This window comes from Shewanella aestuarii (genome assembly GCF_014647215.1).
Classification (GTDB): Bacteria; Pseudomonadota; Gammaproteobacteria; order Enterobacterales; family Shewanellaceae; genus Shewanella; species Shewanella aestuarii.
In genome coordinates, this window is the sequence record NZ_BMOT01000002.1 from 173,014 (window position 1) to 403,699 (window position 230,686).

Here is a 230,686-nt window from a genome sequence, read left to right on the forward strand (position 1 = left end):
CCTACATAAGATGACGTTTTAATATTATTGTTAGTATGAGTAGCGGGCGAGATTTTATCGCGCTATGCGCCAATAAAAAAGTCAGGCCGGAACCTGACTTTAACAAAACTTTTACTGGCTTAACAGCGGTAGAAAAAAACGTTACAAACTAGGGCCGTTATCCTAACGCTACAGTTAATTGTGCAATCACGATAATGGCACCAATTAACCCTGTGACAATAAGCGCTGGAGTGCCTCCAGACACCTGATATCCACCTAAGTTTTGCGCGCGTTGTTTTAGCGCCATGGTAATAGGTAATAAGATAATCATTACGACTAAAGGAATGGCTGCAAAGCCTAACACTTTGAAAAAACCATCCGGGTAAAATAAAGCACACAGCAGTGGCGGAATAAAAGTAATTAACCAGGTTTGTATTCTACCGGCTAAATTACTCCTGGCTCTGGTTAGTTCAGCAACATAATCAAATAAACTCATAGTGACCCCTAAGAAAGAGGTTATCAAAGCTAGATTGGCAAAAAGATCAATACATTGGCTAACAATTTCAGATTCGGCTAACCCTTGTAGTGCTAAAACCAATTTAGGTAGTGAGCCTTCCAGACCGTGAACCGCAGGGCCGCCTAATGTGCCTAAGGTAACAAGTAACCACAATATGTAGCAAACCAAAGGGATGGTAGAGCCGATAAGCAACACTTTACGTAATGAAACAGCATCGCCATCTAAGTACCTAACGATAGTGGCAATGCATACGTGAAATCCAAACGAGGTAAAGACTACCGGAATAGCCGCAAGCCACAGATGGTTTAATTCGCTTCCTTTTGCGACTTCACTGACGGTATTGGTTAATACCACAGCAAGATTCACATCAGGTAATAAGAAGGCGACGACTAAGACTAATAACACCACCATAGCACTGAAAAGAATACGTGAGACTTTATCAATCCAAGTGACACCTACTGCAATGATGCCACCAAAGAAAAGAGTAAAGAGTATTACCGCGCCCTGGTTACTCAGGTCAATGCCTAAAGGAGCCAGGCGAGTTTCAAGTAAAGATGAGCCACCCATCAAGTAAACCATGGTCAGGGCAAATAAAAGGCTTAAAAATGATCCACCTTGAATTAATTGCCCCGTTTTACCCAATGTTTTACCGGTAATAGCGTGTACATTGTCGCCCACACCTGTGCGCAAATTAATTTCTAGCATGAGTAATGCGGTGTAAGCTGAAATGCCCCAAATGACTACGAGAAGTAGGAGTGCAGGTATTATCCCTAATGCTGCTGTGGCTAAAGGCAGTGCTAACATGCCACCGCCAATAGCCGTGCCAGCGACTATTGAAATCGATCCAAGTATTTTAAAATTCACGAACGTATCCCAAAAATTATTATTCTAATTGCAAACGACAGTAGCAGAATGCCAACAACTCAAGCAAGTGACTTGCACCTTTAAAGGGCTTTAGCACTGTTTAGAAACAATTACATAACATTTGCAGGCGATTAATTAAACCTCATCGTTGCAATGGTGTAGCATTACAACAAGGTGTATTGCTCCGCTATTTATATTAGGGTATATTGCCGCCTCGTTTAGGGGAGTAGCTAGCCTGAGTTGTATTTTCATTTAATCAATAAGGCGTTTATATCAACATAATTGGCCATATCGCCATGGTATAAACAACAAAGATAATACTTTGTTAAGCAAGACCTAGTACGGTAATAGCGACTTTGAGGGTAGGCTATTGCTTGTGCTTGGTTAAACTTTACCCTCAACTTTAGGATACTTCTGTGGAAGCACTTTTCACTTCAACCTTTACTGTAGCCATTGCCGAAATTGGCGATAAAACTCAATTGCTTGCGTTACTATTGGCCGCGCGATTTCGTAATAAATCGGCCATTATTCTTGGTATCTTCCTTTCTACATTAATTAATCATTTTGCCGCCGCTTGGCTAGGTCAATTTGCATTTAGCTGGCTTGATCCTCAATGGGCGCGGTACTTGATCGCAGCATCATTTGTTGCCATCGCAATCTGGGTACTTGTGCCAGATAAAATGGATGATGACGATAACCGTTTCTATAAGCTAGGCGCTTTTGCAGCAACCTTTATATTATTTTTTATCGCTGAAATGGGTGATAAAACTCAAATTGCAACAGTGGTGCTAGCGGCAAAATATGATGCACTGTCGATGGTTGTTTTAGGCACAACCTTAGGCATGTTAATTGCCAATGTACCTGTGGTATTGCTTGGTCATTTTAGTGCGGAGAAACTGCCAATGAAGTTAATTCATCGATTATGTGCGGTGTTATTTGCGCTTTTGGGGATCGCCACCCTCTTTTATTAACTTGTTTGGGGTTTAGACATTAGAGTGACCCATGTCTAAACCCTTTAAGCTAATGAGGACGATGGACTAGATCATACTGTTGTAAGGTATTCAGGGGGGATATTAGTTCGTTCGATAGCATCAATCTGGGTTAACGTTTCAAATTTATCTGCAACCATATCCACTCTATATTCATCAGGTAGTTTTTTGGTAAACCCCTGCGGGTTATTAATAACTTGGATGAGTTTATCAGCCAGTATTTGTGTGATTTTCAATGATGAATCATTAACAGAAGCCGTTTTGAGGCTCGATTTATTTTTCAAATCTGGAAATAGATCGACCAGACCAGGAAAGTCATCACCCAGCAGCTCTTTAGCGCCAACGGTAGTCGTTGCAACGATAGGAATATTTAATGCCATCGCCTCCAAAAGCACGTATCCCATAGATTCAAATTCAGAACAGAGCACTAGACATTTAGCCCTTACCAAAATATTCCAAGGATTAACTTGGCTTCCTAGAAAGTGAACTTTGCTTTTTACATGACTTTTGTTCGCCATTGTGTAGAGCTTTTCAGTTATTGGACCATTTATTTGTGGTTCATCGCCGATAAATACCATATCCATTTTTGCGTTGAGTTGTTGATTTTCTAAGTATGAGGCTAACAATATTTCTTGCTTTTTTTCTGGACCAAATCGTCCAATATGTAAAATAAACTGCTTTGGCAAATCAATATTACAAGATTTGTTAGCTTGTTTGATCACCGAGTGCGCATCAAAAGGATTAGGTAGATATACTGGTGATTGTTTTGTATAGGGTTTTAGTCTGGTAGCTAGCTCGTTTGATATCACGAAATTACTGCGACTATAGTGCTGTTTATGTAATTTGGCTCTTTGCTTAATGCGGGAAATAAAGGATGTTGCCTGAGTGAGCTTGTATGTTGGATCACCATGCACAATGGTAATCGTTCCCTTTTTGGGCGCGTAAGCATGGGCGGCATTATTGACTAACACCAGCAATTCAGAAGATTTAACTTTATAACCAAGTAACTGCCATTTTTTAATGTTTTTGACAGTTGAGAATGGAAGCCATCTATTGAGGTCATCTTCAGTATTATTGCCCAAATTCCATATTTCAATAGCGTGTCCGCGGGAAGCTAATGCTTTGGAGAGAAGCCATGTTGCGGTTTCCACTCCGCCATAACAGATATGCCTGACGACAAATATATATTTCATAAAGATGCCTTTAAGCGATTTTTTATCACTTAGTATTTCAAATAATGTTGAGCTTTTTGGACGTTGTTACATGAATGGTCGGATTGATTGTCAACTAAAAAAATGATGTAACACCTTAATTTTAAGCGGTTCAGGTAAGCTAAAAATGAGGGAGTATAAGGAGTGTGATCTTGCGCAGATTTTGTTTTATCTTATTAATTTAAATGATTATTTTTGTTAATTTCTGGTGTGAAAAAATGCTATAGGTGTTAGGTTACTGTTTGTTTTTGGTGGGATTTGATAGCACTTTGTTATTGCTCATAATGATCATTAGAATCAAGTTGGAAGAGGTGTGATATCAACAGAATAGACTGGCATAAAATAATGCTTAGCAGTCTATGCTGATTGGGTTACTTCTGAATTTGGCAAATAATCGGCGGTTGCTCAAAAAACGTTAAGGTGGCTTCTTGCTGATGTGTCCACAAGGTCGCATTTTGAGCTTGATATTTTGCGCCAGAGCCTGTGCGGGTTACAAAACCTAGGGCTGGATCACTGGGCGGCTGCTGAGCTGAGCTATAACTGAATACCGCAGCAGGGAGCAGGGTATTATTATAAAAATAAACGCTTAATTGAAATGCGGGTTCATTGTCGCACACATAATAAGTTGGACTGGGTACTTCAACACTTCCTGCTGAAATTTGCAATTCGGTTATACGAGTTTGATAACTTGCGCGGGTGCATTCGGTTTTGTCTTCCGCTTTCCAGCATTCATTACGACCTTTTATCCAGCCGCGTTGTTGGGCTGTTAAGGTTTGAGCATCATGGTGACTAAGTTGTTTGATGGCTTGTGAATATAATGGCTGCAACTGTTTATCTAGTTGCGATAATTCATCAGATTGACAAATCAATTTTTCAATTGAATCTTGGGCTTTATTGCAGTTGTAACTGGGTGAGGGAGAGCTAGCAATAGCTGAAAAACTCAATCCTAAACTGGTTAAACTCAGTATCCATCCATTTTTCATCCGCGGATTTCCTTTGCTATTTGACAAGACTGCAATCATGACTTATTCGCCGATTACTGGCAAATTAACATCTTGTCATCTTGTCAAAATAGCAACCATTAATAAGCTTAAACATAATTTAAGCGGTAGTATTAATGTTGTGACCTGTGTTTCCTACGGGTGCAGGAGGAGCAGCGGCTTCAATAAGTTGCAACGCCATTTGGCCTTCAACTTTTTGTTGCTCTTTAGCCATAACAGCAACTTTGAGGCTGCTAGCCGAATCGATAGAAGTAGGCATATTACTGGGTGCATTTACTGAAATTGTCATATAAGCCTCATTTTTCATTACACACAAAAATTGTGTCACCTAACAATATCGGCCGTTCGCCAATATTCTATATGATAATAGTGTATCAATATGCATCTTGCCAAAAGGTTATAGATTGCGCGCAATTAGATTATGATATACTGACTCGAAATAATGAGGGGATAATTATGTCACCAACCAACCCGTTAGCACTTGAAAATCAGGTGTGTTTTTCTTTATATAGCGTCACTAACGCGATGATCCGCGCATATCGTCCCTTGTTAGATGAGTTATCACTCACCTATCCACAATATTTAGCCATGTTGGTTTTGTGGAAAGAACCAGGTATCAGCGTTAAAACCTTAGGTGAAAAATTGCATTTAGACTCCGGCACTTTGACGCCGCTACTAAAACGTCTAGAAGTGAAAAAGTTAGTGATCCGCGGCCGAAGTGAACAAGATGAGCGAGTGCGCGTGTTACACCTTACTGAAGAAGGTCAAGCATTACGTCAACAAGCAGAAAAAGTGCCCGACATGATGCGCTGCAAGGTTGGTGGTGATATTGATCAATTGCAACAGCTTAAAAGCTTGTGTGATAACGCATTAAAAATATTAAATTCGGATAAGGCTTCAAGTTGTGAAATGTGAGTATTTTGAAAATGGCCAATGTTTATCTTGTAGAGATATTCAAACGCCGATATCGCAGCAATTACAGCAAAAGATGATTAAGCTTAAACAGTTTTTTGGTTCGTTGCCGGTGGCGCACTGGCTTGACCCGATAGCAAGCCAAGAAAACCGTTTTCGCAATAAAGCCAAAATGGTGGTACTAGGGGCTGCACATCAACCTATTTTAGGCATTGTTGATCCCCAAGGTCAGCCTGTAAGTCTCTGTGACTGTCAGTTATATCCAGAAGATATGCAGCAGTTATTACATCGATTGCAGCGGTTTGTGCAACAAGCCGGTATTCCGCCTTATCGAGTTGATAAAAGTAAAGGCGAGCTCAAGTTTATTCTCCTGACCCGAAGTTATGCTTCTGGTGAGTTTATGTTGCGATTTGTGCTTAGAAGTGAGCAATCCATTCCACGAATTCAGCGTGAATTGCCTAAACTAATGGCTGATTTTCCAAAAATCAATTTAGTATCGGTGAACCTTCAGCCAACTCATATGGCCATTTTAGAGGGTGATCAAGAAATTTTCCTGACCGAGCAAACCCGTTTAGCGGATAAGTTTAATGATGTGCCTTTATATATTCGCCCGAAGAGCTTTTTTCAAACTAACCCTGAAGTAGCTGAGCAACTTTATCAAACGGCGCGTGAGTGGGTGGGTGCTTTTAATCCGCAACATATTTGGGATTTATTTTGTGGCGTAGGGGGATTTGGTCTTCACTGCGCAAGTCAGTCTATTCGTTTAACCGGCATTGAAATTGAAGCTGAAGCTATTGAATGCGCTAAAATGTCAGCTGTGCAAATGGGGTTGAGTAACATTCGTTTTAGTGCGTTAGATTCAACTGACTTTGCTAAGGGTGTTGATGTAAATGACAGGCCCGACTTGATTATTGTTAACCCGCCAAGACGCGGAATTGGCGAGTCTCTGTGTCGGTCATTATCTGAATTTGCACCTAATGCCATCCTCTATTCAAGCTGTAATCCTAAAAGTTTGGTGAAAGATCTCGCTATGATATCGGGATACCAAATTACCAAAGTACAGTTATTTGATATGTTTCCCCACACAGATCATTATGAAGTACTAGTGATGTTAGAAAAAAACATCGCTTAGTCATTAAATGTTCATATTAGTGTCATAATCTTAAGGTGTCATCTTAACTAAAGGGTCTGCATGTATGTGGCAAATATTCAGTCGTTTTTTGGCGTTGGGTTTAATTAGTTTTGGTGGCCCAGCTGCGCATATTGGTTATTTCAGACAGACATTTGTGCAGGAATTAAATTGGTTGGATGAAAAGCAATATGCCAGCATTGTGGCGCTGAGTCAGTTTATGCCTGGCCCTGGTTCAAGTCAGGTCGGGTTTGCTATTGGCTACCATAAAGGTGGTTTAATGGGCGCCTTGGCGGCATTTTTGGGATTCACGCTACCCTCTTTTTTATTATTGTTTTTATTTGCTGTTTCAACCGCCAGTTGGCTGCAATTGGATTGGGTAGCAGGGGCGATACATGGTTTGAAGTTACTTGCTGTGGTGGTCGTTGCTGATGCTACCTTTGGTATGTTTAAACAATTTTGCCAACGCAAAACAGCTCAATGTTTAATGGTTGCCACTGCGGCATTTATCATATTGTTCCCCTCTTTAATGACTCAAATAGTTGTGTTAGTTGTCGCGGCTATTATTGGCTGTCTTGTGTTAACTCGCGGTGAAAATATCTCGCCAGAAGTGCCAGATACTAAATTGAATTGGTTATGGTTAATGCTGTTTATTATTGGTTTAATCGCATCATTCATTTTGGCTTCACAGCCAGATAGCCTTGGACAAATATTTGGGCAATTTTATCAGGTAGGAAGTTTAGTGTTTGGTGGCGGACATGTTGTACTGCCTTTACTTGAAGCCAATGTGGCTGAATTAGTCAGTCAAGACCGTTTTTTAACCGGTTATGCATTAGCGCAAGCCGTACCCGGCCCCATGTTTACCATGGCCACTTTTTTAGGCGCTGATATCTGGCAAGAATCACCTATTTTAGGGGCATTAATCGCGACAGTTGCTATTTTCGTTCCAGGCTTTTTATTAATGTTAGTCACTCTTAATAGCTGGGGAGCCATTAGTCAGCGTCCCCTTATTGCGGGTGGTTTGGCTGGGGTAAATGCAGCTGTTGTTGGCTTACTACTGGCTGCCTTGTATCAACCTGTTTTTATCACTGCGGTCAATTCATCTCTTGATATGGCTCTAGCGATTTTAGGCTTTGGGCTATTAAAAATATTTAAACCTAATATAGTCTATTTGGTTGTGGGTTTTGCTGCGACTGGCGCAATCATCAGTTTGACTTTATAACAACCTTAAATATCAATTCATAGATCATTTCTGTGGTGGTAGATGCCAAGGCTCAAATAAAAAACAGGCATGCTAACCGTGGAATATTCTGCAGTGATTTCAGGTAATCATTGCAGTCGTTTGGCACACCCGTTTAAGGATTAAAGATGTACAATGAACCGCTTGTTAGCGGTTCATTTTTTTGACAAATACCACCACGAATAAAGCAATAGTAAAACTGCCGGTAAAGGCTTCAATTGCAGCAACCGCTTTAGAATAGCCGATGGGAATGAAATCACCGTAGCCTAAGGTAGTAAAGGTCACTACAGAATAGTAAATGCAATTGAGTAACAGGTTGATATTCTGTTCAAAATGATTTGAAAAGTTGAACTGATGAATTTGGTTACTGTAACTGAGTCCAGTGAAAAAGTAGCACAGGGCGCAAAAGAGGATGAGCACCATTGAAAAACCAATCACCCTTAAGGGGGCTTCGCCGTAACCACAGAAAAGATCGATAGACTTTGAAATTATCCGGGTAGATGACCATTTAGGCATTTGATAACGCCGCATAATTAGCTCTTTACGCATAAAGTGCCCAGCCATAGCAAATAAGCCTTCGCGATCGGCCGCTTTGCGTAAATCACGGTAAATCTCTTCCGACTGTTCATAATAATCTAAGGCGATTTCTATTTCCCCAAGCTTGTCGGCTTCTCTTGCCATACGTTCTTGTTTGATTTGTTTACCGGTATAAATATTTTCGATTTTTGCGCCTTTCCACTTTACGCCCAGTAAATTGGTATTGGTTAAGTTAGCGCAATGTATATTGGCATCTCGCAAGTCAGCTTTCATCAAACTGGCATGCTCGAGATTCAAATTAAACATATGCGCACCCTGCAGGTTGGCACGATAAAGCTCTGCGTGGGTCATATCAAACCCAGTTTTGGAGTGATGCTTAACTAAATCGATACCATTTAGGTTAGCCCGTTTTAAGCTTATGCCACGAAGCATTCCACCGGTTCGAGCAAATGCCTCAAGCCTAGCTTTATCGTCAGGCTTATTTTTAATGATGCGGGGATCATGCCAGTAACAAAGCCCTGATGGCTCAGCGACTTCATGGCAAGAAAATCCTTCATCCTCATGGTAACAACAAGTGGGTTTATCTAGGTTCATTATTACAGTATAGCCAGCGATTTTCGTCTTGATGTTGGTGAGTGAAATTTATTCCAGCATAGATTGTTAATTATGCCTATTTCGGTCTAGGTTTAGTGCCAAGCTTGGGGTAAAATACGCCGTTATACCTTTTGTTAACCGCTATTTTAAAGTTGAAAATTCATGTTTGAAGTTAATCCGGTAAAATTCAAGATTAAGGAGCTGGCCGAGCGCACAGAGCTTCTTAGGGGGTACCTTTGACTACGCTGCTAAAAGTGAGCGTTTAGAAGAGGTTAGCCGAGAGTTAGAAAGTTCTGAAGTGTGGAACGAACCTGAACGTGCCCAGGCCTTAGGCAAAGAACGTTCAGCATTAGAAGCTGTGGTTAAGACCATTGATGATATGGACAGCGGCCTTGAAGATGTTGAAGGTTTATTGGAATTAGCCATTGAAGAAGATGATGAAGAAACCTTCAACGATGCCAGTGACGAAATTGCCAGCTTAGAAGCGCGCCTTGCTGACTTAGAATTCCGCCGCATGTTTTCGGGCAAAAATGATGCAGCAAGCTGTTACCTTGATATTCAATCAGGCTCTGGCGGAACAGAAGCCCAGGATTGGGCCAATATGGTTTTGCGCATGTATTTGCGTTGGGGCGAAGCCCATGATTTTAGCCCTGAATTAATCGAGGTCACCGCAGGTGATGTTGCTGGTATTAAAGGCGCGACAATCAAGTTTACCGGTGAGTATGCTTTTGGGTGGATGAGAACTGAAACCGGTGTGCACCGTTTAGTGCGTAAATCGCCATTCGACTCTTCAGGCAAACGCCACACGTCATTTTGCTCAGTGTTTGTCTACCCTGAAATCGAAGATGACATTGAAATTGAAATTAATCCTTCAGACTTACGCATTGACACCTATCGCGCTTCAGGTGCCGGTGGTCAGCACGTTAACAAAACGGATTCAGCGGTACGTATTACCCATCTTCCAACCAATACTGTGGTGCAGTGTCAAAATGACCGTTCACAGCATAAAAACCGTGACTCAGCATTCAAGCAATTGAAAGCTAAGCTTTACGAGTTGGAAATGTATAAACAGAATGCAGATAAACAAGCCGCTGAGGACGCCAAGTCTGACATCGGTTGGGGCAGTCAAATTCGTTCATACGTATTAGATGACTCCCGCATTAAAGATTTACGTACAGGGGTTGAGAATCGTAACACTCAATCTGTGTTGGATGGCGATTTAGATAGATTTATCGAAGCCAGCCTAAAATCAGGACTTTAATCGAATTAACATTCGCGTTAGGGCATGCCCTAGCAAGTAAACACGAGAAGATACCATGACTGAACTAGTACAAGATGAAAACAAACTAATTGCAGAGCGTCGTGCCAAATTAGAGCATATTCGCACTAACTGTCCTGCTAACGCACACCCAAACACGTGGGAGCGCAGCCATAAAGCCGCAGAGTTACAAGCTAAATATGGTGAGAATACCAAGGAAGAGTTAGAAGCATTAGGTTTTCAAACCAGTATTGCTGGCCGTATCATGGCTAAACGTGGTCCTTTTTTAGTGATCCAAGACGTATCTGGCCGTATTCAAGCTTATGCTGAAAAGTCAGTTCAAGGTGATTTAAAGGAACGTTATCAAGGTTTAGATATCGGTGACATCATTGGTGTTAAAGGTCAGTTGCATTTATCTGGCAAGGGCGATCTTTATGTCAATATGGAAGAGTACCAATTACTGACTAAAGCATTGCGTCCTTTACCAGAAAAATTCCACGGTTTAACCGACCAAGAAATGCGTTATCGCCAACGTTATGTTGACTTAATCGTTAACGAAGATTCGCGCAATGCATTTGTAATGCGTTCTAAAGTCGTTTCAGCTATTCGTAACTTCATGATCAAAAAAGAATTCATGGAAGTTGAAACCCCAATGATGCATGTTATTCCTGGCGGTGCTTCAGCGCGTCCATTTATTACTCATCACAATGCATTAGACATGGCTATGTACTTACGTATTGCGCCAGAACTGTATCTTAAGCGTTTAGTTGTGGGTGGTTTTGAGCGTGTGTTCGAAATTAACCGTAACTTCCGTAACGAAGGTTTATCACCTCGCCATAACCCAGAATTCACTATGATGGAATTCTATATGGCTTATGCTGATTACAAAGATTTAATGGATCTTACTGAAGAAATGCTTGGCTCAATCGCTCAGGATTTATTAGGCAGCACTAGCATGCCTTATGGTGAAGCAACCGTTGAGTTTGGTGGTAAATATGCACGTTTAAGCATGTTAGAAGCCATTCAGCTGCACAATCCTAACAATGCTACTATTCAGGCAATGACTTACGAGCAAGTTAAAGACGTTGAGTTCATGCGTGATTTAGCTAAGAGCTTAGGCATCAAGTTAGAGAAATTCTGGACCTGTGGCCAGCTTTTAGAAGAAATCTTCGGTGAAACCGCTGAACCTAAGCTGATGCAACCTACTTTCATTACGGGTTACCCTGCAGACATTTCGCCGTTAGCGCGTCGTAATGATGACAATGATTTTATCACTGACCGTTTTGAGTTTTTCATTGGTGGTCGTGAAGTGGCTAACGGTTTCAGTGAGTTAAACGATGCTGAAGATCAAGACAACCGCTTTAAAGCTCAGGTTGATGCAAAAGATGCCGGTGATGATGAAGCTATGTTCTATGATGCTGATTATATTACTGCGCTTGAGCACGGTTTACCGCCTACAGCGGGTCAGGGGATCGGTATTGATCGTTTAGTGATGTTATTCACGAACACTCATACAATTCGCGATGTGATTTTGTTCCCAGCGATGCGTCCGCAAGCATAAGGACTGGTTAAGCTCACGGCTTAATCGTCACCAGAAAGAACCAGCTTATTCGAAAGAATGGCTGGTTTTTTTATGGCTTTAATTTGAGCAAATCAGGATTATTAGGACTTGCTAAAGCAGATTTACACATATAAAAAAACGGCCATCATAGGCCGTTTTTATTTGCAGCTGGCTCAAAACTACTGAGGCATCAGCCCATTGTTGATAGCAATGACATCATCTTCATTCAATGTACCTGCAGCTTGCTTTAGCGCCACAATTGAATTGATATAGCCATATCTAGCATCTGATAATTTACGCTTAGAATCGTACAAATCACGAGTACGGTTTAATACGTCAACGATGGTACGGGTACCTACTTCAAATCCAGCTTGAGTTGCTTTTAAAGCACTTTCTGAAGACACTACAGATTGCTCGTAAGCTCGGATAGAACTAATTGAAGCCGATACGTTGTTGAAGTTATTACGCACATCTTTTACAACACCACGATGAGTTTGCTCAAGTTTTTCACTTGCTTCAACGTATTGGAATTGCGCTTGCTTGACTTGTGAAGAGACTTTAAAACCTTCAAAAATCGGCACACGTAACGTGATACCAATGTTACTGCTGTCAAAGTCAGCTGTCGGCTTTTGTTCGAAACCTTTGGTGTAGCCTGCATCTAAACTTAAAGAAGGCATATGACCTGCTTTGTACAGTTTGATGGTTTCGCTGGCGATATCTTTACCAATACGTTGGGTTAATAACGCTAAACTGCTTGTTTCAGCCATTTTTAACCAGTCGGTTGATTTTTCTGGTGCAGGAGTGCCTGCAGAAAAACGGTTTGTGTCTAGAATGTTGAGTGACTTATGGTCGATACCGGTAATTTCACGCAGCGCTTCATAGCTGTTTGCAAGATTATTTTCAGCTAAAATTTCTTGTGCAGAAGCTAAGTCATATTGTGCCTGAGCTTCATGAACATCAGTGATCGCCGTTAAACCTACAGCAAAACGTTGTTTTGTCTGTTCAAGTTGACGTTCAATTGCTGCTTTTTCTGCACCTTGGAACTCAAAGTTATCTTTTGCTGTTAATACATTAAAGTAAGCATTAGTGACACGAGTAATAAGCGATTGTAATGCGGTCGCATACGCGGCATCGGCTTGAGATGCTGCCATTTCAGCTAGGTCTAAACCGACCCAAGCACTGTGGTCATAAATCAGTTGGCTTAACTGTACGCCACCAGTAAACCCTTCTGGCTTCATCGTTTCAGCGCCATCGTATTTATTCCATGCTTTAGAATAACCGACATTGGCACTAATGGTAGGTAACAAAGGTGCGCGATTTTCTTCAATCCTTTCGTATAACGCGTCACGTTGTGCTTGAGCTTGCAATACCACAGGATCACTTGTCAGCGCTTGTTGGTATATTTGCATTAAATCGTCAGCTTGTACCGTTGGTGCAATGACTGCAAACGACAACGCTGCGTATAAAGAACCCATTTTGAATTTCATTTTCTGTCCTTCTAGACAATGCTTATATTTAGTTATGGAATTAACGAACTTTTTAATCTTTAAGTTTGTGGCTAGTCTAAGTTGAAGCGCTCAATTAAGTGAGTCTACTTCTATCAATTCGACTTGCGCTATGCTGGCTGATGAGTGTAAACACCTATTTACCAAGCATAAATAAATTAGTCATTCACTACAGTGTAAATTGTAAAAAATTTACTCACTCTATAGTCAGATATTACATAACTTACTCTATTGCAACATTGTCAGTTCAAAAGTGACTTCGCTTCTGAGCCATGTTGTCTTATAGTTGTCAGAGTAAGGGGTTACTCAATAGAAGTAAAATCTTACTTTCTAGAATATTGAATATTAAAAACTTCTCATCCTAAGTCAACTTTGAAGTGTAACAGATTTTATTTCACGCTAAAGTTAACTAACTTCAACTCGGGGTTAGAGGTGAATAGACGAACTTTAAAGGACTCATACCTCTATTGCTTACCGTCAAACTTGAACTTTGCGCTGATAACTTGGTTAATTTACACGTCAGTAACTGGCCTATTACAGGTCAATTCAACAAAGTTAGCGGTGCAAACGGTGGTTTAATATGCACTTACCGAGCTGATGTAAACTAGAACCAACTTTGCCTATGAAAGATTACAGCCCGCTAATATCTCTCCTTTACGTTGTAATTTTTCAGTTGGCCTTTTAGCCCCAATAGCACTGGATTACCCATGAAAAATAACAAAATGACTGCAAGTTTTAATGCTGACGATGACTTTGAATTACTGTCGAAACGTGTTCTTTATAAAGGCTTTTTTCGCTTAGATGAGTATAAATTCAAACATAGATTATTTGCTGGTGGTTGGAGTGGTGAAATAACGCGTGAAGTGTTTGAGCGCGGACATGCCGTCGTCATCCTGCCTTACGATCCGGTTTTAGATCAAGTAGTGTTAATTGAACAGTTACGTGTACCAGCATTAGCAACCACTAAATCAATCTGGCTTCTTGAGCTTGTGGCAGGTATGATCGAGCCAGGGGAAAGCCCTGAGCAAGTTGCAAGTCGGGAGCTTTTTGAAGAGGCAGGCCTAACCGCCAGTCATATTGATTATATTAATAGTTATTTAGTGAGCCCCGGTGGCACCAGCGAGCGATTTTATTTATATATTGGCCGTGTTGATGCAAGCCAGGCTAAAGGCTTACATGGCCTTGATAGTGAAGATGAAGACATTAAAGTGCATGTTGTGAGTCGTGTTCAGGCCTATGAATGGGTGCAGTCTGGACGAATAGATAATGCTTCAACGGTACTTGGGATCCAATGGTTGATGTTGAATTATCAGCAATATCAGTCAGCAAACTAATTTATTTTATGTTGTTGTACACAAACTGAGGGCATGGTTAATCAGGTGGCTAGGTTAAATCCGCTAGAAAAAAACAAATACCAACCTAACGTAAGTGCTTTTTTAGCCTTGTGTGGGCGTAACTATGCGCTGATTTTAAAATGGTTACCGGATGAATCTGAACATGACACCATGTGGACCATTGATGGTGAGTTCGGCTCGTTAGCGGTGACATTGCTAGAAAACACCAAATACACCCAGTTAATTGAAATTTCACGCAGCTTGCCTCATAGCTTGTTTGTGTTGTCGCCAAAAGTGGTGGTGCGGGTTTATCATGACGCTCAATTAGCAGAAGTGTTAACTAGCCAACAGATTTTTAGTTTTAAACCAGTATATGATTATCCCAATATACATATGCATCAGGCAGACGAGAAATTTCAGGTGAATGCATTTTTGGAAGAGTTATTAAAAATTGGATGCCACAGTATTGTGCCGTCGTAATAACTTGAAACAATAGATTTTGGGAATAGTAAGTGCTGAAGTCAGCTGTTAATTACACTTTTGAAGATAACCAATCGGTGCGTCTGATCCAAATTACGGATCCGCACCTTTTTGCTGATCCTGAATCTCAATTATTGGGTGTTAATACTGCCAAAAGTTTGCAAGCAGTTCTCGATACATTCATTAACTCACCGGAAAAAGCTGATTTACTCATCGCCTCAGGCGATATCAGCCAAGATTATTCAGCCACTTCTTACCATAATTTTGTCAGCCAAATAACCAGTGTCAATTTGCCCTGCCATTATCTGCCAGGTAATCATGATGATCCGCGAATGATGGCTTTGCATATGCAAGGAGCAAACGTGTTTGGCCAGCAGCGCATTATTGCGGGTGATTGGCAAATTTTGATGTTGGATTCTACTGTTCGTGGTAAGCCTGGTGGTTTTATGGGCGAACAACAGTTTCTTCTCATTGATACAGCAATTAAAGCTGAGCCAGACAAACATGTATTATTAGTCATGCACCACAACCCTATCTTAATGCAATGCGGTTGGTTAGATCAGCATTGCATGGCCAATGGCCCAGATTTTCTCGACCGTGTAAGCCAGTATCCACAAGTAAAAGGTTTGTTGTGGGGGCATGTGCATCAACAGGTTAACCAGCAGTATTCTGGACCACATGGTAACGTGGCATTAATGGCCACACCTTCCACATGTATTCAATTTAAGCCTTTATCAGATCATTTTGCCTTAGATGGTGTTCAACCCGGTTATCGTTTGCTGGAGCTGCTGTGCGATGGTAGCATTCGTACTGAAGTGTATCGTGTGGCAGGTGACCATTTTACTCCTGACAATGAAGCCAGCGGCTACTAACTTCTCTCGAAACACTTATTAATAAGCTTGTGATAACGTGTCAATACTCATTGACCGTCGCGTGAGGATATATGCTGCTTTATATACATGGATTTAATAGCTCTAATCAATCTGATAAAGCGGTGCAAACGGCAAATTATATCCGCCAACACTACCCTAATTTAACGTTTCATCAGCCACAAGTACCAACATCAATCCATGATGCAATCGCATTATTAACGGCATTAACCGAGCGCGCAGTTGCCGATGGTGAGCCCTTAAGATTTATTGGCTCGTCCTTAGGCGGTTATTTTGCGAGTTTTTTGGCCGAAAAATACGGCGGCAAAGCTGTTTTAGTTAATCCGGCAGTAAAACCGTATGATTTATTTGAAGAGTTTTTGGGTGACCAATATAATCCCTATACTGGTGAACATTATCAGGTCGTAGATGAAGATCGTATCGCTGTGGCTGAATATGATACAAATGTCATATGTCACCCCGATAGATTCTTGGTTTTGTTGCAAACTGGTGACGAAGTGTTAGATTATCGTCAGGCTTTGCACAAGTATCATTGCTGTGAATTACATCTCGAACCTAATGGCGACCACAGTTTTGTGGGATACGAGCAACAGCTCGATAAAATTTGTCGATTTCTTCAGCTGCCTTAACAATCAAAATTAAGCCTTTTTGCTTAATGAATAACAAAATGTGTGGAATATGACTAATCAATATACTTCAGATGCAATTGAGGTCCTCAATGGACTCGACCCGGTAAAACGCCGTCCGGGCATGTATACCGACACCACCCGCCCCAATCATCTAGGTCAAGAAGTTATTGATAACAGCGTCGATGAAGCTCTGGCTGGTCACGCGACAAAAATTGAAGTGGTACTGCACGCCGATAACTCCCTTGAAGTGACCGATGACGGTCGTGGTATGCCTGTTGATATTCATCCAGAAGAGGGCATTCCTGGGGTTGAGCTTATCCTTACCAAACTGCATGCGGGTGGTAAGTTTTCCAATAAAAATTATCAATTCTCCGGTGGTTTACACGGGGTAGGTATTTCAGTGGTGAACGCACTGTCAAAACGCGTTCAAATCACAGTCCGTCGCGATGCCCAAGTGTACGAAATGGCCTTCGAGAATGGTTTCAAAGTTGAAGAGCTAACCGTTACCGGTACCTGTGGTCGTCGCAATACAGGTACTAGCGTACATTTCTGGCCTGATAGCAGTTATTTTGATTCGGCAAATTTCTCTACCTCAAAGCTAATCTATATATTGCGCGCCAAAGCCGTTTTATGCCCAGGACTTAGAATTAAATTCACCAATAAACAAAATGGTGAAGTGCATGAATGGTTTTATGAAAGTGGCTTAACCGATTACTTAAAAGAAGCGGTAAAAGACTCACCTTTATTACCTGAAGAGCCTTTTGTAGGCAGTTTTAAAGGTGAACTTGAAGCTGCAGAGTGGGCGATTACTTGGTTGCCTGAAGGCGGTGAAAGTCTAAATGAAAGTTACGTTAACTTAATTCCCACACCACTAGGCGGAACGCATGTTAACGGCTTTAGACAAGGCCTGTTAGAGTCCATGCGTGAGTTTTGTGAATTTCGCAATTTAGTGCCCCGTGGGATCAAATTATCACCAGAAGACATTTGGGATAAAGCGGCATTTATTGTCTCAATAAAAATGCAAGACCCTCAGTTTGCTGGGCAAACGAAAGAAAAATTGTCTAGCCGTCAAAGTTCTGCGTTTGTGTCAGGTATTGTGCGTGATGCCTTTTCTTTATGGTTAAACTCAAACACTGAGTTAGCTGAGCAATTAGCCGAGCTTTGCATCAGTAACGCGCAGCGTCGTTTAAAAGCGGCTAAAAAAGTGGCGCGTAAAAAGGTGACATCAGGCCCAGCTTTACCGGGTAAACTCACAGATTGCTCTGGCCAAGACCCAATGCGTGGCGAGCTGTTTTTAGTTGAAGGAGACTCGGCGGGTGGCAGTGCCAAACAAGCGAGAGACCGTGAGTTTCAAGCGATTATGCCGCTTCGTGGTAAAATTCTAAATACATGGGAAGTTGATTCTGCTCAGGTTTTAGCATCTCAGGAAGTACACGATATTTCAGTGGCTATTGGCTGTGATCCAGACAGTGCCAATATTGATGAGTTGCGTTATGGTAAAATTTGTATTTTAGCCGATGCTGACTCGGATGGTTTACATATCGCCACGTTACTTTGTGCTTTATTTTTAAAGCATTACCGAGTACTAGTTGAAAAAGGCCATGTGTATATTGCCATGCCACCGTTATTTCGAATCGATTTAGGCAAAGAAGTTTTTTACGCCCTCGATGAAGCAGAGAAAATCGGTATATTAGACCGTATTACGGCAGAGAAGAAAAAAGGTAAAGTTCAGGTTACTCGATTTAAAGGACTAGGTGAAATGAACCCACTGCAATTGCGTGAAACCACCATGGATCCTAATACTCGTCGTTTAGTGCAATTAACCATTGATGATGCCGATGGTACTGATGCATTGATGGATATGTTACTTGCTAAAAAGCGTTCGCCAGATAGAAAAAGTTGGTTAGAAACAAAAGGGGATTTAGCACAAATCTAACCATAATCTTTTAAGGAGGTTAGGTTATATGAAAGTGGTTATCCAATAAGTTATTTCCGACAATAATAAGAATTAGAGGCAAAAGAATAATTAGATGTTGTATATCAAATCGAAGTCATTCGAGTATGGCTGGGAATGGATCGTTAAAGCTTGCGTCTTTTTAGGACTAAGTTCGGTGATTGCCAGTTATGCTCATGCAACTCAATCGGTAATGATTACCGTCACTAAAGGTTTTGGCTTGTCTTTATACGCCTCAGATTTAGGTGATATTAAGCAAATGGCCTTAGGTGATAATGGTACGTTATTTGTGGGTTCACAAAAAAGCGGCACCTTATATGCCTTAGTGGATAATGATCAAGATGGTCAGGTTGATAAGCGATATGTGCTGGCTAAAGGTCTTGAAAGTCCTGATGCGCTCGCCTTTTATAAAGGCGATTTGTACGTGAGTGAAGAAGATCGCATTATCAAATATGAAGACATCGAGGAGCGTTTACGTCGCCCATATCGAGCCAAAGAAGTTTATACCAACTTACCAGAATTAGATAAACGCTATACTCGAGCCATGCGCTTTGGTCCAGATGGGCGTTTGTATGTCGCTTTAGGTATGCCATGTAATGTGTGTGAGGCTCCAGCACCTTATGGCAGTATATTAGCGATCAATGTGCAAACAGGTGCAAGTGAGCAAGTGGCATTAGGCGTACGAAGTGTAACGGGGTTTGATTGGGAACCTAACAGTAATCAAATGTGGTTTTCAGATCTTGGGCGTAACTGGATGGGAGATAATTTACCCGCCGATGAGATTAACCGTATTGATGTGAAAGGGACTCATTTTGGTTTTCCCTATATCCATGCAACAGATGTGAAAGAGCCCGCCTACGACAAACCCACTAATTTAAAAATTACCCCACCTATTTTCGAATTACCCGCCCATGTATCACCAACAGGATTACATTTTTACCGGGGCCAGCAATTTCCTGAGCGCTATCAACAGCAGTTATTTTTAGCTGAAAATGGCTCATGGAATCGTTCAAGTAAAGTGGGTTATCAAATTGTGATGTTAACGCTAGATCATAGCCAATCTAAAACGACTATCTCAGATCGGGAAACCGTTGTGAGTTTTTTAGACGGAGAGTTCCCCGTCGCCCGACCATTTGATCTGCTGACGGCACCAGATGGCGCAATTTATATCTCAGATGACTTAAAAGGTAACGTATACCGTTTATTCTATAAAGCCTCTGAACAAACACAGGAAAGCACCGATGAGTGATGCGATTGAATTAAGCTTAGATGGCGTGGAGCAAATGCCTCTGCGCCGATTCACCGAAGAGGCTTATTTAAACTATTCGATGTATGTGATCATGGATCGTGCATTACCGCATATTGGTGATGGATTAAAGCCTGTTCAGCGACGCATTATTTATGCGATGAGTGAACTGGGACTATCAGCTCAATCAAAACCTAAAAAGTCAGCGCGTACAGTCGGTGACGTATTAGGTAAGTATCATCCTCATGGTGACAGCGCATGTTACGAAGCCATGGTATTAATGGCCCAGCCATTCTCATATCGTTATCCGCTGGTAGATGGTCAAGGTAACTGGGGAGCACCAGACGATCCTAAATCATTTGCTGCAATGCGTTATACCGAAGCGAAACTGTCAAAATTTTCCGAAGTGTTATTGTCTGAATTAGGTCAAGGCACAGTTGAGTGGGGCGTTAACTTTGATGGCACATTAAAAGAGCCGAAAACATTACCTGCAAGGCTACCGCACATTCTTTTGAACGGTATTACAGGGATTGCAGTGGGAATGGCCACCGATATACCACCGCATAATGTGCGTGAGTTAGTGTCGGCTTGTGTTGAGTTATTAGATAATCCTAAGACTGAGTTATCCCGTTTAATGGAGCTTGTTCCTGGTCCTGATTACCCAACAGAAGCGGAAATCATTACCCCAAGTGCAGACATTGAGAAAATTTACCAAACCGGCCGCGGCTCAATCAAAATGCGTGCGGTTTACAGTGTTGAAAACCACGAAATCATTATCACGTCTCTGCCTCATCAAGCAGGTAGTGGCAAAATATTAGAACAAATTGCCGCTCAAATGCAGGCCAAGAAACTGCCGATGGTCAGTGATTTACGTGATGAGTCAGATCATGAAAACCCAGTGAGGTTAGTCGTTGTACCCCGCTCAAATCGGGTTGATTGCGATCAATTAATGGCGCATTTATTTGCCACAACCGATTTGGAAAAAAGCTTCCGTATTAACTTAAACGTGTTAGGGCTAGATGGACGTCCGCAGGTCAAAGGCTTGCTGACCATGTTAACGGAATGGTTAGAGTATCGTGTTTCGACTGTGACCCGCCGTTTACAATATCGTTTAGATAAAGTGCTAGCGCGTTTACATATTTTAGAAGCGTTAATGATTGCGTTTTTGAACATCGACGAAGTGATTGAAATTATTCGCTTCCACGATGAACCTAAAGCGGAATTAATGGCTCGTTTTAACTTAAGTGATAAACAAGCTGAATCAATTTTAGAGTTAAAATTACGTCATCTTGCCAAGCTTGAAGAGTTTAAAATTACCGCTGAACAAAATGAATTGATGGCTGAGCGTGACAAGCTGGAATTGATTTTAAGTTCAGATCGTCGTTTAAAAACCTTAGTTAAAAAAGAGCTTATTCAAGACGGTGAAACCTTTGGTGATGACCGCCGCTCACCGATTATTGAACGTAAAGAATCAAAAGCATTAACCGAGCAAGAACTGACTCCAACTGAAGCCGTCACCGTTGTGTTGTCAGAAAAGGGCTGGGTGCGCTGCGCTAAAGGTCATGATGTTGATGCACAAGGATTAAACTATAAAGCGGGCGACAGTTACCTCTGCAGTGCCATGGGAAAAAGTAACCAAGCCGCCGTATTTGTTGATTCTTCAGGGCGCGCGTTTGCCACCGACAGTCATACGCTACCATCAGCCAGAAGTCAGGGTGAGCCAATCACTACGCGCTTTAATATGGCTCCTGGCGCTGTGATGCAACACGTTATTATGGGCGAGGATGAGCAGTGCTATTTATTAGCCAGTGATGCGGGTTATGGTTTTATTGGCGCCTACGCGGATATGGTTAGCCGCAATAAAGCCGGCAAAGCATTATTATCTTTACCTGCCAACGCACAGGTGATGACGCCTAAATTGATCAGCAAAGACAAAGATCAGTCATTATTGGCTATCACCAGTGAAGGTCGTATGCTGATGTTCAGTTTAGATGCTTTACCACAATTATCTAAAGGTAAAGGTAACAAGATTATTGGTATTCCAAGCGAACGCGCCAAAAATCGTGAAGAGCTACTCCTGCACTTAAACGTAGTACCAAATGGCGCAGCTGTGACCCTTTGGGCAGGTAAACGTAAGCTAACACTTAAAGCCAGCGATTTAGAGCATTATCGTGGGGAGCGCGGCCGCAGAGGCGCCAAGTTACCAAGAGGTTTACAACGCGTAGACAGTGTCGATATTGAAGCAGTAGAGGTAGCTATTGATGATACTGGTTCTGAGCCGCAGGTCAGTGCAGAATAGCTTATTCTGATAGACTGTGTTGTTAATCAATAAAGCTCACGTGAAAGCGTGAGCTTTTTGTTTATAACCATTTCATCACTCAATTAATAACCCACAAAAGGCCTATAACTTCATATCAAGTAGCGGTTTGCAGCAATAAGATAACTGCGCTGAGTGATTGGCGGAAAATTGGTTTTTTATGAGTGTAATTGATATTAAATATATGAATATGAAAGCTTGAGTATCGGTTTTTTGGCGGAAGAATCGACTTTAGGTTCTATTGCTGCAAATCTAGATTGTGATTTGTTCAAATAGCAATAAGTGCAATAGTCTAAAGGGTTTTAGTTCGAAAAATCTCAACTGAAACCACACAAATACAAAATAATTAACTGAGAGAGGTATTGCAGGATTTGTGATGAATACTATTTAACTCATCACAAACAATAGAAAGAATACTATTGAAGTGTTATGCCACTTCGTAAAAGTTTGGCTCAAACTCTAACTGAGTTTGGATTATTTGATTCGCCATTCTGGCACATTTACCACATTGATCAGCCACGCCTAAACGTTTTTTAACATCAGCTAATGAGCAATCGCCTTGGCGAACCGCTTCTTTAATTTGCTTATCTGTAATTGCATGACAAAGACAAACGTACATATTAGCCTCTACACCTGGTGAAATAAGTTATAAACAACATAGCGTTCTTCAATGAATCTAATTCTAAATGAAAACCGTTATCATTGGCAATAACTTTTGACTAAAAATGATACATTTATCACTTTCAACGAGTAGCTTAGTATTCATCTGCTGGTAACTTATTGAAAATTAATATCCGTTTTCAAAATCAACACGAAAATTTAATGGCTGTTCATTAAGCCATAAAGCGTAGTTGTTACAGAACACATCCACGGTTTGCATTGGAAAGCTCGGAGCGGCGACATGCGGAGTGATTATCGCATTGGTAGATAACCAAATGGGATGATCGCTGGGTAAGGGTTCTTGGTTGAAAACATCTAAAATTGCCTGCTGATGAGGCTTTAGTGCTAATTGTGCGGCCAATGCATCGAGGTCGAGTACATTGCCGCGTCCTAAATTGAATAGCACAGCATCAGATTTTAATAGTGCCAAGCTTTGGCGATTGAGAATATTCTGGGTTGCAGGCGTGTTCGGTAACACGCTGGCTATTACGTCAGCTTCAGGCAAATATTGAGATAAATTATCTATTTTATCCACCAGGTCAAAACCTGTGATTGCTTGGCCTTTTCGATTTATCCCTATAACTTTCATGCCAAAATGTTTGGCCGTAGTAGCAATATGGACAGCAATTGAACCTGTTCCTAACAGTAACAGTTGCTGACCTTGAAGAGTTTGATAATTGCCAGGCTGCCACAGCTTTTGTTGTTGCAGTTGTTGGTAATGCTGATGTTGTCGATTGTGAGCCAGTAAATATCCAAACAAATATTCGCTCATTAATGGCCCAAAAATACCCCGCACATTAGTTAATTGATAATCTTGTCTTTGCCTTGGTGCCATCAACTTATCTACTCCAGCAAAGGTCGACTGTAACCAACGTAAATGTCTGGCGTGATTAAGTAACGGCGCGGCAAGTGCTGGCTCAGCAAACCAAATATTGGCCTCGGTGATACTACTAGGAGAGTCACCCAAGATGACTAAATCAGCTAAATTGCGTTTTATTAATAAATCACGATAAACCTCGTTTTCTCGTGTAAGCAATAGTAATTTATTAACCATAACAATAACCCAGTTGTCTGATATCAAAGAGTTGATAGCGCAATAGTAGATATGAGGTGTATTTGAATCAAATTATTTCGATGTTAAATCAGTTGGCGAACTCTATTTTGCCATGGATAAGTGAAGTGAGCACCGCATTGGTCGCCTGTGTGATAGTCATGTTCGCTGTTGATATTAATCGTATTGTCAGGCGAATATTATCTGGCCAAGGCTTTATTGTTCGCACTTTAGTGTTTGTGTTGATTAATGCTTTTGGATATGGGCTCGCCATTGTTGCATTAAGTCCAATCTTAGCAAGGCAATTTAGACTAATGCCTGGTTATTGGATGTTATTAATTATAATGGCAAGTTTTATGTTATTAGGATTTTGGGCACAAAAAAATCGTCAGGTATAAGCCATTAATCCGGTAGCGCTTTGACAAGTTAACAGATAAAAAAACCGAGCATGAATGCTCGGTTATTTTCATCTGTTTCCCATAGGGTTGCAGATAATAATTAGTCTTCTAATTGACCACAAAAACGATAGCCTTCGCCGTGGATAGTGGCGATGATTTCTGGCGTGTCCGCTAAACTTTCAAAGTGCTTACGGATACGACGAATAGTTACGTCAACTGTACGGTCATGTGGTTTCAGCTCACGGCCAGTCATTTTCATTAACAGGTCTGCACGAGTTAAAATTTTGCCTGGGTTTTCAACAAAGTGAAGCATGGCACGGAATTCACTGCGTGGTAGCTTGTAAGACTCACCTTGTGGGTTAACTAAAGAACGGCTGTTGATCTCTAAGCTCCAACCGTTGAAACGGTAGTGTTCAACTGAACCTTTCTCTTCGCTATCAGCGCCAGCACTGTTCACGCGAGTTAAAAGGTTGCGTGCACGAATGGTTAATTCTCTAGGGTTAAATGGTTTCGTAATGTAGTCATCGGCACCAATTTCTAAACCTAAAATTTTATCAACTTCGTTATCACGACCCGTTAGAAAGATTAGGCCAATATTGTTGATTTCACGCAATTCGCGAGCCAATAACAAACCATTTTTACCCGGTAGGTTAATGTCCATTACCACTAAGTTAATTTTGTTTTCTTGCATTGCTTTATGCATTTCAGCACCGTCGTTTGCTTCAGTGACGACATAGCCTTCAGCTTCAAAAATGCTACGTAAAGTGTTACGAGTTACTGCTTCATCTTCAACAATTAAAATATGTGGGTTTTGCATAATAAGTTACCTAAAATAAAAATGATAAAATTTGTGACCTAGCATCTTGGCTAGGATTGTCCGTATGCGCTGCAGCACACGTTAAAAATCTCTATTATTGGGTGTTTAACTATGTCTACCCTGAACTTAAACACTCTCTCATTTGATATCCGAATGAGTTTTACAAAAGCCGTTAAAAACGTCTTTGTCAAAAAAGGGTAATACCGCTGCTATACACTGTGAACCTTAAATACCTTAAAAGTTCCTGTAGATGTTAACTAAACCTATGTATTTATTGATAGGCCTTTAAAAGTAGAACATTTATTGGGCAACGGTAAAACTTTAGCTCAGTAAATCACAAACTGAAACGTTACAAAATCTTTCTAAAGTAGGATTTTTGTGACGATTAAAGAACTAATGCTGGTCATTGTACACTTTTTTTGAATTTGTTAACAAATGAATTGTTAATAAAATTATTAACAAAGGTTTAATTGAAACGGTAGTTTTTACGTAAGATTATGATTTAAATGCTTTTACTTATTTTTTAAATTGTGACCTGTATCGCAAATCTTTCGTTATTTAAACCCTTCTGCTACACTGTTTTCGGCTTATTTGGCGAGATTTTTTATGGAAAATGTTATCGACATGCTGTGGCAGAACTATCAAAACACTGAATTTTTACTCACTCAGCCCTTATCTAATGATTTTTCTTTTGCAATTGTTACCGCGCATAATCCTCTTGGTACTCTGTTAACTCCAAGCCAGAACCGTTTACGAGATAGGGCACTACAATCGAAAATTTTGCAGTATCAAAGTCCATATCGCTGTTTGGTTGGCGCAGCACCTGATCTCTCCCATATGGAGAAAAGCTGGGCAGTATTTATAGATAAAGATCAAGCGCTTGAGTTAGGTAGAGAGTTTGGTCAGCATGCTATTTATTATGTTAATCAAGGTTTACTGTCGCTAATATCTTGCTTTGAGCCCCACAGAGACGAGGTCCCGATGGGGTTATTTCATCAGCGTTTAAAGTTGGTGAGTGATTTACCTGAATTATAGTTATTTCTTTTTGCGCACATTTGTTAATTTTTTTACGGGACAATAAAATTAACAAATGGCCTGAGATTTTTAATACCCACGACTGATTTTTAGCGTAAATCTTGGCGATATATACTCATTCCTTGCTTAGCGACTTATTTTTTCAGAGAAATATCGCATCATTGTTTCATTGTGTGCTTGTTAAAATAGTCCATTCAGTTCTTAAAACTTCAAGTTGATATTTTGTACATTGACTTAGTCATAGGTTTATTGTTATTTTGCACATCCCTCCTTATGGGAGGCACAGAAGAGGAGCGTTAACTAGGTAGTAAGCTTGAGGAAAACCAATTCCTATGACAGCTTATGAGGGAGATTAACGCCGAGATAAATCAAATTTGGTTATTTAATTTATCGGTCGATTAGGTTGAATCCTAACGATTGTCACCTGTTTTTTGGTGGAGAGCTTCTGGTGGTGATTGCTGTTTCCCTTCTTTAAGGGTGCGTTATCTTTGCACCAGGCTCTTCGAACGAAGTTTAGTTCGGAGCGTATTTAATGTCGTTAAATCAATTAGTTGTAGCCAAGTTTGGTGGGACCTCTGTTGCAGATTACCCTGCGATGAGTCGTTGTGCCGATATCGTTTTAGCAAATCCTAATACCCGTGTTGTAGTGGTAAGTGCATCAAGTGGTGTGACTAATTTATTGGTTGAGCTAACCAGTGCCAACGTCAATGACGAGCGTCGTTTAAGTTTATTAAAGCAAATAGCACAAATTCAATACCGAATTATTGACCAATTAGGGCGTCCACAAGATATCGCTGCACAAATCGATAAATTACTCAGCCGGATGTCAGTATTAAGTGAATCTCTGGTACTGGATCGTAGTAAAGCGCTGATGGATGAATTGCTGTCGATGGGCGAACAGTGTTCATCAGTGTTATTTGCCGCAGTTATCCGTGAAAAAGGTACCGCATCGAATGCGTTTGATGTGCGCCAGGTATTACGTACCGATAGCCATTTTGGTCGTGCAGAACCGCAAATTGAACAAATTGCCACCTTATCGGGTGATTTTTTACAGCCATTATTAGCTAATCAAGTGATAGTGACTCAAGGCTTTATTGGTGCAGACGAACAGGGCCGTACAACCACATTAGGCCGTGGAGGCAGTGATTATTCTGCTGCGTTACTTGCTGAGGCGTTATCGGCTCATGCTGTCGAAATTTGGACCGATGTAGCGGGCATTTACACCACAGATCCACGTTTAGCACCCAATGCGCGCCCTATTGCGGAGATCAGCTTCAACGAAGCCGCAGAAATGGCAACTTTTGGCGCAAAAGTTTTGCATCCAGCGACAATTTTGCCAGCCGTGCGTCAGAAAATTCAGGTGTTTGTTGGCTCAAGTAAAGATCCTGATGCCGGTGGCACCTGGATCCGTCATCAAGTAGAAGATACACCTGTTTACCGTGCGGTAGCATTACGTCGCGATCAAACCTTATTAAATCTACACAGTTTACAAATGCTCCATGCTCAGGGCTTTCTAGCAGAAACATTTGCCACATTAGCGCGTCATAAAATCTCAGTCGATTTGATCACCACTTCAGAGGTTAATGTCTCGCTCACATTAGACAAAACTGGATCAGACTCAAGTGGTCAAGGCTTGCTAAGCGAATCATTATTACAAGAATTGTCTCAGCATTGCCGTGTGCGCGTCGAAGACAAGCTAGCCTTAGTTGCCATTATCGGTAATAAAATTGCTTCAACGGCTGGTATTTGTAGTCGAGTGTTTCAGGTTTTAGAAAAACACAATGTGCGGATGATTTGCCAAGGTGCCAGTCCACATAACTTATGTGTGTTAGTGGATGAAGCCGAAGCCGCGCAAGTGGTATTAGCCTTACATCAAAATCTGTTTGAGTCATAAGTTACGGAGCCATTGATGACTAAAGCAATACGAAGTGCACTCAATGTTGGTGAACTTGCCGCGGGGCAAATGCTAAATGTGCCTTTATTTACCTTTAAAGGCACAGATAGCACAGCTCCTGCTGTGTATGTTCAGGCCAATGTGCATGGCGCAGAAGTGCAGGGTAATGCGGTGATTTATCAGTTGATGAGCATGCTCGAAAACTGTCAGGTTTTAGGCGATATTGTGCTTGCCCCTTTAGCCAATCCCTTGGGAATTAACCAAAAAAGTGGTGAGTTTACTTTAGGTCGGTTTGATCCTATTACAGGGGTTAACTGGAATCGAGAGTATTTAGATCACAAGGTCGATGTTGCTGCTTGGTATTTCGAGCATCAAAGCTTGTCTGATGCACAATTGATTCAAGCCTATAAATCTATGCTAGTTGAAGCCTGTGAAAGCAAATTACAGCAGCCTTGGGGGATCACCACAGGTCATCGTTTAGCGGTGAGTTTACAGTCATTGGCCCATCGAGCGGATATTGTGTTAGATCTGCACACTGGGCCAAAGTCATGTAAACACCTTTATTGTCCCGAATACGATATGCGTTCAGCGCGTTTTTTCTCTATTCCTTACAGCCTAATTATTCCTAATAGTTTTGGCGGTGCGATGGACGAAGCGGCGTTTTGTCCTTGGTGGCAGCTTACTGAATATGCCGCCAGCCAAGGGCGTCATTTTACAGTGCCAGTGGCCGCGTTTACCCTTGAACTTGCTAGTCAAGAGCGAATTGATATGGCCGATGCGCTGGTCGATGCTAAAGGCATTATGGCGTATTTAAGCCATCGCGGGGTGATTAAAGAAGTAATACAACCCGCTGAAATGCCGCGTTATGCATGTTATTTAAAGGACTATAAAAAGTTTCATGCACCGCAATCTGGCATGGTCGAATATTGCGCGACAGTTGGTCAACCTTTGCTTGCGGGACAAACCTTAGTGAATATGCTTAGATTGGATTTATACGGTTCGGACCAAGCGTTCACACCACTGAGTTTAGATAAAGACTGCGTGCCTATTTTGCACTTTGCATCGGCTTCTGTGCATCAAGGCACTGAGCTTTATAAAGTAATGACCAATGTGTTTGAGCTTTGATTTTGGTGTTTCTGATAGCCATGGAAGGCTTGCTAAATTCTTCAGGTAAAGAATTTTGATGATCTAGATTTATATTGGATAGCCCGTGTTAACGCTAAGCCTTAATCAAATCAATTGCCTGCCGTAGTAGTGTTCAGGATGAACGGAATGTCGCGATCACATGCATGTGAACGAGCGACCTTACGTGTAAGCACTTCTGTGACTCGCAGCAAGTACGTCCCTTTAAGCTCAACGATGGCCTCCCTGCCATCGACGGTCACAGCCGCGCTTAAACCTAATATCTTCGATTGGGCTTCATTGGAAATAAAGCTCTAGATCTTGGTTGTTATTCGTAGCAATACTAGTGGTCAAATCGAAGAGGAGAAAATTCAGGTGCAGATGAGCCAGCGAGTATCCAAAACAGGGATGTTTTGGTTAAGCCCACATGGACGTGCTTGCGGCGTCTCGCTGGATTATCTGCACTAAAGCCTGCGGCAGGCAATTGATTAACATGAATTATTGGTCACAAATTTACCAACAAAAAATTGAGACAAATATTAAAAGTCGCATTAAGCTTTATACAGATCAGGTTCTAGTTTATTGATAATGATAATTAAGATTGGTATTTTTTAAGTTGGGTTCTATTTAAGCCTACACTCTCATGGGCTATTCTTTGTGAGTTGATGCAGTTGAATACCGCTTCAACTCACTTCAAATCAACTAGCTTTTTAAGATTTCTAGTGGCATACGCAGCATGTCATCACCCGTATCAGCAACGAGCCAAATGATCGCGACTAAACTTCCCACGGTAAGCAAATACCAAATCGTTGAAAAGATTTGGCCATAACGGTCGAGTGGCAACAAATGACTGTGATGACGTCCTCGCCATTCGAAAACAATTTCTAAACTGCCGATAAGCAACAAGAAGCCCAATAAGGCTAACCCTAGATTGTAACTGATATACACCCCAATGGCCGCGCCTGCGATACAGGCGATTAACCCTGCAAGACTGTTCATTGAAAAACTGATGCTTTTTAAAATATGGCCGCCGTCTAATGGCAAAATAGGCAATAGATTAAACAGGTTGAGTAAAGCATTAAAGGCAGCTAATCCGGCAAAGAATACATTGCCTGTGACCCAGTAGGCCACCAAACTCGCTATTGATAAAAATAAGCCAAAGGTTGGGCCCATAATGGAGATCACCACATCTTGCCAGCGGGTGTTAATCCGTTCGTCGCATAAGGCTAAACCGCCCATAAAAGGGATTAGATAAATGCCTTTGGTTTTCATGCCAAAGTGTTTCATGGCTTTAATGTGGCCATACTCATGAAATACCAAACAGGCAATGAGGGCGAGTGCGAACTCGATAGAGAATAACCATGAATAAGCCGCCACGCTGGCACCGGCTAATAGCGCTTTGACGACCTTTGCGCTTTTTAGCAGTTTAAAACCTAATGAGGCTAAGCCAATCATACTGATTTTATTGGCTTTGGGTGTTGGAATTTCAGGTACCTGTTGTTCAATATCTTTGGTGGTACGCTGTCCCTGACTGACCTGCTCTTCATCAATTAATACACAATATTCCAAATTGAATGGCTGCCATTTCACATCGACTTCCAAACGGACGGGAATTTTTTTTACTTGAGTTTCAACTAGCGTGTCGCTTTGGGGAGTTTGTGATAAAGCCTCATTAGAAGTGGACGGCGATGGCTGCAAGGTCAACTCAAATTGATGAATATTAAATACCTGGTTATCAGGAGTGGCTGATTTTTGTGACACGAGCTGATTGTCCCAGTATAACTGTTGCCAACCTGCCATTGAGCCTTCTAAACGTAACCGTTTGCCCAGACACTCAATATTTAATAACTCCATGCACACTCTCAAACTCACTCACTAAAATTAGCGCTATTTTGCCAGAGGGTTAGCAATAGCTCAATCAATCTAGCTGATCTATTATCGCAAATCCCTGTTCGAAACTGGTGAACATTAGTTTACTGCTGCAACAATGTCCCTGCAATTGAGCATATTGTTGTACCAAAGGAATAAACTGACTGACGGTTAATTTACCAGAGGGGATAAGGCTGTGCTGACTAGCTTGCGGAGAAAGTAAATAGCATTGGCCGTTACTATCAATGAGTTGGTCTTCAGGAGCAAGATGGATGGCATCAGTGATAAGAAAATTTTGCCATGCATGAGGATCTTTAATGTAGATGAGCTCATCGTGCAAATGCAGTTGCACGATGGCTGGCCAATAGATGTTATTCATGAGGTGAACGACCTAGCATGATAGAGCGTTGTCATTAAGGTTGTTAATTCAACGATTATTTACTGTAGTCATAACTGATTTCGGCATTAATATTTTTAACCACGCAGGGACCATGCTCTCGCTGAGTTCTATTTTGCGCATTACCAATATGCACTTCAACGTTTGCAAATATATTTCGGCCAGCTTTGATAAAATATTTATCGTAGTAATCTTCGACTTCATTCTTAATTTGTTCGAATTCAATTTCTTCTTTCAAACGTTCAGCCGCAATCTGATTTTTTTGATCCAGCATCATTTTCACTTGCTCAATCATACCTGCATCATTTTGCCATTCTGATTTCGGAGGCAGTTTTTTTAACCTAGATTCAATATCAAGTCCTGCGACGACAAGCTGTTTAACGCTTTCATCTAAGGCTTTTAAATTCTGCTTTAATTCTTGTTGCTGCATGCCACAAAATAATTCAGTTTTTGTGCCAGCCGTTGCGCCAAATGCTACAGCGTGAATGCCTTTTGCTGCAGTCGCTTTTCCGCCAACTAAGTCACCACGTTTACCTGTGGCATCGCTTACTGTGATGGTAGTGCCTGCTTCAGAGTGACTATGTAATAGCTGTTTGGTGACGAGAATCTCACCTTTTGCTGTTAGCTCTGAATATTGCACAAACTGAGCGCAAATCTGTCCATGAGCCGTAATTTTGGTACTGAGTTCATGATCTTTAATTAATCGGCCAATAACGCCTTTACTAACAATAACATCACCTTCGGCCTCAAGGGTGGCTGAATCAACAAAGCCCATGACGGTAATGTCGCCGGTGGACTTCACTTCCATGCCTTCGTGGACATCGCCAGTGATTAAGATACTGCCTTTAAAGTCGACATGACCATATTTCACGTCGACATTTTTAATCTGCAGTACATCATCAACTTGCATGCCCTTACGATTTTCAACCGGTTGACCGCATACGGTGGCGATCAGTTTATTCGGATCGTTTGGGTGAAGGGCTGTACCGTCTCCGGGGATCATTAATAAATCCTTACCCGGCATTTGATTTAAGATATCACCATGCACGTTATAACCTGGTACGCCTTCAGTAGCTGGCTTTTTGATCATTAAAACATCGTTGGGTTTGACGGTAACCAGTGCACCTAAGTTGCGCATATCAACAGAGCCATCTTCGCGCTCTTGAGGTTGTAGTAATCGTTCACGTGCTAACGGGACTTTACGGGTCAGTATGGCATGTTCACCATTTACTGGCGCTTTACCTGTGGCAATTTCACCTTCGCAGCTTTCACCAGGAGGTAGAATATCTAATCTTTGCATCAGCGCCATAATTTTAGGTTTACTTAAACCCATTTTAATTTTATGGCTTTTAAGGGTATTTAATACATCGGCTAATGCAATATCTTTTCCACCCCAAGCAGAGGTAATGGTCATTGAAGCATGCATTTTGTCATCGCTGACTTTAATGCTAATGGTGCCATCTTTGCGTTCTGCTATCGTGAAAAAGAGTTCGTGTTTTCCGGGGTTTTGACCGCAAAGCGAATTAACTTCATTCACGGCTTTGTCAATAGCAGGGGTAATGGGGGATAGCATGGCAAATTCAGGCTGTTTCAGTAGCTGAATGATATCCTCATTTGAAATCGGCCCGTGCGTGTTCGGGGTGAGTCTTAGCTCCACCTTAGATAGATCGGCACTTAATACGGCACATGTAGGTTCTAACATAACATCCTTTTCTTTATTTTTTTTATTTGAGATATTAGGTTTGATAAATATCAACGTAGCCTAAATCTAGCTGAATTTAGCTTGATAATCCAGCATCAAAGCCTTTAGCTATGCGTAAAGTGGCATTAATTTGTAAGTTATGTTTGATGTTTGGTTTACTAAACTTTCTGTAAGTACAATTTGTACTTGTTGTTTTCGGCTGGCACATTGACTGAGCCAAAAGCATTGGCAATGTTATCGGCATAGGGTAAGTGCCTGTTTGCCACAATTTGCCACACTCCTTTCGGATTTAAACGCGCGGCGCTTTGGCTAACAAATGCATTGGCAATAGCAAAGGTGCTGTCTAATCCATCGTGAAAAGGTGGATTAGAAATAATACCGTCAAATTTATCGTTAATTTGGTTAAACCCGTCAGATGGGTACACTTTAGCCTGCATTTTGTTGGCTTTTAAGGTTAACTGACATGACGCAAGTGCCATGGCATTAATGTCGATACATTCAATATTGAGGCTCGGGTACTGTTTTAGTAATGCCACGGTAATCACGCCGGCACCGCAGCCAAAATCTAATACCCGGCCGTTTAATTGAGGTAAATGAGATAGCAGCAGTTCAGTACCTAGGTCGAGTTTTTTCTCGCTAAATACTCCAACAAAGTTACAAATGGTGATTTCACCTTGCGGAGTGGCCAAGGTGTATTCGCTGACCCAATCTTGCATGATTAATGCAGGTGCTGGGCGGGTTAGAAAGGCACGGTAAAGTAAACTATGGCGCGCATTATCAAGCTTGATTGCGGGGGTAAAAAAATCGGGCAATAATTTGCCTACAGATTTAATCCCACCTTTGTTTTCACCGACAATAAGTAATAAACCGTCGTCATTAAGATGGTTGGCCGCTAAGGTAAATAAATACTCAGCTAAGGGCTTGGCTTTAGGGAAATACACTATGACAGCATCAAACTTTTCACTATTAAGCGTGTCGGGTAATTTGTGGCCAAAGTAACAACTTAGGTTGTCATTTGCTAAAGGGGCTAACGTTAAATGGTGATGGTAGTCTAAGGCTAAAGCGGTAACCTGTTTGGCGCTTTCTAGGCATTGCTGGGCTAACGTATCAGACTCATAATTAATGATAAGCAGGTTAAGGCCGGCAAATTCGTCGCTGTTTCTTAATATTAATTGAGATGGATTTGTTAACACCTTGACCTACTTCATTTTTCATTGAAACATTTAAAAGATTGAAGCGACGGACGTCGCTTCAAAGTTACTTTTACTGGCTAAATACCTGCCCACATTTTCAAGCATAATGCTTTATAGGCAATTATCGCTTGTTATTGCACTGATGTGGGCAATAGGCTGAAAATCTTATTAGCGATGTCGATATTATCCTGATGGCCTGAAAACAGTTTAGCCCCTGGGCCTGAAGCAAACACTTGCACATCACCACCCGTGTGACCTTCTGTTGTCCAGCCAGTATTTGAATAAATATCGATAAGCTTACGTAATGCAATTGCCATCGCTTCGTTTCCCTGCATACGAGCATTGGTTAGCGTAGCGAACTCTTGTATTTTTGGTTCAAAACCTAATAAGTCAGTGACGATTGGTTGCCATTCTTGTGCGGCGATCGCTTTGGCAGCAATCATATCTGGACTGGATTTTACCCGCTGTAGTACTTCTGGTTTCCAGGCATATTCACCGTTAGCACCAACAGATAAGCCACCTGTGTTATGGTCAGCGGTGACTATCATTAGGGTGTCTTTTTGTTGGCGAACAAATTGTTCTACCACCTCTATACTGTGGGCAAAACCGTCCATTTCAGCCATGGCAGTAGCGATATCATTACTGTGCCCCGCCCAATCTATTAAGCTGCCCTCTACAAGTAGTACAAAACCATTTGGGTTTTGAGATAACAACTCGAGTGATTTTTGTGTCAGCAAGCTGAGCTGATTGGCTGGTTTGTTATTGATCACCCAAGGTAATTGTACGTCTGCCAATAACCCCAACACTTTAGGTGTGGTGACAGAGTCAAGTTGGCTCATTTCTGTGATGTGCTGGTAACCTTTCGCGGTGAATTTGTTAATTAGCTCTTCTGAAAAGTAGCGCTGTCCGCCACCTAAAATAACATCTGCATCGGTATCAAGATAGCGCTCGGCAATTTCAGTATAGTTTTTACGGCTTTCACTGTGGGTTAAAAAGGCAGCTGGTGTGGCATGGTTTACCTGTGAGCTTACCGCAACCCCTGTTGATAAACCTAATGCTTTGGCTTTTTCAAGCAAGGTGGCAAGCTCACGTTTTTCAACATCAACACTGATCGCCCCGTTATAACTTTTAAAGCCAGTCGATAAAGCGGTTGCCGCCGCTGCTGAGTCGGTTACATAACCGCTGACTCTGGCAGGATAGGTGCTGGCCATACCAACAAGAAGACGGTCAAATACTGTCTGCTCAACTTCTTCGGTTTCAGGGTTGTCCTTATAGTAACGGTATCCCGAGGTGTAAGCGGGCCCCATTCCATCCCCTATCATGATAATGATATTTTTCGGACGAGATTGAGAGATGTTTTGGGCATTATTTGCCATAGCAATCGCCGCTGGCGTACTTGCTTGGGCTTGCTTGTCTGTTGCTAAGTTATCGTCATTAGCCACTGCATTAACGGCAAATAGTTGGCTAGATGCCAAAATGAATGCAGCAATAAAACCACGGTATGTGTTTAAAAACAGCATGAAAGTTCCTGATTATTAAGCGTTGTTTACACGAGCCTCGATAGCATCCATTAGCATTCCGGTAATATCTACGTCGAATGCGGCTTCGATTTCACGAATGCACGTTGGGCTGGTGACGTTTATTTCGGTGAGTTTATCACCAATCACATCTAAACCGACAAAAATTAAGCCGCGTTTTTTCAATTCGGGACCTAGGGCTCGGGCTATTTTCCAATCACTTTCTGATAAAGGTTGTGCAACGCCACTGCCACCTGCAGCTAAATTACCGCGGGTTTCACCTTTCATCGGAATACGGGCTAATGAATAAGGAACCGGTTCACCATCAACCACTAAAATGCGTTTGTCGCCTAAGGTAATTTCAGGAATAAATGCCTGAGCCATAGCATATTGTTGGCCGTGGTTGGTTAAGGTTTCAATGATCACGCCGACGTTCGGGTCATCTTGCTTAATTCTGAAAATAGAACTGCCGCCCATGCCGTCTAACGGCTTGATGATAATGTCAGATTTTTGCTGGTGAAACGCACGAATACGTTTGGCATCGCGAGTTACTATTGTTTCAGGGGTGAATTCTGAAAACCAAGCTGTGAAGAGTTTTTCATTAGCATCGCGTAAGCTTTGCGGCTTGTTGACGATAAGTGTGCCTTGTTCTTCGGCACGCTCAAGCATATAGGTTGCATAGATAAATTCAGTATCAAACGGCGGATCTTTTCGCATCAATACCACATCTAAGTCTGATAAAGGGCTATCGGTTGCTTCGCCTAGTTCAAACCATTTAGCCGCATCATTGTAAACGGTTAACGGGCGCATGTTGCCCATTGCTTTACCGTTAACCATAGCTAAATCATGCATTTCCATATAGAACAATTGATAACCGCGAGACTGCGCGGCAAGTAACATGGCAAAGCTTGAGTCTTTTTTGATATTGATGTCGCTAATTGGGTCCATCACTATGCCGAGCTTGATCATCTAGATATCCTTAAAATGTGATTATGTTATTGGGTGTGAGCAAGGCTCATTAACCGATATCACCAAATTTCAGTTGTAATGCCGTGATTGCAGTAAGTGCCGCAGTTTCGGTGCGCAGCACTCTTGGGCCTAATAATACGTCGGTAAAACTAAATTGTTCAGTCATGCTAATTTCTTGATCCGATAAGCCGCCTTCTGGGCCTATTAATAAGCGTACTTTATTGTGTTGGCCTAATTGGGTTAAGCCATTAATGCCGTGAGCCGCTCGCGGATGTAAATTCAGTTTCAATGCCTGGGTTTGTTCTTGGCACCAATCTAATAAATCCATAGCTGGGCGCACTTGAGGCACAACACTGCGACCGGATTGTTCGCATGCACTGATGACAATTTTTTGCCATTGTTGGATCTTTTTCTCTAACCGTTCGCCATTCAGCTTAACACCACAGCGTTCAGAAAATAACGGTGTAATAGTGGTTACGCCTAACTCGACCGATTTTTGAATGGTAAAGTCCATTCGATCACCGCGAGAGATGACTTGTCCTAGGTGCAAATCGAGTGGTGATTCGGTTAGATTCGCCGTGGCAGATAAGACCTTTACCGAGACATTTTTCTTACTGGATTGCGTTATTTCAGCTAAATAATCATTACCATCACCACAAAAAAGGCTGATTTGATCACCTTCATTCATACGTAACACTCTGCCAATATGTGCAGCGCCATCTTCATCTAAAGCAACAATTTGACCTATATGTAAAGTGTCAATCGCTTGGTAAATCTTCGGGATTCTCATAGGTTGCGTTATCCGAGCTGAGTGTTATTGACTTAAACCTAGATTCTGACATTGTTTGTAGACAAAATCATTATGATTGCCTTGTGCAGTAGCAATTAACTTATCACGTTTACATTCATTTTTATCCACTGGGTACATTTTATCCCATGCCTGAAAAAGTTGGCGTTGGCTGGATGAAATTTGCAACTTGTATGATTGCTGCATATAGAAGTAAGTTCTGGCAATCGCACCACGACTTTGTGCTGGTGGCTGCACTTTTCGGCCTTTAAAGTCGACTATCATCTCGCATTGACCGTATTGGTCGGCTTTACCATTCCACTGACTAAAACGAAAATTACTGCGATCGCCGTTCACCTCACCAATAGCGGGAGTGAGGTTATGTAAATCTGATTCCATTTTGTTAAATTCTGGGCTGGTTTTACCACAGTTTTTACGTCCACCTTGCTGCCAGCATTGCAGCTGATGACCAAATTCCCACGCAGGAACTACATGTTCCCATTCTATTCGGTTGGCGCGAACTTGCTGCTTACGCACTTGATAGCCGCAAGTGTGATGTTCTGGTTGCCACACTTTACCGGCAATAGTGATATCGCAACCACAGTAAAAGCTTTTTAGCGGCAAGTTATGTTGATAGATCTTGCGGATCATTTTTTTAGCCTGATTAAAACTCGTTGGGTGTGCAGCAGAGTGAGTGGTAATCGGAGCAATCAAAACGCATAGCAAGCTGCAAAATACGATTGAACGCATTTTGATAGATGGAAAAAGCATAATAGCGCGAACCTTAATATGATGAACTGTGCAGACTCAAACGGCTAAATAACCCACCTTGTCTGTCATTTTTGCGTGATGGTAAGGGATACTTTCGACTGATGCAATGCTGGGGGATGAAATCTGCTCAATATTGATTTTAACGCTGTTTATTGCCTAGTTAGTGTGACGTGATAGCAACAAATAATGGCTTACTGGAAATGATTAATATCAGCAGTATAAAAAGCGCCATGCTGATATTGGGAAGTAAACTGTACTTGAATGCTGCTTTAGGATGGTTAAATTCAAACGATTGATATTTGGAAATAAAAATAACCGAACTGATAAAAGAAGTACTTATATAAGCAAACAGCCCCCAATTCTCCAACATAAATTCATATGGGAACCCATAGTTTGAAAAGGTGAATGCGATTAAGCAAGCTGCTGTTGGGATAGCAAAAACAATATTGAATATGGCAACTGTCCAAGTTATCCCGAGGTAGCTAGGTAGATTTTTGATGTTATTAATCACACGAGTCCTTTGTATGACGTTAGCTTTTAGGCGATGCAATCAACTTTGTCATTAAGCTGAAAAGTAATCAACTTTTCATCATTGGGAGTAGTTTGACCTGCTAGGCGAATAATAAAGTCAGCCACATTTTTATTATATCGATAAGTTAAAGCTATTTGCTTAACCAAGGGTATTTCGATTATGTGTTAGACAGGATTGCTTTGTAGCATGTGCTGGCAGGTTTTACAGCGATATTGGCTTTTACCACGCACCACATTGTTATGGCGTCTGATGCTAAGTTGAACACTACCGCAACCACAAAAATATTCAAATTGTTTACCGCGAACCGATAGTGTGTCTAATTTATGGGTAGTTTTAGGGGCGCGATGATAAACCCTACGCATAATGCTTTGCCATTCAACACCATGGGGTTTTACGCGTCCAAATACTTGAAAGCAAATTAGGTGGCTGATTTCGTGGGGGACAACATCATCGATAAAGGCACTGATATTTTCCTCTAACAGCACTGGATTGAAGCGCAATTTGTTTAGCTGTAAATGCGCGGTGCCGGCACTTTTCCCCCTAAGAGTAAATTGTACGACTGGGCGAGGAAATGACGTTTTAAAGTATTGCTCAGCAAGTTGGTAATCGACTTCTAGTTTATCCAAAATGGTTTGTTGCAGTGGCGTGACAATTTGAGCTTTGGACACACGTGCTTTAGATATGCTGGGTTTGGCGTTGACCAATCCCAGCGCATGACTTAGATGACGTAAATGCTTATTGAAATACTGCTGCATTTGAATCTACAACCTATTTAGAAAACCAATATATTAACGACTTGCTGGATACTACAAAGTTGCCGCAGCGGCAGCCACCATAGCCTTAATTTGTTCAACAATTGCGTATTCCACCTCAGCGTCATGTCCCTTTACTTTGGGCGTGTGTATGTGCCCAACGGGTAGGTTTCGATTAAACTGTTGCATTAATAAGATGCTGCGGTAAGAAATCTCATTTGAAAGATAACCACCACCTGAGCCCTCTACTGAGGTGACATTTTGTAATTCGTTAATGGATTTAGCATTAAATTGACCGCCAGCCACAGTGCTGACCAGATGGTTATCATTCACTTGCCACTTGCCTTTGACCTGTTGCATAGCGGCAACAGGGAGCGAAAATTCTACAAATTCAGGACCATTTAGGGCTTTGTTATTCAAGAATGGCGCAATAGGGTTAGTTTTTGACGCACCCGTTAACACATTCAAATTATCTGGTGCTGCGGCAGTGCGATTGCGAGAGGGAAAACGTTCAATGTCAAACTGTTCACGTCCCATACTGACGGTGAAAATCATATCTACATTGTTATCTCGATAAATTGGGGTTAATAACGATTCAATTATGCCATTATCAAAATCAGCAAAGCGCACAGGGATCATTACGGTTTCAATTTGGGCTTTTTTACCATTCACGTTAAATGTGTAGCCATCCAAGGCTAAAGCCGTCACCCCAGAAGGGTTGCTTTGGCCAATGTCGTTGTCTAAAAAGAAGGGATCAAATCCGGTTAGCAGAATTTTGATACGGCTGTCGGCTTTGAAATCGATATCGCTAAAACCGCGTGAAGACTTCTCTATTGCACTGACCAGTATTTCACGCTGCCAACTTGCAATGTTAAAGCCCGCAGCTTGTGTTTTTAAGCTGGAGCGCATTATAAGGCGGCTCCAGTATAAAGTGCGATCATCGGTATTGCCCGATTGCACATCTCTAACCGCTTGTTGCCATAAGCGCTGGCCTTCGTTTGCAACCATTTGGGTAATAGTTAACTCGTTAGATTCGCTGAGTAACTTATTGCTAAGTCCTTGTGAAATACCCTGATATCGTTCCACTACTTGCGGCATGGTTTTGCTGGCGAGAGGCAGACGTAACTCTTCAACATCTTTTGATAGGGTGTTGGCCTGAGTGATCATGCTAGCACTCATAAGGAATAGGCATGATAAGGTCAGTAAGTGCTTAGTTGTCATCTTGTTGGTCCTTGTCTGTGTCAGGCGAAACATATTGAGCCATGGTTATTCGGTTATAGCATAAAAAGGTCTATGAATGGCAATGGCTTACTTTACGATTGAGGTTAGTGATTCTTGGTTGCTGTATCTTTTAGAAATAAAGTCTAAGAAAGCACTGATATTTGATGCTAATTGCCTGCGGCTAGAATACACCCCATATACTTTAATCGGATCCATTGGCCATTCTTGTAATATAGGCACTAAACTGCCGGATGCAATTTCTTGCTTGCAACTGGTGTTGGATAGCAGGGCGATCCCAAAATCATCCAGTGCGAATCGTTTTACCATTTTAGCGCTATTGACCCTCACTTTACGCTGAAAAGTCGCCATTATTTTACGATTTCCTTTACCAATGGACCAAATTGGCGCCGATAAACTGGTGCCTAATAAAATACCTTGGTGTTTAGCCAGTTCTTGTGGGGTAGCGGGGGCACCGTATTTTTTAATGTAATTGGGACTGGCAACTAAAATAGGTTGACGTTCAAACAGTAATCTTGCCACTAAGTCAGACGATTGTAATGGGCCATACTTTATTGCGATATCGTAACCTTCACCAACTAAACCTATGTCGTTATCGGTAAACTGGATATCTAGTTCAATGTTTGGGTATAAGCGCATAAAGCTAGAACATAAATGGCCAATGACTTCTTGAGAAAAAGACACCGGAATGGCAATTCTAAGCGAGCCCGAAATATCGCTATGGGTGTTTTCAATAATTGCTTTTGCAGCTTCAATTTCTTGACTTATGGTTTCACAGTGCTGAAAAAACAGCGCACCAATTTGCGTGAGACTAATATTTCGTGAATCTCGTTGCAGTAAACGTACTCCTAATTCTTCCTCAAGTTGTGCAACTTTTCGGCTAATTGTTGATTTAGGTTGTCCGATGTCTCGTGCAGCTTGAGAGAATCCGTTAGCCCTTACTACCGCTGTAAACAGCATCATACCGTTCAAATCCGGCATTACACCCTCACTGTCTCAAAAATGGAACGAAGCGTCCAATGTAGTTTATATGGTAATTAGGCTATTAACAAAGTTATATTTACGGGCTAAAAATTTCAGAGGCTAACGACGCAGAGGATCTAAGGATGACCAGCAAAAAGCAGCCCGCTAACAAGACCCAAGTATTATCAGCAGATCCATTATTTTTACAAGCTGAACACTTGGCAAAAGATTTTTCGTTATTTCCTGCTCATAGTAAGCAGAGTTTGTCGGAAGAAATTAAAGGGTTATTAACTGAAGATGCAATTCAATCAAACTTAAAAGGTTTGGCATCTTTAGATGTTGACGGTTATGTCAACAAAGTTATTTTACCATCTCAAGATAAAAATCGTCCTGGCGCTAAGCGTATGATTGCCGATCTTAAAGGCAAAATCATATCAGAAAGCCACATAGGGTCATTTTACCGTGCTGAAGTAGAATTAAACTTCGGTACCCGTACTCGTCGGGTAGGCTTTATTGCCCAAGAGCGCAGTACAGCAAACGGCGCGTGGATGCCTGAGCATCATTTAGCAGCCTGTAAAGCGATCCGTCACTTTGCTGAGTTGTCTATGCCGATTGTTTACCTTATTGACACCCCAGGTGCTGATGCGGGTGAAGTGGCAAACAGTCAAAACCAAGCGCATACCATTTCTAAAGCGATTGCAGAAAGTGCCAATGTTGACGTACCCACTGTCGGTATTGTGATTGGTGCAGGCTACTCAGGTGGTGCTATTCCACTGGCTGCCGCGAACATTTTATTGTCTATTCGTGATGGTATTTTCAATACCATTCAACCTCAGGGCTTACAAAGCATTGCGCGTAAGTACAACTTGTCTTGGCAAGAATGTGCTAAGTCTGTTGGAGTATCACCTGAAGAGTTATATACCGCGGGATGTATTGACGGTATTGTTGATTTTACGCCAAGCGATAAAGACGAACGTCAGCATAACTTACGTCGTGCGATTATCAGTTCTATTGAAGCCATTGAACGCGCTGCAGTAAATTTCGTACGCGAGTCTGACGATTTGAAAGAACACTATGATCGCAGTTTACAGCGTTTCTTAGCACCTTCTAAAAACCTTATCACTCTTGAGAATAACACCGGATTGGCTGTTGCAAGCAACCCTACTATGCATCACAACATTTTTGGTAGTGCATATCGTTATTTACGTTACTTAACCTTACGCAGTCGCATCCATTCTATTTCATTAGAGCAGTATGGCCGTTTGTCAAAAGTCAGCGTACCAGAAGGCGACTTACTTGAGCGTATTAAGCAAGAGCAGGAGCGCGTATTCCAAGCTTGGTTAACTAACCCAGATAAATTGGTTTATGACGAAGAACTAAACAAGCTATGGGGTAACTTTACCGCTAAGCGCAGTGAAGTGTCGACCGAACGTAACGTGATTACTCGCTTTATTTTAGGTGAACCCAAAGAGAACTATAAAAAAGCCCGTAAGGCATTGTTGTTCAACATTGGTTGGTCTTTATACCATCGCTGGAAAAGCAATGCTGCTAACAACTTTAAAGGCTTAATTCAGCATTTAGAATCGTTACCTAAGTCGGCTACCCAAGCGCCTTGGCCAGAGCTTAACCAACTGACGGTATTGGATGTGGTTGTGAATGATGAGCTACGTGAAGATTTCATTTGGCAATGTCATAACATTCTTATCTTCAACGCCTTATATGACAACGTAGTAGGCAGCTTAGCGTCGATTTCTAAAGAAGCTATGATGTCTAAAAGCTTAGCTCGCGCTTCGGTTGATAAGTTATTACACAAGTCGATTGATATTGCGTTATCTACTCATAATGAAGCGAACGACAAAGCTAAGTTCTACAAATGGCTTAAATACTTCATGGATCAGTCTAACCGTGCAGAGCTATTAACCCGTGTAGAACAATGGAAGAGTGTTGGTTTCCCACAGCTTAACGATTCATTATTCGTTATTTTGACGTATTTCTTCGAACGCTTATTACCAGAATACTTCGATAGTGAAGACGAACACGACAAATACACTGGGGCGATTAACCCTGTGCGTATTGGGCGCCGTAAAGACTTCTGGAACCGCTTGACCATGGGTTATCAAGATTTGTTAATCCAGAAAGTGCTTCGTGAAGAAAAGCAAAAAGGCAAAATGGGTTGGGAGAGTGTTATTGCCAAGTTCTTCACCAAGTTTGATGAAATTGATGCAGACAAAATGTCAGCAAACTTGCTTAACTTCCCTGGTTTCCGTTTATCAATTGAAGATGCTATTGATAAGAAAATTCGTCCATGCGGTTTGATTACTGGCTTGGCTGATTTTAAACATGACGGTAAAAAATTACGTGTTGGTGTTGCAGTATCCAATACCGCATTCCAAGCGGGTGCATTCGATATGGCCAGTGCTGAGAAATTCAGTGCGCTATTGATTGAGTGTGCTAAGCGCAAATTACCTGTGATCTGTTTTATCAGTTCAGGTGGTATGCAAACTAAAGAAGGTGCCGCGGCACTATTCTCAATGGCAGTTGTTAATGACCGTATCACTCGTTTTATTCGTGATAACGAATTACCAGTATTGATGTTTGGTTTCGGTGACTGTACTGGTGGTGCGCAAGCTAGCTTTGTGACTCATCCTTTAGTGCAAACGTATTATTTGTCAGGAACAAATATGCCATTTGCTGGGCAAATGGTTGTGCCTGCATACTTACCGTCTACAGCGACATTGTCTAACTATTTATCTAAAGTTCCAGGGGCAATGACAGGTTTGGTTTATAACCCGTTCAGTGACACTTTGGATGGCCAGTTAAGCGGTATTGACCCATTAATGCCGTTACCAACAGCACATATTGAAGATGTTATTGGTCAAGCTTTATCAACATTAGTGCCTGAGGTCGTTGAGGTTGAAGAAGTGATTCTTCAAGATGATCCACGCGCCCTAATGAAGCCAATCAATAAAGTCTTGATCCATGCTCGCGGTTGTACAGCGGTTAAATTAATTCGCAAAGCCCATGACAACAACATCAACGTGGTATTGGTTGCATCAGATCCTGATATGACCTCAGTGCCTGCAGATATGTTGAAAGAAAACGACAAGCTAGTTTGTATCGGTGGTAACACGTCTGATGAAAGTTACTTAAATGCCTACTCGGTATTGCGAGTCGCTGATTACGAAGACGTAGATGCATTGCACCCAGGTATTGGTTTCTTATCTGAAAGCCCTCAATTTGCTGCATTGTGTGTTAACAACGGCGTAAACTTTGTTGGCCCAAGCGTACACTCAATGACAACGATGGGTAACAAGTCAAATGCTATCCATACTTCACAAGCGCAAAATGTACCGGTTGTTCCAGGTAGCCATGGCATTTTGACTAACGCTGAACAAGCTGTGAATGTGGCGATTGAAATTGGTTATCCAGTGCTACTTAAAGCCGTACAAGGTGGTGGTGGTAAAGGTATTCAGGTTGTCAAACGCCCAGAAGACATGATTGGTTTATTCCAAAAAACCGCTACAGAAGCTGCAGCGGCATTTGGTAATGGCGATTTATACCTAGAAAAATATGTTACTTCATTACGTCATATTGAAGTGCAGTTACTGCGTGACAAGTTTGGTAATACCAAAGTATTGGGTATTCGTGATTGTTCTGTGCAACGTAATAACCAGAAAGTGATTGAAGAATCTGGTTCGACTATGTTGCCAGAAGAGTTAAAGCAAAAGGTGATGGATTACACCCGTGCTTTAGGTGATGCCACAGACTATATGGGTGCGGGTACGGTTGAGTTTATCTACAACTTAGATGCTAACGAAGTATACTTCATGGAAATGAATACCCGTTTACAGGTTGAGCATCCAGTCACCGAAGCAACTTCTGGTATTGATATCGTCAGTGCACAGTTTGATATCGCAGCAGGTCGCTCAATTGAGAAATTAGAACCTGTTGATCAAGGGTATGCGATGGAAGTGCGTGTTACGGCTGAAAAAGCCGCTCTCGATAGCCATGGCATTCTACAATTATTGCCTAACCCAGGTATGATTACAGAATGCATCATGCCACAGCGTGATGATGTTGAGCTGATTTCTATTGCTGAAACCGGTAAAGAAGTCTCACCATACTATGACAGCTTAATCGCGCAGATCATTATTCGTGGCAGCGATCGTGAAGATGTGGTCAAGAAAATGTATGACTACTTAGATACTGTTGTCATCAAGGGTATTGCAACTAACATTCCGTTATTGAAACGTATTCTGAAGGATACCACCTTTAACGAAGGTGTTTACGATACCAACTACTTACCACGTTTAATGGCTGAGTTAGATATTCCTGAGCTTATCGCTGAAATGGAAGCCGCAGCTGAAACCGTGAAAGTTGATACTGAGTCACTGCGAGTTGGTGAAAGTAATGAGCTTAAAGTATTGGCACAGGGCGCAGGTATTTTCTATACCTCACCAGCACCGGGTGAAGCTGATTTTGTTAAGGAAGGCGACATAGTAACCGTTGACCAAACTTTAGCATTAACAGAAGCAATGAAAATGTTCTCACAAGTCACCTTGGCAGGTTTTAATCGTCAAGATGCGGTGTTGTATCCTGAAGATCAGACATATCGAATTGAGCGTATTTTGAATAGTAATGGCCAGCAAGTTTCACAAAATGACCTGCTATTTGTTATTTCGCCAGTTGAGTCGTAAATAAGGCAATAAATTGACAACAAAGTAATGTGGTCAACTTGCAATAAAAATACCCGCGAATAGCGGGTATTTTTTTGCTCAAATCGGGTACATTTTTTAATAAAAAAAACGCTAATTGACACCAGAGCGAATTAATAGGCTTTTTTTTATCAAACTGAGGCTTTTTTACTGTTTGTTTAAAAAATATTCGATTATTTTTATTTTATTGTTTTATATGGGTTTAAGCTCAAAAATAGGCTTTTTTTTTGATGAAAAGTCATAAATATTGCAACTCCCATTTGCGCCCAGCAAGGTTCCAATTTACAATATGCGCCTTAAATAACCTGATGTGCGGTGTGTCGGTAGTTTTTTCGCATGCTCCGTCTACTTCTTAAACTAATCATTAAAGTTGAATCATGACCGAATTATCCAAATACAGAAACATTGGTATCTTCGCTCACGTTGACGCGGGTAAAACCACGACCACCGAGCGTATTCTTAAGCTAACCGGTAAGATCCATAAGATCGGCGAAGTACATGATGGTGAATCTACTACTGACTTCATGGAACAGGAAGCTGAGCGCGGTATTACCATTCAGTCAGCAGCAGTAAGCTGTTTCTGGAATGACCACCGTTTCAACGTTATCGATACTCCAGGCCACGTTGACTTCACAGTTGAAGTATATCGTTCGCTTAAAGTACTTGACGGTGGTATCGGCGTATTCTGTGGTTCTGGTGGTGTTGAACCTCAATCAGAAACCAACTGGCGTTATGCTAACGATTCAGAAGTTTCGCGTATCATCTTCGTAAACAAGTTAGACCGTATGGGTGCTGATTTCTTACGTGTTGTTAAGCAAACTAAAGACGTTTTAGCGGCTAACCCACTAGTTATGGTTCTACCTATCGGTATCGAAGACCAGTTCACTGGTGTTGTTGACCTATTAACTCGTAAAGCACACATTTGGGATGATTCTGGTTTACCAGAAAACTTCGTCGTTCAAGATGTGCCAGCTGACATGGTAGACTTAGTTGAAGAATACCGTGAAATGCTAATCGAATCTGCAGTAGAAATGGACGACGATTTAATGGAAGCTTACATGGAAGGTAATGAACCTTCTATCGAAGACATTAAGCGTTGTATCCGTGCGGGTACTCGTACTATGCATTTCTTCCCAACATACTGTGGTTCTGCATTCAAAAACAAAGGTATGCAGTTATTATTAGATGCAGTTGTTGATTACCTACCAGATCCAGTTGAAGTTGATCCACAACCGTTAACTGATGAAGAAGGTAACGAAACAGGTGAATTCGCAATCGTTGATGCAGATGCGCCATTAAAAGCGTTAGCGTTCAAGATTATGGATGACCGTTTTGGTGCATTAACATTCGTACGTATCTACTCAGGCCGTATCAAGAAGGGTGACACCATCCTTAACTCTGCTACTGGTAAAACTGAGCGTGTTGGCCGTATGGTTGAGATGCAAGCTAACGAACGTAACGAATTAGAATCAGCTCAAGCTGGTGACATTATCGCTATCGTTGGTATGAAAAACGTACAAACAGGTCACACTCTATGTGATCCTAAGCACCCATGTACGCTTGAAGCAATGGTATTCCCAGAGCCAGTTATCTCTATCGCTGTAGCGCCAAAAGATAAAGGCGGTTCAGAGAAAATGGGTATCGCTATCGGTAAAATGATTGCAGAAGATCCATCTTTCCGCGTAGAAACTGACGAAGATTCAGGTGAAACCATCCTTAAAGGTATGGGCGAGCTTCACTTAGACATTAAAGTAGACATCCTTAAGCGTACTTATGGTGTTGAACTAATCGTTGGTGAGCCTCAAGTTGCTTACCGTGAAACTATCACAGCAGAAGTTGAAGATAGCTACACGCATAAGAAACAGTCTGGTGGTTCTGGTCAGTTTGGTAAGATTGACTATAAGATCCGTCCTGGTGAAGCAAACACTGGCTTCGTGTTCAAATCATCAGTTGTTGGTGGTAACGTACCTAAAGAATTCTGGCCTGCGGTTCAGAAAGGTTTTGGTAGCATGATGAACACAGGTACTATCGCTGGCTTCCCAGTGTTAGACGTTGAATTTGAATTAACTGATGGTGCATTCCACGCAGTTGACTCATCAGCAATCGCGTTCGAAATCGCTGCTAAAGGCGCTTTCCGTCAATCTATCGCTAAAGCTAAGCCACAACTTCTTGAGCCTATCATGAAAGTTGACGTGTTCAGCCCAGACGACAACGTTGGTGACGTAATTGGTGACTTAAACCGTCGTCGCGGTATGATCAAAGATCAAAACGCTGGCGTTACTGGTGTTCGTATCAAGGCTGACGTACCGTTATCAGAAATGTTCGGTTACATCGGTTCACTACGTACAATGACTTCTGGTCGTGGTCAGTTCTCTATGGAATTTGCTCACTACTCACCTTGTCCAAACAGCGTTTCTGAGAAAGTTGTTGCTCAAGTTAAAGAACGTAAAGCTGCTGAAGCTAAGAAGTAATTCTTAACTTAACAGTTTAAAAAACCGCTGCTTGCAGCGGTTTTTTTATGCCTGAAATTTAACTCATTTAAGTAAGCTGAATTGGTGTTATATTCTTTATTGATATCGAGAATGCTTGGGTAATAGCAAAACGAAATGGCAGTTGTACAATAATAAGATAGCGAATGCGTCTATATTCTAACTGGGGATTATTCATTTATGTGCGCGGTTTGGTAGCGCTAATTTCGGCTATTAAATCTATACAAAACAACTTTTTGATTCAATCACTTTTGATACACCAAGAAACGGTTAATAGACTAGTTATTCCTGTCAAAATTGGACTTGTTACTAGTAGGCAATTCAAGTTTGATTATTAATCGCGCCAAGGTTTTTATGCAGGGTTGAGGTTAGGTGTTTTTGAGCTAAATCCGATTTACGTTGAACCATTGAACATATAAAAATGCCACTTCATTTGAAGTGGCATTTTTGTTATTACAAAAACTTATTTAGAATGAGTATTATCGACAATAGTGTCTTTATTTGCAGCTTGGGCAACATGACATTGAACACAGAAGTAGTATTCATTGTTAAATTTACCATCTGACTCAAGATGAGATTTATCCACCGCAGTGGCTTTCATCTTGGCTGCTTTTTCGGTGCTATGGCAGGTTAAACACCCATTTTTTTTGGTTGTAATTGAATAGCTGTCCTTATGCGGGATTAGTGGCGGTTGGTGAATAAAGGTACGTTCAATCGCTTTGCCTTTTGTTGGATAAGTTGGCATAGCGTCCGCTGCTAATGCGGTTGTTACTTCAGCTTGGCGTAATGAATTCACCTCTACTGACGTCGTTTCAGCTTGTCCGCCAAAGGTGGTTAATCCCAAGACTAATGTTGCCACACTCAATAATGTTTTCATGTTTTGCTCCGTAACATCCTAGATGAATGTTTCAAATTCGGGTGGTGAGCGGTTAATTAAGTGAACCTAATTACCTTAACTCACCACATCTTTAATGGTGCGAGTGACTTATGCTTTGATGACCTTAACAGGACATTTTTTGAAGTCAGTTTCTTTCGATAGCGGGTCAGTTGCATCTAACAAGAGTTTGTTTACAAGCTGTCTGGCATCAAAGAAAGGCATGAACACCACACCTCTAGGTGGCTTGTTACGGCCTTTGGTTTCAACGCGTGTTTTGATTTCACCGCGAGGTGAGGCGACAATGACTTCATCGCCACGATTGACACCCCGTGCTTTAGCATCTTCTGGATGCATAAAGATTTGTGCATCAGGATAAGCTTTATGCAGTTCAGGTACGCGGGCCGTCATCGACGCCGTGTGCCAGTGTTCAAGTACACGCCCCGTTGACATCCATAAATCATATTCGGTGTTAGGCTCTTCTGCAGCCGGCTCGTAAGGTAGTGCGAAAATAACCGCTTTACCGTCTGGTTTGCCGTAGAAGTTAAACCCTTCACCCGCCTTAACATAAGGATCGCTGCCTTCAACAAAACGGCGCAATGTTTCTTTTCCGTTTACAACCGGCCAACGTTTACCACGGTTTTCATGGTAGGAGTCAAAAGTATCCAAATCGTGCGCGTGGCCACGACCAAACTGCGCATATTCTTCAAATAGCCCTTTCTGTAGGTAGAAACCAAAGTCTTTACTCTCGTCGTTATAGGCCCCTTTACATTCAGATGCAGGGAACTTATTCACGACACCATTGGCAAACAGAATGTCGTATAACGTCTTATCAGCATACTCAGGCTTTTTCGCGATAAGTTCAGCAGGCCATACTTCTGACACTTTAAAGCGCTTTGAGAACTCAACTAACTGCCATAGATCTGATTTAGCACCTTCGGGGGTAGGTACCTGCTGATGCCACATATGGGTGCGGCGTTCAGCGTTACCGTAAGCACCTTCTTTTTCTACCCACATTGCTGTTGGGAGAATGAGGTCAGCGGCGGTAGCTGTGACAGTTGGGTAAGGATCTGATACCACGATAAAGTTTTCCGGATTACGGAATCCGGGATAAATTTCATCATTGATATTTGGGCCAGCCTGCATGTTGTTGGTACACATGGTCCAATAACAGTTTAGCTTGCCGTCTTTAAGCATACGACTTTGAAGAACAGCATGGAAACCTGGTTTTGGCGGGATCGCGCCGGCTGGTAATTGCCAAAGTTTTTCGGTAATTTCACGGTGCTTATCGTTATTTACCACCATGTCAGCTGGCAGACGATGGGCAAACGTTCCCACTTCACGTGCAGTACCACATGCCGAAGGCTGGCCTGTTAATGAGAACGGACTGTTACCTGGTGTGGCAATTTTTCCTGTTAACAAATGGATGTTGTAAAGCATGTTATTGGCCCACACACCGCGAACGTGTTGGTTAATACCCATGGTCCATAAGCTCATCACTTTGATGTTTGGATCAGCATAAGCTTTTGCCATTGTTTCGAGATTTTCAACCGGTACACCACTCATTTTTGAAGCATACTCAACGGTATAGGTGCTGACGAATTTAGCATATTCCTCAAAACTAATAGGGGTTGCACCACCATCATCTGGATTTTTAGCTTTCTTTTGTAGCGGGTGATCAGGACGTAAACCATAACCAATGTCTGTCACACCAAGGGCAAATTTGGTGTGCTTGGTAACGAAGTCTTTGTTTACGGCATTATTTTGAATGATGTAGTTAGCAATATAGTTTAATAATACTAAGTCTGTTTGTGGCTTGAAAATCATTGGGTTATCAGCTAAATCGAAGCTGCGGTTTTCAAACGTCGATAACACATGAACGCGGGCATCTTTGTGGCTTAAACGACGGTCAGTTAGACGAGCCCATAAAATAGGGTGCATTTCGGCCATATTTGCGCCCCAAAGCACGAAATGATCAGCCGCTTCTAAGTCATCATAACAACCCATTGGCTCATCAATACCAAAGGTACGCATAAAACCGCCCACCGCAGATGCCATACAGTGACGCGCATTTGGATCGAGATTGTTAGTTAAGAAACCCGCTTTGTGCAGTTTAGCTGCAGCGTAACCTTCCCAAATTGTCCATTGACCAGAACCAAACATACCCACAGATGTCGGGCCTTTCTTAGCAATACTGGCTTTCCATTTGTCGGCCATAGTATCAAGTGCTACATCCCAGCTGACTGGAGTGAACTCACCTTCTTTATGATACTTGCCATCTTTCATGCGCAATAATGGTGAAGTTAGGCGATCTTTACCATACATGATTTTTGATAAGAAGTAGCCTTTAACACAGTTAAGGCCTTTGTTGACAGGGCTTTCAGGGTCACCTTGGGTAGCAACAACTTTACCGCCTTTGGTACCCACTAAAACACTACAGCCGACGCCGCAAAAACGACAGGGGGCTTTGTCCCATTTTACGTCAGAGCTACCTTCGGCAGCGTTCACGACACTAATAGGGATTGCTAAGCCAACAGCAGAGGCTGCGGCTGCAGCTGCGTTAGCCTTTAGAAACTCGCGACGGCTTATGCTCATGGTGTTCCTCACTCTTTTATTGATTTAAACTCACAAATACACATGACATTCATGTTTGTTATGTTATTGAGTGTAAACCTGATAAATTGTAAGGGTATACCTCAGAATGGGTATACTGATTAATAGTTGCTCGACGTCACATTTTTTTGCGTGAGCAAGATCTCATTTTATTACTAATGAAAATGCTGGTTTAGATAACGCTTTTATAGAATTTAGGCTAAATGGTTAACCTACTCATAAAGGAGTGTTTGAGGTCATGGTTAATAGCCAGTTAGCTCCATATATCCCTCACCTGTATGTGAACCATTTATCTTTATTGGCCCCTCCCAGTATGTGGTTGAGAGTGGCATTTCGCTATTGGGGTTTAAGGCCTGAGTAGTAATATGGATGTTTTCACTGTGAATGTCGATTTTCCAGGCTGTTGGGTAACGGGTGTTATTTTGGCTATGCCATAACGTTGGCTGCATATCAATATCACTGGGATTGATGGCACTGTTGATGTTGCGACCCGTGCCATCTGCAAGCATCAGTCTAGCACTGTAAAAATTGTCGCTTGGCTGTTGCCCCCTTAATCTGAATATCATTAATGTTTGCTGTTGATTTAAACGAATAGAAAACCAATCCCACCCTTGTTGGCTTTGGGTTAATAACTGTGAACTCCATTCTCTATCTAGCCAGGCATCGCCTGAGACCGAAACCGTTTTACCTTCGCGGGTGATGGTGCCGGTGACTTCAATATAGGGCTGGCTATAGTAATGTGAGGCTACCTGAGCATCAGCACTTTTTACACTGAATCCTTGATCGCCCTGTAATTGAAATTGTGCATTGCTGTTTAGTTCAAGTTGATATGCAAACTCAGGCTCTACAACACTCAAAGTAGCTGGAAATGGTTGTTGAGTTTTACTTTGCCAGCGCCAATTTTCTAAGTAAATTGAAAAGGGATCCGCACAGACATGGGCAAATTCAGGATGACTACGGGAAAACTTTTCCGCGCTATAATGTTTCGTTTTTGTTGTGAGCGCTGCGTGCGCCATAAACATCTGATTCGTCGCCCATATTGATTTGGGGCTGATTGCCAAGTTATCTGGTGGACTTAAGGCGCTGCGAAATTGCGTCCATTGAATGCCAATTGACTCACCCTCCGACGTGATTAAATTAGCCGTGATATACCACCATTCAATACGGTATCCTTCGTGGGGTAAATGATCCTTAGGAAACTCAATACGATTGTCTTTACTCACTTGATGATATTGCAATAACGTATCATCTACGGCTAATAGCTTACCCATTGAAATATCATTGTCTTGCTGGTTTATTTGTCCATTTTTTTGCGGTTGAGGTTGGCAACCGCTCGTGCATAGACTTACCCCACACAGTGCCAAACCACAAAATATTATCGAGCGTAGGCGATTCATTATAATGATTCCTGTTGTAGGCTACTGATCAGTGGCTTACGTGTTTGCCAATATAAAGGTAAAGCCACGGCAACCAAGCAACTTATCATGGCGATTGCGACAATTCGTCCATATGCAGGCCAGTCCCATAGCATGGCAATGGTCCAGCCAAAGGCCTGTAAGGTAACTTTGTTAATCAGCAGATAACCTAAGATTGCTCCCATGGGCAGTGCAAGCAAGCAGGTAAATAATACAATCAACATCATCTGGGAGGTCACCATGACCCTGAGCTGTGTTCTACTCACTCCTAACGCATATAACCTTGCTAATGGTGCTAGCCTTGCCTGAGTCAGCATAATACAAGCACTAAACAGACCGATGGTTGCGACCAGTAAGGTTAAGCTATTCAGTACGACAGTAATTGAAAAGGTTTTGGTGAACATTTTAATGGCTTCATCTTTAATGCCTTTCTGGCTATACATGTGAGCCGATGATAACCCTTGCTGGGTTATCAATTGTTGCTGTAGTTCTTCACTATCTCCCTGGTAATTAACCGCTAGGCTTATAGGGTGTAAAGGTAAAGCATATTGCTGCCAAACACTTGGGGAAATAATCACTTCGCCTATGGGATTACCGTAATCAAAATAAATCCCACTGATGATAAATTCCTGTGTTTTTTCCGTCTGATTAGTTGTAGATGTTGGCGAAAGCGTGTCATGCAGTTTGTCTATTTTAATCTGGTCACCGACATTGAGTTGATATTTGATTGATAAAGGCTCGCTGATCAACACAGTTTGCTCCTGCTGAAATTGTTGCCAAAATAATCCAGACCTTGTGGTGGGAGACTTAAATGCTGTGGTGTGTTTGATAGAGTAAATATCTCTGCTGACTAAGTTAATCGGTACCGATGAGTGAGCCTTAATTTCAAGCTTGGCTTTGGTCGTCCATTGTTGATATATCGCGGTGATCTTAGGATCGGCTTGGAGCCAGGCATTAATTTCAGGGATAACATCGGGGTTGGGTTTGATATATAAATCAGCATGAAGCCTTGTATCTAACCATTGCTTTAGGGTGACTTCAAAACTGCCCACTAAGGTGTTCATGGAGATGTTGGCACATAATGCGAGTAATATTGCCATCATGGCTAAAGAAAGCGGGGCGATAATCTCCTTTGTTTCAGCCACCACATAATGCCAAATTCCTTTTGGCATTAAAGGCAATAATAGTTTTACGCCAACATTGATTGTCATAGGTAAAAGTAACGGAATAGCAACCGTTACTAATCCTAGTAAAAGCAAACTGAGTTTATATTGTGTGGTAATGCTAAACAGTACGGCTGTTATTCCTAATATGATGCAGGCCGCAAACGCTTGTCGTTTGAAGCGATTCTCTAGCGGGATTAGCTGTGCTTGGCGTTGGCCACCTTGGGCGAGCGGAACCCTTGATAGCTGAATGAGTAATGGCCAACATGCGGCTAATGAGGCAAATAAAGTTAGCCCAAGTCCTTGAGCAAACCACTGCCACTGCCACAAACCAGGTAAGAGTTTAGCGCCATATATTTGCGCTAAGGTGATAGCAACCATGGGTTGTAACCATTGTGACAGTTGTAGTCCCATCATAAAGCCGACAAGGCTACCAATAACAACCAGCAAGACGATTTCAAGCACAAGTGCAGTAAGTAAATTATGGCGCCCTATCCCCATTTGAAGCAGTTGAATAAACAGTTTTTGCCTCTTCATCAAGCTGTAGCGCACCCCGTTATAGGCAATAAATAATCCTACTACAAAGGCGAGCATACTCATCGCATCTAAATTCAGATGAAAACTATTGGTCAGTGCGCTGAGGGACTCACCATCATCTTGACGATCTATGATGATTTGGCGGCTATCAAGTCCGGCATCTTCGAGCGCATTAATGACAATGTTTTTTTGGGAGTCAATATCGAGAGTTTGGGTTTGTTGCTGAAAAAATACCGCAATATAACTTAATTGATCAGGCATTTGTAATAACTGCTGAGCAAACGAGATATCCGCCAACATGTTATTACCTAAGCCAAGGTTTTCCTCTACTGCAATAAGCTCAAGGGGAATATCATTTAGCACTAATGGCCCTTTGGCCAATGCATTAACTTTATCAACCACGCTAGCTGACATCATCACCGCAGCGTGGCCATTTAACAATCGCTCCAGTGGTATCGATTTGAATGGGGCATAGGATGACGACGTGGCTGTTTGGGTATTGGACGTGGGCTTAATTGACACCGCAGCTATAATATCGCTGCCCGTGACTTTCCATGAGCGTCCTTGCGGATCGCTGGCGATCCCTTCAATGACTGCTAAAGCTGGAATACCTGCACGGCGTAGGGCGAAATAAGCACTTTCATCAAGACTGGTTTGATCTTTATTACTGAGGTAGAAACTTGCACGCTGGCTTAGTAACTCGGTTGCAGCGCCATAGCTTTGTTTGGCATTTTCATTCGTCGCTTTAACGCCTATTAACAGAGTGACGGCAAGAATAATACCCAATAAAATGGCGCTGGCTTGAATAGGTGCCTTAAAATAATGACGACTAAATACGCTTAAGCAGCGGCTGATAAGTGGCAATGAAAGTGTCATAGAAACTTACGCCAATGCTTGAGCATGGGTTTCAACAATATGCCCTTGTTGCAGGTGCCAGCGAGTTTGCATAAACTCGGCACATTGATCGCTGTGGGTGACCATTAAAATGCAACTATTGGCTTGCTTGGCTAAATCCGTTAGCAGAGCCATAACCTGCATCCCGGCTTGCTCATCTAAATTACCTGTTGGTTCATCGGCTAATAACAATTTCGGCTTGTGGGCGAGGGCACGCGCGATAGCTACGCGTTGCTGCTGACCACCTGATAAGGTCTCCACTGGGCGTGATAACAACTCAACTATGCCTAGTTGCGCACACAATTCATCGCACCATGGGCTCCATGTTTGTTGATTTAATGACAATGAAAAGCTGATGTTATCTTTGACATTCAAAGGTGTGAGCAAATTAAATTGTTGAAATACGACTCCGAGTGACTGACGTCTAAATCGGCTCCAATGCTGATCTTGCCAAGGCGAAGTGTCATCTAATTGTGTTGAAACGTGGTTATTTGTCGCAGAGCTGAGCAATAACTGACCTGAGTCTAAGTGTTCAAAACCAGCAATAATATTTAATAAAGTACTTTTACCGCTGCCACTGGGTCCTGTTAAGGCGACAGTTTGCCCTTGATGTAGGCTTAGACTGACATCATCAAGTACTTGATGGAAAGTACTGCCATCTTTGAAGCCTTTTTTGATATTTTTCAGTGCAACAATAATGCTCATACTTATCCTTGTTAATGTACGCCTTTTATGGGTATTTTTTCCTCTAAGGGTACGTCCTTTCTAGGGGGAAAGATCATTTAGACTAAACCTGATTCAAACCAACCTTGATAATGGCCTTTAGGTATCGCAAGCGCAGCTTTGGCTTTATCGGGGTAGTTACTAAATACTCCATCTACTCCTATGGCCTGCAAAGCACGAATGTCATCGGGGTTATCTACCGTATACACGTACACTTTAGCCCCACGCTGGTGGGCGTCGTCAATGAGCGCCTGGCTGATAAACCCAAGGTCAATATGCAATGAATATGCTTGTAAATCGCTGACAGACTTTGCTAAATCAAGGGGGATGCCCCCCAGTAATGGCGCTATATAGGCTTGAGGCTTAGCCTGCTTGAGTTTGGCAAGATAGGGATGGTTAAAAGAGCTGAAAAGTAGCTGTGCAGGGGTAAAGTTCAGCTGGCTAATAACATCATCATACATGGCTAACATAGGTTCAACGGTGTTATCACCTTTGAGTTCTATGTTTACGATACATTGACCTTTTATTAAGCTTAATACTTGCCATAATGTCGGTATTGGCTGCCCGTTTACATTTAAATTAGCCAGTTCAGATAATGAAGATTGGCGAATAAGCCCTTTGCCATTGGATTTTCCTTCTAAACGGCGATCATGAAATACCACAAGTTCGTTTTCAACATTGTGCACATCAAGTTCAATCGCTTCGGCACCTAAATCTAGCGCTAATTGCATCGAAATTAATGTATTTTCGGGTTGATAACCGCTGGCGCCTCGATGGGCAAAGATAAGCATTATTGCTCCTAGCTTACAGGCAATGACATAAAAACCTAATTTGCCCTAATTTCAACAATATGGCTAGAGCTGTTGAACTTTCGATATAATTTTTTGCGCAATTCGTTGCCATTTTCGGCAACACCAAGCCTGTTAGGTGTGGTTATTATATGTGAGTGAATTTTAATTAATAACGATTGGCAGTCACTCGGTGATTCAGTTCATTTGAGGTAGGTTTCACAACTTAAGTGCAGCATAGCTAAATAACAGTAAAATTTAAGCTTTATGTTTTCTATGACTTTGTTGGGTTTCAAATAAAGCCGTGGCAACGATAATTGCACCGCCGAATAAGGTTCTAGTGCTTAGGTGTTCATCAAGAATAATTAATGCAAACATGGCACCATAAAAAGGCTGTAAGCATGACACTAACCCCACAGTTTTAGCACTCAAATAGCGTAATGCATTAGTGAATAATGCATGTGGCGCAGCGGTAAAGACTACCCCTAATAAAATAATTAACCCGACAGTATGCTGATTTAAGTCTGCGAGAGTTACATCTTGCCAAGGACTTAGGAACACCACAGCGACTAAGGTTTGGTAAAACATCGCATGTGGGCCGCTGTAACCAGTGAAGTAGCGTTTATGCAATAAATTACGTGCAGTGAATAACATTGCTGAGATAACGCCAACGATAATCCCTAAAGTGATATCATTGTCGAGGTTAGGCTCGGGGATCAGTAGTATGACGCCAACAAGTACCGCTACACCAGATAGAACATCAACCAACTTTAACTGGGTACGATTTATGATGGGCTCGATTAATACTGTCATTACAGGATAGGTAAAAAAGGCGATCATTCCTATTGCTACCGAGGATAATTGCATTGCGGCAAAGTAAGTAACCCAGTGGCAGCTAACTAATACACCAAGCAAAATGGCAATGAAGTAATCCTTTTTATGTCTTAGCAATAAGGTTTGTTTACTGGCTTTGACTAATATTGCCAGCACCAAAGCCGCAACCGCACAGCGCAAAAAAGTAATATTAAGCGCACTTAGCGGAATAAGTTTAGAGAATAGCGCCGTACCACCAAAAAGTAATACGGCTAGATGGACTTCAATAAGACCTGAGCGGGGATTAACGGTTGTCACATTAACACTGGTTATTTAAGGTTAATGTTTGCAAAGGCTTGACCCATACGCGTGGTTTCGCCGGGTTCAACACCATCAGCAAAAGTGTCGATAGCATCTTGAGCAAACAGCATAACAACGGTACTACCTAACTTGAAACGCCCCATTTCAGCCCCTTTTTCTAAGGTCAATGCTTCTGGTCCTGTGGTTGGGTAATCCCAGCTAAACACTTGCTTACCACCAGGTGGTGTGACAGTGCCTGCCCAAACTGTCTCTATGCTGGCAACGATAGTTGCGCCAACTAATACCATGGCCAATGGACCTACTTCAGTTTCAAAAATAGCCACAACACGTTCATTGCGAGCAAATAAACCAGGTACATTTTGTGCCGTTAGTGGGTTAACTGAAAACAAATCGCCAGGTACATAGGTCATTTTAGACAGGGTGCCTTTTATTGGCATATGGATTCGATGGTAATCTTTAGGCGCAAGATAAATAGTGGCAAAGTCGCCACCATCAAAACGCTCAGCGTCTGCTTTATCGCCACCTAATAAGGCTTGTGAAGTGTAACTGTGTCCTTTAGCCTGAAAGATATTGCCTGCTTCAATAGGACCACATTGACTGACAGCACCATCAACTGGGTGTGCCATTATGTTTGTTTGTTGGTTTATTGGACGTAAACCTTGCTTTAACTCACGGGTGAAAAAAGCATTAAACGTATGGTAATCCTCAGGTTCACTTTTAGCGGCTTCAGACATATCAATTTTGTATTGTTTGATAAACCATTTTATAAATGCGGTGGTTAATGCACCGGCTTCAGCTGCTGCAAACTTGCCAACTAAGCGTGATAAAAAATGTTTTGGCATAATGTATTGCAACGCAATTTTTAATGAGTCCAATTGAATTCCCTTACTCTTTTTTTATGTCGTTTTACGAAAATATAGGTTGTTGGATTATTCTATTACAGCTATCAAGCAATGAGTAACATGATTCATTTAGATATCGTCGATGGCTCGAAAATGCCGAGCATGGCGTTGTTCGTCAAGACTGGCAATAATACGGCTGTAATTATAAAACCTATCCTGGGCTATTTTGCCTTCTTTTAAAGCCTCTTGCAGTGCGCATCCAGGGTCATCCCCATGTTTACAGTCTCTAAATTTGCAGGTGCCTAAAAAGTCTCTAAATTCGATAAAACACCAACCAACTCTTTGTGCATCTAAATGCCACAGGGCAAATTCACGCACCCCCGGAGAGTCAATTAAATCTCCGCCGCTGGCAAAATGTAACAATTTAGCTGTGGTAGTCGTATGTTGGCCTAAACCTGAATTATCAGAAACGTCACCAATTAATAAGTCTGCTTCAGGCATTAATGCATTGATCAATGATGATTTACCTACACCAGATTGGCCTGCAAATACGCTGACTTTATCTTTCAGTAATGCTTTAATATCGTCAATACCTTCACCCGTATGACTACTGAGTTGATAAACTTGATAGCCAATATCACGATAGCGATTTAGCGCTTGCTCAATTTCAGGCCGGGTTTCATCGGTTAATAAATCGATTTTGTTTAACACTATGACAGGTGCGATGTCGGTATCTTCGCAGGCAACTAAATATCTGTCGATAATCTGGGTGGTGAAGCTAGGTAAAACTGACGACACAATTAGAATTTGGTCAATATTGGCGGCAATAATTTTTACGCCATCATAGAGATCAGGACGTGTAAGGGACGATTTTCGAGGGTGAACCGCCTCTACAATTCCACCAATATTTGAGCCTGATTGCACTTCAGTAGCTAAACGGACGATTACATTGTCACCGGTAACCAAACTGGTGACGGCACGGCGAATATTACAACGGGTAATAGTGCCATCTTGGGTTTCAATATCCGCATGTTGTCCAAAACGAGATATCACCACACCGGCTTGTTCAGGTGTGAGTAAATGATCTTGAAGGTCAGCATTATCGCTGGCGGAATCGGTGCGTTTTAATCGTTTTGACTGATTAGCACGCATGCGCCTTAATTGGCCTTGGCTTAGGGGTTTCTTTTTACTCACAGGCAGATCTTCATTAATAAAGGTATTTTTTTGTGTATTAAAAGGATTATGATACACCCAATGAAATAAAAAAGCCTGAATTTAGGGCGATAGATAGAATAAGGCGAACAAATGGCTGCTGATGCGAAAAATTTGATATGGGTTGATCTTGAAATGACAGGCCTTGAACCTGAAGTTGATAGAATTATTGAAATTGCTACTTTAGTGACAGATCAAGATTTAAATATCATAGCTCAAGGACCTGTTTTAGCGATTCATCAAACCGATGCCGTCATTGCGGGTATGGATGATTGGAATCAAAAGCACCATGGTGAGTCTGGATTGATCGATCGCGTAAAGGCCAGTCAATATTCTGAGCAAGATGCGATAGAGCAAACCATTGCATTTTTATCTCAATATGTGCCGAAGGGAGCTTCTCCAATGTGTGGTAATAGCATTGGCCAAGATCGTCGTTTTTTAAATAAATATATGCTTGAACTAGAAGATTATTTCCATTATCGCAATGTTGATGTGAGCACGATTAAAGAATTAGTGCGCCGTTGGAGCCCTGCAACTATGGATGGCTTTACAAAAAAGAATACTCATCAGGCATTAGAAGATATCAAAGAATCGATAGCAGAGTTGCAATATTATCGTAGTCAGGTATTTAAAATTTAAGCAAACGATTCAGTTTTTGCAAAAAGAGTGCAAAAAGGGGTTGCAGCATAGTAAATATTACCTATAATGCGGCCTCAACTTTCTACAGAGCGCCAAACTCTGATTAATAGAAAGAATGAAATTTGAAAGTTTGCGACATTAGCTCAGTTGGTAGAGCGATACCTTGCCAAGGTATAGGTCATCGGTTCGAACCCGATATGTCGCTCCAAATTTCAATGCTAAGATTTGCGACATTAGCTCAGTTGGCAGGTAGAAAGACGATACCTTTTGATTGTGACTGATTAAGCCAAGATATGCGACATTAGCTCAGTTGGTAGAGCGATACCTTGCCAAGGTATAGGTCATCGGTTCGAACCCGATATGTCGCTCCAAATCTCAGTGCCAAGATATGCGACATTAGCTCAGTTGGTAGAGCGATACCTTGCCAAGGTATAGGTCATCGGTTCGAACCCGATATGTCGCTCCAAATCTCTATCCAAATCCAAATCCAAATTGATAATAAATTAGCTCAGTTGAGTTAATTGAAAGAGTTGATACCCTCTTTTTTGCCAAGGTATAGGTCATAGATTCGAACCGCTCTTTATAAAATAAGGTCGCTCCAAATCTCTATTCAAATCCAAATCCAAATTAAAATTGAGAATAAATTAACTCAGTTGAGTTAATTGAAAGAGTTGATACCCTCTTTTTTGCCAAGGTATAGGTCATCGGTTCGAACCGCTCTTTATAAGTTAAGGTCGCTCCAAATCTCTATTCAAATCCAAATCCAAATCCAAATTCAAATTGATAATAAATTAGCTCAGTTGAGTTAATTGAAAGAGTTGATACCCTCTTTTTTGCCAAGGTATAGGTCATAGATTCGAACCGCTCTTGATTCGATAAGATCGCTGCAATCTTATAAATACCCCTATTGTTTCCTCAACAATCAATCCAATCATCTCTTAAAAACGCACCTTGTTAGAGAAATCTATTCAAAAATTAAAATAAGCTTAGATGTGTTACAAAGGTTCGATATTGGTGTTCAATAACATCCCATATTGATTATTTTATCAATGGAATACAGTGCAAATATGCACTATCTATTTAAAAAAATAGCCTGCTATTGTGACAAAATATTGCTTATATTTTAAGTAGATACTAATCTTTGATTAATTGCAGGTAAAAAGGCCGTTTTAATGAATGACGAGTTAACCCACTTACCAAGATCATCTTGTTCTAATTGTGCTAATTCAGCGCCTCTCGAATTTGATTTTACTATGGCTTTTCAGCCTATTGTGAATTGTCGGACCCAAAGTATCTTTGGTTATGAAGCCTTAGTTCGTGGTGTTAACAATGAATCTGCTTTTGAGGTCCTGTCTCAAGTCAATACCGAAAATCGATATGCTTTTGATCAACTTTGCCGAGTTAAAGCTATTGCTCTTGCCTCAGAACTGGGTATAACGTCGATGCTGAGTATTAATTTTTTACCCAATGCGATTTACAACCCTGAGCGCTGTATTCGTACCACATTAGAGGCTGCTAAAAAGTATCAATTTCCAACTGAAAATATCATGTTTGAATTTACTGAAGTTGAGAAAATTGAAGATAGCCAACATCTGAAAAGTATTGTGGATTATTATCAGTTACTGGGATTTAAAACGGCAACTGACGATTTTGGCTCTGGTTATTCGGGATTAAATTTATTGGCAGATTTTCAGACAGATATTATTAAATTTGATATGGGATTGATCAGAAACATAGACAAGGACAAAGTGCGGCAGTCAATGTTAAAACATTGTCTAGCTATGTTTGCCGAGCTTAACATCACGCCTTTAGCTGAGGGGATTGAAAGCAAAGAAGAGTATATCTTTCTTAAAAACGCCGGCGTCGAATTAATGCAAGGTTATTTTTTTGCTAAACCTGGGTTCGAATGTTTGCCTACAGTCAGTTTTCAATAAGTCAGTCATAGTTAATTGATCTTAACTTAGCATTGCTAAACGATATTGATGTTTATAGGGCAATTTGCCTTGTTCAGTTGGTTTGTGCGCGGCGATTATTCGATTTCAGTTTATTGACATGTGCAAAACCTGAATAAATACAGATAAGTGATCTACAACCCATTTCTTAATCTACTTCTAATATATCTAGCTACCATCATTAAAAAATATGACCTTGCTCAAATAATAGTTAACTGAAATTTCTAATAATGATGTTAACAAAGTTACCTGAGACCATCAGGCTGTAAAGTGAGGTAGTAAAATATGCGCATTCAGCAGTTAAGTGAATTACTTGAGTATGTTGCCAATTGCCGTTTAGGCATGAGTAAGTTGTATAAACGATTACATCGAAATGCTGACTCGTCTCGCGTTAAGCTAATGTTGGAATACTTTCAACAGCATGAGCAGCATATTTACGATACCTTAGAAAGCTATATTGAAGATGCTCCTGCAAAAATCCTTGATACTTGGTATCAGGACGTAGTGTTTGAGGATTTTCTCAAACGCTGTGATGAAACATCTTTACCCGCGAATATGGACGAAGAGCAATTGTTAGAATTGCACCTTGATCTAGAGAACCGTTTGATAGCTCTACTTGAGAAAACCGCCGAGCTGACCTCATCAAATGATGCAAAAAGTGCTTTATTAGATGTTATTCGTGTGGCGCAAACTCAACAAAAAAGATTAGTGCACAGTGTATTGCGAATGGATGATATTTAAAAATTAAGCTTTAAGTCATATAACAGCCGCTTTGATTTATGCCAGCAATTAGATTGCTGGCATTTTTATTTGTTGAAAAAGCCTATGGCAGCTGTAGGAGTTAAATATAGAACTCTGGTATATTGTACGTTTGGATCTCTTTTATGATTTTATTGGCCGTTTGATATGACTTCTATTGTTAAAAATCTTGAAAATGAACAAGCTACAGTGGCGATGGGGCAATTTGTTGCTCAAGGTCTAACTCCTCCATTGACGATTTTTTTAACCGGTGATTTAGGGGCAGGTAAAACCACCTTAAGCAGAGGTATTATTCAATCCTTAGGTCATAAAGGTGCGGTTAAAAGTCCAACTTACACCTTAGTTGAACCCTATGAATTTGAGGGTTTTGATGTATATCATTTTGATTTATATCGTGTAGCTGATCCTGAAGAGTTAGAGTTTATGGGGATTCGTGATTACTTTAACTCCAGCAGTATTTGTTTAGTTGAATGGCCAGAACACGGGCAGGGAATGCTACCTGAAGCAGACATTCATTTACATTTACGTTATAAAGACAATCAACGAGAAATTGAAATCAACGCTTTGTCTGCTTCTGGGCAGGCTATTTTGACAAAATTAAAATAATAATGACTGTAAATAAAATATTTTTCTATTGCGCCTTTTTAGTCGCAACCAGCTTTTCATTTGCTGCACAGAGCGCGAATGATCTTGATAGTGTGCGTATTTGGGCTGCACCTGAATCCACTCGTGTGGTTTTTGATTTATCTCAAGCACCTGAATATGACTCTTTTACATTAACAGGGCCAGACCGATTAGTTGTAGACATAAAAAATGCCAGTAACAAAGTGAAGCTGGATAAATTAAGCAACAATAGCAAACTCATTAAACGTATTCGTGTCAGTAGCCCTCCAGTGAAAGGGACACTTAGATTGGTACTTGATCTGACTAAGCCGATTAAATCTAATCTTTTCACCTTATCTCCAACGGCACCATATGGTAATCGCTTAGTGGTCGATTTAGATGATTCATTTAGTGAAGAAGCCAGAGCAAAAGCGACTATTCATTCCTCAGGAACCAATCGAGATATCATCATTGCTATTGATGCTGGTCATGGTGGAGAAGATCCTGGTTCTATCGGTCCATCAGGGATGTATGAAAAGCGGGTAGTATTGGATATTTCAAAACGCTTAGCGGATAAAATTAATGCAACTCCGGGCATGCAAGCTGTGATGACCCGAACAGGAGACTACTTTGTTGACTTAAATCGCCGCTCTGAATTAGCGCGCCGAAGTAAGGCGGATTTATTATTGTCTATTCACGCGGATGCATTTACCTCACCTCAACCAAGAGGCGCTTCTGTGTGGGTACTTTCTATGCGCCGAGCAGACAGTGAATTAGGTCGACTATTAGAACAAACCGAAAAACATTCTGAATTACTAGGTGGTGTGGGCGATATTATTCAAAACTCCGATGTTGAAAAATATTTAGTCCAAACCCTCATTGATATGCAGAAAAATAACTCAATGGTTATGAGTAATGATATTGCCAAAGATATTTTACGCGACTTAGATTCAGTCACCCATTTGCATAAAAAAGCACCGGAAGCTGCGAGTTTAGCGGTATTAAAAGCGGCGGATATTCCATCAATTTTAATTGAAACTGGATTTATTTCTAACCCAGGTGAAGAGAAATTATTAACCAATCGCAACCATCAGCAAAAATTGGCGAATGCCATCCATAAAGGGGTTGTGCGTTATTTTGAAACTAATCCACCTTCGGGCACTTTAGTTGCACAAAGCGCTAACACTAAACATAAAGTCAAATCAGGTGAATCGTTATCACTAATTGCCAGACGTTATGGTGTGAGTGTTGATGGCATCAAAAAAGCGAATAATTTAAAGTCTGATGTGGTTAGAATTGGCCAGCAACTGATTATTCCAAGGGCGTAATCATGGCTATTCAACTGTTACCTCCTCAACTTGCAAACCAGATAGCCGCTGGTGAAGTGGTTGAACGTCCGGCATCTGTAGTTAAAGAGTTGGTTGAAAACAGTTTAGATGCTGGGGCGACACGGGTTGATATTGAAATTGATAAAGGCGGCAGCAAACTTATTCGTATCCGCGATAATGGTGCTGGCATTCCTAAAGACGAACTTGCTTTAGCACTCTCTCGTCATGCCACATCAAAAGTACACAGTTTAGATGATCTAGAAGCCATCATGAGTTTTGGTTTTAGGGGCGAGGCGCTAGCGAGTATCAGTTCTGTTGCGAGGTTAACCTTAACCTCTAAAACTGTAGAGCAAACTGAAGCATGGCAAGCCTTTGCTGAAGGCTCACAAATGGATGTTAAAATTACCCCAGCGGCTCACCCTCAGGGTTCTACTATTGATGTTGTCGATTTATTCTTTAATACCCCTGCCAGAAGACGTTTTTTAAAAAGTGATAAAACTGAGTTTACTCATATTGATGAATGGTTAAAGCGGATTGCTATTGCGCGTTGCGATATTCACTTTACCTTGACCCACAATGGCAAATTAGTGCGTCAATATCGACCTGCGAATACCGATATTCAACATCAACAACGCTTAGGTCAAATCTGTGGCCGCCAGTTTGCTGAAAATGCACTGACCGTTTCCTGTGAACACGATGGCTTGTCTCTTCGAGGGTACTTACAGTCGCCGTTTGACAATGTGATCAGTGAAAGTAGCTATTTTTATGTCAATGGACGTTTAGTGCGTGACCGACTGGTTAATCATGCCGTGCGACAAGCTTTTGCTGAACATGGAGTAGAACATCAACCAGGTTACGTGCTGATGCTTGATTTAGATCCTCATCAAGTTGATGTAAATGTTCACCCAGCAAAACATGAAGTACGTTTTCATCAATCACGTTATGTGCATGACTTTATTTTACAAGCCTTGCAGTCTGCATTGTCGCAAATGGTTGAATTAGTCTCTCAACAATCTAGGGCAAATGTTTCGAATGAAAATAAATCTTCTCAACAATCGGATTATTCTCATTCGCAGTCAAAAACCGACGACTTTGCCTTAGCCGACTCCGCACAGGGACTTTCTCGGCAGGAATATGCATCATCTAATGATTCTCGTCGCCCTAATAGCGTTAGCCAATTTGGCAGTATGCATGTTCCAGGTCAGGCAAGTCATTCATTTGGTGGATACTCTTCTGATATAAAACCTCGCTATGATTCAAGCGTTGATAAGCATGAACAATTAAATCGGGCTTTCACCCAATCGCCAAACACATCAGTTACTCAAGCCGCCATTAACAGCTATGGGCAACTGTTACAAAACCCTGAACATGCCAAAAGTGCACCTGACGATACACATCAAACACATGTGCTTACTCAGGATATTGCCAACTTGGCCGAGATGCCAAATGTGCTCGATGGGCAATTTTGGGTTTTAGTTGATGAAAATGAATTAAAATTAATGCCGATACTTGCCGTGCAGCAAGCGGTTTTACGCCATGAGATTTTGCATAAATTAGCCACGGGATTAATTGGCCAACCTCTACTTATGCCTGTATCTGTAAAGGCTGATCCAGATTGGCAATTAACCCTAGATCAAAATGAACCATTTTGGCGTCAATTGGGTATTGAATTAACAATTCGTTACGGGCAGTTGATTATTAAAAAAGTGCCCCCATATTTGAGAGATAGCCAATTAGCGGCAGTTATTCCAGAACTATTACAATGGATGAATGCGACCAAACCCAATAATGAAGCTTTAGCATTATGGATTGCGCAACAATCGACCAAACAGTTTATGACTGCACAAACTATTTGGCAAAAGTTTTGTCTACTGCAAGATGAAGCTAAGCAAATAATTTTAGCGAATGCCCAGGTACTTCCTTGGCAAGCATGGATTAAAGAAAACGCGTGAATACAATCGAACAGCCAAAAATAATTTTTTTAATGGGGCCTACAGCCTCAGGTAAAACTTCGTTGGCGATTCAAATGGCTCAGCAGCATAACTGTGAGTTAATTTCGGTTGATTCGGCGCTGATTTATCGTGACATGGATGTAGGCACTGCCAAGCCTACAGCAGAAGAACTTGCATTAGCCCCTCATCGTTTGATCGATATACTCGATCCGAGTGAAAGTTATTCTGCAGCTGATTTTCGTCGTGATGCGTTAGCTGAAATTGAGAAAATTATTGCTCGTGGTAAAACTCCTTTATTAGTAGGTGGTACCATGATGTACTTCAAAGCATTACTTGAGGGTTTGTCACCTTTACCAAGTGCAGATGAAGCCATTAGAGCGCAAATTTTTGCTGAGGCAGAGTGCCTAGGCTGGGAAGTGTTACACCGCCAGTTGTGCGAAATTGACCCTGTTGCCGGTGAGCGAATTCATCCAAATGACCCTCAAAGATTGTCGCGGGCACTGGAAGTGTTTCGCATAACGGGTAAAACAATGACCGAGTTAACTCAAACTAAGTCAGCAGCCTTGCCCTATGATGTAGTACAATTTGCAATAGCGCCGACAGATAGAAAAGTATTACATGATTTGATTGCAAAACGATTTGTGATGATGCTTGAACAAGGTTTTACACAGGAAGTTGCTCGTTTAAAAGCGCGCGGCGATCTACATTTAGATATGCCATCTATGCGTTGTGTGGGTTATCGGCAGTGTTGGCAGTATCTAGATAATGAATATGATCATGCGACTATGGTCGAAAAAGCTACCGCAGCTACTAGGCAATTGGCCAAACGTCAATTAACATGGTTGAGAAGTTGGCCTGATTTACAGTGGCTTGAAAGCGGCGATGAAAAGAATTTAGTTACACTTATGCGACAATGCCGCTAGCTAATTAGCTGTTACTGTATAATACTCAAACTAAACAATAAAACTTGAATTACGTATTTTAAAAAGAAAAAGGAAATTACAAAATGGCTAAGGGGCAATCTTTACAAGACCCATTTTTAAACGCTCTACGTCGTGAGCGTGTACCCGTTTCAATTTATTTAGTAAACGGTATCAAACTGCAAGGACAGGTTGAGTCTTTTGATCAATTCGTGATCCTACTAAAAAACACAGTGAGTCAAATGGTTTACAAACATGCCATTTCGACAGTCGTTCCAGCGCGTCCATTCAATGTATCAAATCATCAAGGCCCTAATGCTTCTGATGAAGATGACGCGGAATAATAACTAAAAAGGATATGCTTCTTGTTTGATCGTTATGAAGCTGGAGAAACAGCAGTACTTGTTCATATCGAGTTTTCTGACGAAGAACGTCGTGAAGATTTATTGGAATTACAGCTATTAGTTGAGTCTGCAGGTGCACGCTCGGTAGGGGTAATAACAGGTAGTCGTCGTTCGCCTGACCGTAAGTTTTTTATCGGTACGGGCAAGGCAGAAGAGTTGGCTGCTATGGTTGCAGCAACAGAAGCCAATGTCGTTATTTTTAATCATGCGCTGAGCCCCGCCCAAGAGCGTAATCTTGAGGCTGTGTGTCAATGTAGAGTATTAGATAGAACAACATTAATCCTAGATATATTTGCTCAACGAGCCCGTACTCACGAAGGCAAGTTACAAGTGGAGCTAGCGCAATTGCGCCACATGTCAACGCGTCTAATTCGTGGATGGACTCACCTTGAGCGACAAAAAGGTGGTATCGGTATGCGTGGGCCCGGGGAAACTCAGCTCGAAACCGATAGACGTTTACTGCGTGGCCGGATTAAGAATATTAATAAACGCCTCGATAAAGTAGATAAACAACGTGAGCAAAGCCGCCGAGCTCGTAAACGCAGTGACATGGCCACAGTAGCGTTAGTGGGGTATACCAATGCCGGGAAATCGACATTGTTTAACTCCTTAACACTGTCTGAGGTATATGCCGCTGATCAATTGTTCGCCACTCTTGATCCAACACTGCGTAAGCTAGAATTACCCGATGGTGCAGTGATATTAGCTGACACCGTTGGTTTTATTCGTCATTTACCCCATGACCTAGTTGCGGCGTTTAAAGCCACACTACAGGAAACACGCCAAGCGGATTTACTATTACATATAGTTGATTGTGCTGATGACAACATGACTGAAAATTTCGAGCAGGTACAAAGCGTACTTGAAGAAATCGAAGCGGATGAAATCACTCAATTAGTCGTGTGTAATAAGATCGATTTACTTGAAGACTTTGCCCCTCGAATTGACTATGACGATGAAGGCAAACCTGAGCGTGTGTGGGTATCTGCACAAAAACGCATTGGATTTGATCTGCTATTACAGGCTGTTACTGAGTTAATTGGTGCGGTTATCTATGAGCGGACATTGAAAATACCAGCCTCTGCTGGACATTATCTTGGCCAGTTTTATCGACTGGATGCAATACAGCAGAAAGAGTATGACGATCTGGGGAACTGTATTTTGTCTGTTCGTCTTTCGGAAGCCGATTGGCGCCGATTAATGAAACAGAGTCAGGGGGAATTGGAAACTCTTGTTTTTGAACCATCAGAAGCAGAAGTATCTTGTTAATCTCATTTATTTCATCCAATTATGGAGTGCTAAATGGCTTGGAATGAGCCCGGTAACAAGGGGAATAAAGACCCTTGGGGAAATAAAGGTGGTAACGATAAAGGACCACCGGATCTCGACGAAGTTTTTCGTAACCTTTCAAAACGTTTTGGCGGTAAAGGTGGTGGGGCTGCTTCAGGGCAACCTTTTAACTCTACCTTCATCGTAATTCTTGTTGCGATCGCATTAATTGTATGGGGCCTATCGGGTCTATATACGGTTAAAGAAGCAGAGCGCGGAGTGATGCTACGTTTTGGTCAACACATTGGTGAAGTAGGCCCTGGTCTACATTGGAAAGCGACTTTTATTGATGAAGTCTTTCCAATTGACGTGAAAACGTATCGTACTATTCCTGCGTCAGGCAGCATGTTGACATCAGATGAAAACGTAGTGAAAGTTGAGCTTGTGGTGCAGTACAGTATCCAAGATGCTTATTCATATGTTTTTAGTGCTGTCGATGCAAACGCCAGTTTACGTGAGGCTACAGACAGCGCATTGCGCTATGTTGTTGGTCATAATCGTATGGACGATATTTTAACCACAGGCCGTGATGCGATCCGTCGCGACACGTGGCGTGAGCTAGAACGTATTATTGAGCCTTACAAGTTAGGTCTTAAAATTGAAGACGTTAACTTCTTGCCCGCTCGTCCACCAGAAGAAGTGAAAGATGCTTTTGATGATGCGATTTCAGCTCAAGAGGATGAACAGCGTTTTATTCGTGAAGCAGAAGCTTATTCTCGCGAAATTGAACCTAAAGCTCGTGGTCAAGTTGAACGTATGGCGCAGCAAGCAAATGCTTATAAGCAGCGTGTTGTGTTAGAAGCTGAAGGTAAAGTCGCTCGTTTTGAAAAGCTTTTACCTGAATATAAAGCGGCGCCAGAAGTCACTCGCAAACGTTTGTACTTAGATGCTATGCAAGATGTGATGTCTGATACCAATAAAGTGTTAATTGATGCTAAAAACAACGGCAATTTAATGTATTTACCGTTAGATAAGCTGATGAACAATGATAAGGCTAGCCGTAAAGCGGTAGAGCCAGAAGTTGAACGTCATATTAACTCTGTTTCAGGTAATGCAAATACTCCAGTAACGAGTATGCCTACAGATGGTCGTTTATCTCGTGAAGAGCGAACTCGCCAAGGGAGAGGATAACTCATGGGTAGATTTGGTTTAATTATTCTTGTGGTGATCCTAGGTATTGGTTTTTCATCTGTGATGGTTGTCAACGAAGGTGAGCGAGCTATCGTTTCGCGCTTCGGTAAAGTAGTCAAAGACAACATTGATGGTGAAGAGGTGACTCGCGTATTTCAACCGGGCTTACACATTAAGTTTCCAGTTGTAGATAAGCCACGTTATATGGATGCTCGTATCCAGACTTTAGATGGTGCTGCTGACCGTTTCGTTACATCTGAAAAGAAAGACTTAATGGTGGATTCGTACGTAAAATGGCGTATCAATGATTTTGAAAAGTATTATCTTTCTACTAATGGCGGTATTAAAGCCAATGCAGAAAAGTTATTACAAGCCAAAATCAGCAACGATTTACGTACCGAATTTGGTCGTCGCACGATTAGAGAGATTGTTTCTGGTAAGCGTGATGAGCTGCAAATTGATGCGTTAACCAATGCATCTGAAAGTGCTGCTAACTTAGGTATTGAAGTTGTTGACGTTCGTGTTAAGCAAATTAACTTACCTGCAAACGTGAGTAATAGTATTTACCAACGTATGCGTGCCGAGCGTCAAGCGGTAGCAAAAGAGCATCGTGCTCAAGGTAAAGAACAGGCTGAAATTATCCGTGCAACAACCGATGCAAACGTGACGGTTAAAGTTGCAGGTGCAGAGCGTAATGCATTAACCATTCGTGGTGACGGCGATGCGCTTGCGGCTAAGATTTATGCTGATGCTTACAACAAAGATGCAGAGTTTTATGGCTTTTTACGTAGCTTAGAAGCTTATAAAGAAAGTTTTGCAGGCAATTCAGATATCATGGTGCTAGAGCCGGATAGTGATTTCTTTAAGTACATGAAGTCAATGAATGGAAAATAAACTAACTTGTTAGTTTTTGTGGAAAAGCCCGATAGTTATCGGGCTTTTTTGTGCCTATATTTAGTGAATTATTATCATCGTTTGCTATAAAAAAATAATTATTTTTAAACTCTACTGCTTTGGTCTAAATTAGCTAAACTTGTTTAAATTGATATTAATTTAAATCAATGGCTTATAGGCATATTTTTGTTAATTTTCAGCTCAAAAATATTCACTTTTAAACCGAAAAAGTTACATTTTTTCGTCAATACGACTTAATCCGCAATTTAGTTGTGTGTTTTCGCTATGATCTGCTTCTAATTTTTCGCTATAATGAGCCCCGCCTCAAACTATGATAATTTAACGCGACCCTAACAGGGGTTAAATTATTGAAATATAAAAATTCCAACACCCTCTGGGAGATAAGTGGATGAGCAATGCGCCAGTCGATACCGGACGTCGCAGATTCCTGACAGCCGCAACCGCCGTAGTAGGTGGTGCAGGTGCCGTAGCTGTAGCGGTTCCTTTCATCAAGTCATGGAATCCGAGTGCCAAAGCGAAAGCTGCAGGTGCGCCGGTCGAAGTAAATATTAGTAAAGTAGAGCCAGGTCAGTTAATTCGTGTCGAATGGCGCGGAAAACCTGTTTGGGTCGTACGTCGTACAGAAGCTGTATTAAACGGACTTGCCTCGTTAGATGGCCAATTACGTGATCCTGCTTCAGAAGAAATGCAGCAACCTGAGTACGCTCAAAATGCCGCACGTTCAATTAAGCCAGAGTTCTTTATTGCTGTCGGTATTTGTACTCACTTAGGTTGTTCACCTACTTATTTACCAGATTCATTTGGTGAGCAAGTAGAAGGTGTGCCATCTGGTTTCTTCTGTCCTTGTCATGGTTCTAAGTTTGATATGGCCGGTCGTGTGTTCCAAGGCGTTCCTGCGCCATTGAACCTCGTTATTCCGCCACATCACTATGTTGATGACAATACTGTGCTCATCGGTCTTGATACGGGAGCGGCGTAATGGTTAAGAATATTATTGATTGGATTGATGCTCGCATCCCAATGACGGCGACCTATAATCGCCATGTTGGTCAATATCCGACACCGAAGAACTTTAACTTTTGGTATTTCTTTGGTTCATTAGCTCTATTAGTTTTAGTTAATCAGTTACTAACAGGTATTTGGTTAACCATGAACTACGTACCAACAGCGGAAGGTGCTTTCGCTTCTGTTGAATACATCATGCGTGATGTTGAATATGGTTGGTTACTTCGATATATGCACTCCACCGGAGCCTCAGCGTTCTTCGTGGTGATTTATTTACATATGTTCCGTGGATTAATCTACGGTTCTTACCAGAAGCCAAGAGAATTACTCTGGTTATTCGGTATGTTGATATTCCTCGTGCTAATGGCTGAAGCCTTCATGGGTTACCTACTTCCTTGGGGACAAATGTCTTACTGGGGTGCACAGGTAATTATTTCATTGTTCGGTGCCATTCCTGTTATTGGTGATGACCTAACACTATGGATCCGTGGTGACTACGTTATCTCTGGTGCAACGCTAAACCGCTTCTTCGCATTGCATGTTATTGCTTTGCCTTTAGTGTTAGTTGTATTGGTGTTCTTACATTTAATCGCCTTACACGAAGTGGGTTCTAACAACCCTGATGGTGTTGAGATTAAAAAGAATAAAGACGAAAACGGCTGGCCAGTTGATGCGATCCCATTCCACCCTTATTACACTGTTAAAGACATTATGGGTGTGGCTGGTTTCTTAATTGTGTTCTGTTACGTGCTGTTCTTTATGCCAGAAGGTGGTGGATATTTCCTAGAGAAGCCAAACTTTGAAGCAGCGAACCCAATGAAAACACCTGAGCACATTGCCCCAGTTTGGTACTTCACGCCGTTCTATGCAATTTTACGTGCAATTCCTGACAAACTATTAGGGGTTGTCGGCATGGGCTTGTCGATTGCGGTATTGTTTATTCTACCTTGGCTTGATCGCTGTAAAGTGAAATCAATCCGCTACCGTGGTTTGATCCACAAGATAAACATTGCTCAATTTACTGTGTCGTTCATCGTTTTAGGTTATTTAGGTGCGGTTCCAGCAACACCTACACTAACGATTGTTGCACGTATTTTCACTCTGACTTATTTTGGTTTCTTCGTCGCCCTTTGGGTGTACAGTAAAAATGAGAAAACTAAGCCAGAGCCAACGAGGGTGACACACTAATGAAAAAGTTATTGATTGCATTAGTAACATTAGTGCCATCTCTTGCTATGGCAGCGGGTGGTCATAATGTTCATTTAGAAAGCGCTAACGTTGATTTACATGATACAGCTTCACTAGAGCGTGGTTTGGATATGTTCCAACACTATTGTTCTGGTTGTCATAGCACTCAGTATCAACGTTATGAGCGTGTCGCAACGGATTTGAATATCTCTGCAGATGATATGCGTAATAAGTATATGTTCACCGGAGCTAAAATCGGTGAGCTTATGGAAAACTCAATCCCTACAGCTGATGCTGCTAAATGGTTTGGTGCTGCGCCACCAGACTTAACTTTAGTTGCCCGTGTACGTGGTGCTGATTGGGTTTACTCATACTTAAAAGGCTTCTATGCAGACGAGTCTCGTCCATTTGGTGTGAATAATACCGTATTCCCATTAGTGGGTATGCCTCATGTTTTACAAGGTCTTCAAGGACTTCCAGTAAAACAAGAAGACGGCACATTCGTGACCACTGGTGGTTCAATGACCGCTGAAGAGTATGACCAAGCGATGCGTGATTTGACCGGTTTCCTTGTATATTCAGGTGATCCAGTTAAGTTAGAGCGTGAAGCTTTAGGTTGGTGGGTACTCGGATTCCTGTTTATTTTCTTCATCATTGCTTACTTCTTGAAGAAAGAATACTGGAAAGATGTGCACTAGCATCAAATAACGGGTAAAATGTATTATCCGCGTAATGTAAACGAGGGGCTTAGCCCCTCGTTTGTTTTGTTTTTTTAGATTCTGGAGGGTATAAATGGCTGTTGCTGCCAACAAACGCTCTATCATGACACTGTTTTCTGGTGCCGATGATTTATATAGCCATCAAGTGCGTATCGTATTGGCTGAGAAAGGGGTTACCGTTGATGTTTTACAGGTAGACCCAAGTGAAATGCCAGAAGAACTACTTGAAGTAAATCCATATAACTCTGTGCCAACGTTAGTTGACCGTGAATTAGTGTTATATGAATCTCGTATCATTATGGAGTATTTGGACGAGCGCTTCCCGCACCCACCACTTATGCCTGTTTACCCTGTATCACGTGGCCAAAGCCGCTTAATGATGCATCGCATAGATACTGATTGGTATGCTCTTGTAGAACGTATTCGTAAAGGTGACAAAGCGGATGCAGCTCGTAAAGAGTTGACTGAAAGCTTAGTTGCTTTAGCACCCGTTTTTGCTGAGATGCCATACTTCATGAATGAAGAATTTGGTTTATCTGATTGCTATTTAGGCCCATTATTATGGCGTCTACCTGTATTAGGTATCAATTTAGATCCTCGTACAGCAAAAGAAATTAATGCTTACATGACCCGTATTTTTGAACGTGAGTCATTTAAAGCATCGTTAACAGAGGCTGAGCGCGAAATGCGCATGGGCATGTAATGAAAGCTATTACTCCTAACCGTCCTTATTTGTTGCGGGCTTATTATGAGTGGTTAATGGATAATCACTTTACGCCGCATGTTGTGGTTGATGCATTTGTAGAAGGTACTCAGGTACCTCAACAATTTGTTAAAGATGGACAAATTGTTTTAAATATCAGCACAGGTGCTGTTATGGGTTTACAAATGAATAATGACGCTGTTGAGTTTAATGCTCGTTTTGGTGGAGTGCCACAGCAAGTTTACTTGCCTATGGCCTCAATCATTGCTATTTATGCTCGTGAAAATGGTGCCGGCACTGTGTTTGATATGGAAGATGCTTACATAGCTGATGATGAACCGAAAGAGACATCGCCAGGATTAGCTTCTGTTGATACTAAGGCTGCACAGCCGCAAGTAGCAAAAGATGACGAAAAGCCGAAACGTAAAAGCCACCTCACTGTTGTAAAGTAAACAACATAAGGTCTAATAGAAAACCAGCCTTAGTGCTGGTTTTTTTAATGGTAGTGACCCAACTAAGCCGGAATTAGCATGTTGCTGATGATAGATAATTACGACTCTTTTACCTTTAACTTAGTGCAGTATTTTCAAGCGCTAGGTGAAGAGATTGTGGTTAAACGTAATAATGAAATTACAGTTGCTGACATAGATAAGTTATCCCCTTCGCACATTGTTATCTCTCCAGGGCCTTGCTCACCCAATGAAGCGGGTATTTCACTGGATGTGATCCGCCAATATGCGGGAAAATTACCGATACTCGGTGTTTGTTTAGGGCATCAAGCTATAGCACAGGTTTTTGGTGCCAATGTCATTCGGGCAAAGCGGGTTATGCATGGTAAAACCAGCATCATAAGTCATACCGGCAAAGGGTTATTTCAAGGCTTAAATCAGCCGTTAACTGTTGCTCGCTATCATTCATTACTGGTTGATGCATTACCTGAAGGATTTGTGCTTGACGCTTGGTACGACGACCCAATTCATGGCCGTGAGATAATGGGCATGAGTCATCTTACGATGCCGCTTTACAGTGTTCAGTTTCATCCTGAAGCGATATTGACCGAGCAGGGTCATGAATTACTGGCTAATTTTTTACGTCAATGATCTAAAAGTAAATTAATAATTCGATTTACAAAGTCATTCTGTTACAACTTTCCGCATAATTCAGCGCGAAACCTTGTATGCAATTGTGCTATAAAGTACCCCTAAAATAATAACATCTTCATTATAGGGATAATTATGTCTGGTTTTGCGATTACTTCGCCTTTCATTCGTCGTTTTGCTTTTAGTGCCTTAACGCTTGCGCTTGTTAGCGGCTGCAGTGCTACAGCACAAGCCCCTGCTCAAACCAATACCCTGAGCAATAACGTATCCGTTCAAGTTCCCTTAGCGCAGCCTCCAAAAGCGCAGCAGCCATTAACCTTAAACCAAATTATGGCTAACCCAGATTGGATGGGGATTTTTGCTCAAGGCGCTTATTGGTCAGACGATAGCCAGTCAATTTATTTTAAACGTCAAGCTCATCAAGCGCCTGTAGCGGATTATTACCTACAAGGCATTGAGCAAAATTCGGCCAGTAAACTTAATTTAGATCAATTGCACTTAGCCGATCAAAAAAACGCGGTACTTAATTTAGCGGGCACGAAAAAAGCTTACCTTTACCAAGGTAATCTTTTTGTTAAAGATTTAGTTAATGGTGAAATTAACCAAATTACTAAACAAAATGCTGCCATCAGCGGTGTGCGATTTCTTTCTAATGGTGATTTAGCTTATTGGCAGGGAAATAACATTTTCCGTTTACATCAGTCATCAGGCTTGATTGAACAGATTGCTAATATCCAAATGGCAAATGAACCTAAATCAATCCAAGATCCAAGTTCTTATATTGCTAAGCAGCAACATCGTTTAATCGAATATGTTGCACTGCAGCATAATAACGCCAAAGCACAACAGCAATATCAGCAGCAGTTAGCTGAGGTTGACCCTAGCTTTGCAGCCAAGACCTGGTATTTAGGTGATGCAGAAGTGGTCTCTGATATTAGTTTGTCAGCAGATGGACGCTATGCCTTACTCGCATTAACCGATAAAAATTATACCTGGCGCGCTGAACACGACATTATGCCAAACTATCTTGGACAAGATGGCTATGTTGACGCTGTGCCAGCTAGAGCTCGAGTGGCAGAGGATAAGTTTCCTGGCCAGCGTTTAGTGGTGCTAGATTTAACTGAACATGTGAAAAAAGACATTACCATTGAAGGGTTAACAGGGTTCGATGAAGATGTACTCGCTGACGTAAAACAAGAAAATGCGGCTGCAAAAGGTGAGACATATGAAAGCAAGAAATCACCTCGTTTAATTCAATTGATGCAAGATTGGGAGTGGAGCCAAAGCGCGATTCAATGGCACCCTACTGAAAATAAACTGCTTGTTATGATTGAAGCCGTAGACAACAAAGATCGCTGGATAGCGTCTGTTGATCTAGATAAAGGTTCCTTAACGACAGAGCATCGTTTACATGATGATGCATGGGTTAACTATAATTTTAATCAATATGGTTGGTTGCCTAACTCTGACAGCTTCTATTTTTTATCAGAAGAAACGGGTTATTCACACTTATATGTAAAAGAAGTCGGCAAAAAAGCACGGGCACTTACTCAAGGTCAGTTTGTGGTTGATGATGTGACATTATCACCTGATGCTAAGCATATTGTGTATCGCGCGAATGCCGACCATCCTGGTAGCTATAACGTTTACCGTGTGGAAATAGCATCGGGAAAAATGGAGCAGCTGACAAACTGGTTTGGTACTTTATCGTATGTATTAAGCCCGGATGGACAATCTTTATTGCTTGATGCCTCTTCACTGATTAAACCTAATGAATTGTATATTCAACCTATTGGTGGAAAACTCTCTCAATTAACCGATTACACCAGTGATGCATTCAAAGAATATGCATGGCAAGCCCCTAAAGTTGTCGCTGTGCCTTCTAATCATGGTGCGGGTGACGTTTACGCCAGAGTTTATTTACCAGAGGGCTTTGAAGCGCAAGGCGCTGATAAATACCCCGCAGTGATTTTTAACCATGGCGCGGGTTATCTGCAAAATGCCCATTACGGCTTTTCAGGTTACTTCCGTGAATTTATGTTCCACAACATGTTAGCGCAACAGGGCTATGTAGTGATGGATATGGATTTCCGCGGTTCAAAAGGTTATGGGCGCGATTGGCGAACTGCTGTTTACCGTAATATGGGCACACCTGAAGTTGAAGACTTAAAAGATGGTGTGTCTTGGATGGCAAATAACGCCAATGTAGATACCGCTAAAGTGGGTACTTATGGTGGTTCGTACGGTGGTTTCTTAACCTTTATGGCATTATTCAATGAACCTGAGTTATTTCAAGCTGGAGCGGCGTTGCGTCCTGTAACTGATTGGGCACATTATAATGCGCCTTATACCTCTAATATCCTTAATACACCGGATATCGACCCTATTGCCTATGAGCGTAGTTCACCGATTGAACATGCTGATGGATTGCAAAAACCGTTATTAATTATGACAGGGGTATTAGATGATAACGTTTTCTTCCAAGATAGCGTGCGTTTGGTGCAACGTTTAATCGAACTGGAAAAGCCGATGTTTGAAACGTCAATTTATCCTGTAGAGCCGCACGGCTTTAAACAGCCCTCAAGCTGGTTAGATGAATATCGTCGAATTTATAAGCTATTTGAGCAAGAGTTAAAAAAATAAACCTTTGTTAGATCAATTAAGGCTTCCTTTAGGAAGCCTTAATTTTTATTATGTTAACTATGATTACAGATAAGGTTTAATTGCGTGGCAGTATCGATAGCAGGTGGAGTTCGTCCAGGTAAGTTGATTGAAATTGAGCGACGTTTATATCAACATCTTATTGTCGGTAAGCACAAGGCTGCGGCTATGGAGGATGATGTCAACGACAAACTTGAAGCCGATGCCAATAAACTGGATATTGAACGTCAAGCGATCACACTTAGATTAGAAAAGCAGGCTAAAGCTCAGGCTATTTATAAGGCCATTTCCCAGCAATTAACCGAAACTGTTAATAATAGTATTGAACATAAATTGGCTTCGACAGAATTGTTATTAAGCCATTCAGGTGTACTAGAAGGGCAAATTTTACTCCTTGATCTATTGCTTGAAAAAGACCCCAATTTTGGCCGAATAAGACCAATCATTTCAAGCATATCTTGGCTTTCACGAGATTTAATCACCCTGATTAACAGTCCTGCGTCTAAGCATCGTCGCCCTAAAACCTCCGATGTTCAAGTTACTGATATTAAGTTAATTTTAAATTATATTGGTCTTGAGAATCTGCGTTTATTAATTCCTTATTTTTGTATTCGCCATTGGCTTCCTAGCGGCCATGCAAATTTGCTTTGGACCACCCGCAAATTATGGCGCTATAGCATGATTACCGCGATTGCTGCTCAAGCCTTAGCGCAATTGCACAATCGTCCAACTCACGTCAGTTATACCTGTGCCTTGCTGTACCAGTTAGGCACCTCAGTCATTCTGAGCAGCAGTGCTAAAGTGTTTGAAAAGCATTGGGGTACTTGGTTGCGAGAAGCCAGCCAAAGCCGCGATAAAGAGGTTTATGATGCAGTTATGGCGACAGAGTTTCCTGCTGAACAAGTCTTTAATCATGTGATGGAGCATGGGCATCATTTAAATTGGCAATTACTTGAGCAACTAGAATTTAGCGACAGTGCGATTACAAAAGTATTAAAAGAGTTAGACCAAGATTACCATTTTAGCGATTTATCAATTGATGCAGCCATCGTCGCTAAAGCCAGCTGTTTTGCAAAAATCATATTATTAGAAGAATATCAGTTGCTCGAGCCGCAAGAGCGAAAAATTTTGCTGGATTATTATGAGTTCACCCCCCAAGAAGTGATTCGACTCAAAGCACAGAATTATCGAAAACTCGATTTAACTTAACGAAATGTTTCAAGGTTATTTTTTCGGCGAATTGTTGAACAATAAAATGTATACACCAAAATCAAACGGCTGCTTATTTTTTAGCTGTGGTGTTTTGCTTGGTTTTTCCTATGCCCATTGAGTAACTATCCTCAGAACGGGATAATTAAGGCGTATCAAACTGCTCTTTGCACTGCTAACTCTGTTGCATTTATTTGTAATAGGCATGCCATTAACGGGTGAATCCACATTGTTATCAGCACAAGGTTCAACTTTGACTGTAAACAATTAAATATGAGTGCTTAAAATCGCGTTTATTGTTTATTAACCCGAATAGAGGTTAACTTAAATGTGCGATTCAAATGCTAAATTGCTGAGATTTTTGTTTATCCATTTAATTGCTTCTGTCTAATGGAGGTGAACTAAAGATAAGCAGGGACATGTAGATTATTCAGTAGTGCATATAACTATGTTAATTTTGTGTAATTATTCATTTTCTATGAATTGCCACTCATTTAACGATCAAATAACTTTTTTTATGACTATTTATGCTGAATAGCCCCAGTTAAAGCGCTTTAATCGGCCCTTTTTATCAATCTTTATTCAGTTATAGCGCTGCCTTAACAGAAGTTAATTGGCGATTACTGGTATTTTGATCACATTTTCGCTAATAATGGTTAATAAGTTATACAAGCATTCGTCGTTACCCGATTAAATAACAATGAAAACGACGATATTTAGCGGCTTTGCAGCCGTTTACAAAAACAAAGGATGAAATTGAATGACTGTTGAAATGAATCTTAACCGTGCCCAGTTTGATGAAGTAATGGTGCCTAATTATGCGCCTGCCGCGGTAATTCCTGTTAAAGGTGAAGGTAGCCGTGTTTGGGATCAAGAAGGTAACGAATTTATCGATTTTGCCGGTGGCATTGCAGTTAACTGTTTAGGACATTGTCATCCTGCATTAGTGTCAGCATTGAAAGAGCAAGGTGAAAAACTTTGGCATCTTTCGAATGTTATGACGAACGAGCCAGCATTAGCATTGGCGACTAAATTAGTAAACGCCACTTTTGCTGAGCGTGTTTATTTTGCTAACTCGGGTGCTGAAGCAAATGAAGCGGCTTTAAAGCTTGCTCGTCGTTATGCTTTAGATAACCACGGAGCACAAAAAGATCAAATCATTGCCTTTGATAAAGCCTTCCATGGTCGTACATTCTTTACTGTTACAGTAGGTGGTCAAGCGGCTTATTCTGATGGCTTTGGTCCTAAACCACAAAGTATCACTCACGTACCATTTAACGATATCGCAGCATTAGAAGCCGTTGTTTCTGACAAGACTTGTGCCATCATGCTTGAGCCTTTACAAGGTGAGGGTGGTATTATCAATGGTGACCCTGAATTCTTAAAAGCGGTTCGCGCATTAGCGGACAAGCATGATGCATTGGTCATTTTTGATGAAGTACAAACTGGTGTTGGCCGTACAGGCGAATTATTTGCCTATATGGGCACTGACATTGTTCCTGATATTTTAACTAGCGCTAAAGCGTTAGGTGGTGGTTTCCCGATTGCAGCAATGTTAACAACCGCTAAAATTGCCGCTCATCTTAAAATTGGTACTCATGGTTCAACATACGGCGGCAATCCATTAGCCTGTGCTATCGGTAATGCGGTAATGGATGTTGTGAATACTAAAGAAGTATTAGAAGGCGTTAAGCACCGTGAACAGTTATTCCGCGATGGTCTTGCTGCCATCAACGCTAAATATGATGTATTCAGCGAAGTGCGTGGAAAAGGCATGTTATTAGGTGCGGTACTTAATGAAAAGTATGAAGGCCGCAGTCGTGATTTCTTAGTTGCATCAGTTGCAGAGGGAGTTATGACTCTGATGGCTGGTGCTAACGTAGTCCGTTTTGCTCCTTCATTAGTGATCCCAGAAGCTGACATCGCTGAAGGTTTAGCGCGTTTTGAACGTGCTGTTGCCAAAGTGGTTGCAGGTTAATACATAAAGAGCGCATTGACTTGCGCTCTTTTTGTTTGGGTCAGTGTTAGATAAAGGCGTTTTCCATTGTTGTTAACGCCTTACTTGTCTAACACCATGAGGAGATTTAGATGTTAATCATACGTCCAATCTGTGCCAGTGATTATGAAGCGCTTTACGGCATTGCCGTCGAGTCTGGCCATGGATTCACTTCTTTACCAGTAAATGAAGATTTGCTGCGTTCAAAGATTGCGAGGGCTGAAGCATCTTTTACTAAAGACGTTAATAAGCCGTTCGATGAAGGCTATTTAATGGTCCTTGAAGATACCACCACAAAGCAAGTGGTTGGAACTTGTGGTATTGAAGCCGCAGTTGGGATGGAAGACGCGTTTTACCATTACCGTTTAGGAACAGAAGTTTACCATTCAAAGCAAATTGCCGTTCGCAATGAAGTTGAAACACTCACCCTATGCCACGATTACACCGGGGCTGCTGAGTTATGTACTTTATTCTTAAAAGATGCCTATCGTAAGGGGAATAACGGTCGCATGTTATCCCGTTCTCGCTTTTTGTTTCTGGCTCAACATCAGCATCGTTTTGGCGAAACTGTCATTGCAGAAATGCGTGGTGTAAGCGATGCGAAAGGTGACTCTCCTTTTTATGAGTGGTTACAAAAGCATTTTCTTGGTATTGATTTTGTTGAAGCTGATTACCTATCAGGTTTAGGTAAAAAAGCGTTTATGGCCGAAATGATGCCTCGCAGTCCTGTTTATGTGTGTATGTTACCTAAAAAAGCACAAAACGTGATTGGTGAAGTACACACCAATACCAAACCAGCATTGCGTCTATTGCAAGCTGAAGGTTTCAAGTTTAGAAATTATGTCGATATTTTTGATGGTGGCCCAACGGTTGAATGTGGTTTAACGGATATAAAATCTGTTAAACGCAGTCGTTTATTAACCGTTGAAATTGGCAAGATGCCTCATACCGACACCCAATTCATTATTTCAAATACCAAGCTGGCAGATTATCGCGCAACTGCGGCAAAGCTTAGTGTATCTGATGAACATGACAATGTTGTCCTATCACCAGAACTAGCTCAGGGCTTAATGGTTGAAAATGGGCAACAAGTTCGTGTGCTTTCATTGTAGGAGAATACGATGACTCAATTTATTAAAGGTCAATGGCTAGCTGGCGAAGGCCATGATGTTCAATCAACTAACCCAGCAAATGGCGAAGTCATTTGGCAAGGTAAAACCGCCACAGCAGCGCAGGTAGATAGCGCTGTAGAAGCCGCTCGAGCCGCTCAGTTTGATTGGTTTATGCTAGGCTATGAAGGCCGTTTAGCGATTGTTGAAGCTTATCGTGATCAGTTAGAAGCTCACAAAGCTGAAATTGCCGAAACAATTGCACAAGAAACCGGAAAGCCACAATGGGAAACCGCAACAGAAGCGGGTGCCATGATAGGTAAAATTGGTTTGTCAGCTAAAGCGCATGATAAACGTACTGGTACAGAAACCGACGATTTACCAGCCGGACGTGCAGTATTACGTCATAAGCCTCACGGTGTTGTTGCAGTATTTGGGCCGTATAACTTCCCTGGTCACTTACCGAATGGTCATATCGTGCCAGCTTTATTAGCCGGTAATACTGTGGTATTCAAACCGTCAGAATTAACCCCTAAAGTAGCTGAGCTGATGCTTAAATGTTGGGAAAAAGCAGGATTACCAGCGGGCATTATTAACTTGGTTCAAGGTGAAGTTGAAACGGGTAAAGCACTGGCTTCTCATCCTCAAATTGATGGATTGTTCTTTACTGGTAGCTCACGTACAGGCCATATTTTACATCAGCAATATGCGGGTCATCCGGGTAAGATTTTAGCTTTAGAAATGGGTGGTAATAATCCTTTAATTATTAAAGGAGTAAGCGATACTAAAGCGGCTGTTCACGACATTATCCAATCGGCTTATATTTCATCTGGCCAACGTTGTACCTGTGCGCGTCGCTTGTATGTTGAACAAGGCGCAGAAGGCGATGAATTAATTGCTCAGCTAATCGCTGCTGTAAAGCAAATTAAAGTCGGCGCATGGAATAGTCAGCCACAACCGTTTATGGGCTCGATGATCTCAGAAACCGCAGCACGCGGAATGGTTGCAGCACAAGCAACTTTACAGTCGTTAGGTGGCGTATCGTTAATTGAGCTTCAACAAGTTGAAGTGGGCACAGGTATAGTGTCACCGGGATTGATTGATGTAACGGCAATTGAAAAGTTACCAGATGATGAGTATTTCGGGCCATTATTACAGTTAGTGCGCTACAGTGATTTTGATGAAGCTATCCGCTTGGCTAATGATACCCGTTATGGCTTATCAGCAGGATTATTGGCCGATAGTCGTGAAGATTATGACTACTTCTTAGCTCGTATCCGCGCAGGTATTGTTAACTGGAATAAGCAAATTACGGGTGCATCTGGTGCAGCCCCGTTTGGTGGTGTTGGCGCTTCTGGTAATCACAGAGCAAGTGCATTTTATGCTGCTGATTATTGTGCTTATCCTGTGGCTTCAATGGAAGCTGACAGCGTGAGTTTACCAACAAGCCTAAGCCCAGGTTTATCGATTTAACTGCATTTAGCCTAACTAACCTTCACTCGGGTTAAGAGCTGAGGTTAACTATTAGGCGCAGTTGTTGATGCGCGTTAAGTTAGTCCTTAACGCGTGTTTAAATTTGAAACATCAGATTGCGATTACCCCGAATTTAATTTTAATCTTTATTTTAGAAGGATTTAACCATGCATACTGACGTGAACACGTTGTTTGCTGCTATGTGGCAAGACTATATAAAAATGACCCCATCTGCTGCAAAAATTCATCAATTACTCGGAAAAGGTGCACCGATCATCAATGATCATATTGCACTTCGTACCTTTAATATTGCCAAAGTAAATTTAAGTGTATTGGCTAAACATTTTACCTCTATTGGTTATGTTGATTGCGGTGACTATAAGTTTGAGCAGAAAAAGCTAGTTGCAAAACACTTTGAACATCCAGACCCGACTCAGCCTAAAGTGTTTATTTCTGAGTTATTAGTAGAAGAATTTAGTCCTCAACTACAACAGACCATTAAAGGTTTTATTGACCAGGTTGATGAGTCTGCTTTAGTTGCAGATAACTTTATTTATTCTGGTCGTCACTGGCAATTAGATAAAGCCACATATCAGGCGTTATTGGCCGAAAGCGAATATGCTGCTTGGGTTGCTGCAATTGGTTATCGTGCTAACCACTTCACCGTATCCATCAATGATCTACCTGATTTCGAGCGTATAGAAGATGTGAATCAGGCATTAAAAGATGCTGGATTTGTGCTTAATGCATCAGGTGGCGAAATTAAAGGTACACCTGAGGTGTTATTAGAGCAATCTTCAACCATGGCGGATAAAGTTGTCGTAAGCTTTACTGATGGCGATGCTGAGATCCCAAGTTGTTTCTATGAGTTTGCCCGTCGTTATCCAATGGAGAATGGCAAGCTTTACACTGGGTTTGTGGCTGCATCAGCGGACAAGATTTTTGAAAGCACCAATGTCATGATGTAAGTCATGCAAGCGTAAAGTTCGGTTGTGATGCTACATGAAACTTTAAAGCCTCATCTTTGCAGTTTAAAGCAGATGAGGCTTTTTTGTTGCCTAACATAGTGCACTTATACCAATCACAGTAAATAAGTGGCCTGAAATAGCGTAGGAAAAATGCGTGATAACAAGGCAGATTTTTTTGATAAGTAGTTATTCTACAATCAAAAAATCTAACGCCGTTATCAGGTATTATCACAAGCTAGAAAGATCAGTTATTTATTACGATTGGTATTAAATACTCGATTGAGTTTGCGGAATAACAACGGTTACCGCTAGACCTGACAACAGTTCACTGGCGCTAAACTGCAATGAAAATCCATATTGGTCACAGATCTCTTTAACAATCGATAATCCTAATCCATGACCCATAACGTCTTCATCTAAACGCGTACCTCGCGCTGTGAGTAGCGCTAATTGATCCTGCTGGACACCAGGACCATCATCATCAACTGTGATAATAATAGAATGTCCATGCTGTTTTTTAAGGGATATTTGCACATTTGAATTTGCCCATTTGAACGCATTATCAAGCAGGTTGCCAAACAGTTCCATACCATCTTCTCTGTGAATAGGAATACGCGACAATTGCTGGGGATTATTGAGTTCACCAGATATGATTTTATGGCGATATACCTTGTTTAATGTATTGACCAAGCTGGTAAAGTCTTTATTTACCACCATTTGTGCAGCTGGAAGCATATCGCCAGTCACCCTTGCCGCGGCGAGTTTACGTTCGATCATTTTTCTTATCTGATCTAGCTGCTGTTGCATGGCTATCGCGGTTTCAGGATCGGTTAATCCCAGCGCTTCTACCTGCTGTTGCATAATTGCTAACGGAGTTTTTAACCCATGGCTTAAGTTGCCTAGGTTATTACGGCTACGTTCTATTTGTTTTGCCGTGTAGTCGAGTAATTGATTATAAGTTTCTGCTAACGGTTGAATTTCAGTGGGGATCTGCTGAGTGTCAAGGGCACTGATTTCGCCTTGTCTTAATCTAGCTAAAGATTGTTGGATTTTCTTCACAGGCTTGAAAGACTGCCGTAAAATCACAAAAATCCCGCAGATCATGGCCAGTAACATACCAATATTAATGGCTAATTTAGTGCCGTATACTTCACTGAACACGCGCCTGCCGATACTCAGATCCTGTGCAACGGTCAAGGTTGCCGTATTCGGCGTGGCCTCTGAACCAATGCCAATTGATAATAGCTGCATATCATTATTCTTAGGGCCTTTTGCCTGCCATACACGTTTTTCAGAATCTGCTAACGGCGCAATTTCCAGTTCAACATCCCACAATGATCGCGAGCGGATCACTTGATTGGGTAAGTTGAGTTGGTAATAACGGCCTGAATATGCGGGTTTGTAAAAGCTGGACAGTTGGCGTGAGTCAATTTCAATTTCGCCATCTTGTAACCGAGTGGCCAGAATGACATGCTCTAAATCCTCTTCAAGACGATTGATGATAGAGTCGTGAAAGGCTTCTCTGAGCATAGATTCAAATAGCATTAACCCTATGATAGTGCTTAAAATAACAAGACCGCTCAACCAGAGGCTGAGCTTTGAACGAATTGAGATCATTGTTCCACTATGCCGTGGAAAATGTATCCTTGTCCCCGTCGTGTTTCAATCGTGGTTTTGCCTAACTTTTTACGTAAATGGGTGACATATACTTCAACAACATTACTTTCTTTTTCATCATCAAATTGATACAGCTTATCGGTTAGCTGTGTTTTTGAAAGCAGCTTTTTAGGCGACATTAAAAAGATTTTTAGTAATCTAAATTCCATCGCTGTCAATTCAAACTCTTGTTCAGCGACTATCACTTTTTGCTCTGCTTCATCTAAGGTTACCCCCGCAAAACTGAGCTGCTTTGAAGAGCTGTTCGCACGGCCATGGGCCCGATTAATCAAGGCTTGAATACGCGCGAGTAATTCTTGAGCGTGGAATGGTTTACCTAAATAATCATCGGCACCGGCGTTAAATCCTTCGACCTTTTCATGCCATTGCGAACGAGCTGTGAGCATAATCACCGGCGTTTCTATGCCTTTTTCGCGCCAACTGGTGACTAAATTAAGGCCATTACCATCAGGCAAGCCAATATCAAGAATAATGCAGTCGTATTGGGTTTCTTTAATGAGGTAATCGGCTTCAATGGCCTTGTCTGTTACATCGGTAACATAGCCAGCTTGTTTGAGTTGCTTTTCTAGTTCAGCCACTAAAAGTGGATTGTCTTCAACGAGTAGCAGTTTCATGTTGTGTGCATTCACTAGGTAATTGAGTTAACGAATTGAGAGTACCACTTTTTGCATCAAATTGCAGATTAACGGTGTGACCTTGTTTTAACTGTAATTGTAGATCATATCGCCAGGTATTGTTCTGCTGAAACAGCTGTGCATCGATTAGCTGAACATCACAATATTGGGCTAACCAATTTAAACTGTCATCTAAAGAGCGGATATAGCCTTGGCTGACCAGCTGTTGCACATGGTCATGATCCACTTCAAATAGTTGTTGGGCGTCAACTAAGTGGGTGTTTAATGTACTAAGACTAAATAAGCCTATAGTGATAAACAAGGACATACTCACTCCAAGACATAAAAAAAGTGGTGTTCAGATAAACTGTCACCACTTTAATAATCTTGGCTTAAATCAAGCTGAAGCTTAACTTAACGCGTACCGTAAACCACGATTGTTTTACCGTGCGCTTGAATCAAATTCTGCTCTTCAAGCATCTTTAAGATACGCCCTACGGTTTCACGTGAGCAGCCAACAATTTGGCCAATCTCTTGACGAGTAATTTTGATTTGCATACCGTCAGGGTGTGTCATTGCATCAGGCTCTTTCGCAAGATGTAATAATGTCTGCGCGATACGACCAGCAACATCTAAGAAAGCTAAATCACCCACTTTTTGGCTGGTGCTTTGTAAGCGGTAAGCCATTTGAGCAGATAATTTCATCAGGATTTCAGGATTAACCTGGATCAGCTGCTTAAACTTTTTGTAAGAGATTTCAGCAATCTCACAGGCCTGTTTTGCTCGAACCCAAGCCGTACGTTCAGCTTGTTCTTCAAACAGGCCTAGCTCGCCGATAAAGTCACCTTGATTGAGATAAGACAGGATCATTTCTTTACCTTCTTCATCTTTAATCAATACCGCAACTGAACCTTTAACGATGTAATATAACGTATCAGAATCTTCACCAGCATGGATCAATGTGCTTTTTGCTGGGTATTTATGAATGTGACAGTGTGACAGAAACCATTCCAATGTAGGATCTGGTTTTGGCTTACCAATCAGAGCCATTGTATATTCCTCGATTGATTAAAAAGTAAGTAAGTAATCTCTAATTAAGCATTTTACGCTGTTTACTAAGGTAAAACTTTGATGGAGATCGAATTTAGTAACACGGCATTCTATATTAACTGGCTCAATTTTAGATTTATTTGCTCATATTTGGGCGTTGGGTCAATTAAAATGTCATAGTCTGGGCAAAATCACAATAATTTCACCTAAGCGTTTATGTAAGAGTGATTTTTATTATTGATATTAATTATCATTAATAATTGGTGCATGTTCTATGATAGTTTATTGTATTGCAAGTCTCAGATGGTTTATGTTGAATATGTTGTTGCTGTCGTTATCGAGGTTAATGTGAAAAAGTTATTTCAAATTGGATTATGTTGTGCCTTATTGCATGAGGTAATACTACCTGACGTGCAAGCATTTACACTGCCTCAAACTATGGCCTCTCAAACACAATCTCGAGTGGTACACATTCAATTAAAAGCCTCACAAGGTGATGCTGACGCGCAATTTTTACTGGGATTAATGTACTTATCGGGACGGTTTGTCACCCCTAATGTTCCTGAAGGGTTTATGTGGGTTGAACAGGCCGCTAATCAGCAGCACTTAAAAGCCCAGCAAACGATTGCTGATTTAACCTTTGAAGGAAAATTAGTACCGCGTAATCTGTTAAAAGCCGAGAAATGGTATTTGGCCATGAGCGAGCAAGGCGATAAGTGGGCTAATTTTCGTTTAGGTTTTATTTATGCTGCTGGTGGTGATGGTATTGAGCGCAACTGCGGTAAAGCTTTGGCTCAGTTCGGTACCGCTGGGGATGATGTTTCTTTAGGCAATGTGGCATGGATTTTAGCGACTTGCCCTGAATCCGAATATCGTGACGGTTCGAAAGCGGTGAGTTTGTCACTCAAACTGCTTGAGGCTAATCAAGGCGATCCGACCATATTAGATAATTTAGCTGCAGGTTATGCCGAGCTTGGCGATTTTACCCAAGCGGTGAGCGTCCAGAAAAAGGCGATTGATGCCTTAAAACTTTACCCTGAAGTGGCTAAAAGCGATGAGTTTTTACAGCGGTTACAACAGTACGAGAATAATCAAGCTTACCGTGAGGTGATCCCGCTTGTTGATTAAGCTGGATAGAAAAGGCATTCAGATAAGTAAACGCCAATATGCTCAAGGTGCTAACAGATAAATATGGGGGAATTAACACATGAGCATATCAGCTATCGTTCTTTCGCCTGAAGTCCCGATAGCGGTAGAATAATATAACTAGCTTAATGCAAACTTAAGTCTGCATTAATCGTTTTTACTGGCAAAGTTGTTATCTAAAATAGCTTAACCCGCATGACGTCTGATTCAAAAACGCCATAGTTTAGTGCATCAACCCTTGTTAAGCCGAAGGCGGCTAACGGGCTTAACAATTTCTCCCTAGTCATGTTGTTGAACTGTTTTAGTCATCTAGTTTTTCAACTTCAATCCGCTTATCCATTAAATCTTTAATCAATGGCGTTAAGATCAACTCCATCGCTAAAGACATTTTGCCTCCGGGAACCACTAAAGTGTTTACCCGAGACATAAATGAGCCTTGGATCATGCTCAAATAGTAAGGGAAGTCGACATTATTCATGCCACGAAAACGAATAACCACAAAGCTTTCATCTAAACTTGGAATGTCTTTGGCGCTAAAAGGGTTGGAAGTATCAACGGTAGGTACACGTTGAAAGTTAATATGAGTACGAGAGAATTGCGGCGTCATATGGTTAATATAATCATCCATACTGCGCACGATTGAGCCCATTACCTTTTCGCGGCTATGGCCACGATCATTGGTGTCACGAATAATCTTTTGGATCCACTCTAGGTTAACAATCGGCACCATACCAATGAGTAGATCAACATGCTTTGCGACGTCAGCATCATCGGTAACCACGCCACCGTGTAACCCTTCGTAATACAACATATCTGTGTTAGGTGGTAAATCTCGCCACTGGGTGAAAGTACCTGGCATTTGGTTAAAGGGAACGGCTTCATCAAAGGTATGTAAATAACTGCGGGTTTTACCTGTGCCGGTTTCACTGTAGCTGGTGAAACATTCTTCTAGTTTGATGAAGTTATTCGCTTCTGGACCGAAATAACTAATATTACGATTTTCAGCTTGGGATTTACGGATTAACACTTCCATTTCGGCACGAGTAAAATTATGAAAGCTGTCTCCCTCAACAAAGGCCGCATTAATCCCCAGTTGGCGAAAAATATGCGTAAAAGCCATTGTCGTTGTTGTTGTACCGGCGCCAGATGAGCCCGTTACAGCAATAATAGGGTGTTTAGCTGACATTGTTCCTGCCTAGAAATCATAAGAATAAATATTTACTACATGGCATTTTGTTAATGCAATGTATACGTTGGACTCACATTTATACGGTAGTTAAGACCTTTTGGTCAATATTAGGCCGAGTTATTATTTTGAATGAATAATATTTTGTCGGTGCCTAATGGCAATCGATTCGTCATCTTCACTGTATTCGACGACAAGCTCACCTGTTTTTAAAGCCTGTTTACATTGGTTAATCATGCCAGACAGTTGTTGGCGATTAAATTCACTAAAGCCACCATCTTCCACCTGAGTCAGTAAGTGTTCTTTAATCAAATTGTTTAGCGTTTCAGCATCTAATCCCAGCAGGGTTTCATAGGGGATGATCATAGGTTATCACCTTGTTGAGTGTCGGGTTGCTTTGCAAGTAAGAATGTCAGTACCCGCTTTTCAAGATAGTAGCTTGGTTTCCATGGCCAGCCACCATCAATAAACCCGACATGGCCACCATTATCATGCAGCTCATAATGGACGCTATCGGATAATTCTTCTTGAGTTGGAATGACGGCATCCGTCATAAAGGGATCGTCTTTGGCATGAATAATCAAGGTCGGTTTGCGGATATGTTTTAATAACCCCAATGCACTTGAGCGTGTGTAATAATCCTCTACGCCGTTAAATCCATGCAAAGGTGCTGTGACTTTGTCATCAAATTGATAAAAAGTTTTTAGCTGCTTTAACTCAGCTTTACTTAGCGGCATTTGGGCAACTAAATCATGATTATCTATTTTTTCACTGATCTTTTGTTGTAAACGTGTAATTAAATGAGTTTGATAGATTTTAGAGAAGCCCTTTTCGAGTTTTTTAGCGCAGGCACTGAGCGTTAACGGTGCTGATATGACTACCGCACGATCGAGTAAACTATCATCTTGGGTGGTTCCCTGATATTTGGCTAATACATTGCCGCCCAAGCTATAACCCACGGCAAATAATGCTGAATCAGGATAATAGGTTTTGAGTTGTTGCAGAGTGAATGCCAAATCGTTGAAATCACCACTGTGATAACTTCGCGCAAGACGATTAGGCACACCTGAGCAGCTGCGATGATGATGCACAACCGAACATAACTTTTCTTGCTTAGCCGCAACTAGCATTCTACGGGCATAATGCGACTCTGTGCCCCCTTCTAGTCCGTGACTAATCACCAAAATGGGTTCACCATTCTGTGGGGTACCTGACCAGTCTAAATCGATGAAATCACCGTCTGGTAGTTCCTGTCTTTGGCGGAAAATATCTGGTTTGTCCACTTTAAATATAAACGGCAAAATAGTCTGTATATGCGGGTTAGCGGCCCACCAAGGTGGCGTAAAAAGGCTTTTTGTCGGCATGTGTCATTCTATGAGTGTTTGTGAAAGTTTAAACGTGTGTTTAAATACCATTCATATCACTTTAACACAGATAAAAATCTCACAACAAAAGAATAGGGGTGATGGCATGAAACGTCGTACTTTTTTGACCAGCGCTTTTGCGGGAACCGCTGCGCTTGCGTTAGGGGTTAGTTGGTATTCATCCGATCCTATTCAAGTGGGTGAAGACGTTAATTATCGTGTGTTATTCAGTGTGTTGATCCCTGCGTTATTAGACGGCGCCTTACCAGAGGTTGCAAGCCAAAGAAAGATAGCCATAGACACCACTTTGGATTCCATTCAGGCTTCCATTTCAGTATTACCAGAGGAGCAACAAGTAGAGCTTAAAGAGTTACTCGCCCTACTTGAAAGCCGACTCGGTTTATTATTACTCACAGGAAGTATGACACCTTTAATGTTGCGCTCACCCATTGAGTTAGTGGATATGCTTGAAGAGTGGCGTTTTCATTATTTAGATATGATTCAGACTGCATACCTAGGCTTAAGAGAGCTAATTCTAGCCAGCTATTATTCTAGCCCTGCTCATTGGGGAAAATTAGGTTACGCAAAACCGACTTTTTTGCTTAATACCTAACCGCCACAATTTGTTCTGCTAAAGGAGTATATTCAATTGGCTATTATCGATCCTATTACTACGGGTTTAGAATCTGGCTGGCAGCATATCGATGCCAGCACTTTGCAGCAAAATCGTCATTTTGAAGCAGATGTTATTATTGTTGGGACGGGAGCTGGTGGCGGAACGGCGGCAGAGATCTTAACTGATGCCGGGCTGACGGTGATCATGATCGAAGGTGGCGCACTCAAATCATCTAAAGATTTTGATATGGAAGAGCGCCACGCTTACCCTAATTTGTATCAACAAGCCGCAGCGATGAAAACCGCTGACAAAGGTATTGGCATCTTTCAAGGTCGTGCCGTTGGAGGCTCAACAACCATCAATTGGACCACATCGATTAGAACACCCAAGCCAACGCTCGACTTTTGGGCTGCTGAGCGTTCGGTAATCAACACTTCTGCCGAAGAGATGTTGCCATGGTTTGAAAAGATGGAACAACGCCTGAACATCAAAGAATGGCAGTATGAACCGAATCGAAATAATGGTGTGTTGCGTGAAGGTTGTGAAAAACTGGGCTGGGAACACACGGTTATTAAGCGTAACGTCAGCGGCTGTTGGAACACTGGGTACTGCGGTATGGGCTGCCCGGTGAATGCGAAGCAATCTATGTTGGTCACCACTATTCCTGCAGCCTTGAATAAGGGGGCAACCTTGATTTCACGTGCCAAAGTGACTCGATTAGAGCATAAAGGCGACAAGGTAAGTGGTTTAACTGCGTATGCTTTAACTGAAGGTTTACAGCCTACTGGTGTGGAACTAACCTTCAGTGGCAAACATTATATTTTAAGTGCTGGTGCAATCCATACGCCCACCATTTTAATGCGTTCAAATGTGCCTGATCCACATAAGCTATTGGGTAAAACCTTTTTGCACCCTTCATTATTATCAGGTGCTATGTTCGATGATCAGATTAATGGTCACAGCGGTGCGCCGCAATCTATTTACTCCGATCAGTTTGTTTGGCATGACGGCGCGACAGGTGATTTAGGCTATAAATTAGAAGTTGCGCCAATTCACCCCGTGTTAATTGCCTCTAAAACTATTGGTTTTGGTCAGAGCCATGCGCAGTTAATGGCTAACTTTAATAAGTTGCAGGTGGTGATTGCACTGATACGAGACGGCTTTAATGAACAATGTGCTGGTGGACAGGTTCGCTTAACCGATCATGGTTTTGCATTGGATTATCCGTTAACTGAGGGCTTTTGGGCTGGCGCAAGAAAAGCCTTCTTATCTATGGCTGAGTTACAGTTTGCTGCAGGGGCTAAAAGGGTATTGCCAATGAATGATGGACTATCATTTTTAACCTCATGGAAGCAGGCGCAAGAAGTCATAGGCTCAATGGATTTGCGCTTATTGAAAACCATTGTTGCTTCAGCGCATGTCATGGGGGGCTGTCCTATGGGCGAGGACACGATCAAAGCTATGGTGGATAGCTTCGGCCAATCACATTACTTTGATAATTTATCTGTATTTGATGGGTCAATGTTTCAAACCAGCTTAGGCGCAAATCCACAGCTATCTATTTATGGATTAGTGGCTAGAAATGCCACCTTGTTAGCCCAGCGATTAACGCCAACAGCGATATAGCGAGTGACCTTAACTCTTCGAAATAGTTTGCGGCAGGTGAGTGCTATCTAGACCAAATAAACTTAAATAATGCTGGGTGTTGTTAGCTACTGAGTTTTCATGCAATGGTTCACCTTGAATGAGATTAACCTGTTGCAATAGCATCTTTTGTGACTTTCGCTCCATGATCAACTCAACATCTAACATTTTTTGGTATTCGGTGGCCGCTAAATGCGCTTTAGCAATTCGGCGTAATTGGCGGTAGGGTGTTAACACATTGGTTTCCCATTGCTCTATCACTTCCGTTAATTGTTGCCATTGAAGGAGATTAAGTAAGTAACCTTGTTGATCTAAGCCTTGCGCCAACAACAATAAATTGACGTTGACTTGATAATCATCTTGCAGCGCGATATAGGCTTTGGGGTTGAAATTATATTGTTGTTCACATTGTTGCCAAATTTGCATCGAAAATGTGGTGTTAGACAAGCTTGCCGCTCCCATTACCGCTCCTTGATATATTCTTGGGCATGTTTTATTCAAACATATGCCCGTTTACGGCTGATCATAGATAGAAAATGTATCTTGCTTAGCCAATGTCAGCTTTCACACTCTGTTCAATGGCTTCGATTTGCTCTTGGAGCTCTAACCAATTCATTTCGCTTTCATCCATTGCCTGAGTCAGCTGTGTCCGCTCATTAAGAACCTGAGTCATTTTCGCTTTGTTTTCTGCTTCATATAGGGTGCCATCAGCTAAGACGATTTCAAGTTCAGCTAAACGATCCGTCAACTTTTGTTGCTCAGTTTCTAATTTTACTTGCTGCTTTCGCAGGGGTGAGACTTTTTGACGTAATTCAGCCTCAATGCGTTTTTGCAGTTTTTTGTCTACTTGCGCGGTATCGCTTTTTACATTATCAGACTTGTTACTGGCTTGAGCGGCTTTTGCTGCATCGAGTAGCCATTGGTGGTAATCATCTAAGTCACCATCAAAAGGTTGCACAACACCTTGATCAACAAGGTAGTAGTCGCTACAACTTAAACGAAGTAAATGACGATCATGCGATACGATAACCATTGCGCCTTCAAATGTTTGCAATGCCATCGTAAGCGCATGACGCATTTCTAAATCAAGGTGGTTGGTCGGTTCATCAAGCAGGAGTAAATTAGGGCGTTGCCAGACCAATAAAGCCAATACTAAGCGGGCTTTTTCGCCGCCAGAGAAAGGTCTTACGGCTGATAAGGCCATATCACCATTAAAACCAAATCCACCTAAAAAGTTACGTAACTCTTGTTCTCTGGCATTTGGCGCTAGGCGAGCAAGATGTTGTAATGGGGTATCATCAAGTTGTAAAAATTCAATTTGATGCTGGGCAAAGTATCCAATATTTAAACCTGGGTTGGGCTCGTATTTCCCCGATAACGCCTGTAATTGACCCGAAAGCAATTTAATTAAGGTCGACTTACCCGCGCCATTTCGTCCCAGTAAACCAATGCGAGCACCGGGCACTAAGTTGAGCTGCACTTTGCTTAAAATGGTTTTTTCACCATAACCTACCGATACTTGCTCCATAGTGACCAGTGGGTTGGGTAAGGCTTCAGGCTCACGAAAGGCCATTTGAAAAGGGTTATCTGCTTGAGATGGCAATAACTCTGTCATCCTTTCTAATGCTTTTAAACGGCTTTGTGCTTGCTTGGCTTTACTGGCTTTGTAGCGAAAACGATCCACAAAAGATTGCATATGCGCGCGGTCTTTCTGTTGGCGTTCAAATGCCACTTGTTGCTGCGATAAACGTTCAGCTCGAATATGTTCAAAGGCGCTGTAGCCGCCCTTATAAAAATTGAGCTTATGGTTTTCTACATGAATAATTTCATCGACAATCGCATCAATAAAATCCCTATCATGGGAAATAAGAATTAAGGTGCCTTGATAAGATTTAATCCAACCCTCTAACCAATACATGGTGTCTAAGTCTAAGTGGTTGGTGGGCTCATCGAGTAACAGCAAATCGGAGCGGCATAAAAGCGCCTGGGCAAGGTTTAAACGCATGCGCCAGCCACCAGAAAAGCTTTTTACCGGATGACTTTGTTCTGCATCGTTAAAGCCAAGGCCCGCCAGCAATGCGCCAGCACGGGCACGAATAGCATAACCGCCAATGGCATCAATTTTTCCATGAATTAAGGCAATCGCATTGCCATTATTTTCATCCTGGGCTTTGGCCAGTTCAGCTTCTAATTGTCGAAATTCAGTATCACCATCAAGCACGTACTCTAATGCAGAGACATCAAGAGCCGGTGTTTCTTGGGCAACAGATGATATTTGCCAGTTTGCAGGTAATGAAAACTCACCTTTATCTAAATGTAAATGCCCTAAAATTAAGGCTAATAAAGATGACTTTCCGGTGCCATTTGCGCCGACTAAACCGACCTTGTGACCAGGATAAATGGTCACAGAAGTTTCGTCGAGTAGGGTTTTACTGCCTCGAATTAATTGGGCTTGGCTAATACTGATCATGAATGCAACTTGACGCTATAAAATAAAGTGGGGGGATAATACCGTATTCGTTATTTATTTCCCACAATCGCGGGACGCAAGAAGACTAATAGGGCAAAATAGTCGTATACCGTAGAATTAGTCAATCAACCTAGAGTATATGATGACCAAAATAAAAAAACGTTTTGTGGCAGGGGCAAAATGTCCCAAATGTGGTGCAAAAGACAGTATCTTATTATTTAAAGAAAACAATATAGAAACCATTGAGTGCACCGATTGTGATTATCGTGAGCAGCAAACGGATATCGCTGTCCCTAAAAAGGCGACAGGGAATATGATTGGGGTATTTAAGCCTGAATAAATCTGCTGTGAGTGGAGAGGGGTGAGCAACTAGCTGAATATGAGATAAGCCCAATCGAAAACTTATCTCGTCAGGCTTGGTGACGATTATGAGTAAGTTTACGACAGAAATAGTTGGTTTTAGAAAGTTAAACTCATTAAGCCTTGTACTACTGACTCATTAATTCATCTGGTGTGACTTCGCCTTCAATTTTTTGTTTATGCTTATTTAATACTTCAATCACATTGCTGTTGTTTAGCATGAGTTGGTCAAATCGCTCGTTGATTTCTTGAAGCTCTAGTGCATAACTTGGATCATCTTTTGCTTTGGTTTGCCAAAAACGTTTGCGATCTAGTTTTTGTATTTCACTGGCACGTAATATCTCAAAATAACTATTTTCTTGCTTTAAACGATAAATTTCACCGTCAAGCAATAGGAGAAGTTTTTCTTTGGAAATGGTCTGCTTATTAAGAAGGGCTCTAAGTGGGTCGATTTTAGTTTCACGTTTGTCTGAATCGACTTCAGTCGTGATACCATTTTCATACTCAATTTTATGTTGACGAAATTCTTCAGGACAAATGCTATGGCTAAAGACGACTTTGTCATCTTTCATACATTTATAGATAGCATTAGTGTTAGCCCAAGCTATGACCGGACTGAAGAAAAATACCACTAAATAAACAATTTTTGCCATGCGGCCACATATCCTTTTGTAAATCCACGATATAACATTAGTTAGTATAGGCTCATAGCTGCGTTACTGTATAAAAAAATTGGATGTATTTATACTAAGTAACTCTTGCCAAGTTTAACGATAAATAGCGTTTATTTACAATTGATTTTTATTTGACATGGTTAACTGTGTGTTAAATCCGAAGTGGGTAGGCATTGAATGAAGTTTATGCCCCTCATACGATAGAAATATGAAGGGCAGAGGACAGAGGACTATCGGGTAAACGTGAGATTATCAATTAATCTGGCTTTGCCAAGATAAGCCGCGGCAACGATAACCAGTTCTTTATCATAGTCACATGCAGGCTTTAAATTATGAGCATTTCTAAGCTCAAGATAGTCAGGAGTAAAACCCACTGCAATCAGTGATTGCTTTGCAGTTTGTGTGACAGTTTCTATATCCAACCCTTGTTGTACACTTGCCGCCATATGATCTAATGCTTGCTTTAGCGCTGCGGCATGAATTTTTTCTTGTGCTGTTAAGTAGCCATTTCTTGAACTCATGGCTAAACCTGATGGTTCACGTATGGTATCAACGCCAATAATATCAATGGGCAATGATAAATCTTCCACCATGGTTTTAATGACTAATAATTGTTGAAAATCTTTTTTGCCAAATAAGGCCATATCTGGCTGAACAATATTAAACAATTTGTTGACGATAGTTGCCACGCCACGAAAATGGCCAGGGCGGCTTGCGCCACAAAGTTCATCACCAATCTCGGGAACATCAACATACGTCTGTTGCGCTAATCCTTTGGGATAAATGATGTCTGGCGTCGGCGTAAACAATAACTCTGCCCCAGCTGCGATTAACGCTTTGCTGTCTTCATCCAAAGTGCGGGGGTAAGCGTCAAGATCTTCATTCTGACCAAACTGCATTGGATTAACAAAAATAGACACGACCACATGGTCAGCTTGGTTACGTGCTTGCTGCACTAAGGTGATGTGCCCTTGGTGTAAATTACCCATGGTCGGCACAAATGCAATGGTTTCGCCTTTGGTGCGCCAAGCATTAACTTGCGCACGAATATCTGTGATGGCGGCGGTAGTGATCATGATTGATTAAACCTGCAAAAATAATTAGTTAAAAATGTGTTCTTCAGCAGGGAAGGTACCGTCAGCTACTTCATCGATGTAAGCTCGAATGGCGCTGCGAATTTCACCCGTTTGCTTTAAGTAATTTTTAGAAAAGCGTGGTATATATCCACTAGATATACCTAGTACATCATGCATGACCAAAATTTGACCGTCGGTATCCGCGCCTGCACCAATGCCAATCACAGGAATTGTTAATGCTTCGGTAATAGCTTTGGCTAATGTGGCAGGAATGCACTCAAGCACTAATAATTGTGCCCCTGCAGCTTGCAATGCTTTTGCTTCATCCAAAATACGTTGAGCATTATCCGCATCTCGTCCCTGCACTTTAAAACCACCAAATACATGGACAGATTGAGGAGTAAGCCCCAAATGAGCACAGACAGGGATCCCTCTTTCGGTAAGCATTTTAACGCTTTCTAGTAGCCAATGACCGCCTTCAACTTTGACCATGTTGGCGCCTGCTTGCATTAGCTTTGCGGCATTTTCCATAGTTTGTTCTGGCGTTGAGTAGCTCATAAACGGCATGTCAGCGATTAATAGTGCACGGCTAATGCCGCGGCGCACACAAGCAGTATGATAGGCAATGTCAGCAACCGTAACAGGTAGGGTATCATCATGGCCCTGTAATACCATGCCCATAGAATCACCGACTAAGAGTACGTCAATCCCTTCACTGTCGAAGGCGTTCGCAAAACTGGCATCATATGCTGTCAGCGCGGTAAATTTTTTACCTTCTTGTTTAAATTTGATTAAGGTTGAGCTAGTGACTTTTGACATAGTGGACTCTTAAAACAATTCAAATTAATACGCTATGGAGCATATACTCTAAAGTGGTAAAATCAACTCTTTACTGGATAATTTATGCAGTGACTGGTGCATTTCTGTGGTTACTAAAGATGTTAATGCCTGACCACAAGGTAAGATTAAATCTCTAGCAATCTCAGCTAAGGGGACCAAGACAAAATTGCGTTGTTTCATACCATAATGCGGTACTTGTAACCTGGGCTGGTCAATCACTTGTTGCCCATATAACAACAAATCAAGATCTAATGTTCTAGGCCCCCAATGTGCTTTTCTGATTCGCCCCTGTTGTTGTTCAATATTTTGTAGCGCATCTAATAACGCTATCGGGGCTAGCTGAGTCTGAAAGCGGGCAACTGCATTGATATAGTCTGGCTGGCTGATGTCACCCATAGGTGTCGAGCTATAAAAGCTAGAAACTGTGAGTTCGCCGAAATCAGCCATCTTTTCTAATGCAGCAACAGCTTGATTAAGCTGTTGCACTGGTTGTTCAAGATTTGCGCCTAAAGCGACATAAATTAAGGTCATTATTCAACCGAGGTATCAGGGCTTTTAGCGGCAGGTTTACGCTTTCTTTTTCGCTGAGTCGCATTGCGATTTCGGTTACCACCAGCTTTGTTTGAGCTTTTTGCGATCACATTACGTTGTGCTTCATCGCCCTCAACAAAGGCTTGCCACCAACTCGCTTGCTTAGCCGCGTTACCGCCTTCAGCTTCACCACGTAATAATAGTAAATCATACGCTGCACGAAATTTAGGGTGTTCTAACAGCTTAAATGCACGAGTACCCTGGCTGCGTTCAAATCTCATTTGCAATAGCCAGATATCTTTTGCTGGTGTACTAAAGCGTCGTGGAATACTGATTGTTCGACACTGTTCTTCCATTACATCGCCCATCGCCGCGACTTGCGCATCATACAAAGGCAGACCACTTTCAAGGGCGATATCATCTGCGCGTTGTTTTAATGGATACCATAATAACGCGGCATAGAAAAATGCCGGGGTAACAGGTTTGTCTTGGTTTACACGCTCATCGGTGCTGCGCATAACCAAATGTAACATCTTAACCGCATGACCTTTTGGTAATTCAGAGATCACACCTTGAATTTGGGGAAACAAAGGAGCAAACAAACCAAAGTCTTGCATCATTTGGTAATTAGCCTGGGCTTTACCGGCAAAGAAAAGCTTTAAGACTTCTTCATACATTCGCGCAGCAGGAATATCCGCTAATAACGGCGCTAATGATTTAATCGGTGCAGCGGTAATGGCTTCGATTTGCATGTCTAATTTAGTGGCAAACCTTACCGCGCGTAACATGCGCACAGGATCTTCACGGTAACGGGTTTCGGGATCGCCAATTAATTTGATTTTACGGGCATGTAAGTCATCAATCCCGCCGCCATAGCTACGGATAGAAAAGTCACTGATATCGTAATACAACGCGTTAACGGTAAAGTCACGACGTTCAGCATCTTCATCAATCTCACCATAAACGTTGTCACGTAAAAGGCGACCTTCAGCATTCGATTTGGAAATGTTATCGCTGTTCTCACCGTGGTGACCGCGGAAGGTGGCAACCTCAATCACGTCGCGTCCAAACACGATATGTGCTAAACGAAAACGACGTCCCACTAAACGACAATTGCGAAACAGCTTTTTAATTTCATCTGGCGTAGCGTTGGTGACCACATCAAAATCTTTGGGCTCTAGCCCTAATAAGATGTCACGAACACCACCACCCACTAAATAGGCTTTAAACCCTGACTTGTGCAGTCGATAAAGCACTTTGAGTGCATTTTCACTGATTTGGCGGCGCGAAATATCGTGGCTATCACGGTTTATGATATCCAAACGTAAGCCATTTTCTTCTACAGACGGCATTTCGAGCTCGGGTGCTGCTTTATTATCATCAAATAATTGTTTGCAGAACTGACTAATACGGCGAAAAATAATACACCTCGTTGAAGCTAAATTCATTGATTAAAAATCTGGCGGGTATGATATACCAATTGCGATCGAATGAGTAGATAGGGAGCGTGATAAGTACTGGCGATTAAATTCACTGCTGGCTTTTAAGCTAGGGTGACTCGCAAGCGGTTTGCGGCAAAATGATTTCTGCTTGCTTGGGGATATTGGTTAACGAAAATTGGCTAATGGCCTGTGAAAGCATCACATCAACGTGATCAATATCTACAGTGGCTTGACCTAAAAAGGCCAGTGCTGCATTAAGGCTTTGCTGGGGAGCCTTGATATCAATTGCTGGTGCATAGTTTTGTTTAGAGAGTTTGAATCCTGGCTTGGCGCAAGCCAGCGGTAAATGTAACCATGTTGGTGCAGGGACATTCAGCATATTGAATAAACATATTTGCCTACAACTGGCTTCCAATAAGTCACTGCCTCTGACGACTTCCGTTATGCCTTGAAAGGCATCATCTAATACAACAGCAAGCTGGTATGCAAATAGCCCATCACTGCGTTTTATAATGAAGTCTTCAGCCGCAAACGCTTGGTCAACCCAAATTTCGCCTCTATTGATATCGCAAAAATGATCCACTTTGGCACTGTTACGTAGCCGAATCGCCCCGCTTGAATGCGATTTTACTCCGCTACCACAACGGCCATCATATACCCCGCCCATAGCATTAATCATTTTTCGCGTGCATTGGCAATAATAGGCTTGATTGTTTGCCAGAAGCTGTTCGATGCAATCTTGGTAGGCTTGACTGCGCTTGCTTTGATAGAGTACTGAATCGTGCCAATTCAAGCCATAGGCTTCAAGTGTACGGAGTATTTCGTCACTAGCCCCTTTCACTTCACGAGGGGGATCAAGATCTTCCATCCTCACCAGCCACTGTCCAGCTAAACTATGGGCGCGCAGATAACTGCCAAGAGCAGCAATTAATGAACCAAAATGGAGTGAACCTGACGGGGATGGCGCAAAGCGTCCGATATATGACATATCTTAATGCAATATAATTTGAGGGGGATAAATAGAAAGGGCGAGAATAATCTCGCCCTAAACGTATTTAACCAGCCATTTGCTTTTCTTTGATTTCTGCTAATGTTTTGCAGTCAATACATTGATCAGCTGTTGGTCTTGCTTCAAGACGACGGATACCAATTTCGATACCACATGAGTCACAAAAACCAAAATCGTCTTCTTCGATTTTTTGTAATGTTTTCTCAATCTTCTTGATGAGCTTACGTTCTCTATCACGAGCGCGAAGTTCTAAACTGAACTCTTCTTCTTGAGCTGCACGATCGACAGGATCTGGAAAATTAGCAGCTTCGTCTTGCATATGAGTCAGTGTACGGTCTACTTCTTCACGCAATTGGTTACGCCATGCTTCGAGGATCAGCTTAAAGTGACCACGTTGCTTGGTATTCATATACTCCTCACCGGCTTTCTCTTGGTAAGGTTCTACACCTGCGATAGCGAGTACGCCAAGTTTTTTCGTGCCTTCAGGCATAACGCATCTCCTGTTATCATTTGCGATTAAATTGCGTCTTAATTTTACGGCCGCTATCTATACCAGAATCTGTATAGCGAGGCAAACTTTTTACTGGATAAATCGTTATTATTTGATCTACGCAATCACTTTGCATGGACCGGTAATAAAACTGGCATGGGGTGAAACAGAGCTTTGGTATGCCAGCACTTCAACGCCTAATTTAATTGCTTGCTTGAGTAAGTCTGCGTAAAGAGGATCGATATGTTTAGCGGGTTTGACTACTGATATTCCACTGTGCTGTACCACAAACAATAATACCGCGCGATGGCCCTGTTGTACCATTTGGATGAGTTCTCGCAGATGCTTTTGTCCCCGCGTTGTAACAGCATCAGGAAAATAACCCACTCCAGCTTCTAACAAAGTACAACTCTTAATTTCAATATAACACTTAGGTTTGTCTTGGCCAGTTAAAAGAATATCAATTCGGCTATTTTCTTCTCCGTATTTGACTTCCCTTTGTAAACTTGTGTAGCCGTTTAGCTCACTAATTATTCCCTTGTTAATAGCTTCCTCTGCCAGAGCATTGGCTCGACCACTGTTAATACCAATGAGGTGTTGCTCATCTGATTGCATGATTTCAAACGTATAAGGATATTTGCGTTTGGGGTTGGCAGATTCTGAGAACCACACGCTTTGCCCTGGATATAAGCAATTTTTCATTGATCCAGTATTGGGGCAATGGATCGTGATTTCGCTGCCATCATCTAAAATAATGTCAGTTAAGAAGCGCTTATAACGTTTGATTAATCGGCCATGTTGTAGAGGGGGAGTAAAGTCCATAATGTGATATTTTTGCCGTAAATAATGGCAACCATACAGCATTAGATAAAAGAATGTGACTGCTGATATACTCGTTTTAATTTCGTCATATCAGTTTAGCGAGTTAGTTTTTAGACTGATGTCACTCACAGTCGCGGCAAAACAAGGAATTTATCATGCAAGTACAAGTAATGACCGTCACTTTAACCCAAGCAGCTCCTTCTTTACATTGGGGAAAAGCCGATGTCACCTTTGAAGGGCAAAAGGCCTTCATTCATTTAAATGGCAATGCCCCATTACGCCAAGTACAAATGGCCGCTCGTAAAATTCGTAGCCAAGGGATCAATCAAGTTCAACTTGAAGGTGAGTTATGGACGCTAGATTTACAATGGGTGTTTGCGCAAGGGTTTGCAACAGCAAAACCAGGTTATGAAGTACTTTGGTGTGGCGATGAAGCAGAGCAACAAACCCTAGCACATCGTCTTGAAGCGGCTAATTTTGCGCGCAAGTTAACGAATGATACCCCAGAAGATCTTTCTCCAGTATCTTTGGCCACTCAAGCTGCTAACTGGCTTAAAGCTATCGGCGGCGACAAAGTCAGTTTCAATCTCATTGAGGGTCAGGCGTTATTAGAGAAAAAGTGGGTAGGTATTCATGCCGTTGGTCGTGGTAGTGACCGTCCGCCAGCATTACTTGAGTTAGATTTCAATCCTTTATCTGCAGACGCGCCCGTGGATATTGCCTTGGTCGGTAAAGGCATTACCTTTGACTCAGGTGGATATAGTCTAAAATCCTCTGTGGGTATGTTGGCGATGAAATGCGATATGGGTGGTGCTGCTACGGTAACTGCAGCCTTGGGCTTAGCGATAAAGTCAGGCTTAAATAAACGCGTGAAGTTGTACTTATGTTGTGCTGAAAACTTAGTCAGTGGTCATGCATTCAAATTAGGCGATATTCTTACCTACAAAAATGGCACCACAGTTGAAATTGTCAACACGGATGCTGAAGGGCGATTAGTGCTTGCTGATGGCTTGCAAGCGGCTTCTGAATCAGGTGCTAAATTAATTATCGATGCCGCCACGTTAACTGGTGCAGCCGTAATGGCCGTGAGTAATGAATATAATGCGATTTTCTCGCCACAAACCGAGACAATCAAAATGGCGCAACAATGTGCTGCAGCCGTGGGTGAAAATGTGTGGCCGTTGCCATTAGATCCTTGGCATCGTGATGCATGTCCATCAGCTTATGCAGATACAGCAAATAGTCGCCCTGTTAAAGGTGGCGGTGCTGGTGGGGCATCTAATGCCGCGGGTTTCTTGTGGCGCTTTGTTTCACCTAATGCAAACTGGCTTCATATTGATTTAGCGGCAGCATTTGAATCTTCCGCAACAGGCCTATGGGGCGCAGGAGCGACTGCTCACGGCGTACTGACAGTTGCCGAGCTATTAAAACGCTAGGTCATTGTGCTGAAAGTTAACCTTTTTGTGTAAAGGTTATCGGTAAAAATAAAAGCCATCGTAAGATGGCTTTTATTTTTCTATTTATTGATCTGGCACCAATGGCCAGCTGTGCAGTATGTCATACTGCACGCCAGATTGGCTATTGTATGATTCATATAAGTGTAGCTGTGACACAGGAACGTTAACGGGGAGTAAGTCGTTCAAACCCATGACGGGCTGTTGAGGTAAAGTCATACAGCTTGCCCGTCGAAAGAGGGTGAGATGGGGACAATAATGATATGTACTTTGATGCAAACCAAGCTTGGCAGCTATCTGCTGAACTTGTGAGGCCATGGTTAAAAGTGGTGTATGAGCCTGGCCTTGTAAACAAATGATTTGTGGTTTTTGCCAGCAAGAGATTGCAGATAACACGAGTTCGAATGATGGTTTCTCAAGCGCATCGACCTCAGTTAACAACGCGGGTATGCAAGACGGTTTTACCTGGCCTAGAAAGCCAAGGGTAATATGCATGTTAGATTGTAATACAGCTAAAGCTTCTGTATTAATGTATAATGTAAGCTTTTGCTGCATATCAAAAAATTGACACTCTAGAGTTTTTTTGACGCTAAATCCAAGAAATAACCTTTTAGTGGTATTTTGCATATTCAGCTTCTTTAGTTATCTCGCAATATCGAGTTACACAGTGTCATAATATGAAAAATAACATGATGTCTTACTGACTAACACCTTGTTTTCTACTATTGTTATTCTTGAGTGATTATCAATCAACAAACAAAAACGTGCCTTGGGACATTTTTGCTAGCATAACAACAAAAATAGGTCGGCAGATCAGGGATAGATTATCGTGCGTATATATGGAATGGATCTGCTGATTTAGTAGGTTTCCGAAAATGTTAAAGCTAACTTAATTGAGTTGATGAATGGCTGAAAGTACTCCACAATTGTTGAAACTAGCATTAGCTAATGGTTCTTTACAGGACAGCGAAAACACTTCCATTATGATGCTGGATGATGTGTTGGCGTTTGTGTGTAAACAGCTTAATTGTGATGCCGTATTCGCGATTAAAAGTTGCCATAGCAATAATACTTTTTCGGCAAGTTTAGAGGTAGTGGATACATCCATTACTACTGTGGTCAGTCATTTTCGTGATTATTTATCGTTTCAAGGTCAATTAACCCAAGCCATCGAAAACGATCAAGCGTTAATTGATGCGTTATTAAGTCATCAACATCCTGTACATATTTTTCAAGAACTTACCTCCCCAGATAGTCAGCAAGCCCAAAAAATATCGCAATATTTAAGTCTGCACATAGATAAAAGTGTCCGCATATTTCATGGTGAAGTTACTCCTGCTGTGTGCGTGGGTAATGTCACAATGGTGTTAATAGCTACGACTTTTCAGCCTGTGGCAATGCTTTCTAAGCAAGAAAAACCGTTGAGTTGCGAGAGTTTTTGGCAATCAATGTTAGACGAACATTGTTTTCAGCTAGCAAGCGCATTTGAACTGACTCGTTTATCGAGTTTACTTGACAGTAAAGAGAAGCAATATCAAGAGTTGTTTAGCCATTTGCCTATGGCATGTGCTTTGATTGATATTGAAGATAAAGTGGTGTTACAAAATCAAGTGTCTGACAATATGCTCAAGTTTCAAATTGGCCAAAGTTTGTTTGACGGTCTTAGACATGATGACCATGCATTATTGAAAGACACGCTGCATATCGTGAGACAGGGCGTACTTCGCCAGGCATGGTGTGAAATTCCAATAAAATTAGGGCTATCAACTCATTGGTACAAAATGAGCTTTTGTCATGCGCTGAACTTGCAACAACAGCTATTGCTTATGGTTGAAGATGTCACAGAGCGTTATCGTTTGGCAGATGAACTCACCTTTCATTCAAACCACGATGCATTAACGGGTTTACCCAATCGGGTGCAATTTGAAGGTATGTTAGATGAGCTTCTGTCCAATGATGAAGATATTCCAGCATGCGTGGCATTTCTCGATTTAGATCAATTTCAGGTGGTGAATGATCTTAGTGGTCATCAAGCCGGAGATGAACTGTTGCAGCAGGTTTCCAAGCGACTTAAGCAGCTGGTGCGCAAAGGCGATGTGGTTGCCCGTTTAGGTGGCGATGAGTTTGGTATTTTAATGTACTACTCTGATGAAGTTGCGGCCAAACAAGTGGCAAAGCGGATATGCCAGCAGTTGTCGGAGCATGAGTTTAAATGGAAGAAAGTTAAACATAATGTCAGCATTAGCATTGGTATTTCAACATTTAGTCATAGCTCTAAAGATATTTACGAGGTCATGAGCCAAGCTGATGCTGCGTGCCGTTTAGCAAAAGAAGAAGGGAGAAATCGTTGGCATTATTTTAATTCCGATGATCCGCAAGTTCATATTTTATATAGTCAAATGATAGCTTCAGTGGATATTACAGGCGCGCTTGCCCTGAATCAGTTTGAGTTATTTTATCAGTTAATAGAACCGCTTGATAAAAATGAACAGGGTTTGCACATGGAGATTTTGCTGCGAATGGTGCAAGAAGATGGCGCATATGTGTCGCCAGCCATCTTTTTACCGGCAGCAGAGCGTTATAATTTAGCCTCGCGAGTGGATCAATGGGTTATTGATAATCTGCTCAAATGGGGCGGAGAAAACCTTAAAATTTGGCGTGAAATGTCGATGGTCTCTGTTAACTTGTCTGCGATGTCATTGGCCGACCAAAAATTTATGGGCTGGCTTGAAATGCGTTTAATGGTTGAGCCTGAGTTAGTTGATAAATTGTGCTTTGAAATTACTGAGACTGCCGCAGTAAGCCAACTCGAGCAAGCGACGGCATTAATTGATTTGTTGCGTCCATTAGGTTGTAAATTAGCCTTAGATGACTTTGGTTCAGGCTTTTCAAGTTTTGCCTATTTAAAAACATTAGATGTGGATTTTGTCAAAATTGATGGTCAGTTTGTAGTAAACGTTTGCTCTGACCGTAGCGATAAAGCGATTGTTTCGGCCATTTGTCAGCTAGCAAAAGACATGGAGTTTGAGGTGATTGCTGAATTTGTCGAAACCGCTGAAATTGGCATAAAACTTAAATCATTGGGAGTGGATTATGCCCAAGGTTATGCCATCAATAAACCTTGCCCATTATCCACACTTACATCGGGGATCCGTTCTCCTTGGTTAGCGCTGCATTCACCAGATGAAGTGATTTACGATATTTAATCTGCTTGTTATTTGCAATAAATATCAGTGTCAGTAAACTTGCCGTCAGTGTTATTCCTACACCCCATAAAGCGCGTAGCCTAAAATGGCTTTTACGGCTATTTACTTTCAAGTTGGCCAATGACTGATCTAACCAATATGACTCTTTCAGCTTTCGATGTTCCTATTACGGCGGTACTTCCTGAAATCCTTCAAGCAGTAGAGAGTGTTAATCAAATTATTCTCCAAGCTCCAACAGGGGCGGGTAAATCAACAGCCTTACCATTAGCTTTACTTCAATCAGGCCTAATTAAGGGCAAAATATTAATGTTGGAGCCTCGGCGAGTGGCTACGCGTAATATTGCTAAATTCATTGCCAAGCAATTGAAGCAACCTGTCGGCCAGCAAGTGGGATACCGAGTTCGTGGTGACAGTCAGGTTAGTGCGCATACTCAGCTAGAAGTGGTCACTGAAGGTATCTTAACGCGAATGATTCAAGATGATCCTGAATTAGTCGGCATTGATATGATCATTTTTGATGAAATTCATGAGCGCCATTTACCTACAGATATTGGTCTTGCGCTTGCTTTGGAGGTGCAATCGTCTTTACGTGATGATTTGATAATAATGGCGATGTCAGCCACATTATCGGGATTATCGTTGCAAGATTTAATGCCTAATGCGCATGTAGTATTCAGTGAGGGCCGCAGTTTTCCTGTTGATATAGACTATGTCCCAATGGGCGCTTCAGCTGACTGGCTCAGTCACATGGCTAAAGTGATCACCGAGTTGATGACAAGCTCAACCAATCACAACTCAAATAGTGATGCTAGTGAGCCAGGCTCTTTGTTAGCATTTTTGCCCGGTAAAGCAGAAATTAATCGACTTGCCGCCATGCTGGCACCTAAATTAGCTGATGATATTTTACTGTGCCCTTTATATGGCGACTTAAGCTCAGTAGAGCAAGATAAAGCTATTCAAACGACAGCAAATGGATGGCGCAAAGTTGTCTTAGCCACTAACGTTGCAGAGTCCAGTTTAACTATCGAAGGCATCACCATAGTGGTTGATAGCGGCTATCAACGTAGTGCAAATTTCAATCCCAAAACTGGGGTGTCAAAACTGAGTTTAACCCGAATTAGCCAGTCATCAGCCATACAGCGCAGTGGCCGAGCAGGGCGATTATCTGCAGGAAAAGCTGTCAGATTATGGAGTCAGGAAGAGCACGGTCGATTATTAAAAGTCACTCCCCCCGAAATTGTATTATCTGAATTAACCACTGTGGCCTTAGATTGTGCCTGTTGGGGGGCAAAGCAATTTAGCGATTTAGCCCTACTTACTCCAGCACCTAAAGTAAATGAGCAGTTAGCATGGCAGCTATTACAGCAACTGGAATTGGTGGATAAAGACCGCAAATTAACCTCGCTTGGCCGAGAGGCGCATCACTTAGGTTGTCACCCTCGATTGGCTCATATGTTGCTTCAAGCTAAAGTGCTAGCAGAGATAAATACCACGCCGCATTTTGCATTACTTGCCTGCTTGTTGGCCTGCATTGTCGAAGCGCGTGGATTACCTGGTAAAGGGGCTGATATTAGCGGTTATTTATCGATGGCAACCCAAGGCCAAATGGGGCAGCAGGCAAAAGTTTGGCAAAAAAAGCTGTCTTTATCGGGGGATTTGAAACAAGCCGTAAGTGGGGCTAATGATTACGATATTGGCCATCTTTTAGGATTAGCTTATCCAGATAGAATAGCTAAAGCCCGCGGTCAGTTGGGTTTTCTCCTCAGTAACGGCACGGGCGTCACCCTTGACCCACAAGATCCTCTTTGCCATGCACCTTGGTTAGTGGTGGCTGATTTTCAAGAAACCCAAGGTCGAACGGCCGGTAGAGTCTATCTTGCTTGTGCGTTGGATGAGCGCTTAATTAATCATGAGCTGGCACATTTAGTCACGACTCAAAGAGTCAGTGGTTGGGATGATGCTAAGGGGCGTTTTTTTGCTGAGACACAAACACAACTCGGCAGTATTTTACTGAAATCGGTTCGAGATAATAGTGTCAGCAATGATGATATCCGCTGTGCCCTTGTGGCATTGGTGCAGCAAAATGGGCTATCTGTTTTAAATATCGATGACGGTGTTAAGCAGCTGCAATTAAGAGTCATTATGGCTAGTTGTTTGTCGGAGCATCTAGCATGGCCTGATTACAGCGATAGTGGTCTGATGGAAAGCATCGATAAATGGTTAACGCCCTATCTAACAGAGGTACGTAATTTAGCGCAATTAGCCAAATTGGATTGCAGCAAACTGTTGCTGAATCATTTAACGTGGGAGTTACAACAAACATTGAATGATTTGGCTCCCACTCGCTGGCTAATGGCAACAGGAACCTATGCGCCAATTCGATACCAGTTGCCTGTTGATGAGCATGGTCAGGCTTATTTTGAACATACCCAGGCACGAGCATTTCTCAGTGTCAGACTGCAAGAAGCATTGGGAATGGCGCAAAGCCCGAGATTATTTAATGGTAAATTAACAGTAACCATGGAATTATTGTCACCGGCGCACAGGCCGCTAGCCACAACCGCAGATTTAGCCAGTTTTTGGCAAGGTCCCTATGTAGACGTAAAAAAAGAAATGCGTGGCCGTTACCCAAAGCATTTATGGCCTGATGATCCTGTAAATACCACGGCAACCAAATTTACTAAAAAGAAAACCCCAGGCTTATAAGCCCGTTAGAACCTATCTAATGCATGACGTTGTAGAGAGACATGGCAAAAAATAAATCGACAAAGAAGCACTCTAAAAAACACAGTAAAGGTTGGCTACGAAGCCTATGGTCTTTGACATGGAAACTGTCATTAATCGGCATTGCTTTTGTGACGTTTTATGCCATCTATTTGGATCAAATCATTGCGCAAAAGTTTGAAGGCCAAAAGTGGCATTTACCTGCGCAAATCTTCAGCCGTTCAATGGCGCTGTATCCTGGCGCGGCGATTAACCACCCGCAATTAATGGCTGAGTTGAAATTATTGGGTTATCGCAAGGTGAGTAATCCTCGTCAAGTCGGCGAGTTTTCAGCGTCAAGCACCCGAATTGAGCTTTGGCGCCGTCCTTTTTTACATCCAGAGGGCAACCAAGCAGAACAACGGGTTATGATCAGTTTTGATAGTTTAGGGGTTAATTCTGTCAAACGTATGAGTGATAAACGCGAGTTAGCCGTTTTTCATTTAGAACCGGTATTACTTGATCGCATTATTGCTGGAGACGGTGAAGATAGATTATTTGTACCCACAACCGAAATGCCTAGTTTGATTGTTGAGTCACTATTGCAGGTAGAAGATCGTAGCTTCTATGAACATCATGGTGTTAATCCATTTGCGATAGCAAGAGCTGCGATTGTCAACATTACAGCGGGTAGAGCAGTGCAAGGGGGCTCTACCTTAACTCAACAATTAGCCAAAAACTTCTTTTTAAGCAGTGAGCGTTCGCTTATCCGTAAAGCACGTGAGGCGTTAATGGCGATTATTATCGATTTTCGCTACAGCAAAGATGAAATCTTAGAAGCTTATTTAAATGAAGTTTACATGGGCCAGGATAAATCCCGCGGCGTCCACGGTATGGGATTAGCGTCGCAATTCTATTTTGGACGCCCAATAGCCGAGCTAACCGTTGCCCAGCAAGCGTTTTTAGTGGCAATGATTAAAGGACCATCGTATTACAACCCATGGCGTTATCCTGAACGAGCGCAAGAGCGACGCGATCTTGTGTTACGCATATTAATGGAAAACGATAAGTTGACTGTAGCGCAGTACAAAGCGGCTGCGGAATCACCATTAGGACTACGAGACGGTAAAAAGTCAGTGCATCAAAAACTGCCCGCTTTTTTTGCTGTGGTTAAAAATGAGCTACGGAATCGCTATGGTGACAGTTTATTGAATCAATCTGGCGTTAAGGTATACACCACTTTAGATCCAATGGCCCAAGATGCCGCAGAGAAAGCCGTTGTATCAACCTTAAAGTCCTTAGACAAACGGGTTAAAAATGTCCAAGTAGGTATGGTTGTCACAGACAAGTATACCGGGGGTATTGCTGCCATGGTTGGAGATAAACAACCTGGTTTTGAAGGTTTTAACCGTGCCGTTGAGATCCGTCGGCCAATAGGGTCGCTAATTAAGCCATTTGTATATGCCACAGCATTAACAAAAGGGGATAAGTTTAGTTTAGCTAGCCCACTTGCCGATAAGCCTATTACCTTAACAAACGAACAAGGTAAAACTTGGTCGCCCAAAAACGTGGATAAACAATTTAGTGGTGAAGTGTCTCTATTAGAGGCGTTCGCTAATTCAATGAACGTACCCACAGTAAATGCAGGTTTAGCCATAGGTGTCGAGAATGTGGCCAATACCCTGCAACAAGCGGGTTGGAATGAGTCTATTGCACCTTACCCATCTATGCTACTTGGCGCAGTGAATGGCTCGCCATTAATGGTGGCACAGGTTTATCAAACTATTGCGGACGAGGGGCGTTATCGTAAGTTAACCTCAATTACGGCGGTGTTGGATAGCCAAAATACCCCATTAGCGGTGACGCATTCAGCCAGTGAAATGGCGATAGATCCCGCGACAGATTATCTGGTGCAATATGCCATGAATCAAGTTGTGGTCAAGGGCACAGGTAAACGTTTGGGTGCAGCATTCCCTGGGGTGAAATTGGCCGGTAAAACGGGCACCAGTAACGATAGTCGTGACTCTTGGTTTGCAGGTTTTGATGAACGAAATGTTGCAGCAATTTGGGTTGGTCAAGACGATAACAGTAAAACAGGTTTATACGGTAGCAGCGGTGCTATGGCGGTTTACCAAGCATTTTTACAGCAACGTCCACCGCTGAGTTTACGCATGCCACCGGTTCAGGGCATAGTGAATGGCTACTTTGACCGCACCAATGGTGCGCCGATGCAGCCTAATTGTCACAATGTGATTAATTTACCTGCCCACAATGTGAGTTATAAACCTGCGGCAAATTGTGGAGAACCCTTGTCCTGGTGGCAAAAGCTATTGGGCGAGTAATTCTTTAAGGAAAAGCTTAGGGTAAGATTGCGCCCACAGGCATTAGCTGTCTGTGGGGGTATTTTATTGTCCATTTGTTGGCCATGTGAGGAAGGGGTTCATCGTTCATGGCTGTTAATCGGTAAAACGCAACCTTACTCGCGAGTGGTGTGTAATAATTGTTATTATTGTCCTGAGTGCTTTAGCTGCTTTAACATTGATGCTGAGTCTTTTTGCGTCAAAGGCGCTAGTTATTGAGTTGCATAACACACGCTTGAGGACGTAAAAGTTGTGGCTGTCGATTTTAGTGCGATTTCAAACTCAACCTTTTACAGTCTATTCACCGAGCTATTTCATCGAACTATTTCTTAGACAACTCATTCCTAAGTTGAGTAATTTCATGCAACATTTCAATTTGATTTTTTTCCATTTGATGTTGATTGGTCTCCATTCGCGACAATACCAGTTCTAACTCAGCTCTAATTAATTCCTGTTGTGACTCTTTGCGCTCTTGCTCATCAGGGGTCACAAATACCGAAGCCATATAACCAGATATGACCCCGAAAAAGCTTACGCCACTGATAATCACAATGCCACCAATGACATGACCTAAGGTACTAACAGGATAGAAATCTCCGTAACCCACGGTGGATATTGTCACTAACGCCCACCAAATCGCTTGCTCGGCGGTGTGGATATTTGCCCCTTCTGCACCACTTTCAACTAATAAAATCAGCACTGACGCATTGGCTAAAATTAATACCGTGGCTAACAAAAGGCTTGCTAGAGTGGCTTGTTTCTTTTGTCTTAGTAACGGCCAAAAAATTGAGCGGCTCATGCGGATAAGCCTTATGACCCTAAGTATTTGGAATACACGAGCAATTCTTAATGCTTCAATGGCGGGAATGCTGGCCAAAAAGTCTATCCAATGGTGGCGCAGAAAATAGACTTTATCGCGTGCTTTATGTACCCCCCAAAAAAAGCGGGCCATAAAAATAAAGCAAATACCGCTGTCGATATATAACAGCAGACGATATGTTTCTTTGTCGAGCTTACCAAATGCTAAGGCCAGCACTATGATGACAGAGAAAAATGACAATACCATCATGGCCAGTTCAATTGGTTCAAGGGTGTTAAGTGTTTTGGATGACCATGGTTTAGATTTGAACATTACAAAGTCCGTTTATAAGTTGTCTGAGGCAATTTATCTTCCCCATAATAAAAAACGCGCTAGGCAAAAGTCTAGCGCGTTTTAATAATTTATATTGGACTATCTGATAATTACTTCTTATCAACAAAGTGAACTAAGTCATCAAGGACACGTTTTTTAATTTCAAGTTGTGCATCAGAAGCTAAACCGTATCTTTCAGCTAACAATATATAATCTTCACCACTTAAGGAAACGGTCAGCCTTGGACGTTTGGGGCGTTTTGAAACCGATAAACCTAGAATAGTTCTTATTTGATCTGAAGGGCTAACACCTCGATCCAGTGCCGCTTTGCGAATGGAGTATTGAAACTTTTCATCAATATCAAAAGCCACTTGAGTGGCTTTGGCAGCTTTTTGATTATTTAACCATTTCTCAGGTAATGGTTTGCCTTTACTCATAGAGGCGACTCTCCTTGATTAACTAGCAGGCCAGTATTCGCGAATATCGGTTAATGGACGATAAAGGGTTAGCATCACTTCTGTATCACCACCATCGTAAACTTCAATATCAACTGCAAGTGTTTCGGCATTATTGATCAATGAATAACTTTCGAACGCTTCACCCCGTGCGCCGTTTTCATCTTGAGGGGGCTTTTGATTGCGGTAATCTTCTCGATGAAAATAACCAAAACCTGCAAACTCCACCTGATGATAATTGTCAGCTAGCCATTGGCTGAACTCTTGAGCTAATTCCGCCGCTAAAGGTTCTGGTGTAAGGGTGGCCTTACCGGGTTCTTCAAATATTTCAGCAAAGGCATCTAAGTCAAACAGCTGTTCAACCATAGCGCGATTAATTTTGATAGAAAAGCTTAAATACGCTTCGTCTTCAACCACATAAGACAGATAAATGGCATTATCACTGTGGCCGCGTAATAAGTATTCACATTGCTGAGAGCGCTGATATTCATAGGTATGGATTGCTTCAACCTTTAACTGCTGCCCACGCAGTTGCGCAGGCAGAGCAAAACTGTCATCAAGGGTGATCATATCACCCTTGAGCAGTTTACTGGGATGGTCAAGCAGACGCTTAGGGGCTTCTTTTTTGCCAAATAGGCCGCTTAAAAATCCCATAGTCAATTAGCCTTTTCTTGCTTTAATGCGATCAAGAACAGCATTGGCGCTCGACTTTTGCTCACCAATACCTGCTTCAGCCAGCTTAGCGTGTAAAGACTTATCGCTGTTCTCTTCTGCTAAGGTTTCAGAGGCTTTTAAGCGATCATCAAACTGTTGCTGACGTGCTTTGATCCGCTCTAATGAGTCTTTAGCATTAAGCAGTTTTGAGTTGCTAGATGCAAATGAATCAGTAATGGTTGCTGTTGCTTTTTGCACGCTTTCGGTGGTTTTTACCATGCTTAATTGGCGCTGGTAATCAGATAACTGACGTTCAGTTTTCTTAACCAAATCTTTAAGGCGAACAGCATGAGCACTAAAGCTATCATTTGCTGCTTGTTGCTCTGATAGCTCTTGATCAAGTTGAGCGATTTTTTCTGCAATCTCAATAGCTAATGCTTCATTCTCTTTCTCTAAAGCCTGGGTAACATAACCTTCATGTTCAGCAATGCTGCGCTTTAAGCGGTCAACTTCACGGTTAGCTTGCATTTCTTTCGCCATAACGTCAGTTAACTCACGCTTGGCTTTGGTTAAATGCTTTTCTGCATCGCGAATTTCTTGTTCAAAAATGCGTGTTGAGTTTGCGTCAACAATACTTTGGCCTACTTCTGTTGCACCGCCACGAAATGCGGTAAGAATTTTATTTAAAATGCCCATAATTGACTCCTTAATTCAAAAACTCTGAGAGTTCGTCGATGACTTCCAAACAGTTGTCTGAAAGTACTGCTAATTCTTGCTCAATCTCTTCCATGCTTGATTCGACTGATAGTGCGCCATAGACCACATATTTATCGTCAATTTTTGCAAATGAAGACAGTGGCATCGGAATGTTGAGCTCTAACATGGTCTCAAACATTTCTGCACGACGAGCTTGATTGACTTCATCCTCGCCCCACAAATAACTGATACACAATATTTGGTTGTCAGTGACGGAGACAAAAACCGGAATCTCTTCTCGGCTTACCACATTGACTTGAAGTACTTCTACATCACCGTCAATCGGGTAACAATCAAATTGAAAACCGGTACGACTTTTGTCACAAAGACCATTCAAATGGTTAGCAATAGTATGGATGTTCATAGTTGTCCTTAATTGACATATTATGTCTGTGTTCAAAGATAGCATCGAGACATAATATGTCAAGCGCTATCGTGTCCATTAAAAAAGATTCATCGCTTCATTTTCTGACCATGCGGCTAAATGATAATGATAAAGTTGCAATGAACCAATTTCGTTAATTTTTACATCTTGTTGTTCTGCATAGTAATTACCTGGAAATTCAAATGCACCATGGACTAACCCTAAGGTTAACCAGTCACTTTTTATCGGTAATTGAGTAAGTGCCGTTAGCCTGTTTTTAGGTGATAAACCTTGTTTACTGCCGATGCTCCAACCCCATTCACCAAAACTGGGTACATTATGATGGAACTGATCGACCTTAAAACCTGCTGAGGTTAATGTTTTACCTATGGATATAAAGGCTTTAGGGGCGTGGTAAGGTGAGGTTGACTGCACTGTGACTATGCCATCGGCACTAAGCAGTTCATTCAGTTTGCGATAGAATAAGTCAGAATAGAGTTTATTTAAATCTGGGTGACTGGGATCAGGTAAGTCGACAATGATGGCGTCGAAATGCTGACCATCAGCAATTAAGGTATCCACCCCGTTAAACGCGTCATCATTGATGAGCGTTAGCCTAGGGTCATTCAAACTATTGCCATTTAATGCCAGCATGGCTTTGCTCAAGAAAGCTGGCATATCTTCGGGAGGCGACTTAAATAAACTGACTAAGTCTTTATCTAAATCCATTAATGTTACTGATTTAGGATCCCAAGCTAACACCTGCTTCAAACCTAGGCCATCTCCACCACCAATAATCAATACTTTGTCATGGCGGGCACTGGCAGCCAGTGTGGGATGCACTAAAAACTGATGATAAATATGTTCATCACTACTAGAAAATTGCAGCCTACCATTGATGTATAAATTATAAACGGGTTCTAATCCATTGCCTCTGAGACGTTCAGTAAATGTCAGTTGTTGGAACCGCGTCGATTTTGCATAAACAACTTTATCTTTGTAGAGTAAATTATTGAAGTGTTGTTCCCACTGCGGCCCTTTGGTTGCTAATAGGCCAATGCAAACACTGGCAACAATATGCCCCACCAGTAGCCATTTAGCATGACTAATGTTATGCCAAAAGCGCCAAATAAATATGGCTCCAGCAATAAGGTTGACGCTCGCGGTTAGTGCGGCAGCAAGTTGGATATCAATCGCCAGCATAAAGAACACCCAAATCGCGGCACCAATACCTGCTCCTATATAGTCGGCACCATAAATCGTACCAGCATTATGCAGTAAATGGGCTTCAGATAATGACTGTCTTACTCTCGCTATCAGAGGAATTTCCATACCAATCATTAAGCCTAATAGCACGCCCCATAAATAAGGCAGGTATTCACTAAGGGTTTGTAAGCTAGCAATAAAGCCGCCATTTGGCAGTTGATCTGGAGGCAAACCTAAGGTGTTAGCGATCGCTAAGGGGAGTTGCTGGCCAAAACCAATAACGGCAGCCGTGATGATAATAGCAAATGAGCCGCACAAAGCGACAGAGAGTTCTAAAATAGCAAAACCGGTGAAAGCGCATTTGATTTTACGGGCGGCAAATGCGCCTATCCCCATAGAAACAATCATTAGGCCGATCATGGTATAAATTGCGGCTTCTAATGCGCCTAATATACGCCCCGCATAGTGCGATAGTAGGTATTCATAGATTAACCCACAGCCTGCAAGCAGTGCCATAATGCCTAGTAATAAGGCATCATCAAACCAAGTAATCCGTTTATTAAGCGATAAAGAAGAGGGCGCAGTTGCACTTTGCTTGAGCGCCTCCTGTGCCGATTGAGGTTGTTGTGCTTCAAGCAAAGTATCAGACATCGTTATTAGGCCATTAACGCCGTTAAGATTAAGGCTACAGCAATGCTGATCGCCATCTCAACTGCGGCGATACCTATGTTGTGTTGTTTTTCGACTTCTTCAGCCAAATTGATCCCCGCCAAGACTAACTTTTTAACTAAGGCGATCACTAAGCTCATCAATACTAGCATCACGAATGAGAAAATTAACCAGCCAAAAATATTGTTTAAATATGCTGTAGGGATATACAAAATAAAGTGGCTTGCAGCATTAAAACTCAATGCCATGGCAATCATATAACCACTATGGCGGATAGCTAAGGCGGTTTGCCCTTGCTTTAATGCCTGCTGCATAGAGGCATCTTGGTTACGTTTTGCGTAACGATTTTCACGTAAACGGGTTAACAGTACCAATATCAATTGTGATACTAAAAACGCGCTGAAAATGGCAATGAAAGTATCAATGGTAATATCTTCAGCCCACATTAACACTGCGCGAATAATGATTGCTGTTGCAATCGCGGCAGCGGCATCGACAACCGCAACCGACACATTACCTTTGAGGATTTCTTCATTTTTAGGAAATTCATTTAAAGCAATTTTATCATGTAGATAGCGACCTAATTTAATCAGTATTAAACCGAATAAACCGTAGGCTGTCATGCCGATAGCCTCGGTGGTGTAAGATACTGCTGCCTCACCAGTGATCGCGCCAGTGAGTACAATCCCAAGTGCTGCCACCGCGCCAGCGGTACTGATACCAAAAGCAAAATTATCATGTTCAGCCAGCTCTTTAGTGCTGTTAACCTTAATTGACCAACCTTGAAGATATCGCATCAAGGCTAGTAGTACGATTGCAATGGCTAAATCAATTGCAAGAATAATTAACAGTGGCTCTGTGATGCCATATTGTTGAAGAAATGTCATTGTCAGTCCTACCTATTTACCACGGCTAATGCCGCGAGTGGTGCGGCTACTTGAATTACGGAAACTACTGGTTTTCGAATAACTTGAGCGAAACTTGCTCGTTGATGTACGAGTGGTTGTACTCGCTTTTGGCGCACTGGCACTTTGACGAGACAAACTAGTGGCGCCGGTTTTGGGCTTGGCATACGGGCTGTCAAAGCGCTTACCTTGGCGTTCAAAACTCTTTTTTGTTTGCTGATAAGTATTATTTTGCGCAGTTGCTTGTCTTGGCGAGGTATAACGATATCTACCTACATCATTGTAGTAACTGTAGCCACGAAGGCTTGACCAATTGTCATAACGGATTGGACGTTGGAATACATTAGAAAACATGGCATACATGCCATACCAAGCCCAGAAAGATGTGCCGCTTGAGTCTGACTGCCAACTGCCGTAAGAAGGGTTGCCAACCAACTGGCTACCGGGGCCAAAATCTTCACTGCCATTGGCTAATGCGGCCGCCTCACGGCTGATTGAATTTACCCTTGCCAATTTACCTTTAGACAAGTCAGCAACCACGTTAACAGGATCAGATAACATGTCGTTATATAAACTTGGATCAGTGGCTTGGTAGACGTTTTCAGCTTCGGCAAGTTGTTGGTCTAAATTGATAAAGTTGGCCGCTGTGCTCAGGTCATTATTTCTACGCAATAAAGATTGAAACATCGGGCCTTGAGTGGTGGCATCTAGCGCTAACTCGCTCAAAAGTGGAGCGAGTTCTGGGCTTTGTTTAGCAAGTAAATCACTATATTGCTGCAATAAAGTGGCATTACGTAATTGATTGCTCTCAAGGCCAGTTTTGAGTTGCGCTAAACGTTGCGTGGTTAGCTGTTGATATTTAGCAATTTGCTCAGGTCGATCATCACCGCAGCCTGTCAAATTTAGGCTAAGAAAAACAATGATGAAAAACGTGAATACACGGGGAAGCTTACCTGCCATGTTTTCTCCAAGTGTTATAAAATTCATGCGCATAGAGTGCAATTTTTAATGTGCGTTTGCGACAGGGTATAGTATCTTGAGATTATAAATATTATCTCTGCATCAAGATATAACATTCTTGACATAATATGTCCAATCTTGAATCTAATCAAAGGACCATTATCGCCATGCCATCAAAAAGTAACAAGGTATTATCTGCACAAATGCAACAAACAGCAGAAAGTTACTGGTTAAGATTAATCGACCTCTGGCCTGAGGCTTTGTCACTTACCGATAATCAGCAATCTGAAATCAAAACTATATTCAGTTTAAGCGATTATATTGCCGAGCAACTTAACCGCCATCCTGAATGGATCCCAATGCTTTTTGATGGCTTGCTTGATGAAGTAGTGCGGGCTGATTTTGATAAAGAATTGCATCAAATATTGCTCGATTTAACGACTGAAGATCAAGTCAAGTCGGCATTGCGGCAATATCGTAATAAGCAAATGGTGCGTTTAGCTTGGCGAGATTTTGCTAATTACTCAAAACTAGAAGATTCGTTAATTGATCTTTCTTCACTGGCCGAAGCGCTGGTTATTGCAGCGCGAGATTGGCTTTATGTGGATTTATGTAAGCAGTTGGGTACACCTTCAGATGCAGAGGGTAAACCCCAGCCTTTGTTGATTTTAGGCATGGGTAAGCTAGGTGGACGAGAGCTTAACTTTTCCTCTGATATTGATTTAATTTTTACCTTTCCCGAACATGGTGAAACCATCGGCGGACGTCGCGCGATTGCTAATCAGCAGTTTTTTATTCGCATGGGGCAAAAACTGGTTAATTTGTTAGATCAAGTTACCGCAGATGGATTTGTGTTTCGGGTCGATATGCGTTTACGCCCTTATGGTGAAAGTGGCCCTCTTGTGGTTAGTTTTGCAGGCCTTGAAGATTATTATCAGGAACAAGGCCGCGATTGGGAACGTTATGCCATGGTTAAAGCGCGCGTATTAGGGCCATGGAGCGGATATTGCGATGAATTACACGATTTATTACGACCTTTTGTTTATCGTCGTTATATCGATTTTTCTGCCATTGAATCATTGCGTAAAATGAAACAGATGATCGCCCAGGAAGTGCGTCGTCGTCAGTTAACCGATAACATCAAGCTTGGTGCTGGCGGCATCCGGGAAGTGGAGTTCGTGGTGCAAAGCTTCCAGTTAATTCGTGGTGGACGTGAGCCGGCATTACGTCAGCAAAGCTTATTTGGTGCGATTGATACCTTGTATAGCTTGGGGCAATTAGAGTATCTGGCTGTGGATGAGCTGAAGCACTCATATATTTTGTTGCGTCGTGTGGAAAACCTGCTGCAAGCCATTGATGATAAACAAACCCAAACCTTGCCCAACAATTCATTAGATTGGCAGCGTTTGTGTTACAGCATGAATTTAACCAACGAAACCGATTTACGGACTCACATAGAAGCGGCGATGGCAAAAATTCATCGTCATTTTAATGCCACTGTAGGTGGCAGTGACTCACATGAACACAGCGATCATTGGACAAGTTTGTTTTGGAATATCCAACAAGATGATCACGCTGACACTCTATTGCAGGAACAACAAATTGAAGATCCTGAGTTATGGCCACTACTCAGTGATTGGCGTAACACAGTTTCCAAACGCTCAATTGGACCTCGAGGCCGAGAAACGCTTGACCGTTTAATGCCAAAGTTGCTTGAAGAATTAATGGTGCAAACCAAACCGAGTGCGGCATTTAAACCCGTTTCTAATGTGTTAGATAAAATTCTGACTCGTACTACGTATTTAGAACTCTTGTGTGAAAATCCGGGGGCGCGCCAACAATTAGTCAGCTTATGTTGTGCAAGTCCTTGGATTGCCAAAGAGCTTGCTAACTTTCCAATGCTATTGGATGAGTTGATAGATCCCGCTCAATTATACGATATTACCTCCATTGATGATTACCCCAGCGAGCTTCGCCAGTATCTGTTACGTGTGCCAGAAGATGACATGGAACAGCAAATGGAAGCCTTGCGGCAATTTAAGCTATCACAACAATTAAAAATTGCTGCTGCAGACGTAACAGGTGTATTACCTGTCATGCAGGTGAGTGATCATTTAACTTTTTTAGCTGAAGCGATAATTGAGCAAGTGGTTTTGCATGCCTGGCATCAGGTAGCGGCAAGACATGGTGTGCCACCAGGTGCTAACCAAAATGAAATGGGCTTTGCGGTAATAGGTTATGGCAAATTAGGTGGTATTGAGCTGGGTTATGGTTCCGATTTAGATTTGGTTTTTTTACACAGCAATAATAATGTTGGAAGCACGGATGGTGAGCGTCCGATTGACAGTAGCCACTTCTACCTCAAGCTAGCTCAACGCATAGTGCATCTATTTGCCACCCGAACCACTTCGGGAGAATTGTATGAAGTTGATATGCGTTTACGGCCCTCAGGGGCTTCAGGATTATTAGTCAGTGAGATTGAGCGTTTTGGTGAATATCAAAATAAAGAGGCCTGGACATGGGAACATCAAGCCTTGGTACGTTCTCGGTTTGTATTTGGCGATCATGATTTAGCACATCGTTTTAGCCTGCTTCGTGCTCAAGTGCTACAAAACCCGCGTGATAAAAGGGAATTGGCGATAGCCGTTCGTGAGATGCGTATAAAAATGCGCGATCATTTATTGCACACCAGTGAAGGCATGTTCAATCTAAAACAAAGTGCTGGTGGCATTGCCGATATTGAGTTTATTGCTCAGTTTATGGTGTTGGCATACTCCCATGAATATCCAGAGCTCACTGTATGGTCAGACAATGTGCGAATTTTTGAGGTGTTGGCTGATTTAGAGTTAATGCCGGTGATGCAAGCGCAGCATTTAACCCAAACTTATTGTTGGCTACGTGATAAGAATCATGAATTAACTCTACAACAAATGAGTGGCCAGCTTGAAAGTAGTCTTGTGGCAGATAAAACCGATACAGTGATTGAAATTTATCGTCAAATCCTTGAGATGTGATATTAATTTTTCAACCAATTTGATTAAATGAGTTAACACTGCTTTAGTGTATAAAGTACCTACAAAAGGTGAATGATTGAATGTTATGTGCACCCATACCTGCAGATGAGCATACTCGACTAGAAACATTACGTGGTTTAAATGTGCTTGATACCGTGGCCGAAGAGCGGTTTGATCGTATTACCCGTCTTGCTAAACGTTTATTTGGCGTGTCGATATGTCTGGTTAGCTTGGTGGATGAAGACCGTCAATGGTTTAAATCAGCGCAAGGCATAGAAGTCGAACAAACGGGTAGAGATATTTCTTTTTGTGGTCATGCAATTTTGCAACATGATGTTTTTGTTGTGGAAGACACCTTTAAAGATGAACGTTTTGTTGATAATCCATTGGTGACAAAACCGCCTAAAATTCGCTTTTATGCGGGATATCCCCTGACCATGCCCAATAACGTGCGCATAGGTACACTGTGCCTAATTGACGATAAACCGCGTCAATTTTCGCAAGATGATCGCCATGCTCTGACAGATCTTGGTCATCTTGTCGAAGATGAGATTGTGGCAATTCAGCAAGCAACATTAGATCCTTTAACGGCTATTTCAAACCGTCGAGGCTTTGAAATGCTAGCCAGTCAAGTGATAGCCAATGGTGATCGACAAGGCATTAATACCAGTCTGTTATTCTTCGATTTAGATCATTTCAAACAGATTAACGATCAATTTGGTCATGCTGAAGGTGATAAAGCATTACAGCAGTTTGCCGGATTATTGTTAGACGGCTTTAGAGAATCTGATGTTATTGCTCGTTTTGCTGGTGATGAGTTCATCGTATTGTTAAGTTATGAGGCCGAGCTTAATTTGGATGCGGTATTGAAGCGCTTCGATGCCTTGGTCCATACCCATAATCAACAAAATGACTCAGCCTATAAATTGGTTTACAGCACAGGCGTTGCCCACCGTGCATATAACAGCTCACTGTCTTTAAACGAATATCTGGCTCAGGCAGATAAAGCGATGTTTGCGATTAAAGCGCTGCATCATAAGTAAACTCAATAACATACATGAATCGTCAGTTTTGCTGTAAAGGCATATTCAGACAATAAAAAAACAGGTTAACGTAAAGTTAACCTGTTTTTATTGGCAAGCATAAAAACGGTTAATTTAGTGCCAGTTTTTCAATCCATATTTGGTACAAAGGTAAACCAACAAGTACGTTCACTGGGAAGGTTATTCCAAGTGATGCTAGCATCGCCAAACCAATATTAGCATCAGGTATTGCCGCTTTAATTGCTGCAGGTGCGGCAATATATGAAGCACTGGCGCTTAATCCTGCCAACACTAAAATACTGCCAGAGGGTAAATCAAGCATAAAGCCTAAGCCAATACCCACCCAAGCTAATACAAAGGGGGCTATGGCGGCAAATGTTAATAAACGCCATTGCTTATAAGGTAATGGGAAACAGACTTTTGCTGTGCTAATACCCATTTCTAATAGGAATAAGGCTAAAAGTGTTTTAAATCCGCCCATTAGTATAGGGGTTAATGGCGCCATACCCTCAGAGCCATATAGCCAGCCGATAACCACACCACCACACAGTAATACCACCCCGCGACTGGTGAGTGCTTCATGCAACACACTGCCGTGAGAAGCCGTTGTTATTTGAGGATTATTTTTAGCTTCTAAATGACGATGTAGCCATAGCATAATAATAATGGCGGGTAATTCTAATAAAACTAAGTAAAGCGTGGTTTCTGGACGTAAGGGCAAATCTGAATAATCGACCATAGCGAGCACCACGGCGAACGTTCCCGCACTCACTGAGCCATAGTGAGCGGCAATACTGATGGCTTCTTTTTGTTCCAGCAGGATCACTTTGCGTAAAATGGGATATAAGGTCAGCGGGATAATAAAGCCCAAAGCAATAATTGCAATTAACTCACTGATTTGTAATGTATGTGTTTCTCCATGTAATGCCATGCCGCCCTTTAAACCTAGGGTTAGCATTAACAAAATTGTGAGGGTTTCATAGGTGGCTTTAGGGACTTTAAGATCTGATTTAATTAATCCTGCAAGCAAGCCTAAAGCAAAGAAAGCAATAACAATATCAGGCATAGTGATTTGAGCTCTCGTAATGAAAAACGTGTAATAGCATAATTTTGTGGGCTGATTGTGCCTTGTTATCGTATTCGATAGCAATGCTTTTAATGGGACATTATTGCAAAAAATCTGTAACAATTTTCATCTAATACCTCAGGTTAAAATGGATCTGAATCACCTGGGTATCTAAGAGTGTAATTAGACCTATTTGATTAAAGAGACAGCCATGAAAAATGAAATTGATATTCACAGAGCATTACGTGTATTTAATAAAGTCACAACGTTAGGTGATAAACAGTCTGATTCGACCGAATCGGTTTATCATTTATGCGGTCTTAATGCGTTAACTGATTTTGATGGTTATACGATTAGCTTAAGTGATGCGCAGGTGAGGTTAGATATTTTCTTTCATAATAAATATACGTTTGATTACCCCAATCATGAGGCGCTTGAAAATTTTTTGACCCGTTTTACTGACGTTGAAAAATACAGTAAAAATTAATTTTTTAGCCAACGTCTCATTTCAATTAATCGGCTATAGGTTCTTTTAAACTCAAAAGATAATGCTCCATCTTGATATAGGCTTTCTAATGAGTGGGCTGAGTGAATGATAAGACAGACTTTTTGATCGTATAACTGATCGACCAAACTAATGAAACGTCTGGTGGGATCATCTTGAATCGAATATGCCAATTGTCTTTCTCCTGTCGAGGTGGCCATTACGCCATCTTCAGTGCCCCTCGCTTTGATCCAAGAGCGAATTTCACCCCCTAAAGCGGGCACATGACTGAGTAAAATGGCCTTAAATTTTCCCGCAAGTTCAATATAATCTAACGCACTTCTCGGGCCATCGCATAGGGCGTTAAATTCAAACCAAGCCAACTCGCCAATCGCCGCTTTGATCGGAATTAACCGCTGACAAATTGAAATGTGATCAGATTGGAAAGTCTTGCTACTGGATGAAATAAATACGCATTCATGCTTGAGTAAAGTGTAAATTTGTTCAGGTTTTTGACTCGAGGGCAAAGTAAATAGCACTGAACTGTCAGCTAAACTCGAGGCATGGTTTACTGATGCATTATCTGCCGTCAGCCTATGATCAATACGGCCATTAAGATGAACTTCTTGGGTGTATTGTTTCAGTAATTCAATCGTCGGCATAAAGCGGTCTCGTTGCAGCCCACCTTTATATAAATCATTAATGGCAATGTTTGATGTCGCAACTAACACCACACCTTCAGCAAATAAAGTGTCGAAGAGTCGGGCTAGTAAAATAGCATCGCCAATGTCAGCAACAAAAAATTCATCGAAGCAAATTAGTCGATATTGTTTGGCAATATCTTTAGCAATATAGGTCAGTGGTTCTCTTATACCAGATGTTTGATTGAGGCGTTGATGCAACATAGCCATAAATCGGTGAAAGTGCAGTCTCAGTTTTGGGGTGTTTTTCACACTGTGATAAAACAAATCCATCAAGAAGGTTTTCCCTCTGCCGACATCTCCCCAAAGATAAAGCCCTTTGCTATGACTGGCAGAGTCAAGGGTGTTTAATTGCTGGAAAAGAGCATCTAATGCTCGTAGGGCTTCAGTTTGAGCTTCATCAGCCAACACGCATATTTGGCTTAAAGCTTGGTATTGTGCGATAGGAGAAAGTGTCATAACTGTATATTTAGGGGCTATTGCGGCCAGTATACCTTATTCCGGTCATATCATCATGGGTCGCGTTTATGGCTAGATTGATGTAAATTTGCAACATAGTGATAACCTGCAAAGGATAAAATAATGAATAATAAAACTAAGGGGATAACCTATATTGGCGCCGAAATGACCCTTAATGGTGAAATGGACATTAAAGGGCCTGCGTTAATTGCTGGAAAAGTCACAGGGATCGTGCGTTCAAATGATCAAATTAAAATTGAGCCGGGAGGCGAAGTAGATGGCGAAGTTTTTTGCCAAGAACTTCGTGTAAGTGGCACATTAAAAGGTAAATTATTTTGCAATAAATTGGTTATTGTAAGCGCTGGTTTAGTCGAAGCTGATGTGTCTAGCCATGATATGGAAATTTACGATGGCGGTCAGTTTATTGGTATGCGTACCACAGGTCCGGAAGCCAATGTGTTACCTATGCCTGCCCATGTAATACTTAATGAGACAATTGAGCCTGTGAATAATCGTTCACACCCAAACCATGAGCTGACAGATATTCAACAAAGTGTGCCATCTACACCCGCTAAAAACCTTGATAGCAATGCCGACGACAATAAAGTTCAGCCTAACAACAAATCAAGTAAAGCCTTTTTGACAGTCAGTGCTCTCGTGGTGATTGCGGTTGGAGTTTGGCAATTTGACGCTTTAAGCTTGCTAAAATCACCTCAGCCTACTAGTAATGAGCCCGCATTATTTACCCAGCCATTACCATCGGTTGACAATGTCACTGAACGTAATGCCGCTAAATTGTTAAAGGATGTGCAAAATGAGCACTCTTTTATTGAGCAACGCGAAGAACTGGTTAATGCTGGTTTAGCCGATCCTGATGTGGCAATGGAAGATTTAGATGCGATGGCCGCATCCAATGAACTAATGGCCGACGGTAATGAGGCCGCCGCAACTGTGGTTAATGATGCAGGAGCCGCTCTGCCTGCGAATGAAAACCTGCAAAAACAGGCTGGTAGCATAAAAGAAGTTGCCAGCAAGCCGACCACCAAGCAGTAGCTAAGGTGAAGTGATTTACAGAGGCAGTTGATAGACATCACTAGATTTACCCACAGTTAGCTTCAGCCGTTGTATTGTTTTCATCTTGCCCCAAATTAGCGCCAAGAGAATGTATGCGTAAAACAGATAAGAGAACTGATAACCAATTGATAAGCCAACTAAACGAGGTTTGTGAATTTGCGTTAGAGGAGTTTAATGGTTTTATATGGCTGACACACCAAGTTAACTATGCTCAGTTTCCGAAGAGTTTACGAGTTGTCTGTGTGTTCGACACGCGTGACAACCTTCAGCAATTTACACTGGCGCAAAACCAGCATGTGCTGAGCGCGTTAATTGTAAAAAAGTTACTCGACATCAATGTCGTTATTAAAAATCAGCAAATTTCGTATGATTGTGAACAAAATTGTCAGCAAGATAATAATGGCAACTGGGCGCTAAGACTTGGCTAAATAGCATTAGCGACTTAGGGTTATCGAACATGGCAGGATTGATATTCAATAACCCTGTTAAATCAACTAAGCTAGCTATCTACCTCAGGTGATTAAGATTTCCTGCTTTTATCATTTACGCTAATCATTTTAGTTGTGCTAACACAAACAAAAACGGCTTACATGTCAATGTAAGCCGTTTCTTATATTGTCTTAAAGCTTAAGGATTGATACGTGTTGGGATGCCCGTACGTTGTTCAAGTAAGCGTTTTAAAACAAACGAATCCGTTTCTGGATGAGCAATAAAGCGTGTGGTTTCTTTATTGAATGTTAAGGCAACAGGCTCTTTTGATTCGAACTCATTTTGTGTTTTAGAAAGTGGCTGGTGGACTTCTAAATAACGATTTCCATCAGGCTCTTCAGTAAACTTAACTGGTTGGTTAATAAATTCAACACGAGTACCAACAGGTACGGTATTAAATAAATGTTCGATATCTTCATGGCGTAAACGCACACAGCCCTGGCTTACACGTAAGCCAATACCAAAGGTGGCGTTAGTGCCGTGAATTGCAAATAAGTTACCAATATAAAGCGCATGTAGCCCCATCGGGTTATCAGGGCCTGCCGGCCATACTGCGGGCAACGTTATTCCTTGAGCTTCATAAATCTTGCGGGTTGTTGCCGTTGGGGTCCAGGTAGGATTGGCGCGTTTACGTTGTACGCTTGTTACCCAGTTTTCAGGGGTGTCTCGACCGATTTGACCAATACCAATGGGTAAAACTTCTACTGTATTAGTGCCTTTCGGGAAGTAGTACAGACGCATTTCGGCAACGTTAATGATAATACCTTCATGTTTAGTATTAGGTAAAATTAACTGATGCGGGATCACTAAGGTGCTGCCAGGGGTGGGTAAAAAGGGATCAACGCCAGGATTTGCTTCTAATACATTGGTTAAACCTAATTTAAATTCAGCCGCAATCTCTTCCAGTGTCAGTTTACCTTCAGGCACAACGTAGTATTGGTTTTCACCTACCAACATGCTTCCTTTTGCGGGTAAGCGATATTCCAAAGCAAAGCTATTAAAGCTTAAAAGCGTTGCTGCTGTGGCCAAAATAACAAATTTTAAAAGGTTTAACATAGTGCTTTGGTGTTCCTATCTAATAGGGGGAATTTAGTTAAAAGCTAATGCTTTTTAATTGGGCGCATCGTCACTTATTCAGGTCAAAATATCAACCCATTTTTGCTTTCATTACTGACTATTTATTCAATAGTCGAGCCAATTGAATTCAGATGATAACCACACAGTTTGTGGCATCCTGTTTTAGTGCTTTGTCTCAATCATATAGCGATGGACCATTTTCTTGTGGACGGGTTTTAAAACGCCTATGTAGCCACATGTATTGAGCGCGGTTTTTATTGATGATTTGTTCAATGATTTGGTTGCCGCGTATTGCATCTTCAAGCTCACTCTCTCCTGGAAAGTTTTCCAGTGGAGGCATAATTTCAATGGTATAGCCTTTGTCATCAGCGCTTCTTTCTACGACAAAAGGCAGCACATTGGCTTTGCCCAGTTTGGCTAACGAAGTTGCGCCAGTAATGGTTGCGGCATCAGGGACGGCAAAAAAAGGAATAAATACCGCACTGGAACGGCCAAAATCTTGATCTGCGGTGTACCAAACTACATCAGGTGTTCGCAGGCTGCGGATCATTTGTCGCACATCACGTTTCGGCACAAGTCCTTTGTTGGAACGTAAACGTCCTTTAACCTGTAAGTATTCCATAACCGGATTATTGTGCGGACGATAAACCCCAATAGATGGTCGGAATTGGCCAAAAATACGCGCTCCCATTTCTAATGGTAAGCAATGTACGGCAAATAAAATCACGCCTTTACCCGCAAGCAAACTGTTTTCAATATGTTGCTCGCCTTTCATGGTCATGTGAGCCTGAACTTTTTCGTCTGACCACCACCAAGCATTTGCAGAATCAAATATGGCTTTACCTGTTTCTTCAAAATTACGTTTTAATAATGCTTGCTGTTGATCTTCAGGCATATCAGGAAAGCATAAGCTGATATTACGTTTGGCTGTATGGATGCGACTGCCTGCAAGCATCATAGCTAACCGTCCAATACCCGCTCCCAGTTTCATTTGGATTGCTAAAGGCAGCACTTGAGTTACGCGCATCATTAATACCCCTAACCATAGTAACCAATACTTAGGGTGATACAGATTAGAGGTGAATTCAGCTTTTTCGACCACAAAGGACTCGTTTATCGATTAAAATTTTTAATATTCTAACTCATTTTTATCGAAAAATTAGGTACAATCAGGGTAATTTTTTACAACAAACAGTGATTTCGCTATGAAGGTTTCTCTTCCTGCTTTTGAAAATGCCCGAGTTTTAGTGCTTGGTGATGTGATGCTAGACCGTTATTGGGTAGGCCCAACGGGGCGTATTTCTCCCGAAGCACCAGTTCCTGTTGTAAAAATTAACCAAATTGAAGACCGACCAGGTGGCGCTGCAAACGTAGCATTAAACGTCGCCACACTCGGTGGGCAAGTCAAATTAGCTGGCTTAGTGGGTAAAGATGAAACCGCAGCGGCGTTAACCTTAGGTGTTAGAACTTTAGGCGTTGAGCCTCAATGGTTAGCGGTTGAGGGTAAACCGACTATCACTAAACTAAGAGTGTTATCGCGTAATCAACAGTTAATCAGACTCGACTTCGAAGAGCCTTTTGAAGCCTGTTATAGCCAAACCTTATTCGATCAAACCGAAGCCTTATTAGATAACGTTGATGTATTGGTGCTATCGGATTATGCCAAAGGGGCTATTTCACAACCTCAAGCCTTTATTGCCAAAGCGCGAGCAAAAGGGGTGAGTGTTTTAGTGGACCCTAAAGGCAGTGATTTTGAACGCTATCGCGGTGCTTCATTGATCACTCCCAATATGAGTGAGTTTGAAGCTGTCGTCGGCGCAGTGACCTGTGAAGATGATTTAATTGCTAAAGCGAAAGGTTTATTAACGGCCCATGATTTTGATGCAATTTTAGTGACCCGTTCAGAAAAAGGCATGACATTAATTACCCAGAATGAGCCTGAATTACATATTCCTACTGTAGCTCGTGAAGTTCACGACGTAACCGGAGCCGGTGATACTGTGATTTCTGCGTTAGCGACCTCTATTGCTGCTGGTGCGTCGTTAGCGCAAGCCTGTGCGATAGCAAATACCGCAGCGGGTATTGTTGTGGGTAAATTGGGTACCTCTACAGTAAGCAGAATTGAATTGATTAATGCGCTTAAAATAAATCAGGGTGAATCCGGTTTTGGGGTTATGAGCGAGGATCAATTAGCTTATGCGATGGACCAAGCACGCCTGCGCGGAGAGAAAATCGTCATGACAAATGGCTGCTTTGATATTTTACATGCAGGTCATGTCAGTTATTTGCAGCAAGCGCGCGCACTGGGTGATCGCTTAATTGTTGCGGTCAATGATGATGCCTCAGTGAAACGCTTAAAAGGCAATGGTCGTCCTGTTAACCCTGCTGATCGCCGTATGGCAGTATTGGCCGGACTCGCATCTGTTGATTGGGTTGTGCCATTTACCGAAGATACACCACAGCGCGTGATTGCACGACTGCTTCCCGATTCACTAGTGAAAGGCGGTGATTACAAAGTGGAAGAAATCGCCGGTGGTGCAGAAGTTATAGCTAATGGCGGTCAAGTTGAAGTGCTTGGTTTTGAAGATGGCGTGTCTACAACCGCGATTATTCAAAACATTATGGCAAACAAGTAATTTGCATCGGTTGTTGCTAACAATACGCCCCTGCAATGTGCTAGCTAGATGGCAGGGGAGAATGAGCCGACTGATAACATTATGCAGCGGCTCAGTTTTTATTGGTTTGTTATCCTTTAATGCGTTTGCTCAATCGCTTGAAGAGCCAGTTAACCTTCAAGCGCCCGAGTTACTCACAGAAGCTACTAATTGGGTGACTGTACTCGACAAGCAAGCCTTAGTTTGTCAACTCGCTGACCTTGAGTCCTGTCTTAAAAACTTACCTTCTTCTTTACAACATCAAGCAGCACTTTCAGCGATCAATGTCCGCCAAGCTATGGGCTTAAAAAGCGCCATGGTGCTTGTGGTTGAACATCAATCAATTGCAGGGGTTATCATAGTTCAAGCTGAGCGTGAGCCTAAGTCACAAACTGGATCGTTAGGGCTAAACACCTATGGTATTGAGTTGGCTAATCAAACGCAGTTGAGTCTTTGGCATGAAATTGGCCACCTACATAATATCGACTTACAAGGTAAGGCGTTACCATTAAGGTTAAGTGATTATCAGCATGAATGGCTGGCGGATGTGTATTTGTTTTGGCGTTTAGCCCAGACGAAACAACTTCATTTGGCATGGCAACAATTACACCGTCGAAATCTTGCCGTGATCCACGACAGTGATAATTTGTCCCACTGGAGTGCGCCACAATTACAGTTTCTATTGCAGCAATATGATCAACAAACCTTAGCCACATCGATTAATTATGTGGATTTTATTACAGAGGTTTATCCGCTTTTACCTAATTTTTCAGACCGAGATATGGCGGAGTTTTCCAGTCTAATTCAGCGCACTTTTGGTGCTGGCGTCGTACAACCTTTGCCTAATTATATGTTTTGGCGTCAACCCAGTTTGGCTGCAATTTTACATCCTACGTTAAATTATTTAATGGGCGAAACCGCTGCCCAAAAATGGCTTAGTCAACATTTTATCCCTGCTGACAACTTGTAAGCGCTTCCATTTGTTTTTATTAATTTTGTTATATTAATTATTACCTTAGCTTTGAATTTTTTATTTTCATCATTTAGCAAAGACGGATACGAGAATAGCTATTGAATTGTAAGGATAAAATATTGTGGATGATCTTATTATCAGTGTAACAAATTGTCACATAGGATAATGTACGGTTAAAAATGTTGTAAATTTTGGTGGGAAAAGCGGAATTTTAAGGTTTCGTCTGGTAAGATCTTGCCCCAAATTATTACCGAGACCTAGCACTATGGCCAAACGTTCACGCATTGAAACCGAGCAAACAGTAAACCAAATTCTGGACGAAGCGCTTAAACAGATTCTTACGATAGGTTTTGATGCAATGTCATACACGACTTTGTCTACAGCAACTGGGATAAGTCGGACTGGAATAAGTCATCATTTTCCTAAAAAAACTGAATTTCTGGTGCGCCTAGATCATCGTATTGGTCAGCTGTTTGTCGATGCGCTTAATTTTGATTCAATAACTTCATTAGAATCCAGTTGGAAACAGGCATTACAACTAACGGAGCATAAAGCGGTATTGAAACTATTTTTCAGTCTTTGTGGTACAAACAGTGATAACGTTACCTATTTTAAAGCCATGAATAGCGCTCAAAAATTAGCGTTATTGCAATTAGGCGAAGCAGGTGAAAAATGCGTAGCGCAACTTATTGGTCACAGCGCAATTACGCTACTTGAAAACGCTTTACCATTAGAGGCGGCATAAATAGTTTGGTGTAAATATAAAGCAACTCCCTTTTATTGACTAAAAGTATTCAGAGGCGCTGGATTCAAATACACCATTATATGCCGATTTAGCGATTAGTTTAAAATAGTATAACCACGTTTAATCATGCAGTTACGTACTACAAGTTGTTTTTCTGCTTCATAATTTGCTTGATTATTTTTGCGACCACGTGAGCCGCCTAAAGTGCCCGTAGTTCCCTCTATTCCCGCGCCAATTTTTGGCACCTTGGGTTCCACTCCCTCCAGCAATAGCAACACCTACAGCACCTAGAGCGGCGCCTTTGGCTGCACTGCCAAGCATGTTTCTAGATTGGGTTTCTTTTTGAACTTGTTCAGATATTTCAGTGCATTGATGTTGATCAAAAATGAAGTCTTTTTCATCGACATCTGATTTGTCATAAATAATGTTCGCATTGGCTGTAAATGCGCAAAATGAAAGGGCAATGAGTATTATTTTTTCCATAATATTTCCTTGTGACTTCAGCAATAACTAAGGTTGAATGTCACTTAAGGTTAACATTAGCAAAAAATTGATATCGAATATCGCTTATTCCTCATGTAATAAGCGATATTGTGGATAAAGCGAGGGCCGTTATAACGTGACTTTACGAGACTCGTAGAACTGACACATTTGTTGGGCTTTATCTTCCTCATATTCTCTTAGACCACTAAGAACTAAGGTTTTCTTTCCGGTACCTATCACTGTTTCATTCTGACGAAGCTCAAAGGTTAGCGTTACATCACCACGTTTACCATTGATTAATAACTGCTGGTCGATTAAATGAAGGTTAATGTCATCAAAGTCAAAATGATCTAAATGAAATGACATGCTTTCATAGATAACTAATGGGCGGTCAGGGTTTATCATCATTTTATGTTGCTTCATCATAGGCACTAAAACGTGGATAAAATTTAACCCTGAAAATGCCACATAGCTTTTAATAAATGCCGCTGTTTGCGTGTCGCACTGGCAAATATCACCTTGACGAGATACATGCATATACTCTTTGTTTTTGACATCGCTGATTGTAAAGTTATCTTCAACCGCATCAGGCAGCGTCAATTCAATTCCATCACCTACCATGCCGGCAAATTTAAAGGTCATGTTTTGGCTTAAACCATATTCTGTTAATACCAGCGCGAATAATAAGTCACCAGGCACACAAAAGCGTTTTGCGCCGACATCATGGATTGGGTTGAAATCTTCAGCTACTCGTTTAGCAAAGTCACTTGCTTGTTGGGCAGAAATAAAAACGCTTTGATCTTGTTTTGAATAATATGGCGATAAAAACATGATGGAATGAGTCTTATAATAAGGATTAATTTTTTCAGGGCAGTGTACTGCACATTTCACAAATAACTCACCCGATGACTAGATTCTTTCAACTTTAATCTCAAAGTGAATGAATTTTATACACTATTATGGGTGATCTGTCTCACAAACCTAGCCATAAGCATAACAATTCCGCCTTGTTTGTAAATATATCGTATCTCATTGTTGATTTTAATGTCCGCTTAAGTAAAAATACGCACAATTAGAAACACAAATAAGAATTGTTCTTATTAGCATTGAAGTTAAATGTGGTATTGGGAGATATAAAGATGAGCCAGTCAAACACCTTACGTTTGAGTGTTTTAGCAAGTGCATTATTAATGACAATGGGCGCAAGTGCCGCTGAAAAAGCTGTGCAAGATACGCAAGTGGCTACCACTAACATTGAACAAATTACAATTTTTGGTAGTCGTAACCCGATTAATACTGTTCCTGGCAGTGCGCACGTTATTTCAGCTGCAGATATTGAGCAGTTTAAATATACCGATATCATGCGTACGTTGGCTTCAATTCCTGGTGTTTATATCCAAGAAGAAGATGGCTACGGATTACGTCCAAATTTAGGTATGCGTGGTACAGGTCAAAATCGTTCTGAAAAGATCACTATCATGGAAGATGGCGTATTAGCCGCGCCAGCACCTTACGCATCACCAGCTGCTTATTATTTCCCTACCTCAGGGCGTATGCAAAGTGTTGAAATTCTTAAAGGTAGCTCAACAGTTAAATATGGACCACGTACAACGGGTGGCGTAATTAACATGTTATCTCGTCAAATCCCTGAAACAGAACTTGCAGGTAAAGTCGATGTTGCTGCCGGCCAAGATGGTTTTGGTAAAGTACACGCATATGCTGGCGGTCAAGGTGAACGTATTGGCGCAGTGACTGAAATTTATCGTTATCAAGCCGATGGTTTCCGTGACATTAACGGTGTCGGTGGCGATACTGGTTTTGTTAAAAATGATGCGTTAGCAAAAGTAAGCATTAAAACTGACAAAACCGCAAAATATCAACAAATTGTTGAATTAAAACTTAAGTACGCGGATGAGGTTTCTAACGAAACTTACATGGGCTTAACTGATGACGATTATGCTGCAACGCCATTTATGCGTTATTCAGCTTCACAAAAAGATCAGATGACCACTGAGCATAAACAAGTGCAGTTAAATCATGTGATTGAATTTAATGATGACTTGTCATTAAACACAACTGCCTACTATAACGATTTTCACCGTAACTGGTACAAAGCCGATAAAGTTGACGGTGCAAGTTTAAGTAGTGGTGGTGTACAAAACGCAGCTGATTTTGACAAAGGATTAGTGACAGCACCTATTGATGTTAGCGTTAAAGCGAATAACCGTAGTTATTTATCTCAGGGTTTACAAACTCAACTAAATTACTACGTTGGTAACCATGAACTGGCATTCGGTGCGCGTTACCATGAAGATGAAATGGACCGTTACCAATGGGCGGACATTTATCAATTAGACACCAACCAAGTGATGAGCCGCACTCAAAGCGGTATTCCTGGTACAGACTCAAACCGTATTGATAGCGCGGATGCTTGGGCGTTGTTTGTACAAGATCGCATGACCATTGGCGATTTTGCAATTACTGCGGGTATTCGTTACGAAGATGTCACCACTAATCGTTTAGATTGGGGTAAAGCAAATCCTGGTCGCGATGGCCAACCAAGCAAAGATGTTGATAACAGTTTCAGTGCTGTTATGCCTTCTTTATCGGCAACGTATCAGGTAAATGACGCGCTAATTCTATTAGCGGGCGTTCAAAAAGGTTTCTCTCCTGCAGCGCCAGGTAATGCGGATGGCCAAGAGGAAGAAAGCTGGAACTATGAAGCTGGCTTACGTTATAACCAAGGTGCATTAACTTCAGAAGCGATTGCATTCTTTGGTGATTACAGCAACATGCACGGTAACTGTACAGCGGCTCAAGGTTGTGACGATAACAACATTGATAACCAATATAATGCTGGTGAAGTGGACGTAAGTGGTATCGAGTTAAGTTTAGGATATGAGTTTAATCAAAAAGGCGAATTCACTTTCCCGGTGAAAATGGCTTATACCTATACCAATGCTGAATTCGGCTCAGATTTCTCATCTGACTTTGAAAGCTGGGACAATGTTAAAAAAGGCGACTCGTTAACATATTTACCTGATAACCAGTTATTCATTTCTGCGGGTATTGCTGCGCAAAACTGGCAAGTGACATTGGCAGGTCGATACACGGATGACATGCGCACGAAAGCGGGTCAAGGTGATATTCCTGCTGATCAGTTAATTGCTTCTAAAACGGTATTTGATTTATCAGCGCGTTACTTTATAAACGATGTGTCAGAAGTGTACCTAAATGTCGATAACTTATTTGACGAAACGTACGTGACTACCCGTGTACACGGTTCAGTATTTGCCGGTAAGCCACAGTCTGCAACCTTAGGTTATAGCTACAAGTTTTAATTGTTAACCTCTGATTATTTCTAAATGAGATGATCGAAATAACGGCACTAAAAAGGGCTGACCATTATTATGGCCAGCCCTTTTTGTTCTCTAGGGGTTATCCCCATATTCCTAACGCGCCAATCGATGTTTTTGCTCAACCAAAGTGGCTGTTGATGGTGTGCAAGTGCAGCATAACCAAGCAATTGCACCTAGCGACTTAATTGCTGGCAATGATCTGAATGCCAAGGTGAGCTATGTTAGGCTATCAAAGCAGTGATACAAAGGCGACGTCATGCTTACCCTGTTGTTTAACCTGGTACATGGCTTTATCGGCTTGCTCATATGCATGGGAGAAGGCTGTCGGGGCTGAAAAGGCACACACTCCAATACTTAAGCCAATTTGGGCTTTGTGTTGTTCAATGGTGGTGGGGTGGTTAAATTGTTGCAATAGGGTGTTAGCAAAGGGGGTTAATATTTCGGCTTGATGAACTGTGGTTAAAATAACAAATTCATCACCGCCAATTCGAGCAATAGCATGCTGGCCAGCGCCCAACAAATTTTTAGCCGTCTGGCTAATGGTATTCGCCACATGGATTAATAGTAAATCACCAATGCGATGGCCCGCTTTATCATTAATGCCCTTAAAGCCATCTAAATCAATGAAAATTAGTGCACCTTTAGCCTGCGGATGTTTGAAGTTTTTCTGATAGTGACTTTTTAGCGCATTACGGTTAAGTAGGTTAGTTAGGGGATCATAATGGGCTAAACGTGCTAATTCCTGCTCGTAGCGTTTTTCTTGAGTGATATCTGTGTGGGTGCCCATAATGCGTTTGGGCTGACCGTTTTCCGTAAACTCAATAATCCGGCCGCGATCAGATACCCAACTTACACTGCCATCTTTATGCAGCATACGATGCACAGCACGGTATACATTCTCTTTACCTTCGACATGATCATAGAAGGCTTTTATTACCCAATCTTTGTCATCAGGGTGAAGATGCGACTTCCAGCTATCGATATGGGCAGGGCGTTCCTCTAAGGTATATCCTAATAGTGCGCCCCACTCTTGGTTGTACATGGTCAGAATGCCACTGGGAATATCTTGCTCCCATAAGCATAACCCCGTGCCATCTAATGTGGCATGGAGCTTTTCTTCAGTCAGCTTGAGTGTTTGCTGGAGTTGCAGTTTTTGCTTTTTTAACTCAGATACCTGTGATTGATAATCTGATAATTCGCTCTTAAGATTGGCGATTTGAGCCTGTAACTGTTGCAACTCATTGGTTGGGCTATCCATTTATTCTATAGCTTTCCTTTTTTCATTGCTGCTGTGGGTTGCGCTATCTTTACCATTATGCCGCTTGGTTTGAGCACTTAGTAAATGATGACTGGGTTAATCAGAGAGGGATAATTGCCCCTACCGATATTATCCAGCCAACTTACAAGTACCGAAAAAGCAATATTCCCACTCTTGCTTAGTCGCACTTCAGTGAATTTAAGACGCAAGCGTTAAAAAGACCGCTAAATTAAATCCATTGTATAATTTTTAACCAAGGTGTATTTAACCGGTTAAGAGGCAACTTTAGATTCATTTTTAAGATATCATCTTCGCTCATTTATAACACCGAAAAAAGCCAAAAAAATACCAGCCATTTGGCTGGTATTGGGATTATTGAAAACGGTGTTATAGCGCTTTTAGAATCGCTTCTACGCTTTCTTTAGCATCACCAAATAACATTTGGGTGTTATCTTTAAAGAACAACGGGTTTTGCACGCCAGCATAACCTGTGTTCATTGAACGTTTAAAGCCAATCACGTTTTGGGCTTTCCACACTTCTAACACAGGCATACCCGCAATTGGACTGTTTGGATCTTCCATTGCCGCTGGGTTAACTGTGTCATTAGCACCAATCACTAAAACGGTATCAGTGTCAGCGAAATCTTCATTGATTTCGTCCATCTCTAATACGATGTCATAAGGCACTTTTGCTTCAGCCAATAATACGTTCATGTGACCAGGCAAGCGTCCTGCAACAGGATGAATACCAAAGCGAACTTTAATGCCTAAATCACGTAACTTGCGGGTGATTTCAGCTACAGGATACTGGGCTTGTGCAACCGCCATACCGTAACCTGGGGTGATGATCACTGAGTCTGAGTTTCTTAGCATATCAGCTACATCTTCGGCGGTGGTTTCGCGGTATTCACCCACTTCTTCATCGCCACTAGAAGCTACGCTATCGTTACCAAATCCACCTGCGATCACAGATATAAATGAACGATTCATTGCTTTACACATAATGTAAGACAGAATTGCGCCCGATGAACCCACTAGGGCACCAACGATGATTAACAAATCGTTTGATAGCATGAAACCCGCAGCGGCAGCGGCCCAACCTGAGTATGAGTTCAGCATTGACACCACAACTGGCATATCTGCTCCGCCTATTGAGGCCACTAAATGCCAACCAAATGCGAAGGCTATTAAGGTCATAATGAGGATCGGAGTGATTGCCCCACCGGTTTGCACAAATTGCACCATTAAAATTAACGATACAATGACGGCAACAAGGTTCATCTTATGGCGATGCGGTAAGGTTAATGCTTTTGATGGGATCAATCCGCGTAATTTACCAAATGCCACCACAGAACCTGTGAAGGTGACCGCACCAATGAACACGCCTAGAAACACTTCAACAAGGTGAATGTTCAGCATAGCCCCAGTAAGGTGGTGACTGTCTTGCTGAGCCTGACTTGCCTGAGCAAAAGCGGCTTCAGCGGTAGCAAGAGTGCTATCTAAATCATTACCAATAGCAACCACAATTTCATTAATGGCTTGTGGGTGTAAATCGATAAAGCTGTTGTAGCCCACTAAAACGGCAGCCATACCCACAAAACTGTGAAGAATAGCAACCAGTTCAGGCATTTCGGTCATTTCAACTTTTAGGGCTAAACGGACACCAATTGCGCCGCCAATCACCATAGCTAAAATAATCCACACAACGCCTGTGGTACTTGGGTTTAAAATGGTTGCGCCAAGCGCAATGGTCATCCCTATGATGCCAAATAAATTGCCGTTCTTAGCCGTTTCTTGTTTTGAAAGCCCCGCAAGGCTTAAAATAAAGAATACCGCCGCGACAATATACGATGCTGTTACCAGTCCTTCTGACACGATAATTCCCCTTAATCTTTACGGAACATTTTCAGCATGCGCTGAGTGACGGTAAAACCACCAAAAATGTTAATGCTTGCAATTAACACGGCAACAAATGACAGCACTGTGACTAAAGTTGATCCCTGGCCTATTTGCAGTAATGCCCCCACCACAATAATGCCTGAAATCGCATTGGTTACTGACATCAGCGGTGTGTGTAATGAGTGTGACACGTTCCAAACCACGTAGTAACCCACCACACAGGACAATATAAATACCGTAAAGTGAGATAAAAACGCTGGTGGGGCAACGGCTGCAATGGCGGCAAAAGCAGCAATACCCGCAGCACCTAAAACATACTTAAGCTTAGAAGGGGCTTTGGGTTCAACCGTTTTGGCCACAGGTGCAGCAGCGGGCTTGGCTGGTGCAGCGGATACCGAAATGGCTGGTGGCGGGAAAGTAATTTCACCATTATGGGTTACTGTCATGTTACGCATAACCACATCGTCAAAGTTAAGTACGGCATTTCCGTCTTTCTCTTTGCACATTAACTTCATCAAGTTAACAAGGTTAGTGCCGTATAGTTGCGATGATTGCGCAGGAAGTCGACCGGGAAGATCGGTGTAACCCAGTACTTTTACGCCGTTGTCGGTGATAAATTTCTCACCCGTTACGGTATATTCACAGTTACCGCCAGTGGCCGCAGCCAAATCGACGATCACCGAGCCTGACTTCATGCTATCAACCATGTCTTTAGTAATCAGTTTAGGTGCAGGACGTCCAGGAATAAGCGCTGTGGTAATAATGATGTCGACATCTTTGGCTTGCTCGGCAAATAATGCCATTTCAGCCGCAATGAATTCTTCTGACATGACTTTCGCATAACCGTCAGATGAACCGCCTTCGGTGTTTTCAAACTCGAGTTTTAAAAACTCGCCACCCATAGATTCGATTTGCTCGGCTACTTCAAGGCGAGTATCAAATGCGCGTACTATCGCGCCTAAAGAACCCGCGGCACCAATTGCGGCAAGACCGGCGACACCAGCACCAATGACCAGCACTTTGGCGGGTGGTACTTTACCCGCAGCGGTAATTTGGCCAGTAAAAAAACGCCCAAATTCATGTGCGGCTTCAACAACTGCACGGTAGCCACCAATATTGGCCATAGATGATAGGGCATCTAATGACTGGGCACGTGAAATCCGTGGCACCATATCCATCGCCATCACGGTGATTTTTTTCTGAGATAATTTTTCAACCAATTCAGGATTTTGAGCAGGCCAAATAAAGCTGACAATTGTCGTGCCTGGCTTCATTTTCTCAATTTCTTCATCTGTAGGTGCGTTAACTTTAAAAATAAAGTCAGCTTGAAACGCATCTTCTACAATTTCGGCCCCAGCGTGTTCAAATGCAGCATTATCAAAACTTGATAATTTACCTACATCCGCCTCTATGGCCACACTAAAGCCGAGCTTTTTTAGTTGTACCACGGTTGCTGGCGTCGCTGCTGCGCGCGTTTCACCTGCGATACTTTCTCTCGGTATTCCAATCTGCATGACTGATCCCTGATGGTTAATGATTAAAATGCAATAAGGCTCCCCAGCCGAATTGCATGATAGTTTCACATGATGACTTGTTAACGGTCGTTATTAACAAATCATCGAATTAGGCTGGCATTGATGGGTCTTGATGAACATCAATACGTCTCTGTTAACGATTCCTTCTGGGAATTATTTTCATTATCTTTTTCAGAGAACAATTAACCTGATAGATAATCAATAGTTAATCCAACTGTCTAGCTTGCTGCAGACACTTCAATCGCACAAGTGCTACAAGGTTAATAAACGCTGTTTTAATTAAGGGAAATTAAAAAGTTTTAACTAACCCACACTTTTGTAGCCTAAAAAAGCATCTTTGCATATTCCTAAATGGAATAAAAAATTATCTTTTATTCTTTTTTGCTTTTAACTGACAGGAGTAAGCTTGACCACATTACACTGTTATAAGGCCGTCTTATGTTGTTAAAAGAACTATCTGCATTAGCTTCACCATTGTCACAAGGGCAAGTTGATAAGCTAAAACAACTCACTTCTGAGTTATCCGCTGTGCAACTTGCTTGGGTGAGTGGCTACTTAGCTGCAAGCGCTAACCAAGGTCAGGTAGTCGCATCTGATGGCGCTGCACAAACCAGTGCAAGCCAAACAATCACCATTCTTTATGGCAGCCAAACTGGTAACGGTCGTGGTGTAGCAACTGAATTAGCTGCTAAAGCACAGGCACAAGGTTATACCGTTAACCTAGCATCAATGGGCGAGTACAACGTGCGCCAGTTGAAGCAAGAAACCTTATTGTTAGCGGTTGTCAGTACCCATGGTGAAGGCGAAGCCCCTGATGACGCTATGGAACTGCATAAGTTTTTAGCATCAAAGCGTGCTCCCAAATTAGATCACTTGCATTATTCAGTATTGGCATTGGGCGATTCGAGTTACGAGTTTTACTGCCAAACCGGTAAAGACTTCGATGCGCGTTTTGCAGCATTAGGGGCGAAACAATTATTACCGTTAGCCGAATGTGATGTTGATTACGAGCAAGCTGCTGCGGATTGGCAAGACAGTGTGGTTGAAGCGGTTAAACCACATATTCAAACTGCAAGTGCCAGTGTCGTGTCTTTAGCACCGGTTCAAGCTTCAAGCAGCGAGTTTACCAAGCAAAATCCGTATGCTGCTGAAGTATTAGTGAGTCAAAAATTAACAGGCCGTGATTCAGATCGTGATGTTCGCCACGTTGAAATTGATTTAGGTGAGTCAGGTATTACTTATCAAGTCGGCGATGCATTAGGTATTTGGTTTAGCAACAACCAAAACCTAGTGAGCGAAATCATTTCAGGTTTAGCATTAAACGCTGCAACTGAAGTGACCGTCGGTAAAGAAGTGGTCAGTTTGCAGGCCGCATTGACTGATAAAAAAGAGTTAACCCAATTATATCCAGGCCTTGTTAAAGCTTGGGCAGAGTTTAGCGCTAATGCGGATTTACTGGCATTAAGTGAAGATAAAGAGCAAACGCGTCAGTTTATTCTTAAGCACCAACTTGCTGATTTAGTTAAAATCTACCCAGCTAAAGTCACCGCTGAGCAATTAGTTGAAGTGTTACGTCCGCTAACGCCGCGTTTATACTCAATTGCGTCTAGTCAGGCTGAAGTAGAAACTGAAGTGCATCTAACGGTCGCTTTGGTTGAAGATGAGCGTCAGGGACAAGCACGATTTGGCGGCGCATCACATTTCTTAGCTTCAGCAGAAGAAGGTCAGGAAGTGAAGGTGTATGTTGAGCCGAATAATCATTTCCGCTTACCAGCAAACCCACAAACCCCAGTTATCATGGTGGGTCCTGGTACGGGTGTTGCCCCTTTCCGCGCCTTTATGCAGCAACGTGTGGCTGATGGTGTAGACGGCAATAGCTGGTTATTCTTTGGTAATCCTCACTTTGAACAGGACTTCTTGTATCAGGTTGAGTGGCAACAGTATTTGAAAAATGGTGACTTGAGTCGTTTAGATGTCGCGTTTTCTCGTGACCAAGCAGAGAAAGTTTATGTGCAACATAGGATCACTCAGCAAGCAGCTTTAGTGTGGCAATGGTTACAAGATGGGGCTCACGTTTATATCTGTGGTGATGCTGAGCGTATGGCTAAAGATGTTCACCAAGCATTATTGAATGTTGCCATTACTGAGGGTGGATTAACACCTGAAGCCGCTGAGACTTATTTTGAAGAGTTACGCAGCAGTAAGCGTTATCAGAAAGACGTGTATTAACCGTCAAGGTTAACCCAAACAAAGTATATTAGGCTTAGCTGCCGAGTGAAAATTGCGACTTGATGAGTCATGACACAGCAATATTGCAGCTAAGTGATTATCGAATAAGAGGCGGTCACCATGAGTGAGCAAAAGTTAGCAGTAAACGAATATTTAAAAATCGACAGTGATTATCTGCGCGGTACCATTCAAGAAGGGTTAGATACCCAAGTAACGGGATCATTCAGTGATGGCGATCAGCAGTTAATTAAATTCCACGGTTTTTACCAACAGGATGACCGTGATTTACGTAATGAACGTAAAGAGCAAAAACTAGAGCCTTTATATAGTTTTATGCTTCGTGCACGTGTGCCTGGTGGTATTTGTTCACCAGCACAGTGGTTAGATGTGGATAAAATTTCATCTACCTTAACCACCTCAAACAGTATTCGTTTAACCACGCGTCAAACGTTTCAATATCACGGTATTCCAAAGCGTAATCTAAAAACTTTGATCCAAGGGTTAGACAGAGCCGCGCTTGATTCGATTGCGGCCTGTGGCGACGTTAACCGTAACGTGATGTGTAATCCAAACCCGGTTGAGTCTAAGTTACATCAACAGGCTTACGCTGTGGCCAAAGAGCTATCAGATCACTTACTGCCGCATACTCGCGCTTATGCCGAGATTTGGTTAGATGAAGAGAAACTGCTTGATACCGAAACCAATGAACCTGTTTATGGCAAAACCTATTTGCCACGTAAGTTCAAAATGGCGGTATCTGTGCCACCAGACAATGATGTGGATGTTTACACCAACGATTTAGGCTTTATCGCTATCGCTGAACAAGGCGAACTGATTGGCTTTAACTTGGTTGCTGGCGGCGGCATGGGTTCAACCCATGGCGAAGTGGAAACCTTCCCACGCCTAGCGGATGACTTTGGCTTTATCCAAACCGCTGATGTGATTAAGTTTGCCGAAGCCGTTATGACAGTACAACGTGACTGGGGCAACCGTGTTAACCGTAAGCGTTCACGCTTAAAATACACGATTGTTGACCATGGTTATGATGCGTTTAAAGCCGAAGTTGAAAAGCGTGCAGGGGTAGCATTTGCACCTAAGCGCGACGTAGTGATTGGCGATCGCGGCGATCGTTATGGCTGGGTTGAAGGTATCGACAACAAGTGGCACTTAACCTTGTTTATCGAAAGTGGCCGTATTAAAGATATGCCAGGTAAAACACTGCAAACCGGTTTACGTGAAATAGCTAAAATTCATAAAGGCGATTTCCGTATGACCTCTAATCAAAATATGATTATTGCCAGTGTTGCGGCTGAAGATAAGGCTGAAATTGAAGGCTTAGCCCGCAAGCACGGCCTATTAGGTGAAGTGCTATCGGCAACTCGCGGTCACTCTATTGCCTGTGTGGCATTGCCAACCTGTGCCCTAGCGATGGCAGAAGCTGAGCGTTATTTCCCAGCGTTTATTGATCATATTGATGCATTACAACAAAAGCACGGTATTGCTGATCAAGCCATAGTGGTGCGCATGACAGGTTGTCCTAACGGTTGTGCACGTCCATTTGCGGCAGAAATTGGTTTAGTGGGTAAAGCTCCTGGTCGTTATAATTTGTATTTAGGTGCTAGCTTCGAAGGTACGCGTTTGAACAAAATGCACAGAGAAAACATTCAAGAAGCAGAGATTCTAGCTGAATTGGATGGCTTGTTTGGCCGCTACGCTGTTGAGCGTGACGCTGGCGAGACCTTTGGTAACTTCACTGTGCGTATTGGTGTTGTAAAGGCGGTTTTAGATGCCGCTAAAGACTTTCATGGGTGATTTAATATGAATACTGTAGCCAATGCTACAGCCCAAGCCTTCATTAGCCCTGAGCAATTAGTTCAATTGCTCAGTCAGCCAAAAGAGGTACAAAAGACAGAACTGGATAATATAAACCAGTTCTTGTCGGGGTTGACAGCACAACAACGCGTGGCATGGGGGCTGGCCTTCTTGCCTGGCGAACATGCTTTATCGTCTAGCTTTGGTATTCAAGCTGCAGTGATGCTGCATATGGTCAGTCAAGTGCAAGCTGATATTCCGGTTATTTTGACCGATACAGGTTACTTGTTTGCTGAAACCTACCAATTTATCGATGAGTTAACCGAGCGGTTAAAGCTGAATTTACAGGTTTATCGTGCCGAGCAAACGCCAGCATGGCAAGAGGCGCGCTTTGGTAAATTATGGGAACAAGGTTTAGATGAGCTTGAGCAATATAATCGTTTAAACAAAGTTGAGCCAATGCAGCGGGCATTAGCTGAGTTGAATGTGGGCACCTGGTTTGCTGGTTTACGACGTACCCAAGCCAGCACCCGTGAGGCTTTGCCGATACTCGCGATTCACGGTAATCGTTTTAAGCTGTTACCGATAATCGAATGGAGTAATAAAGATGTGCATGTGTATTTAACTGAGCACAATTTGCCATACCACCCATTATGGGAGCAGGGCTATGTGTCGGTGGGCGATACTCATTCAACTAAGCCTTTAGAACTGGGTATGAGTGAAGAAGACACACGCTTTAATGGCATGAAACGAGAATGTGGTCTGCATTACGAAATTTAATCGTAAGCTGCAAAAATTAATTCATTGGTAACTATCTGAAATTCAAATAACTACCAAAAAATGGTTAATTATTGTTTAAAAAAACAGGCAAAAATCAGCTGTATCTACTACATTTATTGACTTCCGTAGACGGTTTTTGTTGACACTTTTTAGGATTGTTTTTGCAATCTAAGTACCTCCAAAAGCTTCGCTCGCCTCCTCGAGCACATTGATTGACTTGTTAGCGTATAAGCAATCAAATTTAAGCCCCAACAAGCAATGCTTGTTGGGGCTTTCTGTTATGTTCTATCTGTTATTGAGCATATATCGTTTATGGTTCACTTTTGGACAATATTGGGTAGGAAGGTGACTTCAAGTGCAAATGATCCCGCGAGACGACGCAAGCACGTCCGTGTGGGCTTAACCAAAACCAATAACATCCTTGTTAAACAGCCAGTTCGGCATCCATGCCTCTCGCTCAAAAATGTTTCACTGAGTGAAACTTCGCCCTGTTTTGGATACTCGCTGACTCCTCAGTACCTGAATTTTATCTCTTCGATTTGCCCTCATTGATAGCGGTGGAAAAGCTAAATCAGAACAGGAGTTAACTCACTTTTGGACAGTATTTGGTAGGAAGGTGACTTCAAGTGCAAATGATCCCGCGAGACGCCGCAAGCACGTCCGTGTGGGCTTAACCAAAACATCCATGTTTTGGATACTCGCAGGCTCATCAGAACCTGAATTTTTGTTTCTTCGATTAAGCTTTATTTTAGGTGGGCACAAAACGATAAACACAAACAGTTAACCAATTTTTGGACAGAATGAGTTAGGTGCTTTGCTTGATTAGTGCTTGAAGAATTACTTTATATATGGCAAAACTTCTAAACTAGTGGCCAAATTCACTCATCCTCTTCAGTGTGATGAGTTTCTGGACATAAATGACCTGCTATTCCATGCAGTAGTATACTAAGCCTCGATTGGTCGGCATGTGCCATTGCCATATCTATTTTGCTGTGACCATATCCGGTACGGTATTTGTCTGCTTCTTCATGAAGGTCAGAAGCGGTCCTTGAACGGATATCAAAATTAGGTGCATCGTCCTTAGAAATATATGTATCAATATCAGTGAACAATTTCTCATCTGGCAACTCAAGGATGAGATTCAAGCATGCCAAACCACAACAAGCTGATTCTAAGGATGCCCTACCAGTCTGATATTTACCGACCTTACGTGCCCAGCTAAGAAGCAAGCTTCGAATTTCAAGAGCTTCGATATCACAACCAAGTTTATGTGCATCTACTGCGGATTCGAAGATATTATCTGCGATACGGAACGTTTCTAGATATTTTATTGTTTCTTCATCATCAGGAACCCAAGAAAGAACATTAATCAACCAAATGGCCGATTTTCTTAGTTTGTCTCTATGATGATCATCGCAAACATCCGAACAAGAAACGGCGAGGAGTAATTTTGTGATGTGTACAATCCAGTGGATTAAATCGAACGTAAGTTGAGATCTTTTCTCAATAGCCAGCAATAATAATTCTTTTTCAGTTTGATATAACCCATCTCCCCACTCCTCTATATGGCCAACAACTCGCAGTGCGGCCTCATCGCTGGGTTCTGCATTGGATAAAGCATTTGCTAGCTCCGTAAACCATGCCATTAAAGTATCGTTACTGGTTCCTGAATAGTAAGGCGCTAAGCTTGTGCTATGTACTCTTGTTGGCTGTGAATCCGGTATATTGAGGTATATTTCAGCAATCAGTTTTACATCAGCTCGAACCTCTTTGATTGCATAACTCACTTTCCATGACTCGCTTCTCAATAATTCAAAGGTCAGTCTTGCGAGCTGCTTTACTGCCACCTGAGTTACCGGCTGGTAATTTTTGTTAACTGCTCCTGTGCAAGCGATTAGCGCAATTTTCTCAGAGATAGTAGCGATGTACTCAGACTTGTCGTTATGTACGATTAGTCGACCTGCATTTCCGAGTAAGCTTACGCCCTCAATTAATACATCAGCCATATCATGAGGAATAACACTTTCTACTGCACTTGTCAGATAGCCAGACACTAGATGAGCATGAGACCGTGGTGCATGTACATCGCCGTATTCAATGGACAAATAAAGCTGTGTGAGCTGAAGTAGGCTGTGTAAATTTTGTTTTATGAATTGCTCATCTTTGCGTGAAACGCCTACTTGGATATTCTGCCGTAAATGTTCAAGTGTATTTGTTAGAAAATCATCAGATGCCAGCGAATTATCAAAAAAGTAACTGTTTGAGAAAAAGGTCTTTCCTTTTGTCTTAATATATAACGCATTAACTGCTACTATCCCATTAAGCGCAACCCGTGAAACATCATGGTCGCCTTGTTCAGCGTAGCGCCTTGAAAAGGCAATACAATAGAATATGGCCTGATCGGCTGATGATGTCCAGTTTGGATGTAGCTGAAAGTAAGTAACACGGTCCATATCGTACTTACTTCTTAATTCATCATCTTCTGCTCCACCATTTGCATTTTCTCGAAGTAGCGGTGTCGTTCGTTTTATTGCTCTATCCCATATTTTAAAATCTCTTTCCGTATCAGCGACCACAAGACCCAGTTGCATAGTAGGGCTAATCAAAGCAAGCGCTCTACGATACGCAAGTACAAATAACAATATAATTAGAAACGAACACCAGACTGTTGCTAATGTAGCGACGGATACCCAGGATTTATCTGGAATTAGTGAAAATGCTGTGATTATCAATGCCAATGAGAATGTAGAAGTAAATGCGCCAAGCAACTTTACGTCTGAACTAAACTTCCTGAACAAGCCATGCGGCATGCGCTCTACATTTACCTGCATAGCAAACATAATGAGTGAGAACGCAATCGCGGTAGCGCCGATCATGGCACCACCAAGTGAAAGGAATAGCGCCCTAATCGAATCTAGTCGTCCTGATTGGGAAAAATATGGTTCTAAATAATTTTGAAGCGCTGGAAAAGAGATTGCGCTTGCAATCATTAGCACTGCTAGAAAGAACAAGCCTAATCCGCCAGCATATTTAGACTTGAAATTGAAAAGCCAATTTTTCCCAAGATATAGATATTGCCAAGATTTGGCGTGCCAAAGCGACAATGACTCTTTTACATTTGATGTAATGGCAAGGGGTATTCGTCTTATCTTTTTCCAGTTCGATATGGCTTTATCGATCACAGTTTGGCGCTCCCTTTATTTAATGAAGCCTTTTAAAATCAATTCGTAGGGTAAGTAATTTTACAGGTTCATAATGTTAGTATCGGTAAGACACACAACGCCTCAAGAAGAGGTGCCGCTTGCGGAATCCTTCTTTCTTGAGTGGTTAGGTGTCGGTGCTTTATTTCTGTTGAATTCATCTGGATTTGATTGAACTATTTTGAATTTATATTCAGCTATAGTGTGGGTAAGTCTATGCAATAGTTTCTCTATCTTGTATATCTCTGTTTCTTCTAGATAAAGAGCTTCCTGGAATTGCTCAATAGGCATTCTTATATCATGGTCATCAAAAGGTTTAAAGGAATACGTTATATATTCCATTTGCTCCTCATCTGAATGACTTACCACTTTGTCCCTTAACCTTATGAGCTTATCTTTCAGCTCACATTCTTCTGTGGTGAATTCAAAGCCAATCGCCAATAAATCTAGCTGCTCCCGTCCTCTTCCTGTTTTGAAAGGGCGAGCAAATGAAACAATTAATGTAGTTTCAAAACATCTAAATCTTCTAAGATCAACTTTATTGTATTTCTTTTCATACTCACACTCTTCTATTAGGAAAGTTAAAGCCGACAGTGCTTGCTGAAAGTCCCATCCTGAATAGATGATTCTGTGTGAAATTGAGCAAATCCCTTTATTCATATTTATTCATCCTAAAAGCACCTAACAGCTTATTGATTAGCAGCAGGATAACCTCCTGCTTTCTTGTAAGTTTCCTCGTCAAAGTATTACTTTTAAGTGTTTGTTGTAAATATACAATTTAGCAAAAACACAAATTTAGTGGGTCAGAGTAAACTTTATAAAAAGTTGGTAGGCACATGTTATTGAATGGCTTTTTCTTCCTTAAATGGTCCGCACGATGATTGTGTTCGTGCTAACCCGACTTTGTCCTTAACATCTCATACTGTAATCCACTTTATAGCTTTAATTCAATGTTTTAATAAAAGTTATCTTGAGTATGTTAAGTAAGCCTATTACTTCAATTTAAGTCATTACCTGCCGTGTTTATCCGCTAAATTTTCGCAGCTTCGATTTGACTATATTCGTAACTAAAAGAAACAAATTCTTCCTGACTCAATTTGAATTGAGACCATCGAGAAAAGGTCGTGAGCTTGGCATGGATGCCAAACTAGCTTTCGTTAGGCCAGGGTCACTCTTTGGCATCCTTGCCACCGTGACATTTGTAAATCCATTTACTTCAGATACCTATCGTAAGCGTTAGGGAGATTTTGTATTAGCCGACAATGACCTAAGCAAGCTACAAATGAAGTTTAAAGCTGGATCATTCCCCATCGAAAATATGCGCTTTTCAGCATTTTTCGTCTGGTGTGGGCGAAGCGCCACGACGTTAGTGGCCGCAGACCATCTCCAAATAAACCTTTGGGGTAAAACCAAGTCAGCGTTTTAAAATAATCTTTTTCCATTCAATCTTTAAACCCCGCTGGTTGGGCTAAATGTGTTGAATCTAGCTTATTGATTACAAATCTCATTCTGAGTTGGGATTCAATATTACAATCATCATCATTATTAAATAGCAGCCTAAGCTAATGCGCTAAGGTCGAATTAATGTTAAATTATTGAATTGTTTACCTATGTATTTGTAGGTACTTTTGAGCAACAAAATCCTCATGACTCTCATGGAAGAGTTAATAAGTGAATAAATTGGAGTTTATAAATGAATAAAATGGCAGTTGCAGTGGCAATACTCGCCGTGGGTGCAGGTGGATATTATTTTAGCCAGCAATCTAACACAGTCGCGTTAAATCCAATTTTGGATTATGTCCCTGCAGATACCTTAGCGTTTTCCGGGCAATTAACTCCTTTTCCAATTAAAGATTATCTTTATAGCACCGCAGGAAATGCTCAGGGGTATTCGATTGAGCAGTTGAATGAGTTAACTGATTTTACTGAGCCACACGAAAAGTTTTTTCTTAGCTTATATAAACAGTATTTGAGTTTGATGACTGACCCAGATACGCTTGTTGCGCATTATGGTCTGCCAGATGAAATGCAAAGTTATGCTTATACCCTTGGCGCACTGCCTGTGATGAAGCTGCAACTTGCCGATGCAAAGGCTTTTTGGCGCGAGTTAGACCGCGCAGAACAAGAAAGCGGCTTAGTTCATACTAGCGCCACCATAGCCGGACTTGAATACCGTGCATATCGCATAACCGGTGCCGATTCAGAAGAGACTGTGGATGTTGTTTTTGCTGAAAATCAAGGCTGGCTAACCATTACGTTAAACACCTCGCTTAACCAAGCCGAATTGTTAGAAACGGCGCTTGGCGCGAAAAAGGTGGTTAATCCTATCTCTGCGACCACTATTTTAGACGACATTGCCAAGCAGCATCACTTTACTCAAGACAGCATTAGTTTTGTTAACCATGTTGAGTTAATCAAGGGAATAACTACTGTCGATGGCAACATGCTTGCAAAGCAGATTACCCAATTAGCCTCATTACAAGATGATAATCCGTTTGCAGAGTTGCACAGTGAGCAATGCAAAACAGAGTTAATGGCAATAGCCAATAACTGGCCAAGAACCGTGATGGGGTTTAATTCTTATTCGGTTTCTCGTGAAGAAAGTGCATTTGATGCGCGTGTGGTGATTGAGAGCAAAAATGCGGTTATTCTTAATGCTCTGACCAAAATGCGCGGCTTTATCCCTGATTTTGGTGCAGATGCGGCAAATCATATTTTATCCGTAGGGCTGGGTATGGATGTGGCGCAGCTAGCGCCTTCGCTAAACGCCGTTTGGAAAGACTTAACCACGCCAACATATCAATGCCAAGCATTAGCTGAAAGTCAGTATGCATTGACAGAGTTTAACCCTGCGATGGTTGGCATGATGACAGGTATGGCCAATGGCGTTAAAGGCTTAAACTTAACCGTAATGGATTACCAACTAAAGGATGCTGATGGTTCTCCAGCATTTGATAAATTAGATGCATTGGTGAGCTTGTCTGCCGAAAACCCAGCCATGCTAGTGGATATGGTTAAGCCTTTTTACCCACCGCTAGCACAGGTTAATTTGGCTGTGGATGGCGATGCCGTTGATGTGACGTCATTACTCATGTTGCCTCCTGAGTTTGGTGTACAAGCTAAAATGGCGATTAGGGGACAACATTTAGTGTTGTTTACTGGTGATGCGGCACAAAGCTTAGCTGATCAATTAGCGAAACAACCGCTGGTTGCCAATGGTCTTGTTAACTTCACCGCGGATTATGAAAAAATGTTTTCGCCATTAATCACTATGATTGAACAAAGTGGTGAGCAAGTACCTGAAGAATTATCAATGATGAAAGACTACAACATGCGCATGCAAATGACGGTTGATATTAATAGTCAAGGTATTGAAATTGGCTCTAAAATGAGCTCAAAAGCACCTAAATAACCTCAACTTTGGTTAAGTAACGGCTGTAAAAATAAAAAACCTAGAACAGTGTTCTAGGTTTTTTTGTACTAAATGATGGTTCATTACAGTAAATCGTTTAACGCCAAGCCAATGCCAATGCGTTGATTATGTTGATTATAATCAATTAAACTTTCACCATAGCCGTTAAAGTATTGCGCATATACGCGCAAGTTACCCACAATCGGGTAACTGTAGGTAAACTCAAATGCACCTTTGTTATCAGATGATAAGTTGTTACGCAGTAGCATCATAAATCTATGTTTATCTAGTCCATACACGCCGGTTAATTCAAAATGCCCCATGTAGTCATTAATATCTGGGTTGTCATCACCACGTGAATCGGTAGGAAAGGCTTTTTCATCTTCAGGTAAGCGCCACCAAGCTTTTAAGCCTAATGCAAAAGGGCCTCGGTCAAATATCATGTTGCCATAAATGCGGTTCCAGCTTCGTGATAATGGATCCGTTTGTCCATTAGACTGATGAACCATACCCACACCCCAAAAAGAGTTTGTTAGCCCTGCAATTTCCCAGTCATTATTAAATAACATGAACACTTCGGGTTCATGGTTGGTTTCTCTAAAGGGAGAAGAAACATCCTTATTGTAAACTTGCCAGTAGGATTGATTGGTATAAGCAAAAAATAAATGCCCATTGTCACCAAACACATTATACCAAATTGGAAATTTGAAGCTGATTTGGAATTTAGCTTCCATTTCATCAACTTCAACCTCTTGATTAGGGTACTTCTCTTTAAATGGCTCATTGTTAGGGCGTGTTTGATAAGTGACCGGTAAGATGTAGTTAGCTTTATGCGGGGTGATGACAAAAGGTCTGTCAGATGTGGCCAGTTCATCTTTAACTCGCTCATCTAATAGTGAGTCTTCGGCGTGCAAAAATGAAGAGAAAGTACATATAACTACAGGTAGCAACATTATAAATTGTTTCGGATTCATTAATTTTGGCTCACTAAAATGTGGTTATTATGTTGCTATTGTAAGCAGAATCTTGATGTTAAAACACATGCTTTTTATTTTTTAAGCCAGATGGAAAAAAACTCCCCGACTCTTATATAGCTAAATGGAATAAAAACTAACTATTTACTATTGTATATGGAATATATAAACCGCTATATTTGATGCTAATCAAAGAATACGAGGTAAGTGTGATGGAATTAGTATCAATGCCAGGCCAGCAAGCAAAAGGCAAAGTGTGGTTGGTGGGCGCAGGCCCAGGCGATATTGAGCTATTGACCGTTAAAGCTTATCGTATTCTTAAGCAAGCTGATGTGGTGCTTTATGACGCATTAGTGAGTCAGGATATACAAGATTTAATTCCACACGGCGCTGAAAAAATTGCCGTAGGCAAACGCGCGGGTAAGCACAGTGCGAGTCAAGATGAAATCAATCAGTTACTGGTGACTAAAGCCTATACCCGTAAAAATGTCGTGCGTTTAAAAGGTGGCGACCCGTTTATTTTTGGCCGAGGCGGTGAAGAATTACAAACCTTAGTTGAAGCTGGGGTTGCATTTGAAGTGGTGCCTGGTATCACTGCCGCAAGTGGCACGTCCGCTTATGCGGGTATTCCGTTAACGCATCGTGATCATGCCCAAGGAGTGACATTTATTACTGGTCATTGCCAATTGGCTAGTCGTCCTATGGATTGGCAGGGTTATGCGAATCCAAATAATACATTAGTGGTTTACATGGGTATTTTAAATGCCGATGTGATCAGTAAAGGTTTGATCAATGCGGGCCGTGGTGCAGACACCCCGGTGGCGATAGTGTCGAAAGCGACAACTCAAGATCAGCAGCGTTTTATTGGCACACTTGGCGAACTTGGACAATTAGCAGCCGATCCTGCTTTAGAGATGCCTGCGTTGATGATCATTGGTGAAGTGGTATCACTTGCCGATTCGCTGAATTGGTTTCAGCCGCAATCAACCCAAGAAAACGCAACAGTTAACCAAGGTGCTGTTTCAGTTAACGCACTGTAATACGAATTAAATTAATGGATCGCAACAGCGATTCACCCTTAATTAGCAAACGGAGATCCATCATGGCAGGTCGTTCATTAAGCCATTTACAACAACTTGAAGCGGAAAGCATTCAAATCATTCGTGAAGTTGCCGCTGAGTTTGATAACCCTGTGATGCTTTACTCAATAGGTAAAGACTCTTCAGTGATGCTGCACTTAGCACGTAAGGCTTTTTATCCAGGAAAAATTCCTTTCCCACTATTGCATGTCGATACGGGTTGGAAATTTAAAGAAATGATCCAGTTCCGTGATGCACAGGCTAAAGCATTTGGCTTTGAGTTGTTAACGCATACCAATCAAGAAGGTGTTGAGCAGGGCGTAGGCCCGTTTACCCATGGTAGCGCTAAGCACACAGACATAATGAAAACTCAGGCTTTAAAGCAAGCGTTAAACCAATATGGTTTTGATGCTGCGTTTGGTGGTGCACGCCGTGATGAAGAAAAATCTCGTGCTAAAGAACGTGTTTACTCATTCCGTGATAAACATCACCGCTGGGATCCTAAAAACCAACGTCCAGAGTTATGGCGTACCTATAACGGTGCGGTAAATAAAGGCGAAAGTATTCGTGTTTTCCCATTATCAAACTGGACTGAGTTAGATATTTGGCAATATATCTATCAAGAAAACATTGAAATTGTACCGCTCTATTTTGCTGCAGACCGTCCGGTAGTGAATAAAGGTGGTCAGCTGATCATGAAAGATGATGACCGCTTACCGTTAGAAGCCGGCGAAGAAATTACCACTGAGCGTGTGCGATTTAGAACATTAGGGTGTTACCCTCTGACCGCCGCGATGCATTCAGACGCAGATAGCCTTGAAAAAATTATCGAGGAAATGCTGTTAACTCGCTCAAGTGAACGCCAGGGCCGACTGATCGATTCAGATCAAAGTGCGTCAATGGAACAGAAAAAGCGTCAAGGTTACTTCTAGCCATTGTGGCAAAACAAGGTCAGTAACCAGATTGATAAACTCGAATTGAGTGAGAAAGAATATGAATCAAGCAGTAAATAACACTACCCGTATGGCCGCTGAAATTCTCGAGCACGGCGTAAAGCAATATTTAGCTCTTCAACAAAATAAAGGTCTGTTACGCTTCTTAACCTGTGGCAGTGTTGATGACGGTAAAAGTACCTTAATTGGTCGTTTACTCCATGACAGTGCGCAAATTTATGAAGATCAGTTAGCGAGCTTAAAAAGCGATAGCGCCAAAATGGGTACCACAGGCGAAGCCATTGATTTAGCGCTTTTAGTTGATGGTTTACAGGCGGAACGCGAACAAGGCATCACCATTGATGTGGCTTACCGTTATTTCTCAAGTGAAAAGCGTAAGTTCATCATTGCCGACACACCGGGTCACGAGCAATACACTCGCAACATGGCAACAGGTGCATCTACCTGTGATCTAGCCGTTATTTTGGTTGATGCTCGTTATGGCGTACAAACCCAAACTAAGCGTCATGCTTTTATCGCATCTTTGTTAGGTTTACGTCACTTTGTGGTTGCCGTGAACAAGATGGATTTAGTCGGCTTCGACGAAAAAATATTTAACCAAATTCAGGCAGACTTTGCTGATTTTGTGAAAGATTTTGGCGATTTAGACATTCACTATGTGCCGTTATCAGCCTTAAATGGCGACAACGTGGTTAACCGCAGTAGCCAAAGTGATTGGTATACAGGCGGTACTTTACTTGAATTACTTGAAACGATTGATACACAGCGTGAGTTAAGTGAATTGCCAGTACGTTTTCCTGTGCAATATGTGTTGCGTCCAAATCTCGATTTTCGTGGGTTTTCAGGCACATTATCTTCAGGCGTCCTGAAAGTCGGCGATGAAGTGGTGGCATTACCTTCGAATAAACGCAGCAAAGTTGAACGCATTGTCACTTTTGATGGCGATTTAGCTGAAGCGGTAGCTGGCCAAGCTGTGACTATCACCTTAGAAGATGAAATTGACATTTCTCGCGGTGATTTATTGGCAAAACCCGAAAGTGCCCCAAGTCTTGCTAATCATATTGTTGCTGATTTAGTGTGGATGGATGAAAAGCCATTACAAATTGGTCAGCTTTATGACGTAAAAGTGGCCGGTAAGAAAACCCAAGCTGTTGTGAGTGAAATTGAATATATCACTGATGTGAATACGCTTGAGCGCAGTGCTGCAACCTCATTGAGTTTAAATACTATTGCTCGTGTGAAGCTAGATTTAACCGAAACGGTAGTATTAGATGCTTATAGCTTAGTGCGTGATACTGGCGGCATGATCTTAATCGATCGCTTATCTAATGCCACTGTAGCAGCAGTGATGGTCGTTGATGGCTATCAAGGTCAAAAGCAAGTGAGCAATGAGTTCAGCCCATTTGAACTTGAGTTTAATGCGCTAGTTCGCAAGCATTATCCACACTGGAATGCCCGCGATATTAGTTTGCTTGGAAAATAATCTATGAGCGAAATGTGGCTGTTAGCGATCATATTGTTAGCAATGGTAGGCGGTCTGATAGCAGGGGCCGCCAAACCTGCCACAATGTTTTCTATGGCACTATTAAGTGCCTATTTATTAGGATTAGTTGAACTTAATCAAGCGTTAATGAGCTTTACTAACAATGGGTTAATTGTTTTGGTTTTGCTGGTGCTTGCCGCTACAGCACTAGAAAAAACTTGGCTTATCGGTAAATTAAGTCAAGTCATTGGGAAAGGTAGCTTATTTAGCACTCTGGCAAAAATGGGGATATCAACGGCAATATTATCCTCGTTTACCAATAACACTGCGGTAGTGGCATCGTTAATTGGGGTCGTTAGGCGTAATCAAGCCCATGCGCCATCAAAGTTATTACTGCCATTAAACTATGCCGCCATTTTAGGCGGAACATTAACCTTGATTGGTACCTCAACCAACCTGATTGTTAACTCATTTGTGGAAAACGCAGGCCTTAAACCCCTGGGCTTTTTTGAGTTTACCCAAGTTGGTATTTTGGTGGTCATAACTGGCTTATTGATTTTAATGTTACTGGCAAATACCTTACCCGACCGCCGTGAAGAAAACCAAGATGAGGCTTTACCTTATCTGCTAGAAGCCCATGTTGCTAAAAACTCACAGTTGGTTGGACACAGTGTGGTTGATAACCGTCTGCGTGCACTGAAAAAATTGTACTTAGTTGAGTTAGAGCGTAGCGGAATTCGTATTTGCCCAGTGCCACCTAATATGGTGATTCAAGCTGGCGATATGCTGCGATTTAGTGGTGCGGTTGAATCTGTCGAGTTATTACATCAGTTTGATGGACTTGAATGGTTTGGCAAACAACATGCTAAGGGGCAAAACCTGGTTGAAGCCGTATTAGGACCCTCGTCTAAATTAGTCGGCACCACCCTAAAGGACGCGCGTTTTCGTGAGCTTTATGATTCGGCTGTTATGGCCATTCGTCGTGGACATGCACCCCTTAAGGGCGGTTTGGGCGATATCGTTTTGCAGCCTGGAGATGTGTTACTGATAACCCCTGGTGATCGCTTTAGCCATAGCCCTAATTTAAGTACCGATTTTGCTGCGATCAGCGGTTTAGATTTAAATGTGCGTTTAGATGATAAGCGCAGTAACTGGGTCATTTTAGGCTTCGTGTTGACCATATTAGCTAGCGTTACCGAGTTAGTCCCTTTGGCGAAAGGGTTAGTGGTTTTATTGCTGAGCTACTTTGCCATTGGTGCGGTGAGTTTATCGGAATTAAAACGTCGTTTCCCGCTTGAATTAGTCGTGATTGTCGGCAGCGCTCTGTGTTTGGCGACCTTGATGATTGACACAGGTTTAGCCAAAAATTTAGCTGATGGTGTCATTAGTGTTTTTAATGGTTATGGGGTGTTTGCAGCATTTGTTGGAGTGTTTTTCATCACTTTGGTTGTGACGGAATTAATCACCAATAATGCCGCAGCAGCACTGGCATTCCCAGTTGCTTATGCTGTTGCTACCAGTTATGGCGTTGATCCACGGCCATTTATTATGGCGGTGGTATTTGGTGCCAGTGCCAGCTTTATATCTCCCTATGGTTATCAAACTAACTTAATGGTGTATAACGCTGGAAATTATAAATTGTCTGATTTTGTGCGAGTCGGTCTGCCTTTATCTGTGGTGTATTCACTGACCGTCATCTTTGCTGTGCCGTATTTCTTTCCATTTTAAGCATCATGAAAAGTTGGGCAAACGTTAACTTACCTCCTCTTTGCACCGCGGTAGAGGTTAAGAATTGCATTTTAGTTGTTATATGTCGTGTCGAGTTATGGCATAAAAGGAGTAGTTATGACTGATATCGTTTGGCATCAGCATGAAATAGATCAAGCCGCTCGTGGGCGTCAAAAGAATCAAAACCCAGTGTTATTATGGTTTACTGGCTTATCAGGCTCAGGTAAGTCAACACTTGCTGGGGCATTAGAGCATGCGTTATTTGAAGCTGGTTTTCATACTTATTTGCTTGATGGTGATAATGTTCGTCATGGCTTATGTAAAGACTTAGGTTTTAGCCTGGACGATCGTGATGAAAATTTGCGCCGTGTTGGTGAAGTCGCCAAGTTGATGGTTGATGCAGGGCTAGTTGTGCTTTCTGCGTTTATTTCACCCACTCGTGCCGAGCGTGAGCGGGTAAGAAAGTTATTCCCAGAAGGTAAATTCATTGAAGTGCATGTTTCGACACCTTTGAGTGTGTGTGAATCTCGTGATCCTAAAGGCTTGTATGCCAAAGCGCGTAAAGGTGAAATTGCTCACTTTACCGGGATCTCATCACCCTATGAAGATCCCGACTCAGCAGAGTTAACCATAGATACCAGCAAAGGCGATTTAGCCACCCAAGTACAAGCTTTAGTCGATTATTTGAGTGCGCTACAGGTGATTGATGGCGAAAAAATGGTCGCAGGTTTAGGGATTTAAACGTATCGGTGTGATTGATTTCACACCGATAATTATCAATTTATTGAGTTTTAAGTAAGCTTATGGCCGATGGTAATGATGTTAAGCCATACTCACTTAAAATGTTTTTTATGCGTTCAATAAATTTTGGCTTATGTTGGCGAACAACATGATAAACCTGAAAGCATTTGATAATGTTTTCCTCGGTTAACTGTTTTTCTGCTGCATAAGTCGCTGCGAGATAACAACGGATCATAAAGCAGTCTATGATAAGTTGTTGAAATACTTGTTCAGGATCATGTTCTGCGTGCATAGGGAAATGGTTATGGAACATTGAATAAAGAATGAATTTAGTAAATAGTTCAGAGTGATCCGTTAGTTGTGTTTCTACTTCGGTGTTCCAAATCCCATTAATCCCCTCAATTGAGTAATCATTTTGTTCGTTACACAAGGCGGTAATGGCGTTGTTAATCGATTCAAACCTAGGCCGTGTACTTCGTGAGTGCATGGTACACAATGCATCATGTATGGCTACAAACGTGTGTTTTTGAGGCAGTGATGTATATGGAATCGTGTTGAATTGTTCAGAAATCATGCCCATTTTCGACATGCTGAGCAATTGGTTATAACGCACCTCTAATTGCTCGATGTTAGCTTTATTGGTACGCACTTCGTCACTGGTTTTTACAAGTAGCCCGATAGCTAAAAACGATTCTTGCCAATTTAATCCTGAATTTAATAATAGATCTAAACTGTATTCATAGGTTTTTTCTAACCATTCAGGGCTGGGAGGGTTAACCGTTTTATTGCCACTCGCGTTAGCCGAAAACTGAAAGGCATTGTCATCAAATAACACTATACGTGCCACTTCAGGGCAAGATAAATACAGGCTTTGATACTTATCTGGACCAATAAACTGATCCCTTTTAGGATATGTTTTACAGGTATGGCTTAGGGCTTTCTCGCCCGCTTTGGCATGAATGTTACACAGTTTTTGTGGTGTTAAAAAAGGGCAAGCGCCATTTTTATCTAAATTGACTATCGCCCATGAGCTTTCACTGTCTTTGGTTTCATATAAAGCAAATTTGGCAACATCAGCTAAGTATTTATTTTTCAGTGTTTTTTTATAGCTTTGTTTATCAAAAGTAATCATCCAATCATTACAGCAACTATCTGCGCATTTAGGCCCAATACAACTGAATAAACTGACATAACTAGGCTTGATTGTAAGGTTTTCCATGCGAATCCTTTTGAGTGGTTATATCAATATTTGATTATTCATTTAGGCCTAAATAGTGTATTAAATCAATACTTGATTTAATACACGTTGCCAATTACCTCCCATAATACGATCACGATCCGATGATTTAAAGCGGGCTTTTTTTAAGGCATCGTCAATGCGGCTCATGCGTTCAATGGTGTTTAATTCTGGGATCACCACATGTTTAGGTTCCACATCAAAACCGAGTACATTTTTAGCCCGCAAACTGTGCCACCAATCTAAGTACTCTTTAACCCCTTCGGCATTATCATTATTGAGCTTTAATAGGTTCTCTTGGCCACGTAGTGGATAATCATTGGCAATGGCAACACTGTCTACGCCTGCAATTCTGACCACATGATCTATCTGCTTAATGTAATCGTTAATGGTTGGAACAGGGCGATTGGTTAGCCAAAAGCTCATCATGAAAATACCAAATACACCACCGGTATCAGCGATAGCACGGATCACTTCGTCAGGTGAACAGCGAGCATGATTGACAATGCTTCTGACTGCGCCGTGGCTTTGCACTATCGGGCTTTTGCTGGCCTTGGCGGTATCAAGAGCGGTTTTGGGACTGGAGTGGCTGACATCTATCAGCATATGACGATGGTTTAGCGCTTCGATTAACTCATGTCCCGCGGGCGTCAAGGGGAGGTTCAGTCCTGCTTTACCATTGTTATCGAGTGCGCCACCGGCAAAACGATTACCGTAATGGTGGGTTAATTGTAATACGCGTAAACCTTGTTGTTTAAATTCTTCTAATTGCTGCCAATTGGTTTGACTACTGTCATCTTCAACACAATCCGCACCTTGAATTTGAAAAAATACCGCAGTCCGTTTTGAGTCAAATGCTCTGCTAATATCTAATCCACTTTGCCCTTGTAAATAGACTTCAGGGTTGGCGTCGACAATCGCTTTCGCGGCTTTAATGCTTTTGATGCAGGCGTTGTAACTGCGTTTGTAATTAGTGGTGCCATCAGCTTGTTTTATGGCTTCAATGTCGGATATGTCGGCAATAAATGCACTGAGTTGAGAGGCTTTTACATCATTAATATCTTTGGGTAAAAAAGATAAGCCATCGATAAACAAGGGGCGGTGATCAACGGCCCAGGCATGTTGGCTGACAAATGGACTACATAACGCTGCTGCGCCAAGGCCTTTAAGTAATTTACGGCGGGTGAGCAAGTCATGTGACATTAACTGTGTATCCTTTTAATTTGTCTTGGTTGCGTAACTTTTAATGGCCTGCGATAAGGCATGTAATCCATTGGTACGCGATGGGCTTAACTGTCCGTTTAACCCTAAGTTTTCAAAATAGGCGACCACATCAAATTGGGCTATTTCATTGCGGGTTCGTCCCTGTGTTGCCGCAAGCAATAAACCAATCAGTCCTTTGACTATACGTGCATCGCTGTCGGCCAAATAAAAATGTTGTCCATCAATTTGTTGATGGTACAACCATGCTTGGCTTTCGCAGCCTTTTACCTGAGCGTCTTGATGGCGGAATTCATCCGCTAAGTTTGGCAGTTTTTTGCCTAATAACATTATTTGGCGGTATTTCTCTTGCCAGTTTGTGGCTTGTTCTATCAGTTTAGCGCCGTTGATCACGTCGTCTGATAAGGGTAAGAACAGGGTTACATCTGGTTGTGGCATGGCGTTGATAGTCATGTTTGGCCTTACAATAAAATGGATTTTACTTCAGCAAGTGCGTTAATAAAGCGATCAATATCTTGCTGATTGCTATATATCCCAATAGAGGCTCTACAACAGCCTTTTATCTGCAAACTTTGCATCAACGGCATGGCGCAATGATGACCGCCGCGGATCGCCACGCCTTGCTGATCTAATAAAATGCCCACATCTTGATGGTGTTCATCAGCCAGATTAAACGCCACAGCCCCAATATTGTCATTGTTGGGCCTTACACCATATACGCTAATATCGCCCAATTGGCTTAACTGTTGCTGAAGATAGTGAATTAATTGCTGTTCATGCTGATGAATAAGCGTTTGAGGTAATTCAGCTAAAAAGGTGATGGCGGCGCCTAACCCAATGACGGCTGCTATGGCAGGAGTGCCCGCTTCTAACCTATTGGGGAGTTCACCGTAGGAGGTACCATCAAAGCTGACGGTTTTGATCATCTCTCCGCCAGTAAGCATAGGGGTTAATTTTTCTAACGCATCAAGCTTGCCGTAAAGTATGCCTACGCCGGTTGGACCATACATTTTATGGCCTGAAAAAACATAGTAATCACAATCAATTGATTGCACATCGACGTTAAGATGCGCCACAGCTTGTGCCCCATCAATTAAGGTCATGGCGCCGACATTATTGGCTTTGGCAACCATGGCTTTGACGGGGTTAATGGTGCCCATGGCATTGGTCACATGGGACAGCGCGACTAGCTTTGGCGCTTGGGTTAATAACGCGTCATAAGCACTATGATTAATGCAACCGTCTGAGTCTAACGGGATTGGGATTACATTCGCACCGGTGCGTTTTGCAAGGGCTTGCCAGGGCACAATATTCGCATGATGAGCTGCGCCATCGACCAGAATCACATCACCCGCTTTGAATAAGTCGGTTAATCCGTGAGCCACCATATTGATGGATTCAGTTGTCCCATGAGTAAACACAATTTGCTGGGTTGTGGCGGCATTAATAAAGCCCTGCACCTGGACGCGAACCTGTTCATATTGCAGTGTTGCCTTTGCGGCTAATTGATGTGCGGCGCGGTGGACGTTGGCATTATCAAGCTGATAATAGTGGTTCATCGCATCAATAACAGATTGTGGTTTTTGGCTGGTGGCAGCCGTATCTAAATAACACAGAGGGTTATCGCCTAGCTGTTGTTGTAGCGCAGGAAATTGGCTTCGTATGGCTTGATGATCAAATTGGCAGTCGGTCATTCGCTTAACACTCATTAAAAAGGCATCAAGATCTTCAATGATATTGATGCCTAATGCAAGGTTAACCTAATTTAAGCCTATTTATGGGCAAGGGAATCGGTACAAATTAGCCAGTTCATCTAATCGAGTTGCGATTTCGTCAGACAATATGACTTTATGGCTGTCTATATTCTCTTTCAACTGATGTAGGTTTGTTGCGCCGATGATATTTGATGCCACAAATTGACGAGAGTTAACAAAAGCCAATGCCATTTGCGCAGGACTTAAGCCAAACTCTCTGGCTAAATCAACGTAAGCTTGAGTGGCTTCGAGTGCCATTGGGGTGCTGTTGTAACGCGCAAAACGCTTATGAATGGTTAATCTTGCACCTTCTGGCCATTGATCATGTTCATATTTACCGGTTAAGGCACCAAAGGCTAATGGCGAGTAGGGTAACAAGGGCACATTTTCACGCTGGCTAATTTCAGACATGCCAATTTCAAAACTACGATTCAGTAAGTTATACGGGTTTTGTATGCTCACAATACGCGGTAAATCGTGTTTCTCGGCTAAACGCAGGTATTGCATAAAACCCCAAGGCGTTTCGTTTGAAATACCGATATAACGCACTTTCCCTTGCTTGATCACTTCAGCCAAGGCTTCAAGTGTTTCTAAAATGGGGGTGTAATGTTCTTTCTCATTATGGCTGTACATCATATCGCCAAAGAAATTGGTATTTCTATCTGGCCAATGCACCTGATATAAGTCGATAGTGTCGATTTGCATGCGGGAGAGTGAGTCTTCTACCGCTTGATGAATGTTACGCCAGTTCAATGCCATGTTTGGGCGAATATAATCACCTTTAAGACCTGGCGCGGCCACTTTACTGGCAATAATGAGTTCATCACGGTTGCCTTGCGCTTTTAGGTAGCGCCCTAAAATACGCTCAGTTTCACCTTGTGTTTCTGCCGTTGGCGGCACGGGATACATTTCAGCGGTATCAATAAAGTTAATACCTTGACCGATGGCGTAGTCTAATTGTTCGAATGCTTCTGACTCAGTATTCTGTTCACCCCAAGTCATGGTACCTAAACAGATCTTGCTAACTTCTAGGCTTGAATGCCCAAGACGTCGATATTCCATATCATCCTCCTGATGGAAACCCTTGCTTTGAGGCTATCAAGCTTTGCACAGATTGCAAAGGTTATTGATTCATCAGTAAATGTGTTGCTTAAAAAACAAGCTAAACCTTTTAGGTTTCAAATGAGTATGGCGAGGTATAGCAAATGCAAACCGATTAAAGTGTTTTTATCATCGCGATTTCACAGGCGTCATGTCCTGTTTCACCTAAGTGTTGGCAGCGATCAAATCCCAGTGTGTTATATAAGGCTAAGGCTTCAACCAATACCGCGGTGGTTTCTAAATAGATTTGTATAAAGCCCTGTTTTTTAGCAAACTCAAAGGCTAAATTAGACAGCGTTTTAGCCAGTCCTTTACCGCGCACCTCAGGTAAAAAATACATTTTTTGCAATTCACAAATTGAAGTCTGTCCTGCTAGAGGCGCCACACCTGCGCCACCAATAATCTTGCCATCGAGTTCAATAACCCAATAACAAGCACGATCGCTACTATACACTTGGCTTAAAGTATCTAAGGTTTTGTCTGCCACACTAAACCCTTTATCTGGGGTTAGCCCATATTCTGCTGACACTAAGCGGATCACTTTGGCGATCCCAGCATCATCATTGGCGGTTAATCGTCTAATTACTGGTGACGCTGAAGACATAATGAGTTACTCAACAAGGGATAATGTGAATTATTCAGCAAAAAATGCTGGATTGATAAAAGGCGCCATGGCTAACACTATGGCTTGAGTATAAATACTGCCACGGGTAGCTAAGCCCTGGGTAAGCAATCCAATTGCGCCGCCTTTTTGTTTAATATTCTCAGTGTTAAACAGTCTGTCCATGACATGACCCAGCTCTTCTCCCCCTTCGAGTGCTTGAAAGACTTTTGGCGGTAAAGGTAACAATGCGCTGCGGCCAATGCTTAATTTACCTTGATGAATAATGGCCATGTAAGCAAAAGTGGCAGCACCATGCTCAAATTGATCCACTCCACCTTCCATAGCAATATAAAAACTGGCAGGTTGATGATGCTCAATCGCGTATTGTTGACAAAATTTAGCGCGATTAATTGCACCTAATTTGGTTTCGGCTTCGGTCATAGGTTGCTCAGCAACTAAAGACGGGGCATGCATTCCGTGGCACTCAATATGAGCATCTGGAAAATACAGAGCGATAGCATCGCGCGCAGCGCCAATTTTTACAGGATTATTGGAGCCGACTAGAATTGAAATAGGTTGTTGTGTCATATGATGCGTTTTACTGATTGTACTGATGTAAATATAAGCGTCATCATAGCAGAAGTGTATAAATGAAATGAGTGAAAAGTCGTAACTGTTAGTGTTTTTGACTTATGATGGCAAACAACAATTTATTCTCTATTATATAAAACAATCACTTAACTTTTGGCGCGTGAATTGCTTGGTATAAACTATCAACCCTGCATCATTAAGATGAGCTGCGATAAATTATCCCCAGCTATTTATCGTTTTGATGCCATTAGCCAATTAAATCAACAAGGATGAGCAACATGGCCACCATGAAAACCAAATTAGTATTAGTGGGCGCAGCTACCGCGCTATTAGTGATGTATACCGATGTATTTAATGTGTCATATAGCATTGCCAGTGATCTTGAACAAAAGCAGCGAGTATTGAGCCTAGATACCAACGATATTGAACAGCTTATCGCTGAAACCGGTGCAGGTATGCTAATCATTAAAGGTGATGAAAATGCCGATAAAATTACTGTCAGTGCCGAAGTGTTCGCCGAGGACGATAGCGACGTGACTTTAAGCCTAGTTAAATCGGGCTCCCAGGCAAAATTAATTGCTCAGGTAGAGCAAGATTCGAGCTGGAGTGGCTCGGATTCGCCACGTATTGATGTGACCTTGACGGTGCCGAAAAGCTTAAAAATGGATATCACCGACGGTTCCGGGTCTATCGATATTCAAGGGATGAATGCCGATATTACCCTTACCGATGGCTCAGGTAGTATCAGCTTAGATGGCGCCAAGCAGCTAAGTATTAAAGATGGTTCTGGCAGTATTCACGCAAGTAATGTACTGGGAAGTGTCAGCATAAAAGATGGTTCGGGCAGTATTGAACTGACTGATGTGGATGGAAATGTCGACATCAAAGATGGCTCAGGCAGTATGACAGTGCAGCGAGTGTCTGGATTGGTAACCATAGATGACGGTTCAGGCAGTATCAATGTTGATTATGCCAAAGGATTAACGATTCATAGCGCGGGCTCTGGCGCTGTTAATTATCAACATATCGAGGGTGAAGTTAACCTGTAAACTGTATTCATCGCGACAGTATGGCGGTCATTTTTGCTGAGGTTTACCCAGGACTCGTCTGATAAGCGATAGACTGAATTTGGTGGGCATGGCATGATCGCCCTTTGGGACTTATTGAGAGTTAACATCACAGATGGCAAAGAAGTTTTATGTAGTGTGGCAAGGACACAAACCAGGTATTTACACAACCTGGGATGAAGCCAAACGTCAGGTTGATAAGTTTTCTGGTGCAAAGTATAAATCGTTTCCAACTGAAGCAGAGGCAAAAGCGGCTTTTGCTCAATCGGCTAATAAAGCGATTTTTTCGGCTCAGGTTTCTGCCAGTAAAAGCGCTGCTAATAAAGGTGCTAAACCAGTAACATCTGCCAATAACACTGTGGCGGAACATCAACCTGAGGCACTATGTGAATTTGATCTTGTGCTATACACAGATGGCGGCTGCGATCCTAACCCCGGTAAAGCCGGTTCAGGTGTTGCTGCATATTGTAACGGTAAACTGTCAAACTTATGGTATGGGTTGTTCAATCCCAATGGCACTAATAACACCGCTGAGTTGAATGCCTTATATGAAGCGATCAAAATGGCAGCGATCGCATTGAATGATAATTTAACCGTGCGAATTTACAGTGATTCGCAATATTCGATTAATTGTATTAGTAATTGGGCCTATGGTTGGAAAGCCAAAGGTTGGACTCGCAAAGGTGGTGAAATTGCCAATTTGGCACTGATTAAACAGGCCCATGACTTGTATGATCAATATAAAGATCGTTTCGATATTGTACACGTAGCAGCCCACGTGGGTATTGAAGGCAATGAGCTGGCCGATAGAATGTCTATTTATGCGGTTGATCAGCAACAAAGGGATTTCGTCGAGTACCCGCAACCTATCAATTTAGCGGCAATTATGGCGATGCGCGCAGGTTAAATCAGTTAAGTCACTGATAATATAAAACGGGCCTAATGGCCCGTTATGTTTTGCATCGTTTTTTCAAAGCGTTAGTTCAAGACTACTTTACTTTCTCTTCGTACATTAAGTAGTGACTTTGCTTCATACCTAAGGCTTCATAAGTACTTTGAGCGGGTTTGTTTTCATGCTCAACGTATAAGCGGAAACTTGCCGCATCGCCATTCTTTGCTGCCATGTCTTTTACAGCTTGATAAAGCTTGCCGTAGATCCCTTGGCGACGGTTTTGCGGGCGAATATAAACGCTTTGGATCCAGTAGTATTGACTTGCGCGCCAGTCACTCCACTCAAACGTCACCATTAACGAGCCAACAATATCACCATCAACTTCAGCCACTAAATAAAAACCACGCTCAGGGTGGCTTAATAAACCATTAACGCCACGGGTAAGGGGGTCATTATCTAATTGCAGGTTTTCAGTCTCCATCGCCATCGCTTGGTTAAAGTTCACTAGGGCGATTAAATCGGTTAATTGACCTTTTCTTATTTTCATTTTTTATCTCTTTTTTGGGTCGATATTCGACTAAAGTCTACTATGCTTAATCTATTCTACTTAAGGTATTCGTTATTTAACCTCAATGTGGCAAAAGGTCAGTTTTAACCATTTAAATTATTGAAAATTAAAGTGGTTATATTAATAGTGATGTGCGTAACATCTTCTGATTACTCACCTTTTTTGGCCAAGATTGTGATTATGATTATTTGAAGGTGAATTATGACTAAGCAATATCAATTCAGGGTGCATCGGCATCCTACTATAAATTGTTCATCAACTCATAATACTTGTATCAATGATACGTTAAATGATCCTGTATCTAACAAGAGTCAAGCTGAGCAATCGATTAACCATCCGCTGCATTTTTGTTTAACCTTATTAACCTTTGGCTTATGGGGCATTATTTGGTGGCGCTTGATTTTGAACGATCGAGGAGAAGCTGGATTTATTAGCGCCTTGGATGATGATTATTGGAGTTATTTAATCGAACGAGAACAGCCTCCCGCGGCACTGTATCAAGTGCATATTGGTCAAAAAAGCACTGAGACTGTGTTTGAGGCTTAATCTGGGTTCAAATGTTGTTTGGTAATACAGACCTTAACAAACGAAGTTAATCAGTTGCTTTCAAACTTGCGGGTTATTGTGATATCACATTGGACAAAGTTCTAAGCTCGATATTTAAACACATAGCTGCCATTGGCTGGTTTTGAGTAAACACTTATTTACCACACTCCACTAATGGATAATTGAAATTATTACGCCAATCCAGTAATGTGACGCCACAATAGATAGAAGATCTATGTCACACATTGCATAAATAGATGGAGATGATTATGAAAGTTGCTGTACTTGGTGCTGCTGGTGGTATTGGCCAGGCTTTAGCTTTATTGTTAAAAACTCAACTGCCTGCGGGCTCAAAGTTGTCTCTATATGACATCGCTCCTGTTACTCCTGGTGTTGCGGTTGACTTAAGTCACATCCCAACTGATGTTGAAGTAAAAGGTTTTGCTGGTGAAGACCCAACGGCTGCATTAGTTGATGCTGACGTGGTATTAATGTCTGCTGGTGTTGCCCGTAAGCCGGGTATGGATCGTTCAGATCTATTCAATATCAACGCAGGTATTGTTCGTAACCTAATGGAAAAAGTGGCTGTTACTTGTCCTAAAGCATTAGTGGGTATTATTACTAACCCTGTTAACACTACAGTAGCCATTGCTGCTGAAGTATTAAAAAATGCCGGTGTTTATGACAAAAACCGTCTATTCGGTATCACAACGCTTGACGTTATCCGTAGCGAAACCTTCATTGCTGAATTGAAAGGCGTGAACGTAGCTGACGTGAACATCAATGTTATTGGTGGCCACAGTGGTGTGACTATTCTTCCTCTTCTTTCACAAGTTGAAGGCGTAAGCTTCACTGATGAAGAAGTTGCAGCATTAACTAAGCGTATCCAAAACGCAGGTACTGAAGTTGTTGAAGCTAAAGCCGGTGGCGGTAGTGCAACATTATCAATGGGCCAAGCAGCATGTCGCTTTGGTTTATCTTTAGTACGTGGCCTTCAAGGTGAAGCAAACGTTGTTGAATGTGCATACGTAGATGGCGGCAGTGAACATGCTGAATTCTTCGCACAGCCAGTTGTTTTAGGCAAAAACGGCGTAGAAAAAGTATTACCTTATGGTGAAATCAGCGCATTTGAAGCTAACGCTCGTGATGCAATGCTAGATACCCTAAAAGGTGACATTAAATTAGGTGTTGAATTCGTTAAGTAATTCTTCTCACTAATTAAAAACGCGAAGCAATGCTTCGCGTTTTTTTATGCCGAAAAAGGGGTTATCCCATGTCATTTGAGGTTAATCCATTTACATGTTTTACACTCGAATAAAATCAAACTGGCAATCATCAACAGCCCAAGTGATGATTACCAAGTAATACTTTTCCCAGCCCAGTCGACAAAACTGGCTTCACCATCGACATCACTTTTATCCGCAATATCAATTAACTGTTTTGCCACAAACTCAGGGGTAAACAATTTGCCTTTAGCGACATTTGCTTGAAATGGCTTAGATAAAGGCGTATCGGTTGTTCCTGGGTGAAAAGCTAACAGTTTGACATGTTTTAATCTTCTCGCGTATTCAATAGCAGTGGTTTTTATCAGCATATTCAGTGCGGCTTTTGAGGCTCGATAACCATACCAGCCACCTAATTGATTATCACTAATACTGCCGACTCTGGCACTTAATACAGACACCACACATTTTTGAGTATTGGCGTTGGGGGATAAAAGCGGAGTAAGGTACTTAAGCCACATCATTGGTGTAATACTGTTGGCCTCAAATAACCACTTTAATGCCTGGGCATCGATATCTTCAATGCGTTTTTCAGGCGCAATATTGAGGTGTTCTGTACCACTGTTAGTATGGGGTTGTTGATCAACTCGGCGGTGCAACACACCATTACAAATGAAAACCCTCACAATTGCGCCGCGATAACGGTATAACTGCTGAGATACTGTTTCAATCGATTCACAATAGTAAGCACATTCTATCAATTCTAATGTGACAAACTCATTAGTCACAACAGGGATACTTAGCTGACCTTGGCTAATACAAATAATGTTTGTCGGTATTTGTTGTTCGGTGTGGCGCGAAAATAGCTCAGCTATAACGGCTTTAGCAATACCCGATGATGCGCCGATAATCAAATAGGTGTTTGTTGTCATGCTTTAGGTTCAATTGAACAGGAATCAGCAGTACAGCGTTTTTGGCCTGTTAACAAATACGAAATCCTGTAGCGATTTTTAGCAAACGCTAAATAGGCTTTGTCGGCAACGGGTTTTATCAGTGGTAAACGTAGCAGTTTTACCCAACAATGTTTACCGGTTAACCCCCATGCCATAGCTGTGACATCTAAGCCGAACAGCATTTTTCCATCAGCGGTTAATCCGTGTAGGATAGTGTTGGCTTTTTCAATATCAATATCTGGGTAACGTGTTAATAATTCTGCAGAATTTAAATCTTCTAAGTGAATTTTATTCAGCCTATCATTTTTTTTAAGCTGCGCCATTTCATTCGCGCACAGTGGACAAGCACTGTCATAAAAAATGGTTAATTCCATACTAAAAAGCCTTATAAGTGATAGGTGAGCCATGCTAATTATACGCATAGCTTCATCACGTGGATCTTATTTTCTTTTTAGCCTCTTTTTGTATTGAACAGTGGTGATGCTTTAACGGCTATAGTGTTACACTTTGTTCATGTTAGTCGTTGATGGATCAATTCACTATGAAAGTTTACTTATCTTTTAGTCAGTTACTCATACTTGTTATGTCTAATTTGATGCTTATTTCCCATGCTGTTAAGGCCGAAAATGTCGATACAGTGGCCGAAACTCAATCCGCTCGCCCTGTTAAAGTGATTCAATTAGATATTGGTAAAGGTAATCGTGAAAGAGTATTACCAGCCGAGGTGAGGGCATCTGACAAAGCGGCGTTATCTTTTAGGGTGGCAGGACAAATTGCCAAAATTAATGTTCGCCCAGGGGCGCATGTTAAAACCGGAGATGTGTTAGCTGAACTAGACAATGATTTATATCAACAGCAATATGAAGTTGCTAAAGCCCAATATGAACTGGCTAAAGTGTTATTTGAGCGTAACAGTTCGTTGGTAGAGCAAGGGGTTGTGTCGCGTAATGATTATGATCAATCCAAAAGTGACTTCACCATCGCCACAGCCGCATTAGATAAAGCTAAAACTGACCTAACCTATACCAAATTAGTCGCACCCTATGATGGGGTGATTTCTAAACGTAATCGACGAGCCTTTGAATTTGTTAAAGCACAAGAAGCGGTGCTTGGGATCAGAACGGAATCATTTATTGATGTTGGTTTTCAATTACCTGAGCAATTTGTCGGCGCTATCCAAAGCCAGAGTCAACAAGGTAAGTCAGTTAACAGCATTGAAGTAAAGTTTGATAGTCGCCAGATTTGGTATCCCGCCACATTAAAAGAAATGAGCACTTTAGCCGATGCCAGCACCGGCAGTTACACCCTTATTCTAACTCTGCCAATGCCTGAAAAATTGAACGTATTACCGGGGATGGCCGCCTCGGTGAAAGTGAAATTGCCCTACAGAGGTTCTCAGAGCAATCCGACCATTCCCGCGGGCGCAATAGTAGAGCAGCAGGGACAATCTTTTGTATATCGCTGGTTACCTAATGACAAGAAAGTTGAAAAGGTCGCTGTGACGCTACAAGACAATCAATTAATTTCAGGCATGGAAGATGGTGACTGGTTGGTAATTGCTGGTGCTACTGAATTAGCAGACGGTGATGCCGCAGTGCAATGGATTAAAGAGCGAGGACTGTAAGATGCCATTTACTCAACATAAACATTATCGATTGTTAAGCCTGTTCGCATTAGGTTTTCTCCTTAGCGCGTGTCAGCCAGCAGAGCCAATGCAGGCTAAACCAACATTAATCAAGACATATACGTTACCTACTGTTGATAACCAAGTATTACGTGAGTTTAACGGTGTATCTCGGGCACAGGATTTGACCCGATTAGCTTTTCGAGTCGAAGGCCGAATAGCGCAAATTCCGGTTTCAAAAGGGCAGGAAATAAAACAAGGTCAGGTGCTTGCGGTGTTAGAGAAACGCGATTATCAAATTACCCTTGAAGATCGTAACGCACGTATGGAAGTCGCCGAAAAGCAAGCTAAACGCGTTAAGCAGTTAGTTGACAAAAAACTCATGGCTCAAGCCGAATATGATCAAATTAATGCCCAATATTTAGTCGCTAAAGCTCAAGCCAAGCAAGCTGAATTAACCCTGCAATATACCGTACTTCGCGCACCGTTTGATGGCATGGTCAGTGATGTGTTTTTAGAATCATTTGAAAACGTTCAGCCGGGCGTTGCGGTATTAAGTGTTCAAAAGGTTGAGCAAATTGAAGTCGACATTCAAATGCCCGATACCCTCATTGCTGTGGCGTACCGTGGCAAAGAAGATGGCTCATTAAAAGTGCAGTTTGAAGCTTTTGAGGGGCAGTATTTCGATGGTCACTTACTTGAGGTGAATACCGAAAAAGATCCTAAAACCTCCACGTATATCGCCACTATCGTGGTCGATTTAGACCCTAGTTTTAAAGTGCTTGAAGGTATGCCGGCTAAAGTATCTATTAACTTAAGCAATATTACCTATACCTATAATCGCGAATACTTGCTGCCGATTAATGCTGTGGTGATGAAAGACGGTGATGATTTGATTAATCAGGAAAGTGGTGTGTGGTTATATGATGCCGCCTCTCAAACCGTTACATATCAAGCGGTTCGTTTAGGGGTGATCGTTGGCGATCAAATCGAAGTGGTTGAAGGGCTAAAAGATGGCCAAACCATTGTTACCGTAGGAGCCTCAAGATTACTTGAAGGCCAACATGTTGAATTGGTCAAAGGATAATCATCTATGAATATTGCAGGTTATTTCGTTAAAAATACCGTTATTAGTTGGATGTTTACCCTGATTTTACTGGTTGGTGGCTTAATGGCGTTTACCGGATTAGGTCAGTTAGAAGATCCGCCATTTACCATCAAAGATGCCGTTGTGGTCACCCTCTATCCTGGTGCAACGTCTACCGAGGTAGAGGAAGAGGTGACATATTTAGTCGAAAAGGCGATTCAAGAATTACCCTATATCGATAAAATCCGTTCGTTAAGTACCTCTGGCATGTCACAAATTACTGTGACCATGAAAAATAATTACGGCCCGAATGAGTTGCCGCAAATTTGGGATGAATTACGCCGTAAAGTGAATGATATGTCATCTAGTCTTCCACCAGGAGCAAGAGCGCCTATGGTGAATGATGACTTTGGTGATGTATACGGCATTATGCTGATGGTCAGTGGTGAAGATTACAGTTACCGCGATATTTCAGATTATGTCGATTACGTAAAGCGTGAATTAGAGCTGATCCCTGGCGTAGGTAAAGTGTCTTTAGCGGGTAAACAACAGGAGCAAGTGTTTGTTGAAATGTCGCTTAATAAAGCGGCCAGTTCAAATATTGATCCACAGTTAGTCACCAACTTGCTTAACTCACAAAACTTAGTTTCCGATGCCGGTAATATTCAAGTTGCGGGTGATAACTTAAAAATTCGCACCAGCGGTGGTTTCCGCTCAGTACAAGAATTAGAGGAGTTAATTATTCCCGGTACGACTGGCGATAAACTTATCTACTTAAAAGATATCGCTACTGTATCGCGTGGATTTCAAAATATTCCCACTAACCTTTTAAGCTTTAACCAAAATCGAGCAATCAATTTAGGTATTTCCTTTTCATCTGGGGTCAACGTAGTTGAAGTTGGTAAGTTGGTTGATGCCAAGTTAGCTTCAATAGAAAATGCCCGTCCGGCAGGAATGAAAATTGAAACCATGTACAACCAGCCAAACGAGGTGGATGCTTCTGTTAGCAGCTTTGTATGGAACCTTATCGCTGCCGTTGTGATTGTAATTGGTGTACTGCTAGTCTTTATGGGACTGAAAAGCGGTATTTTGATTGGGTTAATTTTATTTTTAACCTGCTTGGGCACGTTTATGTTGATGCTCCAGGCTGAGATTGAGCTACAACGTATCTCGCTGGGGGCATTGATTATTGCTTTAGGTATGCTGGTGGACAATGCCATTGTGGTGGTGGAGGGAATACTCATAGGTCGCCAGCGAGGGCAAACCACACTCGAAGCGGCACAAGCCATTGTTAAACAAACCATGTGGCCATTACTAGGCGCTACAGTGATTGCAATTACCGCATTCGCGCCAATCGGGTTATCGCCTGATGCAACCGGTGAGTTTGCCGGGTCATTATTCTGGGTGTTGTTGTTTTCGTTGTTTTTATCTTGGATTACCGCCATCACGATCACCCCATTTTTTGCGCAAATGTTTTTTGGCGTAGAAGGTGAAAAGCAACAAGAAGGTGAAATAAAAGATCCCTACGCCGGCGCATTTTTTGTGTATTACAAAGTGCTACTGAATATTTGTATGAAATACCGCTGGGCCAGCACCATAGCGGTTGTTATTACTTTTGTAGCTTCGGTTGCTGGCTTTGCATACGTTAAGCAATCTTTCTTTCCGCCATCGACTACGCCGATCTTTTTAGTCGATGTGTGGATGCCTGAGGGCACAGATATTCGTGAAACACAAAATATCATTGAAGCTATGGAAGCCAAAGCGGCCAGCATAGACAATGTCGAATTTGTGTCATCGACCATAGGCAAAGGCTTTCCTCGCTTCTTGTTAACCTACTCGCCAGAGAAAAACTTTGGCTCTTATGGGCAGATTGCTATTCGAACGAGTAGCTTTGATACCTTAGAAACCGTGATGTTAACCTTCAGAGAATTTGCTGAAACTAATTTTGCCCAAACTCAGCTGAAGTTTAAACGATTAGAAATCGGCCCATCCACCGATGCCAAAATTGAAGCAAGGATCAGCGGTCCAGATCCTGACGTACTGCGTGAAATTGGCGCACAGGTGATGAGTGTGTTCAACGCAACACCGGGTACGGTTAACGTGCGCCATGACTGGCGTGAACGAGTAAAATATATTTCGCCACGTTTTAACGAGACCCAAGCTCGTCGTTTGGGCATTGTTAAAAGTAATGTCGATAAGTCATTTCTATTTGCTTTCTCAGGTGTGCAAATTGGGGTGTATCGCGAAGGTACAACCTTGTTGCCAATTATTGGACGACTTCCCGCAGAGGAACGTATCGACATAGAGTCGATGGAAAGCTTGCGTATATGGAGCCCTGTGGTTAATGGCTTTGTACCTATGCAGCAAGTCGTTGATGGTTTTGATGTTAAGTTTGAAGACCCCATCATTCAACGTCGTGATAGAAAACGCACCTTAACCGTGTTTGCTGATGCCGATTTTGCCTATGATCTTTTGCCTGCAGCATTATTTACCAAAGTTAAGCCGCAGGTTGAAGCCATCAAACTCCCTCCAGGATACGAACTGCAATGGGGCGGCGAATTTGAATCATCAAGTGATGCGCAAGAGTCATTATTTGCCACCTTGCCATTGGGATTTTTATTCATGTTTTTAATTACCGTATTCTTATTTAACTCGGTTCGTAAACCATTGGTGATATGGTGTTGTGTGCCGTTAGCCCTTATTGGTATTACGTCTGGGTTAATCATTCTTGATAAACCCTTTAGTTTTATGGCGTTATTAGGGATGCTAAGTTTATCGGGCATGTTACTGAAAAACGGCATTGTATTGCTTGATCAAATCAACACCGAAATAAATGAAGGCAAAGAAATTTTTCAGGCGGTGTTTGAGTCTACCGTTAGCCGTGTTAGGCCTGTATGTATGGCTGCGGTGACAACCATCTTGGGCGTGTTACCGTTAATTACCGATGCGTTTTTTGAGTCATTAGCTGCAGTGGTAATGTTCGGTTTAGGTGTGGCGACAGTACTGACGCTACTGATTGTGCCGGTGTTTTACATTATTTTCTTCAATGTGAAATACCGTGATTACAAAACCTTCTAAGCCAATTTAGTCTAATACGTGTGTTGTTAAAGCCCTATTCAATGAATAGGGCTTTTTTATTGGCATGTGAACCTTTGTCTATTTCATCGCGTATCAAAGAATATATTCGTTTAATTAGAGCCAATATTATGTCTTTAACAACAGGGGCTTACAGCCAAGCAATTATTAATGTCACCAATTTACGTTTGCGCACTTTCATCGGCTTTAACCCGGATGAAAGGGAGAAGCAGCAAGATGTGGTGATCAATATTGAAATTCACTATCCAGCAGATAAATCATTTCAAACAGACAATGTCGCCGACGCCTTAAACTACAAAGTGATCACCAAAAAGGTGATTCAGCATGTTGAAGAAGGGCGATTTTTATTACTCGAAAAATTAGTCGCTGATGTCGTGGATATCTGCAGTGAACACCCATCGGTGACATTGGCTAAAGTCACCATAGACAAGCCACATGCTTTAAGGTTCGCTGATTCAGTGTCCTTATCTTTAGAGCACCGTCGTTAACCTTACTTACGAGACTTATCTTATGTCAGCAGCAAATAATATGATTTCAGCAGCCGCACAAAAAGTGCAGTCAGCATTAGTTGAGCACGGGTTAGAAACGCCATTATTACCATCAGAACTCAGCTCTGAACAAAAATATGAGCGTATCAAAGGATTAATGACTGAGGTGGTGGCGACCTTAGGGCTTGATTTGACCGACGACAGTCTAGCGGAAACGCCGCACCGGATTGCCAAAATGTATGTCAATGAAATATTTTCGGGATTGGATTACGCCAACTTCCCTAAGATTAGCCAAATCGACAATAAAATGGGCGTAGAGGAAATGGTTAAAGTGAGTAATATCAGTGTGGTTAGCACCTGTGAACATCACTTTATCACCATAGATGGTATCGCCAAGGTAGCCTATATCCCTAAAGGAAAAATTATTGGTTTGTCGAAAATAAATCGCATCGTGCGATTTTTTGCCCAACGTCCTCAGGTACAGGAGCGATTAACCCAGCAAGTGTTAGTGGCATTGCAAACTTTGCTGGATACCCAAGATGTGGCCGTTAGCATTAATGCTACCCATTATTGCGTTAAATCGCGTGGCATTATGGACACCACTTCAAGCACGCAAACTACCGCGTTGGGCGGCAGCTTCAAAGCGAATCCTTCTACCCGAGCAGAGTTTCTGGCCGCGTAAAAACCGCGATGCTAACCTGATTGGTGAATATGAAGTTAAATTAAGGCATTGTTAACTGACAATGCCTTTGCTACTGGGTAGAATAACGCTCAATTGTTCTTAAATAGAGTTTTTGCATGCACGTACATATTCTTGGCATTTGTGGCACCTTTATGGGCGGTTTGGCTTTGTTAGCACGCGCAATGGGGCACAAAGTGACGGGCAGTGATGCCAATGTCTATCCACCAATGAGCACTCAGCTAGAGCAACAGGGCATAGAATTAATTCAAGGCTTTGACCCTTCCCAGTTAGGCGAAGAAGGTAAAAACCAACCGGATCTTGTGGTCATTGGTAATGCCATGAGTCGAGGCAACCTATGTGTTGAAGCCGTACTCAACCGAGGTATTAAGTACACTTCAGGTCCACAATTTTTGTCCGAACATATTTTGCCAAACCGTTGGGTACTTGCGGTATCGGGCACCCACGGTAAAACATCGACCTCAAGTATGTTGGCTTGGATATTAGAATACTGTGGTTACCAGCCCGGTTTTTTAATTGGTGGTGTGCCGCAAAATTTTGGGGTTTCAGCCCGTTTAGGTGACTCGCCATTTTTTGTGGTCGAAGCCGATGAATACGACAGTGCATTTTTTGATAAGCGTTCTAAGTTTGTCCATTATCGCCCACGCACGCTGGTTATTAATAATTTAGAGTTTGACCATGCGGATATCTTTGCCGATTTAGCCGCCATTCAACGTCAGTTTAACCATGTCATCCGTACTGTTCCGGGCGAAGGTAAAGTGATTTGGCCTAAAGATGTCACCGCAGTGCAACAAGTGATGGATATGGGCTGCTGGAGCGAACAAGAAACCTTTAGCCAGCAAGCGGATAATTCTGGGTGGCAGGGTAAATGTATTGCCGCCGATGGTCATAAGTTTGAAGTGTTTTTTAAAGGCCAATCGCAGGGGATGTTGGATTGGGGCTTAATTGGTCAGCACAATATTGAAAATGCGGTAATGGCGATAGCTGCAGCAAGGCATGTCGGCGTCACACCGGTTAATGCCATTGAAGCATTAACCCAGTTTAGCCCGCCCAAAAGGCGCATGGAATTACTGGCGACGCCGAATAATATTGCGGTTTATGATGACTTTGCTCACCATCCGACCGCGATTGAAACCACGTTAAAAGGCTTACGCGCTAAAGTGGGTAATGGCAAAATCATTGTGGTGCTTGAGCCGCGCTCAAACACCATGAAAAGTGGTGTACACAAAGATACTTTAGCCAGCTCAATGGCTCTAGCAAACGAAGCCTGGTTATATCAGGCGAGTAACGTGGGCTGGGATATTGCCGACAATATGCGCTCGGCAACCATACCTGTCACCGTTAGCGATGATATTAGCCATATTGTGACTAAAGTCAGTCAGGCAGCTCACCCTGGCGACACCATTGTGGTCATGAGTAACGGTGGATTTAATGGTATTCATCAACAAATCATTCAGGCATTGCTTAATCAATAACCCAAGCGTTACATGAGCTGTTATGGGGAGCACCGAATAAGGATCAATCATGGCGTATGCCAGAAAAGAGAAAGCAATTAGCCTAGCGTGGACCGGAGCATCGGGGGCACCTTATGGTATCAAGTTACTGCAATGCCTTCTTGCGGCTGATTATCAGGTTTTTTTGATGATTTCTAGCGCGGCTAGAGTGGTATTAGCCACAGAACATGCACTGCAATTAAGTGCAAACCCTGATAAAGCGCGTGAACAATTACTCAGTTATTTTGCTGAGCAACAAATCGCCTTAATGGGGGAGTTAGTCGTATTAGGCAAAGATGAATGGTTTTCTCCGCCAGCATCAGGTAGCGCCGCGCCGAAACAAATGGTCATTTGCCCCTGTTCAACAGGCACATTAGCCGCTGTTGCCACGGGAATGAGTAATAATTTATTAGAACGTGCAGCTGATGTGGTACTAAAAGAACGCGGTCAGTTAATCCTTGTTCCTAGAGAAACTCCCTTTAGTGCCATACACTTAGAGCATATGTTAAGCCTAACGCGCAATGGCGCAACCATAATGCCTGCTGCGCCGGGGTTTTATCATAATCCCAAATCGATAGAAGATCTGGTAAACTTCATGGTTTCCCGAATTCTGGATCATTTGGGAATTGCACACGCACTGACAAATCGCTGGGGTTACGGCACTGATGCCCCCCAAGATATCGATAATTGAGAACCGTATGAAACACACGATTGAACCTATGATTTCAACCGAAGAAATCAACCAAACTTTAGATCAATTAGCCGAGCGTATTAACGCCCACTATGCCAATAGCGAACGTTTACTTATGGTTGGCTTATTAAAAGGCTCAGTGGTCTTTATGGCCGATTTATGTCGCCGTATTAAAGGCCACGTTGAAATCGACTTTATGTCAGTTTCAAGTTATGGCAATGCCACCACTAGTTCTCGTGATGTGAAAATTTTAAAAGATGTGCAATCTGATATTGGCGACCGCGACGTGTTAATTGTGGAAGACTTAATTGACTCAGGCAACACTTTGAACAAGGTGCGTGAAATTTTATTATTACGCAATCCGAAAAGTTTAGCCCTGTGTACCTTATTGGATAAGCCTGAGCGTCGTGAAGTGGATGTGCCAGTGGACTTTATCGGTATGACGATCCCTGATGAATTTATCGTAGGTTATGGTATTGATTACGCAGAGCAGTATCGTAACTTGCCTTACATAGCTAAAGTTGTGCCGCTGTAAGCGAGCAAACAAACCTGATGACTCCCGCAATTGTGGGAGTTTTTTTCACCCTTATTAACGGATCAGAAAAGGATATCAACATGAGTGATAACGCCAATGCCTTGGTGATCGAAAACCTGCAAAAAACCTATAAAGGCGGAGTTCACGCGGTAAAAGACATTAGTTTAACCGTTAAGCAAGGCGATTTTTTTGCCTTGTTAGGGCCTAACGGTGCGGGTAAGTCGACCACAATTGGTATTATTAGCTCATTAGTGCAAAAAACCACTGGCAGCGTTAAGGTATTTGGTTTTGATATCGACAAACAGCTTGAACAGGCTAAATTGTGCATTGGATTAGTGCCACAAGAGTTCAACTTTAATCAGTTTGAAACCGTGCTACAAATTGTGGTTAATCAGGCTGGTTATTACGGTGTACCTAGACACATTGCTTTTCAAAGAGCTGAAAAATATTTATCCCAGCTCGATTTATGGGAAAAACGCGACAGCCAGGCTCGTGCCTTATCTGGCGGTATGAAGCGTCGTTTAATGATAGCCCGTGCATTAATGCATGAGCCTAAATTGCTGATCCTTGATGAACCTACCGCGGGAGTTGATATTGAACTGCGCCGTTCAATGTGGGAATTTTTAAAGGAAATTAATCAGCAAGGTGTAACGATTATTCTGACCACTCATTACCTGGAAGAAGCCGAAATGTTGTGCCGCAATATTGGCATTATCGATAAAGGCTTATTGATTGAATGCACCAGCATGAAAAGCTTACTCAGCAAGCTGGATGTCGAAACGTTCATTTTAGATATTCGTCATGAAATTCATAGCGTACCTGCGTTAACCAATATGACCTGTCGGATTGTCGATAATCATACCCTTGAAGTTGATGTGGCTAAAGCCAATAATTTGAATGATTTATTTAGCCAACTCAGTGTGCTGAATATTGAAGTGTTATCCATGCGCAATAAAGCCAATCGCCTTGAGGAATTGTTTGTGGAATTAGTCGAAAAAGCCAAGGAGACCAAATAATGAACACACTGTATTGGGTCGCCTTTAAAAGTATTCTGATTAAAGAAATCAATCGCTTTACCCGTATTTGGGTGCAAACCTTACTGCCGCCAGCCATCACCATGACCTTATATTTTCTCATTTTTGGCAACTTGGTCGGTAGCCGGATCGGTGAGATGGGCGGTGTAAGTTATATGGAGTTTATTGCGCCAGGTTTAATCATGATGTCGGTTATCACCAACTCTTATTCTAATGTGGCTTCATCTTTTTATAGTGCTAAGTTTCAAGGCAATATTGAAGAAATCATGGTCGCGCCAGTACCGCATTATGTGATGATTGCAGGTTATGTAGGCGGCGGCGTTGCCCGTGGTTTATGCGTTGGCTTGATTGTGACTTTGGTGGCAATGTTTTTTGTTAACTTAAGCCTGCATCATGTTGGCTTAGTGATCATGACCGTATTCTTAACCTCAGTGTTGTTCGCCCTTGGCGGTTTAATCAATGCCGTGTTTGCCAAAAGTTTTGACGATATCAGCATTATTCCTACCTTCATATTAACCCCGTTAACCTATCTTGGCGGCGTGTTTTACTCGTTATCATTGTTGCCAGAGTTTTGGCAGGGTGTATCAGGATTAAATCCTGTGGTGTATATGATCAATGTATTCCGCTACGGTTTTTTAGGGTTTGCAGATATCAGTATTCCTTTATCAATAGCGATTATGGTCGGCTTTTGTGCCACCTTATGGTTTGTGGCTTATTATTTGATATCTCGTGGCATAGGACTACGCAGCTAAAAATGTATTTAACCTCGACTCTGGTTTAAATTTAAGAAATTTTTAAATACGATTCAAATGCTTATGTTTTAATCTGTACTGATGACAAGATGAGTTGACTTGCAATAGTGGGTTCATTGCAAGTCAACTCAACCCAGTGAACGCGACAAAAAGCTGGGTGATATGGGTGAGTATCCCGAGCTGAGGTGAATTAATTTGTTTTATGCGTATAAGGGTCTTTATTAAGACTCTTTGCTCTTCTCAAACTGAGTCTTGCCTATGGATATGACTCATAAAATTAAGTTAATGCGGCGTGTTAGCTTGATGATCAAGTGCATTTTTTATGGATAAAAGTGCGTTCAAATTGTTCTGCATTCATTGGTTTGCCATAAAAATAACCTTGACCTAAATCACAGCGTTCTTTGCGGATAAAGGCATCTTGGTTGATGGTTTCAACGCCTTCAGCAATCACTTCTAAATTGAGTTTTTTACCTATCGCTATGATGGTTTTAGTTAGCTCCCTATCTTGTTTATTCTCTTCTAGTTTTTTTATAAAACAGCGATCTATTTTTAGGGTATTAAATGAGTATTTTTGTAAGTAACTTAACGATGAATAACCCGTACCAAAGTCATCCAACGAGATTTTTATCCCAAGTTGTTGTAGTTTTTGAATTGTAAAGTGAGCTATGTGCTCATCTTGTAATAATAAACCTTCAGTTATTTCAAGCTCTAAAGCGGTTGCTGGTAGTTGATACAGTTTAAGTAAGTCAGCAACGTGATCAATAAAACGAGGATTACGGATTTGTAATGGTGAAATATTGATTGCAATCTTAAAGTCGTGCTCTACGGTTTTATACCATTTAGCCGTTTGAGAAAGGGCTGTATGAAGTACAAAATTACCTATATCAATAATTTGGCCATTGCGTTCTGCTAAAGAAATAAATTTATCAGGAGGGACATTACCTAATACGGGGTTATGCCAACGAAGTAGCGCCTCTGCACCCACAACTCTTTGTGTTTTTAGGTGAACTAGCGGTTGATAATTAAGGCTTAACTCATTCTTATTTAATGCATCCATTAAACGTGATTCAAGTTGAGAGCGTAAATTTAAGTTCTGTTGAGTGTGTTGGTTAAAAAAACTATGGCTTGATCCATTTGACTTGCTTATGGTCATGGCCGCACTGGCTTTTTGAATAAGCGAAATTGCTTCAATCCCATCATTAGGGGCTTGCGAAATTCCCATACTTGAGGGAATGGTGATGTTGAAGTCATTGATAGTAAAAGGAGTAGAGCAACAGCCTAATGCTGATTCAATTAACTCAAACACAGCATTTTTGGCAGATGCATGTGTTTGAATAATGACAAATTCGACACCTGCAATCCGAGAGATAAAGGTGTTTTTATTAATCAGTTTTTGTAACCGCTGACTTAATATTGCAAGTGCTTTGTCGCCAATCAAGTAACCATAACTATCATTAATTGATTTAAAATTACGTAATCCAAGATACAGTACAGAGACTTTATCTTTAGGTTTTCCTTTTTCGAGCATGCTAGATAACGTATTGATTAGGGTGATGCGATTTGGTAATCCTGTGAGGGGATCATAGTTTTTGTGGTATTCAAGTGTTGTTTCAGTGAGGGCACTATTTTCAATTTCTTTTATTAATTTTTCACTGAGCTCAACTAACTCTTGAGTGCGAAGTTGTACTTTTCTTTCTAACTCTTGATTCTGGATTTGTAATTTAGTTTGCTGATATAGGGTCATCAAATTTGATTCAATTGCGCTTTGAAAACGCGCCAGAAGGCTACGAAATTTTTCGGTATAAACATGCTCTTTGTTATCGAGCATGCAGATCGTTCCAAATGTCCCTTTTTGATTAGGCCAACGAAGTGGTAAACCGCAATAGGCGATCATGCCGAGTTTTATATCAGGGTTGTTATTCCAAAGATCGTCTTTAAGAGCATTAGGAATATGGAGCTCTTTTGCTTCATGAATCACGGTTTCACAGTAAAGGCCGTGCCCTAAATTTTCGCTATCATGTTTTTTATAAGGATTGCCACTAGTACGACTTGAGGCAAATACTTCGATGCTTGCCTTATGAACGCGCATTATTAATGCTACAGGGGTGTTGGCCAATTCTGAAAGTAAATCTAAGGTCTGTTGCCAGTTATCAAACATTTCATTGGGAACAATGATTTTTGATGTATCAATGTCAAAAGTGGAATCGTCTACTTTGGACTGATTGATGGCAGCAGTGTATGTCATAGCAGTTAGCTCCGAAAGGCAGTGCTTAAATTGTAGCTGTTTTATAATGAATGTGTATTTTTGTATGTTTAATGAGCATAGTATGGCTGCAAGCTTATGTTAATTTTTCAAGCTAATTAGCTGGTTTTTTTGGGTTCATGGTTTATTAGTCAAATAAGGCTTTTATTCAAAGCAAGCACTGAATATGTCACTCTTTATGGGCAGTCGCGTAAAATTACTGCTAATCTAATACTTGTTCTATACGCACCTTTTATTCTCCTTACTGAGTTGATATTTGTTCTTAGAGCTAAGTGAGTATTATGACAAAGAGTAAGATATGAAAATCTTTTACTTTCTCATCATTATCCTTTGGGGAGGAGTGCTTACTATTGTCTACAATCAGGGTCATAAAAGTGTTGAAAACCAACTTATTAGTTCATTAAAAAGCAATGAGCGTGAGATTGGTCAGATGTTAGATGTCGCCATTGCCTACAACGAATCAATCACAGAACAATTGATTTTGAATTTCGATTTAGATGATCAATCTAGCCCGCATCCTTTAATCGCTTCATTTAAAAATTTCCCAGCAATAAATACTTATGGCTTGCAAGGTGACGAAACCTTTGCGGGTAAGCCATTGAAAGCCAATTTGACCGGGGCTGGGTCATTAGCTGATGTCGATGCTGAAGAATGGTCTGAAATTAACGCGGTATTAGGCTTAAATTTATCTGCACCAATCGCGGCTAAAGGCCAGCAATTCTTATGGTCTTATTACACGTCTCAAAAAGGCTTTATCTTACTCAGTCCGAGTGTACCGACTGAGCAATTTCATTTTGCCGAATATATCTATTCTAAACCTTTCTGGAAAATCGCCACCCCAGAGCAAAATCCAACGAAAGAAACTGTAGTGTCAGATTTGTATGATGATGCCGCAGGGGCTGGGTTGATGATTTCGATATCCACGCCAGTTTACTATCGCGATACTTTTAAAGGTGCGGTGTCGTTAGATGTGGGCTTGGAATACCTGAACAATGTTTTACATTCTGATTTATTAGTATTGGAAAATAACATTAGTCTGATTTCAGATAAGGGGAAGGTGGTCGCTAATAAGGCATTTAAAGATTTAGATGATATTGGCTTTGAGCTAAATGATCAGGTGTTAAATTATCAACTAGTCCAATTTTCTGGCGGGTATTACATTCTATCTAATCAGGTTAAAGGAAAGTTTTACATTGCCTATCAGTTATCCGATGAGCAATTACAAAACCTTGTAGTGGAAAACATTTATGGTCGTTTAGTTATCGTGTCAATGTTTGTGATTATTCTATGGCTGCTGGTTAAGTTGTTCGACATGCTTTGCAAAACCAGAAAACTGGCAGATTTAGATGGTTTAAGTAAATTGTATAACCGTATGTGTTTAGAGCGATTATCAAATGATGCGATCGAAGCCGCGATTAAAAATGATCAGCCAATTAGCGTTATCATGATAGATATTGATTTTTTTAAACAATTGAATGATGAGCATGGTCATCATGCGGGCGATCAAGGCATTATCAATGTTGCCTCGGTTATCAAGCGTAACGTGAGAAAAGTTGATATTGTGGGTCGCTATGGCGGCGAAGAGTTTTTAATTACGGTTCCAAATACCAATCTCGAAACTGCCACATATTTAGCTGAACGGATCCGCACAGAGATTGAGCGCTCGATATTTTATGGTGATACAAAGGTCACTGTCAGTATTGGAGTGGCTGAATGTAAAGCCTTTAATCTTAATAGCTTTCAAGAGTTGTGTAAAAAAGCCGATTTAGCCCTTTATCAGGCCAAAGAAAATGGTCGCAACAAATGTGTTGTGTATAGCCATGAAATGGAAATATACAATCAGCGCCATAGTTAGATGGTGAGTCAACACAGTGTATTTATCTCTTAAGCGGAGTTGAGGGCCATAATGAAACATAAATTACTGTGGTCTAGTGGCTTGTTATTGATCACCGGCATTGCCTTTGGCTATATTGAAACTACCTATTATCAATATCTTGATGAAAATAATGCCTTGATTGAAAGCTGGTTTTTACCCTTGAGTATGTTGTTTGTGTTTTTAGGGTGTTTAGGGATGTTTTTATTCATCATCAGAGCAATTTGGTTAGTACTCAAAAAGCTTAACCAATAGCATAGTTAATTAAGGGCTTTAATGTCTGGCATTACCGAACTCGATACACTTTTACAGTCTATGCAACCACAATTACTTGATACCGAATGGGTATTTTGTACTGTTCCAGGTTGTTTAGGTGATTATTTAGCCTTAAATCCCATTGCGACCTTTATGGAGCCAGAAGGGTTAACTTTGGTACTTGAAAAGCTTGAGGCCATAAAGGCAGGTTTAGTTTTTGAGCAGACGTTTCGTCAAATTACCCTATCTGTGCATTCGAGTTTAGAGGCCGTGGGCTTAACCGCTGCGGTAGCTGCAAAGTTAACAACGAAAGGAATAAGCGCCAATGTCATTGCCGCTTATTATCACGACCATATTTTTGTCCCATCAGCTAAAGCCTCAGCGGCATTGGTCGCGTTACAAGAATTGTCATCATAAGCATCATAAGCATCATAAGGGGTAAGTATGACCTATGATGAACGTCTAGTCATGCTCAGCAGGCCTTAGCTGAGTGAAAAATGAGAAAGCAGAATTAGGCGTGGTGATACACTGTTTGCTTGATTGAGCTCAATCAACATCAGGCTCTTATTTCGGCATGATGTTGTAATACTTCTTCTAACCAATACTCTGCAGCTTCTAAGGTTTTAAACATTTGAATATTGTCGGCTTTCATAGAAGGTGACATGTTTTTCATTATTGTTGCCAAAATAGCAGCATCGAACACAAAGGCTTTGGCTAACATGTTTTGCTGATTAACCCATATATTGTATTGATCAAGTACTTGGTAAGCTTCAGGTGTACCGCCAAATAAGTCTAAGTTATTGACCAAAATTGCAAATGGCTTGCCCTCTAATTGTTTAACAAGCTCAATAACCGCCTCGGCATAGCGTTTGGCACCGAACTCGTTGAATGAACCTATCAGCTTAGTTTTAATGATCTTGCCTTCAAGGCTAATGCTAAACTCACCATGTTCAACCGACATAAGTCACCTAATCTTGTGTGTTTGATAAAGTAATAGCATAAGATTATTCTTATATACAAATTATTTGATCAATGAAGTGTTCTAATTGCGCAGTATTATCCTAATAAATAGAATTTATCTAGCCATTTTATGCAATTTTCATTCAACTAAATAGTCGATAGAGTGGATGCAATACACTAACGCACTGTGGTGTTGGTCAGGCTATTTAGAGGTTAATATGAATATCATCAGTAAGACTCAATCACGCCCAGCCATGGACGGTGATGGCGTTAATATTAAGCGTGTTGCCGATTTTGGTCAGCAACGTTTTGATCCTTATTTAATGTTGGATGAAATTAAATCTGATGATAAACAAGATTTTATTGGCGGATTCCCTCCACATCCCCATCGCGGCATCGAAACCTTTACCTACATTATCAAAGGCGGTTTTGAACACCGTGATCACATGGGTAATGTCAAGGCTATTCGTGCTGGCGATGTGCAATGGATGAGCACGGGCAGTGGCGTGATTCATTCTGAAATGCCGCTAGCGGATGCGAATGAGGGCTTACATGGTTTTCAAATCTGGATAAACATGCCCGCTAAAGACAAAATGCGTCCGGCTATTTATCGTGATACGACCCTTAATGCTAATCCCAGTTTGAGCAACGATAAGGGCGCCAAGCTGATTGCGTTAGCCGGCACTTGGCAGTTTGCAGATACACCAGACAGTATAAGCAATACCCATATTGAAGGGCTTGCGGGCAATGGCGCCATTGCCGATTTAACCTTGATAGCCAACAATCAGGTCAGCTTGGCATTAAATCAATATGAGGCTGTTAGCGTTTACCTTTATCAAGGCTCGTTAATTGCCAATGTCGACGGCGAAAAGTTATCATTTTCAGCGGGCACTATGCTGAGTATAAATCCACAAATGCTGGCACAATTTCATGCAGGCGAAGCGGGCTTAGGCTGTTTAATTCTGGCGGGAAATCCAATTAAAGAGCAGATTGTGCACATGGGACCGTTTGTGATGAACACTCAAGCTGAAATTAATCAGGCGGTAGAAGACTATCAGCAAGGACGTTTTGGTACCTTATCATTGAGTTGATGTTAAATTGTGCAAATTTTACCGTGATGAAAAACAATGATGCGGTAATTAAGGCAGTTTATTGCTATAATTAGCGCGTTCCGGCCAAAGCCATTTGCTTTGGCCTTATTATTTTCCGTTAGCTTTAAGCACAGGATATTCCCTTGAGTCAGTCACCTTCGCAAGTTGCCCGTCAGGCATTTTCATCATTAAACTTAAAACCCGAGTTATTAGATAACCTTAGCACTATGGGCTATGACTCTATGACACAAATTCAAGCCGAAAGTTTGCCACCAATTTTGGCGGGTGATGATGTTATTGGCCAAGGAAAAACTGGCTCAGGTAAAACCGCAGCCTTCGGTTTAGGCTTACTCAACAAGTTAGATGTGAAGCGTTTTCGCATTCAAACTATGGTGCTGTGCCCAACGCGCGAATTAGCCGATCAGGTCGCTAAAGAAATTCGTACTCTGGCCCGTGGAATTCATAACGTTAAAGTGCTGACATTATGTGGCGGCGTGCCGATGGGACCACAAATTGGCTCGCTTGAACACGGTGCTCACATTATCGTTGGTACACCTGGGCGTATTATTGATCATTTAGATCGTAACCGTTTGGACCTCAGCAATGTCAATATGTTGGTATTAGACGAAGCCGATCGCATGCTGGAAATGGGCTTCCAAGAACACATTGACGCGATTATCGATCAAACTCCGCATGAGCGCCAAACACTGCTATTTAGTGCGACGTTCCCAGAGCAAATTCAGTCTATTGCCGAACGTATCATGTATAAGCCTGTGATGGTGAAAGTGGAATCAACCCACGACAACTTAACCATCGAACAGCACTTTTACCGTATTGAAGATAACCAAGGCCGTTTAGAAGCCTTACGTTTATTACTGCTAGATAAGCAACCAGAAAGCGCAGTCGTGTTTTGTAATACCAAGCGTGAAACACAGCAGGTAGCTGATTCATTACTTGAGTTTGGCTTCAGTGTTTTAGCGTTACACGGTGATTTAGAACAACGCGATCGCGATCAAATGTTACTGCAATTTGCCAATAAAAGTGCCCGTATTCTTGTGGCGACCGACGTTGCTGCCCGTGGTTTAGATATTGATGCTTTAGATGCGGTATTTAACTACCACCTAGCCTATGACAGTGAAGTGCATATTCACCGAATTGGCCGTACTGGTCGTGCGGGTAGCCAAGGAGCCGCATACAGCTTTTTTGGTGAGAATGACGGCTACAAAATGGCAATGATTGAAGAAGCACTGAACAAAGATATAGTGGCAGCCACCTTGCCACCGCTTAGTGCATTAAACAAAGCGCCGCTGCAAGCGCTGATGCAAACCATTCAAATTGACGCGGGTAAAAAGCAAAAAATTCGCCCAGGCGATATTGTTGGTGCGCTAACGGGTGATAACGGTATCGAGTTTAATGATATTGGTAAAATCAAAGTGACTGACATTCGCGCCTATGTTGCGGTATCGCGCGAAGTGGCCCAAAAAGCGATGAATAAAATTACCAAGGGTAAACTAAAGGGTAAAACCTACCGTGCTTGGTTTATGTAATTAACCTTGATAAGTTAACCAGCTTAACAAGCATAAAAAAGGAGCATTTAGCTCCTTTTTTATTGCCTTTAAACTCTGAATCACAATGTTTAGTTGATACTTTGTTTAAACTCGGCTTTGGTATTGTCATTGGCTTTGTTGTACCAATAATCCAGCATTTGACGGATCTCAGCTTGATCTTGTTCTATGGTTTTTGGCGCAACAGCGCTTGTCGGGGCGGCTATTGGGGTGGGGGGAGAGATTGAAACTGGCGCAACAATAGTTGCGGATGCGGCGGTTGCTGTAGCTACGCCTTGAGGTGGCGCAATACTCACAGGTGCCACAGGCGCAGCAACTACGTAAGCTAGGGCAAATTGGCTAACAGCGGCCGCTTGTTGGCTTAGATTATAGGCCGCAAGTTCCTGTAGGTAGTTACGGCCAAATTGTAAGCCGCTTTTAGTTAATATATCGGTTTGAATGGTCACTTTTCCGCTATCACTGCTGATCGCTATCTCGGGGTGTTTATTAAAACGGTTTGCCTGTTTGGCCTGAGTAATGTTGGGTAACATCAGTTGATAGGATTTATTTTCAGCGTTAAAACGTATGACCACCACCTCAGACTCAAAACGCTCTATGCTGCCACGCTCACGAAATGAGCCAGTATAACGTAAGGCTATTTGGTTAACGCCCTCAACTAAATCGATGGTATTTTCAGCTTCAATAGGCTGACCATTAACGGCCATGATATTTGCCGTACTTGGTAGGGTTAATGTGCTAGCAACTAGCGTAGGGCTGGTGAAGCTAACCAAGAAAACGAATGCCGTAAAAAGCTGATTCATTGACATATCCTGTACTGTGGTTGTGTATATCCAACGTCGGGTTATAACATAAAATAGTCTTAATCGTCCTAAAGTAACATTATATTTAAGGTTTTATCCTAAATGACCCCAGCCATTAACTTAGTCAAAAAGCATCGCCTTCATTTTACTGTGCATGAATATCAGCATGATCCAGCCGCAGCTTCTTATGGTTTAGAAGCGGCTGAAAAATTAAATCTGGCCGCCCAATGGGTATTTAAAACCTTAGTGGTAGAAACTGATACCCACCAACTAGCAGTGGCAATATTGCCGGTAGATCAACAGCTAAATTTCAAAAAAATGGCTAAAGCGCTGAAGGTGAAAAAAGTACAAATGGCTGACACCATCAAGGTTGAGCGAACAACCGGATACGTCTTAGGGGGTGTAAGTCCATTAGGGCAAAAAAAGCGCTTAACCACTGTGATTCATCAAACTGCAGCAACCTTAACCGATATCTATTTTAGTGCCGGTAAAAGAGGCTTAGAGCTACAAATGGCGCCTAGTGATTTGCAGTCGTTATTAACTGCCAGCTTCAGCGATATCGTCAATGATTAACGCCATTATCAGGTTATAAATCCTAAATACACCCTAGAACTGATTTTGTTCGCCCTACTATTCAAATTGTGGTCTGAGGGCTTCAGGCAAATTAAAATTGACTGCCTGTTGCGTCACTGGGCAAATAAATGCGAACTCACAGCAACAGAGTTTTAAATCAGGCGCGTCGTTGCCGGCATTACCGTGTAAGCGATCGCCAACGACGCTATGACCTAGGCTTGCCATATGAATGCGAATTTGATGCTTGCGGCCAGAGGCTATTTTTACTCGCACTTTTGACTGATCAAGTGTGGCATTGTATTCCATCAATGTGGCGTAAGATAACGCAGGTTTACCATCAACATAGGTATCAATCGTTTGGGTCGTTTCAGCAAAACGGCCATGCACAATCACCTGATAAAACTTATCTAATTGGCGTACTTCAAACAACTTCGCCACAGCCGCAGTGGCTTTTTTAGTGTGGCCGATAATAATCAACCCAGATGCCGCGCGGTCTAATCGATGAATAATATACGCACTGCGTTGCGGCTCAGTGTTTAACTCAATATAACGATTAATCGTAGTGTGGTCGCTCCACTTTGATGCCTGACAGCGTAAGCCATAGGGTTTGTACCACAAGCTGTATTCACCTTGGTCAAACATCAACTGCGCCGCAGCGGGGACTTCGGCTAAAATATGGCTGTTGTAATAAAGATGAAGTTTATCACCCACTGATAAAGCCTTTTTAGCGCGGCGTAAACGATTAACTTGTTTGCCGTGGGTGTGCCAAACGGCGCCTTTTTGCATCGCTTGTTTGATCACCTGCTTTGATAACCCCGACTGTTGTGACAATAAGGTCACGGCGTCAAAATGGGTATCAGTGATATCAATGTGACATTCAATGGCGTTATCTGTTGCTGGTACTAAATCAGGCATAAGGCGGATCAAGTCGGAATAATATGGGGTTATTTTACGTGATTTTGCCACTAAAAAGGCATTCAATTAATAATAATTCAAGTCACTTTATTGGCGAGATAAAACAGCGTAGCATGAGCGCTATTATCGAGTGTGATGTTTGGAGTATTCATTGGACCATTTTGTTTGGAATCTAGACCCTATTTTAGTGTCATTTATGGGGTTGACCGTACATTGGTACGGCGCATTGTTTGCCACTGCAATTGCAGCTGGTTTTCAAGTGATGAAAAAAATCTATAAAGCCGAAGGCTTAGATTTAGAATCATTAGACAACCTATTAGTTTACTGCGTTGTCGGCATTATTGTTGGCGCAAGATTAGCGCATTGCGCCTTTTACGACCCGAGTTATTATTTTGCCAACCCGATGAAAATATTTGCTATTTGGGAAGGCGGACTGGCCAGCCATGGTGGTGGATTAGGGGCAATATTGGCCTTGTATTACTACAAACGTAAAGTGGGTTTACCTTTCTTATTTTTGCTCGATAGACTAGCCATAGCGACGGCTATTTTTGGCTTTTTTGTGCGTATGGCAAACTTTGCAAATTCAGAAATCTTAGGACAGCCCACAGATAAACCGTGGGGGATTATTTTTGAACGTATTGATCTGCTACCGCGTCATCCAGCGCAATTGTATGAAGCCGTGGCCTACCTAGTTATCTTTTTGTTACTGGCGCTGTTGTATAGCAAATCTCAGCTGAAACAAAAGCACGGCGGCCTATTTGGACTGTTTTTAGTGCTGGTGTTTAGTGCCCGTTTTGCCATCGAAACCGTGAAGATCAGCCAAACCGCTTACCAAGAAACCTTAATGACAGCAGGGCAGTGGTTAAGTGTGCCGTTTCTGGTAGTGGGGTGCTTTTTGCTGGTACGGGCGTTAATTAAACCCGCCGCTCCCGCGATAAAATAGCGCGTTAATCTCACAAGGTGTAAGTAGGTACTTACTTACGGTTTAGACTTTATAACCTATACATTGATAAAAGCGGCCTTTAATGGCCGCTTTTTGTATTTGCTCCGTCAGTGTGGTTAATCAATGACCTTTTACGGTTATTTTAACTTAAACACGACCTCAACGCGGTCGCTGATAGTCACTTGGCCTTGCTGATAGCTTGCCGCCGCACCACTGTCTGCCTGTGCTGCCATTTTGTACTGTACGGGTTGAATAGGGTGCTGATCAAAGTATCTGATTTGCCATACACCCTCGACCTTTTTATCAAATCCTTTGGCTAATGATTGGGCTTTTTGCTTAGCATCTTCAATTGCCGCTTGACGCGCTTGTTCGATAAAGTCTGCGCGCTTGCTTGAAGTTAACTCAATAGAGTTAACGCGGTTGATACCTTGCTCTAATGCACTGTCTAATAAGTCATTAAGCTGTTCAAGTTGCTTAACTGTAATGGTCATTCTGCGGCTGGCTTGATAGCCTTTTAATGTAGCAGGCTCATTTTTTTGGTAATGATATTGTGGGTGCAAGTTTAAATTGGCACTTTGAATATCATGTTTATCCACGCCAGCTTGCTGTAAGCGGTTTAGAAACTGGCTAATCGCTTTATCTGAGGCATCTTTGGCCGCTTTTGCTGTTGGCGCTTCGACAACCACTTCAATATTAACCACGGCCATATCGGCATCTATCACAATTTCACTGGCGCCTGAGGTTTCAATGTGGGGAAAGTTGTAATCAGCAGCAAGGCTAGGAATGCGGTAAAGGCGAGTGCTGAGGTTAATGCTGTAAGGGCAAAAGTTTTCGTTAGTAATGTCATATATGTACTCCACAAAAAATAAAGGTATCGACCAGATTGACACTCAATCGTGGTCGATTAATCAATGATTTGTGGCTATAAACGAGGCTAACAGCCAAAAGGGTTATTTTTTAATAAATTATTTTTTGGCTGTTTTATCTGCATTGATTATCTTGCAGAGGTTAGCTTAATACAACATGCAAATGGCTAGGGCCTGTTTTATGCAAATTACAGGCTTAAGCTAATACGGTTACGGCCTTCAGATTTTGCGCGATAAAGAGCGGTGTCTGCGGCGCAAATTAATGCCATTGCGGTGCGGAATTGGCCTTTTTGCTCACAGGCTATACCTTGGCTTACACTCACTTTAACTTCTTGAGTTAAACCCATATCAGTAAATTTAATTTGATTAATTTGGCGTTGAATTTTTTCAGCCACTCTTTGTGCTTGAGCCTGACTAAAGTTAGGCAGAATAACCGTAAACTCTTCACCGCCAAAGCGGGCGGCTAAACAGTCACGGTTTGGCATGGATGAATGAATCACTTGGGCTACTTTTTGTAAGCACTTATCGCCATTAATGTGGCCATAGTTGTCGTTAAACAGCTTAAAAAAGTCGATATCAATCAAAATCAAACTTAATGGCTGTTGATGCTGCATGCTATCTTCCCAAGCATTTTGCAGGGCTTCATCAAAGGCGTGACGATTGGCTAAATTGGTTAATTTATCGGTATTGGCTAGACGGGTTAACTCAGCAAATTTTTCTTTATGGCTGGTCAGATTATGCATAACGCCAATGATAAGCGGTTTGGCATGCTCGCCAGCCGGTAAACACGATAATGATAAATCAGCATCTACCAAACTTGAATCGACACGTTGCAGCACAATTTCTTTCGGGCCATGATTAAACGGGGTGAAAGTTTCGCGCCAGTGGGCAAACAAATCTTGGTATTCTTCCTGGTAGGCAGAGTTAACAAAGTTAGTCCATTTTTGGCCAATCAATAATTCTTTTGGCGCACCAAATAGCTTAGCCGCATGTTGATTAATCATCTCAATTACGCCCTCATCGTTGACCACAAAAATGGCTTCTGAAATGGCATTCATTAAAAAGTTTAAGCTAGAAAGCTGATTAGCTTGGTCTAAAGTGTGCTCAATAACCTGAGGTGTTTTCGGTGCAATGGCGGTATTTTTTAATGCGCTGGATTCAACCGGAACTGAGGCGGTTGGTTTGTCCGGTGTAGGGAAATTTTTACCCGATAACGCTTTGGCAAGTTCGGTGGCACGGGTCAATGTGTCATGGATTTCTTGGTAATTGTCAGAGGTTATCATGCTCAGTCCTTTCTATTATAAAGTGTGTATCAAACAAAAGTATTTTGATGACACACACTTTATTCAAAAAAGTAAAAAGTAGCCTTCCGTTAACCTTCTGGTTTTAAGGTATTGTTTTTATTTTGATTTAATATATTAGCTTGGGCGATTGATTACTTCAGGATCTGGACTTAATAGCAGATGAGAGCTAAAGCCTGGAGTCGAATTTGACAGTATAAGTCTAAACTCGGTATTGCCAATCACTTGGTCGGTATCGCTTAACTGCAATGTGTTGCCATTATTTACTACCTGTACTTGATCAATCACGCCATCAAACGGGGTTGAAAATGCGGCGCCAACAAAGGCTAATCCGCGCGCTGTTTTATCGATTAAGTTGTACGATATTAAGCCATTTTCGGTCATGATAACATCGCCACTTCTTGGGTTATTGTTTTCATCGGTATAGCTGAAAATAGGCTGATTGTTTTCTAAAGTCACAATCACATTAATAATTGTTTCTTGGTTATTTAGTGCTGACATTGAAGCTACCTTATTGTTAGTGAGTAAATTGATAGTTAGTTATTGCTGAATTTTGTAATTGTTGCAAAATTTGAGGGTACAGAGTTAGCTCATCAATACAATCTAATGCCCTAGCATAGGGTACTAAATATTCTGGGTCATTAGTGGTTGCTACTAGCTTACTTAGTAAATCGATTGTTTTACGGCATAATAATTTAGCTTGTTCTGGCTGATTTAGCTGACTTAAAATGGCGGCTTGGGACACCTGGCTTTCAGCTAACTTGGATTTGTAGGATGATTTCTGATCAAATTGAATAACTAGCTCGTTGAATGAGTGGGTGGCCGTTTCTGCATAGGTCAGGCTTTCTTCGACAGCGCCTGTGTGCATTAAATATTGCGCCGCGGCTAATTCATATAATGCCCATAACTCTTGTTTTTTAGTTGAGCTACTGAGTACTTGATCGTCAGTTAACATTTTAGCTAAAGCATTGATGCTATGAGGTGTGCTCTTATCGATGATGGTGCTAGCATTTTTTAGCATATCAATGTAAATCATTGACTGCTGGGTAATCCACATATCATTATCAGGGTCTTGTTTTATCGCTTTGTTGATAGTTTTTATTGCTTGGTGCATTTTTTCATTAGCCCTACCTACATCATCTTGGAATATTAATAATCTAGCTAATAGCAAATAACTGCTGGATAACCTATCAAGTATATAAGGCTGTTTTTCACCAGCAAGACGGGTAAGCAGCATTTGTATTTCTGTATGAATATTAATTGCCGTTGGCACATCACCTTGTGAAGTCGCAGCACTGGCAAGCCATGAATGTGTATTGGCAACATCAGCAATGAGCTGACTATTAGATTCATCCTGCTTTAATAACGAGAGTTTTAACTCAAGTGAATGCTCAAATGCCTGCCTTGCAGCGTTAAAGTTTTGTTGCTCCATATACGCTGAGCCGATGGAGTTATGGGCGTAGGATAATTCCATCACTGCATCAAAGTTCGTTGGGGCATATTGATACATGGTTTGGCTGTATTGCAGATATAACTCAAACCAGGGCAATGTGGCTTGCCAGTCGCTTTTATCATATTCCAGTTGGCCTAACCAAAAGGCATTGGCGCCTAAGGTTTTAAGTAAAGATAAATTGTTGGCTTGTAAATCGACTAATGGCAGCATTTTTTCCCTTGCGGCAAGCAAGGCGCTTTTGGCTTCTTCGGTATTGCCGCGCGAGTAGGCGACTTCGCCCATGGCTTCTAAGGTTTGCCCATGCTGAAAGCGTGCTTCAAAGCTAAGGTGGCGCGCGTCGTCTGCATTGCTGAAGTTACTGAAATATTCTAAGGCCTTATTGCTTATACCATCAAGCAAGTCCATGCGGCCAATGCTGCGCATTTTGTCGGCGAATTCACCTACCATGAAACCGAGTAAGTTCTCAGCCGCTAAACGTTTTTCTTGGGCGCGGTGCTCCGCTTCTGTGCTTCTAACTGTCATAAATACCGACAGCACAGTTAATAGGCACAGTATGGCTATAGTGGACATTTTCGCTAGGCGTTTTAGCCCAGCACTTTTCTTTGAGGCTTGAATAAAAGCATGTTGCTCGGTGTCGAGGTTAAATAAGGGGTTATGCACTAGTGCTAGCGCCTCTTGTAGTGGCTTGCCTTCGGTCAGTAAATAGGCGCTTTGCTGCTGTTCGTCGAGCCAACGCTGGCTAAGGATCACTAGGCGAGAGTTAACCCGCAGGCTGTCGCGGTGGGCTTCTATCCATTGTAATACTCGCGGCCAGCGCCTTAGCAGGGCTTCGTGGGCAACACTGAAACATCCTTGGCCATTTTGCAGGTGTGACACAAATAAGCGGTTATCCACCAGAGTTTGTACTAGGGCGGTTTCGTTGTCGTCACTGAGTTGACTCCAACGGGCTGCGCGGCTGGTGATATTGGTTTCGTCCGCTGATAGTGTCACCAGCAATGATAATACTTTACTCAGGCAGTGTTGATGTTTTGCGGCTAATGCGGCAAATATGCCTTCAGCTTTTTGGCCGATGGCGCCTTCAATGCCGCCAAGCTTTTGGTACACAGACACAAGTAAGGTGTCGTTGTCATCGCGTTGTAAATAGAGCTCTTGCAAGGTGTATTGCAGCATCGGCAGGGCGTCGGGGTTGTTGGCCGCTTCGCTGCACAGTAGTTCATCTAACGGGCTGCTGGTTTGTGGGTCTGTGTCCCATTTAAGGCCTGCTGCTTTGGCTGGCAGGCGGATCATTTGCAGTAACTCGGTGCGGCTGGGGGGCGCTAAATCAAAGTGCGAGCCGTTGGCTTTACCGGCCATTAAACTTGGGCGGCTGACCACCTGCGGATAAAAATCGTTTCGACAGGCACTGAACAGCATAAAGCAGCCGCTGGTGGCGAGTGACTCGATGATATCTAATGCCGTTTGAATTTCTGGCTCGGTGAATAACGGTGATGATAATAAGACTTCTAGGCGGTCAATAAATAGCGATAGTTTGGGCGTATAAGCTGCATCTGTTAGTTGTATGCTGGCTAACGCCTGTTGAGCTTGTTTGATAACCTCTGGCATATCTTGTTGTAATAAGTCGGCAAGGCTTTGTGCGGTCATGCCCTCAAATACCGGAATATCATTTATGTCTAAATCGAGCATGGCCAGCGCGATGTCGGTAAACAACCTATCTTGGCTGATATCGGCTAAATCTAAGCTGGTGTGAGACACAATACGAATACCATCAAACCCCTGCGGGCGCATAAATTGTGGCACCACACCGGCATTTAATAATGATGACTTACCGCTGCCACTAGGGCCGAGTAATAAACAAAATGCTCGGCCAAATTGCACTTGCTTGCTCATGCGTTTTAATAAGGTGCTGATTTGTTCGGTGCGGCCGTAAAAAACATCGGCGTCTTTGGCGTCAAATGCCCGTAAACCGGGGAAAGGCGAGCCACCCTGCCAGGTGTGTTGTTCTATGTGTTCATCAAGCTCAATTAACGGAAAATTGACCTCTGCTAAGGTGCGATAGCCGCGTTTACGAATGGTTTCAATAAATTCAGGCTTAGATGCACTGTCGCCAAGGGCTTTGCGAAGTTGGGTAATGATTTTGTGTAGCGGATTGTCGCCTATTACAGTATGGCCCCAGCACTGCTCAACAATTTCATCTGGGCTGAGTACTTCACCTGAGTGTTGGCAAAGCAGTTGCAACACTTGCATGGCTTTAGGCTCTATTTGTTTGATGTCACTACCCAGCTGTAAGCTGTTGCTTGTCGGGTTGACTTGCCACGGGCCAAAAAAGAAATGTTGTTTGCTCATGCTATATTCTCATGTTGTTATTTATGCAGCTAAATAATCTCAACTCTGGTTTAGAGATGAATGAATGTCGCTGAGATCTGTTTGATATGCACTTATTATCCACAGCTGAGGTTAAATATTAATCGGTCAAACGGTTTGAGTTTAATTGGCTTATATCAACCGTTTCACCTTGTTCGATTTTTTTTATCGCGGCACAAATACGCTGATTGATTGGCGTAGCCACATGATATTGCTGACCTAGTTTTACCACAGCACCATTAAGATAATCTATTTCGGTTAAGCGCTTAGCTTGCAGATCTTCCCACATAGAGGAGCGGGCATTGGGATCGATATCTAACATAGATTTTGCCAACATGGAAAATAATCCATTTGGTAGGCTGAGTATTACCGGCACCCAGTTGGGCGGCACTTTGGTAAATTGAGCAACAGGGCGGTTGGTTTGCTGACAAACCTTAAGCCATTCTTGCATTGCTTGGGCCAATAAACGCCTTAATGGCCGTTGTTTAAGCTGGGCCTGTATGGGTAAATCACAAATGGCGTTGAGGGCATTGTTAAGGTTAAGCAACAGTTTACCGTTTATGACTGCCGCCATATCGTCATGCAATTGGCAACTTAGCCCCCGCTGAAGCATGGCGTGGCTAATTTGCAGTGTGTGTTGACAACGCGGCCAGATAAATTGTCCTTCAGTGCCTTTATGAAAACGGGCATTTGCTAATTGCAGTACGTTAAAAGGGGTAATGCCCTGATAGCATTTTCTGTCGGGTAAATGATGTGCAGCATCATCAAAACTGCCAAGGCCATTTTGCATGAAAACAATGCTGCTGTTGGCATGGGTAATACTAAGCAGTTGCGGATAACTTTGTTTGATTTGATGGCATTTTACGGTAACAAATACCACATCAAAATGTGCGCTGATATTGGTGGTCTGTTCGATAGCGGTGATCATCTTGGTTGGCATAACGGATTGACTCATGCCCTGATAATCACTGATATGAATGCCGTTGTTGTCGATGATGCTGCGTTTGATGCGCTCACGGCAAATTAAGCTCACATCAAGGTCTGCAAGCAACAGCGTTGCCGCTAAATAACAACCTGTGGAGCCAGCACCATAAACGGCAATGTTCATTTTATTCTACCCAATGCAGTACATCGCGAATAATCGACCAGCGTGGTGGGGTGTTTGTTGCCCCTTGGCCGAGCATCCAATAGTTATAATATTGCTGTTGATGTCCATCAACTTGGCGTAGGTTTTGCCAATTATTGACATAGTTGAGTAGCGATTGGTTATTGGAGGCGACGGCGTAGGCTACCGGATAGCGAACATTATTTTCGAGTAAGGTAATGCCGTAACTGGGAAAAAATAAGCTCCATGCTGAGCCGGCTTCCGCGCTAATGATTAACGCATCGTATTGATGATTTTTTTGCCTAAAAAACAATTGATAACCACTGATTTGTTTAAAGGTGATATTGGCAAACTTCTGTTTGATGGCTTGTATCGAATTATTGTGTTCTACATAGGCTAGGGTGATGTTATCGAGCGCACGGATACTGTCGGTGGTTTTGAATTGGTTGACCATATGATCAGGCGCGGCAATTGCAAAGTTAAGCTCCAATACCTGATTGGTGTAGCTAAGATCGCCCATTAACTCAATGTCCATCGCTAAGCCTGACATGGCAATATCAAAGTATCCCGCCTGCAGTGATGCGACTAAATCTTTCTTTTTGAAGGGAACAAACTCAACTTTAACGTTTAGATCTTCTGCCAGTTTACTGGCCATGGCGCTGTCAAAACCAACAAGCTCGCCAGCATTATTGTAATAGCTGAAGGGGACATTGCTGGGGATATAACCTACCTTGAGTATGCCGCGTTGTTTAATCATTTCAACACTGGCAATCGGGCTGGTGGGGGTTTTACCGAGTTGTGGATATTGGGTTTTAACGATAGTCGGTACTTTATCCGCAACTTGCATATTGGCAATCACCCCGCTGGTGACTTCTGGGCTGTGAATAAATAAGCCCATTCCCACACGGCAAACCAGTACGGTAATGATAATGCTGCCTGCTACGCCTAAGGTCATTTTAAGCAATTGCGGTAAAAAGCATTTGAGATTTTTTTGAAACATGGCCGCTGTCAGTAAGGTCAAAATAAATAAATTCATTACCGCGGTGATGGAGTTAAATTTACCGGTAATAAACCCTGACATGACAAAAAGTTGGAATAAATCTGCAGGTAAATGAACGAGGTCGAGCATAAAGGGAATGGCCACATACACACTACCAAACAGGGCGAGTAAGCCACTAACCGATAATGACAGTTGATCTAATAACTCGATAGGCGTGCCATTAAACCAGCTGCAAAAGTACACGAATAGAATAACCGTGAGCTTGCCGATATTGGGAAAGGTAAATGCAATTGGCACCAGAATTTCAATTAAGGTGTCGGTGTCTTCGCCACTGGTGTTATGGCTTTTCATAACTTGCTTGCATTCTTCAACAATCACCGGCAGCACAATAAAGATATTGCCCGTAGCAAAGGCGGTGACCAAGCTAGCCTTGGACATTTGAATGGTTTGCCAATAGGTAATGGGCGTAACCGATGCCACTATCCAAGGTAACACTGCAAAGGTAAGCACCAAACACAGGGCAAAATAACTGATGAGATACACTTGCATACTGGCAAACTCATCAACGCCCATTGTGCCAGCAGCCGAGGCCGACATGGCAAAAATACCGATAGGCAACACTTTTACCATGCCCTGAGTGATGCGGCCAAAAATTTCGCCACAAGTATGCATAAACGCTAATAGCTGGGTTTTGTTGTCGCCTTTCATGCCGATTAACGCTAATCCCATGGCAATGCTAAATACCACCATCGCGGGCACGTAACCAGCAGCCATAGATTCAAAGGGGTTTGCGGGGATATATAACTTGAAATAATCTATTTCAACTACGGGTTCAGTAATGCTGGTACTGAAGAAAGAGGCTGATTCTACAAACGGAAAAGACAGTGGCATTAAAGCGACAAGCAATAACCCCAGTGCCCAGAGTATCAGCATGATCACCCCCGCACGGCTGAAGATGAGTTTGGCGGTATCGGGCTTTAGTTTGCCTATGCCACCGACGAGCGACACCACGATGTAAGGCAACACGGTCATTTGCATCAGTAAAATCACCCCTGTGCCTATGGTGCTTAACCAACCGACCGACTCGCCAAAAAATATGCCGACCGCAAAACCAATCAACATGGCGACGATCATTTGGGTGGCACTGGTCATCGCAAGGAGTTTTTTTAGCACGGGATATTGCTCTCTTTTTTAGACTAGGGTGAATGAACATTTCTGCCTAATCTATACCGAAATCTCTATTAAGGTGTTACGGTTAAAGGCTAATTGTTAATAATATAAATTTAACAGTATTTAATGTCGATTAACACCTTGTTGGTACTGACTTTACCCAAGCGGTTTAATAATCGAACAAAGCGACTAAATTTAGCAGTAATAACAGCAAAAAACGCTGTATTTGGCGACTTTATCGATTGCTCTTCAAATTCATTATCGAGTGCTTAAAACATGCAAACAACTTTATTGAGCGTTAACAAACTTACCCTAGCCATGGCTGGCCTGTTATTGGCATTTTCTTCTCAGGCTGCTGAGATTTCATTATTGCAAGCAGGCCAATTACTTGCTGTACCTGGGGAGAAGCCAACCAAAGAGCAAACTTTAGTGATTAAGGATGGGGTGATTATTGATGTGCTTCAAGGCTATGTTGATTCTGTCAGCCATAGCCAAGATGATACCCTAAAGGTGATCGATTTAAAGCAAGCTTTTGTGATGCCAGGCTTAATGGATATGCATGTGCACTTACAGGGGGAATTAGGCCCTAAAAATGACAGCCAAAAACTGCGAATGTCTGATGCCGATGTTGCCATGCACAGTGCGTATTTTGCCAAGAAAACCTTATTGGCAGGCTTTACCACAGTAAGAGATTTAGGCGCTAAAGCTGAGCAAATATATGCTCTGCGTGATGCCGTGAATAAAGGCTGGGTTGATGGCCCAAGAATTATTGCATCAGGCGGGGTATCGGTTACCGGTGGCCATGGTGATGTTGATGGTATGAGCCCTGATTTACTCGATTTATACACAGAAAAAACCATTTGTGACGGCCCTTATGATTGTCGCCGTGCAACGCGCCGTGCGATTAAGTTTGGTGCCGATGTGATTAAAATTACCTCAACAGGCGGCGTGTTGTCTGACACTAATACCGGCACGGGTCAGCAAATGGAAAGCGATGAGCTAAAAGAAGTGATTGATGCTGCCCATGCTTTAGGGCGTAAAGTGGCTAGCCATGCCCATTCGGCCGCCGGCATTAATGCGGCATTGCTTGCGGGTGTTGATAGCATTGAGCATGGCAGCTATGCCGATAAAGAGAGTATCAAACTGTTTAAAAAAACCGGCGCTTATCTTGTGCCAACGCTATTAGCGGGTGATACCGTGGTGCAAATGGCCAAAACTACAGATGTGTTGTCGCCTGCGATAAAAGAAAAGGCGATTCGCGTTGGCGGCGATATGATGGCTAACTTTAAAGCCTCTTACCAAGCGGGAGTTAAGATAGCTTATGGCACTGACAGCGGTGTATCGCATCATGGCGATAATGCTAAAGAAGCGGTTTTAATGCATAGTGCGGGTATGAGCAATATGGATATTCTAACCAGCGCGACGGTGAATGCGGCTGAATTGATTGATATGTCGGCAAGTCTAGGCACGCTTGAGAAAGGCAAAATTGCCGATATTATTGCTACCTCACAAAGTCCGCTTGATAACATCGAAACCTTATTAAATGTTCCCTTCGTGATGAAGTCAGGCATTGTTTATAAACAAGAGTGATAAGTTCAATATATACCCAAACAACCTGAAGATACGTGTTTCAGAGCTTCACCGTGTTTTCAATACTAGGCGCGTTAATGCGGTAATGTAGGTACCTTATAAATTAGCGCAACAACGCTCTTGATTTAAAAATCAGGGGAACACGGTGAAACTCCCTGAGGGCAAGTTTTACACGCGTTTATGCTGCGTTATTGATTTTGAAAAGGGAATAACCATTACCCGCAATCAATGCCTTGCCTAAACGCGAGTAAATTCTTGCTGAAATCGAGCATCTTCAGGTTCTTTGGGTATATCAGCAAATCTGACACTGGTAATCTTTCGTAACTCACGGGTTTTATGCAGGTAAAGTCCGTGGGTTATGCCGATCTTCGTATCCATTTCATTTGATAATCGAACCTGATGAGTAACCAATATGATATTATTTGATTGTGCACAATTGATTATTGCGATAACAATGTGTTTTAATAGCTTCACTCAACAACATCGTTGCGAATGTTAAGGCAGATTAATGTGCTTTGGTAGCTTATGGCGAAATGCATCTAAGCGCAGTTTGAGATCGGCCATTTCGGCTTCATCAATACCACTTTGCGCTTTAACTTGCTGGGTGATTTTCATGGCTTTTGACTTCAGCGCCGCGCCTTTTTCAGTAAGAGTTAATGACAGTTGTCTGTCGTCCTCTGGGTGTCTAACGCGTTGAATATAATCTAATGCCTCAAGCCGCTTAACCACAGGGGTAATTGCCCCAGGTTGTTGGGCTAACTTATGGGCGATATCTTTCAGGTTTAAGCCTTCATCTTGCCAAATGATCAACATGACAAGGTATTGAGTGTAGGTGAGCTCGATTGCGCTTAATAAAGGTTTATAAAGCTGAGTAATCGCAAGTGATGTCGAATAAACAGCGAAACAAAGTTGATTATCAAGATGTAAATGATGGTCTTCTTTCATAACTCACTCTGTTTTGACTGTGAGCTAAATGGCTCACAGTAACGTAAATAGGTAAAACGTGTGACGATGTTACCACTGTTGTTTTCGCTATTGTAGCTATCATTGAATCAACCCTTGTCAGCGTTTTGTATTGCAATTAAAAGGATCAATTATGTCATCTCACAATCGTCGTATTGTTTTAGCCTCTCGTCCACAGGGCGAACCGACCGCAGAAAACTTTCGTTTAGAAACCGTAAATAAACCGACACCGCAGTCTGGTGAAGTGTTATTGCGTGCGGTTTATTTATCATTAGACCCTTACATGCGTGGGCGCATGAATGATGCAAAATCTTACGCTGATCCTGTGGCTATTGATGAGGTGATGGTTGGGGCAACTGTTTCACAGGTTGAAGCGAGTCAACACCCAGATTACAAGGTAGGCGATTGGGTATTAGCCTTCGGCGGTTGGCAGGATTACTGCGTATCAAACGGTGAAGGCTTAATGCATTTAGGCACGAGTCCAAGCATGCCATCTTATGCGCTAGGCATTATGGGAATGCCAGGGTTTACCGCTTATATGGGGTTGTTGGATATCGGTGCACCCAAAGCGGGTGAAACCTTAGTGGTTGCGGCGGCGACAGGGCCAGTGGGCGCAACAGTGGGGCAAATTGGTAAGCTTAAAGGCTGTAAAGTGGTGGGTATTGCTGGTGGGGCTGAAAAGTGTCGCCATGCGGTTGAAGTGCTTGGTTTTGATGCCTGTATTGACCATAAAGCTGCCGACTTTGCTGAGCAATTAGCCGCGCATTGTGACAAGGGAATTGATGTGTATTTTGAAAACGTCGGTGGCAAAGTATTTGATGCCGTTTTACCTATACTAAACACAGGTGCACGAGTGCCAGTATGTGGCATGATTTCACAATATAACGCCACCTCGTTGCCAGCTGGGCCGGATCGTTTGTCGTTATTAATGGGCACCTTGTTGGTGAAGCGAATTAAAATGCAAGGCTTCATTATTTTTGATGATTATGGTCATCGTTACCCTGAGTTTGCTAATGATATGAGCAAATGGTTGGCCAATGGTGAAATCCAATATCGTGAGCATTTAGTTGACGGTATTGAAAATACTCCCCAAGCGTTTATCGGCCTGTTGAAAGGCGAAAATTTTGGCAAGTTAGTGATTAAACTTAATGAACCGTTAACCGCATAAGTAAGCCAGTTATTTGAATTAAAATCAATAAATTAACCAGTAGGAATTAATTAAATGAAAGTGTTAATGGTATTAACATCGCATGACAAATTAGGCGATACAGGACATAAAACGGGCTTTTGGCTTGAAGAGTTAGCGGCGCCATATTACGTGTTTAAAGACAATAATGTCGAAGTGGTTCTGGCATCGCCGTTAGGTGGCCAACCGCCTTTAGATCCTAAAAGCGATGAAGCTGATTTTCAAACTGCGTCGACTCAGCGTTTTAAATTAGATAGTCACGCGCAACAACAACTGGCTAGCACATTAGTGTTGTCGACAGTGAATGTTGCTGATTACGACGCGGTGTTTTATCCAGGTGGTCATGGTCCGTTATGGGATTTGGCCGAAGACAGCACATCAATTGCGTTAATTGAAAATGCGTTAAAGCAAGACAAGGTTTTAGGGTTAGTTTGTCATGCACCTGGCGCGCTGAAGCACGCTAAAAATGCTGATGGCACATCAATTGTTAAAGACAAAAAAGTCACAGGCTTTACCAATGGAGAAGAAGATGCGGTGCAGTTAACCGACATAGTGCCCTTTTTAGTCGAAGACATGTTGATTGCTAACGGTGCTAAATATGCCAAGGCTGCTGACTGGCACCCGTTTGCACAGGTGGATGGCAAGTTAGTGACAGGTCAAAATCCGGCATCATCTGAGCTAGTTGCCCACCAAATGTTGGCGCTGTTAAATTAAGCTAAGTATGTCTCAATAACCCACACTACTAGGTTATTGATTGCGTATTGAAAAGCAAACTCAGGTTTGCTTTTTTTGTTAGTCACTCCCTAAACGTCAGTCTAGGGTTTGATAATCTATTAATTATTATCAATAGAGTGGTTAAAGTTTATTCGAATGTCAAAATAATGCTATATTATGCGCCTTATTCCACACCCTAGATTTAAGGATTACGTTAACCCAATGAATTCGTTGACCGAAGAAGAGTTAGCCTGTTTTAGTGACCTATTTACTTCAAGTAAAACGGGAGGCATGTTGCATGCAAAAACCGATGCAGATGTGATGGCTGATAACGCTTTAAGTGTGTCTACTGAGATCCCTCAGGTGCTTGCCAATATTTTAGGCGAGGCGAAGTTAACGTTATTGGCAGAGATCAGCCATTACCGTCTATGGTTTCCGTTAGTGTTAAAGCGTGATGAATTAGGACAATTTATCCCGGTGTTAGGTGTACCAGAAGTGGTCGATATTCTTGGTGGTGAGCGCAGCTGGCGAGTAACAGATTTAAAAGATGTTACCGTGATTGATGATGCTGATCAGCCCGTCGAAGTGTTGTCATTATCCAGTTCGGGCTTAACCATCAAAATGCGTAATGAGGCGCATGCTGATATGCCTAAATCAGGTAAGTTAATGCTAAGTAATGGCTTAGAAGTGGATGTTGATTTTGAACCGGTTCGTGCTGAAAATGGCATTATGGCGGCTAAAATTAATGCCCATGGTGAAGCAAGAGAAGCGTTAAGGCAGTTTTTATTTAGCGCGCATAAAGCGAAATACTCCCACCTTTATAAAATTTAACTTAACCTGTTTATGGCTCCAGTTAGTTATCGATTTTAAAATCTCTTTCTAATAGTTTTTTCAACATACTGATAAAGTTAACGTCGGGTTTAGCCGCAATTAGCTGGCAAATCTCATCTCCAATGGCGGTAAATCGGTAGTAAGTAAAAAGCAGGTGTTGATTGTTGGTTTGCACGGTAAAACTGTCATGTACAAACTGCAATGGCAATTTTACTTTGGCATCGAGTAAACCCGTTTCAAACTCACTGTTATGCAAAATTCCCGCATCCATTAAGGTTAAAATATTCGAATATGGTAGCCCGAATTGAGATAGTGGAATGTTAATATGGTTGTGTTTTCTGAAATATTGCTTCAACCCGCCGTTAGTGCGCAATCCACTGAGTAATTTGTAGCGATTATCTGTGCCAATTCTTGCCGACATGCCTAAAGCTTTCTCTAACAATATTGCTTCACGAAAGGTAAATTGTTTCAAAACCGCTAGCGATCTCAGGCTGAAGTTTCCGGGTGAAACAATTTCGCTGGCTAAAATTCTTGCCCATAAATCTTGCATTTTCGGGTTATGAATTTGCTCCGCCATGTGAAAGAATTGATATCCCCAGTCGGCATCTAAATCCACTCCGGTAACATCTGATGGGGTGTAATTGAGCGCCAGTGCGAAAATAGTTTCTAGATTAGCTTGATGAGCGCTAAGCAATTTGCGCTGACGATGTTGCGCGCGTTCAGCTACAGATGCGGTCGAAGGACGATAATCATCCTCACTGGCTAGGCCTAATATTCTGCCAAGTAATAGGGCTTTCTTGCGTGCTGAAATATCGGCAGTTTCGGTTATTTTTTTATCAAGCTCAGCCATATTTTTATCCATTTACCAAAAATTTTGTGGGTACACTATTTAACCTTAACGGGTTAAGAGATGAATAAACTATATTTAAAACACAATATTCAATCGCTAACAATCAAACTTGAACTTTGTTCTGATCACCAGGCCAGTTTACGCGTCAATAACGGGTCTATTACAAGTCAATCCAACTACAAGTCAATTCAACGCAGTTAGTTATGCAAATAGCTGTTTGATGGATTTATTATCCCAGCTGAGGTTATTTAAGGGTTTTGGGCCAATAGGTTTCTTGACCTGGTTTTGGGGTGCGCGGCACATTAAAGGCCAATAACAATGAACATACCGCAAAGCCTGTACCGATGAAAAACACGTATTTAGGCGAGCTTAACCACAGCATGCCGAGCAGTACCGGGATCACGACTGCGGCAATGTGATTGATGGTAAAGCTTACCGACATTGTAGAGGCAATATCTTGTTTATCGGCGATTTTTTGAAAGTAGGTTTTCATTGCAATTGCCATGGCAAATAACAAGTGGTCAATAACATATAAGCCTGCCGCGACTTGGGCATTTTCAACATATGCATAACTGATGAAAATGATAATTAACCCAAGGTATTCAAAAATCAAAGCATTTCGTTCACCGATACGGCCGATCAATCGACCAATAGCGGGGGCGAATAATAAGTTAATCACATAATTGATGTGAAAAAGTGCGGTGATTTCAGTGACAGAATAACCGAACTTTTCGACCATCATAAAGCCTGCGAATACCATGAAAATTTGCCGACGCGCTCCTGAAAAAAACGTCAGTAGGTAGTAAAGCCAATACCGCTTACGCAGCAATAAATGTTTATGTTGCGTGGCATGAATTTTAAAGCGCGGAAAATAAATGCTCATCATCAGCACCATGCTTAATCCGAGTAAGCCTATGATGGCATACATCCAAACATAGTCTAATTTCAGCCATGTCATGATAACCCAAATACTGCCATAACCAATTAAGGCTGCGGCCGAGCGCCATGCTAAAGCTTTACCCATAAATCCGGGCGCTTCTGCTTTATCGACCCATTGTAGCGTTAGGGACTGATTGATGGTTTCGAAATAATGAAAACCTACAGACATTAAAATAGTGGTTAAGTACAGGCCGATGACTTGAGGAAAAAAGCCGGTTATCGCAACGCCAATACATAGCAGGGCGAGCGATAATAAGGCAAAGGCTTGTTCACGGATCAGTAGCAACACAAAAACGGCGGTAAAGGCTAAAAATCCGGGGACCTCACGCAAGCTTTGTAATATGCCAATCTCAGCCCCAGTAAATGCAGCTCTTTCAATCACAAAGTTGTTTAACAACGCCTGCCAAACCGCAAATACCATCGACATAACAAAGGTCATCCACAGCAGTAAATGCAATGGATTGGCTTGGTATTTTGTGGTGGGTGAAACATCGAGTAATTGTGCAGCGGGCGAGGTCATAAAACACCTGAAATAGCGAACAATGAAGAATATTTCACCATAGTCGCAAAAAAACATTTTTATGGGAAGTGTAATTTATTTGTAAATAGTATTACGAAAAAAGATCTAAATTTTAATGCAAATGATTATCAATTAGATTAGTATGTGGCCGATTATTAAAATAACCTTAACTATTTAGGTGTAAGTGGAGAGTTGATATGAATAGCAAAATCTCACTATTGGCGATGACTTTAGCGAGTGTTATGGGGTTAGGTTCATTTGCCAGTGCAAATGAAGCTAATGAAACAGATGCACTTGCTAAAGCCATTGCGAAACAAGAAACAGAAATAGCTGCGTTAAAGCAGCAGTTGCTACTCATTACACAGCAACAGCAGTCACAGTCTACCCAGCAACAAGTTGAGCGCGATACTTTAGCCTCAAAAGTTGAACAGGTTGCAGGTGAGATTTCAAGCGCACAAGATCGTTACCGCCGTTTCAGTTTTAAATCCTATGGTACCGCCAATTACACAAGCGATGAGTATTTCGATAACGTTCAAGATACCACCCCTGAACGCCGTAATCGTTTTGACCTAGAGCGCATCGTCACTGAATTTGGATATCAGTTCACTGATGAGTGGAGCATGGAAGTTGAAATTGAATATGAGCATGGTGGTACTGGCACATCACTTGAATATGATGGTTTCGATGAATTTGGCGAGTTTGAATCAGAAGTTGAAGCGGGCGGTGAAGTCATTGTTGAAAAAGCAGAAATTCGCTATCGCCCCAGTGAAGCATTTGGAGTTAAGTTCGGTAATATTCATTTGCCAATTGGCTTAACAAGTATATTACATAAGCCTAATCAGTACCTTACTGTTCAGCGCCATAAAAGCGAAGCGGCAATGTTACCTGCGGTTTGGAATGAAAACGGTATTGGTGTTTATGGTCAAGTCAGTGATTTTCATTATCAAGCCCAAATTGTCAGTGGCTTAAACTCTGAATATTTCCGCACTTATGATTGGTCAGCATCTGGTCATCAAAAACGTTTTGAACATGTTAATGGTGATGACTTAGCCTTTGCTGGCCGTTTAGATTATGGCAGCTTTAAAACCGGTAGCGCAGTGGGCGTTGCCTATTACTATGGCAATACTTCAGGCAATCGCCATAAAAGTAACAAGTTAGATGTTGATGGTGCGATCAGCATTGTGTCTGTTGCCGGTGCGTTTGTGGAAGGTCCATGGATTTTGCGCGGTCAATACCTTTACGGCACCTTAGACAATACCGATGCCATCACCCAAGCCAATAAAACCACCCCAGGTTTGCGCCCAGGAAACTTTGCACAGTTAGGGTCTGAATCACAATCCTTCTTTATTGAAGCCGGTATGAAGCTGGATAGCTGGTTGAATATTCCGCTCACTGTTTTTGCCAATATCGATTACTCAAATCCATTAATGGCTGTCGAAACGGGCACTGCCACTAAGCGCTTTGAAAATACCTGGAGCAGCGTAGGGGTGAATTACTTCCCTATTCCTGAGGTGGTGATTAAAGCGGAAGGAGGTTTACATCAGGTGGCAGTAGCCAGTATTCCAGACACTAACTTCTTTGCGTTAGGCGTTGGTTACCAATTCTCGTTATAAGCCGCTAGGCGTTTTTTGTTACATATTTATCTTAAATACATGGAGTTATTATGAAGTTTACCTATTCAGTCATCGCATTATCTTTAGTTATGGGCTTATCGGCCTGTGGCGGTTCTGGCTCAGATGAAACCACCCCGACAACCCCGACAGTTCCAGATAATCGTTTTTCATTTGTGGCAACCGAGATGATTACCAACTTAACCGATGAGGTTATTGTGGCGGGTTATGCTGATTTGGCCACGAAAGGTGAGGCATTATTATTAGCCACACAAAGTTTGATTAACTCTACATCGCAAGCCGATTTAGTGGCAGCACAAGCGGCTTGGAAAGCAGCTCGTCAACCATGGGAACAGGGCGAATCGCATATTTTTGGTCCTGTTGATTCATTAAGCATTGATCCGCATTTAGACAGCTGGCCACTCAATACCTCTGACTTGCAAACACAGTTAAACAGCGCAGCAGGCTTTGACGCTGAAACCATTAAAGGTTGGAATGATGACGTACAAGGTTTCCACACCATGGAGTATTTATTGTTTGGTGATGGCGTAAATGATAACAGCAAAGACATTGCTGAGCTGACCCCGCGCGAGCGTGAATATTTAGTGGCTTTAGCAGAAGTGTTTCGTGATTACGCTAAACAACTGGATGATGCATGGCAAATTAGCCACAACCCCCAAGATGCCAACGCATTGCCATATGCAGAGTTATTAAAAGGCTCAGGTGCCGCCAATAACACTATTTACTCATCAGAACTTGCGGTGATTGAAGAGTTAGTCAACGGCATGATTGGCATTGTTGATGAAGTCGGTAACGGTAAAATTGCTGATCCATTTGGTGACTCAATAGCCACTGCGGATACATCAAAAGTGGAGTCTCAGTATTCGTGGAATTCATTAACTGACTTTGCTAACAATATTATTGGTGTGCGTAACGTCTACCAAGGCGAGTACACAGGGCAGGCTGACAAACAAGGCATCATAGATTTTGTTGCCGCAGCAGATGCCACTCTTGCTACTCGTATCGCCAGTGAAATTGATGATGTCATCCTCAAAATTCAAGCAATTAAGGGCAGCTCAGATTTACCCTTCCGTCAAGCCATATTAGATGCCGATGGCCGCGCCCGTGTGCAGATTGCTGTGGACGCGTTATCTAAATTACAAACCTCTTTAGAGTCAGACGTATTGCCATTGTTATCTAAATGGAAAGCCAGTTAACACTGCACCCATTAGCCCCTGTTTTATCGTCAAGCAGGGGCTTTTTATACACATAAAACAGTGTGAGTTATATGATGAAAATAACACGTAAATCTAACACCTTAATGTCAGTGATGATGGCAATCGGGTTAGTCGGATGTGGTGGCAGTGGCGAAGAGCAAAGTACCATTGTCCCTGAGCCTCCCGTTGTAACTTATCCCGCGTTTACCGATATAACCGCCGCAGGGGGAGAAACGACTACCTATGATGCAAATAATTCAGGCCACGGTTTTTCAACACCCGCGCCGAACTTAACTGAAAATGAACTGGCTTTGCATTTAGAGGGCGACGTTAATTTTGAAGCGTCTTTTACCACTGCGCCAAATACAGCGCACCCAGCGTTAGATGGTTTAGGCCCTGTATTTAATAATGCCGATTGTAACTCTTGTCATCAACGCGATGGCCGTAATTCAACGCCATTTTTAGCGGCAAATGAAACCCGAGTTAAACTTGGTTCTGCTGCTGGGATCTTTTTAAGGATCAGTAAAGCACCTGATGAGGTTTGTACTCAGGGAACGCTAGAAAACAACTATTGTGCGCCCATTGCCGTGCCTGATTTTGGCGGGCAACTATTTCATCGCGGCGTATTAAAGGCAAGATCCGATTGGGAAAGTAATGCTTTTGTGGGCCAGGCTGATGTGTATCTTTCCTATGAACGCAGCGAAATTAGCTATGCCGATGGCAAAGTCGTTCAATTGAAAAAGCCATTGTTTGATGTTGAAAACCCCTATGATGCCCCTGGCGAAACCAAGCAAAGTGCAAATATCACCTCTAATTTACTGCAAGATGACGTACTGATGGGCTGGCGTAATGGCATGCCTGTATTCGGCTTAGGCTTATTAGAAGCGATCCCCGAGGCGGATATTTTGGCAAATACGGACGAAAACGATACCAATGGTGACGGCATATCAGGCCGAGCTAACTGGGTATTCGATGCCATAAAAGCCAGAGACGGAGTCGCGCATCCAGTATCACTTGGGCGTTTTGGGTGGAAAGCCAATACCCCAAGTGTCAGAGTGCAATCACTAGGGGCATTGAGAGGTGATATTGGTATCACCAACCCATTGTTCCCAGATGAAAGTATTGCTGGCACCAGTTTGCATGATGCATATTTAACTCGCACTGGGTTTGTTGATACTGGCAGCGACGAAAATGGCGAACCAGAGGCTGATGAGGCTTTCAGTGATGCAGTGACTTTCTATGCTGAAACCCTAGCAGTGCCTGCTAGACGTAACGTAACAAATAGCAATGTACGAGAGGGCGCGCGCTTATTTGAACATCTTAATTGCACCGGTTGTCATGTGGCATCTTTTACCACCAAAACTGCGGGAGACATAGGTGGCGTGCCTATGAGCGATAGTTTAAAAGGCCAAGTGATATATCCTTTTACTGACATGTTACTCCATGACATGGGCGATGAGTTGGCGGATGGTCGTGCTGACTTCTTGGCCAATGGTAATGAATGGCGCACCCGTCCTTTATGGGGGATTGGGTTAACACAAACCGTCAATCCGCAAGCAGGTTTTTTACATGATGGCCGCGCGGCGACATTGGAAGAAGCCATTTTATGGCATGGCGGTGAAGCTAAAAACAGTCAGCAGGCGTTTATGGTATTAACCTTAGCTGAGCGTGAGCAAGTGATCGCGTTTTTAATGTCACTGTAGCGGTTTTGGTCGAATGTTTGTTGGCCTGTCATTTGCCACAAAACAAACAGAAAAGATTAACTGGTCTTAGATTAAAGAAGCAAGGTGTCGCCTTGCTTCTTTTTTTGGGGCAGACTTTGATGTTAATCACGTGATCTGTTTCAAGGTCATGGTTGTTTTTATCAAGTAATATAAACAGGATTAATGACTTGATTAGGCGGACATATGACTCAGATCCTTCTTGTTTATTCCAGTGTTCATGGACAAACGCGTAAAATATGCGAATACATTCAACAAAAAGTGCAGCAGTCTGATCACCAAGTAACCTTAGCGGCCTTAGATGATGTGACTGACCTTTCAGGCTTTGATAAAATTTACATAGGTGCCAGTATTCGTCACGGCAAACATCGTCCTGCACTGTATGAATTTATTCAGCGTCATCAGGTACAGCTTGAAACTAAACCCAGTGGTTTTTTCTCTGTCAGCTTGGTGGCACGTAAACCCCACAAAAATACTCCAGAAACAAATGCCTACATGCAAGCGTTTTTACAGCAAACCATTTGGAAACCTAAATTATTACAAACATTTGCCGGTAATTTAGATTATCAGGGCTATGGACCAATGGATCGTCATATTATTCGATTTATTATGTGGATCACTAAAGGGCCAACCGATCCAAATACTAAAGTTGAATATACTGACTGGCAAAAAGTGGACGATTTTGCACAACAAATGATAGAGGCTTAACGCTATGGCGTTGTTGCCTATTTGGCGTAGCATTGAAACAAAGTTACATGCGGCTGTGTTAGTGATGTCACTGCTTTTAGTGTGTAGTAGTCCTTGGATATTTATTGCGAAGCAGCTTAGCCCTAAAGCAGGATTTTGGGATGTATTCCATGTTTATGGCGGGTTATTTACCGCCGTTATTGGCTTATTGTTTGCCATTAAAGTGTGCACTAAAGGACAATGGCGTTTGTTTTTTCCTTGGTTAGTGGCTGATTTTAGTCAACTTAAAGCAGATATTTTCGGTATGGTAAAAGGCCGCTTACCGCTTTCAGGGGGTAAAGGCCTACTTAGTGTGATTGAGGGTGGCGGCGTTATCTTGCTGTTGCTAGTGGCCATATCTGGTGTGCTTTGGTATCTAGCCGACCCTAGTGATGCCTTAATGTGGCGCAGTTATCATAAGGTATTCGCACAGGGCTTTATTGGATTTATTGTTATTCATCTGCTGTTGGCGCTGCTGCATATTCGCGATTTTTTTGGTTAATTCACTTTCCTGCTCATTCTTTACTGATATTTAACTTCAACTCAGGTTAACAGATGAATAAATGATATTTAAAACATCAATATTCAATCGCTTATATTCAATCGCTTATATTCAAACTTGAACTTTGCTCTGATAACAAGGTGCATTTACGCGTCAATAGCGGGTCTATTGCAAGTTAATGCAACGCAGTTAGCGGTGCAAAGAGCTGTTTGATATGCATTTATTAACCCGAGCTGAGGTTATTTAACATGATTTGATTTATCACCTCTTGCTATTTATGTTACCGAGCGGTCTAATTGCGCCGCTTTATTAGCATATTTATGGAGATGGATAGATGCGAGTTACTCTTTGTTGTTTATTGGCTTTAGGGGTTATAAGTGTAGGTGGTTGCAGTGCAACTCAAAATAATTTTGCCTCAAAAGTGAAGTCAGAAGGTGCACAACACCTTGATTTATCACAGCAATGGGAACAAGGCGAGAAAGATGTTAAGGCCGGCAGTGAGCAATTAAGGGATGGCCGTCAGTTAGTGCAAGAGGGCAGTCATGAAATCCGTGAAGGCGAGCGATTAATTGCAGAGGCACAGCTAGCTGGCGAACGTCATCGACAGGCTTTTGTCGCATTTTCTGGTAATTTGCAAGGGGCGCAATCGGCTAAGCGCGCCGCAGAAATGCTGCAAAAACTAGAAGAGATTAACGATCTTTGGGAAGATGCTGACGAGAAATACTTTGATGGCAAAGAGCAGGTTGAAGATGGCAATACTAAGTTAGCTGAAGGTGAAAGCGCCATTGAACAGGGGCAAAGTTTAGTCAATAGTGGTCGTAACCGTATGTCACAAGCTGAAGCAAAATACCAACAACGCACAGGCAAAGGACTGGTTGAGCAAATGCACATAGAAGAGCAGCCGCGAAATTTCTAGATTTCTCCAATAAAAAACCGATATTGTTTGAGCAATATCGGTTTGCATCATGGTTATTTGGGGCGGCGTTACTTTTTCAGTGCCAAATAGTTCATCACATTGACTAAGTCATCAAGGGTACGCATTTCGTTCATATTGATGGCGTATTTGTCGTTAACAATAAATGTTGGCACGCTTTGAATACGGAACATCACTTGCTGTTGGCGCCATAAACTGAGCTTTTTCTCGGTTTCAGGGCTATCAGCTAATGCATCATATTTGGCGCCATCAATATCAAATTTAGCAAATACTTTTTTGATGTCGTCGCGGTTATTCACTGCTGGTGCGTGTTCATGGCCTGGCGCACTATGGTCGTGACCTGAGTCGTTACCTTCACCTTGAATGGCGCCGAACATCGCTACTTTTAAGGCTTGTTGATCATCAAAAGTGTGGATAACAGCTAATGCGCGCATTACCTCGGTGCCGATGTCACTATTCATGAAATCAACGTGCTTAGTGTCGAATGTCACTTGCTTATCTAAACCCGCTTTGATTTCTGGTAAGTATTTGGTTTCCATATTGAAACAGTTGTGACAATAAAAAGAGAAAAACTCGGTCACTTTCGGCTCGCTAGGAACCACTTTATTGGAAATCTGCGTGTAGTGTTTGCCCTCAACAAATTGCGCGGCAAAGGTGCTCAAAGGAGCAATGACTAAGGTAACGGCTAGTGCTAAATGTTTAAACATGAAGACCTCAAAAAGTATGTTTATCAATAATGTTTACAGTGCTAATGATGACATATTTTGTCAAAGTCTGTGGCTAAATTTGTGTGATCCAGTTGTGATTTGCGACAAATACAGGTATTTGCTAATCAGCTTTATGCTGTTAAATACTAGGCCACTAGGCTTTTATCACGCAGTGTTTGCCAAGCTTCGCATACTTCTTTAAAGCGTTCGGCATTGCCTTGATCGCGATCGGGGTGCCACTTTAAGGCAAGTTTTTTCCATTGTCTTCTGATGTCTCTATCTGACGCGGTTTCATCCAATTCGAATACTTTTAATGCATGACCTTTATTCATTAATTGAATGTTGATACCTATATATTGCTGGTAACTGGTCCAAAAAGACTCCAGCATTTCACGTACCACATTGACGCAGGTATCGTAATTTTTCCAATCTAGATAGTAGTCTCGTAGCGCAGCGTCTTGACGATGTAACAAGTCTGCGTTGCCGGGGACAATACGAAACAATTGAATTTCCATTGATTTGACTTGAAGCCATTGTTTAGGAAGTAAAATGTCTTGTAATTCATACAGGGCATTCATCAATAAGAAATTACGTTTAAATAGGTCTTTTTCGGGCAAGGGATCTAAGTTGTGCATTAATCCTTTGTTTTGTAATTCGGTGGCAAGATGGTGCACTTTCCAGCTTTGATTCGATGACTGCAATACACTTAATAACGGCCAAATAAGCGGGTTGTCACCTTTTTGAGCCGTCATCTCAGATGATGTCTGTGCTAACGCGGCGGTTGAATGTTTTTCAAATAACATAACGAGCGTCTTCATCCTGTTTTGACGATAAAAAATACTATGCCATAGTGATGATGCAAGGAAAAGCAGATTTTTATGCCATGGATATTTGAGTAATTACGTAATATCTGCGAACAATACAGGCAAAGTATTTTGATTTGGTATAAAATTCGCCGCAATAAAAATGGGGGCACAGACCAATGACTGACAAACACTATATTAGCGCACAACAATTACTTGAAGATTCATTCCGCTTAGCCGCGCAAGTTTATGAATCTGGCTTTAGACCGCAATTTATTGTCGGTATTTGGCGAGGCGGCGCACCAATTGGTATTGCTGTGCAAGAATATTTTGATTTCAAAAAGGTTGAAACTGACCACATTGCGGTGCGTACTTCATCTTATTACGGTATTGGTACTGACAAGCAAGATAAAAATATTAAAGTGCACGGTTTGCATTACATTATTGAAAACGCCAATGCCAGCGATGGCTTACTGATTGTTGATGATGTGTTTGATTCTGGTCGTAGTATCCATGCACTGATTGGTAAATTGCAAAAATTTATGCGTTTGAATATTCCAAGTGATATTCGCGTAGCTTGCCCATACTACAAGCCAAACAACACTAAAGTGCCATTAAAGCCTGATTATTTCATTCACGAATCCGATGAGTGGTTAGTGTTCCCGCATGAAGTAACGGGTTTAACACCTGAAGAAATAGCAAGCGGCAAAGGTGATTTTAAAAACATCCAAGATTTATTTATCTAAACTGGGTATTTTTACAACAAATTTGCTAGAATAGTAAACATTATACTAGTGCGCCAACAAACTTTGTTGGCGCACTTTTTTATCCACCGACTTTTGCTAAACAAGAAGAATTGATTACCCTTATGGCTTCTGTTGAATTATTTACCCCAGCACCTACCCCAAAGCGTCAGCTTGAACTGTTAGCACCCGCTAAAAATGCCGATTATGGTATTGAGGCTATTCGTCATGGTGCTGATGCTGTGTACATAGGTGGACCTGCATTTGGCGCTCGTCATAATGCGGGAAATAGTGTTGAAGATATTGCCCGTCTTGCTGAGTTTGCCCATCGTTATCATGCCCAGGTGTTTGTGGCGTTGAATACTATTTTGATGGATGACGAACTGCCTAAAGCACAGCAATTGATTTGGGACTTATACCATGCTGGTGTCGATGCGCTAATTATTCAAGACATGGGCGTTTTGCAATTAGATTTGCCGCCAATTGCATTACATGCCAGTACGCAAATGGATAACCGCACCCCTGAAAAAGCGGTGTTTCTAGAGCAAGTCGGTTTCTCGCAGGTGGTTTTAGCCCGTGAGCTAAATATCCCTCAAATTCGAGATATTGCTGCTAGCACAAAAATGAAACTTGAGTTTTTCATTCATGGCGCTTTGTGTGTGAGCTACAGCGGCTTATGTAATTTAAGCCACGCTTACTCAAATCGCAGTGCCAACCGTGGCGAGTGTTCGCAAATGTGTCGTTTGCCGTGCAATTTAACCACGCGCGATGGCGATGTTTTAGCCGAGAATCAGCACTTATTATCCCTTAAAGATAATAACCAAACGGATAATTTAGAAGCATTAATTGATGCTGGTGTCACCTCGTTCAAAGTGGAAGGCCGCTTAAAAGACATTACCTACTTGAAGAACGTGACGGCGCATTATCGTAAGCAGCTTGATGCTATTATTGATAAGCGTAACGATTTAGCGTCCATCTCCCATGGACGTTGCGAGTTCAACTTTACCCCAGATCCTGACAAAAGCTTTAACCGTGGTAAAACAGACTACTTTGTGAATCAACGAACTGAAGCGATTGAACACTTTAGCTCACCAAAGTTTATCGGTGAAAAAGTGGGGCGTATTACCCAGGTTGGTAAAGATTTTATCAAAATCGATATCACAGAAAGCGGCAAAGATATTGTGTTCAACAACGGCGATGGTTTGTGCTTTTTTGTTGAACATTATGAAACTCAACGCTTGTCTGATGATAAACTGGCAGGCACCCGAGTAAACCGTGCTGATGGCAATACTTTGTATTTAACAGAAGTGCCAAAAGATTTAAAAGTTGGCGTGATGATGTTCAGAAACTTCGACCATAAATTTGAGTCGACGTTAAATAAAGATTCAGCCAGCCGTAAAATCAGTGTTGATATGCAGTTTTATGATACCGATGACGGGGTGGCTTTATCGCTAACAGATGCACATGGTATTAGTGCGAGTGTCAGTTTACAGTGTGAAAAACAAGCGGCTAACGACCAGCCTAAATCGGCTGCAAACCTGAAAAAACAGTTAGGTAAATTAGGCAGCACAGATTTTGTTGCCAATAAAATTAACTTACTTGTTGAGCAAGTATGGTTTTTACCTTCGTCAGTGGTCAACGAATTAAGACGTGATGCGGTTGATGCATTAATGTTGGCTAGGGTCAGTGCTTATAAGCGTCCTGAGCGCTGGTTACACGATAAAAATGCGCGTTTCCCACAAAAGTCTCTTAGCTTTTTATCCAATGTGGCTAACGAGCAAGCGCGTAGCTTTTACGAGCAACACGGTGTTATTCAAATGGAAGACACCTATGAAAAGAATAAAGTACTGCATGATGCACCATTGATGGTGACAAAGCATTGTTTGCGTTACAGCTTTAATTTATGCCCTAAAGAAGTGGAAGGCATAAAAGCAGATCCCATGTTCTTAGATGTGGGTAAAGATAAATTGAAATTAGTGTTTGATTGCCAAAAATGCGAGATGATGATTGTTGGCTCAAATCAAATGGTAAAAAGTTAAGTTGTGTAACAACTGCCCATAAAGAAAAATAGGCTATGCCTATTAAAGCGTTAATTCACTAGGAAAAATAGACAAATGAGTCAAAGTAAAAAGTATGCATTTCGTGTGTTTCAAGCTGACAGCGGCTGGAAAACAGAAATCACTCGCCGTATGACAGCAACCAAAACAGTGGTATCAAAAAGTCATGATGGTTTTGCGACTGAAGCAGAAGCGACAGCATGGGGCGAAGAAGCATTAAAAGGTTTCTTAGGCAAACAGGCTGAGCGCAATAAACGTAAAACTGAGAAGCACCTAAAAGCCAAAAGCATTGCTGCAGCCATCGCGGCAGAATCAGGTGAGTCTGATGAAGACTTTCCAGATGATGACGATGAAGAGCTTGGTTAGTCACTCTTGTTATTAAATACGCAGTAAATTGTTAGAGATAAGTTTCAAAAAGTGGCTGTTGTGATATATAGTTGGTCGAAAATCTCGACAGTTTAGCTAAATATCAAAATGGCCTCATCAAAGGGTGTTGATGAAATTTTTAAAAGGAAGATATGTAATGAAATCGTTTGCCGCAATAAAGCTTATGTTGGGTCTAGTGTGTTTAGTGCCATGCGCTTTGCTGTCTGCAAAACCGTATTTTCCTATCAATACTATTTTTGGTGAAGATGATCAGAGTATTGGCAAAGTCGAAATGCCCAAAGATGTGCAGCAATTAACAGACTTTGCCTCTAAATTTGGTTTTTTACCTCCACTTAATTGGAAGCTCGCATTTCATGAAATGCAGGGCGATATGTTTATGGCTGAGTTTATTCCAGCTAATGAAACATTAAATGATTGGAGTGGCCTTGTTTGCATGCAAGGTTTTAAAGGGTTGGCCAACGACATTGAACCGCAAAAGTTTCTTGACGGTATGGCCGACACTTATGCCGAAAACTGCGACGGTAAAGTGATTTATACTGTTTTAGGTACCTCGAAAGTTGAAGGTTTGAATGCTGTGCACGGTATTTTAGGCTGTACAGTGATGCCAAACATTCACCACGCTTCGATTTTTGTTGAAAAAGATTTTGCCAGTATTCCTAAAGGCGAAATTGGATTTTTTACGGTAGTCAGCGGTTCGCAAGATTTGTATTTGTTGCACAAATCGATTCGACAAGCCGTGTTCCGAGAAAATGAACCACCCATCAATGCCAATAATTATCGTGAGTTTATGGCAAACAATTAATCACAGTTTTGTTTCATTTTTCAGCTTATGCTGAATAATTATAATGAAAATCCATTGTTGAACTCCCTAGTGCATATATCTAATCCCTAGCATAAACCGTATAATTGCCGCGATTTTATGGTCATGATGACTAGTCAATCTTTTGTGGTGCCATACGTTTAACTGGCGTGTGGATAATCGGGAAATCAGTGTAAATCTGATACTGCCCCCGCAACGGTGAAAGGTTAGGGCGATATGAAATAGCATATAGCTCGTTTGTAGAATGTATTATTCTGACAAAATACCTCAGTCCGGAGACCGGCCCTAAAGATGATTTTGAGATTTCGGTGGGCAGATCTTAAGATGTAATAAGCTATTTTCAAATTCGACTCTTATGTTTGAAGTTGAAAGCGTTTTATTGCGACGCAACTGCCCCATTTTCCCTTTTAGGAGTTAAAGGTAAATGGGTATTAATCCAACAAAATTAGCCTTGTCATTAAGCGCTATTCTCGGACTTTCAAGTCTTTCTTTACTTACGTTTGCCGCTGATGCGCCAACAAACGTAAATGATGTCAAGTCTCAATCAGAAGACACTATGGTAGTTATAGGCCGTAGTGTTGATTCACCCTTAAATATTGCCGCCAATGTAAACGTGATTGATGCCGCTGAAATTCAAATGAGCGGTGCCACCAATTTAGGTGATTTATTACGTGGACAAAGCGGTATTCAAATTTCAAATAACAATACTGGTCCAGTATTCTCAATGCGTGGTTTTAGCGCATCACAAGCGGCAAATAATACCCTTATTTTGGTTGATGGTCGCAGATTGAATAATATTGATATTGCGGCACCAAGTATCAGTGCCATTTCACTGAACCAAATTGAGCGCGTTGAAATTTTATCGGGCAGTTCTGGGGTGTTATATGGCGATCAAGCGGTAGGTGGGGTAATTAACATCATTACCAAAACACCTACAAGTACAGGTGGTGGTCTGGCATTGTCTGCGGGGAGTTTTGATACGTTTGAAGCCAAAGGTGATGTGTCCGGTGCGATTAATGATACTTGGCAATATTACCTAGCGGGCAACTATAACGAATCTGACAACTATCGTGATGATAATGCAAATAAAACCAGTTCGATTTTAGGCCGTTTACAATATAAGACTCAAGTTGAAGATTTTTATGTTGAAGCAAACTACTTTGATAATGATCGTAAAACCCCAGGTTCATTATCAAAGGATCAGCTGGATCAAAATCCTCGCCAGTCAAACCCATGGAACAAAGGGGATTATATCCATGAAATGACTACCGCTTTACGCAGTGGTTATCATTATCAAATGTCTGATACCTGGACCCTAGGCGCGGATGTGAGCTATAGCGACAGTAATAACACCAATATTCAATGGGGTGGTTATGGTCGTAATGACCGCACGCTATTGTCGATTTCCCCAAAAGCGGTAGCCAATTATCAAGTGAAAAATGGCGAGTTAAAAATCATCACAGGTATCGATTATAACCTTGGTGAGTCTACTTTCAGCTGGGGCAGAAGCAATCAACAAACTCAAAGCAGTGCTTATATTCAGGCAAGCGTTCCGTTAACAACCTCATTATCGTATGTCGTAGGTGGTCGTTATGCTAAAGCTGAAGATGAGTTAGTCGATGGCAATGTCTATCCGAACGGTATCGATTTAGATCAAGATGAAAATGCCTTTGAGTTAGGCTTAAATTATCGTCCAAATACGGCTCACCGTTTATACGTGCGCGCCGATGATAACTTCCGTTTTGCTAAAGTGGACGAGCAAGCTTATACCTCTCCAGGCACTGTGGGGTTAAAACCACAAGTTGGCCGCTCGTACGAGGCAGGTTGGGATTATATTAATGACATTCATAGCCTTAAGCTAAATGTGTTTCAACTTGATTTAGAAGATGAAATTATTTGGGATCCTAGTGCGCCAAAACCAATTGGTGGTGGTTTTAATGGTGCTAACGTAAACGCGGATGCTTCGCGTCGATATGGCATCAGCCCAAGCTATGATGTGCAGGTTACTCCAAACTGGCTATTAGGTTTGTCCTATGACTACATTGATGCTGAATTTACCGAAGGTGCGAATGATGGCAAGGCGCTGTCATGGGTAGCTAAACACAGTGGTCGCGGTTATATCAGTTATGACTTTGCCGAAAACTGGCAAGTTTTTGCTGAAGGTATTTATACTGGAGAGCGCTTTATGGAAGGTGATAATGCCAATGTTGATGCTAAATTAGATAGCTATGTACTGACAAATATCGCCCTTAATTATACGCAATCTCAGTGGACTGCAAGTTTACGTCTTGATAACTTGCTAGACGAAGACTATGTCAGCGCAGGTTACTATTCTGCATGGGGCAGTGGCTATTATCCAGGTGATGGGCGTAATATCCGTTTAACGGCAGGATATCGTTTTTAAGCGTTAGTTATTTAAATACTATTATTAGTAATTTAGAAAGCGACTATACTTTAATTAAGCCAACGAGTTTCTTGTTGGCTTTTTTATGATATTGTTTTGCCAACAGCCAAAATACGTATAAATAATTAAGGTGATAGTGGCTTATGACAAATCTTGAGCAAAGAGTATTAACTCAAGTTAGTGCGATTATTCGTAATGAAGACCAGGTGATCGGACGTCGCGGTATTCTTGTGCCGTTAAAAAAAGCATTAATCAATGAAGCTAATATAAAGATTATTATTGATATTGTGTCTGAAGATCCGGCGTTGGCGGCTCACTTATTGTTACGCAGTAACACAGCTGTAACAGCGGGGTTGGTATCAACAAAAAATCGTAGTATCAAAGATGCGCTGATCCGCCTAGGCCAGGTGAATATTTACCGTTATGCGTTTTCGTTTTATCTAAAAGAGCGTTTAGATGAATTAGACGAACCTTATAAGAAGTTGGTTAAAGGTTATTGGAAACTGAATGAAATCATTGCAGTCGACTCTGTTAGCTTGTTAAGGGAAGAAACAGACAAGGGTAACGGCCTAAAAATTGATGCCGATGAGATGCAAACCTTAGCCCTATTTAGTGTATTTGGACAGGTTATTACCTTAACGGCATTTGCTTATTTAAACAGCGAACAAGAAAGACCTATATCGCTTAAAGTCATAAAAAGTTTACTTGAAACCCATCAACAAACACTCTCTATTGAAGCATTTGAATCATTAGGATTGGATGATGATTTACGCAATGAATTCTTGATTGCACACAATCTACAACAAACAACAAACCCTGACTCAGCAGGGCTTTTGTTACGTCGTGTGTTGTCAAAACGTGGTTTACTAATTAACCCTTTGTAGTTGTAACCCTT

At 41.9% G+C, this 230,686-nt stretch carries 199 protein-coding genes, 3 tRNA genes and 3 riboswitches (1 of these 205 cut by a window edge); of the genes, 108 read left to right on the forward strand and 94 right to left on the reverse strand.

Annotation, left to right across the window (positions count from 1 at the left end; translation table 11 throughout):
* Positions 1-157: 157 nt before the first annotated feature.
* Complete coding sequence (locus IEY03_RS04635; RefSeq protein WP_188840187.1) at positions 158-1,360, reverse strand: aromatic amino acid transport family protein; 1,203 nt, start codon at positions 1,358-1,360, stop codon at positions 158-160.
* 209 nt (positions 1,361-1,569) lie between these two features.
* Positions 1,570-1,687: riboswitch (yybP-ykoY riboswitch) on the forward strand.
* Between the two features lie 89 nt (positions 1,688-1,776).
* Here IEY03_RS04635 and IEY03_RS04640 point away from each other — a divergent pair.
* Positions 1,777-2,331 carry a TMEM165/GDT1 family protein gene (locus IEY03_RS04640; protein ID WP_188840188.1) on the forward strand — a complete coding sequence of 185 codons (555 nt, stop codon included), beginning with the start codon at positions 1,777-1,779 and terminating at the stop codon, positions 2,329-2,331.
* A gap of 71 nt (positions 2,332-2,402) precedes the next feature.
* Here IEY03_RS04640 and IEY03_RS04645 read toward each other — a convergent pair whose 3' ends face one another.
* The 3 genes from IEY03_RS04645 to IEY03_RS04655 form a co-directional block, all read right to left on the reverse strand.
* Positions 2,403-3,542: a glycosyltransferase gene (locus tag IEY03_RS04645; RefSeq protein WP_188840189.1), complete on the reverse strand. Its 1,140-nt coding sequence runs from the start codon at positions 3,540-3,542 to the stop codon at positions 2,403-2,405.
* Positions 3,543-3,931: 389 nt separating this feature from the next.
* Positions 3,932-4,543 carry an MliC family protein gene (locus IEY03_RS04650; RefSeq protein WP_188840190.1) on the reverse strand — a complete coding sequence of 204 codons (612 nt, stop codon included), beginning with the start codon at positions 4,541-4,543 and terminating at the stop codon, positions 3,932-3,934.
* A gap of 118 nt (positions 4,544-4,661) precedes the next feature.
* Positions 4,662-4,850: a cytoplasmic protein gene (locus IEY03_RS04655; protein WP_188840191.1), complete on the reverse strand. Its 189-nt coding sequence runs from the start codon at positions 4,848-4,850 to the stop codon at positions 4,662-4,664.
* 167 nt (positions 4,851-5,017) lie between these two features.
* Between IEY03_RS04655 and ohrR the strand changes: the two genes are divergently transcribed.
* The 3 genes from ohrR to chrA all read left to right on the forward strand — a co-directional run bounded on the left by ohrR (position 5,018) and on the right by chrA (position 7,824).
* Positions 5,018-5,476: a transcriptional regulator OhrR gene (ohrR, locus tag IEY03_RS04660; RefSeq protein ID WP_188840192.1), complete on the forward strand. Its 459-nt coding sequence runs from the start codon at positions 5,018-5,020 to the stop codon at positions 5,474-5,476.
* The gene (gene rlmC / locus IEY03_RS04665) at positions 5,466-6,605 is read left to right on the forward strand and encodes a 23S rRNA (uracil(747)-C(5))-methyltransferase RlmC (protein ID WP_188840193.1); all 1,140 of its coding nucleotides are present in this window, start codon (positions 5,466-5,468) and stop codon (positions 6,603-6,605) included. The genes ohrR and rlmC overlap by 11 nt, the downstream gene beginning before the upstream one ends.
* 64 nt (positions 6,606-6,669) lie before the next feature.
* Positions 6,670-7,824 carry a chromate efflux transporter gene (gene chrA, locus IEY03_RS04670; RefSeq protein ID WP_188840194.1) on the forward strand — a complete coding sequence of 385 codons (1,155 nt, stop codon included), beginning with the start codon at positions 6,670-6,672 and terminating at the stop codon, positions 7,822-7,824.
* A 165-nt stretch (positions 7,825-7,989) separates the two neighbouring features.
* On the opposite strand, the gene IEY03_RS04675 is transcribed toward chrA, so the two are convergent.
* The gene (locus IEY03_RS04675; protein ID WP_188840195.1) at positions 7,990-8,973 is read right to left on the reverse strand and encodes a pentapeptide repeat-containing protein; all 984 of its coding nucleotides are present in this window, start codon (positions 8,971-8,973) and stop codon (positions 7,990-7,992) included.
* Between the two features lie 162 nt (positions 8,974-9,135).
* Between IEY03_RS04675 and prfB the strand changes: the two genes are divergently transcribed.
* Together prfB and lysS are read left to right on the forward strand one after the other, a co-directional pair.
* Positions 9,136-10,234, forward strand: a protein-coding gene (gene prfB / locus IEY03_RS04680; protein WP_188840196.1) for a peptide chain release factor 2 whose coding sequence is annotated in 2 segments (ribosomal slippage) — positions 9,136-9,210 and positions 9,212-10,234 — 1,098 coding nt in all. Because the reading frame shifts where the segments join, the coding sequence is not laid out codon by codon here.
* A gap of 55 nt (positions 10,235-10,289) precedes the next feature.
* On the forward strand, positions 10,290-11,792 hold the full coding sequence (gene lysS, locus IEY03_RS04685; protein WP_188840197.1) for a lysine--tRNA ligase: 1,503 nt from the start codon (positions 10,290-10,292) through the stop codon (positions 11,790-11,792).
* Positions 11,793-11,971: 179 nt separating this feature from the next.
* Here the strand turns inward: lysS and tolC are convergent, their stop codons facing one another.
* Positions 11,972-13,279: an outer membrane channel protein TolC gene (gene tolC / locus IEY03_RS04690; protein ID WP_188840198.1), complete on the reverse strand. Its 1,308-nt coding sequence runs from the start codon at positions 13,277-13,279 to the stop codon at positions 11,972-11,974.
* Positions 13,280-14,004: 725 nt separating this feature from the next.
* Here tolC and nudF point away from each other — a divergent pair.
* The 7 genes from nudF to parC all read left to right on the forward strand — a co-directional run bounded on the left by nudF (position 14,005) and on the right by parC (position 22,129).
* Positions 14,005-14,631: an ADP-ribose diphosphatase gene (nudF, locus tag IEY03_RS04695; protein ID WP_229778191.1), complete on the forward strand. Its 627-nt coding sequence runs from the start codon at positions 14,005-14,007 to the stop codon at positions 14,629-14,631.
* A 33-nt stretch (positions 14,632-14,664) separates the two neighbouring features.
* The gene (locus IEY03_RS04700) at positions 14,665-15,111 is read left to right on the forward strand and encodes a DUF1249 domain-containing protein (RefSeq protein WP_188840199.1); all 447 of its coding nucleotides are present in this window, start codon (positions 14,665-14,667) and stop codon (positions 15,109-15,111) included.
* A gap of 32 nt (positions 15,112-15,143) precedes the next feature.
* Positions 15,144-15,983 carry a 3',5'-cyclic-AMP phosphodiesterase gene (gene cpdA / locus IEY03_RS04705; protein ID WP_188840200.1) on the forward strand — a complete coding sequence of 280 codons (840 nt, stop codon included), beginning with the start codon at positions 15,144-15,146 and terminating at the stop codon, positions 15,981-15,983.
* A 71-nt stretch (positions 15,984-16,054) separates the two neighbouring features.
* Positions 16,055-16,630 (forward strand): YqiA/YcfP family alpha/beta fold hydrolase, encoded by a 576-nt coding sequence (locus IEY03_RS04710; RefSeq protein ID WP_188840201.1) that lies wholly within the window; start codon positions 16,055-16,057, stop codon positions 16,628-16,630.
* Positions 16,631-16,679: 49 nt separating this feature from the next.
* A complete protein-coding gene (gene parE, locus IEY03_RS04715) occupies positions 16,680-18,566 on the forward strand; it encodes a DNA topoisomerase IV subunit B (RefSeq protein ID WP_188840202.1) in 1,887 nt (628 codons plus the stop codon).
* 94 nt (positions 18,567-18,660) lie between these two features.
* A complete protein-coding gene (locus IEY03_RS04720; protein WP_188840203.1) occupies positions 18,661-19,833 on the forward strand; it encodes a PQQ-dependent sugar dehydrogenase in 1,173 nt (390 codons plus the stop codon).
* Complete coding sequence (parC, locus tag IEY03_RS04725) at positions 19,826-22,129, forward strand: DNA topoisomerase IV subunit A (RefSeq protein ID WP_188840204.1); 2,304 nt, start codon at positions 19,826-19,828, stop codon at positions 22,127-22,129. Before IEY03_RS04720 ends, parC begins: the two co-directional genes overlap by 8 nt.
* Positions 22,130-22,574: 445 nt before the next feature.
* Here the strand turns inward: parC and IEY03_RS04730 are convergent, their stop codons facing one another.
* Positions 22,575-22,766 carry a bacterioferritin-associated ferredoxin gene (locus tag IEY03_RS04730; RefSeq protein ID WP_188840205.1) on the reverse strand — a complete coding sequence of 64 codons (192 nt, stop codon included), beginning with the start codon at positions 22,764-22,766 and terminating at the stop codon, positions 22,575-22,577.
* A gap of 168 nt (positions 22,767-22,934) precedes the next feature.
* The gene (locus IEY03_RS04735; RefSeq protein ID WP_188840206.1) at positions 22,935-23,861 is read right to left on the reverse strand and encodes an NAD(P)-dependent oxidoreductase; all 927 of its coding nucleotides are present in this window, start codon (positions 23,859-23,861) and stop codon (positions 22,935-22,937) included.
* Positions 23,862-23,917: 56 nt separating this feature from the next.
* Between IEY03_RS04735 and IEY03_RS04740 the strand changes: the two genes are divergently transcribed.
* Entirely contained in the window at positions 23,918-24,256 is a 339-nt protein-coding gene (locus tag IEY03_RS04740; protein ID WP_229778193.1) for a DUF3392 domain-containing protein, read from the forward strand.
* Between the two features lie 100 nt (positions 24,257-24,356).
* Here IEY03_RS04740 and arcA read toward each other — a convergent pair whose 3' ends face one another.
* Positions 24,357-25,073, reverse strand: coding sequence for a two-component system response regulator ArcA (arcA, locus tag IEY03_RS04745; protein ID WP_188840207.1), 717 nt, complete (start codon positions 25,071-25,073; stop codon positions 24,357-24,359).
* Between the two features lie 606 nt (positions 25,074-25,679).
* Here arcA and IEY03_RS04750 point away from each other — a divergent pair.
* The 3 genes from IEY03_RS04750 (at position 25,680) to IEY03_RS04760 (ending at position 29,127) form a co-directional block, all read left to right on the forward strand.
* Positions 25,680-26,108, forward strand: coding sequence for a DUF3293 domain-containing protein (locus IEY03_RS04750; protein ID WP_188840208.1), 429 nt, complete (start codon positions 25,680-25,682; stop codon positions 26,106-26,108).
* A 278-nt stretch (positions 26,109-26,386) separates the two neighbouring features.
* Positions 26,387-26,561: riboswitch (Lysine riboswitch) on the forward strand.
* A 79-nt stretch (positions 26,562-26,640) separates the two neighbouring features.
* A complete protein-coding gene (gene lysC / locus IEY03_RS04755; RefSeq protein WP_188840209.1) occupies positions 26,641-28,002 on the forward strand; it encodes a lysine-sensitive aspartokinase 3 in 1,362 nt (453 codons plus the stop codon).
* A gap of 15 nt (positions 28,003-28,017) precedes the next feature.
* Positions 28,018-29,127, forward strand: a complete 1,110-nt coding sequence (locus tag IEY03_RS04760) for a succinylglutamate desuccinylase/aspartoacylase family protein (RefSeq protein ID WP_188840210.1) — start codon at positions 28,018-28,020, stop codon at positions 29,125-29,127.
* 699 nt (positions 29,128-29,826) lie between these two features.
* Here the strand turns inward: IEY03_RS04760 and IEY03_RS04765 are convergent.
* From IEY03_RS04765 to IEY03_RS04815, 11 genes are all read right to left on the reverse strand, one after another.
* Entirely contained in the window at positions 29,827-30,978 is a 1,152-nt protein-coding gene (locus tag IEY03_RS04765; protein ID WP_188840211.1) for a site-2 protease family protein, read from the reverse strand.
* 64 nt (positions 30,979-31,042) lie between these two features.
* Positions 31,043-31,372 (reverse strand): DUF4144 family protein, encoded by a 330-nt coding sequence (locus tag IEY03_RS04770; RefSeq protein ID WP_188840212.1) that lies wholly within the window; start codon positions 31,370-31,372, stop codon positions 31,043-31,045.
* Between the two features lie 55 nt (positions 31,373-31,427).
* Positions 31,428-33,092, reverse strand: coding sequence for a flagellar assembly protein A (locus IEY03_RS04775; protein ID WP_188840213.1), 1,665 nt, complete (start codon positions 33,090-33,092; stop codon positions 31,428-31,430).
* A gap of 158 nt (positions 33,093-33,250) precedes the next feature.
* Positions 33,251-34,285 (reverse strand): methyltransferase, encoded by a 1,035-nt coding sequence (locus tag IEY03_RS04780; protein WP_188840214.1) that lies wholly within the window; start codon positions 34,283-34,285, stop codon positions 33,251-33,253.
* A 131-nt stretch (positions 34,286-34,416) separates the two neighbouring features.
* Positions 34,417-35,661, reverse strand: a complete 1,245-nt coding sequence (locus IEY03_RS04785; RefSeq protein WP_229778205.1) for an alkaline phosphatase — start codon at positions 35,659-35,661, stop codon at positions 34,417-34,419.
* Positions 35,662-35,820: 159 nt separating this feature from the next.
* The gene (gene gshB / locus IEY03_RS04790; RefSeq protein ID WP_188840216.1) at positions 35,821-36,771 is read right to left on the reverse strand and encodes a glutathione synthase; all 951 of its coding nucleotides are present in this window, start codon (positions 36,769-36,771) and stop codon (positions 35,821-35,823) included.
* A gap of 49 nt (positions 36,772-36,820) precedes the next feature.
* Complete coding sequence (rsmE, locus tag IEY03_RS04795) at positions 36,821-37,561, reverse strand: 16S rRNA (uracil(1498)-N(3))-methyltransferase (protein WP_188840217.1); 741 nt, start codon at positions 37,559-37,561, stop codon at positions 36,821-36,823.
* A gap of 24 nt (positions 37,562-37,585) precedes the next feature.
* Entirely contained in the window at positions 37,586-38,308 is a 723-nt protein-coding gene (locus tag IEY03_RS04800; RefSeq protein WP_229778206.1) for an endonuclease, read from the reverse strand.
* A gap of 717 nt (positions 38,309-39,025) precedes the next feature.
* On the reverse strand, positions 39,026-39,616 hold the full coding sequence (locus IEY03_RS04805; RefSeq protein ID WP_188840219.1) for a SprT family zinc-dependent metalloprotease: 591 nt from the start codon (positions 39,614-39,616) through the stop codon (positions 39,026-39,028).
* A 51-nt stretch (positions 39,617-39,667) separates the two neighbouring features.
* Positions 39,668-40,834, reverse strand: a complete 1,167-nt coding sequence (locus IEY03_RS04810) for a PA0049 C-terminal domain-containing protein (RefSeq protein WP_188840220.1) — start codon at positions 40,832-40,834, stop codon at positions 39,668-39,670.
* 87 nt (positions 40,835-40,921) lie between these two features.
* Complete coding sequence (locus tag IEY03_RS04815) at positions 40,922-41,833, reverse strand: LysR family transcriptional regulator (protein ID WP_188840221.1); 912 nt, start codon at positions 41,831-41,833, stop codon at positions 40,922-40,924.
* Positions 41,834-41,958: 125 nt separating this feature from the next.
* Here IEY03_RS04815 and IEY03_RS04820 point away from each other — a divergent pair, with 125 nt between their 5' ends.
* The gene (locus tag IEY03_RS04820; RefSeq protein WP_188840222.1) at positions 41,959-46,512 is read left to right on the forward strand and encodes an ATP-binding protein; all 4,554 of its coding nucleotides are present in this window, start codon (positions 41,959-41,961) and stop codon (positions 46,510-46,512) included.
* Positions 46,513-46,907: 395 nt separating this feature from the next.
* Positions 46,908-49,001 (forward strand): elongation factor G, encoded by a 2,094-nt coding sequence (gene fusA / locus IEY03_RS04825; protein WP_188840223.1) that lies wholly within the window; start codon positions 46,908-46,910, stop codon positions 48,999-49,001.
* Between the two features lie 481 nt (positions 49,002-49,482).
* Here the strand turns inward: fusA and IEY03_RS04830 are convergent, their stop codons facing one another.
* The 9 genes from IEY03_RS04830 to rsgA form a co-directional block, all read right to left on the reverse strand.
* Positions 49,483-49,896 (reverse strand): nitrate reductase cytochrome c-type subunit, encoded by a 414-nt coding sequence (locus IEY03_RS04830; protein WP_188840224.1) that lies wholly within the window; start codon positions 49,894-49,896, stop codon positions 49,483-49,485.
* Between the two features lie 108 nt (positions 49,897-50,004).
* Positions 50,005-52,488, reverse strand: a complete 2,484-nt coding sequence (napA, locus tag IEY03_RS04835) for a nitrate reductase catalytic subunit NapA (protein WP_188840225.1) — start codon at positions 52,486-52,488, stop codon at positions 50,005-50,007.
* A gap of 260 nt (positions 52,489-52,748) precedes the next feature.
* On the reverse strand, positions 52,749-53,903 hold the full coding sequence (locus IEY03_RS04840; RefSeq protein WP_229778194.1) for a lipocalin-like domain-containing protein: 1,155 nt from the start codon (positions 53,901-53,903) through the stop codon (positions 52,749-52,751).
* On the reverse strand, positions 53,903-56,497 hold the full coding sequence (locus tag IEY03_RS04845; protein WP_188840226.1) for an ABC transporter permease: 2,595 nt from the start codon (positions 56,495-56,497) through the stop codon (positions 53,903-53,905). Before IEY03_RS04845 ends, IEY03_RS04840 begins: the two co-directional genes overlap by 1 nt.
* A gap of 6 nt (positions 56,498-56,503) precedes the next feature.
* Positions 56,504-57,220, reverse strand: coding sequence for an ABC transporter ATP-binding protein (locus IEY03_RS04850; RefSeq protein ID WP_188840227.1), 717 nt, complete (start codon positions 57,218-57,220; stop codon positions 56,504-56,506).
* Positions 57,221-57,297: 77 nt separating this feature from the next.
* Complete coding sequence (locus IEY03_RS04855; protein ID WP_188840228.1) at positions 57,298-58,029, reverse strand: glycerophosphodiester phosphodiesterase; 732 nt, start codon at positions 58,027-58,029, stop codon at positions 57,298-57,300.
* A 255-nt stretch (positions 58,030-58,284) separates the two neighbouring features.
* Positions 58,285-59,157, reverse strand: coding sequence for a DMT family transporter (locus IEY03_RS04860; protein ID WP_188840229.1), 873 nt, complete (start codon positions 59,155-59,157; stop codon positions 58,285-58,287).
* Positions 59,158-59,168: 11 nt separating this feature from the next.
* Complete coding sequence (asd, locus tag IEY03_RS04865) at positions 59,169-60,035, reverse strand: archaetidylserine decarboxylase (protein ID WP_188840230.1); 867 nt, start codon at positions 60,033-60,035, stop codon at positions 59,169-59,171.
* Positions 60,036-60,131: 96 nt separating this feature from the next.
* The gene (gene rsgA / locus IEY03_RS04870; RefSeq protein WP_188840231.1) at positions 60,132-61,196 is read right to left on the reverse strand and encodes a small ribosomal subunit biogenesis GTPase RsgA; all 1,065 of its coding nucleotides are present in this window, start codon (positions 61,194-61,196) and stop codon (positions 60,132-60,134) included.
* Between the two features lie 111 nt (positions 61,197-61,307).
* Here rsgA and orn point away from each other — a divergent pair, with 111 nt between their 5' ends.
* From orn to IEY03_RS05000, 26 genes are all read left to right on the forward strand, one after another.
* Positions 61,308-61,853: an oligoribonuclease gene (orn, locus tag IEY03_RS04875; protein ID WP_188840232.1), complete on the forward strand. Its 546-nt coding sequence runs from the start codon at positions 61,308-61,310 to the stop codon at positions 61,851-61,853.
* A 132-nt stretch (positions 61,854-61,985) separates the two neighbouring features.
* A tRNA-Gly gene (locus tag IEY03_RS04880) sits at positions 61,986-62,061 on the forward strand.
* An 87-nt stretch (positions 62,062-62,148) separates the two neighbouring features.
* A tRNA-Gly gene (locus IEY03_RS04885) sits at positions 62,149-62,224 on the forward strand.
* A gap of 19 nt (positions 62,225-62,243) precedes the next feature.
* Positions 62,244-62,319 (forward strand) — tRNA-Gly (locus tag IEY03_RS04890).
* A gap of 706 nt (positions 62,320-63,025) precedes the next feature.
* A complete protein-coding gene (locus IEY03_RS04895) occupies positions 63,026-63,787 on the forward strand; it encodes an EAL domain-containing protein (protein ID WP_188840233.1) in 762 nt (253 codons plus the stop codon).
* 303 nt (positions 63,788-64,090) lie between these two features.
* A complete protein-coding gene (locus IEY03_RS04900) occupies positions 64,091-64,546 on the forward strand; it encodes a hypothetical protein (RefSeq protein ID WP_188840234.1) in 456 nt (151 codons plus the stop codon).
* 165 nt (positions 64,547-64,711) lie between these two features.
* Complete coding sequence (tsaE, locus tag IEY03_RS04905; protein ID WP_188840235.1) at positions 64,712-65,170, forward strand: tRNA (adenosine(37)-N6)-threonylcarbamoyltransferase complex ATPase subunit type 1 TsaE; 459 nt, start codon at positions 64,712-64,714, stop codon at positions 65,168-65,170.
* 2 nt (positions 65,171-65,172) lie between these two features.
* Entirely contained in the window at positions 65,173-66,495 is a 1,323-nt protein-coding gene (locus IEY03_RS04910; RefSeq protein ID WP_188840236.1) for an N-acetylmuramoyl-L-alanine amidase, read from the forward strand.
* A gap of 2 nt (positions 66,496-66,497) precedes the next feature.
* The gene (gene mutL / locus IEY03_RS04915; RefSeq protein WP_188840237.1) at positions 66,498-68,447 is read left to right on the forward strand and encodes a DNA mismatch repair endonuclease MutL; all 1,950 of its coding nucleotides are present in this window, start codon (positions 66,498-66,500) and stop codon (positions 68,445-68,447) included.
* Entirely contained in the window at positions 68,444-69,370 is a 927-nt protein-coding gene (miaA, locus tag IEY03_RS04920; RefSeq protein WP_188840238.1) for a tRNA (adenosine(37)-N6)-dimethylallyltransferase MiaA, read from the forward strand. The genes mutL and miaA overlap by 4 nt, the downstream gene beginning before the upstream one ends.
* 83 nt (positions 69,371-69,453) lie before the next feature.
* Positions 69,454-69,711, forward strand: coding sequence for an RNA chaperone Hfq (gene hfq, locus IEY03_RS04925; RefSeq protein ID WP_188840239.1), 258 nt, complete (start codon positions 69,454-69,456; stop codon positions 69,709-69,711).
* A 21-nt stretch (positions 69,712-69,732) separates the two neighbouring features.
* On the forward strand, positions 69,733-71,040 hold the full coding sequence (gene hflX / locus IEY03_RS04930; protein ID WP_188840240.1) for a ribosome rescue GTPase HflX: 1,308 nt from the start codon (positions 69,733-69,735) through the stop codon (positions 71,038-71,040).
* A 33-nt stretch (positions 71,041-71,073) separates the two neighbouring features.
* Positions 71,074-72,231: an FtsH protease activity modulator HflK gene (gene hflK, locus IEY03_RS04935; RefSeq protein WP_188840241.1), complete on the forward strand. Its 1,158-nt coding sequence runs from the start codon at positions 71,074-71,076 to the stop codon at positions 72,229-72,231.
* A gap of 3 nt (positions 72,232-72,234) precedes the next feature.
* Positions 72,235-73,125, forward strand: coding sequence for a protease modulator HflC (hflC, locus tag IEY03_RS04940; protein ID WP_188840242.1), 891 nt, complete (start codon positions 72,235-72,237; stop codon positions 73,123-73,125).
* Positions 73,126-73,534: 409 nt separating this feature from the next.
* Positions 73,535-74,125, forward strand: a complete 591-nt coding sequence (gene petA, locus IEY03_RS04945) for a ubiquinol-cytochrome c reductase iron-sulfur subunit (RefSeq protein WP_188840243.1) — start codon at positions 73,535-73,537, stop codon at positions 74,123-74,125.
* Positions 74,125-75,339, forward strand: coding sequence for a cytochrome b (locus IEY03_RS04950; RefSeq protein ID WP_188840244.1), 1,215 nt, complete (start codon positions 74,125-74,127; stop codon positions 75,337-75,339). The genes petA and IEY03_RS04950 overlap by 1 nt, the downstream gene beginning before the upstream one ends.
* Complete coding sequence (locus IEY03_RS04955) at positions 75,339-76,037, forward strand: cytochrome c1 (protein WP_188840245.1); 699 nt, start codon at positions 75,339-75,341, stop codon at positions 76,035-76,037. Before IEY03_RS04950 ends, IEY03_RS04955 begins: the two co-directional genes overlap by 1 nt.
* A 94-nt stretch (positions 76,038-76,131) precedes the next feature.
* On the forward strand, positions 76,132-76,761 hold the full coding sequence (gene sspA, locus IEY03_RS04960) for a stringent starvation protein SspA (protein ID WP_188840246.1): 630 nt from the start codon (positions 76,132-76,134) through the stop codon (positions 76,759-76,761).
* Entirely contained in the window at positions 76,761-77,213 is a 453-nt protein-coding gene (locus tag IEY03_RS04965) for a ClpXP protease specificity-enhancing factor (protein ID WP_188840247.1), read from the forward strand. Before sspA ends, IEY03_RS04965 begins: the two co-directional genes overlap by 1 nt.
* A 78-nt stretch (positions 77,214-77,291) precedes the next feature.
* Positions 77,292-77,861, forward strand: coding sequence for an anthranilate synthase component II (locus tag IEY03_RS04970; protein WP_188840248.1), 570 nt, complete (start codon positions 77,292-77,294; stop codon positions 77,859-77,861).
* Between the two features lie 135 nt (positions 77,862-77,996).
* Positions 77,997-80,504: a S9 family peptidase gene (locus IEY03_RS04975; RefSeq protein ID WP_188840249.1), complete on the forward strand. Its 2,508-nt coding sequence runs from the start codon at positions 77,997-77,999 to the stop codon at positions 80,502-80,504.
* A gap of 84 nt (positions 80,505-80,588) precedes the next feature.
* Complete coding sequence (locus tag IEY03_RS04980; protein ID WP_188840250.1) at positions 80,589-81,731, forward strand: HDOD domain-containing protein; 1,143 nt, start codon at positions 80,589-80,591, stop codon at positions 81,729-81,731.
* A 760-nt stretch (positions 81,732-82,491) separates the two neighbouring features.
* Positions 82,492-83,709, forward strand: a complete 1,218-nt coding sequence (locus IEY03_RS04985; RefSeq protein WP_188840251.1) for an aspartate aminotransferase family protein — start codon at positions 82,492-82,494, stop codon at positions 83,707-83,709.
* Between the two features lie 110 nt (positions 83,710-83,819).
* Complete coding sequence (astA, locus tag IEY03_RS04990) at positions 83,820-84,839, forward strand: arginine N-succinyltransferase (protein WP_188840252.1); 1,020 nt, start codon at positions 83,820-83,822, stop codon at positions 84,837-84,839.
* A gap of 9 nt (positions 84,840-84,848) precedes the next feature.
* Positions 84,849-86,309: a succinylglutamate-semialdehyde dehydrogenase gene (gene astD / locus IEY03_RS04995; protein ID WP_188840253.1), complete on the forward strand. Its 1,461-nt coding sequence runs from the start codon at positions 84,849-84,851 to the stop codon at positions 86,307-86,309.
* Between the two features lie 167 nt (positions 86,310-86,476).
* Positions 86,477-87,277, forward strand: a complete 801-nt coding sequence (locus tag IEY03_RS05000; RefSeq protein ID WP_188840254.1) for a DUF1338 domain-containing protein — start codon at positions 86,477-86,479, stop codon at positions 87,275-87,277.
* Positions 87,278-87,544: 267 nt separating this feature from the next.
* Here the strand turns inward: IEY03_RS05000 and IEY03_RS05005 are convergent, their stop codons facing one another.
* The 4 genes from IEY03_RS05005 to crp all read right to left on the reverse strand — a co-directional run bounded on the left by IEY03_RS05005 (position 87,545) and on the right by crp (position 90,618).
* Positions 87,545-88,894 (reverse strand): ATP-binding protein, encoded by a 1,350-nt coding sequence (locus tag IEY03_RS05005; RefSeq protein ID WP_188840255.1) that lies wholly within the window; start codon positions 88,892-88,894, stop codon positions 87,545-87,547.
* Positions 88,891-89,568 carry a response regulator gene (locus IEY03_RS05010; RefSeq protein WP_188840256.1) on the reverse strand — a complete coding sequence of 226 codons (678 nt, stop codon included), beginning with the start codon at positions 89,566-89,568 and terminating at the stop codon, positions 88,891-88,893. Before IEY03_RS05010 ends, IEY03_RS05005 begins: the two co-directional genes overlap by 4 nt.
* Positions 89,549-89,896 (reverse strand): hypothetical protein, encoded by a 348-nt coding sequence (locus tag IEY03_RS05015; RefSeq protein ID WP_188840257.1) that lies wholly within the window; start codon positions 89,894-89,896, stop codon positions 89,549-89,551. The genes IEY03_RS05010 and IEY03_RS05015 overlap by 20 nt, the downstream gene beginning before the upstream one ends.
* A gap of 86 nt (positions 89,897-89,982) precedes the next feature.
* Positions 89,983-90,618 (reverse strand): cAMP-activated global transcriptional regulator CRP, encoded by a 636-nt coding sequence (gene crp, locus IEY03_RS05020; protein WP_188840258.1) that lies wholly within the window; start codon positions 90,616-90,618, stop codon positions 89,983-89,985.
* 438 nt (positions 90,619-91,056) lie between these two features.
* On the opposite strand from crp, the gene IEY03_RS05025 reads away from it, so the two are divergent.
* Complete coding sequence (locus IEY03_RS05025) at positions 91,057-91,746, forward strand: tetratricopeptide repeat protein (RefSeq protein WP_188840440.1); 690 nt, start codon at positions 91,057-91,059, stop codon at positions 91,744-91,746.
* 319 nt (positions 91,747-92,065) lie between these two features.
* Here the strand turns inward: IEY03_RS05025 and IEY03_RS05030 are convergent, their stop codons facing one another.
* From IEY03_RS05030 to IEY03_RS05040, 3 genes are all read right to left on the reverse strand, one after another.
* Positions 92,066-92,950, reverse strand: a complete 885-nt coding sequence (locus IEY03_RS05030; RefSeq protein ID WP_188840259.1) for a phosphoribulokinase — start codon at positions 92,948-92,950, stop codon at positions 92,066-92,068.
* A 123-nt stretch (positions 92,951-93,073) separates the two neighbouring features.
* The gene (locus IEY03_RS05035) at positions 93,074-93,316 is read right to left on the reverse strand and encodes a YheU family protein (RefSeq protein ID WP_188840260.1); all 243 of its coding nucleotides are present in this window, start codon (positions 93,314-93,316) and stop codon (positions 93,074-93,076) included.
* Complete coding sequence (locus IEY03_RS05040) at positions 93,313-94,314, reverse strand: hydrolase (RefSeq protein WP_188840261.1); 1,002 nt, start codon at positions 94,312-94,314, stop codon at positions 93,313-93,315. Before IEY03_RS05040 ends, IEY03_RS05035 begins: the two co-directional genes overlap by 4 nt.
* A gap of 106 nt (positions 94,315-94,420) precedes the next feature.
* Between IEY03_RS05040 and IEY03_RS05045 the strand changes: the two genes are divergently transcribed.
* A complete protein-coding gene (locus IEY03_RS05045; RefSeq protein WP_188840262.1) occupies positions 94,421-94,927 on the forward strand; it encodes a TAT leader-containing periplasmic protein in 507 nt (168 codons plus the stop codon).
* Between the two features lie 36 nt (positions 94,928-94,963).
* Complete coding sequence (locus tag IEY03_RS05050) at positions 94,964-96,556, forward strand: GMC family oxidoreductase (RefSeq protein WP_188840263.1); 1,593 nt, start codon at positions 94,964-94,966, stop codon at positions 96,554-96,556.
* A 9-nt stretch (positions 96,557-96,565) separates the two neighbouring features.
* Here IEY03_RS05050 and IEY03_RS05055 read toward each other — a convergent pair whose 3' ends face one another.
* Positions 96,566-97,036: a TIGR02444 family protein gene (locus IEY03_RS05055; RefSeq protein WP_188840264.1), complete on the reverse strand. Its 471-nt coding sequence runs from the start codon at positions 97,034-97,036 to the stop codon at positions 96,566-96,568.
* Between the two features lie 85 nt (positions 97,037-97,121).
* The gene (locus IEY03_RS05060; RefSeq protein WP_188840265.1) at positions 97,122-99,044 is read right to left on the reverse strand and encodes an ABC transporter ATP-binding protein; all 1,923 of its coding nucleotides are present in this window, start codon (positions 99,042-99,044) and stop codon (positions 97,122-97,124) included.
* Positions 99,045-99,183: 139 nt separating this feature from the next.
* Here IEY03_RS05060 and IEY03_RS05065 point away from each other — a divergent pair, with 139 nt between their 5' ends.
* The gene (locus tag IEY03_RS05065) at positions 99,184-99,384 is read left to right on the forward strand and encodes a YheV family putative zinc ribbon protein (RefSeq protein WP_188840266.1); all 201 of its coding nucleotides are present in this window, start codon (positions 99,184-99,186) and stop codon (positions 99,382-99,384) included.
* 148 nt (positions 99,385-99,532) lie between these two features.
* Here IEY03_RS05065 and IEY03_RS05070 read toward each other — a convergent pair whose 3' ends face one another.
* The 8 genes from IEY03_RS05070 to sfsA all read right to left on the reverse strand — a co-directional run bounded on the left by IEY03_RS05070 (position 99,533) and on the right by sfsA (position 106,288).
* A complete protein-coding gene (locus IEY03_RS05070) occupies positions 99,533-100,057 on the reverse strand; it encodes a DUF4124 domain-containing protein (protein WP_188840267.1) in 525 nt (174 codons plus the stop codon).
* A gap of 251 nt (positions 100,058-100,308) precedes the next feature.
* Positions 100,309-101,154: a pantoate--beta-alanine ligase gene (gene panC / locus IEY03_RS05075; RefSeq protein ID WP_188840268.1), complete on the reverse strand. Its 846-nt coding sequence runs from the start codon at positions 101,152-101,154 to the stop codon at positions 100,309-100,311.
* 24 nt (positions 101,155-101,178) lie between these two features.
* Positions 101,179-101,973: a 3-methyl-2-oxobutanoate hydroxymethyltransferase gene (panB, locus tag IEY03_RS05080; protein WP_188840269.1), complete on the reverse strand. Its 795-nt coding sequence runs from the start codon at positions 101,971-101,973 to the stop codon at positions 101,179-101,181.
* A gap of 48 nt (positions 101,974-102,021) precedes the next feature.
* Positions 102,022-102,525, reverse strand: a complete 504-nt coding sequence (gene folK / locus IEY03_RS05085; protein ID WP_188840270.1) for a 2-amino-4-hydroxy-6-hydroxymethyldihydropteridine diphosphokinase — start codon at positions 102,523-102,525, stop codon at positions 102,022-102,024.
* Positions 102,525-103,877, reverse strand: a complete 1,353-nt coding sequence (locus tag IEY03_RS05090; RefSeq protein WP_373290835.1) for a polynucleotide adenylyltransferase PcnB — start codon at positions 103,875-103,877, stop codon at positions 102,525-102,527. Before IEY03_RS05090 ends, folK begins: the two co-directional genes overlap by 1 nt.
* A 196-nt stretch (positions 103,878-104,073) precedes the next feature.
* Positions 104,074-104,955: a tRNA glutamyl-Q(34) synthetase GluQRS gene (gene gluQRS, locus IEY03_RS05095; RefSeq protein WP_188840272.1), complete on the reverse strand. Its 882-nt coding sequence runs from the start codon at positions 104,953-104,955 to the stop codon at positions 104,074-104,076.
* Positions 104,956-105,022: 67 nt separating this feature from the next.
* Positions 105,023-105,466 (reverse strand): RNA polymerase-binding protein DksA, encoded by a 444-nt coding sequence (dksA, locus tag IEY03_RS05100; RefSeq protein ID WP_188840273.1) that lies wholly within the window; start codon positions 105,464-105,466, stop codon positions 105,023-105,025.
* A gap of 117 nt (positions 105,467-105,583) precedes the next feature.
* Positions 105,584-106,288: a DNA/RNA nuclease SfsA gene (sfsA, locus tag IEY03_RS05105; protein WP_188840274.1), complete on the reverse strand. Its 705-nt coding sequence runs from the start codon at positions 106,286-106,288 to the stop codon at positions 105,584-105,586.
* A 155-nt stretch (positions 106,289-106,443) separates the two neighbouring features.
* Here sfsA and pepB point away from each other — a divergent pair, with 155 nt between their 5' ends.
* Positions 106,444-107,724 carry an aminopeptidase PepB gene (gene pepB / locus IEY03_RS05110; RefSeq protein ID WP_188840275.1) on the forward strand — a complete coding sequence of 427 codons (1,281 nt, stop codon included), beginning with the start codon at positions 106,444-106,446 and terminating at the stop codon, positions 107,722-107,724.
* Positions 107,725-107,808: 84 nt separating this feature from the next.
* Here the strand turns inward: pepB and thpR are convergent, their stop codons facing one another.
* Entirely contained in the window at positions 107,809-108,369 is a 561-nt protein-coding gene (gene thpR / locus IEY03_RS05115) for an RNA 2',3'-cyclic phosphodiesterase (protein ID WP_188840276.1), read from the reverse strand.
* Positions 108,370-108,647: 278 nt separating this feature from the next.
* On the opposite strand from thpR, the gene IEY03_RS05120 reads away from it, so the two are divergent.
* The 3 genes from IEY03_RS05120 (at position 108,648) to mrcB (ending at position 115,993) form a co-directional block, all read left to right on the forward strand.
* Positions 108,648-110,948 (forward strand): putative bifunctional diguanylate cyclase/phosphodiesterase, encoded by a 2,301-nt coding sequence (locus tag IEY03_RS05120; protein ID WP_188840277.1) that lies wholly within the window; start codon positions 108,648-108,650, stop codon positions 110,946-110,948.
* A 120-nt stretch (positions 110,949-111,068) separates the two neighbouring features.
* A complete protein-coding gene (gene hrpB, locus IEY03_RS05125) occupies positions 111,069-113,654 on the forward strand; it encodes an ATP-dependent helicase HrpB (RefSeq protein ID WP_229778195.1) in 2,586 nt (861 codons plus the stop codon).
* 41 nt (positions 113,655-113,695) lie between these two features.
* Entirely contained in the window at positions 113,696-115,993 is a 2,298-nt protein-coding gene (gene mrcB / locus IEY03_RS05130) for a penicillin-binding protein 1B (protein WP_188840278.1), read from the forward strand.
* Between the two features lie 340 nt (positions 115,994-116,333).
* Here the strand turns inward: mrcB and IEY03_RS05135 are convergent, their stop codons facing one another.
* The 8 genes from IEY03_RS05135 to IEY03_RS05170 form a co-directional block, all read right to left on the reverse strand.
* Positions 116,334-117,143 carry an ion transporter gene (locus IEY03_RS05135; protein ID WP_188840279.1) on the reverse strand — a complete coding sequence of 270 codons (810 nt, stop codon included), beginning with the start codon at positions 117,141-117,143 and terminating at the stop codon, positions 116,334-116,336.
* 110 nt (positions 117,144-117,253) lie between these two features.
* The gene (locus IEY03_RS05140) at positions 117,254-117,580 is read right to left on the reverse strand and encodes a hypothetical protein (RefSeq protein WP_188840280.1); all 327 of its coding nucleotides are present in this window, start codon (positions 117,578-117,580) and stop codon (positions 117,254-117,256) included.
* A gap of 18 nt (positions 117,581-117,598) precedes the next feature.
* Entirely contained in the window at positions 117,599-118,252 is a 654-nt protein-coding gene (locus tag IEY03_RS05145; RefSeq protein WP_188840281.1) for a hypothetical protein, read from the reverse strand.
* 6 nt (positions 118,253-118,258) lie between these two features.
* A complete protein-coding gene (locus IEY03_RS05150) occupies positions 118,259-118,948 on the reverse strand; it encodes a PspA/IM30 family protein (protein WP_188840282.1) in 690 nt (229 codons plus the stop codon).
* Between the two features lie 10 nt (positions 118,949-118,958).
* A complete protein-coding gene (locus IEY03_RS05155; RefSeq protein ID WP_188840283.1) occupies positions 118,959-119,372 on the reverse strand; it encodes a YjfI family protein in 414 nt (137 codons plus the stop codon).
* Between the two features lie 78 nt (positions 119,373-119,450).
* A complete protein-coding gene (locus tag IEY03_RS05160) occupies positions 119,451-121,229 on the reverse strand; it encodes a polyamine aminopropyltransferase (protein ID WP_188840284.1) in 1,779 nt (592 codons plus the stop codon).
* Between the two features lie 5 nt (positions 121,230-121,234).
* The gene (locus IEY03_RS05165; RefSeq protein ID WP_188840285.1) at positions 121,235-122,134 is read right to left on the reverse strand and encodes a DUF350 domain-containing protein; all 900 of its coding nucleotides are present in this window, start codon (positions 122,132-122,134) and stop codon (positions 121,235-121,237) included.
* 12 nt (positions 122,135-122,146) lie between these two features.
* Positions 122,147-123,112, reverse strand: coding sequence for a hypothetical protein (locus IEY03_RS05170; RefSeq protein ID WP_188840286.1), 966 nt, complete (start codon positions 123,110-123,112; stop codon positions 122,147-122,149).
* Positions 123,113-123,279: 167 nt separating this feature from the next.
* Between IEY03_RS05170 and glnE the strand changes: the two genes are divergently transcribed.
* Both glnE and IEY03_RS05180 read left to right on the forward strand, forming a co-directional pair.
* Positions 123,280-126,126: a bifunctional [glutamate--ammonia ligase]-adenylyl-L-tyrosine phosphorylase/[glutamate--ammonia-ligase] adenylyltransferase gene (glnE, locus tag IEY03_RS05175; protein ID WP_188840287.1), complete on the forward strand. Its 2,847-nt coding sequence runs from the start codon at positions 123,280-123,282 to the stop codon at positions 126,124-126,126.
* Between the two features lie 80 nt (positions 126,127-126,206).
* Complete coding sequence (locus IEY03_RS05180) at positions 126,207-127,169, forward strand: GGDEF domain-containing protein (RefSeq protein WP_188840288.1); 963 nt, start codon at positions 126,207-126,209, stop codon at positions 127,167-127,169.
* Positions 127,170-127,278: 109 nt separating this feature from the next.
* Here IEY03_RS05180 and IEY03_RS05185 read toward each other — a convergent pair whose 3' ends face one another.
* Positions 127,279-128,235, reverse strand: coding sequence for a sodium-dependent bicarbonate transport family permease (locus IEY03_RS05185; protein ID WP_188840289.1), 957 nt, complete (start codon positions 128,233-128,235; stop codon positions 127,279-127,281).
* Between the two features lie 211 nt (positions 128,236-128,446).
* On the opposite strand from IEY03_RS05185, the gene IEY03_RS05190 reads away from it, so the two are divergent.
* A complete protein-coding gene (locus IEY03_RS05190; protein WP_188840290.1) occupies positions 128,447-128,722 on the forward strand; it encodes a DUF3081 family protein in 276 nt (91 codons plus the stop codon).
* On the opposite strand, the gene zapE is transcribed toward IEY03_RS05190, so the two are convergent.
* Complete coding sequence (gene zapE / locus IEY03_RS05195; RefSeq protein WP_188840291.1) at positions 128,719-129,879, reverse strand: cell division protein ZapE; 1,161 nt, start codon at positions 129,877-129,879, stop codon at positions 128,719-128,721. The two genes, IEY03_RS05190 and zapE, sit on opposite strands and share 4 nt — an antisense overlap.
* 123 nt (positions 129,880-130,002) lie before the next feature.
* On the opposite strand from zapE, the gene IEY03_RS05200 reads away from it, so the two are divergent.
* The gene (locus tag IEY03_RS05200) at positions 130,003-130,932 is read left to right on the forward strand and encodes a polymer-forming cytoskeletal protein (protein ID WP_188840292.1); all 930 of its coding nucleotides are present in this window, start codon (positions 130,003-130,005) and stop codon (positions 130,930-130,932) included.
* Between the two features lie 113 nt (positions 130,933-131,045).
* On the forward strand, positions 131,046-131,381 hold the full coding sequence (locus tag IEY03_RS05205; protein WP_188840293.1) for a Fis family transcriptional regulator: 336 nt from the start codon (positions 131,046-131,048) through the stop codon (positions 131,379-131,381).
* A gap of 199 nt (positions 131,382-131,580) precedes the next feature.
* Here IEY03_RS05205 and IEY03_RS05210 read toward each other — a convergent pair whose 3' ends face one another.
* Positions 131,581-132,498, reverse strand: coding sequence for a L,D-transpeptidase family protein (locus IEY03_RS05210; protein ID WP_188840294.1), 918 nt, complete (start codon positions 132,496-132,498; stop codon positions 131,581-131,583).
* Positions 132,499-132,694: 196 nt separating this feature from the next.
* Positions 132,695-133,621 (reverse strand): LpxL/LpxP family Kdo(2)-lipid IV(A) lauroyl/palmitoleoyl acyltransferase, encoded by a 927-nt coding sequence (lpxL, locus tag IEY03_RS05215; RefSeq protein ID WP_188840295.1) that lies wholly within the window; start codon positions 133,619-133,621, stop codon positions 132,695-132,697.
* A gap of 103 nt (positions 133,622-133,724) precedes the next feature.
* On the opposite strand from lpxL, the gene hldE reads away from it, so the two are divergent.
* The 3 genes from hldE to IEY03_RS05230 all read left to right on the forward strand — a co-directional run bounded on the left by hldE (position 133,725) and on the right by IEY03_RS05230 (position 136,891).
* Positions 133,725-135,155, forward strand: a complete 1,431-nt coding sequence (gene hldE, locus IEY03_RS05220; RefSeq protein ID WP_188840296.1) for a bifunctional D-glycero-beta-D-manno-heptose-7-phosphate kinase/D-glycero-beta-D-manno-heptose 1-phosphate adenylyltransferase HldE — start codon at positions 133,725-133,727, stop codon at positions 135,153-135,155.
* A 61-nt stretch (positions 135,156-135,216) separates the two neighbouring features.
* On the forward strand, positions 135,217-136,143 hold the full coding sequence (locus IEY03_RS05225) for a hypothetical protein (protein WP_188840297.1): 927 nt from the start codon (positions 135,217-135,219) through the stop codon (positions 136,141-136,143).
* Positions 136,144-136,411: 268 nt separating this feature from the next.
* Positions 136,412-136,891 carry a TetR family transcriptional regulator gene (locus IEY03_RS05230; RefSeq protein WP_188840298.1) on the forward strand — a complete coding sequence of 160 codons (480 nt, stop codon included), beginning with the start codon at positions 136,412-136,414 and terminating at the stop codon, positions 136,889-136,891.
* A 174-nt stretch (positions 136,892-137,065) separates the two neighbouring features.
* Here IEY03_RS05230 and IEY03_RS05235 read toward each other — a convergent pair whose 3' ends face one another.
* On the reverse strand, positions 137,066-137,374 hold the full coding sequence (locus IEY03_RS05235; RefSeq protein ID WP_229778196.1) for a hypothetical protein: 309 nt from the start codon (positions 137,372-137,374) through the stop codon (positions 137,066-137,068).
* 129 nt (positions 137,375-137,503) lie between these two features.
* The gene (locus tag IEY03_RS05240) at positions 137,504-138,205 is read right to left on the reverse strand and encodes a DUF3581 domain-containing protein (RefSeq protein WP_188840299.1); all 702 of its coding nucleotides are present in this window, start codon (positions 138,203-138,205) and stop codon (positions 137,504-137,506) included.
* A gap of 308 nt (positions 138,206-138,513) precedes the next feature.
* Here IEY03_RS05240 and IEY03_RS05245 point away from each other — a divergent pair, with 308 nt between their 5' ends.
* Complete coding sequence (locus IEY03_RS05245) at positions 138,514-140,715, forward strand: TonB-dependent receptor family protein (RefSeq protein ID WP_188840300.1); 2,202 nt, start codon at positions 138,514-138,516, stop codon at positions 140,713-140,715.
* Positions 140,716-140,962: 247 nt separating this feature from the next.
* Here the strand turns inward: IEY03_RS05245 and IEY03_RS05250 are convergent, their stop codons facing one another.
* The 3 genes from IEY03_RS05250 to IEY03_RS05260 form a co-directional block, all read right to left on the reverse strand.
* A complete protein-coding gene (locus tag IEY03_RS05250; protein ID WP_188840301.1) occupies positions 140,963-141,991 on the reverse strand; it encodes a diguanylate cyclase domain-containing protein in 1,029 nt (342 codons plus the stop codon).
* Between the two features lie 387 nt (positions 141,992-142,378).
* The gene (gene pntB, locus IEY03_RS05255; protein ID WP_188840302.1) at positions 142,379-143,866 is read right to left on the reverse strand and encodes a Re/Si-specific NAD(P)(+) transhydrogenase subunit beta; all 1,488 of its coding nucleotides are present in this window, start codon (positions 143,864-143,866) and stop codon (positions 142,379-142,381) included.
* An 11-nt stretch (positions 143,867-143,877) separates the two neighbouring features.
* The gene (locus IEY03_RS05260; RefSeq protein ID WP_188840303.1) at positions 143,878-145,404 is read right to left on the reverse strand and encodes a Re/Si-specific NAD(P)(+) transhydrogenase subunit alpha; all 1,527 of its coding nucleotides are present in this window, start codon (positions 145,402-145,404) and stop codon (positions 143,878-143,880) included.
* A gap of 459 nt (positions 145,405-145,863) precedes the next feature.
* Here IEY03_RS05260 and IEY03_RS05265 point away from each other — a divergent pair, with 459 nt between their 5' ends.
* The 3 genes from IEY03_RS05265 to IEY03_RS05275 all read left to right on the forward strand — a co-directional run bounded on the left by IEY03_RS05265 (position 145,864) and on the right by IEY03_RS05275 (position 150,246).
* Positions 145,864-147,654: an assimilatory sulfite reductase (NADPH) flavoprotein subunit gene (locus tag IEY03_RS05265; RefSeq protein ID WP_188840304.1), complete on the forward strand. Its 1,791-nt coding sequence runs from the start codon at positions 145,864-145,866 to the stop codon at positions 147,652-147,654.
* A gap of 120 nt (positions 147,655-147,774) precedes the next feature.
* Positions 147,775-149,466 (forward strand): assimilatory sulfite reductase (NADPH) hemoprotein subunit, encoded by a 1,692-nt coding sequence (cysI, locus tag IEY03_RS05270; RefSeq protein ID WP_188840305.1) that lies wholly within the window; start codon positions 147,775-147,777, stop codon positions 149,464-149,466.
* Positions 149,467-149,472: 6 nt separating this feature from the next.
* Complete coding sequence (locus IEY03_RS05275) at positions 149,473-150,246, forward strand: phosphoadenylyl-sulfate reductase (RefSeq protein WP_188840306.1); 774 nt, start codon at positions 149,473-149,475, stop codon at positions 150,244-150,246.
* An 878-nt stretch (positions 150,247-151,124) separates the two neighbouring features.
* Here the strand turns inward: IEY03_RS05275 and IEY03_RS05280 are convergent.
* Together IEY03_RS05280 and IEY03_RS05285 are read right to left on the reverse strand one after the other, a co-directional pair.
* Positions 151,125-153,428: a DUF2254 family protein gene (locus IEY03_RS05280; RefSeq protein WP_188840307.1), complete on the reverse strand. Its 2,304-nt coding sequence runs from the start codon at positions 153,426-153,428 to the stop codon at positions 151,125-151,127.
* Positions 153,429-153,530: 102 nt separating this feature from the next.
* Positions 153,531-154,106 (reverse strand): hypothetical protein, encoded by a 576-nt coding sequence (locus IEY03_RS05285; RefSeq protein WP_188840308.1) that lies wholly within the window; start codon positions 154,104-154,106, stop codon positions 153,531-153,533.
* 1,033 nt (positions 154,107-155,139) lie between these two features.
* Between IEY03_RS05285 and IEY03_RS05290 the strand changes: the two genes are divergently transcribed.
* Positions 155,140-156,858, forward strand: a complete 1,719-nt coding sequence (locus IEY03_RS05290; RefSeq protein WP_188840309.1) for a hypothetical protein — start codon at positions 155,140-155,142, stop codon at positions 156,856-156,858.
* Positions 156,859-156,941: 83 nt separating this feature from the next.
* Here IEY03_RS05290 and IEY03_RS05295 read toward each other — a convergent pair whose 3' ends face one another.
* The gene (locus tag IEY03_RS05295; protein WP_188840310.1) at positions 156,942-157,832 is read right to left on the reverse strand and encodes a phospholipase A; all 891 of its coding nucleotides are present in this window, start codon (positions 157,830-157,832) and stop codon (positions 156,942-156,944) included.
* Between the two features lie 212 nt (positions 157,833-158,044).
* On the opposite strand from IEY03_RS05295, the gene cobA reads away from it, so the two are divergent.
* The 5 genes from cobA to cysC all read left to right on the forward strand — a co-directional run bounded on the left by cobA (position 158,045) and on the right by cysC (position 163,816).
* Positions 158,045-158,872, forward strand: coding sequence for a uroporphyrinogen-III C-methyltransferase (gene cobA, locus IEY03_RS05300; RefSeq protein WP_188840311.1), 828 nt, complete (start codon positions 158,045-158,047; stop codon positions 158,870-158,872).
* A gap of 62 nt (positions 158,873-158,934) precedes the next feature.
* Complete coding sequence (gene cysD, locus IEY03_RS05305) at positions 158,935-159,843, forward strand: sulfate adenylyltransferase subunit CysD (protein ID WP_188840312.1); 909 nt, start codon at positions 158,935-158,937, stop codon at positions 159,841-159,843.
* Positions 159,844-159,904: 61 nt separating this feature from the next.
* Positions 159,905-161,347, forward strand: a complete 1,443-nt coding sequence (cysN, locus tag IEY03_RS05310; protein ID WP_188840313.1) for a sulfate adenylyltransferase subunit CysN — start codon at positions 159,905-159,907, stop codon at positions 161,345-161,347.
* A gap of 3 nt (positions 161,348-161,350) precedes the next feature.
* The gene (locus IEY03_RS05315; RefSeq protein WP_188840314.1) at positions 161,351-163,075 is read left to right on the forward strand and encodes an SLC13 family permease; all 1,725 of its coding nucleotides are present in this window, start codon (positions 161,351-161,353) and stop codon (positions 163,073-163,075) included.
* A 117-nt stretch (positions 163,076-163,192) separates the two neighbouring features.
* Positions 163,193-163,816 carry an adenylyl-sulfate kinase gene (gene cysC / locus IEY03_RS05320; protein ID WP_188840315.1) on the forward strand — a complete coding sequence of 208 codons (624 nt, stop codon included), beginning with the start codon at positions 163,193-163,195 and terminating at the stop codon, positions 163,814-163,816.
* Between the two features lie 40 nt (positions 163,817-163,856).
* On the opposite strand, the gene fliB is transcribed toward cysC, so the two are convergent.
* The 7 genes from fliB to yjjX form a co-directional block, all read right to left on the reverse strand.
* A complete protein-coding gene (gene fliB, locus IEY03_RS05325) occupies positions 163,857-165,035 on the reverse strand; it encodes a flagellin lysine-N-methylase (protein WP_188840316.1) in 1,179 nt (392 codons plus the stop codon).
* A gap of 60 nt (positions 165,036-165,095) precedes the next feature.
* Entirely contained in the window at positions 165,096-166,256 is a 1,161-nt protein-coding gene (locus IEY03_RS05330; RefSeq protein WP_188840317.1) for a membrane dipeptidase, read from the reverse strand.
* A 15-nt stretch (positions 166,257-166,271) separates the two neighbouring features.
* Positions 166,272-166,727: a SufE family protein gene (locus IEY03_RS05335; protein ID WP_229778197.1), complete on the reverse strand. Its 456-nt coding sequence runs from the start codon at positions 166,725-166,727 to the stop codon at positions 166,272-166,274.
* A gap of 8 nt (positions 166,728-166,735) precedes the next feature.
* Positions 166,736-167,983, reverse strand: coding sequence for an aminotransferase class V-fold PLP-dependent enzyme (locus IEY03_RS05340; protein WP_188840318.1), 1,248 nt, complete (start codon positions 167,981-167,983; stop codon positions 166,736-166,738).
* 66 nt (positions 167,984-168,049) lie between these two features.
* Positions 168,050-169,090, reverse strand: a complete 1,041-nt coding sequence (locus IEY03_RS05345; RefSeq protein ID WP_188840319.1) for an NADP(H)-dependent aldo-keto reductase — start codon at positions 169,088-169,090, stop codon at positions 168,050-168,052.
* A gap of 154 nt (positions 169,091-169,244) precedes the next feature.
* Complete coding sequence (locus tag IEY03_RS05350) at positions 169,245-169,733, reverse strand: GNAT family N-acetyltransferase (RefSeq protein ID WP_188840320.1); 489 nt, start codon at positions 169,731-169,733, stop codon at positions 169,245-169,247.
* A gap of 30 nt (positions 169,734-169,763) precedes the next feature.
* On the reverse strand, positions 169,764-170,321 hold the full coding sequence (yjjX, locus tag IEY03_RS05355; RefSeq protein WP_188840321.1) for an inosine/xanthosine triphosphatase: 558 nt from the start codon (positions 170,319-170,321) through the stop codon (positions 169,764-169,766).
* A gap of 281 nt (positions 170,322-170,602) precedes the next feature.
* On the opposite strand from yjjX, the gene IEY03_RS05360 reads away from it, so the two are divergent.
* Positions 170,603-171,373, forward strand: a complete 771-nt coding sequence (locus IEY03_RS05360; RefSeq protein ID WP_188840322.1) for a DUF4097 family beta strand repeat-containing protein — start codon at positions 170,603-170,605, stop codon at positions 171,371-171,373.
* A 133-nt stretch (positions 171,374-171,506) separates the two neighbouring features.
* Positions 171,507-172,298 (forward strand): ribonuclease H1 domain-containing protein, encoded by a 792-nt coding sequence (locus IEY03_RS05365; RefSeq protein ID WP_188840323.1) that lies wholly within the window; start codon positions 171,507-171,509, stop codon positions 172,296-172,298.
* Positions 172,299-172,380: 82 nt separating this feature from the next.
* Here IEY03_RS05365 and IEY03_RS05370 read toward each other — a convergent pair whose 3' ends face one another.
* Entirely contained in the window at positions 172,381-172,830 is a 450-nt protein-coding gene (locus IEY03_RS05370) for a GNAT family N-acetyltransferase (protein ID WP_188840324.1), read from the reverse strand.
* Between the two features lie 222 nt (positions 172,831-173,052).
* Here IEY03_RS05370 and IEY03_RS05375 point away from each other — a divergent pair, with 222 nt between their 5' ends.
* On the forward strand, positions 173,053-173,397 hold the full coding sequence (locus IEY03_RS05375; protein ID WP_229778198.1) for a hypothetical protein: 345 nt from the start codon (positions 173,053-173,055) through the stop codon (positions 173,395-173,397).
* 269 nt (positions 173,398-173,666) lie between these two features.
* Positions 173,667-174,602, forward strand: coding sequence for a malate dehydrogenase (mdh, locus tag IEY03_RS05380; protein ID WP_188840325.1), 936 nt, complete (start codon positions 173,667-173,669; stop codon positions 174,600-174,602).
* A 149-nt stretch (positions 174,603-174,751) separates the two neighbouring features.
* Here mdh and IEY03_RS05385 read toward each other — a convergent pair whose 3' ends face one another.
* Together IEY03_RS05385 and IEY03_RS05390 are read right to left on the reverse strand one after the other, a co-directional pair.
* On the reverse strand, positions 174,752-175,552 hold the full coding sequence (locus IEY03_RS05385; protein ID WP_188840326.1) for an SDR family NAD(P)-dependent oxidoreductase: 801 nt from the start codon (positions 175,550-175,552) through the stop codon (positions 174,752-174,754).
* A complete protein-coding gene (locus tag IEY03_RS05390) occupies positions 175,549-175,947 on the reverse strand; it encodes a thiol-disulfide oxidoreductase DCC family protein (RefSeq protein WP_188840327.1) in 399 nt (132 codons plus the stop codon). The genes IEY03_RS05385 and IEY03_RS05390 overlap by 4 nt, the downstream gene beginning before the upstream one ends.
* A 167-nt stretch (positions 175,948-176,114) precedes the next feature.
* On the opposite strand from IEY03_RS05390, the gene IEY03_RS05395 reads away from it, so the two are divergent.
* The 10 genes from IEY03_RS05395 (at position 176,115) to IEY03_RS05440 (ending at position 187,073) form a co-directional block, all read left to right on the forward strand.
* Entirely contained in the window at positions 176,115-177,197 is a 1,083-nt protein-coding gene (locus IEY03_RS05395; protein WP_188840328.1) for an efflux RND transporter periplasmic adaptor subunit, read from the forward strand.
* A 1-nt stretch (position 177,198) separates the two neighbouring features.
* The gene (locus tag IEY03_RS05400; protein ID WP_188840329.1) at positions 177,199-178,284 is read left to right on the forward strand and encodes an efflux RND transporter periplasmic adaptor subunit; all 1,086 of its coding nucleotides are present in this window, start codon (positions 177,199-177,201) and stop codon (positions 178,282-178,284) included.
* Between the two features lie 6 nt (positions 178,285-178,290).
* A complete protein-coding gene (locus tag IEY03_RS05405; protein ID WP_188840330.1) occupies positions 178,291-181,362 on the forward strand; it encodes an efflux RND transporter permease subunit in 3,072 nt (1,023 codons plus the stop codon).
* 128 nt (positions 181,363-181,490) lie between these two features.
* A complete protein-coding gene (gene folX, locus IEY03_RS05410; RefSeq protein WP_188840444.1) occupies positions 181,491-181,868 on the forward strand; it encodes a dihydroneopterin triphosphate 2'-epimerase in 378 nt (125 codons plus the stop codon).
* 40 nt (positions 181,869-181,908) lie between these two features.
* Positions 181,909-182,550 (forward strand): GTP cyclohydrolase I FolE, encoded by a 642-nt coding sequence (folE, locus tag IEY03_RS05415; RefSeq protein WP_188840445.1) that lies wholly within the window; start codon positions 181,909-181,911, stop codon positions 182,548-182,550.
* A gap of 116 nt (positions 182,551-182,666) precedes the next feature.
* Positions 182,667-184,043, forward strand: a complete 1,377-nt coding sequence (gene mpl / locus IEY03_RS05420) for a UDP-N-acetylmuramate:L-alanyl-gamma-D-glutamyl-meso-diaminopimelate ligase (protein WP_188840331.1) — start codon at positions 182,667-182,669, stop codon at positions 184,041-184,043.
* 49 nt (positions 184,044-184,092) lie between these two features.
* On the forward strand, positions 184,093-184,752 hold the full coding sequence (locus IEY03_RS05425; protein ID WP_188840332.1) for a flavin prenyltransferase UbiX: 660 nt from the start codon (positions 184,093-184,095) through the stop codon (positions 184,750-184,752).
* Positions 184,753-184,759: 7 nt separating this feature from the next.
* The gene (hpt, locus tag IEY03_RS05430; protein ID WP_188840333.1) at positions 184,760-185,287 is read left to right on the forward strand and encodes a hypoxanthine phosphoribosyltransferase; all 528 of its coding nucleotides are present in this window, start codon (positions 184,760-184,762) and stop codon (positions 185,285-185,287) included.
* A gap of 80 nt (positions 185,288-185,367) precedes the next feature.
* Positions 185,368-186,303 carry an ABC transporter ATP-binding protein gene (locus tag IEY03_RS05435; protein WP_188840334.1) on the forward strand — a complete coding sequence of 312 codons (936 nt, stop codon included), beginning with the start codon at positions 185,368-185,370 and terminating at the stop codon, positions 186,301-186,303.
* Positions 186,303-187,073 carry an ABC transporter permease gene (locus IEY03_RS05440; RefSeq protein WP_188840335.1) on the forward strand — a complete coding sequence of 257 codons (771 nt, stop codon included), beginning with the start codon at positions 186,303-186,305 and terminating at the stop codon, positions 187,071-187,073. Before IEY03_RS05435 ends, IEY03_RS05440 begins: the two co-directional genes overlap by 1 nt.
* 307 nt (positions 187,074-187,380) lie before the next feature.
* On the opposite strand, the gene IEY03_RS05445 is transcribed toward IEY03_RS05440, so the two are convergent.
* Positions 187,381-189,318 (reverse strand): sensor domain-containing phosphodiesterase, encoded by a 1,938-nt coding sequence (locus tag IEY03_RS05445; RefSeq protein ID WP_188840336.1) that lies wholly within the window; start codon positions 189,316-189,318, stop codon positions 187,381-187,383.
* A gap of 316 nt (positions 189,319-189,634) precedes the next feature.
* Here IEY03_RS05445 and IEY03_RS05450 point away from each other — a divergent pair, with 316 nt between their 5' ends.
* From IEY03_RS05450 to IEY03_RS05460, 3 genes are read left to right on the forward strand one after another with little or no spacing between them, the layout of a single operon-like run.
* Entirely contained in the window at positions 189,635-191,191 is a 1,557-nt protein-coding gene (locus tag IEY03_RS05450; RefSeq protein WP_188840337.1) for a sensor domain-containing diguanylate cyclase, read from the forward strand.
* Between the two features lie 51 nt (positions 191,192-191,242).
* The gene (locus IEY03_RS05455) at positions 191,243-191,464 is read left to right on the forward strand and encodes a DUF3955 domain-containing protein (RefSeq protein ID WP_188840338.1); all 222 of its coding nucleotides are present in this window, start codon (positions 191,243-191,245) and stop codon (positions 191,462-191,464) included.
* Between the two features lie 21 nt (positions 191,465-191,485).
* Positions 191,486-191,881: an ACT domain-containing protein gene (locus IEY03_RS05460; RefSeq protein WP_188840339.1), complete on the forward strand. Its 396-nt coding sequence runs from the start codon at positions 191,486-191,488 to the stop codon at positions 191,879-191,881.
* Positions 191,882-192,020: 139 nt separating this feature from the next.
* Here the strand turns inward: IEY03_RS05460 and IEY03_RS05465 are convergent, their stop codons facing one another.
* The gene (locus IEY03_RS05465) at positions 192,021-192,425 is read right to left on the reverse strand and encodes a hypothetical protein (protein ID WP_188840340.1); all 405 of its coding nucleotides are present in this window, start codon (positions 192,423-192,425) and stop codon (positions 192,021-192,023) included.
* A gap of 217 nt (positions 192,426-192,642) precedes the next feature.
* Here IEY03_RS05465 and IEY03_RS05470 point away from each other — a divergent pair, with 217 nt between their 5' ends.
* Together IEY03_RS05470 and dbpA are read left to right on the forward strand one after the other, a co-directional pair.
* Positions 192,643-193,515 (forward strand): pirin family protein, encoded by an 873-nt coding sequence (locus IEY03_RS05470; RefSeq protein WP_188840341.1) that lies wholly within the window; start codon positions 192,643-192,645, stop codon positions 193,513-193,515.
* A gap of 227 nt (positions 193,516-193,742) precedes the next feature.
* Positions 193,743-195,062, forward strand: coding sequence for an ATP-dependent RNA helicase DbpA (gene dbpA / locus IEY03_RS05475; RefSeq protein ID WP_229778209.1), 1,320 nt, complete (start codon positions 193,743-193,745; stop codon positions 195,060-195,062).
* 89 nt (positions 195,063-195,151) lie between these two features.
* On the opposite strand, the gene IEY03_RS05480 is transcribed toward dbpA, so the two are convergent.
* Positions 195,152-195,880 (reverse strand): YccT family protein, encoded by a 729-nt coding sequence (locus IEY03_RS05480; RefSeq protein WP_188840343.1) that lies wholly within the window; start codon positions 195,878-195,880, stop codon positions 195,152-195,154.
* Positions 195,881-195,982: 102 nt separating this feature from the next.
* On the opposite strand from IEY03_RS05480, the gene ybaK reads away from it, so the two are divergent.
* Positions 195,983-196,453, forward strand: coding sequence for a Cys-tRNA(Pro) deacylase (gene ybaK / locus IEY03_RS05485; protein WP_188840344.1), 471 nt, complete (start codon positions 195,983-195,985; stop codon positions 196,451-196,453).
* Between the two features lie 57 nt (positions 196,454-196,510).
* On the opposite strand, the gene IEY03_RS05490 is transcribed toward ybaK, so the two are convergent.
* A complete protein-coding gene (locus IEY03_RS05490) occupies positions 196,511-197,368 on the reverse strand; it encodes a pseudouridine synthase family protein (RefSeq protein WP_188840345.1) in 858 nt (285 codons plus the stop codon).
* Between the two features lie 151 nt (positions 197,369-197,519).
* Here IEY03_RS05490 and lgt point away from each other — a divergent pair, with 151 nt between their 5' ends.
* On the forward strand, positions 197,520-198,311 hold the full coding sequence (gene lgt / locus IEY03_RS05495; protein WP_188840346.1) for a prolipoprotein diacylglyceryl transferase: 792 nt from the start codon (positions 197,520-197,522) through the stop codon (positions 198,309-198,311).
* 137 nt (positions 198,312-198,448) lie between these two features.
* Here lgt and IEY03_RS05500 read toward each other — a convergent pair whose 3' ends face one another.
* From IEY03_RS05500 to IEY03_RS05525, 6 genes are all read right to left on the reverse strand, one after another.
* Positions 198,449-199,123, reverse strand: a complete 675-nt coding sequence (locus IEY03_RS05500) for an oxidative stress defense protein (protein ID WP_373290838.1) — start codon at positions 199,121-199,123, stop codon at positions 198,449-198,451.
* Positions 199,124-199,365: 242 nt separating this feature from the next.
* Entirely contained in the window at positions 199,366-200,460 is a 1,095-nt protein-coding gene (locus tag IEY03_RS05505; protein ID WP_188840347.1) for a sensor domain-containing diguanylate cyclase, read from the reverse strand.
* Positions 200,461-200,595: 135 nt separating this feature from the next.
* A complete protein-coding gene (locus IEY03_RS05510; RefSeq protein WP_188840348.1) occupies positions 200,596-200,979 on the reverse strand; it encodes a DP-EP family protein in 384 nt (127 codons plus the stop codon).
* 16 nt (positions 200,980-200,995) lie between these two features.
* Positions 200,996-204,274, reverse strand: a complete 3,279-nt coding sequence (locus tag IEY03_RS05515) for an nSTAND1 domain-containing NTPase (RefSeq protein ID WP_188840349.1) — start codon at positions 204,272-204,274, stop codon at positions 200,996-200,998.
* A 118-nt stretch (positions 204,275-204,392) separates the two neighbouring features.
* Entirely contained in the window at positions 204,393-205,400 is a 1,008-nt protein-coding gene (locus IEY03_RS05520; RefSeq protein ID WP_188840350.1) for a 2-dehydropantoate 2-reductase, read from the reverse strand.
* Between the two features lies 1 nt (position 205,401).
* Positions 205,402-207,570: a cation:dicarboxylate symporter family transporter gene (locus IEY03_RS05525; RefSeq protein WP_188840351.1), complete on the reverse strand. Its 2,169-nt coding sequence runs from the start codon at positions 207,568-207,570 to the stop codon at positions 205,402-205,404.
* Between the two features lie 273 nt (positions 207,571-207,843).
* Between IEY03_RS05525 and IEY03_RS05530 the strand changes: the two genes are divergently transcribed.
* A complete protein-coding gene (locus tag IEY03_RS05530; protein ID WP_188840352.1) occupies positions 207,844-209,157 on the forward strand; it encodes a metal-dependent hydrolase family protein in 1,314 nt (437 codons plus the stop codon).
* 237 nt (positions 209,158-209,394) lie between these two features.
* Here IEY03_RS05530 and IEY03_RS05535 read toward each other — a convergent pair whose 3' ends face one another.
* Both IEY03_RS05535 and IEY03_RS05540 read right to left on the reverse strand, forming a co-directional pair.
* The gene (locus IEY03_RS05535; protein ID WP_188840353.1) at positions 209,395-209,535 is read right to left on the reverse strand and encodes a hypothetical protein; all 141 of its coding nucleotides are present in this window, start codon (positions 209,533-209,535) and stop codon (positions 209,395-209,397) included.
* Between the two features lie 117 nt (positions 209,536-209,652).
* The gene (locus IEY03_RS05540; protein WP_188840354.1) at positions 209,653-210,102 is read right to left on the reverse strand and encodes a MarR family winged helix-turn-helix transcriptional regulator; all 450 of its coding nucleotides are present in this window, start codon (positions 210,100-210,102) and stop codon (positions 209,653-209,655) included.
* A gap of 151 nt (positions 210,103-210,253) precedes the next feature.
* Between IEY03_RS05540 and curA the strand changes: the two genes are divergently transcribed.
* From curA to IEY03_RS05555, 3 genes are all read left to right on the forward strand, one after another.
* Positions 210,254-211,288 carry an NADPH-dependent curcumin/dihydrocurcumin reductase gene (gene curA, locus IEY03_RS05545; protein ID WP_188840355.1) on the forward strand — a complete coding sequence of 345 codons (1,035 nt, stop codon included), beginning with the start codon at positions 210,254-210,256 and terminating at the stop codon, positions 211,286-211,288.
* Between the two features lie 54 nt (positions 211,289-211,342).
* Positions 211,343-212,020, forward strand: a complete 678-nt coding sequence (locus IEY03_RS05550; RefSeq protein ID WP_188840356.1) for a type 1 glutamine amidotransferase domain-containing protein — start codon at positions 211,343-211,345, stop codon at positions 212,018-212,020.
* Between the two features lie 222 nt (positions 212,021-212,242).
* Positions 212,243-212,851, forward strand: coding sequence for a hypothetical protein (locus IEY03_RS05555; protein WP_188840357.1), 609 nt, complete (start codon positions 212,243-212,245; stop codon positions 212,849-212,851).
* 22 nt (positions 212,852-212,873) lie between these two features.
* On the opposite strand, the gene IEY03_RS05560 is transcribed toward IEY03_RS05555, so the two are convergent.
* Both IEY03_RS05560 and IEY03_RS05565 read right to left on the reverse strand, forming a co-directional pair.
* Positions 212,874-213,701, reverse strand: coding sequence for a TIGR03899 family protein (locus IEY03_RS05560; RefSeq protein WP_188840358.1), 828 nt, complete (start codon positions 213,699-213,701; stop codon positions 212,874-212,876).
* Between the two features lie 244 nt (positions 213,702-213,945).
* Positions 213,946-215,160 carry an MFS transporter gene (locus IEY03_RS05565; protein WP_188840359.1) on the reverse strand — a complete coding sequence of 405 codons (1,215 nt, stop codon included), beginning with the start codon at positions 215,158-215,160 and terminating at the stop codon, positions 213,946-213,948.
* Positions 215,161-215,357: 197 nt separating this feature from the next.
* On the opposite strand from IEY03_RS05565, the gene IEY03_RS05570 reads away from it, so the two are divergent.
* The 6 genes from IEY03_RS05570 to IEY03_RS05595 all read left to right on the forward strand — a co-directional run bounded on the left by IEY03_RS05570 (position 215,358) and on the right by IEY03_RS05595 (position 221,852).
* Entirely contained in the window at positions 215,358-216,773 is a 1,416-nt protein-coding gene (locus tag IEY03_RS05570) for a porin family protein (RefSeq protein WP_188840360.1), read from the forward strand.
* Positions 216,774-216,823: 50 nt separating this feature from the next.
* Positions 216,824-217,987 carry an imelysin family protein gene (locus IEY03_RS05575; RefSeq protein WP_188840361.1) on the forward strand — a complete coding sequence of 388 codons (1,164 nt, stop codon included), beginning with the start codon at positions 216,824-216,826 and terminating at the stop codon, positions 217,985-217,987.
* Positions 217,988-218,061: 74 nt separating this feature from the next.
* Positions 218,062-219,690 (forward strand): di-heme oxidoredictase family protein, encoded by a 1,629-nt coding sequence (locus tag IEY03_RS05580; protein ID WP_373290839.1) that lies wholly within the window; start codon positions 218,062-218,064, stop codon positions 219,688-219,690.
* A 204-nt stretch (positions 219,691-219,894) separates the two neighbouring features.
* Positions 219,895-220,416 carry a menaquinone-dependent protoporphyrinogen IX dehydrogenase gene (hemG, locus tag IEY03_RS05585; RefSeq protein ID WP_188840363.1) on the forward strand — a complete coding sequence of 174 codons (522 nt, stop codon included), beginning with the start codon at positions 219,895-219,897 and terminating at the stop codon, positions 220,414-220,416.
* Positions 220,417-220,420: 4 nt separating this feature from the next.
* Complete coding sequence (locus tag IEY03_RS05590) at positions 220,421-220,936, forward strand: cytochrome b/b6 domain-containing protein (protein ID WP_188840364.1); 516 nt, start codon at positions 220,421-220,423, stop codon at positions 220,934-220,936.
* A 334-nt stretch (positions 220,937-221,270) separates the two neighbouring features.
* Positions 221,271-221,852: a hypothetical protein gene (locus IEY03_RS05595; protein ID WP_188840365.1), complete on the forward strand. Its 582-nt coding sequence runs from the start codon at positions 221,271-221,273 to the stop codon at positions 221,850-221,852.
* 68 nt (positions 221,853-221,920) lie between these two features.
* Here IEY03_RS05595 and IEY03_RS05600 read toward each other — a convergent pair whose 3' ends face one another.
* On the reverse strand, positions 221,921-222,577 hold the full coding sequence (locus IEY03_RS05600; protein WP_188840366.1) for a thiol:disulfide interchange protein DsbA/DsbL: 657 nt from the start codon (positions 222,575-222,577) through the stop codon (positions 221,921-221,923).
* A gap of 146 nt (positions 222,578-222,723) precedes the next feature.
* The gene (locus IEY03_RS05605; protein ID WP_229778201.1) at positions 222,724-223,380 is read right to left on the reverse strand and encodes a DNA-J related domain-containing protein; all 657 of its coding nucleotides are present in this window, start codon (positions 223,378-223,380) and stop codon (positions 222,724-222,726) included.
* Positions 223,381-223,559: 179 nt separating this feature from the next.
* On the opposite strand from IEY03_RS05605, the gene IEY03_RS05610 reads away from it, so the two are divergent.
* The 6 genes from IEY03_RS05610 (at position 223,560) to IEY03_RS05635 (ending at position 230,675) form a co-directional block, all read left to right on the forward strand.
* Positions 223,560-224,126 (forward strand): phosphoribosyltransferase, encoded by a 567-nt coding sequence (locus IEY03_RS05610; protein WP_188840367.1) that lies wholly within the window; start codon positions 223,560-223,562, stop codon positions 224,124-224,126.
* Positions 224,127-224,248: 122 nt separating this feature from the next.
* Entirely contained in the window at positions 224,249-226,162 is a 1,914-nt protein-coding gene (locus tag IEY03_RS05615; protein WP_188840368.1) for a peptidase U32 family protein, read from the forward strand.
* 75 nt (positions 226,163-226,237) lie between these two features.
* Positions 226,238-226,546, forward strand: a complete 309-nt coding sequence (locus IEY03_RS05620) for a DUF3622 domain-containing protein (RefSeq protein ID WP_188840369.1) — start codon at positions 226,238-226,240, stop codon at positions 226,544-226,546.
* A gap of 157 nt (positions 226,547-226,703) precedes the next feature.
* Entirely contained in the window at positions 226,704-227,369 is a 666-nt protein-coding gene (locus IEY03_RS05625) for a hypothetical protein (RefSeq protein ID WP_188840370.1), read from the forward strand.
* Between the two features lie 128 nt (positions 227,370-227,497).
* A riboswitch (cobalamin riboswitch) is annotated at positions 227,498-227,689 on the forward strand.
* A gap of 122 nt (positions 227,690-227,811) precedes the next feature.
* Positions 227,812-229,791 carry a TonB-dependent receptor gene (locus tag IEY03_RS05630; protein WP_188840371.1) on the forward strand — a complete coding sequence of 660 codons (1,980 nt, stop codon included), beginning with the start codon at positions 227,812-227,814 and terminating at the stop codon, positions 229,789-229,791.
* A 143-nt stretch (positions 229,792-229,934) separates the two neighbouring features.
* The gene (locus tag IEY03_RS05635; RefSeq protein WP_188840372.1) at positions 229,935-230,675 is read left to right on the forward strand and encodes an HDOD domain-containing protein; all 741 of its coding nucleotides are present in this window, start codon (positions 229,935-229,937) and stop codon (positions 230,673-230,675) included.
* Here IEY03_RS05635 and IEY03_RS05640 read toward each other — a convergent pair.
* Positions 230,658-230,686, reverse strand: the 3' portion of a protein-coding gene (locus IEY03_RS05640; protein WP_188840373.1) for a LysR family transcriptional regulator. It continues 874 nt past the right edge of the window; 29 of the gene's 903 nt are visible here — the last part of the coding sequence; its start codon lies off the right edge, out of view; the stop codon is at positions 230,658-230,660. The two genes, IEY03_RS05635 and IEY03_RS05640, sit on opposite strands and share 18 nt — an antisense overlap.

Bases quoted from the DNA above. Each gene is read 5' to 3' on its own strand.
- IEY03_RS04810 (WP_188840220.1), bottom strand. From the start codon at position 40,834: ATGACAACTAAGCACTTACTGACCTTATCATGCCTATTCCTTATGAGT.
- IEY03_RS05145 (WP_188840281.1), bottom strand. From the start codon at position 118,252: ATGGGATTTTTAAGCGGCCTATTTGGCAAAAAAGAAGCCCCTAAGCGT.
- IEY03_RS05340 (WP_188840318.1), bottom strand. From the start codon at position 167,983: ATGAGTGTTAAGCGAATGACCGACTGCCAATTTGATCATCAAGCCATA.
- IEY03_RS05250 (WP_188840301.1), bottom strand. From the start codon at position 141,991: ATGGATAGCCCAACCAATGAGTTGCAACAGTTACAGGCTCAAATCGCC.
- IEY03_RS05560 (WP_188840358.1), bottom strand. From the start codon at position 213,701: ATGGCTGAGCTTGATAAAAAAATAACCGAAACTGCCGATATTTCAGCA.
- IEY03_RS05535 (WP_188840353.1), bottom strand. From the start codon at position 209,535: ATGGATACGAAGATCGGCATAACCCACGGACTTTACCTGCATAAAACC.
- hrpB (WP_229778195.1), top strand. From the start codon at position 111,069: ATGACTGATCTAACCAATATGACTCTTTCAGCTTTCGATGTTCCTATT.
- IEY03_RS05160 (WP_188840284.1), bottom strand. From the start codon at position 121,229: ATGTCTGATACTTTGCTTGAAGCACAACAACCTCAATCGGCACAGGAG.
- IEY03_RS05185 (WP_188840289.1), bottom strand. From the start codon at position 128,235: ATGCCTGATATTGTTATTGCTTTCTTTGCTTTAGGCTTGCTTGCAGGA.
- IEY03_RS04770 (WP_188840212.1), bottom strand. From the start codon at position 31,372: ATGAATAACATCTATTGGCCAGCCATCGTGCAACTGCATTTGCACGAT.
- nudF (WP_229778191.1), top strand. From the start codon at position 14,005: ATGAAAAATAACAAAATGACTGCAAGTTTTAATGCTGACGATGACTTT.
- IEY03_RS05615 (WP_188840368.1), top strand. From the start codon at position 224,249: ATGGCTTCTGTTGAATTATTTACCCCAGCACCTACCCCAAAGCGTCAG.
- fliB (WP_188840316.1), bottom strand. From the start codon at position 165,035: ATGGAAAACCTTACAATCAAGCCTAGTTATGTCAGTTTATTCAGTTGT.
- IEY03_RS05190 (WP_188840290.1), top strand. From the start codon at position 128,447: ATGAAAAATGAAATTGATATTCACAGAGCATTACGTGTATTTAATAAA.
- astD (WP_188840253.1), top strand. From the start codon at position 84,849: ATGACTCAATTTATTAAAGGTCAATGGCTAGCTGGCGAAGGCCATGAT.
- IEY03_RS05435 (WP_188840334.1), top strand. From the start codon at position 185,368: ATGAGTGATAACGCCAATGCCTTGGTGATCGAAAACCTGCAAAAAACC.
- tsaE (WP_188840235.1), top strand. From the start codon at position 64,712: ATGACTTCTATTGTTAAAAATCTTGAAAATGAACAAGCTACAGTGGCG.
- IEY03_RS04760 (WP_188840210.1), top strand. From the start codon at position 28,018: ATGACTAAAGCAATACGAAGTGCACTCAATGTTGGTGAACTTGCCGCG.
- IEY03_RS05365 (WP_188840323.1), top strand. From the start codon at position 171,507: ATGGCAAAGAAGTTTTATGTAGTGTGGCAAGGACACAAACCAGGTATT.
- IEY03_RS05505 (WP_188840347.1), bottom strand. From the start codon at position 200,460: ATGATAACCTCTGACAATTACCAAGAAATCCATGACACATTGACCCGT.
- cysC (WP_188840315.1), top strand. From the start codon at position 163,193: ATGACTGATATCGTTTGGCATCAGCATGAAATAGATCAAGCCGCTCGT.
- ybaK (WP_188840344.1), top strand. From the start codon at position 195,983: ATGACCCCAGCCATTAACTTAGTCAAAAAGCATCGCCTTCATTTTACT.
- IEY03_RS05400 (WP_188840329.1), top strand. From the start codon at position 177,199: ATGCCATTTACTCAACATAAACATTATCGATTGTTAAGCCTGTTCGCA.
- astA (WP_188840252.1), top strand. From the start codon at position 83,820: ATGTTAATCATACGTCCAATCTGTGCCAGTGATTATGAAGCGCTTTAC.
- IEY03_RS05025 (WP_188840440.1), top strand. From the start codon at position 91,057: ATGGCCTCTCAAACACAATCTCGAGTGGTACACATTCAATTAAAAGCC.
- IEY03_RS05555 (WP_188840357.1), top strand. From the start codon at position 212,243: ATGAATTCGTTGACCGAAGAAGAGTTAGCCTGTTTTAGTGACCTATTT.
- IEY03_RS04895 (WP_188840233.1), top strand. From the start codon at position 63,026: ATGAATGACGAGTTAACCCACTTACCAAGATCATCTTGTTCTAATTGT.
- IEY03_RS05210 (WP_188840294.1), bottom strand. From the start codon at position 132,498: ATGTTAAACCTTTTAAAATTTGTTATTTTGGCCACAGCAGCAACGCTT.
- IEY03_RS05470 (WP_188840341.1), top strand. From the start codon at position 192,643: ATGAATATCATCAGTAAGACTCAATCACGCCCAGCCATGGACGGTGAT.
- yjjX (WP_188840321.1), bottom strand. From the start codon at position 170,321: ATGACACAACAACCTATTTCAATTCTAGTCGGCTCCAATAATCCTGTA.
- IEY03_RS04950 (WP_188840244.1), top strand. From the start codon at position 74,125: ATGGTTAAGAATATTATTGATTGGATTGATGCTCGCATCCCAATGACG.
- IEY03_RS05285 (WP_188840308.1), bottom strand. From the start codon at position 154,106: ATGAATAAAGGGATTTGCTCAATTTCACACAGAATCATCTATTCAGGA.
- IEY03_RS04750 (WP_188840208.1), top strand. From the start codon at position 25,680: ATGGAAAATGTTATCGACATGCTGTGGCAGAACTATCAAAACACTGAA.
- IEY03_RS04850 (WP_188840227.1), bottom strand. From the start codon at position 57,220: ATGAGCATTATTGTTGCACTGAAAAATATCAAAAAAGGCTTCAAAGAT.
- IEY03_RS05570 (WP_188840360.1), top strand. From the start codon at position 215,358: ATGAATAGCAAAATCTCACTATTGGCGATGACTTTAGCGAGTGTTATG.
- IEY03_RS04900 (WP_188840234.1), top strand. From the start codon at position 64,091: ATGCGCATTCAGCAGTTAAGTGAATTACTTGAGTATGTTGCCAATTGC.
- IEY03_RS05600 (WP_188840366.1), bottom strand. From the start codon at position 222,577: ATGTTTAAACATTTAGCACTAGCCGTTACCTTAGTCATTGCTCCTTTG.
- lysC (WP_188840209.1), top strand. From the start codon at position 26,641: ATGTCGTTAAATCAATTAGTTGTAGCCAAGTTTGGTGGGACCTCTGTT.
- IEY03_RS04970 (WP_188840248.1), top strand. From the start codon at position 77,292: ATGTTGCTGATGATAGATAATTACGACTCTTTTACCTTTAACTTAGTG.
- IEY03_RS05295 (WP_188840310.1), bottom strand. From the start codon at position 157,832: ATGAATCCGAAACAATTTATAATGTTGCTACCTGTAGTTATATGTACT.
- IEY03_RS05530 (WP_188840352.1), top strand. From the start codon at position 207,844: ATGCAAACAACTTTATTGAGCGTTAACAAACTTACCCTAGCCATGGCT.
- IEY03_RS05065 (WP_188840266.1), top strand. From the start codon at position 99,184: ATGATGACCAAAATAAAAAAACGTTTTGTGGCAGGGGCAAAATGTCCC.
- IEY03_RS05055 (WP_188840264.1), bottom strand. From the start codon at position 97,036: ATGGGAGCGGCAAGCTTGTCTAACACCACATTTTCGATGCAAATTTGG.
- IEY03_RS05165 (WP_188840285.1), bottom strand. From the start codon at position 122,134: ATGACATTTCTTCAACAATATGGCATCACAGAGCCACTGTTAATTATT.
- IEY03_RS05445 (WP_188840336.1), bottom strand. From the start codon at position 189,318: ATGACATACACTGCTGCCATCAATCAGTCCAAAGTAGACGATTCCACT.
- IEY03_RS05620 (WP_188840369.1), top strand. From the start codon at position 226,238: ATGAGTCAAAGTAAAAAGTATGCATTTCGTGTGTTTCAAGCTGACAGC.
- thpR (WP_188840276.1), bottom strand. From the start codon at position 108,369: ATGCAAAATACCACTAAAAGGTTATTTCTTGGATTTAGCGTCAAAAAA.
- tolC (WP_188840198.1), bottom strand. From the start codon at position 13,279: ATGAAATTCAAAATGGGTTCTTTATACGCAGCGTTGTCGTTTGCAGTC.
- gluQRS (WP_188840272.1), bottom strand. From the start codon at position 104,955: ATGTCATATATCGGACGCTTTGCGCCATCCCCGTCAGGTTCACTCCAT.
- IEY03_RS05360 (WP_188840322.1), top strand. From the start codon at position 170,603: ATGGCCACCATGAAAACCAAATTAGTATTAGTGGGCGCAGCTACCGCG.
- hflC (WP_188840242.1), top strand. From the start codon at position 72,235: ATGGGTAGATTTGGTTTAATTATTCTTGTGGTGATCCTAGGTATTGGT.
- IEY03_RS05010 (WP_188840256.1), bottom strand. From the start codon at position 89,568: ATGAAACTGCTACTCGTTGAAGACAATCCACTTTTAGTGGCTGAACTA.
- IEY03_RS05275 (WP_188840306.1), top strand. From the start codon at position 149,473: ATGAATACTGTAGCCAATGCTACAGCCCAAGCCTTCATTAGCCCTGAG.
- IEY03_RS04700 (WP_188840199.1), top strand. From the start codon at position 14,665: ATGGTTAATCAGGTGGCTAGGTTAAATCCGCTAGAAAAAAACAAATAC.
- petA (WP_188840243.1), top strand. From the start codon at position 73,535: ATGAGCAATGCGCCAGTCGATACCGGACGTCGCAGATTCCTGACAGCC.
- IEY03_RS04775 (WP_188840213.1), bottom strand. From the start codon at position 33,092: ATGTTAGAACCTACATGTGCCGTATTAAGTGCCGATCTATCTAAGGTG.
- IEY03_RS04965 (WP_188840247.1), top strand. From the start codon at position 76,761: ATGAAAGCTATTACTCCTAACCGTCCTTATTTGTTGCGGGCTTATTAT.
- IEY03_RS05330 (WP_188840317.1), bottom strand. From the start codon at position 166,256: ATGTCACATGACTTGCTCACCCGCCGTAAATTACTTAAAGGCCTTGGC.
- rsmE (WP_188840217.1), bottom strand. From the start codon at position 37,561: ATGAGAATCCCGAAGATTTACCAAGCGATTGACACTTTACATATAGGT.
- IEY03_RS05240 (WP_188840299.1), bottom strand. From the start codon at position 138,205: ATGTTTTTATCGCCATATTATTCAAAACAAGATCAAAGCGTTTTTATT.
- IEY03_RS04720 (WP_188840203.1), top strand. From the start codon at position 18,661: ATGTTGTATATCAAATCGAAGTCATTCGAGTATGGCTGGGAATGGATC.
- IEY03_RS05630 (WP_188840371.1), top strand. From the start codon at position 227,812: ATGGGTATTAATCCAACAAAATTAGCCTTGTCATTAAGCGCTATTCTC.
- hemG (WP_188840363.1), top strand. From the start codon at position 219,895: ATGACTCAGATCCTTCTTGTTTATTCCAGTGTTCATGGACAAACGCGT.
- curA (WP_188840355.1), top strand. From the start codon at position 210,254: ATGTCATCTCACAATCGTCGTATTGTTTTAGCCTCTCGTCCACAGGGC.
- folK (WP_188840270.1), bottom strand. From the start codon at position 102,525: ATGACCTTAATTTATGTCGCTTTAGGCGCAAATCTTGAACAACCAGTG.
- crp (WP_188840258.1), bottom strand. From the start codon at position 90,618: ATGGCTCTGATTGGTAAGCCAAAACCAGATCCTACATTGGAATGGTTT.
- mdh (WP_188840325.1), top strand. From the start codon at position 173,667: ATGAAAGTTGCTGTACTTGGTGCTGCTGGTGGTATTGGCCAGGCTTTA.
- IEY03_RS05425 (WP_188840332.1), top strand. From the start codon at position 184,093: ATGGCGTATGCCAGAAAAGAGAAAGCAATTAGCCTAGCGTGGACCGGA.
- IEY03_RS04985 (WP_188840251.1), top strand. From the start codon at position 82,492: ATGACTGTTGAAATGAATCTTAACCGTGCCCAGTTTGATGAAGTAATG.
- IEY03_RS04765 (WP_188840211.1), bottom strand. From the start codon at position 30,978: ATGGAGTTATTAAATATTGAGTGTCTGGGCAAACGGTTACGTTTAGAA.
- IEY03_RS05590 (WP_188840364.1), top strand. From the start codon at position 220,421: ATGGCGTTGTTGCCTATTTGGCGTAGCATTGAAACAAAGTTACATGCG.
- sspA (WP_188840246.1), top strand. From the start codon at position 76,132: ATGGCTGTTGCTGCCAACAAACGCTCTATCATGACACTGTTTTCTGGT.
- IEY03_RS04815 (WP_188840221.1), bottom strand. From the start codon at position 41,833: ATGCCGGATTTGAACGGTATGATGCTGTTTACAGCGGTAGTAAGGGCT.
- IEY03_RS05135 (WP_188840279.1), bottom strand. From the start codon at position 117,143: ATGTTCAAATCTAAACCATGGTCATCCAAAACACTTAACACCCTTGAA.
- IEY03_RS05515 (WP_188840349.1), bottom strand. From the start codon at position 204,274: ATGAGCAAACAACATTTCTTTTTTGGCCCGTGGCAAGTCAACCCGACA.
- IEY03_RS05390 (WP_188840327.1), bottom strand. From the start codon at position 175,947: ATGGAATTAACCATTTTTTATGACAGTGCTTGTCCACTGTGCGCGAAT.
- IEY03_RS05350 (WP_188840320.1), bottom strand. From the start codon at position 169,733: ATGTCTTCAGCGTCACCAGTAATTAGACGATTAACCGCCAATGATGAT.
- IEY03_RS05070 (WP_188840267.1), bottom strand. From the start codon at position 100,057: ATGGCAAAAATTGTTTATTTAGTGGTATTTTTCTTCAGTCCGGTCATA.
- IEY03_RS05205 (WP_188840293.1), top strand. From the start codon at position 131,046: ATGCGTAAAACAGATAAGAGAACTGATAACCAATTGATAAGCCAACTA.
- IEY03_RS05625 (WP_188840370.1), top strand. From the start codon at position 226,704: ATGAAATCGTTTGCCGCAATAAAGCTTATGTTGGGTCTAGTGTGTTTA.
- IEY03_RS05260 (WP_188840303.1), bottom strand. From the start codon at position 145,404: ATGCAGATTGGAATACCGAGAGAAAGTATCGCAGGTGAAACGCGCGCA.
- chrA (WP_188840194.1), top strand. From the start codon at position 6,670: ATGTGGCAAATATTCAGTCGTTTTTTGGCGTTGGGTTTAATTAGTTTT.
- fusA (WP_188840223.1), top strand. From the start codon at position 46,908: ATGACCGAATTATCCAAATACAGAAACATTGGTATCTTCGCTCACGTT.
- lysS (WP_188840197.1), top strand. From the start codon at position 10,290: ATGACTGAACTAGTACAAGATGAAAACAAACTAATTGCAGAGCGTCGT.
- hldE (WP_188840296.1), top strand. From the start codon at position 133,725: ATGAAGGTTTCTCTTCCTGCTTTTGAAAATGCCCGAGTTTTAGTGCTT.
- mutL (WP_188840237.1), top strand. From the start codon at position 66,498: ATGGCTATTCAACTGTTACCTCCTCAACTTGCAAACCAGATAGCCGCT.
- IEY03_RS05170 (WP_188840286.1), bottom strand. From the start codon at position 123,112: ATGGCAGGTAAGCTTCCCCGTGTATTCACGTTTTTCATCATTGTTTTT.
- IEY03_RS04820 (WP_188840222.1), top strand. From the start codon at position 41,959: ATGACCAGCAAAAAGCAGCCCGCTAACAAGACCCAAGTATTATCAGCA.
- IEY03_RS04805 (WP_188840219.1), bottom strand. From the start codon at position 39,616: ATGCAGCAGTATTTCAATAAGCATTTACGTCATCTAAGTCATGCGCTG.
- IEY03_RS05000 (WP_188840254.1), top strand. From the start codon at position 86,477: ATGCATACTGACGTGAACACGTTGTTTGCTGCTATGTGGCAAGACTAT.
- IEY03_RS05575 (WP_188840361.1), top strand. From the start codon at position 216,824: ATGAAGTTTACCTATTCAGTCATCGCATTATCTTTAGTTATGGGCTTA.
- sfsA (WP_188840274.1), bottom strand. From the start codon at position 106,288: ATGGACTTTACTCCCCCTCTACAACATGGCCGATTAATCAAACGTTAT.
- IEY03_RS05440 (WP_188840335.1), top strand. From the start codon at position 186,303: ATGAACACACTGTATTGGGTCGCCTTTAAAAGTATTCTGATTAAAGAA.
- IEY03_RS05120 (WP_188840277.1), top strand. From the start codon at position 108,648: ATGGCTGAAAGTACTCCACAATTGTTGAAACTAGCATTAGCTAATGGT.
- folE (WP_188840445.1), top strand. From the start codon at position 181,909: ATGATTTCAGCAGCCGCACAAAAAGTGCAGTCAGCATTAGTTGAGCAC.
- IEY03_RS05565 (WP_188840359.1), bottom strand. From the start codon at position 215,160: ATGACCTCGCCCGCTGCACAATTACTCGATGTTTCACCCACCACAAAA.
- IEY03_RS05230 (WP_188840298.1), top strand. From the start codon at position 136,412: ATGGCCAAACGTTCACGCATTGAAACCGAGCAAACAGTAAACCAAATT.
- cysD (WP_188840312.1), top strand. From the start codon at position 158,935: ATGGCAGGTCGTTCATTAAGCCATTTACAACAACTTGAAGCGGAAAGC.
- IEY03_RS04845 (WP_188840226.1), bottom strand. From the start codon at position 56,497: ATGACACTTTCATTGCCACTTATCAGCCGCTGCTTAAGCGTATTTAGT.
- dbpA (WP_229778209.1), top strand. From the start codon at position 193,743: ATGGGCTATGACTCTATGACACAAATTCAAGCCGAAAGTTTGCCACCA.
- IEY03_RS04675 (WP_188840195.1), bottom strand. From the start codon at position 8,973: ATGAACCTAGATAAACCCACTTGTTGTTACCATGAGGATGAAGGATTT.
- IEY03_RS05235 (WP_229778196.1), bottom strand. From the start codon at position 137,374: ATGGAAAAAATAATACTCATTGCCCTTTCATTTTGCGCATTTACAGCC.
- IEY03_RS05510 (WP_188840348.1), bottom strand. From the start codon at position 200,979: ATGTCAGCACTAAATAACCAAGAAACAATTATTAATGTGATTGTGACT.
- IEY03_RS04785 (WP_229778205.1), bottom strand. From the start codon at position 35,661: ATGGCAAATAATGCCCAAAACATCTCTCAATCTCGTCCGAAAAATATC.
- IEY03_RS05035 (WP_188840260.1), bottom strand. From the start codon at position 93,316: ATGATCATCCCCTATGAAACCCTGCTGGGATTAGATGCTGAAACGCTA.
- IEY03_RS05370 (WP_188840324.1), bottom strand. From the start codon at position 172,830: ATGAAAATAAGAAAAGGTCAATTAACCGATTTAATCGCCCTAGTGAAC.
- IEY03_RS05550 (WP_188840356.1), top strand. From the start codon at position 211,343: ATGAAAGTGTTAATGGTATTAACATCGCATGACAAATTAGGCGATACA.
- IEY03_RS05540 (WP_188840354.1), bottom strand. From the start codon at position 210,102: ATGAAAGAAGACCATCATTTACATCTTGATAATCAACTTTGTTTCGCT.
- orn (WP_188840232.1), top strand. From the start codon at position 61,308: ATGGCTGCTGATGCGAAAAATTTGATATGGGTTGATCTTGAAATGACA.
- IEY03_RS05580 (WP_373290839.1), top strand. From the start codon at position 218,062: ATGAAAATAACACGTAAATCTAACACCTTAATGTCAGTGATGATGGCA.
- napA (WP_188840225.1), bottom strand. From the start codon at position 52,488: ATGAGCATAAGCCGTCGCGAGTTTCTAAAGGCTAACGCAGCTGCAGCC.
- IEY03_RS04710 (WP_188840201.1), top strand. From the start codon at position 16,055: ATGCTGCTTTATATACATGGATTTAATAGCTCTAATCAATCTGATAAA.
- dksA (WP_188840273.1), bottom strand. From the start codon at position 105,466: ATGCCTGAAGGCACGAAAAAACTTGGCGTACTCGCTATCGCAGGTGTA.
- folX (WP_188840444.1), top strand. From the start codon at position 181,491: ATGTCTTTAACAACAGGGGCTTACAGCCAAGCAATTATTAATGTCACC.
- IEY03_RS05030 (WP_188840259.1), bottom strand. From the start codon at position 92,950: ATGTCAGCTAAACACCCTATTATTGCTGTAACGGGCTCATCTGGCGCC.
- IEY03_RS05265 (WP_188840304.1), top strand. From the start codon at position 145,864: ATGTTGTTAAAAGAACTATCTGCATTAGCTTCACCATTGTCACAAGGG.
- mrcB (WP_188840278.1), top strand. From the start codon at position 113,696: ATGGCAAAAAATAAATCGACAAAGAAGCACTCTAAAAAACACAGTAAA.
- IEY03_RS05595 (WP_188840365.1), top strand. From the start codon at position 221,271: ATGCGAGTTACTCTTTGTTGTTTATTGGCTTTAGGGGTTATAAGTGTA.
- hfq (WP_188840239.1), top strand. From the start codon at position 69,454: ATGGCTAAGGGGCAATCTTTACAAGACCCATTTTTAAACGCTCTACGT.
- IEY03_RS04645 (WP_188840189.1), bottom strand. From the start codon at position 3,542: ATGAAATATATATTTGTCGTCAGGCATATCTGTTATGGCGGAGTGGAA.
- IEY03_RS05180 (WP_188840288.1), top strand. From the start codon at position 126,207: ATGTTATGTGCACCCATACCTGCAGATGAGCATACTCGACTAGAAACA.
- cysN (WP_188840313.1), top strand. From the start codon at position 159,905: ATGAATCAAGCAGTAAATAACACTACCCGTATGGCCGCTGAAATTCTC.
- IEY03_RS05405 (WP_188840330.1), top strand. From the start codon at position 178,291: ATGAATATTGCAGGTTATTTCGTTAAAAATACCGTTATTAGTTGGATG.
- IEY03_RS04800 (WP_229778206.1), bottom strand. From the start codon at position 38,308: ATGCGTTCAATCGTATTTTGCAGCTTGCTATGCGTTTTGATTGCTCCG.
- IEY03_RS05375 (WP_229778198.1), top strand. From the start codon at position 173,053: ATGACTAAGCAATATCAATTCAGGGTGCATCGGCATCCTACTATAAAT.
- IEY03_RS05480 (WP_188840343.1), bottom strand. From the start codon at position 195,880: ATGAATCAGCTTTTTACGGCATTCGTTTTCTTGGTTAGCTTCACCAGC.
- ohrR (WP_188840192.1), top strand. From the start codon at position 5,018: ATGTCACCAACCAACCCGTTAGCACTTGAAAATCAGGTGTGTTTTTCT.
- cysI (WP_188840305.1), top strand. From the start codon at position 147,775: ATGAGTGAGCAAAAGTTAGCAGTAAACGAATATTTAAAAATCGACAGT.
- IEY03_RS05635 (WP_188840372.1), top strand. From the start codon at position 229,935: ATGACAAATCTTGAGCAAAGAGTATTAACTCAAGTTAGTGCGATTATT.
- IEY03_RS05150 (WP_188840282.1), bottom strand. From the start codon at position 118,948: ATGGGCATTTTAAATAAAATTCTTACCGCATTTCGTGGCGGTGCAACA.
- IEY03_RS05090 (WP_373290835.1), bottom strand. From the start codon at position 103,877: ATGCCGTCTGTAGAAGAAAATGGCTTACGTTTGGATATCATAAACCGT.
- IEY03_RS04840 (WP_229778194.1), bottom strand. From the start codon at position 53,903: ATGAATCGCCTACGCTCGATAATATTTTGTGGTTTGGCACTGTGTGGG.
- IEY03_RS05225 (WP_188840297.1), top strand. From the start codon at position 135,217: ATGAGCCGACTGATAACATTATGCAGCGGCTCAGTTTTTATTGGTTTG.
- IEY03_RS05005 (WP_188840255.1), bottom strand. From the start codon at position 88,894: ATGATCTCAATTCGTTCAAAGCTCAGCCTCTGGTTGAGCGGTCTTGTT.
- IEY03_RS05200 (WP_188840292.1), top strand. From the start codon at position 130,003: ATGAATAATAAAACTAAGGGGATAACCTATATTGGCGCCGAAATGACC.
- IEY03_RS05490 (WP_188840345.1), bottom strand. From the start codon at position 197,368: ATGCCTGATTTAGTACCAGCAACAGATAACGCCATTGAATGTCACATT.
- IEY03_RS05460 (WP_188840339.1), top strand. From the start codon at position 191,486: ATGTCTGGCATTACCGAACTCGATACACTTTTACAGTCTATGCAACCA.
- IEY03_RS04910 (WP_188840236.1), top strand. From the start codon at position 65,173: ATGACTGTAAATAAAATATTTTTCTATTGCGCCTTTTTAGTCGCAACC.
- IEY03_RS05465 (WP_188840340.1), bottom strand. From the start codon at position 192,425: ATGTCGGTTGAACATGGTGAGTTTAGCATTAGCCTTGAAGGCAAGATC.
- pepB (WP_188840275.1), top strand. From the start codon at position 106,444: ATGCAAGTACAAGTAATGACCGTCACTTTAACCCAAGCAGCTCCTTCT.
- glnE (WP_188840287.1), top strand. From the start codon at position 123,280: ATGCCATCAAAAAGTAACAAGGTATTATCTGCACAAATGCAACAAACA.
- IEY03_RS05155 (WP_188840283.1), bottom strand. From the start codon at position 119,372: ATGAACATCCATACTATTGCTAACCATTTGAATGGTCTTTGTGACAAA.
- IEY03_RS04955 (WP_188840245.1), top strand. From the start codon at position 75,339: ATGAAAAAGTTATTGATTGCATTAGTAACATTAGTGCCATCTCTTGCT.
- IEY03_RS05455 (WP_188840338.1), top strand. From the start codon at position 191,243: ATGAAACATAAATTACTGTGGTCTAGTGGCTTGTTATTGATCACCGGC.
- IEY03_RS04655 (WP_188840191.1), bottom strand. From the start codon at position 4,850: ATGACAATTTCAGTAAATGCACCCAGTAATATGCCTACTTCTATCGAT.
- panC (WP_188840268.1), bottom strand. From the start codon at position 101,154: ATGATCACTACCGCCGCCATCACAGATATTCGTGCGCAAGTTAATGCT.
- IEY03_RS05015 (WP_188840257.1), bottom strand. From the start codon at position 89,896: ATGTCCTTGTTTATCACTATAGGCTTATTTAGTCTTAGTACATTAAAC.
- parC (WP_188840204.1), top strand. From the start codon at position 19,826: ATGAGTGATGCGATTGAATTAAGCTTAGATGGCGTGGAGCAAATGCCT.
- parE (WP_188840202.1), top strand. From the start codon at position 16,680: ATGACTAATCAATATACTTCAGATGCAATTGAGGTCCTCAATGGACTC.
- IEY03_RS05060 (WP_188840265.1), bottom strand. From the start codon at position 99,044: ATGATCAGTATTAGCCAAGCCCAATTAATTCGAGGCAGTAAAACCCTA.
- hflK (WP_188840241.1), top strand. From the start codon at position 71,074: ATGGCTTGGAATGAGCCCGGTAACAAGGGGAATAAAGACCCTTGGGGA.
- IEY03_RS05605 (WP_229778201.1), bottom strand. From the start codon at position 223,380: ATGTTATTTGAAAAACATTCAACCGCCGCGTTAGCACAGACATCATCT.
- IEY03_RS05140 (WP_188840280.1), bottom strand. From the start codon at position 117,580: ATGAGTAAAGGCAAACCATTACCTGAGAAATGGTTAAATAATCAAAAA.
- IEY03_RS05395 (WP_188840328.1), top strand. From the start codon at position 176,115: ATGAAAGTTTACTTATCTTTTAGTCAGTTACTCATACTTGTTATGTCT.
- IEY03_RS05040 (WP_188840261.1), bottom strand. From the start codon at position 94,314: ATGCCGACAAAAAGCCTTTTTACGCCACCTTGGTGGGCCGCTAACCCG.
- IEY03_RS05335 (WP_229778197.1), bottom strand. From the start codon at position 166,727: ATGACTATCAACGCCATGCCACAACCAGATGTAACCCTGTTCTTACCC.
- IEY03_RS05520 (WP_188840350.1), bottom strand. From the start codon at position 205,400: ATGAACATTGCCGTTTATGGTGCTGGCTCCACAGGTTGTTATTTAGCG.
- cobA (WP_188840311.1), top strand. From the start codon at position 158,045: ATGGAATTAGTATCAATGCCAGGCCAGCAAGCAAAAGGCAAAGTGTGG.
- IEY03_RS05245 (WP_188840300.1), top strand. From the start codon at position 138,514: ATGAGCCAGTCAAACACCTTACGTTTGAGTGTTTTAGCAAGTGCATTA.
- IEY03_RS04650 (WP_188840190.1), bottom strand. From the start codon at position 4,543: ATGAAAAATGGATGGATACTGAGTTTAACCAGTTTAGGATTGAGTTTT.
- gshB (WP_188840216.1), bottom strand. From the start codon at position 36,771: ATGATCAAGCTCGGCATAGTGATGGACCCAATTAGCGACATCAATATC.
- arcA (WP_188840207.1), bottom strand. From the start codon at position 25,073: ATGCAAAACCCACATATTTTAATTGTTGAAGATGAAGCAGTAACTCGT.
- IEY03_RS05385 (WP_188840326.1), bottom strand. From the start codon at position 175,552: ATGACAACAAACACCTATTTGATTATCGGCGCATCATCGGGTATTGCT.
- hpt (WP_188840333.1), top strand. From the start codon at position 184,760: ATGAAACACACGATTGAACCTATGATTTCAACCGAAGAAATCAACCAA.
- panB (WP_188840269.1), bottom strand. From the start codon at position 101,973: ATGTCAAAAGTCACTAGCTCAACCTTAATCAAATTTAAACAAGAAGGT.
- IEY03_RS04735 (WP_188840206.1), bottom strand. From the start codon at position 23,861: ATGGTTAATAAATTACTATTGCTTACACGAGAAAACGAGGTTTATCGT.
- IEY03_RS04830 (WP_188840224.1), bottom strand. From the start codon at position 49,896: ATGAAAACATTATTGAGTGTGGCAACATTAGTCTTGGGATTAACCACC.
- IEY03_RS05315 (WP_188840314.1), top strand. From the start codon at position 161,351: ATGAGCGAAATGTGGCTGTTAGCGATCATATTGTTAGCAATGGTAGGC.
- IEY03_RS05610 (WP_188840367.1), top strand. From the start codon at position 223,560: ATGACTGACAAACACTATATTAGCGCACAACAATTACTTGAAGATTCA.
- IEY03_RS05450 (WP_188840337.1), top strand. From the start codon at position 189,635: ATGAAAATCTTTTACTTTCTCATCATTATCCTTTGGGGAGGAGTGCTT.
- IEY03_RS04855 (WP_188840228.1), bottom strand. From the start codon at position 58,029: ATGCTTATCTTTGCCCATCGAGGCGCCAGCGGTTATCAACCCGAAAAT.
- zapE (WP_188840291.1), bottom strand. From the start codon at position 129,879: ATGACACTTTCTCCTATCGCACAATACCAAGCTTTAAGCCAAATATGC.
- IEY03_RS05290 (WP_188840309.1), top strand. From the start codon at position 155,140: ATGAATAAAATGGCAGTTGCAGTGGCAATACTCGCCGTGGGTGCAGGT.
- IEY03_RS04975 (WP_188840249.1), top strand. From the start codon at position 77,997: ATGTCTGGTTTTGCGATTACTTCGCCTTTCATTCGTCGTTTTGCTTTT.
- IEY03_RS04730 (WP_188840205.1), bottom strand. From the start codon at position 22,766: ATGTACGTTTGTCTTTGTCATGCAATTACAGATAAGCAAATTAAAGAA.
- mpl (WP_188840331.1), top strand. From the start codon at position 182,667: ATGCACGTACATATTCTTGGCATTTGTGGCACCTTTATGGGCGGTTTG.
- IEY03_RS05345 (WP_188840319.1), bottom strand. From the start codon at position 169,090: ATGGAATATCGACGTCTTGGGCATTCAAGCCTAGAAGTTAGCAAGATC.
- IEY03_RS05045 (WP_188840262.1), top strand. From the start codon at position 94,421: ATGAAACGTCGTACTTTTTTGACCAGCGCTTTTGCGGGAACCGCTGCG.